The sequence below is a fragment of the Gilliamella sp. ESL0250 genome (assembly GCF_013345045.1).
GTDB classification, from domain to species: Bacteria; Pseudomonadota; Gammaproteobacteria; order Enterobacterales; family Orbaceae; genus Gilliamella; species Gilliamella apicola_H.
In genome coordinates this window covers 1-212869 of the sequence record NZ_JAAEDV010000004.1, presented here as the reverse complement: position 1 = coordinate 212869, position 212869 = coordinate 1, and the positions used below count along the sequence as shown (strand labels likewise).

Sequence of the window (212869 nt, the reverse complement as noted above, 5' to 3'; positions counted from 1 at the left end):
GTCTGGCGGTAATAGCGCGGTGGTCCCACCTGACCCCATGCCGAACTCAGAAGTGAAACGCCGTAGTGCCGATGGTAGTGTGGGTATTACCCATGTGAGAGTAGGGGGCCGCCAGACTTTTAAATTTTATATATACACACCAAATTCGGTGGAGCGGTAGTTCAGTTGGTTAGAATACCTGCCTGTCACGCAGGGGGTCGCGGGTTCGAGCCCCGTCCGTTCCGCCACCTTTATTTTTAGGGGCGTAGTTCAATTGGTAGAGCACCGGTCTCCAAAACCGGGTGTTGGGAGTTCGAGACTCTCCGCCCCTGCCAAAAAATGATAACTTGTTCTAATTTTAGTCACTTGATTATTTTCATCTATATAAATAAAAAAATTTTGTTTACAGATTAACTTAGTTAATTATAATTCTCGCCCAAACACTTTTACAATCTAGAGGATAGAACATGGCTGAGAGTTTTGTAAGTCAACAACGCTTTTTTGATAATAAAAATTATCCAAGAGGGTTTTCTCGACACGGGGATTTTACTATTAAAGAAGCTTTGATTTTAGAAAAGCATGGTTGTGCTTTTAAAGATCTTGATGCAGAAACCAGAAATCCGTCTACTGCAGAAGAAAGATCATTTGTAGCCGTTTGCAAAGGTAAAAAAGAACCATCTACAGATTTTGAAAAAACGTGGCTGAAATATCTTTCTCGTATAAATAAACCAAAAAGGTTTCATACATTATCCGGTGGAAAACCACAAGTCGATGTGAGTGATGATTTTGTAGATAGCGATGACTAATTCTTTTAACCAATGTTTTTGTGTAATTGAATTAGTAATCGATCCATAGAACGATAACTCAATGCTTCTGAAATGTGTTTTCGTTCTATGTTTTCTGACAAATCTAAATCAGCAATTGTGCGTGATACTTTCAATATTCGATGCCATGCCCGAGCAGAGAGTCCCAATTTTATCAATGCCTGCTCTAAATATTCATTATTTTCATTTGATAGCTGACAATAGCATTGAATTTCATTTGTACTTAACTGACTATTTAATTTATTGTTTCTTTTAAACTGAATATTTCTTGCCTGTAAAACTCGCTGTTTTACTTTTTCAGTTGATTCTGAGGAAGTAGCTATTTTACTCAGTGTACCTTTCGGTAGTAAAGGCACCTCAATAGAAATATCAAACCTATCAAGAAAAGGTCCTGAAAGTCGATTTAAATAACGTATAGTTTGTTGTGGTGTCGTTCTATTATGTGTTCCTTGATAATGTCCTGTTGGACTTGGGTTCATTGCAGCTATTAATTGAAATTTAGCGGGAAACTTTATTTTTGCATTGGCTCTGGAAATGATAATTTCACCCGATTCAATTGGTTCTCTTAAAGCGTCTAATACCTTTCGATTGAATTCAGGCAATTCATCTAAAAATAATATTCCATTATGTGCTAGTGAAATTTCTCCTGGTTTGGGAATCGTTCCTCCACCAACTAGTGCTGCGGTTGATGCGCTATGGTGAGGTGATCTAAAAGGTCTTTTCCGCCAGTTTTTAATTGAGCCATTTGGGCTAACTAAACTGGTTATTGCTGCACTTTCAAGTGCCTCGTCATCTGACAGTTGAGGTAATAAGGATGTTAAACGAGTTGCTAACATCGTTTTCCCTGTGCCTGGAGGTCCAATTAATAATAAATTGTGACCTCCTGCAGCCGCAATTTCTAATGCTCTTTTGGCATGTTCCTGTCCGATTACATCTTGTAGACTAGTTGAGCTATTGTCAACATCATGATATTCACGATATTGTACTGTTGGTAAATCAATTTCTTTGTATAAATACTGACATAACTCTAATAAATTATTAGTAATTAATGTATTATTTTGATGAATCAAAGATATCTCAGATTGGTTTTCAGCAGAAATTATTAAGGTACGCTTTTTCTTTTTGGAAGAAATAGCAGCAGGAATCGCTCCTTTTACCGCTCTAATATTTCCTGATAACGCTAACTCGCCTAGAAATTCATAATGTAATAAATCTTCTGTTGGAATTTGTTCTGTTGCGGCAAGAATAGCAATAGCTATTGGTAAATCAAAGCGGCTTCCTTCCTTGGGTAGATCTGCTGGAGATAAGTTTACCGTTATTTTTTTAGCTGGAAAGGTAAAACCGCTATTAATAATGGCACTTCTAACTCGATCTTTGGCCTCTTTAACTGTTGCTTCAGGTAGACCAACTAAGACAAAGCCTGGCAAGCCATTACTAATATGAACTTCTACGTTTATTAAAGGCGCTTGTATTCCAATAGATGCTCGCGTATAAATAATTGCTAGTGACATAGTTTCTAATTATTAATATGTTGAATTGTATTGTTATAATATTAGAAAATATCAAGCAACCCATTAAAGCCATTTTATTAATGGGATATGATACGCAATAAATAATACGATTTTGCAATGATTTCAATTCTTTTTATTTAAAATGAGTTTTGAAATGAATAATGATATAAAAAATAGACAAGTATTACTTAATACTATTGATGGACCTGTTGGCGTGTCGTAAATAAATGAAAACATCAATCCAGTAATAACTGATAACATACCAATTATTATTGCAGTTAATGCCATTGTTTCAGGGGTTTTCGAATAATATTTGGCTGTTGCTGCAGGAATAATAAGCAAAGAAGTAATAATCAGTGCTCCGACAAACTTCATCGATAGGCCTATTGTTAACGCTAATAGTAGCGTCAAAAGTAATTTTGTGATTTGTACATTAATGCCATGGCTAAAAGCTAATTCTTCACTCACAGTAATGAATAAAATGTTATTCCATCGCCAAAACAATAAGGCGCCAATAAGTGCTACACAAATAATAATTTGATAGAGATCTGAATAAGTTACTGATAACAGATCACCAAATAAGTATCCCATTAAATCAATACGAATATTGCTCATTAAACTAATTACTACTAAGCCAAGCGATAAGGCACTATGAGCCAAAATACCAAGTAAAGTATCAATTGGAAGTTGTTTTTGTGCTTCTAACCAAATTAATCCTAAGGCGAGTAGAAGAGTTATAAAAATGACAGCATAAAATAAATTGATATTCAGTAAAAATCCAAATGCGATACCAAGTAAAGCAGCATGTGATAACGTATCGCCAAAATAGGACATCCTACGCCAAACAACGAAAGTACCTAACGGTCCTGTTATACTTGTTAAGCATAATCCAGCTAATAAAGATGGTAATAGTAACTCAATCATTATTTTTCCTTTCATAGCTAGGCAAAACAATTACCTTATTATGTTTAATAGGGGATTTGCAACAATCATGTTGGTGATTGTGATGGTGTTTATAAACAGCAATTTGTGATGCCTCATGTTGACCAAAAAGAGAAATAAATTCTGGGTCATTTGATACAATGGCTGGCGTACCAGAGCAACAGATATGGTGATTTAAACAGATTACTTCATCTGTTTTTGCCATCACTAAATGAAGATCATGAGAAACCATTAAGACACCGCAATTAAACTGATTTTTAGCATCTGCGATTAAATCATATAACAGTACCTGACCATTGACATCTACGCCTTGAGTTGGCTCATCAAGAATCAATAATTGCGGTTTCTTTGCTAAGGCTTGAGCTAGTAAAACACGCTGTAATTCACCACCCGATAATTGATGCATCGATGTATTGATTAAATATTCAGCTTTCACCATAGATAATATGTTAAGAATATCTTCGTTATTTAACTGCTTATTTAAGCGTATAAAACGTTTAACAGTAATAGGTAGAGTTGAATTTAAGTTGATTGACTGCGGAACATAGCCAATTGTTAAATTAGGTGAACGCCTGATTGTCCCTGATGTGTACGGAACTAACCCTAAAATGACTTTTACTAAGGTCGATTTACCTGCACCATTAGGGCCTAATAATGTAATAATTTGATTAAGATGTATTTTTAATGAAATGTCATATAATATTTTTCGATGGTCAATTTCCACCGAAACATTATCAAGCGAAATTAGTGGTGTCATATTGTTAAAAGCCCTTGCCCATAAATATGTTATGTTATATTATAACAACGGTTGGTTTTATTCTATCATACTTTATAAATATGGGATAATGATGTGGAAAAATATATTTTATTAAATTGTAAACGATTAGTCTCTTTTTTAAAAATACTTGTTTCATTCGTATTTATCCAAAGCATTACTAATTATGCTAACGCGAAAATTGTTTCGTCTGTAAAACCGATAGGTTTTATCGCCGAAGCCATTGCTTCAGGAGTGACTGATACTGATATTTTACTTCCTGATGGCGCCTCTCCCCATACCTATAATTTAAAGCCATCCGATTTGGCTAAACTAAAGTCAGCTGAACTTGTGATTTGGGTTGGTGAAGATATGGAAGCTTTTATGCCAACAATCCTAAAAAGTATTGATAATCAAAATCAAATTGAATTAATGACAATACCAGAGATTAAGGCGTTACTTCGAACTAGTCATGATGTTCATGAGCATGAAGAACATCATTCTGCTGATATGACTGCTCAAGATCACCATGGTGAATATGATGAGCATATTTGGCTTTCACCTAACATTGCTAAGATTATTGCGCAGTCAATCCATGATAGGCTTATTACACTATATCCAGATAAAAGTGTATTGGTTGATGAAAATTTGCGCGAATTCAACATTAAGCTCGCAGAAATAGAACAAAACATTGCAAAAAAACTCATTACCGTACAAAATAGAGGGTATTTTGTGTTTCATGATGCGTATGGGTATTTTGAGGCACGGTTTGGATTAAAAAAACTAGGTAGTTTTACTATAAATCCAGCAGTTCAACCTGGTGTTCAAAAGGTTTATGCTATTCAACAAGAGCTCAAAGAACACAAAGCAGTATGCGTATTTCGTGAGCCACAGTTTAGCCCTGCAGTTATTGAAAAATTAGTGGATGGAACAGATGTTCGAATTGGAGAATTAAATCCATTAGGAACAGATATCGCTCTTTCCAAAGATGCATATTCACAATTTTTATTAAAATTAACACAGCAACTGTTGGATTGTTTAGATAGAAACTAATTTTGATAATAAATAGTTAAGGTTAATTTTGGCAAGACAAATAAAATCCCCTGATATTGAAAAAAATAATTTTAAAATCCCCTATTTTTCAATATTAGGTGTTCTTTTTATTGTTATTTTATTTACTGCTTTGTGGCGTCCACTCAATTTGGATCGAACGGTTTATGTTCCTTTAACTCCTCAAGTTGAAATTACTGTAAATAATAATTCTCACTCTCTTGCTGATGATGGCAGAGTTGAGATGGTAAATGGAAAAACGGCTACAGTTGTTGAATCATCAGATGTTCCTGAAGATGAGATCGTTAAAGATGAATTAGATGACATCGTTGATGATAAAGATAACTCAGTGCAATATACTATTGTGCGTGGTGATACTCTACATGATATTTTAATTCGCTATAATGTTAATCGAAATGATATTTATCAGTTAACGACTAAATTTAAACAACTCGCAAATTTAAGAATAGGCCAACAGATTAGCTGGACGACTGATAATAATCATAATTTGCAAACTTTTAGTTGGACAATATCAAGTAATAATATTCGAATCTATGAAAAATCGGGCGATAAATTTGTAGAAAGTTCTGAAACAGCTGAAGTAGTACCGCAAAATATTGTTATAAAAGGTGATATTAAAACTAATTTTGTTGCTGATGCTCGTAAAAGTGGTCTAACCAGTAATGAAATTGGTATTATTACCCGCGCTTTACAATGGCGTTTAGATTTTCGAAGATTACAAGTTGGTGACAAATTTTCAGTTGTTTTAACACGGGAAATGCATGGTAAAAGTTTATCCAATAGCCAGTTACTAGGTGTCCGTGTTAAAAATGGAACCAAAGATTATTATGCTATTTTAGCAGATGATGGTAAATATTATGACATCAACGGTAGCAGTTTATCCCAAAGCTTTTTCCGTTATCCTTTAGCAAAAAAAGCGCGTGTTTCTTCTGGATTTAATCCGCGTCGTTTGCACCCAGTTACGGGACAAATAGCCCCTCATAATGGTGTTGATTTTGCGGTATCGCGCGGCACACCGGTATTATCCGTTGGTAATGGTGAAGTAGTCATTGCAAAGTATAGCGGTTCAGCAGGTAACTATATTGCTATCCGGCATGGCCGTCAGTATATGACCACTTATATGCACTTGGATAAAATTTTAGTCAAACCAGGGCAACAAGTTAAGCAAGGTGATAAAATTGGACTATCAGGAAACACAGGGCGTTCCACGGGGCCTCATTTGCACTTTGAGTTACATATTAATAATAAGCCTGTTAATCCGTTAACTGCAAGCTTGCCTATTTCGGAAGGATTAACAGGTAAGTCGAAAAAGGCGTTCCTGTCAAAAGTTAAAAGTGTTGGATCCCAGCTAAACTTTTAAATTTATGCATTTGTTTTATACTTAAATACCTACTTACCTGAAACTTTTTTACAAAAAGAAGAGCAAGGTATCCTTAAAAAATTATGTTATCATAAGTCAATTTTATTGAATAATAAATGTTAGGTGCAGTTTGAACACATCAACTAAAACAGCAAAAAAACTATCTTCTAAAAAGACTAAAAAAAATAAAAAGCCTACACTTTTGCGACGATTATTAACATTATTATTTAAGTTATTTCTCGTATTGGCTGCTGTGGCTATTATTTATGGTGTCTATCTCGATCAACAAATCAAAGAGCGGATTGATGGAAATGTGTGGGAGTTGCCCGCTGCAGTTTATGGGCAAATAATTGATCTTGAGCCTGATAGTGAATATAGCTTAAATGATGTGATTACAATGTTGGTTGGTGCACAATATCGTCAGCAAGAGACTAAAGCTACCCGCCCAGGTGAATTTATTGTAAGACATGATGTGGTCGAAGTTTATCGTCGGCCTTTTACTTTTCCTGATGGTGAAGAGCAAGCTTTTAGAGTCAGAATTACTTTTTATGAAAATCGTATCGATCGTATTACTAATCTAGATACAGGACGTGATTTTGGATTACTTAAGATTGATCCTAAATTAATTACCATGATGCATTCGCCAAATGGCGAACAGCGGTTATTTGTGCCATTAAAAGAATTCCCTGATTCATTGTTACAAACATTGGTAGCAACAGAAGATAAACGTTTTTACCATCATCATGGTGTAAGTTTATATTCTATTGGTCGCGCTATTTTTGTTAATTTAACAACAGGCCGTACCGAAGGAGGGAGTACACTAACTCAGCAAACGGTAAAAAATCTTTTTCTAACTAATGAACGTAGCTTAAGTCGAAAAATACGTGAGGCATATATGGCGTTGATTTTGGATGGCCGTTATAGCAAAGAGCGTATTTTAGAACTTTATTTAAATGAAGTATATTTTGGACAAGCGGGTAGTGAAGAGATCCATGGGTTTCCATTAGCTAGTCTTTACTATTTTGGTCGTCCAGTTAATGAACTTACATTGGATCAGCAAGCAGTGCTGGTTGGTATGGTAAAAGGAGCTTCGCTATATAATCCTTGGACACAACCTCAACAAGTTATAGAACGTCGTAATGTGGTTTTAAAACTTGCTGAGCAGCAAGGTATTATTGATGATGATCTGTATACTTTATTAAGTCAGCGCCCACTAACAGTTCTACCTAAAGGTGGTGTGATTTCACCACAACCAGCATTTATGCAAGTTGTGCGCAGTGAACTTCGAAAACAATTAGGTGATAAAGCAGATCATTTGTCTGGTATGAAGATTTTTACTACCTTTGATCCTGTGGCTCAATCTGCTGCAGAGCAAGCGGTTACTAATGAAATTGAGAAACTACGTACATCAACCAATAAAGAATTACAAACAGCAATGGTGATTGTGAGTCGCGAGACTGGGGAAATTCGCGCTATTATTGGTAGCGCAGATCCGCGTTATCCGGGTTATAATCGTGCTTGGTTAACTCAGCGAGCAATTGGTTCATTAGCTAAACCGTCAACTTATCTAACCGCACTCGGACAACCCGATCATTACCAACTTAATACTTGGCTTAACGATAATCCTTTATCGATTAAGCTTGATGGTGGGGGGTATTGGGAACCGAAAAACTATGATCGTAAATTTCGCGATCGTGTTATGTTGGTCGACGCCCTAGCGCTTTCACTCAATGTACCTACTGTTAATTTAGGTATGGCATTGGGGCTTGATGCAACAAAGAATACTTTACAAGCGTTGGGCGTACCAGCAGAGCGTATACCTAATTTACCATCAAGGTTACTTGGTGCTTTAGAATTAACACCGTTAGAAACTGCACAGATGTTTCAAACGATAGCTAATAATGGTCAACGTTCTCCACTGTCTATTTTAAGATATGTATTGACGGATAAAGGTAAGCTTGTTTATCAACGCTATCCACAACAGCTTCAGGCAGTATCCCAACAATCGGCTTATTTAACTACTTATGCTATGCAACAAGTGGTTAATTCGGGGACATCTCGTTCATTAAAAGCTAAATACGGTTCGTTTAATTTAGCTGCTAAGACAGGAACAAGTAATGATTCTCGTGATAGCTGGTTTACAGGGATTGACGGTAAAAATGTTGCTGTTATTTGGATTGGTTTAGATGATCATTCTCCAATGAAATTGACAGGGGCAACTGGTGCTCTAAAAATTTATAGTGAATATTTACAAAATAACCCACCAAAGAAATTAGTATTGCCACAGCCTCAAAATATTTTTATGGTGCCTATTGATAGTGATGGACAGTGGCAATGTAATGGAAGTGGCATTCGATCTTTACCTGTATGGACGATTAATCCTCAGAGCTTATGTACTGGCAATAAGCAGTCAGTGCCTGCTCAGCAAGCTCCAACTTGGGTTACAGACCTATTAAATAACTAGGGGGAATAATATGCCTGAATTACCAGAAGTTGAAACAAGTCGCCGAGGCATCTTACCGTATTTAAAGGGACAAACTATAGATAAAATTATTGTTCGACAATCTAAATTACGCTGGCCGGTTGATAGGGCTATAAGTAATGCTCATGGACAAGTGATTTTAGATATAAAACGCCGTGCAAAATATTTATTATTACAGCTATCTAACAATTGGATTGTGATTCATTTGGGAATGTCAGGTAGCTTACGTATTTTACAAAACCGCCAAAAAGCAGAGAAGCACGATCATATCGATCTAGTTTTAGGAAATGGCGTCATATTACGTTATACCGATCCTAGGCGTTTTGGATCTTGGCTTTGGGCAAATTCATTAGGTGAAATATCTCAATTACAACATTTGGGACCAGAGCCTTTAAGTAATGAATTTTCAGTGGAATATCTATTCGAAAAAGCCCGAAATCGTCAAGTACCCATTAAAAGCTGGATTATGGATAACCATATTGTGGTTGGAGTCGGTAATATTTACGCTTCTGAATCGTTATTTATGGCTAAAATTAATCCTAATCGCAAAGTTAACACTTTACAATTTAATGAATTTGAAAGATTGGTTGCTTCCATTAAACAAGTTCTTACCAAATCAATTGAACAAGGCGGAACAACACTAAAGGATTTTCTTCAGTCTGATGGCAAACCTGGATATTTTGCACAGGAGTTACTCGTTTATGGGCGGGATGGCAAGCCATGCCTAATTTGTGGTACAGAAATAAAATCACAAAAAATAGGACAGCGTAATACTTTTTATTGTGAAAATTGCCAAAAATAATGGCATCTTTTTAACCAAAATTCTCACCTCCTTATGGCCACCATCAAAATTATAAACTTTTTGATATATCCGCTCTTTTTCATGTATAAAAATATCTTTTCAAACTCTTTAAACCTTATTTAAATAGGATTAGTATAGGCATCCACAATAGAATAATTTTTTATTATTACTTTGAGTATTTTATATAGTAAAGCCATTATTATTAAACAAATCTTTTTATTTTAAAGACTATGGACTTGTTACCAGATATCGGCTATCTTTCTCGCTACAAAATTGTTTATGTTTTATAAAGTTTAGTATGTGGAGTTAGTTAACGGCAATATATTAATTTTTAAAGGTTTTATTTTCTGTTTTTTATCGGTTTATGTTTAATTTAACTCAATGTTTCTTGCTTTTATTAAGGAATTTAAGATGATCAAATTCGCTTCTCGCTTTTTGACAACTTGCTTTATTTTATTTTTTACCACAATGGCTAATTCTGAGGTCAGAATTATTATTACTGATGGTGTGAGTTCAGCTAAACCAATCGCTGTTGCCCCATTTAAATGGACTGGAGGTGGAGAACCTCCACAAATTATTGAAGATATTATTGCTTCTGATTTGCGTAACAGCGGTAAGTTCAATCCTATTGACGTTAATCAAATGCCTCAAAAACCAACCACTGCTTCAGAGGTTACTCCTGCAGTATGGAATAATATTGGTGTCTCAGCGGTTGTTGTAGGGGCAATTCAGCCTGATGTATCTGGAAAATACCTTATAAATTATCAATTAATTGATACAGTCAACCGTCCTGGTACAGTTCTGGCACAAAACCAATTTTCTATTGAAAAACGCTGGGTTCGTTATGCGGCGCATACTGCTAGTGATGAAATCTTTGAATCACTAACGGGTATTAAAGGTGCATTTAGAACACGAATTGCTTATGTTGTTAAAACAACCAAAGGACCTTTTTCGCATGAATTAAGAGTGTCTGATTATGATGGTTATGATCAAACCACTGTTCATCGTTCTAAAGAACCGTTAATGTCTCCTACTTGGTCACCAGATGGTAAAAAATTGGCCTATGTGACTTTTGAAGGTGGTCATTCTGCATTGGTTTTAAAAACATTAGAGAGCGGTGCCGTTCAAACAATTGCATCTTTTCCTCAACATAATGGCGCTCCGGCATTTTCTCCTGATGGTAGTAAATTAGCGTTTGCTTTATCTAAAGGGGGAAGCTTAAATTTATATATGATGGATTTAAGTAGCAAAAAAATCACGCAAATTACCTCTAGTCGTAGTAATGATACGGAACCATCTTGGATGCCGGATAATCAAACTATTATTTACACTTCTGACCAAGCGGGTCGTCCTCAATTATATAGTATCAACATCAATACGGGTGAATCACAGAGAGTCACTTGGGATAATACCCAAAATCAGAATGCCCGAGTGTCACCAGATGGTTCTTTTATTGCTATGATCTCAACTAATAATCGTGAACAACATATTACTCGATATGATATGGATACAAAAACTTATCAACGTCTAACAGATACTTTTTTAGATGAAACGCCAAGTATTGCGCCAAACGGTACTATGATCATTTATAGTTCATCTCAAGGATTAGGCACCATTTTGAATCTTGTTTCTACCGATGGTAATTTTAAAGCAAGGTTACCAGCAACCGATGGGCAAGTAAAATTCCCAGCATGGTCGCCATATTTATAAGAAGAGCCTAGCATTTATACAATATTGCAATGATTAAAATTGTGTTAAGTATAAGGGCGTTATAATATATATGTCTAATCTTTCAGGTCGGTAACAGATGTTACTTTGAAGTTGGTTAGATGTATAATATATAAGTAATAATTTATTTAAACAAAAGGAGTTAATACAATGCAATTTTCTAAATTTTTTAAAGTAGCCGCGGTTGCTTTACCATTAATCGCTGTAACTGCATGTTCGTCTAATAGCAGCCACAACGAGAGTGGTAATTTAAACGGTACTTTATCAAAAGAAGCTTTAGAGCAACTTCAAAAATTACAACAAATCAATACGGTATATTTTGATTTTGATAAATACAATGTTAAATCCGAATATGAAACATTATTAAATGCGCACGCTGTATTTATTCGTTCAACTAACCTAAAAGTTGTTATCGAAGGTCATGCTGATGAACGTGGTACCCCAGAATATAACATCGCCTTAGGTGAACGTCGCGCTGCAGCAGTTAAGTCATACTTACAAGGTAATGGTGCTTCTGCAAGCCAAATGGAAATCGTTTCTTATGGTAAAGAAAAACCAGCTGTATTAGGTCATGACGAAGCGACTTATGCTAAAAACCGTCGCGCTGTAGTAACCTATGCTGGATATTAATAGCATTTTATAACGGCTGATTGTTCAGCCGTTTTTTATTTTCTAAGTTCACGACGAGTCAAATAATATGCATAAAAAAATACTGACATTGTTCTTATTTCTTTTATTCACTGGTTACGGTTGTGCTGCGGGTAGCTCTGATATCGATCGAACCATTCAAGCCCAAGGGCAGTTGTTGATTCAAAACCAACAAAAAATTAGCGATTTACAAGCCGATGTAGATACCCTTCGTGGCCAGTTAGAAGAAACAAAATATCAACTTAATCAAATAATTGAACGTCAAAAAATGATTTTTCAGCAAATGGCTAATGGCTCTGGGTTTTCATCGAATTCTAATTTTGACTCACAAGAAAATAGTTCAACACCATCTTCTGACTCGACTTCATCAACATCTTCTTCGTCAGATTTATCAGGATGGAGAACTTCAGGTGATGATAAAGCTGATTATAATTTTATAATGCAGTTTGTTAATGATGGTAAACAAAATAATGAGGCTATTGCCGCGTTTCAAAAGTATTTAAAAACTTACCCAAAGTCTAAGTACCGAGCTAATGTTAATTATTGGCTTGGTCAACTTTCATATAGACAAAACAGAAAAGACGATGCCTCATTTTACTACGCAACCGTAGTAAAAGATTTTCCATCATCTCCGAAAGCTGCTGATAGCCTTTATAAAGTAGGATTGATTTTACTTGATAAAGGGGATGCTAAAAAAGCTAAAACGGTTTTCCAACAAGTGGTAAATAAATACCCAAAAGATAAGAATGTAGTTGATCGTGCGAATAAAAAATTAGCATCGCTAAAGTAAAGTGTATAAATAACCAGCTATTGCATGAAAATGACAATAAAAGGGTTGCGTAGCCTTATAATTATAAGTATTATACCAACCCGAAATCGCTTGTAGCTTTAAGTATTAAAGGTAAAGTGGTTTTGTCAAATGGGTCGTTAGCTCAGTCGGTAGAGCAGCGGACTTTTAATCCGTTGGTCGAGCGTTCGAATCGCTCACGACCCACCATTTATCTCATAAATCTTCATTACTTCGTTTTTGGCTAACCCTTTTCAATGTTTGCATTGTGGACAGAATAAATTCTGATATTTATCAGTATGCTCAAAAAAGGGAGATATCCCCCCTCTTTTTATATTATTTAGCTTTGGCGGCTAATTCGATAATTTTCATCGTTACTTCAAAAGATTTAAGAAATGATGATAATGGTAAAAACTCAAAGCACGAATGAAAGTTATGTGCACCAGTAAAGTAATTTGGTGTTGTAAGACCTCTAGCAGAAAGTGCTGAACCATCCGTTCCCCCCCGCATAGCGATCGTATTAGGTTGAATCTTGAGTTGCTCAAATGATTGATAAATCAAATCAATACAGCGACGATCATTACCCAAATAGTTAGCTATATTGCTATAAATATCAGTAATTTTACACTCAATTTTAGCCCTTGGATATTTTCGGCTAATAAAACTCACCACTTCTTGGATATAAGCTTTACGTGCTTCATATTTAGCTAAATCAAAGTCACGAATACTCATTTTTAATGTTGTGGTACTTTGATTGCCAACAATATCATTAAACCAAAAATAACCTTCTTTACCTTCGGTATGTTCAGGTGTTTCGAAACTATCAAAACAGTTAATAATATCATTAGCTACACGAATAGGATTGATTAAAACATTTTTTGCCGACATTGGATGAGCAGATACACCAGTAATCTCAATGATTGCTGAGCCAGCATTGAAAGTTTCATAAACGACTTCACCAAGTTCACAACAATCGATTGTATAAGCAAAATCAGGTTTGAAGCGATTTAAATCAAGTTTCTTAGCACCATTTAAGCCTACTTCTTCATCAGGTACAAATGCCACATAAATATCACCATGTGTAAGATTTTGTTGTTGTAATTGATCTAACATTGTCATCACAACGGCAATGGCGGCTTTATTATCAGCACCAAGTACACTTGTGCCATCAGTGACAATCAATTCATCATTAAGATACTTATTCAATTCAGGATGTTCATCAACTTTAAACCAGATATTTTTATCTTTATTTAACAGGAAATCTTGACCGGTAAAGGTCACTCTCTGTGGATTGATTTTATCTGATAAGGCAACATCGACTGTATCAAGATGGGCAACATAACCAATTTTTGGTGCATTTGGATTATTGCCTGGTAGTTTAGCCGTTACAATACTATGCTCATCAAGGTGAACATCTTGTAAATTAAGTTCGATCAACTCTTGTTTGAGTAATTTGGCTAATTCTGTTTGCCCTGGGGTTGAGGGGACATGCGCACATCCAAGAGCACTTTGACTTGGAACGTTAACATAACGTAAAAAACGCTCAACTAATTGTTCGGTAATATTATTCATCATAGGTTGACTCCTTATGGCAACTAATTATTTACGGGTGGATATACATAGCCACTATCAAAACCAATTGGTAGATCTAAGAACCAAAAGAGCAATAAGTTTACCGTTAATGCAATAAGTAGTGCGGCGGTATAAGGAATCATCATCGAACTCAATGTGCCTACACCTGTGTTTTTGCAGTATTGCTGGCAATAAGCAATAATCAAAGGGTAAAAAGCAAACATAGGTGTGCTAACATTAACTGCCGAGCTGATACGATAAGCCGCTTGCGTTAGTTCTGGTGAGATGCCAACTGACATAAGCATTGGTACAAAAATCGGTGCTAATATGGCCCATTTAGATGATGCAGAGGTAATTAACACATTTAACATGCTCGTTAGAATTATTACTCCAAAGATTGTGACAACTGAAGGCAGATGTAGCGCTTTTAAAAACTCAGCACCACCAATCGCAATTAATGTTCCAATTTGTGAATGAGAAAAGACATATAAAAATTGTGCACAAAAGAACGCAAAAACAATAAATGGAATAAGAGATTTTGTGATGTTCTCCATCGCTTTTACAATATCGCGCGACGATTTAAATGCTCTGGTTATAAAACCGTGTATTAATCCCGGAATGGCAAAAAATACAAACAATAGTGGCACAATAATTTGCATAATTGGAGCTTTATTGCTTGTCATACTTCCATCAGGAGCACGTAATAAAGAGTTTTCTGGTAATAATAATAAAACCAAACCAATAGCAATCGTTAAAAAGACAATTGAAGCGACTTTAAATGCTCGGTTTTCAATAGGCGTGATCGCTGGCGAATTGGCAATATTATCTAACTTTAAATCATTATTTAAAGGCATGGTTTCATTTAAACGAGGTTCGACGATTTTATCGGTAACAAACCAGCAAGCTAATAATACAAAAAAAGTACCGCCAAAGCTCAAAAAGTAGTTACAAAGCACATTGACTTGATAAGAGGGATCGATAATTTGTGCGGCACTTTGGGTAAAGCCTTGCATAATTGGATCGATAATTGATGGCGTATAACTTGAGCTAAACCCACCTGCTAAGCCTGCAAATGAAGCAGCAATACCCGCCAATGGATGGCGCCCAATTGCATAAAACATCATCGCTGACACAGGCATTAAAATCACATAAGCCGAATCAGCAGCAATATGGCAAACCATACTGACAAAAATAACTGAAGGTGTCACTAATTTTTTAGGGGTGATAGCCAATAATTTTTTAAGTAGTACATGGATATAACCACTACTTTCAGCAATACCAATACCTAATGTTGCCACAATAGTAATGCCAAGTGGTGGGAACGAGACAAAATTAGGCACCATCTTGGTAAAAAAAGTGACTAAATGATCGGGAGCCAGCATATTGACAACAACAAGTTTATTTTGCGTAACAGGATTAATGTAATTAAAGTTTACAAAAGAGAGTAATAAAGAAGCTACAAAACAGATAATTAAGGCATAAAAAAACAGTGTTGTTACATCGGGAATTTTGTTGCCAATTCGTTCAATAGCATTTAGGAAGCCACCCGTTCTTATCGGCGACGGATTAGTTGTTTGATTCATGATAAAATTAGTATAAATATTATTCGGGATGATAATTTAACACAGATTTATTATGCTGGTAAATAACGCAAATCGCTATATTTTTATACTTAAACACGCTTTTATCTGAAGCTTTTTTACACTACAATTCTTGTAGATAAGTTTATCTTTAAACTAACGTTAATACGCATGTAGCTAAGTATTGTACTCATTGATCTTGAATATCGTTTAAACGGTATTAGGATTAATTTGCGAGCTATTATTCACTTTAGTTACATTTTTTTGTTAATTGTAAGTACGATCATAAAATTACATATTGACTACTTGGTTTTAAAAATAGAATGTAGTTTGTGAGTAAAATACTAAACTAACCTAATCAACATAAAAGTTTAATAGCTATTTTTGTTATTAATTAACATATTCCTATCTATTAAGGCTACCTACAATATGTCCTCATTTTGCAGAAAATTCGTGATCGGCTCTGAATGGTAGTTGGATACCTAAGCTTATCAAGGTGATACACAACACATTACTTTTGCAAAAATATCAACTATCAGTTTGATTTGTAAAAAGCTAAGTTTATTGAAAAAAGCATGGTGATTTAAAGTAATAGTTTGTAGACTATGCTCAATTATCGGTTTTAGGCTGTATACTTTGTATATAAATTGAATATGAATCTTTTAAAATCTTTAGCCACAGTTAGTTCAATGACGATGGTCTCTCGCGTATTAGGTTTTGTGCGTGATGCCATTATTGCGCGTTTTTTTGGTGCTGGTATGGCGACCGATGCTTTTTTTGTTGCCTTTAAACTTCCTAATTTACTACGTCGTATTTTTGCAGAGGGGGCTTTTTCACAAGCCTTTGTGCCTATTTTAGCTGAATATAAAAATCAGCAAGGTATTGAAGCAACGCGTACTTTTGTTGCTTATATTGCAGGATTATTAACGCTAGTATTAGCTATTGTTACCTTAATTGGTGTTGTCACAGCACCTTTTATTATTATGCTAACAGCACCAGGATTTATGCAAGAGACAACCGAAAAATTTGAACTTGCAACGACCATGTTGCGTATAACCTTTCCTTATATCTTTTTTATATCTCTGGCTTCACTTGTTGGCGCTATACTCAACACGTGGAATCGTTTCTCGGTTCCCGCTTTTGTACCAACACTACTCAATGTGAGTATGATTATATTCACACTATTTTTAGCACCTTACTTTAACCCTCCCGTATTAGCACTTGCCGTGTCGGTTGGAGTTGGCGGGATTTTGCAATTACTCTATCAGCTACCTTATTTAAAAAAGATTGGCATGCTAGTATTGCCCCGTATTAGTCTTAAAGATAGCGGTGTTTGGCGCGTTTTAAAACAGATGGGGCCGGCAATTTTAGGGGTATCTGTTGGGCAAATATCATTAATTATTAATACGATTTTTGCATCATTTCTCGTTTCTGGCTCGGTTTCGTGGATGTATTATGCAGATCGATTAATGGAATTCCCTGCCGGTGTACTTGGTGTGGCATTAGGTACCATATTATTGCCATCGTTAGCCAAAAGCTTTTCTAAAGGCGATCATAAACAATATTCAGAGTTGTTAGATTGGGGATTACGCCTCTGCTTTTTATTGGCTTTACCAAGCACGATTGCATTAGGTGTTATTTCTCGACCGCTTATATCAACGTTATTTGAATATGGCCAATTTACCTTAAATGATACATTGATGACACAGCGAGCCTTAGTGGCTTATTCTATCGGTCTACTTGGATTGATTTTAATTAAAGTGTTAGCACCCGCATTTTATTCGCGTCAGGACATTAAAACCCCCGTCAAAATTGCAATTGTCACGTTAATTTTAACACAGCTAATGAATCTCGTTTTTATTGGGCCATTACAGCATGCAGGCCTTTCACTATCCATTGGTTTAGCTGCTTGCTTTAATGCTGGATTATTGTATTGGCAACTGCGTAAAAAACAACTTTATCAACCCCAACCTGGTTGGTATCGGTTTTTGATTAAAGTCATTATTGCTGTAATAGTAATGTCTGCTGTGTTATGGTTTGGTTCACACTTATTACCTGACTGGTCAACCGGCTCAATGTTGGTTCGTATTGGGCGATTGTTTGCATTGGTAATTGTTGGAATCGTTGTTTATTTTGCGTCATTGATTTCTATGGGATTTAAGATCAAACACTTTATTAAACGAATTGATTAACAACAAACAATCATTAAAATTTTATTAAAAATTTAGGTAATAGGAACGTTTAAGTAAAAATTAATAAGGAAATAAGATGAAAAAAGTGTCTTTTTTTACTCTCCCCATTATTGGGGGTGTAGTTTATTTTTTATTGAGTTGTTTTTTTCAATGTATTTCGCATTTGTGCAATACCATTACGAAACTTTTTTAGACGTATTTCGGTTACTAGATTTTGGTATTTCATTTTATTTCTATCAAAATAAATTTGTAGATACATTATGGGTTTTTGGCGTGTTGTCGCTTGTTCTTCATTACAAAAATGTTCATATTATTAATAAAATCAATGTAATATTATTGATTTTTATGATGATAATATTTTCAATAATTGCTGCATTTATTCAACAAAGTATAATTATTTATTTCTACGAGCTATCTATTTAATAAAACTTTACAAATTTTCAACAAAAAAATAGCGCATTATTAATCAACAGGATATGATACAGGCACTTTAAAATAAAGTAGTGCTCATTAATTGAGCTGTTTTTATTTAAATTTAAATAAAAACATAAATTTAATTGACTGGATAATCGAAATGCGTTACCATGACTATCATATCTGGCATCTGGCTTGCCAAACCTGCGCCCTAAATCTTTTTTATTTTCACTATAGTCAAAATCAGACCCTTTTCTTATTTTTATCACCGAAGTTATCGAAATCATCACGTTTAGTAAAGTCGTCGGATATATCGGTGTTTTTTTTGTGGAGGTTGAGTTTTTTACCTTTTTCATTTTTCTTCTCTAACCTATCTAATTTATTTGGGTTATCTAAATCACATAAATTATTTAAATTAACTAAATTCTCGCTGTTCTTTGCACCACTGCTTTTATTATCATACACGCAGGGTTCTCAGGCATTAACATCGCATACATCAAGGAAAATTGAGGGTAACGCGCCGTATTTAACGTTTGATGGTGGACTAACTAAAGTGACTTCGACGGATAATCTATTAGCTATTGAGTTGCCGGATGGTAGAACCCTCAAGCCATCAACTAACACATCAAGTTCGAGAAATCCGATAAAGCTAGTCAATGGAACTACTTTTAATGATATACACATGGTGGTGCCATTATCGGTAAATACAGTCAGTTTAAATGACTTAATTACTCAAGGTAATTGGGGAGATGACGATGGGGATGGCCAGGGTACTAATGGTGTTACTGCGACGGGAAGTGTATCGGTGAGTTTTACTGATGCGGATAATAATACTGTAAGTCGTAGTGAAGCATTAGATATTTGTAAGGTTCCTTATAAGATGACATTAAGTAGTACAGGAGGAGGTTTACAAACAAAGTACGGGTTACCTAATACAAGAAATTTTAGTAGTCAAACAGTGACGTATTATATTAATCCGTATGGTGGTACTCGTATTTGTTTTGTCAGGCCGAATACTAATGGTTCTGTCTTCAAACCCTCTAGCATGGTTCCTAATAAGGGATTTTTAGTTCAGTCAACAAGTTCGTCATCTTACGGCCTTAATTTTCCAACAATGGGGGGGGATGGTTTGTATTTTGATTTACTCATAGCTGGGGTTGATGCCAGTCAGTTGACATGGCCTTCAGTCTCGCGTGGAGGGATAACAGCTAGGGTGAGTTGGAGACTGCCAAAACAAGGTGAGGAAGAGGATGCGTGGATTTATGAGGATGATGATAGATCTAGTTATGTAACGCGAGTAACCTTAACGGGCCCTAAGGCAAGTGATGCTCAAATGCAGTCAGATAATCCTAGCCCTTTAACCGTGCCATCTTTGCCGCAGACATTTGAGTTGGTGGGTAGAGATAGTAGTGGGAATGAGGTGAGGTATGGATTTGTGTTGAGACAGTGGTTTGTCCATCGAGGTACTAAACAGGATTATTGGTCTAACCAAATATCTTGGTGTGGTCGTTTGGGTTATCGTGCGCCAAAGCTCAAGGAGTTAACTAACGCGAAGTGTGGTTCAGATAATCGGTTCCCATGTTATGATGGCATAGATGGTGCCACGCCGTCGTCAAATACATGGTATAACACGCGTTATATAGGCGCAGGATTTTTCACGGAGTGGGGCGACTTAGGCCATTATTACATTGACGGGGGCTCCAACTTTATAGGCTTCTGGGACTCCAGCTGGACAAGCGACGCTACAGATAGCGGTGTCCACTTTATTGTCTATGGCGGTGATGTCCGCATTAGAGATGGGTCGTACCGCGAGCACATTTATTGCACCACACCTTAGCTTTTATTTCTTAGCCCTTAATCCTTAGGTCGTGGAGGGAGGGAGATGGTGCAAACGAGGATAATTTATTAAAGAACAGCGCCCTAGCGTAGTTGGGGGGCTTTATTGGGAGTGCGGTTGTTGTGGTTTAAATTCGAAGTTTATTTTGTTCAACAACGCTAATACGTCCGAAACCATTGCACCCAATCAATTGTAATCACAAAAAAGTATTGATTTATTAAAGTTTTTTGATGGAATAGCTTGTAAAAAACTTTAATAAAATCAATGTCTTTTCTGACTGATTTTTATGAAACCTTATCCCCCTACATCGTTATAATAAATGAACACCAATTGCTATTTTGTTATTACCTAAGGAAGTTATTTTGGCTGTTCTTCGTTAAGAAATCACTGATCTCTTGCTGTGATTTGAGTGTTCGAATATTTTGTAGGACGTCTGCTGCTTGAGCATAGTGCTGTTTTAAGTAAGCAAGCCACTGTTTGATGCGTGCAGAATGATAAAGCGGTTTAACGTCATCAATGGAGGATGTCGCATAGTGGATTAAAATTTCCATCACTTGTTGCCAACTGAATGCTGATTGTTCAGTTCGAATCATATTAGCTAAGTTAGGAATTGTTAAAATACCACGGCCTAGCATAATATCGTTAGTTTGGCTTTGGTTTATGCAATTTTTTGCATCCTCAATAGAAAAAATTTCACCATTAGCAATAACGGGTATGTTTAGATGTTGCTTGATTTGACCTATTGTTTGCCAATCTATTTTTTCGGTTTTGTAGCCGTCTTCTTTGGTTCTGCCATGAATAGCAATTTCATTGGCACCGGCAAGTTCAATGGCACTGGCGATGTCGTGACAATGTGATTTATTATCCCACCCTAAGCGAATTTTGACTGATAATCTATGCGTTGCCCCAATTGCTTGCCTTACTTGGCTAACAATATTAAATATCTGCTCGGGATATTGTAATAAATAAGCGCCTCCGTGACTGCCAACGACCGTTTTGGCTGGGCAACCAAAATTGATATCGATACCATAAGAGCCTAATTCAATAGCTTTAGTGGCATTTTCCGCCATCCATTCTGGCGACTGGCCAAGAATTTGCACCCGAACTGGCGTGCCAGATTTAGTTTTTCCGTTATGGTAAAGCTCAGGACATAGGCGATAAAAGGTTCGATTAGATAATTTATGATGGGTTACTCTAATAAATTCAGTCACACAATAATCAAATTGGTTAATTGAAGTTAAAAGTTGTCTGACTTGATAATCAAGCACACCCTCCATGGGCGCTAAAATAATGCGATTAATTTTCATTGAGAAACCTGATTAGTTTGACTATTTCCGCAAATGCGACAGTTAAGTTGTTTGGTAAATTTAACTTGGTTAAATTCCATTGTCATTGTATCAATCATTAATACACGACCAATTAATGGTTTTCCATATTGGGTTAGCACTTTGATGGCTTCTAAGGCTTGCATGGTGCCAAACATGCCAACAAGTGGTGCCATGACACCCGCTTCAACACAAGTGAGTTGATCTTGACCAAATAAGCGGCTCAAACAGTGATAACAAGGTTCATCAGGCTGATAAGTAAATACGCTTAATAATCCCTCCATACGGATTGCTGCTCCAGAAACTAGTGGTTTTTTTACATGAAAACAACAACGGTTAATTTGCTCTCGTGTCATTAAGTTATCAGTACAGTCGATGACAATATTATGCTGTTTGATAAGCGCAATGAGCTTGTCATCGTCAAGTTGCTGATGCACTGTTTCAATTAACGTATTGGCATTGATATTGGTTAAGGCTTCTTTTGCAACCTCGACTTTGTATTGATTGATAGCTCTTTCGGTATATAAGATTTGTCGATTTAAGTTGGATTTTGATATGGTATCAAAATCAACTAACGTTAATTTACCTAAACCTGATGCAGCCAAATAGAGCGATGCCGCACAGCCGAGTCCACCTAAACCGATGATCAGTGCTGAACTGTTTTTTAATATTTGTTGTTTATCAATATCAAAACTACGCAATGTGATTTGTCTATCATAACGAAACAGTTCTTGATCAGTCAGTTCTTGCATAGTGGGTGTTTATTGTGGTTAATTATGAAGAAGCATTATAACAGAAACTTGGCACAACAATGTGCCAAGCCATTAAGATTATTTGTCAAAGCCAGACAGGAATGTTAAATATTCTTCTTTGGTCATGAGTGGTTTATATTCTGACATCAGTGTTTGTGCTGGTTTTGCGTCGTCATAAAGTAAATCGATAATTGTACAGGCCATCATTTGCGCAGGACAGATGTAAGCCATATCTTCATCAAATACGGTATAATCTTTACCATGTAAAACACCTCGAACTGAACCAATCCATGGGTGGCTAACAGGCATAATATGGGATAGATCGCCAGTATCCGTGCTTCCTGTCATATGAGGGGCAACTGAAACGTTTTTTTCACCAATTAACTCTTCGGCATTACGCTTTAAAAGCTCGTTAAGCGTTGAGTTGTTATTTAATGGTAGATAGCCAGGCAAGTCCTTAATTTCGCAGGTGGCACCAACCGCCATAGCGCCTGCTTTTAGTGCTTGATTAATTCGTTCATTGGCATCAATCATGGCGGGCACATTGCCTGCTCGTACATAGCTTTCCATTCTTACATCGCTTGGAATCACATTAACTAAATCACCGCCTTGGGTAATAATCGGGTGGAATCTAATATAGTCTTTTTCTTGAAATGTTTCGCGAATAGCATGCACACCCATCATTCCCATCATTGCTGCATTTAAAGCATTGACACCCGCATGTGGCGCAGCCGCCGCGTGTGACGCTTCGCCTTTATATTTAATCAGTTTACCGATAAAACCATTACTGGTGGTTGATATTTCGATAAAACCATCTTGGCGGTCATTGGGTACGCTAGTTAAGTGTATTTGCAGTGCCATATCAACATCGTCAAATTCACCCCGCGAAATTAGCTCTGGTTTGCCACCAATATATTTGATTTTACCTTCTTCAATTAAGCGATTGCGATAAGTGATTTCAACATATTCTTCAGCAGGTACCGCAAAAGGTACGACATCGCCCGCTAAAAATTGCATAGCCTCTGCATCAATTAATCCCATCGTGACTGCCATCATATTGGCAATTTGCGCATTATGCCCACAACAGTGCGCAGCGCCAGATATTTCGTCAGCAGCAGGGTGATCTGCACAAATAATGGCATCAAGTTCACCAATAACAGCAATGCTGTACTGACTACCTTTTCCGCCTTTTAAGCGACCTTTTACGCCAGTTATAGCCAATTTATTTTTAAATGGCACACCTAATTTTTCAAAGGCTTCTTCGACTTTTTTAGCGGTTTTGTGTTCTTTATAACCAAGTTCTGGTTCAACCCAAATTGACTGAGCAATCGCTTTGATGTCAGCTTTTCGGTTTGCTATTGCGTTACAAACCTTTTTTTTAAGTTCTTCTTTCGTCATACGTTAAATCCTAATTCAAATTAGATGACACCTTCCCAATGCAAGGTGATTTGTGCAATGATTGCCGCAAAAATAAAGGTACCTGAAAACACGGCTAACGAAACAGGGATGATTCGCCAAGAGATACTTTTAAATAATGCTAAATCTTTGCCAATAGCCAGTCCTGCATAAGCAAGTACTGGGGTACAAACAGCCAATAAAGAAACCTGATCAGTCATTGAAACAACTTGTTCGTGATAAGGAAATATTGGTGATGAAGCTACTGCGGCTACGACTGATACCCATAAAATAACTGGAAATTTGTTTAATAGTGGAATTTTACCAACAAAATAGCCGGCTATTGATATAGCAACTAAGATTGATAATGCTTGTAATGACATCATAAAATCAATTTTGTAACCTACAGTATTGCCGGCAGCCATAATAATGGCAACTAAGATCAGTAAAAATATTGTTTCTAGGCATTTCATGATAGCGATCCTTCTTTGTTACGTCGTAAGCGGGCAAAAAGGTTATATAAGAAAGAGGCAAAAGGTAACGAAAATAGCGTATAAATATAAATGCCAACAATACTCGACATTAAGTTTGCGGTTGTTGCATAGGCCTTGATTTCACTAGCCATTTCAGGATAAAGGTCACTTATTGGTGCAAGTGAAGCCGCCATCATACTACCGCTTCCAACCCCAGCTCCCATCGCTAACGCATAAGGATGAAGGATATCTAATTTTGCCATTACACTAGCAAGTATGCTCATCCAAATAGCACCATAAAGTGTGCCACAAACATACATCGCCATAACGCCTCGACCTTCAGCAGAATCTAATCCATATTTATCGGCAACGATCGCGATATTGGGTTCGCGAGCAACTGAATACGTTGCGCCCACCGCTTCACGTTTCATGCCTAATATCATTGCCAGTGGTAAACCTAATAAAATCGTGCCGGCAAAATGCCCCAACTCTTGAAAAATTAAGGCTAACTTCGCATCTTTTAGAATCATATCAATTTTAGGACCAACCGAGACGCCAAGCTTGGCAACAAGCAGCATTAAAGTGACTATCATGATAGCACTAGCATGATTCATATTTTTTAGTTTTAATATTTTTAATTTGGGCAGGCTAATTATTCCGCCAATAATCATGGCGTATAACATCGGATACACTGAGATAGTCCAGATCGATTGTTTACCGATGAACTCACATACTAAAACAACGACTAGTGCAAGAGCATGTACTCTATAGTCTTTTAAAATTTCCATCCTTATGGCCTCATAGAATATTTTATTGTTAATAAAATTAGTTATGGTCACTAAAATCGTAATCAACAATTATCATTGTGTAGTTAATATACATAACCTAATTTACTTACGTCAACAAACAAGTTTCATCAATTACGCGTTAGTAAACAATATGGTAATAACAACACAAAATATTTAAACAATTAAAGAAGAAATCTCAATAAATGCCTTTATAAGGGTTTTATTTGTTTTATAATAAACGCTATTTTTAAAGATTGATACTTAAACAGGATATTTTATGCGTTCAATTTATTGCGGTCAGTTAACGGCATCTCATATTAATCAAGAAGTAACATTGTGTGGATGGGTCAATAAACGTCGAGATTTAGGCGGTATGATTTTTATTGATATGCGCGATCGTGAAGGCATTGTTCAGGTGTTTTTCGACCCTGATTATCAACAAGCGTATCAACTTGCTGGTGAGTTACGTAATGAATTTTGTATTCAGATCAAAGGGAAAGTGAGAGCTCGCCCTGAAGGTCAAATCAACAAAGAGATGGTAACTGGCGAGGTTGAAATTTTGGCCACTGAGCTGACTATATTTAACCGTAGCGATGTTTTACCTCTTGATTTCAATCAAAACAATAGTGAAGAACAGCGTTTAAAATATCGTTATATTGATTTACGTCGCCCTGAAATGGCAACGATTTTTAAAACTCGTGCCAAAATTACTGCGTTTGTTCGTTCATTTATGAACGAGCATGGTTTTTTAGATATTGAAACCCCAATGTTAACCAAGGCAACACCTGAAGGGGCTCGAGACTATTTAGTACCAAGCCGAATTCATAAAGGTGAATTTTATGCGCTTCCACAATCGCCACAACTATTTAAGCAATTGCTGATGATGTCAGGATTTGATCGCTATTATCAAATTGTAAAATGTTTTCGAGATGAAGATTTGAGAGCCGATCGTCAACCTGAATTTACTCAAATCGATGTTGAAACTTCATTTATGACAGCCGAACAAGTGCGTGAGGTTATGGAACAAATGATTCGTGAACTTTGGTTGCATGTTAAGAATGTCGATTTAGGCAAGTTCCCTATCATGACTTTTGCTGAGGCGATGCGTCGTTTTGGTAGCGATAAACCCGATTTACGAAATCCGCTCGAAATTATTGATGTGGCTGATATTGTTAAAGATGTTGATTTTAAAGTGTTTTCAACTCCAGCCAATGATCCTAAAGGTCGCGTAGCTTTACTTTGTGTACCAAATGGCACTCAATTAACTCGCAAGCAGTTAGATGAATATACACAATTCATTTCGGTTTATGGTGCTAAAGGTATGGCATGGATTAAGGTTAATGAACGTTATAAAGGGCTAGAAGGCGTACAAAGTCCTGTAGCAAAATTCTTTAATGAATCACAAATGGAAGCCCTACTTAATCGAGCCAATGCTAAAGATGGCGATATTCTATTATTTGGTGCTGATAGTTATAAAGTTGTGAGTGATGCACTCGGCGCATTACGTTTAAAAGTTGGTAAGGATTTAGGCTTAACTGATGAAAGTAAATGGGCAGTGCTTTGGGTTGTTGATTTCCCTATGTTTGAAGAAACCGACGAAGGACTAAGTGCAATGCATCATCCATTTACGTCACCAAAAGACTATACACCAGAAGAACTTATCAAGAATCCAGAAAATGCAGTTGCGAATGCTTATGATATGGTTATAAATGGTTATGAAGTTGGTGGTGGATCGGTTCGTATTCATCGTAGTGAAATGCAGCAAGCGGTTTTTTCAATTTTAGGTATTAATGAACATGATCAACGTGAAAAATTTGGCTTTTTACTTGATGCATTAAAATATGGCACACCACCACATGCAGGATTAGCATTTGGATTAGATAGATTAAGCATGTTATTAAGTGGAACCGATAATATTCGCGATGTAATAGCATTTCCTAAAACAACCGCTGCCGCATGTTTATTAACAGATGCTCCAAGCCCAGCTAACGCGGCGGCATTAACTGAACTGGGTATTGAAGTAAGTAAAAAATAGCGATATTTGATGCAAAAATTCAAAAATCCTGAATCTGTTCTAGTGGTGATTTTCTGCCAGACAACAAATCGCTGCCTTATGTTGCAGCGTAAGGATGATCCTTGTTTTTGGCAATCAGTTACAGGTAGCATGGAAGCTAATGAATCGCCATTAGATACTGCGATGCGTGAAGTTTTTGAAGAAACAGGCATTGATATTATAGGGCAACATCTTGAGTTAATTGATACAAAGCATACCGTTGAGTTTGAGATTTTTCCTCAATTTAGACATAGATATGCGCCAGAAGTTAAGATAAATAAAGAACATTGGTTTTATCTGCCTCTTCTTAATGAGGTAACACCTGTGCTTACTGAACATTTAGCTTATCAATGGCTAACGATTGATGAGGCTGCCAGTCTTACTTTATCGCCAAATAACAGTGAGGCTATTAGTAAAATTCATAGTTTGATTAAATCTTAATTAAGAGGTCGAAAATGAAATTGAGTCTATCTGCTCTTGTGTTTTCCTGCTTATGTTTTTTTGTACCAATCAGTCATGCTGAAATAAGTATAAAAAAGTGCCAACCCAATCAAAGTGATTATGTTATTTTTGATGAATATGACGCTAAAATCGCTGAAAAGATCATTGATTATAAATTGCATGACCAACCCGAAAAGCGTGAAAATAGTATTATTCAGATATTTGCTAATGAAAATAGTGATGATCGCAATGACTGGCTAGCCTCGTTCCGATTCGATGATGAATCTGAACAATATTTATTTTATCAAGTTGATCAGGATGAATTTATTGAAATTGACAAAAAACAGTTTGAAATCCTATTACCTAAAATTGTTGCGTGTAATCAAAATAAGCAAGTACCTATTTACAGTGAAAACTTTGATGCTGACTAATTCAATTGCATGATAGTTTTTCATCAAGGATTAAAAGACTTTTAGATTTGGTTAACTCAAGATGAGTCAGTAACAGGGAGTAATAATACATGCATTTTTCAAATTTTAGAGATTTTTTAGATTATCTTGAGCAGCAAGGCGAATTAAAACGAATTACTTTTCCTGTTAATCCTTATCTTGAAATGACCGAAATTGCTGATCGTGTATTACGCAGCGAAGGTCCTGCCTTATTATTTGAAAACCCGATTGGTTATGATATGCCTGTTTTATGTAATCTGTTTGGTACCGCCAAACGTGTTGCGATGGGTATGGGGCGTGAAGATACTTCAGCTTTGCGTGGAATCGGTGAGTTATTGGCATTTTTGCGTGAACCCGAACCACCCAAAGGCATACGGCAATTTTTTAATATATTACCTAAATATAAACAAGTGCTTAATATGCCTGTCAAACATCGTTCATCAGCTCCCTGCCAAGAGGTGATTTTTAAGGATGATGAAGTGGATTTGACGCGATTACCTATTATGCATTGCTGGCCCGATGATGTAGCACCGCTGTTATCTTGGGGACTGACTATTACTAAAGGTCCTTATAAAGATCGGCAAAATTTGGGTATTTATCGCTTGCAGCTTTTAGGTAAAAATAAATTAATTATGCGCTGGCTTTCACATCGTGGTGGGGCGCTTGATTTTGCCGAGTGGCAACAAGAAAATCCTAACCAAAAATTCCCTGTTAGCGTTGTGATTGGCGCCGATTCTGCAACCATTTTAGGTGCAGTGACACCCGTGCCAGACACTTTATCCGAATATGCTTTTTCTGGGTTATTACGTGGTAGTCGAACCGAAGTGGTGAAATCGCTATCAAACGATTTAGACGTTCCAGCTAGTGCAGAAATTGTGCTTGAAGGTTATATCGATCCTAATGAATTAGCATCAGAAGGCCCGTATGGCGATCACACCGGTTATTATAATGAAGTTGAGCAATTTGCCGTATTTACCGTGACACATTTAACTCGTCGTAAAGATGCGATTTATCATTCAACCTATACTGGTAGGCCGCCAGATGAACCCGCGGTAATGGGACTTGCGTTGAATGAGGTCTTTATACCGATTTTACAAAAACAATTTCCTGAAATTGTCGATTTTTATTTACCTCCCGAAGGATGTTCATATCGTATTGCGATTGTGACAATTAAAAAACAATATCCAGGTCATGCTAAACGCGTCATGATGGGGGTTTGGTCTTATCTAAGGCAATTTATGTATACAAAATTTGTGATTGTCTGTGATGATGATATTAATGCCCGTGACTGGAAAGATGTTATGTGGGCTATTTCAACACGCATGGATCCGCAGCGTGATACCACTTTTATTGATAATACACCTATCGACTATTTAGATTTTGCCTCACCGGTTTCTGGATTGGGCTCTAAAATGGGGTTGGATGCGACCAATAAATGGCCGGGTGAAACCAATCGTGAATGGGGAAAAGTTATCAAGAAAGATCCTAAAGTTGTTGCTCGGATTGATGAAATTTGGGATGAACTTGGTTTATAGTTTAATATATTGTTTATTAAAGTGAAAATAAAGTGATACAGCTTGATAAAAAAATATAATTTCACACTGAATAGGTATTAAACAAACGCTATTCCCTTTGGCTACATTTATGTATAATTATTATTAATGTCACTATAATTAAAAAATATGAAAAAAAATCGAATTTTATTAGTACTATTATTATCTATTTCTTATGGTGCAATGGCTACAAATTATAGGACCCAATCTGACGATACGCAATTAAAGCTTAAGGAGTCAGAGTCACTGCTCCCGTCTTTACGCTTGTCTGCAGAAAAAGGAAATGCAGAAGCTCAGTACTCATTAGGTGGTATTTATAAACAAGGATTGGGTGTTGAAGCTAGTGATGTTCGTGCTTTTTTTTGGTATAAAAAAGCAGCAGAGCAAGGACTTGCCAAAGCACAAAATAATTTAGCATTTATGTATCAAAGCGGATTGGGAACCAATCGTGATTTAAACGAAGCAGTTAAATATTTTAAATTAGCATCTGATCAAAATTATGCATTGGCTAAATATAATTTAGCTTTAATGTATCAAGAAGGTGAGGGTGTAGAAAAAAACACATTAACGGCAATTGACTATTTTACACAAGCAGGTAATGAAGGTATTTATGATGCTTATTTAAATCTGGGTATGATCTATTTTTTTGGTGATGGCGTACCCGAAGATCGCATGACTGCAGCGGACTGGTTTAGCAAAGCTGCGAAAGATAATATTCCAGAAGCACAATATTATTTAGGACTAATGTCAGAAAATGGCGATGGTTTGACTCAAGATTATATGGCGGCCAGCTATTTTTATACACAAGCGGCAGAACGAGGGCATGTGCTAGCTATGTATAATTTAGCCATTATGTATGCAACAGGAACGGGAACGAAACCCGATAATACGCAAGCAGCCTATTGGTTTACTAAAGCTGCACAAGCCGGCAATGCTGATGCTCAATATAATATTGGCGTGATGTATGATGTAGGCGGTGGAGTTGCTAAAGACGAGAAAAAAGCCGTTGAATGGTACCTAAAAGCTGCAGAGCAAGGCAGCGTTGATGCTCAATATAATTTGGGCGTTAAATATCTAGAAGGTGAAAGTGTTGATAAAGATCAAGAGCGTGCTATCTATTGGTTTACTAAAGCTAGCGAGCAAGGGGATCAAGACGCTAAAGCTTATTTAGAACAGTTATTACCTAAAAAATAAAAAAGCATTGTGCTTTTTCAGATTGATGACAAACCTCGATATAATTCGAGGTTTATTGTTTATTGAGATGCTATCAAAAAGGTTTATAAATATGCTATCGTCTAACATACATTTTTGTTTATTATTGATAATAATGCACTGTGTTTGATTAGTCATAATGGCGATATTTTTGGATAGTTGTTTTATCAATTTATACCTGTCTAGTGGCAAAAATATCGGTGTTTTTTGGGCTATTATAAATACACTTCTTTTTGGTCTCCCTCTTGATATATCATCTATTATCAGAAATTGTTTTTTTGCCTCATATTACATAAGTAAATGATTTTTATTAAAAAACAAAAATAAAAACTTCAATAAAATCAATGTTTTTTTAACCGTTTTGTATCGTAAATAAGACCGTTGCTTGTTTGGCCGAAGGCATTTATATTTGATATGGTTAGATTTAGATCATTTGAGTTTTTTCGGCATTGGGCAATAGCTTTGGCTATTTTATACATCAAGCAGATCAAAGAACTCGTTGAAAAGCGAGTTCTTTGTTAACAACAGAAAAAGCATTGATCTTTTTTATCCTGAGTTTCGCATACCAGCTGCAATTCCAGAAATAGTAATCATTAATCCTTGTTCTACTATGATATTCTCGTTATCGTTGTATTTTCGTGAACGACTTAATAACTCAGCCTGTAATAAATTTAATGGTTCAATATAAGTATTACGCAAAGCCACCGACTGTGCTATCCACGGTAAATCAGCCATTAAGCTAATATCGTCAGTAATGGTTAGCACGGTATTGATATCTTGGGTTAACAAACTTCTTAACTCTTCGCCTAATGGCCATAAAGCAGGATCAACTAAACGTTGTTCATAATATTCGTGGATGTTTGGTGCCGCTTTGGCATAGACCATTTCAAGCATACCTAATCGGGAATTAAAAAAAGGCCAATTGTGATACATTTCTTTAAGAAGATTTTGTTTACCATCTGCAATTGCTGCTCTAAGTGCACTACCAGCACCAAGCCAAGACGGTACCATTAAACGGTTTTGTGTCCAAGCAAAAATCCATGGGATAGCACGTAAACTTTCAATACCACCGCCCGTACGGCGTTTTTGTGGTCTGGAACCAAGTGGTAATCTACCTAATTCAGCTTCTGGCGTTACTGCTCTAAAATAATCAACAAATTCAGCACGTTCTCGTACATAACTACGATAGCAATTGCATGAAAGTTCTGACATTTTATCCATTATATCGCGCCATGCTTGTTTGGGTGCTGGCGGTGGCAATAAGTTGGCTTGTAAAATTGCTGATGTATACAGCATTAAACTGCTGAGTGCCACTTCTGGCAAACCAAGTTTGAAACGAATCATTTCGCCTTGTTCTGTCACCCTAAGCCCGCCTTTTAATGATCCTGGAGGTTGCGAAAGTAGTGCGGCATGCGCTGGCGCTCCACCTCGACCTATTGAACCTCCTCGCCCGTGGAATAGCACTAAATTAGTATTATATTTTTTAAATAAGTTAACTAATTCTTCTTGAGATCGATATTGTGCCCAAGATGCTGCGAGTGTCCCTGCATCCTTAGCCGAGTCAGAGTAGCCTATCATCACCATCTGCTTACCTTGAATTTTATTGCGATACCAAGGAATATCCAACAGTTTTTGCATCACCGATTTTGCGTTATTTAAGTCTTCTAATGTTTCAAATAACGGTGCAACTGGAATATATTTTTGGCAATCAACAATTTTCAATAATAAGTAAACGGCTAATATATCAGAAGGGGCTTTAGCCATTGATATTACGTAAGAGGCAATCGATTCTTCGCCAGCTTTTTTTATTACACGACAAGTATCTAATACTTCTTGGACCATTTGATCTGGTTGCCAGTTATAAGGTAATAATGGTCGATTAGATTGTAACTCTGTTAATAAAAATGCTTGTCTTTCTTTCTCTGACCATTTTGCATAGCTACCTAAATTAAGTTCTGTAGTTAATGCGTCAAGCGCCTCGGTGTGTACAGAGCTGTCTTGGCGAATATCTAATCTGACTAATTGTAAACCAAAACTTTTTATGCGTCGTAAAGTATCAAGTAATGGACCATGGGCTATGGTTGACATGCCATTATCAATTAATGACTCATAACAGGTATAAAGCGGTATCCATAATTGTTCATTTTTAATTAAAATATCACTAGGTGGTAATACTCGTTCATTATTCAGCAAAGCTTCAATATAATTATGAGTGTTAATTAAACGTGTTCGTAACTGTTTCATTACAGCTCGATAGGGCTCGGAAACGGTTTTGTTTTTTTCATCTAACAGATCAATAACTGAATCACTACATTCCGTCATTGAAAGTTCACGAACAAGTATTTGAATATCGGCTAAAAATAACTCAATGGCTTTTAATCTAGCTTGTAGCATGACCTTTTCGGTCACTTTTGCTGTCACATTTGGATTACCATCACGATCTCCGCCCATCCATGAGGTGAATTTAATAGGCACATGATCAACTGGTAATTGCTCATCAAAAGCATCTACTAACTGGTCATTAAGCTCACGCAAAAATAGAGGCACTCCTTCCCATAAGCTATCTTCAATGACCGAAAAACCCCATTTTGCTTCATCAATGGGGGTAGGGCGTTTTTTGCGGATTTCATCGGTATACCATGCCTGACAAACTAACTGTTTTAAGCGGCGCATAATTCGTTCTATTTCATAGTCGGCTAAATCATCATGATCCAGTTGAGATAAACAGTTATTAATAGCCGTATAAGTATTTATCATGGTTCGGCGATTAATTTCGGTCGGGTGTGCAGTTAGCACCAATTCAATCGATAACTTATTAATCGCTTCTATAATAGTTTGAGTTGAAAAATTAAGATTTTTAAGTGTACTAAATAATTCAGTCATTTTTTTCGGGCTACTAGATGCTTCTCCATGGGGAGAAATACCATAATATTCAGCAGCCGTATTGACTAAATTTAAAAACTGATTAAATGCGCGTGCAACATGTAATAAATCATCATCATTAAGGTTTTCAATTAGTTTGAGTAGCTCATTATGTGCTTGGGTGTTTCCTTGTTGAGCTGATTTTGATAGTTTTCTTATTTTTTCAACTAAATCAAAGGTTTCATTGCCAGTGGCGCGTTTTATCGCATTGCCCAGTAAAGTGCCTAACATATTGACATTACTTCGCATTGAGGAATATTTATGATTCATGATTTTCTCGTCTTCGATTTTATTATGCCTAAGCATCTTTAAGCTGCATGACCCAAATGATAAATTAATGGGATAGGTATAATTATTGGTTAATGTGCGTAAGTTATATACTTTATAACAATGTTGCTTTGAATTTAAATAATAAAATTTTATGGTTTTTATTTTTTTTAGTTGTTTTAATTATATTTACTATCAAAAAATCAAGAAATAATAATATTCTCTTAATCGTGAAATGTTCAAGACAATACAGCTTAACGAGTTTAATTTTCGATGAACACTGTGTTTGTAAACTGTATCTTAATATCATTTGGGTATATACTAAAGCATTATCAATACATATTGGATTATTTAATGATCGCTGTTTTTTATATTGCGTCGATTATTGCTGTTTTTGCCAGTGTAAAAGTGATTAGTAGTTTACGGATTGATAAAGCAATCTTATACCTTGGTATTTCACTTTTTGCATCGGCCTTGATATTTATTCTGCTTGCAACGTATATTTCTACTTTTTTGTACATCCTATTATTTATTGGTGGCTCGGTGACACTTTTTTTACTTGTCGCATCCGTTCTGAAAATTAGCGTTGATAATGTAGAAAACAATAAACGGGGTATCAGCCCTAAAATTTGGTTAGGGCCACTAATTTTAGCTTTTATTTTACTTGTGGCTCTTATTTATGGCGTAGTAAATGCTAACTATTCAGAACTGAAAGAGTCTCATGAATTAATGCATGAAATGTCTGTATATGCTTACATTTTAATGGCTGAACTAGCGATATTTTTATTATTGGGTGCAGCAGTGATTGCTTACCATTTTATGCATCGGCTTATGTCGGAGAAATAATATGATTCCACTTATGCACAGCCTTATTTTGGCTTCTATTTTATTTGTGATTGGACTACTAGGAATAATGATTCGGCGTCATCTCTATTTTTTATTACTCAGTCTGATTATTATGAACAATGGGGCGATAGTTGCATTATTTGCGGCAAGTAGCTATTGGCAACAATCCGATGGACAAGTACTGGCAATATTAGCGGTAATAACAACCTTAGCAGAGGTTTGCGTTGGTCTTGCATTAATGATGAAACTGTTCTACCGTCGAAAAATCTTTAATATTGACTCATTGAGTGAAATGAAAGGATGAATTTACTTTATTTAACTATTATTGTTCCCTTGCTCTCTTTTTTAATATTGGTTTTGCTAGGGAGACATATTCGAACAATTAATGTGATGATTATAGGCATTACTACGATGCTGATCATTGTATTAATTACTCTATTTTCTTATATTGATTTTAGTTCAAACACGGTACCTGACATGGCCTTAGTTTATTCTAGACCATTATGGAAATGGTTTTCTGTGGGTGAATTTTCGGTGCCGATTGCTTTAATATTGGATGGTTTATCACTAACATTTTTAGTTTTAATATCATTCTTTGGTTTTTTGATTTACTTTTTTGCGGCTTGCTATTTAACGTCAAGAAAGGATATTTATACTTTTTATGCTTATAGTAATTTATTAATTGCCAGTATATTAACCATCATATTAGTTGATAATCTATTTGTTATGTTAATTGGCTGGGAAGGCGTGAGTCTAAGTACTTACTTACTTATCGGTATCTACTATAAACAAGCTCGAAATGGTTATGCTGCTGCAAAAGCCTTTATCATTATGCATTTAACTGATATCTTTCTAATTATTGGCATATTTTTATTGTATCAAACATTAGAAACATTAAATATTCATGATGTATTGGCGCAAGCACATGATAACTTGGCCGTTGACTCAGACATCATATTTTGGATAACTTTAATGTTGTTCCTTGGTGCAATGAGTAAGTCTGCACTATTTCCTATGCATTCATGGTTTGCCGAAACAACATTAGCACCAATGCCTGCGGTAGCTTTGTTACAATCTTCAACAGTGATTTTAGCTGGAGTATATTTAGTTTTAAGACTTAGTAATTTGTTTATGATGTCGAGCGATGTCCTTGCTATTATATCGATAATATCATCATTAACCATATTGTTTGCTAGCACGATCGCCTTAGTGCAGTATGATATTAAACGAATTATCACCTATATCAATTTAGCGCAAATTAGCTATCTATTTTATGCCTTTTCAACCAAGAGTTGGAGCTTGTCTCTTAATTGCTTAATTAATTATTCCATAACAAGCACATTGCTGATTTTAGCTTCATCAATTTTAATCAAAAAATGTCAGGGCGAACGTGATATAAGCAAAATTGGTGGTTTAATTAAATCGTTTCCAATGTTATACGCGGTCTTTTTGTTAATTATGCTGTCATTGAGTGCTATGCCTTGGATTTCGTCATCATTTTATATCAAAGGGGATATTATATTGGGCTTAATGGCTCAAGATAAATTGATATCTGGAACCATTGGTTTACTCGGTATTTTACTTTCCAGCTTAGGTATTTGGCGTTTAATTTCCATGGTATTTTACCATAAATCCAAAAAGCATGATTTTACAGAAACTAAATGGATAAGTTTTTGCCCAATTTTTATATTATCGATATTTAGCACAGCATTGTTTATCTATTTTCCATTACCAATTCGCGGCATCATTCCAATCGCTGAGTTAGATACCAATGGGCAGTTACCCTTTCAGCTACTGTTGGCGGCGGTGACAGGATTAAGTTTTCTTATTGCCTATATTTTATATGTACGCCCAAATAGTGAAGTACACGAGATTATAAATACGCCAATGGTAAAATACTTTTTACGCTTATGTAATAGTGATTGGCATTATGATTATTTGTTGAACACACTATTTGTTAAACCTTATGTCTATTTGGCCCATTTGTTAAAAAAAGACCCTTTAGCATTATGGGATGATTGGATAATGAGAGGAATCAAAAAAGTAAACTCGTTCATCGTTGATCTCGAAAATGGGCAAATTCGGTGGTATATGGTCTCGATGGTTATAGGTAGCATTATCATATTAATGTTACTGATTTTTATTTAATAAAGGTGTAATCATTCATGTTATTATGGCTTGTTTTTTTACCTGTAATAGGCGGATTTATTGGTTGGTTATGCCATGTATGTTTACAAAGGGGCGTTGTTTCCGTCGATGTACAAATGCGCTGGTCAAAACTACCAATAATTGTAGCGTTTATCACAATTTGCATGACATTATTGATGGCGATAGTATTTTGGATAGATGCCATAAATGTGTTGAATCAAGGGACAAATTGGGTACAGGAAGTGAACCTAGACTGGATCCCTTTGTTAGGTATTCATTTTCATCTTGTTTTAGATGGTCTATCAATGGTTGTTATCACCTCAACACTATTTATTGTGTTATTGACAATTGTTTATTCTAGTAAAGAAAGCCTAAACAATCTTGGTCTATTTTACTTATGTCTATTATTTATGACATCAGCCATTATGATGTTATTTGTCATCACTGACTTATTTTTAATGTTCTTCTTTTGGGAAGCGGTCGCAATACCTATCTATTTTTTAATTTCACTATGGGGACGACGAGATTCAAGCTCACAATTACGTTTTAACGGTGCCAGCAAATTTTTGATTTATACCCAATTGAGTAGTTTACTTATGTTAATCTCAATTGTGTCATTAGCCTTAACTAACTGGAACTTAACAGGGCATTGGACGTTTGATTATCAGGTATTAACAAAAACGCCAATTTCAAGTGATACCGAATTTTTACTCATGCTAGGATTTTTAGCGGCTTTTATTGTGCGTATTCCTTTTGTTCCTTTTCATAGCTGGTTTATTGAAGCCAATATCGAATCTTCAACAACAGGCTCAATGATGATCAGTGGTTTATTACTCAATACAGCTGCATTTGGTTTACTGCGTTTTGTTATACCACTATTTCCTAATGCTTCCATCATGATTATGCCAATTATGTTGGTTCTTGCTTTGCTTACAATTATTTATGCTGCGTTAGTTGCATTTAATCAAACAGATATAAAAAAACTCATTGCTTATATTCATATCGCATTAATGGGATTTGTGACGGCAATTATTTATAGTGGTTCAGTTATTGCTTATCAAGGCGTGGTTATTCAAATGATAGCCATCAATTTAGCAATAGTTGGCATGTTTATCATTAGTGGATTGCTAGTTGAATGCTATTCAACACGAAATATAAGTCAATTTGTTGGGCTTAAAGAGCGGGTGCCTTATCTATCTTCGTTTACCCTGTATTTTATATTAGCGGTATTAGGTATTCCAGGTACTGCTAATTTTGTTGGTAATTATATGATGTTACTTGGTAGTTATAACACTTTTTCATTTTATACAATTTTGTTAGTCATTGGTTTATTATTACTGTCGATATCATTTATTGTACGTATGCAGCCAATTTTTTATGGCGTTATTGATAAAGGTGTTGCCACAAAACATCTACTCAGCAAGAAAGATCTTCTATTATTATCGAGCATCTTAATTGTCCTTATTTTTATTGGTTTGTATCCTCAAGTGGTTTTAGATATGTCTTATTCTGTCGTGAATCAAACACAACAATACATAGCCACAGAGCGAGTGGGAGAGTAATAATCTATGATAGCTTTATCGCCAATTTTTGTATTAAGCTTTTCGATCATTGTTTTGTTATTTTCACTATTTGTTTTTAAAATAAGCACCAGAGGTTGCACTATTTTAACGGTATGTGGATTAGTTTGTGCGTTGATCTGTTCTGCAGTGATTGGCTATAAAATTTCACTTAGTACTCAGACTATTACTGATATCAGCAGTGACAATATGCAAATATCGGTATCAGTTTCTGAGCCAACTAAAGAACTAAATACAGCAAGTGAAGAAACAATCGCAATTGATACTGTACCTAATGACGCTATAGGCTCATCAAGTGGAAGTGAAGATACAAGTATTGATAGTAATCTCGACAACAGTAAGATTGATAATACAGCGACAGATATCGATACTCACTCTAATATTGATGATAATTCAAAGATTGATGGTAGTCCAAAGGATGAATGGAAAGCGCGCCATATTACCGCACTTTTTACCTGTGATGGCTATGGCTTACTTTATACCAGTTTGATTTTAATGATATCCATTGCAGTTGCATGTTTTGCTTATCGCTGGTTTAAACAAGAGCAGATTCAGCACGGATTATTTTATTTGATTTTGCTCTTTATGGCATTAGGTGGTGTAACACTAGTATACGCTAGCCATTTAATCGCCCTTTTTATTGGGATTGAACTATTATCTATTCCATTTGTAGGACTAATTGGTTATCAATATACACAAACTCATTCATTAGAAGCCGCAGTTAAATACATGATTTTATCTGCTGTTGCCAGTGTATTTCTATTGATGGGCATTGCCTTTTATTATGCAACTACTGGAGAGCTCACTTTTAGTGGTTTAAGTTATCAACTCTCAACGATGCCTTACCTAAGCACATTATTACTGATGGGTGTTTGCTTAATGTTGGTTGGTATTGGTTTTAAATTATCACTAGTACCATTTCAACTTTGGTTGCCGGATGTTTATCAAGGCGCGCCAACGATTGTCGCCTTATTATTATCAACAGTTGGAAAAGTTGCGATTTTCTGTGCCATCGCAAGGCTATTTCTATTGGCACCGATCGTTAATAATGAAACTATCCGTATTATTTTAGTGATTATGGCTTTTTGTTCTATTTTGTGGGGTAATTTATTGGCGTTAAAGCAAAGTAGCTTAAAGCGATTACTTGCCTATTCATCAATAGCGCATTTCGGCTATTTATTTACGGCTTTAATTGCTGTCCAATATCAAGTACTTGCATTAGAAACCATTGGCGTTTACCTAATTGGGTATATTTTAGCTAATATCTGTATATTAGGTGCGATCAGTTTAGATTCGCATTCTAACGAACTGCAAGATCATGAAAACGAAATTGATCTTTCAGGACTATTTTGGCGCAGACCAATTCTTGCATTAGCGATGGGTATTGGGTTTTTATCTTTAGCAGGGACACCACTAACTGCGGGTTTCGTTGGGCGATTTTTACTGGTGTTATTAGGCGTAACTGCGGAATTATGGTGGTTAGTTGCCGCTGTAGTTATTGGTAGTGCATTGGGGCTTTACTTTTATGCTCGTTTAATTATCAATCTTTATATTAGGCCACCTTGTCGTGATGGACAAATGTTAAGTGGAGCTTCGATTAAATTAAAATGGCAGGATATTAGAATAAGCGAGTTAATCATCGTATTATGTGCCTTATTGACACTGCTTTGTGGCATTTACCCTAAATGGTTATTTAACTTAGTTAGCATGGCGCAATATTTAACTACGTAATTAACGTTTATCCGCGATCATCGCTTGATTGGCGGAGTTATATTAACCAAAGTAGCTTAAAACACTTTTTATACTAAAACGCATACTTTTCTGAAACTTTTTGACAAGAAATAGTTAATAACAGATTTATTTATTGTGTTATAATTCCGACCTTTAAAAATTTAGTTTGAAACAAGAGGACCAGTATGGATTTTTTAATCTCTAATGCCTATGCAGCCGATGGTAGCCAACCAGGTGGCGACTATTTTATGCCAATTATGTTAGTTGTGTTTGGTTTATTTTTCTATTTTATGATTATGCGCCCACAGCAAAAACGTGCTAAAGCACATCGTGATTTAATGGCATCAATTTCAAAAGGTGATGAAGTGTTAACCAATGGCGGGCTTATAGGTCGTGTAGCAAAAGTTAACGAAAATGGTTACATCGCGCTAGAATTAAACGATACGACTGAAGTTGTGATCAAGCGTGACTTTATTACATCAGTTTTACCAAAAGGAACAATGAAATCACTATAATAGGCTGTTATCTATTATCGTTCATTGTATTAATTACCTAATCCCACAAGAGAATATGTCGTGTTAAACCGCTATCCTTTGTGGAAGTACATTATGTTGGTCGTTGTTATTTGCCTCGGCCTTCTTTATGCACTTCCAAATATTTATGGTGAAGATCCCGCTATACAAATTTCAGGTTCAAAGACTGCTGAAATTGATGTTGCTATGCAAGATAAGGTCAAAAAACTTTTGGCCGATAATCATATCGAACCGAAATCATTGGTTTATGAAAATAAATCAATTTTAATTCGTGTTGGCGATAACGATACCCAGCTTAAAGCGAAAGAACTTATATCTGAAGCATTGGGTGAAGAGTATACTGTTGCATTAAATTTAGCGCCAGCAACGCCTGCATGGCTTACTGTGTTAGGTGCAGAACCGATGAAACTGGGTCTTGATTTGCGTGGTGGCGTTCACTTCTTAATGGAAGTCGATATGACCACAGCACTAAGTAAACTCACTGAACAATCTATCGAAAACATCAAAGCTGAATTTACTAATAGCAAGTTAAATTATAAAACGATAAGTAAAGATAGTAATCAGCAAATTGTAATGCAATTTGATAATACTGAAGATCGCAATAAAGCCATTACTAAGATCAATGGAATACAAGATTACAAAGTGATCTCTCAACGCGACAACAGTGTTGTCATCAATGTCAGTGAACAACGTTTACAACAAGCGAAAAATGATGCTGTACAACAAAACACTACCATTCTACGTAATCGTGTTAACCAACTCGGTGTTGCTGAACCAATTGTTCAACGTCAAGGGGCAGATCGCATTGTTGTTGAATTACCCGGCATACAAGACACCGCATTAGCCAAGCGTATTTTGGGAGCAACGGCAACATTAGAATTTAGACAAGTTAACGAAGAGAGTACACCTAATTTGCCTGCTATTCTAAATGGTGATATGCGCATTCCTTATGGTTCCGAAATTAAGTATATGGAAAGTGGTCGTCCTGTACTACTGTATAAACGTATTGTATTAACAGGGGATCATATTACCGATTCTTCATATCGGGTTAATCAATATGGCCAACCCGAAGTAGCTATTACACTTGATGGTTCAGGCGGTAAAAGGATGTTTGATTTTACCCAAAAAAATCTTCATAAAGCGATGGCAACTTTATTTGTTGAATACAAAGACACCGGTAAGCGTGATGAAAACGACAAACCAATACTTGAAAAGCAAGAACGTGTTATTAACGTAGCGACTATTCAGGGTATTTTTAGTGATCGTTTTCAAGTAACCGGTATTGGTAATATTGATGAAGCTAAAAATTTATCACTATTATTACGAGCAGGGGCATTAATTGCACCTATTCAAATTATTGAGGAGCGAACAGTAGGGCCATCAATGGGGCAAGAAAATATCACCCAAGGTCTAGAATCTTGCGCATGGGGGTTAGCGATTTCTGTTATCTTTATGCTAGTGATGTATCGTCTGTTTGGCGTGTTTGCTAGCCTTGCATTAGTTGCAAACTTAATTTTAATTGTTGGTGCAATGTCTTTACTTCCTGGGGCAACGCTAAGCATGCCTGGTATCGCAGGTATAGTATTAACTGTGGGTATGGCTGTTGATGCCAATGTACTGATTAATGAACGAATAAAAGAAGAGCTTAGTAATGGACGTGGCGTTCAGCATGCGATTAACGAAGGGTACGCAGGCGCTTGGAGCAGTATTTTTGATGCCAACCTGACCACTTTAATTACTGCTGTTATTCTTTATGCAGTTGGTACAGGATCAATTAAAGGTTTTGCCATTACATTAGGCATCGGTATTGTAACATCGATGTTTACATCGATTGTCGGTACTCGTGCATTAGCCAATCTTATTTATGGCGGTCGTCGCGTTAATAAGTTATCAATTTAGAGGTTTATTGTGAGTATTACTAAACAACAAAATCATGATGTTAGAGAATTAAATCATGGTCGCAGAGTCCTCGACTTTTTAAAATTTGGCTTTATTGCTTTTGTTATTTCAATGTTATTAGTTGTCGCATCGTTTGTGGTTGTTTTTGTTAAAGGATTTAATCTAGGACAAGATTTCACTGGCGGTACAACTGTCGAGCTCACCGTAACAAAAGCCGTTAACCTTGATGACCTTCGTAACAGCTTACGCAATGCTGGCTATCACGAACCGATAGTACAATATTACGGAAGTAGTAAAGATATCATCATTAGATTACCTTCGGCCAAGCAAGAAGATGATAGTGCCTCATCCGCTATTGATAATGCACTAGGCACAAAAATTTCTAATTTAATCCATAAAGATATTGATGCAGAAGCTCAAATTAAACGGATTGAATTTGTTGGTCCAACTGTTGGTTCTGAACTTGCGCAAGATGGTGTTTTGGCAATCTGTGCCGCATTAGTGTGTATTTTAATCTATATTGCCTTTCGTTTTGAGTGGCGATTCGGTACAGGTGCAGTTGTGGCTTTAGCGCATGATGTTATCATCACCGCAGGTTATTTATCGCTATTTGAACGAGAACTTGATTTAACAATCATTGCTGCGATGTTATCGATTATTGGTTATTCTCTTAACGATACCATAGTTGTTTTCGACCGAATTCGCGAGAATTTTAGAAAGATTCGCCGAGCAGAACCTTACGATGTTATTAATATCTCGTTAACACAGACATTGCATCGTACTTTAATGACATCAGGTACAACTCTTGCAGTGGTCGTTATTCTGTATATCTTTGGTGGTTCAATGTTAAAAGGCTTCTCTGAAACATTAGGCGTTGGTATTGTGCTTGGTACAATCTCATCAATTTATGTGGCTGCGTATATGTCACTTAAATTGGGCGTAAAACGTGAACACTTTATGCCACCTAAAATTGAAGCAGAAGGTGCAGATCAACCTTCAATATTGCGTTAATTATGTAAACTCTGCCATCAATGGGCAGAGTTTTATTTGGCTGTTTTTCAAACAAATAATATCAAATCGATTGACACTTATTATTTAGTTGCATATTATTAGCCGCAGTTTTATCCCTTTTTATTTGGGGTCATAGCTCAGCTGGGAGAGCGCAACGCTGGCAGCGTTGAGGTCAGGGGTTCGATCCCCCTTGGCTCCACCAATTCAATAATCAGTAACATTCTTTTAAACCCCACTAAAGTATATGTAAGGAGAATAATATGGCCTTTACAGAAACAGAACGACAGCAATTGATGGAGCTTAAATTCGTGGGTGCCAAAATTATTGAAAGACTTGAAGAGATGAACTTCGATTCTTTCGGTAAATTGCGTAATGCTAGTTTAGATGAAATCCTTAACAAAGGTGCGTTATTAACAGGTTCAACTTGTTGGAAAAACAGTCATCAAGCAAAAACGGCAATAAGTAATATTTTGAGTTTAGTTAACAATACTTAATATTCCTTGTATAGGCGGTAAGTGCATCCAACTTTCTTTTCAATTGAATAATGATAATCAATTTTTTTGTTTCTTATCTATTTTTAAGATATTTATACTGAAACGTATAGTTACCTGAAACTTTTTTACAAAAATTAATTATCTTTAGTGTTCACGGAACAGCGGCATTTCGACGGAAATACCGTTTTCTAACTCAGTTTATTCCCACACATATAGGGAGCAGACTAATTATCGCTAATGGTTATATAATTAAAATAAAAAAGTAAAATTCCACCAAATTTTTAGTTTGATTTTTAATCATATTATTAGTAAATATATACGTAATTAACTTGCATAAAATCCTATCTCTTTTGAGTAAAAAATTGAGTCTTTACCTTGTTCAATTAAGATAATAATGGCTTGAGGTCTATGTATTTGCAGTCTAATCTTTTCTAAGCTTTGTTGATCAAGTTGTGGGATAGCCTTTTTTATTTTTTCCCATTTTGAAATGCTTAGCGGAACACGACTTTGCTCCCACGCATATTCACTATTGGTGCAATAAGGTATTATTTTATCTTCTAGCTTATAAGCTAAATACAGATCGACGTTATCTTCTGATAGTCGGGTAGATAGTTCGACACTCTTTTCCCATCCGTTGCAAGAGATTCGATTATACCCATCATTAAGCTTTAATAAACTTTGATTTGCGATCGAAGCTTGGCCAAGTGATTTCCCTTGTGCAGAATAAAAGGCTTCCTGTAATCCTGTTGGTGGTTCAATATCTTGTGCATAAACTGACTCAATTAACAATCGGGCATCTTCAGGCATTTTGATAACGCGTTGAGTCAGTAATATTTTTTGGGTAAACCATAAATAAGCATGGTTAGGGTAGACATAACTGGTATTGCGAAAGATTGGATTATCAAGCCAATCTTTTTGGGGATCGTCCTGCCAATGTGGCGCAAGTACAGTTAAAATGGGTTGTCCACGATCATCATAAGGCTGAGTTTTTTCATCAAAAGGTTTAACATTACCTTGTTGATCTCGTACATGGCGTCTTAAACGGCCGGCACGTTGTATCAATAAATCAATTGGGGCAATATCACTAATCATCTCGTCAAAATCAAGATCTAACGATTGTTCAATAACTTGAGTTGCAATAATCACCTTTGCGTGGCGAGTATTATGGTTAGATGTTTTACCTGCCCATTTTAGTGTTTTTTGTTCAATTTCAAGGCGATCACAAAAAGCAAAACGACTATGAAAAAGTAATATATTATTGCTATCTATCTCTAACTTTAATTGCAATTGTTGATACAAACTAATTGCATCGTCAATACTGTTTTTGATCCAGCAGATAATTTTACCTTGTGCTATCGTGTGGCGGATTTTGTTTATACCTGCATCAATATCATCTATCCATTCAATGTTTACTTGACGTTTGACTTCATCCCGAGTATCTATTGCTTGTTCTATTAAACCATTATGATTTAGTTGTGTTATGAGAGGGAAAGGTAAGTTATGGTTTAAATGTAGATCTCGAGGGTGATTTGTTAAGCCTGTATAAAATGCATTGAGTAACTTTTCACGTAAAAAATAGGGTAAGGTAGCGGTAAGAATAATGGCACTACCACCTTGTAACGCGTGATAATGCAATAACGATTCTAATAATTTAACCATATAACTATCATAAGCATGAACTTCATCTAATATGAGTAACTTATGCCTTAGACCTAATAATCGTAATGATTGATGTTTAAATGGCATAACCGCCATTAATGCTTGATCCAAGGTACCGACACCAACTTCAGCCAATAATGCTTTTTTCCGAGTATCAACAAACCATTCCTGACACTCTGTGCTAATGGTCTGTTCACCTTTAGGATATAGTTGTTCGCTGTTATCCTCGCTGCTGATAATTGATTGATTAAAATGAGGGTTCATATAGCTAGTACCATGCGCTAATACTAGCGAAGGGCGACTATCGTCTTGATATAACTGACCATAAATTCCCGTTGTACGCTGATAAATGGCATTTGCGGTTGCTTGGGTTGGCAAGCCAATATAAATACCTTGAGCTTTTTTAGCTGTCATTAGTCTATGTGCTAAAACCATTGATGCTTCGGTTTTCCCTGCTCCTGTAACATCTTCCATAATAAATAATTCCGGACCAGAATCAGACAATTGGCATGATAATGCTTGCTGTTGCAGTGGTGTGGGCTTTTCAATAAATGGAAATAGATTTTTGATATCAATAAAAGGGGCGATGGGCGATATTTTGGGTAAAGTGGATATCGCTTTTTCTGCTTGAATAATAGCATGCTTATGCCAATATTCAGCAAGCGGTATTACTTGGGAACAAAAGGGAAAAAATGATTCGTTAGATCCTAACCAATCACTAATAACGGTTAAACCAGCAATTAACCAACTTATTTGATTAAGTTTTTTTTGCAATTCTTTATCAAAAAAGAAAGAGCAATAGTCTGCTAATTTATGTTCGCTAATAAAAAACTCATTAATTGCTTTTATATAATCTAATGCTGCTTGTTTATCTTGTTGATTAAATGACAAATTGCCATTTACTCCCAATTCTGGTGGCTTGCCATGATGCCCTGTCATGATGAGTAACCATATATCCAAAAAACGGTTTATCTTCCTATTATAGTTAGATAACTGAATTTCGGTTTTATCCATAAGAAAAGTATCCCATAACCAAAATCCAAGAGAATCATGTCTGGACATATATCTTTTTGCGGGATCAGCAGCAACGAGTTGAGGATTGTTGTGCTTAAACAACTGTTGGAACCCATTGGCGAATTTTCCTATATCATGCCAAGTCAAAAAATAGGCAAACCAGAGGGCTGCCTTTTCATTGTCTTGTGGAGTAAAGCCGATTTGCACAAATAGTTCAGCTGAATTGAAATAGTTGTGTTTAACTATTTGATATCCACAAGCGGCTACGTCTAAATTATGATATGGAAGTAAATGGTAGTTATTATTATCAGAGCCTTGACGACATTTTCCCCAGTATTGATAAAACGATTCGATCATTAAATTTTATCCTTTTATGACTTTTGGGAAAATATGCTTTATACAACGCATATTTATTTAAAAGAATATGAATTATTTATATTGAAAAACGTAAAGAGACCTATTGTTTACAATTAGTTTAATATAGGCATTTCTAATGTAAAAATAAAGCTATGTTTTTAGCTAATATTATCATTTTATATAAACTTTATTAATTAGGTTTTGCTCATTTAGTTGAAGTTTGGCAAAATAGACGCCCTGACAGGGCGATTATGATTGTCTTAAATGATTTGGATTTGTTAATAATAAATAAAAAGAAATATAAACATGCTATTGTTAAATAAAAGCAGGAACGGAATTAGGATGATTAGTCGAATGAAACAACCCATAAAAACATTATTCATCTTGAGTTGCCTAAGTGGCATAGTCATTTGTTGTGCACCTGCTTTTGCCGATGAAGAACAACAAATTTTACCCCAAAGAGAGATTGATGCTGATGCCAATAGTCCAGCTCAATTGACTGATGATAAACAAATTGATATCGTTGCTCCTAGTGAAAAACGTGAGAAAATTTATCACAAAACTATCTTTTCACTTTCAGGTCAACCCAAGTATCCGGATCATTTTCAGCATCTTGATTACGTTAATCCCAATGCTCCGAAAGGTGGCATAATCAAACTGGCTGAAGTTGGTTCTTTTGATAATTTGAATCGTTTTGCTAGCCGTGGCGCTCCTGAGCGAAACTCGGCATCGCTATATGACACCCTTTTTACTAATACTGCTGACGATATTACCAGTTTTTACCCACTTATAGCGACATCAATAACTTATTCCGATAGTTACCGCTGGGCAGAAGTTTCAATTAACCCTAATGCGCGTTTTCAAGATGATAAGCCAATTACAGCTAAAGATGTTGAATTTACCTTTGATAAATTTATGACCGAAGGGGTACCTCAGTATCGTGTTTATAATAAAGGGATTACGGTTAAGGCAATAGATGATTACCGTGTGCGTGTTGATATACCTGATTCTGATCGTGAAAAACTCCTTTCATTTGTTGGTAGTATGCGGGTTATTCCTAAACATTTTTGGCAAAATCATGACCTTTCTGAACCATTAAGCTCGCCACCGGTTGGTAGTGGTCCTTACTATATTAGTGAATATAAATTAGGACAGTATGTAGTTTATCGACGTAATACGAATTATTGGGCGCGCGATTTGCCCATTAATAAAGGCTTAGATAATTTTGACGAAAAACGTATTGATTACTATATGGATGATAACGTATCGCTAGAAGCCTTTAAAGCAGGTGAATATGATCTGCGCGCAGAAGATCAGCCTAAAAACTGGTTTACTCAATATCAAGGCAAATATTTTGATTCTAACCATATTATTAAACAAGAAAGACCCGTTCAAACGGCAACTGATACTAAGTGGTTAGCCTTTAATTTACAAAACGATCTGTTTAAAGATGTCAAAGTGCGTGAAGCCATTACCTTGGCATTTGATTTTGAATGGTTAAATCATGCCTTTTATTATGACAGTTACAAAAGACCTTATAGCTTTTTTGAAAATACGATATATGCAGCAACAGGTATGCCTAGTGAGCAAGAGCTAAAGTGGCTTAATGCTTACAAAGAGATTATTCCTGAGCGTGCTTTTGGCAATGCCTATTATGTACCAAAAAGTGATGGTCAGGGTTTTAATCGTGATAATTTATTAAAGGCGACAGAATTATTAAAACAAGCCGGATGGGCGCTCAAAGACGGCAAACTCATTAACACTAAAACACAGCAACCATTTGAATTTGAACTAATCAGTTATCTTGGTAGTGATATTAAATATGCCATTCCCTTTCAACAAAATTTGGCACGTTTGGGGATCACCATGAAAATTACCTTGCTAGATTCGGCACAACAATTACGCCGCGTTCGTGAACGTGATTATGATATGGTGGCACGTGATTATTATGCCGTAAATTACCCAAGTTCAAATTTGCTGGTACTGTGGGGAAGTGAGTATCTTAACTCATCATGGAATGCTTCAGGATTACATAACAAGGCTATTGATGGCATAATTGCTGAAATTACCAAAAATGTGGATAATCAAGAAGAGCTAGTGCCACTTGGGCGAGCACTTGATCGTATTTTAACGCAAGAATATCCAATGATTCCAATGTGGTATAACAGTAAAATGTATTATGCATACTGGAACAAATTTGGGCAACCAGCTATACAACCGACTTACGCAATCGGGGTTGATAGCTGGTGGTATGATGCAGACAAAGCAGCTAGCCTGCCTAAAAATCGGGAACATTAATATGCTAAATTACTTTATTCGTCGATTGTTACTGATTATTCCAACATTATTTGTAATTTTAACAATCAACTTTTTTATTGTGCAAGTTGCACCAGGTGGACCGGTCGATCAGGCGCTTGCTATGATTGAAAATGGACCGCAAGCAGGGCAAGGGCTATTGCCGGGAAGCAGTGGTTCATCTACATCAGTACAGCAGTATAAAAATGAGTCAAACTATCGTGGAGCGCGAGGGCTTGATCCACAAGTTATTGCGATGATTGAAAAACAATACGGTTTTGATAAACCAATATTTGAACGTTATATCGAAACGCTAAACAAATACATATTATTTGATTTTGGTAACAGTTTTTTTAAAAGTGAATCGGTATTAGGCTTGATTGCCAAAAGTTTACCTGTTTCAATTTCATTGGGATTATGGAGTACGTTAATTGTTTATCTGATTTCAATTCCGTTAGGTATTCGTAAAGCAGTAAAAGATGGTTCGGCATTTGATTTTTGGTCAAGTACCTTAATTATTATTGGTTATGCCATACCGCCTTTTTTATTAGCAGTGTTGTTAATTGTATTGTTTGCCGGCGGTAGTTATTGGGATATTTTTCCACTTCGTGGACTTATTTCGAATCATTTTGAACAACTCGATTTTTGGGGAAAAGTGAAAGACTATGCATGGCACATCTGTTTGCCTACTATTGCAATAGTTATTGGTGGTTTTGCTTCACTTACTATGTTGACCAAGAACTCATTTTTAGATGAAATTCGCAAACAGTATGTCATAACCGCACGAGCAAAAGGACTAAGTGAAAGAAAGATCGTGTATAAACACGTTTTTCGTAATGCCACGTTACTGATTGTATCGGGTTTTCCCGCTGCTTTTGTTGGTATTTTATTTACCGGTTCGTTACTAATTGAAATCATCTTTTCGCTTAATGGGCTTGGTTTATTAGGCTATGAAGCAATTATTCAACGTGATTACCCTGTAATTTTTGGGTCGCTTTATATTTTTACATTAGTTGGACTCATCACAAAACTACTGTCTGATTTATCTTACATGATGATAGACCCACGCATTGACTTTGAGGCTCGAAACTGATGACCACTCATTATTCTTTTAATCAACAACGCTGGCAACGATTTAAACATAATCGCCGTGGCTATTATTCACTTTGGTTATTTTCGATCTTTTTTGTGATGAGTCTATTTGCTGATTTTATTGTTAACGATAGACCCATTTTTATTAAATATCAGGATAATTACTATTCACCAATTTTTCATTTTTATCCAGAAACGGAGTTTGGTGGGCAATTAGAAACACAAACTAATTATCTTGATCCTGCTGTGCAAAATCAAATAGAAGCGAATGGCTGGATTTTATGGCCTCCGTTTCGCTATAGTTATAGTACACTAATCTATGATACGCAAAATACTTTCCCAACGCCTCCTTCAGCATCGCATTGGTTAGGTACAACTGATGCGGGTTTCGATGTACTGGCCAATATCTTATATGGTTTTCGTATTTCAATGTTTTTTGCTATTTTTTTGACATTGTTTACTTCATTTATTGGTATCATCATCGGGGCAATCCAAGGTTATTATGGCGGAACAGTAGACCTGTTAGGACAGCGATTTATTGAAATCTGGTGTGGTTTGCCGGGTTTATTTGTAATTATTTTATTAGCCAGCATTTTACCACTTGATTTTTGGTGGTTGCTGGGCATTACTGTTTTATTTGGTTGGATGGGGTTAGCTGGAATTGTACGTACCGAATTTTTGCGTACTCGCAATTTTGATTATATCCGTGCGGCCAGAGCAATGGGGGTGAGCGACAGTAAAATTATGTTTCGCCACATCTTACCTAATGCAATGGTGGCAACATTAACCTTTTTACCTTTTATTCTATGTGGATCAATTACCACCTTAACGTCGCTAGATTTTTTGGGCTTTGGTTTGCCGATTGATTCACCATCTTTAGGTCGCCTGTTGCTACAAGGGAAAAACAATTTGCAAGCCCCTTGGCTTGGTCTTAGTTCGTTTTTAATTATTGCAACTTTGCTTTCATTACTTATTTTTATTGGTGAGGCAGTAAGAGATGCATTCGATCCAAACAAAGGAGCGTATCGATGAGTTCTCCTTTATTATCCGTTCAGGATTTAAGTATCGCTTTTAAATGTGGTGCACAAACGATATCACAAGTCGTGAGTAATATCAGCTTTGATATTGATGAGCAAGAAACATTGGCACTCGTTGGTGAGTCAGGTTCAGGTAAAAGTGTTACCGCTTTGTCTATCCTGCGTTTGCTACATAAAGAGCAAGTAGTTTATCCAACTGGCGATATTTTATTTGAAGAAAACTCTTTATTATCAGCACCAGATAAAGAACTTCGTCAGGTACGTGGCAATCAAATTAGTATGATTTTCCAAGAACCAATGGTGTCATTGAACCCTCTACATACGGTTGAAAAACAGCTTTATGAAGTACTAGCATTACATCGAGGCATGCATCGACATGATGCGCGTTGCGAGATTTTGCAATATCTTGATCGTGTGGGGATTAAAGATCCAAAAAGTAAATTATCGGCTTATCCTCATCAGTTATCAGGCGGAGAAAGGCAGCGAGTTATGATTGCTATGGCAATTTTAACCCATCCAAAATTATTGATAGCAGACGAACCCACCACTGCTTTAGATGTGTCAGTACAGGCACAAATTATTCAGTTATTAAAAGAGTTAAAAAAAGAACTGAATATGAGCATGCTATTTATTTCGCATAATCTTAGCATTGTTAAAAAAATCGCTGATAAAGTAGCGGTGATGCAACAAGGCAAAATTGTTGAATACAATAATAAGCAGCGTATCTTTTTACGTCCAGAACATGAATATACGCAAACACTATTAAATTCTCAGCCACATGGTGAGCCGGTGCCATTGCCTGATACACCTGGAATACTGCTTAATGTTAACCACCTTAATGTTGAAGTTATTGCCAAAAAACGTTTATTTTGCAGTCAAAAGAAGAAGATCGTCAACAATACTGGCTTTGCCGTGCATCAAGGCGAAACAGTTGGGATTGTTGGTGAGTCAGGGTCGGGCAAAAGCACTACTGCTTTAGCTATTTTACGGTTGATAAAATCGCAAGGTAACATTGTATTTGACAGCCATCCGATACAAAATCTAACCAGCAAAAAGCTGTTACCATTTCGAAGCCGTATCCAAGTGGTGTTTCAAGATCCATTTTCATCTCTTAACCCGCGTTTTAATGTTGAACAGATTATTAGTGAAGGCTTAATCACTCACAAAAAACTGAGCCAATCAGAGCGTGAGCAAGCGGTAGTTGACATTATGCAAGAAGTTGGTCTTGATCCTGATATGCGTTATCGCTATCCAACCGAGTTTTCAGGGGGGCAACGCCAGCGAATAGCCATTGCCCGTGCCTTAATTTTGAAGCCAGAATTATTGATTTTAGATGAACCAACTTCGTCATTAGATCATACTATTCAAAAACAAATTATTGATTTACTTAAGTCATTACAAGAAAAGTATCAGCTTAGTTATTTGTTTATTAGCCATGATTTAGCTTTGGTTTATTCTCTGTGTCATCAAGTGGTTGTTATGAAAGAGGGGAACATTATTGAGCAAGGCTCACGGGAAAAGATCTTTTATTCCCCCGAAACTGAGTATACCAAAACATTACTCTCATTTTTAGATAAACCACCTCGTAAAATAAATAAAACATTGATACACGCAGATAAAGTTGAAAAAACAGAAAAATTTGCTCATAAAGATGATACTCAGCCAGCGCAACAGCAAGACAAAAAGGTCAATTGGGAAGAAGCACTGTTAATGCGCAAAAAATAAATGTATAAAGCAATAGATAACAATGGTCTATATTATAGACCATTGTTAATAAATCATATATCAATCTAGTTAACAGGTTTCATTATGCAAAAACGAATACTTCCTTTTTTATTAACACCCTGTTTATCCCTCATTTCAATAAATGCGATGGCGATAACCTGTAGTGATAATCCAAACCAAAATATCGTTGAGGCAAATAACTATATTTTTCAAATCCTCGATTATATTGATTCACCTGTAAAAGGTATAAAGCAAGAGATTCGGACTTCAACCACCAAATTGGGTACTGATGCGAATAGTTCGCTAGCTAAGCACACGTTAGAATATGATCCTAATGGGCTTATCACACAAAGCCATTATGATCTTTATTCGGATAAAAACTTTCGAATTTATTCCGAACACTTACAAAAAAATAAATCTGGTTGGGAAAATATTATTGAGGATGTAGAAGATAAAACCAATAGCATCATCCAATTTAATACTGATGAACAAGGTAAAATTGTCGTATCACAGCAGACTAAAAAAGCTATCGATTTTGTTTTTTTCGAAACCGATAATTACGTATACGATAGTAATCACTGTCTTATCAATAAAAATGTACAATGGCAGCTTAAAGAAATTGATGAAAATGGTAAATATACCGGAGCAGAGCAAAAAGGGGCTTCAGTCTATACGTTTGGATATCAAGAGCAACAGCTTGCTAAAGTGTCGTACCAATTTAGCAACAATATGACAAACGAAAGTGATTTTTCGTATCAATATGATAACGATCATCATCGATTAACTACCATTGAATCTTCTTACTTATCATCAGGAAAAGAAGTTTCACATTATTTAACTAAATTTTTAACGTTTAATGAAAAAAATGATTGGCTTACGGCAAGTAAAGTTAAAAATAATCAAGAGAATAAACAAACGAATACTATCCGCGAACTCACATATTATTAGTTTTTGAAAATATAAAAAGCGTTATTTTGTTTTATGACGCTTTTTATATTCCTATAACCAAAAATGCCAGCTATACCCGAATAAACAATATATAAATAGCATGTATTGTCCATGCTAACGCTAAGCCAACAGTCAGTAATTTTTCGCGTTTTGGATGGATTTTACGCTCGTGCAAAAGCGTTAAAATTTGTTGTAATCCACACCAGATAGGTAATGAAATCATCAAAAATAAAAACAATTTGCCCATTTCAGTATTGGCTATTTTTAGAATATGAGAACGTGTTGCTGCGTTACCAAAAGGAATGATAAATGTGATAATCGCCAGTACAATAGGTGAAAAAACAGCCGCCCATGTGCCACCTAAAGCAAATAACCCCTTTGTGATTTTTCCATGAGACCTTTTAGCTTGCATTTGTTGGTTTTTCATTGATTAAAGACCACTTATTTTAATATAAATAATAATAAACATGCCGAAACAAAAACTGTTACCAGCCATAACCCTACAATGAATAAATAAGATTTTGTTTTTTTATCAGTATGGTATGAAAATATCGTTTTAGGCACTGAGTTGAACCAACTTATTGAATGGAAAACGCTAACCAATAACGCAATACAATTAAGCACCACAACAAAAGGACTACGCAAAAAGAAGATAAAACGGTAAAACTCATCTTGCCCAACGGCATTTGTGTACATACAAACGACACCATACATTAACACTAAGCTTATCCAAATCATTGAAAAAGGGACTAATTTACGCATTATAGCAATTATAAAAGGGGGCTTTACATCAGTTTGAACTGCATCAAGGTAATTATTGTTATTTTGTTGATTCATAAATCTCTCTAGATTGCATTATATTTGTAATGATCTGTTATGGTTAATATTTATTTCGTTATTATAATGGCTAATCAACGGTATGTCGCCTATTTATGGGCGGCTATGATATAGGCATTGGTTAATATAATGCTTCGCATAATGTGCCTCGAAGAGCTTTAACTATCAAGTTTTAAATATAGTCTATTTCGTGAAATTATTTTTATATTTTGAAAAAGAGTAAATGCAGATCTCATTTTTGACAATAAATAGTAGCCAAAAATAAAAAGTTTTGTTTAACTAGTATACTTAGATGGAAAACCCCACTAGATGTGGGGAACTTGATATAATTATTACTTACGGATGGTTTATCCCTATTAATATAAGGAACTAGCATAAATAATTTTTTATTCTATCATAAAGGGAATGTTTATTTCAGTGAAATATTAAATTTAATTATTATTACTAACGGACTTTTATTTTTTGTTATATTACCTGTTTTGCTATGCTAAATTAATAATGGCTAGAACAACCTAGCTAGCTTTTAGCATTGTATGTAATAGCCACGGAATTGAAGAACCTCGATTATACATGCATTGCTAAAATTATCAATTATCAATTTAGAGGTAATTAATTATGAATTTTATAAAGTATTTTATTCATTTACAAAGAGCAATGCAAAAAAGTAGCCAGTTTTGTAAAAAAGTTTGGGCTGTTGAAATCAAACAGAAAATAGATGATCAAGAAACGCGATCTTATTGTTTAAGTATTGAGATCAATAAACAAGCCCCTCGAATACTTAAATAATTTAAGTTAAAGCCGATAAGCGGAATAACTAACTTTCCGCTTACATTAAAATTCTAAATAAGGAGTATAGTTTGTCTTCTTTCTCGCTGTTAGATGAAAAATGGATTCCGGTTATCCATTTTGATGGTCATGTTAGTAAGATTAAACCTAGTCAAATCGCTGATGAAACTATTTCTGATTTAGCCTATTTTAGATCTGATTTTCAAGGTGCTGCCTATCAGTTTCTTATCGGTTTATTGCAAACCACCTTTTCTCCAGAAGATAATGAGGAGTGGTTTGACTACTGGGATGATGGCATTTCGCAATCTGATTTAGATAAAGCATTTGATCAAGTTAAATCGGCTATGCAATTTGGTGCAAATAAACCCGCCTTTATGCAAGATTTCACGAAATTAGACGGCAATGCTTTACCAATATCAGGTTTATTAGTTGAAGCACCAGGTGAAAACGCATTAAAGAAGAACACCGACCACTTTATCAAACGTGATTTTGTCAAGGAAATTTGCCCACACTGTGCAGCAATAGCACTATTTACTTTACAAACTAATGCACCATCTGGTGGACAAGGACATCGAGTTAGTTTGCGTGGTGGTGGGCCGATAACGACGTTGATTATGCCAGAACTAAATAAACCAACACCATTATGGAAGAAATTATGGTTAAACGTAATACCATTAGATGATGATAAACCATGCCAATTTGATGAATCTGTCTTTCCATGGCTCAATACGACTAAAACCAGTGAACCACCGAAGAATTTGAGTCTATTTCCTGAACAAGCCAGTTATTGCCAAGCTTTTTGGGGAATGCCACGACGAATAGAACTTGATTTTGAACAGACTAAGCAAGGGAAATGTGATCTGTGTGGCGCAACTTCGTCACAATTAATTACGCAATATCACACTAAAAATTATGGTATTCAATATCAACATTGGCGACATCCTTTAACGCCATATCGAATTGATAGTAAATCAGGCGCACCATTAGCGATTAAAGGCCAACCCGGTGGTTTAATTTATCGAGATTGGCTAGGTATGCTAACAAAACATGATAATGTTGAAGCGGCAAAAGTGGTCTTTATCCATGAAGCGCGTAGGCTAAAAGATAACGAACACTATCGCTTATGGTGCTTTGGTTATGATTTTGACAATATGAAAGCACGTTGCTGGTATGAACACACTTTTCCTGTATATCCCGCTTTAGCTGATCCTGACAGCGACCTAGAAGAGCTTATTGCACTCGCATTAGAATTAAGTAAAGAGACCTTGCCAATACTGCGTAAAGCTATGACAGCGATAAATAAACAATCTAGTTTGTTAGATATCGCTTATTGGAAAGAGACCGAACCAGCATTTTACCAATTTGTAAAACAACTAATAGACCAAAAAGATAATCCCGAAGGTCGATTCCATTTGTTAGCAAATTGGGCAAATACTTTACTACATTATATTACTCAAACCTATGATAAAGCGGCGTTTGCTAATCCTGATGAACAGTTGGTTACATCCGAAAAAATCAGTGCTAGAGAAAAATTACTCATTGATTTTAATAAACTAAAGTATATAAAAAAGATAAAAAACACCAAATAGCCTTGTTTTTGGATAGGGAGAACAGTATGTCAAACAATCTTATTAAAAAGACAATTATATTAAATGAAAGCCACAAAAAATGTATTAATGAATGGTTTTCAATGCTGCAACAAAGATCATATCCTTTTTATGGCGGGACTTATAATGGGCGAAAATTACGAGCTGAACTACGTCGAGCGACATTACCTTTTGGGGTTATGTTACATGAAGGGTATTTTTGTTTAGCCAACGTACTATTTAACGATACTCACAGATTAATCCCAACCCCTGTTCATCAGCAGGCATTAGCAATATTTGTTGCGGTTGCTGCTTTTGCGAGTGCTAATAATGAGAAAGCCCCATTTGCTGCACAATTAAGCGAAAAGGCAAAAGGCGGACAGCGTAATATTATGTCTCCTTTACGTTTTGAGCAATTGCAAACCAGTGAAACACCTGAAGAGTTTTGTCGACGATTAATTCGTGCTGCCAAATTACGTGGTGAACAGGGAGTCAACCTTTTTTCACTTGCTGATGGAATTTTTTTGTGGGTGCGAGAGTGGCATAATCGACTACAAAATTTATCTCCAACTATCAATCCGTTTGAACGCCTTTCTGTTCGTTGGGCGATGGATTACTATTCGACTAATAAATTACCTAAGGAATAACGACAATGACAACATTTATTCAATTACACTTATTGACTGCTTATGCGCCATCTAATTTGAACCGTGATGAACTTGGTCGACCAAAAACTGCAAAAATGGGCAATAGTGACCGATTACGTATCTCATCGCAAAGTTTAAAAAGAGCATGGCGAACTTCGGATTACTTTTATCAATCATTAAGTGACAATCTAGGCGTGCGTTCGCGTCGATTTGCGCGAGATTGGGTTTATAAAAATATGCTTGATCAAGGCATTTCGGAAAAAATTGCGAAAGCGAGCGCCATTAAAATTGCTGCACAATTTGGCAAAGTAAAAAATGAAAAATCCCCCAAAGATCCATTGGATAATTTGGAGATTGAACAATTGGTGCATATTAATAGCAATGAAAAACAAGCCATTGATCAATTAGTAGACGTGTTAATTAATGAAAATCGTGAGCCGACCGATGCCGAGGTGAAATTACTCCGTAAAGAAAATAGCTGCATTGATATTGCTTTGTTTGGACGAATGTTAGCTGATAGTCCTGCATTTAATGTTGAAGCTGCTTGCCAAGTATCTCATGCTTTAGGGGTTAGTACCGTTACTATTGAATATGACTTTTTTACCGCAGTGGATGATTTAAATAATAATGAGGAAGATGCCGGCTCAGCACATTTAAATGAGCGTGGTTTTGCTTCAGCCCTGTTTTATACTTACATCTGTATTAGTCGTGAGTTATTGTTAGAAAACCTAAATGGCGATGAGGCATTGGTTGAAAAAACATTAAAAGCCTTAACCGAAGCTGCGGCTAAAGTAGCACCAACCGGTATGCAAAATAGTTTTGCATCACGGGCTTATACCTCTTACTTATTGATTGAAAAAGGGGTTCAACAACCACGCTCGTTAGCTGTTGCTTATTTTAATCCAATTCGTAGCGACGATATGGTTAATGATGCGATTGCGCGTTTAGAACAACAGCTTGATAAATTTGATAAGGTATATGGTCAATGTGCCGATAGTCGCTACGTACTCAATACTGAAACAGGAAAAGGAACCTTAACCGCTGCATTAGATTTTGTTGCCCAAAAATAAGGAGCCGTCGAGATGATAAAACATCTTATCTTCCAGATTTATGCACCATTGACATCGTGGGGAGAGCATGCTATTGGCGAGGTTCGCCATAGTAATGATATTCCTTCTCGCTCGGCTTTATTAGGGCTAGTGGCGGCGGCATTAGGTATTCGGCGTGAAGATAATAAAGTCGATACGTTTAATCAACACTATAATTTTGCGATACGCCCATTTAAAGCAAACAGCAGTTGGTTTAGAGATTTTCAAACCGTCCAAGCCCCCAGAGCAAATAAAAAGCAGTTATTATATACCCGTTTTGATGAAATTCGTCGCAATCCTAATGAGTTAGAAACCCTACTTTCACAGCGTGAATATTATAACGACATTTATTATCAAATTGTGATGACAGAAACCAAAGGTGCTCCCTATAATGTGCAGCAAATACAACAAGCATTATTAACGCCAGTTTTTCCATTATATGTAGGTAGAAAAAACTCGCCATTGGCACTGCCTTTATCCCCTGTTCTCTATGAAGGAACGCTTTGTGATGCATTTATTTTTGCTGATAAACATTATCAACAATATCATCAACGCGATCCTGTCATTAGCGATTTGTTAAACAGTGTTGCTGATGAATATTATTGGGAACATAAAGATCAAGATGCCGATTTTGAAATAATAAAAATTCAGCGCCGGCAAGATCAACCAATAAACCGTAATCATTGGTATTTTGAACCACGCCTGCAATATTCAGGATATTTAAAAAGGAGCGAATAGATGTATTTTTCTCGAGTTACCCTAAAACTAGATCGCCTCCCTTATGTCATGCAGCAAAAGATGCAGTATGCTGGTCAATATGCGATTCATCAATGGTTATGGCAACTTTTTCCTCATCAAGAAAAACGGACATTTTTGTTTCGAGAAGAAGCAACAAGACAAAGTAGATACTACTATCTGCTATCTGAAGTTGCACCGATAAAAGATCATCAATTATTTATTGTTGAAACAAAACCCTATGCACCACAATTAACCATCGGTATGAATTTAATGTTTTCACTGCGCGCTAATCCTATTATTTTTAAAAATGGTAAACGCAGTGATGTGATGATGAATGCCAAATTTTTGGCAAAACAGCAAGGACTATCCTCGGCAATAGAGATAAACGGTTTACAGAATCAAGCCGCATTAAATTGGTTAGTTAATCAAGGTGAAAAAAGAGGATTTTCACTTATGCAAAATACAGGGAAGCAACCTAAATGTAATATTATTGGTTATTATCAACATCGATTTAAAAAGAAAGTAGATGCTAAACCTATTACTTTTAGTAGTGTTGATTTTCAAGGCGTTTTAACGGTTACTCATCCTGAACTGTTTTTAGATACGCTCTATCAAGGAATTGGTAAAAGTAAAGGGTTTGGTTGTGGATTATTCTTGATTAAACGGCATCAATAGGGAACATAACATGGTATATGTTCCGCTTAATCCCATCCCTCTCAAAAATAGAACATCAATGATATTTTTACAATATGGACAAATTGATGTGTTAGATGGTGCATTTGTATTAATTGATAAAACAGGCGTTAGAACCCATATTCCCGTTGGTTCTATTGCTTGTATTATGCTCGAACCTGGCACAAGGATCTCTCATGCTGCTGTCAAATTAGCGGCAACGGTAGGAACATTGCTTGTTTGGGTTGGTGAAGCCGGTGTTCGAATGTATTCATCTGGACAGCCCGGCGGAGCGAGATCGGATAAACTACTTTATCAAGCAAAATTAGCGTTAGATGATGATTTACGTTTAAAAGTCGTCAAAAGGATGTTTGAACTACGTTTTGGCGAGCCAGCACCAACTAGACGTTCGGTTGATCAGCTCCGAGGTATAGAAGGAGCACGTGTACGCGAAACCTATTCATTATTAGCTAAACGCTATCATGTGAAATGGCATGGTCGAAAGTATGATCCTAAAGATTGGGAAAAAGGCGATAAAGTCAATCAGTGCATTAGTGCCGCAACATCTTGCTTATATGGTATCACTGAAGCTGCGGTTTTGGCTGCCGGCTATGCGCCAGCGATTGGTTTTGTGCATAGCGGAAAGCCACTCTCTTTTGTTTATGACATAGCAGATATTATTAAATTTGATACGGTTGTACCCAAAGCATTTGAAATAGCCGCTAAAAAAATCCCTGATCCTGATCGCGAAGTACGTATTGCATGCCGTGAAATTTTTAGAAGTCAAAAAACATTAGCTAAATTAATCCCATTGATTGAAGATGTCTTATCAGCCGGAGGAATTGAACCGCCATTACCACCTGATGATGTTCAGCCTCCAGCTATCCCTGAACCTAAATCGCTTGCCGATAGTGGCTTTAGGAGTCACTAATTATGAGTATGTGTGTGGTTGTGACCGAAAATGTACCGCCCAGACTAAGGGGGCGTTTAGCTATTTGGTTGCTAGAAGTTAGAGCAGGAGTTTACATTGGTGATATCTCCAGACCAATTAGAGAAATGGTATGGCAACAGATAATGGAATTAGCAGAAGAAGGCAATGTAGTACTTGCTTGGGCAACGAATACCGAATCCGGATTTGACTTCCAAACTTATGGTACAAATAGAAGAGTTCCGGTAGATCTAGATGGACTACGGTTGGTCTCTTTTTTACCTGTTAAAAATCAATAGGTTAAAGTTCTTTAAAAATTTAAAAAATTTGGTGGAATTTATCAGTCGATATAATTATAAATAAAACAAATAGCTATGTTTAGAGTGTTCCCTGTATACACAGGGATAAACCGCGGGCGTTTTCAGGCATTGTTGGCGTGTAATTGTGTTCCCTGTATACACAGGGATAAACCGCCCGGTAGGTGCGTATGCAGACACTGGATTTTGTGTTCCCTGTATACACAGGGATAAACCGGGTCGATTGATTTAGGTAAACCAAAAGAGCATGTGTTCCCTGTATACACAGGGATAAACTGGAATTTTTTAAATCATTATCAAGTAATGATCGTAATACTGTTGAACAATATTTTGAAACTATCATATTCGGTAGAAACTAATTTTCTATATAACATGTATACGAGAAATTAACTATTTATTTATCAATAGTTACTTTTTTTAATATAGGGAGCTTTTTATGAAAACTACTATCGTTAAATTTGCTGTTACTTTTAAAACAAAGTCGAAGTGGAGCAAAGAAGCAAAAAAGAACAACTTAACACTAGCGAATTGGATTATTAACAAATTAAACTCAGATATTGAATTCGATTGCAATCAGGATGTATTGTTACATAACGATATTCCCGCATCTCAACGATATTTTATATCAGTCACTGTTCCAGCGGAATACAAAGGATATTGGGTTTTTTCATCTAGATCAAAGGGGAAAAAACTGAGGGTCTGGATAGTTAATAAATTGAACCATGGTATAGATTAAAGTTTGTTTGTTTTACTTTCTTCTTTTTTTGTCTTCAATGCGCTATCTATTAGCGGATAGCGTCCACTTCTGATTAATTTATAAAAATTAAACAACGATGTTTCAAATTTTTCATTACGTTTTAGATGATGAAAAATATCTTGCAGAAAATAACCTCGCATAATCAAGTTTACAATCATTTTTCTTTTTTCTTTATGATGTGTTCTTTGTATACACAAGGATAAACTAACTTCTATATAATTAATTAGGCTATTAAATATATATTTTATTTATCTACCCATCTATCTATCTATCATATTTTTTACTGGCATATATAAGTCTGTTACACATAAAAAATAAATCAATCAATCAATGGTTTTATTAGGTGATTTTATTAGTTACTTCATTAAACATCTAAAATTTGGTAATAACTGTATTATTTATTTAATAAAATCTTTATTATGAAAATAATAAAATAATAGTCTAACGGCATGTTTTTTGTTGTGACTTGTGCTTTGGCATTTATTGGTAATTTTTATTTATTTTGTAAAACTGAAAGTATGTATTAATAATAGCAGGCTAAAATAATGGACAAAAATAGCGTACAATAGCGCGGTATTTAACACTGGCGTATCATAAATAGATTAGGAATTTAGTATGACAGGCAAATTTATTGTCATCGAAGGGCTTGAAGGGGCGGGTAAAACAACGGCTATTAATACTGTTGCTCGCATTTTGAATCAACACGATATTGGTGATTTGCAATTTACACGTGAGCCAGGTGGAACGCCGATAGCTGAAGCATTACGTAATATTATTAAAAATGGTTTAGATAACGAGCCTTTGACAGATAAAGCCGAATTGTTAATGTTATATGCTGCACGCATTCAGTTGATTAATAATGTGATTAAACCTGCACTTAAAGCAGGTAAATGGGTGATTGGCGATCGCCATGACTTATCCACGCAAGCTTATCAAGGTGGTGGGCGACAGTTAGATAAAGTCTTTATTACGACATTAAAGGAGCAAGTATTAGGTCATTTTAAACCTGATCTTACCTTATATTTGGATATCGAACCTGAAATTGGTTTAATGCGAGCAAGATCTCGAGGTGAGCTTGATCGCATTGAGCAACAATCATTGCCATTTTTTAAACGAATTCGTCAACGCTATTTAGAACTTGCCAAGCAAGATAAAACAATTATTACTGTTGATGCCGGAAAACCAATCGACAATGTGACTAAGCAAATTGAACAAATTTTAACAATATGGTTAACAAAACAGGGTAATATTGCATGATCTTAAATGACTATCCTTGGCTTTCCTTACCTTATCAGCAATTAGCTACTGGCATTATGCATAAACGGGCTCATCATGCCTTATTAATACATTATGTTCAAGGCAGTGGTGAAGATGAGTTTGTTTCAACGCTTGTAAACCGTTTATTATGTCAATCTTCACTGCAATTGGAACCGTGCTTAAAATGCCATAGTTGTCAACTGTTTTTGTCTCACCACCATCCCGATTATTATGTGATAACCAATGAACAAGGTAAACAGTCAATAGGTATTGATCAAATACGTAATATATCAAGCAAGGTTTACGAAAAATCCCAGCAAGGTGGCAATAAAGTCATTTGGATAAAACGGGCAGCTTTAATGACCGAAGCTGCCGCCAATGCATTATTAAAAACGTTAGAAGAACCGCCCGAAAACACCTATTTTATTTTAAGTGATGAGCATAACAGCCAATTGTTACCAACGATCCATAGCCGTTGTTTTTCTTATTTTTTACCAGTTCCTAAATTAGATCAGTCTATTGAATGGCTAAAAAGCGAACAAAATCAGCAATACAGCGATAATGAACTTGCTTCGGCGTTATTATTGAGCGAAAATGCGCCACTAAAAGCGGCTGCATTATTAGCACCAGAAAAGTGGCAACAACGAAAAGCATTTTGTGATCAGCTATTAGAACTGGTACCACAAAATAATTATTGGCAGCTAGCTAAAACTTTTGATAATGAAGACTTTATTGAACGAATTGTTTGGTTTTGTGCCTTGTTAAGCGATGCGCTGAAAGCGAAGCAAAAAGTTGGGCGTTTTATTGTGAATCGTGATCAAGTCCCATTAATTCGGCTACTTGCGACTAAAAGTAATGAAAAGATTTCTGCGCTTTATCATCTATGGTTGCAAGCAAGAAATCAGTTGTTAACGATTACTGGATTGAATAAGGAACTTATTATTTATAATGTACTTGCTCAATCCGAATTAATTAGCGAAGTAAAAAGCTAAGTCTTTTTATAAAGGGTTTTGTAAAGAAGTTTCAGGAAACCATACGTTTAAGTAAAAAAGGATCGTAGTGAGTTATTTATCTATTGAATTTGGTTTACTCTTTATCGCTTTCTTTGCCTTGTATTGGGGATGTTACCGATCGCCCAAAATACAAAATCTCTTGCTTTTAGTATCAAGTTATCTCATTGTTGGTAGTTATAGCTGGCAATTTGCACTTATCCTATTTATCTATACTTGTGCGATCTATTTATTTTCAGTGATGATTGCAGCATCGGATCGGCATGCAAAGCGATGGCTATTTTTGGGGTTATGTGTATCAATCGTTAATCTTGCATTATTTAAATATTTTGATTTCTTTCGTTATGAGTTGCAAGATCTGCTTAACTTCTTCAATTTGCCTATTTTATTACCAGTTATAACTGTATTAATACCTATCGGCATCTCCTTTTATACTTTCCATTCAGTAAGTTACTTAGTTTCGGTAAAAAAGAAAGAGCTACCCGTTGCTAAATTTTGGGATTTTGCCTTATTTTTGTCTTTTTTCCCAAGTGTAATTGCCGGCCCAATTAACCGTGCTAAAGACTTTTTGCCGCAAATTAACATAACCCAGCCCCGTGAAATTTTAGAACCAATTCGTGCCTTTACGTTGCTTATCTTGGCTGTGATTAAGGTTTATTGTCTAGGCGGACTTATTAGTGAACACTGGGTTAATCCAATATTTGCCAATCCGTTAGAATTTAGTGTGATCGATTTGTTAGTGGGGCTTTATGCTTATGCAATGCAAATTTATTTAAATTTTTCGGGATATACTGATTTAGTTACAGGTATTGCGTTATTGTTAGGATTTCGCTTGCCAATTAACTTTAATTTTCCTTACTTGGCATTGAATTTAAGAGATTTTTGGGCTCGCTGGCATATTAGCTTATCACGTTGGATTCGCGACTATATTTATATTCCTCTCGGTGGAAATCGTCGTGGGTTTATACGAACTCAGATTAATGTCATGTTAGCTATGTTGCTATCAGGATTATGGCATGGTGCTGGTATTAATTTTATTATCTGGGGGGGCTGTCATGGTATTGGTATAGTGGCACTTAATATCGGCGATCGTTATTTTGGACAAGGCTGGGTAACAGCACGCTCGCCACTGGTTGCACGATTATTAACATGGCATTATATTTGTTTTACATGGCTATTTTTTAATTGTGAAAGTTTGTCTGATGCAGTTGATTATTTGACTGCATTAATGCATAACTTTCTGATAGAACCGCACTATGCGGGGGCATTTTTGGTTATTTGTTTCATCTACTTTGCCTATCCAATGTGTAAAAATTTTCCTGAGTGGTTTATTATACAGCTAACAAAAATACCGCATTGTTATTTACCAATGGTCTTTATTTTAATTTTGTGGTTAGTTATTTATATTGCACCATCAGGTATGCCAAACTTTATTTATGCTAATTTTTAATAACGCTTAATTATGATGATATATAAAAAATCGTGTTCAAAAAATAATAGAAAATCCAAATCGAATTTGAAGCGACAACGTCATAAATCGCTAAATAAAAATACGCTTAAAAAAGATCATAAAAAAACTAACAAAGTAAGTACTTCTCCTATTCTTGCAAGTAAACCTTTATCTGCTCGTTATATATTGGTGATATTGTTTGTTACCGCCATTGCATTAATAGCGATTTATTACAAATCAATATTGATTTATGGCGAGCAAGTGTATCATACCGATTTGTTTAATAGTGACACGTTAGCGATTCAAGAAACTTCAATACAAGAGCTTGAAGACAGCAAAAGTGACGAGCAAAAATATGCATCAACACACACATCAATCCCGTTTACTAGGCCGTTTGATGCTGTGTTGCCTGTCACCGAAAATAAAACATCTAAATTAGCCGTCACTGAGCTTGAAGATATAAAACAAAATAAAAATACTGCCGAAGTAAAAAGCGATCAAAAAGTCGATACTGAAAATAGCTTGATGGGCCCTGATTTAAAAAATTATTCTGATTTCGTCGATCACAATAAGCCCAAAGCCGAGCTAGCATTACAAGATGAACCTAAAAAAATACAAGGGGATATTGAACTACCCCATGAGCCGTTACCGATTGTATTAACAAGTAATGATAAAGTGTTCTTTGCTGGTGATTCTTTAATGCAAGGCGTTGCACCATATGTTAAAAAAATGCTTTTTAAGCAATATAAAATAGAAAGCCTTGACTTAAGCAAACAGAGCACAGGACTTGCTTATCCAAGCGCTTTTGATTGGCCAAAAACAATTAATGATAATCTAATTGCTGATCCTTCAATCAAATTGCTTGTTGTTTTTCTTGGCGCTAATGATCCTTGGGATTTTCCAGTTAAAGGCTATGTCAAATATGCTAAATTTAAATCCGAATTATGGGAAGAACATTATCGTTTACGTATTGAGTCTATTTTAAATAGCGCCATTGAACATGATGTTCAAGTACTTTGGCTTGCAGCACCTTGTATGCGAAAACCAAAATTAAACAATGGGATGGTTTACCTAAATAATTTGTATGAGTCGGAGCTAGAAAAAGTTCAACAACATTTTTTAACAACAAATGAATTACTGGGTTGTACATACGAAAAATTTAGTAATTTTATAGAAACCGATAAAGCAAAAATTAAAGTAAGGGTTGATGATGGGGTCCATTTTACGTCAATAGGCCAAAAAATTTTGGCAAAGGCTATTATGGAAAAAATAATTTATAAAGAATTAGAGGATACCCATAATGATTAGATTTTTAAAATATATTACAGCCGTAATTGCGATAGCGATTACGGTTGGGTGCAGTGTGGCGGAAAGTAAAACGACCACAGTATCTACTATTATTGATTTTGGTGATCCTAACGCTAAAAAATTCGCTACGCGTTTAAAATCGCTAGCCGATAACAAAAAAACAAATCAAGTCGTCAATATTACACAATTTGGTGATTCGCATTCGGCAGCCGATTTCTTTACTGGTGAATTTAGAACATTAATGCAACAAAAATATGGTAACGCCGGTATTGGTTGGATAACGCCTGTCGCTATAAAAGGACAAAGTCATGCGGTTGTTACATGGAAATCTAGAAATTGGGATGTGCTAAGTAGCCGAACGTTAAGTAACCTAGACTTTCCTATGGGCGGCTTTATTGCAAAACCCAGTAAAGATTCGGCTACTATTCAAATTGTTCCAAGAGGATCGAATAATAAAGATTGGCAAATTAAATTAACTTTCAAGACACTTAAAAACAACTCAAGATCGCTAGCGCTTTATGATATAAATGATAAAAAAATTAATTTAAGCTATACGCCAACCCCAAATGTTTGGCAAACTGCATCGGTTGTGACTAAAATGCCTTTAGTTATAAAAGGTCAAAAAGATGTGGAGCTGGGTGGAATTTGGTTAACGCGCAATCAACAATCCGGCGTTATTGTTTCATCTATTGCTACTAATGGTGCTAAACAAACGATTTGGCAAAAGTGGGGGAAGGATTGGTTTAAAGAACTTGCTGTATCACAAAGTGATTTAGTAATTTTAGAATATGGGACAAATGAAAGTTTTGATGAAACATTAGACGCCAATCAATACCGAAAAAATTTAGTGAGTAATATCAGGTTGATTCGTAAAAATTTACCTAATGCGGCCATTTTAATAATGACGCCACCTGACACTATGGCAAATGAAAAAAATATGCCAAAGTCTTTTGCAAAAATAATGAATATTCAAAAACAAGTTGCCAAATCCGAAAAAACATTATTTTGGGATTGGCAAGTTGCGATGGGGGGTAAGTTTTCCATTAAACAGTGGCGACAACGAGGATTGGCTCGTCCTGATTTAGTGCACCAAACTTTAAAAGGCTACAAAGAAAGTGCTCGCATTTTTTATGCTGATTTAAATGAATTTATTAGAAAAAATAGCTAACAAATTTTGATTAAAAGGAATAAATGAGTTATGTCATCATCATCACCAATTATTGTTGCAGTTGATTTTGCGGATGTTAAATCAGCATGGAATTTTATTGATAAAGTTGATCCAAAAGATTGCCGTCTTAAAATCGGTAAAGAGCTTTTTACGCATGCAGGGCCTGATTTTATTAAACAGATTATGCAAAAAGGTTTTGATGTTTTTTTAGATCTTAAATTTCATGATATTCCAAATACTGTCGCAAAAGCAGTTGCCGCAGCAGCTGACCTTGGTGTTTGGATGACAAATGTTCATGCTAGCGGTGGTTCGCGAATGATGACAGCAGCTAAAGATGCGCTTTATTCGTACGGTAAAGATGCGCCAATTTTGATCGCTGTGACAGTATTAACCAGTATGGAATCAACCGATCTTCAAGACATTGGTATCAATGTATCGCCTTTAGAACAAGCGACAAGATTGGCAATACTTGCTAAAAACTGTGGGCTTGACGGTGTGGTATGTTCAGCTAAAGAAGTACAAAGTTTTAGAACACGTTTAGGCGGTGATTTTAAATTGGTCACACCAGGTATAAGACCAGCAGGTACCAATCCAGATGACCAACGTCGTATTATGACGCCTCAGCGAGCTCAGGCAGCCGGTTCTGATTATTTAGTGATTGGACGCCCGATTACGCAAGCACAAGATCCGGCTAACGCGTTACAAACAATTTTAGCAACACTTGAACCAAGTAAGAGTTAATTAAATTATGTCTGGTAATCCACTTGTTTATTCAACCGATAAAGGACGAATTAAACCTACTGAACCGGTCATCTCGCGTCCTAAAGGGGATGGTATTATTCGAATTCAACGGCAAACATCAGGTCGTAAGGGCAAAGGCGTATGTGTTATTACGGGATTCGATATTGATGATGCCCAATTATCACAATTAGCCGCAGAATTAAAAAAACGCTGTGGTTGTGGTGGTTCGCTTAAAGATGGCAATATTGAAATTCAAGGTGATAAACGCGATTTATTAAAGTCATTGCTAGAAGGTAAAGGGTTTAAAGTAAAACTAGCTGGTGGATGATTTAGTTATAAAAATAGCGGCCATAATAAAATGGACGCTATTTATAAAATAATCAATGTTAATTAGATCGATAGCTACGCATTTTTTTGCTAATTTCGCGGCGCTCTTTAGATATTTCCGCGTTTTTGATAATATAATCATCAACACGATCATCATAATCACTTTTCATATTCGCAATAATCGCTTGAAGCTCTTCGTAAGTCATATCTGGTTTAATATATTCACTTAAGTTTTCAAGTAAGAGTACGCGTTTTTGGTTATCACGAATTTTTTTCTCATTATCCGATATTTCACGCTTTAATTTATTTAAACGACGTGATAGACGAATATATTCTAATACATCTTGAAATGATGATGCGCTTGCTTTTTCCTTGTCCATCTATAACCCCTTATCTCAAAAATGGAAAATAAACTTTCACCAATTATATACTAATAATTTTTGTAGGTCATATTAATTATATTTTAAACATAGATGATATGTAGAAATTGCTCGCATTGTTGTAATTTGAGAAACTACGATAATGGATACACATAAAAAACAAAACAACGCTTTCTCACAGATAAGCGATATGTCGCTTACGTCATAAAGAAAAATCACCGTGCATAATTTGGCAAAACGCTTTATGGTTATTCATCTGACTATTTATAATATGCCAAAGAAAGGTCAATTGAAGCTGTTCATTTCCTTATCTAGTAAGAAAGAACGTTATAAAACTGTCAATTATGGTATTACATGTCTGCAAATAAATTAAGACAGTAAGTTAAATATTCTCTTTTTAGATTTTTGTAAAAAATATTCAGGATTCTATACCGTTTCGCGACTAATTGAGGCTGCACGGTATTTATTAAATCGAGTAATAACCTGCGTATCAATCAAATATTCATGAAACCGTTTGCCCTTAAATGAATGGAAAAGCTGAAAGAGATAGGTAATTGAGTGAAGATGTGATGTTCAATTTTTAGGTTATATTTTTGTAAAAAATATTCAGGATTCTATACCGTTTCGCGATTAATTGAGGTTGCACGGTATTTATTAAATCGAGTAATAACCTGCGTATCAATTAAATATTTATGAAACCGTTTGCCCTTAATTCAATGGAAAATCTGAAAGAGATAGGTAATTGAGTGAAGATGTGATGTTCAATTTTCAGGTTATATTTTTGTAAAAAATATTCAGGATTCTATACCGTTTCGCGATTAATTGAGGCTACACGGTATTTATTAAATTGAGTGATAACCAGTATATCAATCAAACATTCACGCAATCAGTTTGCCTTTAAATGAATGGAAAAGCAGAAAAACACCTCCTTTCATGGCGATGTGGCATAATCAGTAAATATTTGAAGATTCTAAAGATAGAAAACAAAAATTTAATCGATTTATTCACTTTTATAATACGATTAAACTGCATAAAGCGATTTGCTACAGATGATATTTACGTATCAGCTATGTTGTGCATGAGTTGTTTTAAATTTGGTCTTAAAAGCAGAGATTATCTTCAAATTTTTTATTTAAATATTACTTCCTCTGCAAAATTGATTTACAAAATAAGATAAAAATAAAAACAACTATTAAGAATTAGTGCAAAGTATTGTACAATAGCCGCAAATTTGTAAAGAGTGCCAGAATGAGAGATTCATAATGAGCTGGATTGAAAAAATTCTTAGTAAAAATAATATATCGTCGGATCATAAAAAGGCGAATATTCCAGGCGGTGTTTGGACTAAATGTAGTAACTGTGAACAAGTCATTTATCAAGCTGAACTTGATCTTAATTTGGAAGTTTGTCCAAAATGCGATCACCATATGCATATTCCTGCCCGTGTGCGTTTATATCGTTTTTTAGACGAGGGTTCGGATGTCGAAATCGGTACCGATCTTATGCCTAAAGATATCTTAAAATTTAAAGATACTAAAAAATATAAAGATCGTTTAACTGCCGCACAAAAAGAGACTCATGAAAAAGAAGCGATGGTTGTAATGAAGGGAACACTGTTTGGCGTTCCTGTCGTGGTAGCTTGTTTTGAGTTTGCGTTTATTGGTGGATCAATGTCTTCTGTTGTTGGTGCATTATTCACTCGTGCTGCAGAGCAAGCCATTGCAGATAAATGCCCTTTAATTTGTTTTTCAACAAGTGGTGGGGCGCGCATGCAAGAAGCGCTATTTTCATTAATGCAAATGGCAAAAACCAGTGCTATTCTTGCTAAAATGCAAGATGAAGGTTTACCTTATATTTCAGTAATGACCGATCCTACAATGGGAGGGGTATCAGCAAGTTTGGCAATGCTGGGGGATATTAATATAGCTGAACCTAAAGCGCTAATCGGTTTTGCTGGGCCGCGAGTGATTCAACAAACTGTTCGTGAAATATTACCAGAAGGGTTTCAACGTAGTGAGTTTTTACTTGAAAAAGGTGCAATAGATATGATTATTCATCGTAAAGATATGCGGCCTAAAATTGCAAGTTTAATCACAAAATTAATGAAACTACCGGATCCTTTTAATGATGTTGCTCTTAACGAGACAGTTTGATTGAGTATGCAAAACAAACAGCCGAATGCCATGTCAGATCTAAAGACATGGCTTTGTTATTTAGAGCAATTACATCCCACAACCATCGACTTAGGCTTAGAACGCGTAAGGACGGTAGCTCAGCATCTTAATTTATTACAACCAGCACCATATGTTTTTACTGTTGCTGGCACCAATGGTAAAGGAACAACTTGCCGAACACTTGAAATGATATTGCTTGAGGCAAACTTACAAGTTGGTGTTTATAGTTCTCCTCATTTATTACGTTTTACTGAACGAGTACGCATTAACAATCAAGAATCAAGTGAACAAGAGACAGTCAAAGCCTTTGTCGAAATAGAAAAGGCCAGAGGTGATATATCACTGACTTATTTCGAATATGCAACCCTTGCTGCGCTTTATCAATTTAAACAAACAAAATTAGATGTTGTGATATTAGAAGTTGGTCTTGGCGGGCGGCTTGATGCAACCAATATTGTTGATGCCGACATTGCTATCGTGACAACTATTGGTATCGATCATGTTGATTATTTAGGTGATACTCGTGAGAGCATCGGGCGTGAAAAAGCAGGTATTTTTAAAACTAAAAGTATTGCTATTGTTGGTGAACCAGAAATGCCCAAATCCATTTTAAATGTGGCTAACTCAGTCAAAATCCCGCTTTATGTGGTAAATTGTGACTGGTATTATCAACAAGTTAACAAAGATTCATGGTCGTTTAAATCGCCAATAAAACAATATAACCGCTTACCTATTACCAATGTTCCTTTAGCGAATGCTGCAACTGCAATTGCCGCCTTAAGTTATTCATCACTTAAAATAACACAAGACGAAATAACTAAAGGGTTGGCAAAATCTAATTTAACAGGCCGTTTTCAAATTATTCAAAGATCACCACTTGTGATCCTCGATGTAGCACATAATCCACACGCAGCAGTTTATTTAACTCAACAATTAGAAAAACTAAAAGCCGAATATTTAAATGTTGGTAAAGTTAGATTTGTTGTTGGTATGCTTAAGGATAAAGATATTAAAAGTACTTTATCCATTTTAAAAGGTGACAAGTGGTATTGTGCTTCTCTTTATGGTGAGCGAGGTTGTCGTGCCGAGTTGTTAAAACAACACTTGTTAAATAAAGGTGAGCTTGATGTATCAACATTTGATACAGTATCTAAAGCTTATCAAAAGGCAATACAAGAGGCTAAAGAAGAAGATATTATTGTGGTATGTGGCTCATTTCATACTGTATCTGATGTTTTAGCTGAAATTGAGCGTTAAGCGAAATTAATCATGGCGAACAATCAACAAATTAATTCAAAAAAACAAAATAGAGTAAGAAATCGGCTGGTAGGTTTTGCTACATTATTGCTTATTATCGCAGCAATTGCTCCATGGATAATAACGGACAAATCCAACTTGCGCACTTCAACAACGCCTATTTTTCAGGCTGACAGTGTGACTCAACAAAATCAGAACGAAGCACCATTCAATGTTGTTGATGACGAGACCAATAATGTATCTGAAGTTCCTTACATACCTGATTCAGAGCAAAATGCAAATACATTAGTTTTAGCTGACATTGATGATGATGTTGATACCTCAACAACAATAAAACCTGCAACATCACAACAAGAAACTAAACCTTATATGATTCAGCTTACCGCATTAAAAAATAAGCAAAAAATAGAAGAGTTAGTTGCGTTGTTAAGGTTAAATAATTATAGCGTTAGAACTCTACCTCAAAATCCAGAACCTAATCAGTTAATTAAGTTACAGGTTGGTCCTTATGCTAAAAAAGAGCAAGCAGAACAAGTCATTATTAACTTAAATAACCTAACAAAATTGCAAGGTATTATTGTTGCTAATTAATCGCTGTTCTATTTGTGTTGCAAACAATAATTAAAATAAAACATTTTTAATATAAAATTATGAGTTATTATGATGAATTGGGTTGATTTTACTATTATTGGTGTGATTGCTTTTTCTGCATTAATTAGCATCGTACGAGGTTTTGTGCGAGAAGCATTATCACTCATTAGCTGGATTTTAGCTTTTTCTATTTCCAGCCGATTTTATATCTATATTACTGATTATTTAACTTATTTTGATAGCGATGTGATACGCATTGCTGTTGCGATTGTTATTCTTTTTGTTGCTACATTATTAGTTTGTGCAATTGTGTCTTATATTATTGGTCAATTAATCCAAAAAACAGGATTATCAGGTACTGATCGTGTATTAGGTGTCTGTTTTGGCGTGCTACGTGGAATTTTAGTTGTGGCGGCAGTCCTTTTTTTGGTTGATACCTTTACGCCGTTATCTCAATCATCGTATTGGAATCAATCACAGCTAATTCCACATTTTCATTTTATCATTCGTTGGTTTTTCGATTTTATACAACAGTCTTCTTCGTTTTTAGTCCGGTAAATTTGAGGTAACCATAGTATGTGTGGTGTTGTGGGTATTGTAGGATGTAGTGCTGTTAATCAATCTATTTATGATGCGTTGACTGTTTTGCAACATCGAGGGCAAGATGCAGCAGGAATCGTAACTATTGATAATCAAAATCGCTTTCGTTTACGCAAGGCGAATGGTTTGGTCAAAGATGTGTTTCAAGAACATCATATGCAACGGTTGCAAGGTCATTTGGGGATAGGACATATTCGTTATCCAACAGCCGGTAGCTCTAGCCCATCCGAAGCACAACCCTTTTATGTCAATTCACCTTATGGTATTGCGCTTGCTCATAATGGAAATCTAACCAATACAGATGAGCTACGTAATAAAGTATTTGAACTTGCAAGGCGCCATATTAATACAAATTCCGACTCAGAGGTATTACTCAATATATTTGCCCATGAACTTGATAAGTTCCCCGACTATCCATTAACTGCTGATAATATTTTTACTGCCATACATAATGTTCATAACATCATTAAAGGCGCATATGCTTGTGTAGCAATGATTATTGGGCATGGTCTTGTCGCCTTTCGTGACCCTTATGGAATTCGTCCGTTAGTCATAGGTAAAAGGGTGCTTGATAATCAGAAAATTGAGTATATGGTTGCATCTGAAAGCGTAGCTTTAGATATTCTTGATTTTGAGTTTATGCGTGATGTCCAGCCGGGCGAAGCAATTTATATTACTCAAGAAGGACAATTATATTCTCAGCAGTGTTCAGATAATCCGCAATATTACCCATGTATTTTTGAGTATGTTTATTTTGCAAGACCAGATTCATTGATGAATGGCGTATCGGTTTATCAATCACGAATTTTAATGGGGCAAAAACTGGGGCAAAAAATAGCAAAAGAGTGGAAAGATATTGATATTGATGTTGTCATTCCTATTCCTGAAACATCATGTGATGCTGCGCTTGAAATTGCCCGTATTTTAAATAAACCTTATCGGCAAGGATTTGTTAAAAATCGCTATGTTGGCCGCACGTTTATCATGCCGGGGCAAAGAGCACGGAAATTGTCAGTAAGAAGAAAACTCAATGCTAACCGTATTGAATTTGAAGGTAAAAATGTCTTATTAGTTGATGATTCCATTGTACGAGGTACAACCTCAAAAGAGATTCTTGACATGGTACGTTCAGTTGGTGCCAAAAAAGTCTATTTAGCGTCTGCAGCTCCAGAAATTAGACATCCAAATGTTTATGGGATCGATATGCCTGTTGCCAGTGAACTTATTGCTTATAACCGAACGGTTGATGAAATCGCTAAAGATATTGGCGCTGATAAGCTTATTTTTCAAGACTTATCTGATTTGGTTTATTCAATCACAGCGCAAAATCCAAACATACATCATTTAGAATGTTCTGTTTTTGATGGCAAATATGTTACTGAAGGGATTGATAATAGCTATTTATCATTATTAGAGCAAAAGAGAAGTGACAACAAAAGATCTCCAACTTGTAAAGAGTCAGAAAACCTAGAGCTTTACAATGAAGAGCAATAAACGACAATAATTATTGTAAATGACAAAAATATTATATAAAGACACGCAATGTCATGTATATGTCATTTTTATTCATTTAAATCATGTTGCCAGTTTATTATCTGTAATATTTACCTAATTGACTAAAAATTAACATTAATCACTACGAATTAAAAATTTGATTTTTAATAATAAATAATAAAACAATAAAAAAATGTCAAAAAATTATAATAAAATATTTTGATTTATGACTTTTTTGTAATAAAATCACAAAAGTTGAAAAAAACTTTGTAAAGAAATTTAAAGAAAAAGTTGTCCGAAAAGATTAATTGTATAAAAATAAATAATCACGTTGATATTTAATAAAGACAAATAGGTATTAACAAGACATTATATGTGATGCGCTTTGTCGGTGAAATATAAGGAATGTTAAGATGAGAAAGAATCTTAATTTAACAATTATCTCTGCATTAGTAATTGCTACACTAGGATGGCAATCTGCTTTTGCTGCTGATGCTCAGGTATCGCAAGGTCCTGTAGATAGTAATAAGATAATTGAATTAAAAGATGGCTCAAAAGCTCGCGAGATGATTAACAATCAACAGCGTAGCCTTTATCAAATTGCACTTTTAAGTAGTATCTCTATTTCAGAATTGCGCACAATGAACGCGGGGCGTTTTGATAAAAAAGATGTTGTTGATGTTGGTGAGCGTTTAGTCTTGCCGGAAAATTCCCCTTTATTGCCTGCAATAAAAATAAAAGATGACAAGTATGCGAATTTACCTAAGTTAGGTTCAGACGATAATTATGATGTGAAAAAAGACAAAGATGCACTTGCAAGTCAAGTTGCTTCAACATTGCAGACCTTAGCTAGTCAGGACTGGAAGCAATTAACATCGTCAGATAATGGTGGTTTATCTGGACAACTGAAAAACAGAGGTAAAGATTACGCAGAAAGTTATGTACGTAACAGCGTTAAAAGCCAAATTGTTGATCCTGCTCGTAACGCTGTTCAAGATTTTTTAGGTCGTTTTGGTACTGCTCAATTACAATTTGATTTAAGTGATAAAGGCGAATTTAATAACGTTAACTTGAAGTTATTTAGCCCATGGTATGACACTGAAGATACGTTAATATTTAGTCAAATATCATTTCAAGAGTATGAACATAATCGTCGAATAGGTAACTTTGGTATTGGTCAGCGTTGGGATGTGGCTGATAACAAATGGTTACTGGGTTATAACGTGTTTTTTGACCATGATTTCCAACGTTCGCATAACCGTTTAGGTATTGGTGCCGAAGCGTGGAGTGATTATATGAAGTTTGCGGCTAACTATTATCATCCTTTATCAGACTGGAAAGATTCCAAAGATTTTGATGATTACTTAGAACGTGCGGCAAGAGGTTTTGATATTCGATTCCAAGGTTATTTACCACAATATCCACATTTAGGTGGTTCACTTATGTATGAACAATACTTTGGTGATAAAGTCGCTTTATTTGGTAAAGACAATCTACAAAAAGATCCAAGAGCAGTGACGGTAGGTCTCGATTATACGCCAGTTCCACTTTTCACTATTAAAGCCGAACATAAACGAGGTCAAGATAATCAAAAAGCAACTAAAGCTGAGTTAACAATGAACTATCGTATAGGTACACCGTTGAAAGACCAGTTGGATCCAGATATGGTTCAATCTGCGCGTTCTTTGAAGGGTAGCCGTTATGATTTAGTTGATCGTAATAACTATATCGTTCTTGAATATAAAGAAAAGAAAATGTCGGTCGATTTGGGTCTTGAACAAACTCAGTTAATTGAAGGGCAAACTTATCCATTAAGTATCAGTGTTCATAACGCTAAGAACTTATCAAGTATAGCATGGTCTGGCGATATGCTAGAAATTGATGCTGGTGGTGGTTTCTTATGTGCGACAACTGGGATTTGTTCTGCTTCTTCTTGGTTGAATCCACCAGTTGACACAAATAACTGGAAAATTGTTGCGCCTAGTTATATTGATGAAAATGGTCAGCGTCGTCCTGCGAGTACAAATGGTAAATATTCTTTATCGGTATCCGTTACAGATAGTCGCAATAAATCTGCAACATCCAACTCTATTAGTTTTGAAGTAGTGCCAGATCCAGCAATGCGTAAAATTGGGGTATGGGCAGTTGATAGTTTGGGTAACAAAACAACTTTGGCGACGCAAACTGCAGATGGTTCAAGTAGTTTGACAGTATTAGCAACCCTCGTTAAACCCAAGGTGAACAATGGCACAATCAATTCATTTCAAGATGTAGATGGTTTTAGTGATGATGAACTAATGAGCCGTATACCTGAAACATTTGACGAATTTGTTGGGCTGTGGACTGCAACTAGTAATGGTGAAAAAATTGCTTTAATTGATGGTACTTCAGGTAGTATAAATGAATGTCCAAGACAAGAACCTTGTGTCATTGTGAAATCATTTGAAAAAATTGTAAAAGGTCAAAAAGTATCATCTCATGCTTCAACTGCCGCTGGTTTAGATGTGATTGGTGATAGTTATGCATTAGATGTTGCTTCAAATGTTGAAGGAATGGTTGATTTCTCAATTTCGCTAGATCAGTATGGTTTTGGTTCGTCATTTAATAAAGCTTCCGTCGATTTTTCAGGTGGTAGAGCCGGTAGTATTGAAGTGTGGAATGCTGATGGAATAAAAATCGCCAGCAGCTCAGGGTCTATACTTCAATTTTCTCCATCGGGTCCAAACGAGTGGCGAGTGGGTAATGAATATCATGTTAAAGCGTTTACCGCAGGCGGAGATCCAATTGTTAATCCTTTTGTGATTTGGTCATTGGTCGGTTCAAATGAAATAGCCTGCCCTAGTTCAGTGACATCATTACCAAATGATGTTTCTAACAAACCTACAGGGCCGTGGTTTAATGTTGCTATGGGAATGGATGTTCCTTATAGAATACAAACAAATAGTACAAGTTACGCTACATTAGGAACTAGCATTCCAGCTGTTGCAGGTGCGCCAGGCTATTTAGATTTAACACCACAGTCAGCCTCTATTTCTGCGTGCGCTGGGGATCAAGGATTTAAATTACAAGTTACAGTTTTATAATAATAAAGATTTAGATTATCGGCTTACGTCAGTAATCAAAAAGGGAACACCAAGTAATGGTGTATTTATATAAATACAACATGTTAATTTACACAGAAAAATAGGAAGTTAAACATGAAAAATCTTACAATTAAAAAGGTTGCATTAGGCTTATTTTTAGCTGGTTATGCAGCAAGTAGTGCTTTTGCATTAACAGCAGTGACAAACGCTACTATTCAAGGTAATGCGCCTGTAATGAAAGCTCCTGGGGGAACAGATGCTCATAGAACGGCTGTTACTATCAAGCATGCAGATGGTTCAGATATTGCAGCAGGCGAACCAGTTATGGTTGGTGATGTTATTCATATTTCATATGTATTAGAAGATGCAGATGGCGATACGGATGACGGTGATGCACTGAAAGATACATTAAAAGTTTATGCAAGACAAGATGCGAGTTCTCCTTGGGATGAAATGACAATAAATGCCACTATAGCTCATGGTTCTGATGGCAATGCTACAATCTCATTCCCTATTACGAATGATTTTGCTGGAAAAAGCAAAATTGGTTTTAAAGTCTTAGAAAGAACTGATTTTGGTGCCCCTTCAATAGGTAAATGGGTACATGTTGGTGATATTTTTAGCTCGAATGGTTCTGGTTCATCTGATGATGATCCTGGGACACCTGGCGATAATACGGGTCCTGGTGTTCCACCACCAGGTATTACTCCTGGTCCAATTGTGCCTGCACAATATCAAACAGGTATTTTCTTAATTGATACTAATGGTGTGATTCAAAGCAGCAACTATGCTTCTAATGGTTTAAACCCTAAATATGGCGAAAGATATGCAGCTGTAGTATGGAACGATGCAAATAGCGATAATAACGTCGATGCCGGTGAGGCTGAGTATACCGGTAGTTATAAGTTTGAATGGCATGTAGTAGGCGCTGGAATTCCTGAAAATGACAACGTACCAGCCGAAAGTACTGCGCTTACGGCGGATACTAATAATAGAAAAGGTATAAATGATACTATCTGGTTAGGTTCTCCTCAAGGTGCCGCTAAACATAATAGCATTTACTCAAGTTTTTCAACTCATAAAGCAGGTATTCAAGGTTACCAACTTTCGTTTAAAACTGTCACCACCCCATAAGTTAAGCTATAAAACTATTAAAACCACTCTTCGGAGTGGTTTTTGTATTCATTTATCTTGTTAATTTAATATTAAACATATTTTATAAAATACTATTTAGAACCTACTTATATCTCTGTCAAAAATATGGCGTGACTATTTTAAATAAACTCTCAATAGGCCTATGTTGTTCCTTAATGTAAAATGTACAGCAAGCAGAGCAAAGATAATTAAATTCACACTTCTTATTCTTAAATTAATAATTTAAAATAGCACTAATTTTAAATTAATGTAATTTACATGAATATTCCTTGGCAAGATTTAGATCCTGAAACGTTAAATAACCTTATAGAATACTTCGTATTGCGCGAGGGTACAGACTACGGTTTACAAGAAAAATCACTACAAGAAAAAGTTAATGATGTTAAACTTCAATTAGCAAATGGTTCGGTTGCAATCTATTGGTCGCAATTACATGAAACAATTGATATTAAGCGAATTAAATAATGGTCAAAATGATTGTTTGTTAGTATATGATTTATTGTCTAACTTTGTTATAGTGTCATAGTTGTAAATTAAATGGAGAGGTAGGCGTAATGATTGGTAAACAGCAATCGGATACAACTTTAGAATGGTTTTTATCTCATTGCCATATTCATAAATATCCAGCTAAAAGTACCCTTATACACCAAGGCGAAAAAGCAGAAACTCTCTATTATATTTTAAAAGGTTCTGTAGCAGTATTGATTAAAGATGACGAAGGTAATGAAATGATTTTGTCTTATTTAAATCAAAATCAATTTTTAGGTGAATTAGGTCTTTTTGAAGAAGGTACCGAACGAAGTGCTTGGGTTAAAGCCAAAACAAGTTGTGAGGTGGCCGAAATTTCATACAAAAAATTTAAGCAGCTTGTCCAAGTCAATCCTGATATTTTAATGCGCTTAGCTAGCCAACTGGCAAGTCGGTTACAAGTTACATCTGAAAAAGTGAGTAATTTAGCTTTTTTAGATGTTGCTGGGCGTATTGCGCAAACACTTTTAAACCTTGCAAAACAACCTGATGCAATGACACATCCTGATGGCATGCAAATCAAAATCACACGTCAAGAAATCGGTCAAATTGTTGGCTGTTCACGTGAAACAGTTGGACGAATTTTAAAAATGCTTGAAGATCAACATTTGATTTCTGCACATGGTAAAACGATTGTCGTTTATGGAACACGTTAATTGACCAAAATAATATAATTACTACAATGATTGATATAATACGAGATATTGCATGACACAAGAAAGATATATTCCAAGTCATGTGGCTATAATTATGGATGGCAATGGTCGCTGGGCGCAAGAGCGTAATCAAATGCGTGTAAGTGGTCATCGAGCAGGCTTAAAGACTGTGCGAAAAATTGTGACTTATGCAGCAACCTTAAAGATAAAAGTTCTTACTTTGTACGCATTTAGCAGCGAAAACTGGAAGCGACCAGCTAATGAAGTTTCAGCGTTAATTTCTCTTTTTATTTATGCTTTAAATAGAGAAATTAAAAGTTTGAATAAAAATAATGTCCGCTTAAATATTATTGGTGATATTTCTCGCTTTAGTGAGCATTTGCAAAATATGATTATTAATGCGCAAAATTTGACCAAAAATAATTCTGGTTTAGTGCTGAACATTGCTGCCAACTACGGCGGTCGTTGGGATATTTTGCAATCAGCTAAAAAAATGGCCATGCAAGTTGCAACAGGCGAAATCACTCTAGATGAAATGACAGAAGGCCGTTTTGCTTCAGCAATGTGTATGAGTGAATTTCCTGAAGTTGATTTAGTTATTCGCACTGGCGGTGAATACCGAATCAGTAACTTTTTGTTATGGCAAATTGCTTATTCTGAACTCTATTTTACTGATACTTTATGGCCTGATTTTAACCAAAATTTATTCGATGAAGCAATCAATGTATTTAATACCCGAGAGCGACGTTTTGGTGGCCTTCATAATAAGGAACATTTATGTTAATCCATCGTATACTTGCTGCAATTGTACTTATTCCACTTGTAATAGTGGTTCTTTTTTTTGTTCCATTACCCTTATTTTCTTTAACTATTATTCTAGTTTGTGGATTAGCCGCGTGGGAGTGGGCTCAGTTTCTTCATATTACTAAAAAGTCCTCAAGGTTAATCTTTGCCCTTTCAATCGTCATTTTATTAAGTGTACTTTATTTGATTCCAAATTCAGTTGAGTTAAAAATAAGGCTATATACCACTATCTTATCTTTATCAATTGTATGGTGGCTAATTGCGTTGTGTTTAGTGGGCAGCTATCCCGCTACCACTAAATATTGGGACAATTCAATTGTTATAAAATTACTATTTGCTTTTTTTACGCTAGTGCCGTTTTTTATTAGTATGATTGAATTAAGATCAATAAACTATAATTCTAATTCTTATACAGGTGCAATTTGGTTGCTTTATGTCTTTGTGCTAGTATGGGCGACAGATACTGGCGCTTATTTTGCAGGACGAACTTTTGGTAAACGGAAATTAGCAGTAAAAGTCTCACCCGGTAAGACTGTAGAAGGTTTTATTGGTGGTGTTAGTTTAGCGATTGCACTTAGTGTAATTGCTTACATGTTCAATTTTTTTAATATTGGATTCAGCGCATTTTTTATTAGCTCTTTGTTAGCAATTTTAGTTTCAGTTTTAGGTGACTTAACTGAAAGTATGTTTAAGCGTGAAGCTGGTGTTAAAGATAGTGGTCACTTAATTCCTGGACATGGTGGAATATTAGATCGCATTGATAGTTTAACTGCTGCAGTTCCTGTTTTTGCTGCATTATCTTTTTACATATTATAAAAAGGTGATAGATTTTGTTGTGGTCACTGTTATTATTTGTTATTACCATGAGTATATTAGTTACTATTCATGAGTTTGGGCACTTTTGCGTTGCTCGCTTATGTAAGGTTCGTGTTGAATGTTTTTCAATTGGTTTTGGCAAAAAATTGTGGTCTTATAAATTTTTAAGTGGAACCGAATTGGTAATTGCTATGATTCCACTGGGTGGTTATGTTAAAATGCTTGATGGTAGAGCAACAGCATTATCAAGCAATAACGAAAAATTTGCGTTTGATCAAAAGAAAATTTGGCAAAGAGCGGCAATTATTTTGGCAGGTCCATTTGCTAATTTCGTATTAGCTTTGCTTATTTACTGGGTTATTTTTTTGACAGGTGCAGTAACTTACCCTGTTAAAATAAAAAACGTGATACCAAATACACCCGCTGCTACTGTAGCAATTCCAGCTGATGCCGAATTGAAAACCATTGATAATGTCAAAGTAGAAACTTGGAATGATGTCAATTTAGCTTTAATTAGTGCGATGGGAAAAGCTAATGTCACTTTTTCTTATATTGATAGTACAGATGGTAGTGATCAAAAAGAAGTTAAAAATAGTGTAGATATTAGTAATTGGCATTTTGATATAGAAAAAGACTCGGCGATTACCGCATTTGGGATTGTGCCTAAAAAGTTGGAAATTTATCCAATAGTGAGTAAAATTGTATCGGGTTCGGCTGCAGAACAAGCAGGTTTACGTGTTGGTGATAAAATTATCGGTTATAATAATCAATCATATGTAGATTGGAATGATTTTTCCAGTACAATTAAAAAAGCTCAAGCAATGGTTTTAGAGATTAATCGAGAAGATAAAAATATTTATCTTAAACTCGTACCAACAGTCAAAAAAAACGGAGAAGGCGTTGCTGGTTTATATCCCACATCTGATGCTAGAGTTGTACAGTATGGTTTTTTAGAAGGATTTAATAAAGGTATAGCGCAAACAGTATTAACTACAAAGTTAACTATTCGTTCGCTTTATCAATTAGTAACAGGTGTTATTGGTCTACAACATTTATCAGGACCAATAACAATCGCAAAAAGCGCAGGGCAAACAGCAAGTTATGGTTTAACCTCTTACTTATATTTTCTAGCCTTTATTAGTATAAGTTTGGGAGTTATCAATCTTGTTCCATTACCTATATTAGACGGCGGACACCTTGTTTTTTTATTATTTGAAAAGATAAAAGGAAGTGCCTTATCAAATAAATCACAAGAGCGTTTTTTTCGTATTGGATTTGTTTTATTAATGGTAATAATGGGAATTGCACTATTTAATGATATTTTACGATTGTGATGGGATGAGGTTATAAACATTTACGATGAAAATAAATAAATTACTTATAGCATCTTTGCTGTTCGGTACTACAGCTGTATATAGTTCCAATGCATTTTGTGTTGATGATTTTGTAGTAAAAGATATCAAATTCGAAGGTTTACAGCGTGTCACTCTTGGTGCTGCACTGCTTGAAATGCCAATCCAAGTTGGTGACTATGTTAATGAAGCTGATTTAGGTCGTATAATCAAATCACTGTATTCTAGTGGTAACTTTGATAATATCACTGTTTCTCGTGATGGCGACAGACTAATTGTTCATGTTCAAGAACGCCCGACGATAGCTAGCATAACTTTTTCTGGTAATAAATCAGTCAAAAACGACATGCTTAAAAAGAATCTAGATAGTTCTGGTATTCGTGAAGGCGAAGCATTAGATCGTACAATGCTTTCTGGTATAGAAAAGGGCCTAGAAGATTTTTACTACAGTGTTGGTAAATATAATGCTCAAATTAAAGCTGTTGTCACCCCGCTATCTCGTAATCGTGTCGATTTAAAATTAGTTGTTGCTGAAGGTAAATCAGCATTAATCGATCAGATCAACATTGTCGGAGCTAAAGCATTTTCATCAGAAGAACTTATTTCGCGTTTTACTTTGCGCGATGAAGTACCATGGTGGAACATGCTTGGCGATCGTAAATATCAAAAACAAAAATTAGCCTCTGATTTAGATGAATTGCAAAGTTTTTACTTAAACCGCGGTTATGCTCGTTTTAATATCGAATCAACTCAAGTCAGTTTAACGCCAGACAAAAAAGGCATTTACGTGACAATCAATATTCATGAGGGTGAACAGTATAAACTATCTAAACTTGAATTGATGGGTAATTTTGCAGGTCATAAAGAAGCGATTGCCAAAATTGCTAATGAAAAAGTATCAATTGGTGAGCTCTATAATGGTAAAAAGATTACCGAAATTGAAGATAAGGTTAAGCGTTTACTTGCTAATTTTGGTTATGCATATCCTAGGGTTTCAATCCAACCAGAAATGGATGATAGTGCACATACAGTTAAATTAAATGTACTGGTTGATGTTGGTCAACGTTATTATATTCGTAATATCAAAATCGTTGGTAATACGGTAACAAGCGAAAGCGTAATCCGTCGTGAGCTTCGTCAAATGGAAGGAGCTTGGCTAAGTAATGGTTTAGTTGAATTAGGAAAAGAGCGTTTAAGTCGTCTTGGTTTTTTTGATACTGTTGAAGCAAATACCGAGCGTGTATCTGGTGTGGATGATCAAGTTGATATTATTTATAAAGTTGCTGAACGTAATACAGGTAGTATCAAATTTGGTGTAGGTATCGGTTCTGATAGTGGTCTTAGTTTCAATGCGGGTATTTCTCAAGATAACTGGTTAGGTACAGGCAATAGTGTCTCATTTGATATTAACACTACTGATACTGATAAAACTGCGTCTATTTCTATCGTTGACCCTTATTTTACGGTCGATGGTGTAAGCCTAGGTGGTAGTATTTATTATAATACCTATAAAAATGACGATAAAGATGATGAGTCTGAATACTCAAGTAAGACTTGGGGAGCTTCTGCTAATTTAGGTTTTCCAATTAGTGAAAATAACTTTGTTCGTTTTGGTACTGAATATGCTAATCATAAGTTGTCCGATATGCAAGCGCAATATGGTATGTGGCGTTATTTTGAATCCGTGGGCGAAAATGTAAAAGACAGAAAGTCTATTTCTTTTGATACCAATGATTTATTGTTAAATGCTTATTGGACATATAACTCTTTAGATCGAGGGTTCTTTCCAACAGATGGTCTAAAGATGACTGCTAGTGCTAAAGTCACAGCGCCATTGTTTGATAATCGCTTTTATAAACTAGTTTCAGATGCCTCTTACTATTACCCAATTGATAATGACCATAATTGGATCTTCCTAACTCGTGCTCGATTTGGCTATGGCGGTGGTTTTGGTGGTAAAGAGCTACCATTTTACGAAAACTTCTATGCTGGTGGGGCATCAGTGCTACGTGGTTTCAAATCAAATACTGTTGGGCCTAAAGCGATATATCTTAATAAAAGTGGTGTTTGTGATAGCTTAGAAAATACATCTGGATGCACAAAATCAAAAGACGCAGTAGGTGGTAACGCCATCGCTTTTGCCAGTACTGAGCTGATTGTTCCAACTCCATTTGCTAGCGAAAAATACGCTGATAATATTAGAACATCGCTATTTTTTGATGCAGGTACTGTATGGGATACAGAGTGGGGCTTAAAAGGGCATAATATCCCTGATTATAGTTCGCCATCGGATATTAGAATGTCAGCAGGTCTTGCGGTTCAGTGGATGTCACCATTAGGTCCGCTAGTTTTTTCTTATGCTCAACCATTTAAGAAATATGACGGTGACTCATCGCAACAGTTCCAATTTAATATAGGTTCTACATGGTAATTCCATGTTATAAATAAAAACATAGGTGATTAAAGTGAAAAAAATTATATCTGTTCTTGGTGTTAGTGCAGCATTGCTATTTGCAGGTTTTGCAAATGCTGAAGTTAAAATTGGTGTCGTTGATGTTATGGGTGTATTACAACGTATGCCTCAACGCGAATCGGTTGGTAAAGCATTGGATAGTGAATTTGAAGCGAGAGCCAAATCATTACAAGCAGAAGAAAAAAAGGCAGGTGAAGCTGCTGCTCGTCTAAAAAAAGATGGTTTAACATTGTCTTCTTCTGAAAAGACGAAATTAAATAAGACAATTTCTGATTTTGAAAATAAAGCAAAGGCGTTTTCAGCGGATTATCGTAAACGTGAAACTGAAGAAGCAGGTAAATTATTAACTAAAATCCAAGAGGCTGTAAAAGATATTGTTGCAACCGAAAAATACGATATTATCTTAAAAGCCGAAGCAACATTATCAGCGTCAGATGCAGTTGATATTTCAGATAAAGTGCTGGAAAAGGTTAAATAATAATGTTTGCTTTTCGTTTAGCGCAACTGGCTGAGCAACTTGATGCTAAGTTACACGGTGATAGTGATTTAACTATCACTGGTATAGCATCAATGAGAAGTGCAGTATTTGGGCAAATTACTTTTTTGTCTGATAAAAAGTTACAAAGTAATTTATTAGAGTGTAAAGCTTCAGCAGTTGTCATGACTGAAGAAAGCCTTGAACATTGGAACGGGGCTGCTCTTATTGTAAAAAATCCTTATCTTGCATACGCAAAATTAGCCCAAATCCTTGATACAACGCCAACACCAGCAAAAGATATTGCACCAACGGCAGTCATTGATTCAACTGCTCAGCTCGGTCACAATATTTCGATAGGCGCTAATGCAGTTATCGAAAGCGGTGTGGTATTAGGTGATAATTGTATTATTGGTGCTGGTTGCTTTATTGGTAAAAATACAACAATAGGTGCAGGTACAAAGTTGTGGGCTAATGTCACAGTTTATCATAATTGTGTTATTGGCGAAAATTGCTTAGTTCAATCAAGCACTGTAATTGGTGCAGATGGTTTTGGTTATGCAAATGATAAAGGGAAATGGATTAAAATACCCCAATTAGGCCGTGTTGTTATTGGTGATAATGTTGAAATTGGTGCCTCAACAACAATCGATCGTGGTGCGTTAGATGATACTGTTATAGGTAACGGTGTGATTATTGATAATCAATGCCAAATAGCGCATAACGATATTATTGGCGATCATACAGCGGTAGCAGGTGGTGTTATTATGGCTGGAAGTCTAACCATTGGACGCCACTGCTTAATTGGCGGTGCTAGTGTTATTAATGGGCACATGGAAATATGTGATCAAGTTACAGTAACTGGTATGGGTATGGTGATGCGTCCAATAACTGAGCCAGGTGTTTATTCATCAGGTATTCCATTACAAAAGAATAAAGTATGGCGAAAAACAGCTTCATTAGTTTTACATATTGATGAAATGAATAAACGTTTGAAATCGCTTGAGAAGAAACTATTAAATGTCTCGACGTAGACGATTACGGTCGGTATAATGCATGCCTATTTTTTAAATTTTTTAGCTCAGTTATCGTTTTTTATATAATCATGGGCAGGTAATATTCAATAATCTCGAGGTATAAAGATGCAAGTTTCGGTAGAAACAACACAAGGTTTAGGTCGACGTTTATCAATTACAATTAAATCAGAAGACATCAAAAAAGCGGTTGATAAAGAACTTATTAATACTGCAAAAAAAGTACGTATTGATGGTTTTCGTAAAGGAAAAGTACCTTTAAAAATTGTTGAGCAACGTTATGGCGCTTCTATTTTGCAAGATGCGTTAAGTGATTTAATGCAACGAAATTTTATTGAAGCAATTATTCAAGAAAAATTAAATCCAGCAGGTGCCCCAACTTATACACCACAAGAATATAAAGATGGCGAAGACTATACGTTTACTGTTGAATTTGAAGTTTACCCAGAAATCAAAGTTGAGAATTTAGACAAAATTGAAGTTGAAAAGCCTGTAGCAGAAGTTGTAGACGCTGATATCGAAACAATGATTGAAACTTTACGTAAACAACAAGGTGCTTGGAAAGAAGTTAAAAAAGCCGCTAAAGAGCAATATCGAGTTACTTTGGATTTTGTTGGTCAAGTCGATGGTGCTGAATTTGAAGGTGGTAAGGCTAATGATTTTGCATTGGTATTGGGGCAAGGTCGTATGATTCCTGGTTTTGAAGATGCAATTATTGGTCGTCAAGTAGGTGATCAATTTGATATTAATGTGACTTTCCCTGAAGATTATCACGCTGAAAATTTAAAAGGTAAGCCGGCTATATTTGCGGCAACACTTAAAAAAGTTGAAGAACTTGAATTACCAGAACTTACTGAAGATGTTATTAAACGATTTGGTATTGTTGATGGTACTGTTGAAAGCCTGCGAGCTGAAGTTCGTAAGAACATGACACGTGAGCTCAATGCAACAATCCGTAATAAAGTCAAAGTGCAAGCTATTGATGGTTTAGTTAAAAATAATGAAATTGATGTACCAGTGGCATTAATTGATCGTGAAGTTGATGTATTACGTCAACAAGCGTTATCTCGTTTTGGTGGTAATGTAAAACAAGGTATGGAGTTACCTAAAGAACTATTTGAAGCTGAGGCAAGAAAACGGGTTGCTACTGGTTTATTATTTAGTGAAATTATTGAAAGTAATAAATTGACTGCGGATGAAGCGCGTGTTCAGGCATTAATTGATGAGATTGCAACTGCATATGAAGATCCAAAAGAAGTTTTAGAATATTATCGCAAAGATAAAAAAGCGATGGAAAATATTCGAGCTGTAGCATTAGAGGATCAAGTTGTTGATCTATTATTAGCTAGTGCAAAAGTAACGGAAAAGAATTATTCGTTTTCTGAATTAATGAACCAGCAAATTGCTTAATCTATTAGCTTTTTCATTTAATTTAAAAAATCACTTAAAAGCCCAAATAAGGATCGTCTGTTTGGGCTATTTTGTTTAATTAGGAGATAAAAATGCCTTTAGAACCATATATGGGTGTTATTCCAATGGTTGTTGAGCAAAGTTCTCGTGGCGAACGAGCTTACGATATTTACTCACGATTATTAAAAGAGCGAGTTATATTTTTGACTGGACAAGTTGAAGATAATATGGCAAATCTAATTATCGCTCAAATGTTATTTCTAGAAGCTGAAAATCCTGATAAAGATATCTATTTATATATTAATTCACCAGGTGGTGTTGTGACTGCTGGCATGGCTATCTATGACACAATGCAATTTATAAAACCAGATGTCAGTACAATTTGTTTAGGACAGGCGTGTTCAATGGGATCATTACTTTTAACAGCGGGTACTAAAGGTAAACGTTATTGTTTACCTAATGCTCGTGTAATGATTCACCAACCTTTAGGTGGTTTCCAAGGTCAGGCTTCTGATATTCAAATACATGCACAAGAAATTTTACAGGTAAAAAATCGCTTAAATACGATTTTAGCAATGCACACAGGTCAAGACATTAGTGTGATTGAAAAAGATACCGATCGTGATAATTTTATGTCTGCCGATAAAGCGGTTGAATATGGCTTAGTCGATGCCATATATAGTAAACGATCTTAATATTAAATAGGTGGTAAAAGTGAATAAAGAAAGTTCAGAAAAATTACTCTATTGTACTTTTTGTGGTAAAAGCGAGCATGAAGTCCGTAAACTTATTGCTGGTCCATCATCTATTTATATTTGCAACGAATGCATAGGATTATGCAATGATATTCTAAAAGAAGAGACAAAAAGTTTCCTTTCTCACGAAGAGTTTATCAATCAACCATTACCAACACCACATGAAATTAGAAAACATCTTGATGAGTATGTGATTGGTCAAGAACGTGCAAAAAAAGTTTTAGCAGTCGCTGTGTATAATCATTACAAGCGATTACGTAATTATGCACGTCGCAGTGATGTTGAATTAGGTAAAAGTAATATTTTGCTCATAGGACCAACAGGTAGTGGTAAAACATTATTAGCGGAAACATTAGCTCGCTTTTTAGATGTACCTTTTGCAATGGCGGATGCAACAACGTTAACTGAAGCTGGTTATGTTGGTGAAGATGTAGAAAATATTATCCAAAAATTATTACAGAACTGTGACTATGATGTCGAAAAAGCTCAGCGCGGGATTATTTATGTTGATGAAATAGATAAAATTTCGCGAAAATCGGATAATCCCTCTATTACTCGAGATGTATCAGGCGAAGGGGTTCAACAAGCCTTATTGAAAATTATTGAGGGTACTATTGCTTCTGTTCCGCCAAAAGGTGGACGTAAGCATCCTCAGCAAGAGTTTTTACAAGTGGATACTTCAAAGATCTTGTTTATTTGTGGCGGAGCATTTAGTGGGCTTGATAAAGTTATCGAAAATCGTGTGTCAACTAATACAGGAATAGGTTTCGGCGCTGATGTAAAAAGCACTAAAAATAAAGTTTCTGAATCAGAATTATTAGCACAAATTGAGGTTGAAGATTTAGTTAAGTTTGGATTAATTCCAGAATTTATAGGAAGATTACCCGTTATAGGTACATTATCTGAACTGGATAAAAATGCCTTAATTAATATTTTAACTGAGCCTAAAAATGCTTTGACTAAACAATTTCAAACTTTAATTGAGTTAGATGGTGTCGAACTTGAGTTTACTAAAGAAGCGTTGGATGCTATTGCTATAAAAGCAATGCAACGAAAAACTGGTGCGCGAGGTTTGCGTTCGATTGTGGAAAATATATTATTAGATACTATGTACGACTTACCATCAATGACTGCTATAAAAAAAGTGATTGTAGAAAAAGAAACTGTTGAGCGATCCCAATCGCCAAAGTTAGTGCATTGTGAAGGTGCTGAACTTTCTGCTTGAAATAAAAACTTGCCATCATATATATGATGGCAAGAACGATAACCTCAAACTCATATTTAAGTCAAATTTCCATAAATGCTGTCAAAATGTTCCAGAAATAGTGTATGTTTAAATCCAGAAAGATCGACTTGAATATCTTAAAACGATCCCAATATTGATCTAATGGATTTGTACTACTAGAGAGAATGAAATGAAAATAAAACGAACCAAACACATGACTATGCCTATTTTACCATTGCGTGATGTTGTTGTATTTCCACATATGGTAATCCCTCTCTTTGTTGGTCGAAGTAAATCAATACGTTGCCTAGAAGGGGCAATGGAAATGGATAAGCAAGTCTTTCTTGTAACTCAAAAAAATCCTTCTCAAGATGATCCAAAGATTGATGATCTATATGAAGTCGGAACTGTGGCTAATATTTTACAGTTACTTCAATTGCCTGATGGAACAGTAAAAGTCCTAGTTGAAGGTGTTGAACGGGCTCAAATGGTTAATGTTATTGAGCAGGAGAGCAATGAATTTTTGATTGCAGAAGTTAAGCCATTAAGCGAAGTAAAAAAAGCTGATGATATAAATGAAGCTATGATTCGCTTAACTTTATCCAATTTTGATGAATACTCAAAGCTTAACAAAAAAATAACTCAGGAAGTTGTTGATTCTATTCGCTTACTTAAAGAACCGTCTCGTTTAGCAGACTCTATTGCCGCTACGCTATTTTTAAAGGTCGAACAAAAGCAAGAGATTTTGGTAACCGCTAATCTTGTAAAGCGTTTTGAATTGCTTATTTCATTGATGGAATCAGAAATTGATTTATTACAAGTTGAAAAAAACATTCGACAACGTGTTAAACAGCAAATGGAAAAGGCTCAAAAAGAGTATTATCTTAATGAGCAAATTAAAGCTATTCATAAAGAGTTAGGAGATATAGATAATAAACCTGATGAATATGAAGAGTTAAAAGAAAAAATTACTAAAGCTAAAATGCCAAAAGAGGCTACAGACAAAGCATTAGCAGAACTTAATAAATTAAAAATGATGCCGGCAATGTCTGCTGAAGCGACAGTTGTTCGAAGTTATATTGATTGGATGATTCAAGTTCCTTGGTATAAGCGTAGTAAAGTTAAAAAAGATATTGAAGGTGCACAAAAAGTTTTAGATAAGGATCATTATGGACTTGAACGTGTAAAAGATAGAATTTTAGAATATTTGGCAGTTCAGGGGCGTGTTAATAAAGTTAAAGGTCCTATTTTATGTTTGGTTGGACCTCCTGGGGTGGGTAAAACCTCGCTAGGTCAATCGATAGCTAAAGCAACAGGACGCCAGTATATTCGCATGGCTTTAGGTGGTGTGCGCGATGAGGCAGAGATTCGTGGGCATAGACGCACTTACATTGGCTCAATGCCAGGAAAACTAATTCAGCGTATGGCAAAAGTAGGCGTTAAGAACCCATTATTTTTATTAGATGAAATTGATAAGATGGCTTCGGATATGCGAGGTGATCCTGCGTCAGCATTATTAGAAGTACTTGATCCAGAGCAAAATAATGCCTTTAGCGACCATTATTTAGAAGTTGATTATGATTTATCTGATGTGATGTTTGTTGCTACCGCTAACTCTATGAATATTCCTGCGCCATTGTTGGATCGAATGGAAGTTATTCGTCTCTCTGGTTATACGGAAGACGAAAAGATGAATATTGCCAAGCAGCACTTGATTACTAAACAGATAGAAAATAATGGTTTAAAAACAAAAGAAATTAGTATTGATGACTCAGCTATTATCGGTATTATTCGTTATTATACTCGGGAAGCAGGTGTTCGAAGTTTAGAAAGAGAGATTGCAAAAATTTGCCGTAAAGTTGTTAAACAATTAGCGTTAGATAGCAAATTGAAGAAAGTTATTGTGACACAAGATAACTTAAAAGATTTCTTGGGAATACAGCGTTTTGATTATGGTAAAACGGATAATGAAAACCGTATCGGTCAAGTTATTGGTCTTGCATGGACTGAAGTCGGTGGAGACTTGCTTACCATTGAATCAGTAAGTGTATTAGGTAAAGGAAAATTAACTTACACGGGTTCATTAGGTGATGTTATGCAAGAGTCAATTCAAACCGCATTAACGGTTGTTCGATCTCGTGCAGAAAAATTGGGTATTAGTAGTGATTTTTATGAAAAACGCGATATCCATGTGCATGTACCCGATGGAGCAACGCCAAAAGATGGACCAAGTGCAGGTATTGCAATGTGTACTTCGCTAATTTCAACATTAACGGGTAATCCTGTTCGTTCTGATGTGGCAATGACGGGCGAAATAACATTACGTGGCGAAGTTTTACCTATCGGTGGACTAAAAGAGAAGTTATTAGCTGCACACCGAGGGGGAATTAAAACTGTATTGATTCCAATAGATAATGTAAAAGATTTGGAAGAAATCCCCGATAATGTGAAATCTGAAGTTGATATACATCCAGTCAAATGGATTGACGAGGTGCTCACAATTGCACTGCAAAATAACCCATTTGGTATGGAACCAGTGGATAAAAAAGTAACATTAAAAAAAACGTCTAAAAAGGCTATTAATAAATTAAAAAGTAGTGTTGATAGTTCTGTCAGATTAAACTAATTATTTTTTATTAATAAAGATCAACTTAATGTTGATCTTTTTTTTGGAGACTTAACATTCAGACAATAGCCAATTTAGTTAAATATGCTATACTTTCAAAATTCACATTAGGTATTTGGAGAATCGCAAGAAATGATGGAAACAATCCGGACAGCAGCAAATAATATTGTTGTTAAGATTATTTTTGCAATAATTATTTTATGTTTTATTTTCACTGGCGTCGGATTTTTAGGCTTTGGAGGTGGTAATAGTGCACGCGATCAGCAGCAATATATCGCAAAAGTTGATGGTGATGGTATAAGTCGAGCTGAATTTGAAGCTCAAGCTAGAGCAGTAACAGCAAATGCTGGAGGAGATAGTTCCTTTATTAAACAGCTGCGTCGTAATGTGTTATCTTATCAGATTGATAATTATTTAGCTTATAAATTTTCACAAAATATTAATCTGGCTATCAGTAATGATCAGATTAAAAAATTTATCGTAAAACAGAAAGATTTTTTTAAAAATGGTAAATTTGATAATCAGACGTATTTAAATCTTTTAGCTGAAAATAATTTTACTCCAAATAGTTATGCTGAAATTATAAGAACTGTATTACAGCAACAACAAGCAATTAATGCGCTAACAAGTAGTAGTTTTGTTTTGCCAATTGATTCTGAAATATCTTCACTCAAAAATCAAATTAGAAGCGTATATGCAACCTCAGTTGATACTTCTGTAAGTGATATTGATGAGGCGAATATTACCTTAGAAGACGAACAAAAATATTACAACGAACATTTAAAAGAGTTTTTTAAAAATGAGCGCGTAAAAGTAAAATATATTGTGATTTCTGAAGATATAGTGAGAAAAACAATTGGTGTTACTGAAGACGAGCTTAAAAATGAGTATAATAAAAATATCAAAATTTATTCATATCCTGCTAAGAAAGCTTATAGTATAATTTTTACTACGGATAAAGAACAAGCTAGGAATATTGCTAAAAACCTTTCATCTGGGGCTAATTTTGAACGTATAGCTAAAACAATTAATCAAAATAGTGATCTTTCACCATATGGCAAAAATGGTTCATTGGGTTGGTTTGCTGATGATGACTCTTTACCTCAAGTGTTTAAAGATGCCCAGTTAAAAAAAATTGGGAAAGTTTCAACACCAATCCCCGTTGATGGTGGTTATGCAATAGTGAAATTAGACGGTGTACAACCGGCAAAATCTATGGATTTTGATTTTGTGAAGTATCAAATTGACTCAAAACTCACTAAACAAAAAATACAACAAGCTTTAGAAAGTGAAGAAAATAAAATTAAAAATGCATTGAAAGATTCTCCAAAGACTATTGAAGAACTTGCTAACAAAGTTGGGCTTGAAGTAAGAAGTACTGATTGGATGTCTTTCAATGATAAGTTATCAATTACTACTCATCCTGAAGTTAGCGATGTCGTTTTTAGTGAAGAAATGATCGTAGATGGTAAAGCAACAGAAAAAATTTCTGATTTAATCACAGCTAACAGAAATTATGGGCAGTATGATTTTGTTGTGCAAACAATGGACTATCGCCCTGAAGGTATAGCACCATTTGATGAAGTTAAAGATAAAATTCATAAAAAACTCTTTAACGAAATGGCTCAAAACCAATTTAAATCGAGTGTTAATAATATATTGACCCAATTAAATGAAACTGGCAGTGCTAAAAATGTGAAGTTTGCAAAAAAATACACTTTGAGTCGAAATTCAACTGAACTCGATCAAAAAGTTGTTAATATGGTCTTTAATTTAAATCTTTCTGCATCAGGAAAACCTGTTTATGGTGCGGAAGTTTTAGATGATAAAAATGCTTATATTGTTGCACTAACTAAGGTAGATACACCAAATGAATATAAAGATATTTCTTCTGAGTTGTTACCTCTATTCATTAATAATACACATTCTTATCTTGCTGCAGATATACGTTCTAAAGCCAAAATAGAAATTATGCCTGATTCGAATTTGTGATTTAACTCCCAAAATAGTAGCAATAAAAGAAAAAAAGAAAAGCCACCTAGGTGGCTTTTCGCATTTTTATAATTCATGAAATTTTTTTATTTGATTAATTGAGATAGTGATAAAGCAAATTTACTTGCGTAACTATTTTTAGAGGTTAATCAAATGAAAGCATTTTTACTATTAGGTATTTTGTTATCAAGTTTTGTTGTTCCAAATACAAGTTTTGCCGACTCGGTTCCTGCAACGCCTGCACCAGTTAAACAGGAACAAAAACAAGTTGTCCAAGTCAATATTAATACTGCAACGGCAGAAGAACTATCAAAAGTATTGACGGGGATTGGAGTGAGTAAAGCAAAAAGAATTATTGAGTATCGAGAAAAATTTGGACCTTTTGTTTCAGTTGAGCAATTAAAAGATGTTTCGGGTATTGGACAGGCAATACTGGACAAAAATGCTGGCAAAATCACATTATAATTTATTATTTCCACCAATTAATATTGGTGGAAATAATAGCATCCTAATTATCAATAGGATCTACATCAATACTCCATCTTACTTTTGATGTTTCACTCCATTTAGCGATTATGATTAATAATTGATCCAATATTCGTTGTAATTGTTGCCTATTTGTATGTTGAAGAAGTAATTGCCAACGATGATAACCCGCTTTCTTTGGTTGATTAGCCGGCATTGGTCCAAGTTGCCATAAAGTATGATCACAATGAACTTTTAGCCAATCATGAATATGCTGTAAAAATGCTGGAGCATTATGATTATTGCGATCTGCGGCACGGATTAATGCTTGGTAACTAAATGGTGGTAATTGTGTCTGTTGCCGTTCTTGTAGTGTCAGTTTAGCGAATTTTGGGTAGCCTTCAGTAAGTAAAACGTTGAGTAAAGGGTGATCCGGATGATACGTTTGTAAAATAACTTGGCCTGCTTTTGCTTCACGGCCGGCTCTTCCTGATACTTGAGTATAAATCTGAGCAAACCGTTCTGTTGCTCGAAAATCACTTGAAAATAAAGCACCATCAACATCAACAATTCCAACCAAAGTAACATCGGGAAAGTGGTGTCCCTTAGCTAAAATTTGTGTGCCAACTAAAATGTGAGCCCCACCTTGTTCGATACTTTGTAGATAGTTATCTAATGCACTTTTTTTACTCACTGTATCTCGATCGATACGACTAATTTTAATTTTTGGAAAAAGAATCTCAAGCTGTTGTTCCAGTTGTTCAGTCCCAAATCCAATCGGTATTAGATGAGTGGAGCCACATTTTGGACATTGTTTTGGGATTGTTCTAGGTGTATCACAATAGTGGCAAATCAATTTTTGTTGTTTGTGGTGAAGTGTATAAGGCCTATCACAACGAGGACATTCAGCAATCCAACCACAATCATGACATATTAATAATGGTGAAAATCCTCGACGATTTAAAAATAACATTACTTGATTATTATTAGCTAAATGTTTTTTTATTTGCTCTATTAGTGGTTGAGATAGACCGGCCGCAAGTACTAACCCTCGCAAATCCAAAATCGACTGTCTGGCCAGTGTTGCATTACCGGCTCTTTCGGTTAACTGTAATAAATGGTACTTATGGTTTTGTGCATTATTGAGTGTTTCAAGCGATGGTGTTGCAGATCCTAAAATAACCGGAATATTGTTAAATTTAGCTCGAATAATTGCTAAATCTCGTGCATGATACCGCCACCCCTCTTGTTGTTTATAAGAACTATCATGCTCTTCATCAATAATAATTACACCCAACTCTTTAAATGGGGTAAAGAGCGACGATCGTGTACCTACAACAATTGCGTTTTCTCCTTTTTTACTTCTTAACCAAACTGTGAATCTTTGTTTATCGGTTAATCCTGAGTGTAAAATATCAATTGGTGCATTAAAACGCTGTTCAAAACGTTTAATTGTTTGTGGTGTTAATCCAATTTCAGGAACGAGTACTAATGCTTGCTTACCAGCAGCTAAAATATTAGAGAGTACATTTAAATAAACTTCTGTTTTGCCTGAGCCAGTGACACCTTCCAGCAAAAATACCTCAAATTGGTGATTTTGTGTATTGATTGTTTCTATAGCATATGACTGTTCCTTATTTAACTGAATTGAACTCGCATTAGTCGAAAAGTTTGTTTGCCATTGAACATCTTCTGGCTGGTAGCTGACTTGTTCTATAAGTTGTTTTTTCTGTAATTTGTGATAGACGGTGTTACTTACGTTAGTGTCAGAAATAGTATTATTTCTAAATGATGATAGTAATAATTTTTGTTTTGGGGTTCGTGATAGCGATTGCAAATCAATCTGCTTCCCCAATTTTGTTAATTGCCATTGTTTGGTTTCACCTTTGACTGCCAGATGTCCTTGCCTGAGTAAAGTAGGCATAGCATGGAATAGAACCTCACCAATTGGATAATGGTAATAACCAGCAGCCCAGTTTAATAACTGCCAAATAGATGGCGTAAAAACAGGCTCCGTATCAATAATTGTAGTAACAGTTTTTAAATTTTTAATATCAAATTCAGTTTTTTCATCAATACTAACAATAATCCCTATTGCGTCTGCGTCACGTTTGCCAAAAGGAACTCTAACCCGCATTCCGATTTGGGCAGGCTTTGTTAGGTGATAGTCAAATAGTTGGTAAAGTGGAACAGGTAAGGCTATATGAGCGATAAGCATTAAAAAATCACAAATATTATAATTAATATAAAACTATATTGTACGCAGTTTTTACTTAACCCGCAAAAACTATGAGAAGCAATTTATTATTATTAGAATATTTTGTTTACTTATCGGTATTTATTTCTTCATAGGATAAAATCGAAAAGTGGTAACTATTGGTAAAATTTGCTATCTTGGATATAGTTGATGATTTATAAATTATTGAGGATTTAAGGGTGCACAAATCATTTTCTCATATTAATCAGCGTGGTGATGCTCATATGGTTGATGTTTCAGATAAACAGATAACAACGCGAGAAGCCAGCGCTGAGTCATTGGTCTTAATGAATTCTGATACACTGAATATGATTATTGAAGGTAAACATCATAAAGGCGATGTTTTTGCAACGGCAAGAATTGCAGGCATTCAAGCAGCCAAGAAAACTTGGGAGCTTATTCCACTTTGTCATCCTCTTTGTTTAAGTAAAATTGAAATTAACATAGAAGCGGATAGAATCAAAAATTGTATTCGAATCCAATCTTTTTGTCGATTAAATGGACAAACAGGTGTTGAAATGGAGGCGATGGTTGCCGCATCAGTTGCAGCCTTAACTATCTATGATATGTGCAAGGCAGTACAAAAGGATATGGTAATTAGTCAAGTAAGGTTATTAACCAAGAGTGGTGGCAAGTCAGGCGATTTTATCGCCCAAAAAGTTTAATAGAGATAAGATGAATAAAGTTATTTTTTTTGCTCAAATTAGAGAATTAGTCGGAACTGATTGTATTATGTTAGATGCTAATCAACTTTCAGTGTCTCACCTTATCGATCAGTTAAGTGAACGTGGGGAGAAATGGTTATTAGCATTTAAGGAAAATACTGTTTTATGTGCGGTGAATCAAACATTGGTTGATCTTAATTATATTGTTCAAGACGGTGATGAAATTGCATTCTTTCCGCCTGTAACAGGCGGGTAACGTTATGGATCTTATCAAAGTTAGTAAAGAGCCTATCAATGTTAATAAGCTAAACGATTGGCTCTCACAATTACCGCAAGATGGTGCTGTTGTCTCTTTTATGGGCAAAGTCCGTCGTAATGAATCACAAACGATAAGTCTCTTTTTAGAACATTATGCCGGAATGACTGAAAAAGTATTGGCGAATATTATCGCTCAAGCTAGAGAGCGGTGGCAATTAAGCCGAATTGCAATAATCCACCGAGTGGGCGAAATTGATGCAAATGAACAGATTGTTTTTGTGGGAGTAAGTAGTGCACATCGCTTAGATGCGTTTGCTGCCACAGAGTTTATTATGGATATTTTAAAAAACGAAGCTCCTTTTTGGAAGAAAGAGCGAACGCCTTATGGAGAAAGTTGGATTGAGGCAAAAAAAACAGATATAAAGGCATTGAAAAAATGGTATTAGCGGTTATTTAGGTTATAATAGTACAAAGTTATATCATTCTTTTTATTGAGAGGTAATTAATGAACAATTATTCACCTAACGGTTCAATTATTGAACAAACAGGTAGTCGCATTCAAACATATATGAGCCATGTTTATGGTTGGATGACAGTCGGATTATTATTAACAGCTTTGGTAGCTTGGTTTGCATCTAATAATCTTGAGCTTTTGAACATACTATATAAAGGTATGTGGGTATTGCTTATAGCTGAACTTGGTTTAGTTTTTGTCATCTCGGGCTTGATTAATCGCCTGTCTGGATCGGTTGCGACCACATTATTTATGCTTTATTCAGTTTTAAATGGTTGTACGTTCTCGATTTACTTTATTGTTTATACTTCATCTTCAATAGCAAGCGTATTTTTTATTACAGCTGGTATGTTTGCTGCTTTGGCTTTTTACGGCTATACAACTAAACGAGATTTATCTGGTTTTGGACGTTTCTTATTTATGGGATTAATTGGTATCGTTATTGCTTCAATAGTTAATATCTTCATGCATAGCGAGCCATTAATGTGGGCTGTTACTTATATTGGTGTATTTGTTTTTGCAGGATTAACTGCTTATGATACGCAAAAACTTAAAGCATTAGGTGATCAATTATCACAAGATGACCCTAATATGTTTAGACGGTTTGTTATTTTAGGTGCACTAACCCTTTACCTTGATTTCATTAACTTATTCATTATGTTATTAAGAATCTTTGCAGATCGTCGATAATTTTATGTAATTCAAATAAAAGGGCTCTAAATTGAGCCCTTTTTGTTAAGATTCTATTAGTAATTTATTTCTTAGTGCTAGTTTGTTAAAAAATTCAGGAAAGCACTACGTTTAAGTATAAAATGCTGTAATATGCGTATAATGTATATTGAATTACTTAATAGCAAATATTATGAAAAAATTGTACCTCTTTGTTCTAATTAATATCCTTATCTCATCAATAATAGCTATTCGATTCTTCTTTGTTCCAGGTGCATCGTTTAATTTGGTTGGGATAGCATTTTCAGTATTTGCTGTCTTGGGACATTTTTTTTCCGCCTACTTATTGCTTTTAATTGTTTGCACTCCTTTGCTTTGGTTTAAACCACTTATTCGTAATATTATTCTTGCTATATTATTCAGCTTTTTTCAAATAGGATTATATGTTGATACTATTGTTTTTCAGCAATACCGATTTCATATAAATCAGTCTGTTTTATCAATGGTTTTTTCTGGGCAAGTTGTTGATTTCTCTGTATTGACTTACTTTTTAATGTTTGTGCTTATTGCTGTTTCGTTTTGCGCTGAATGTTTTATTCTTTACATAGTCAACAATAAATTGATTTTACCGCATAAAAAATCGAGAATTGTTTTGCTATCAACAGTCTTTCTTTTTAGCTCATTTTTAATTAGTCATGTTGTGCACATGATTGCTTTTTATTATGCCTATTCGCCTATTATGGTAGTGAAGGAATATATTCCACTTTATCGGCCATTTACGTCGAAAAAAATCATGAGTTTTTTTGATGAAAAAGGGCAACGAAAAGTTGTGTATAGCAAGGATAATAGCAATGCTAGCGTTGATTATCCGAAAAATCCATTAGTGATTAACCCTCAAAATAATAAACTTAAAAATATTATGTTTATTGTATTAGATTCTTGGCGATATGATACCTTTAGTGAAGATATTTCTCCTAATACATTTCATTTTGTTAAGCAAAATAATGGCGTGATTTTTAATAACCATCACTCAACAGGTAATGCGACGCGTACTGGTATTTTTGGGTTGTTTTATGGTATTCCTGGTACATATTGGGATTCATTTTTACGTAATAGTATTCCTTCACTATTTATCACAACTTTACAGAAAGAAAACTATAATATTGGTATTTTTACTTCAGCTAAAGTTACCGCTCCGGAATTTGATCGAACAGCATTTGTCACTATCAAAAATTTGAGAATCAGTAGTAACGATGGTTCGGCTGCTAGTCGAGATAAGCAAATCACTGATGATTGGCTCGCATGGTATAAACGACGAGATACTTCTAAACCGACATTTTCTTTTTTATTTTATGATGCTCCCCATGCTTATGACTTTCCCGACAGTTTTCCAGTGAAATTTAAACCTATTGGTGATCTTAATTATATGACGTTGAATAATGACACAGATCCTTTGCCAATTTTTAATCGTTATAAACAAAGTGTTTACTATGATGATTCTCTATTACAAAATGTCTATGATGAACTTGCTAAATCAAATTCGTTGGATGATACAATTTTGATTATCACTGGTGATCATGCCCAAGAGATGAATGATAATAAACTAGGCTTTTGGGGGCATAATGGTAATTATACTGATGCGCAAACAAAGGTGCCTTTTATTATTATTGATGCAAGTGAATTAGAACATCTTAAAAATAATAGATCAAAAATGACCAGCCATGAAGATGTTATTCCTACCTTAATGAAACATTATTTATATGTGAAAAATGATATCAGCGATTACTCAACGGGATATGATTTATTTAATCCGATAACTAATCGTAATTGGCTTTTGATGTCAAATTATAGCTCGTATGCGGTTAGAACATCTGAAAATATTTATTTTGTAAATCGATTAGGGATTAGTCATTATATGGATTTGCATAATCGTGAAACTGATGAAACACCGAATTATCAATCTATTCAAGAAGCCATGAACCATATGCGTTATTTTTTTCAACCAGGGAAAAATAGTTTAAAAGATAAAAACAATTAAGTTATAAAATTGGTGAGAAAAACGGGGGAATCATTATCTACCACACGAGGTGGTGGATAATGATCTGGTTATTAACGTACATCGGCACAATTTAGGCAATAAATATAGCGATTTTGAGGGTCGTTAAATTTATTCCATAAGGAAACATGCTGTTGAAGCTCTTTTGCTTCTGGAAGTTGTTCAAAAAATATCTCTGCAGTTGATTTAGGTAACATAGCTATCATATCTGAATAAAATGCATTAAACCAATTTCCTTGTGGTTTTTGCCAGTCAATTTCATAATCAGTTAAATTAGCTAATGTTGCAGCAGTTTCAACGGCATCATCAAAATCACCTAATTTATCAACAAGTCCAATTTTGCTGGCTTCTGAGCCTAACCAAACTTGGCCTTGACCAATTTTGTCAACTTGCTCGGTTGTCATATTTCGTGCTTTTGCTACTAAAGAAATAAATGTTTGATAGCCATTATCAATATTCATTTGAATTAATTGATTCATTTCGAGTGGTAGATCTTTAGTCGCTGTATTATTTGCTAATGGTGATGTGGTTACGCCATCGCTATAAACACCAATATGAGATAAAGATTTTTCAAATGTTGGAATAATACCAAAGATACCGATAGAGCCAGTAATTGTATTTGGGCTTGCAACTATGTAATCAGATGCGGTTGATATCCAATATCCACCCGATGCAGCCATTCCTCCCATAGAGATAACAATGGGAATTTGATAACCACGTAAGGCCTCTAGTTCACTACGAATTGCTTCTGATGCATCTACACTTCCCCCAGGGCTATTTACTCGTAAAACTATTGCTTGTATGTTATGTTTATCTAAGTTTTTACGGATGTTTCTTAGCTGTTCAACAATGTCTTGACTACCAGCGATATTACTACTATTTTCACCATCGGTGATAGTGCCATTGACAAATACAACTGCAATCAGTGGTTTGTTGCCTTCGTTATCACTATCTAAATTTTTATTTTTTGATTTAAGTTGATAATCATAAATGCTGATTTGATGTTGATGAGTCAGCTCAGATTCAAATTGGTAATTAGATGCAATGACATCGACTAATCCATTAGATATAGCATATTGAGCCATATTGCCATTAGTCGCTTTTAAATTTGCCAACATAGTCTCTGGTGTCGGAACTAATTGTGTATCGGCTTTTTTTCGTTGTGACGAAATATCATTAAGGTAGTTGTTCCACATAAGTGTTAACCAACGTGTTGTATTGCTTTTTGCTTCTTCAGACATATCATCCCGAATAAATGGTTCTATGGCTGATTTGTAGGTTCCCACTCTAAAAACGTGCGTATTAATTTTTAAATTATCAAGTAAGGTTTTATAGTATAGGTTGTTTGCTGCTAATCCATATACATTAACAGCCCCAAGTGGTGTTAAATAGATTTTATTAGCATAGCTGGCTAAATAATATTGGCTTTGGTTGAAATTTGAACCATATGCATAAATTGGTTTATTTGCCTCACTAAATTTGGTTAAATATTTGCCAATATATTGTAGCGAGCTCATATCTGCACCAACGAAATGATCTAATTTAAGGATGATGCTTGTAATCTTTGGGTCTGTCGTTGCTTGAGCTATTTTCTGAGTTAATTCAAACAAACTATTTTCACGTGAGGTATTTACTTTTTTGCCATAAATTTTATTCTGTAAAGCATAGATTTCATCACTATAAAGTGTGTTATCGACAATAACACCTTCAATGTCCAAAACCAATGAACCATATTGTGGCACAATTTCTTGTTTTTTTGCTTCTTTGATTAGTGCGATAGTACTAAAGATTAAAATAATAATAATTAAAAATATTAGGTTAAGAAATATTTCTCTAATAAAGTTAATTATTTTCCATATTGATTTAATGACAGATAAAGCAGACATAATAAATGACCCTTTCATAGTAGTTTATCTAATTTTTTTGCTTCGATATTTTTCTTTTTAAAGTATTTTTTGTCTTCAAAACGTAAGCATGTTAGCTTTCCTCCCCAACAACATCCTGTATCAAGTGCATAAATGTTTTCTGGCGTACCCTTTCCGTTTAATGCTGCCCAATGTCCAAACGCGATGCTATATTCGCTTGGAATTTTACTGGGTAACAAAAACCAAGGTTTGAGTTTTGAGGGTGCTTGCTCAAGTGATTGCTTATAATAAAAATCAAGTCGGCCATCCTCGTAGCAAAAACGCATACGAGTTAACGCATTAGCGATATAACGCAGTCGATCTAAACCTTGTAATTCAGATGACCATTCATCAGGAAAATTACCATACATTTTATCAAGGAATAGGAGATAAGAATCGCTCGATAAGATAGCATTCAGATCGTGAGCACATTTTTTTAGCGTTTCCAGATCCCATTGTGGGGAAATGCCAGCATGAGTCATAATCAACTTTAAAGATTCGTCGATTTGCACCAAAGGTTGTTTACGGAGCCAATTCATCAATTCATCAAAATCTGTTGCATGAATGACATCTTCAAGATTATCCTTTTTTTTTGCCGGCGTAATATTGGCATGGATAGATAATAAATGTAGATCATGATTACCTAATACCAGTCGAATTTGCTTGGCATTATGTTTAACAAATCTTAGGACTTCTAATGATTTTGGGCCTCTAGCAACGAGATCACCTGTTAGCCATAAGGTGTCTGATGATGAAAATTTTGCTTTTTCAAGCACTCGCATAAACTCATCATAACAACCATGAATATCACCAATAAGTAAGTTTGCCATACTGTTAATTCCATGAGTTTGCAAGTTGACAGTATTGTTGCACTGTTAAGTTTTCAGCACGTAAACTTGGATCAATATTTAATTTAGTTAATTGTTCAGCAGTAAACATATTACTTAAACTGTTACGAATAGTTTTACGTCGTTGATTAAATGCCTCTGTAGTCACTCGAGAAAGTATTTTGATATCATTAACAAAATAAGGTTTTTCCTTATAAGGTATTAATTTAACGACTGCTGAGTCAACTTTTGGGGCTGGTTTAAATGATGTAGGAGGGACTTCAAGAACAGGAATTATCTGACAATAATATTGCGCCATGACACTCAATCTACCGTAATCTTTACTGTTAGGAGCTGCAACTAAACGAGTTACTACTTCTTTTTGTAGCATAAAATGCATATCAGTGATGATATTTGCATATTGAAATAAATGGAACATCAACGGTGTTGAGATATTATAAGGTAAGTTACCAAACACTCTTAATGGTTTACCGAATTGATCTGCTAGCTGATTAAAGTCAAAGGTTAGTGCATCTTGTTCAATAACCGTTATTTTATTGTTTAAAAATGGATTCTCAATTAATCTACTGGCTAGATCTCTGTCAATTTCTATAACGGTTAAATGATCAACATGTTTGCTGACAGGTATTGTTAATGCTGCAAGTCCTGGACCAATTTCGACTAGTGCTTGATCTGCTTTCGGTTGTATAGCGGCAACAATACTTTCGATAATGCCATTATCATGTAAAAAGTTTTGCCCGAATCTCTTACGAGCGAAATGACCTTGGTGAACGCGACTATTCATGGTTATCTTCACCTGTGATTTTAATATAAGCGTCACCTTTTACTTCTTGAATCCAAACCTGAGCTTCTTCAGAGAATTTACGATTAAAAATAAGTCGATAAGCTTGATCCTTTTTCATCGCATTTGTTCCATCAGCTTGTCTTGTATCAATTAATTGAATTAAATGCCAACCATAAGATGACTTTATTGGTTGACTAATTTCTCCTTTTTTTAGCTGAGTTAGAGCAGCTTTAAATCCATTATCATAAACTTCTGGGCGATTCCAACCTAAGTTGCCTCCTTTATTCGCTGAACCTGTATCCTCTGAACTCGCTTTAGCGGCAGCCTCAAAGGTTGTTGCACCACTGGTAATTGATTTTCGAATATCGGTTAGTTTTTGTTTTGCAATTTGGTCAGTAACTAATACATTGGTTTTAATCAATATATGGCGAGCATTAACTTCTTGAATTGTAATTTTTTTTGGTGCTTCAGAACGTGTATCATCAACTTTGAGAATATGTAAACCAACCCCTGAACGGATAGGACCAATAATACTACCTTTTGGTGCGCGCACTAAACGTTCTTCAAAGATAGTGGGTAATTCATTAAGTTTACGCCAACCCATACTGCCACCTTTTAAAGCAAGATCATCATTTGAATATGAAGTGGCTAATTTGGCAAAATTTTCACCTTTTTGAGCTCGATTAATAATATCTTGTGCTTTATTTGTAGCGTTATCGATTTGTTGTTTAGATGCTTTTTCGGGAACGGAAATCAAAATATGACTGATTTTTACATCAATATTGTTGGTTGACTGGCGAGCAATATTTTTTGCTAAGTTTTCCACTTCTTTTTCTGAAACTTTGACTCTAGGTCTTACTTCATGCATTCGCGTTTCTTCTATCAACATGTCATTGTGGATCCTTTCACGATAGGCGCCATAGCTGATTCCCATTGTCGAAAGTCTGCTTCGTAGTTGATCGATGGTCATACCGTTTTCAGCTGCGATTCTATCGATAGCACCGGTTACCTCGTCATCACTAACTGTAATTTTAGCTTTAGCCGCTTTTTGTAAAATTAGATTTTCAATAATTAAACGCTCAATAATTTGTTGTCTAAGTACTTTATCGTTAGGCAGATTTTTGGGATCGGTACTCGCTTTAATCGTTTTTAACATATCGTTAACATCACTTTCTAAAATGACATTATTATTAACAATTGCTGCAACTTTTTCTATAACTTTAGGTGCAGCATTAGCTGATAATGGAGTTAAAATACCTAAACTTACGCTTAGGTTTAAAACGATAAATAGTTTTAATAATTTCATATTCACTCAACTCATTTTGTTGTTGCAGCATGATTGACATGTTTGCAATAAATTTATTGGTAATTTATTTTAAAGAAATATCTTATTCAAATGTTGTTGTATAGGGTAGTTTACCGAAATTTAGCATTTTAGCTTTGGTATCTCGGTTATGACTTAATCCTTGTAATTCGAAGTTAATAGACAGCTTATTTTCATATTTACTTTTGCGAGAAGTATTTTCCCAGTCTGTGAGTTTTCTGCCATATTGCACCGTTGTGCCCCAACAACAGTCACTATAATGCAATCCAACAAAACTGTCTGCTGATTGTCCTAATTTAACATCATAATAATATGAACCAACAGCGCTGATTGTTTGTGATAGTGGCCAAGCTGTCATCATTCCTGCTTGGGAAATATCTTGTCTATAACCTCTATAAAAAGGATTTTTATCTACAGTATCAATATAGTTACGGTTTGCATAGCGATAAGATAATTGCACCAACTTATCACCCGATGGTCGATACTCAAATGTTGTATTGGCTAATGAAATGGTATCAATTCGAGTATCATACTGAACGCCACTTCTAAAGATTATATCATCACTTATGCGCCAAAAATTATCTGCTGCCCAAGTAATACTACCGGTATCAGAATTTTCATCTAAATCATTATTGTGTTCACTCGTTTTTGATTTTGTAAAATAAGTGATTTGTCCAATTGATAGGTTAAACTTTTCAACTTTGTTATTATCATAAAACCGAGTGGTTACTCCCGTTGATATTTTATTAGTTGAAGCAATTCTATCTAGGCCACTATAAGGCTGATCTCTAAACAAGCCAATATAATCCGATTGTAATATAGTCGAATCATAGGCGCCAATATTGGATTGTTTTCGATATGGAATATAGATGTATTTTACTCGTGGCTCTAAGGTTTGTGTATAGCCATCAATAATAGGTATATCTCGCTCAAAGATGACTTTACCATCAATACTAAATTTTGGTAAAAAACGATTTACGTTTTTATCTAAATCTTTATATTGATCAATATTTTTTCTAATATTATCTTGATTATAATGAGTTGCCATAAAACCCATTTCAGTGGCTAATGATGACCAAGAATTGGTTAAGGTATAATTAAGTGTAGGTTCAAAATGTGCTCGCCATGCTTTAGGTTTATTTTGCCCAGATGTCAAAAAACGAGACACTTGAGAAAATGCTCTAAATTTGAAAGGACCTAAATCATTATTATAATAACTCATATCCAACTGTGGTTCGGTTTGGTAAAGTGAATTTTTTAATTCTGAGTGAAATGGCTGAAAGTGTTTATAGCCTAACGTGATATCCCAATACTCGTCATTATAAGCAATTTTATAAAACTGCGTTAAATACCCAGCAGTCTGGGAAGCATATTTAGAACTTAGATTTGTCAGATATTGATTGTCACTAACTCGAGTTGTATCAGCATAAAAACGCCAATTATAGTTTATTAATTCTTCATTTTTCCAATGAAATAACCACCGGTGGCGATTGTCATCATAATTATTGCCATTTAAATGAGTGGTTCTATCTTTATCATATTTACTATCATGTTGTAGCCAGTCAAACGCAAGTGTGCCCAAGCCCAGTTTATTTAAATAGCGAAATTCTGTTTGTAGTTGTACACCACGTTCTTGCAAGAATCTTGGCGTAAAGGTAGCATCATAATTTGGGGCAATATTCCAATATATTGGTTGTGAAAAATCAATTCCATCAATATTGTCATAGCCTAAATTAGGCATTAATAATCCTGAACGACGTTTATCTCCGGTTGGTAATTGTAAATAAGGCGAGTATAGAACGGGTACCTTGCCAATACTAAATACGGCATTCCAAACTTCTAGTAACTGCTCTTCATTGTCATGAATAACCGTTGTTCCCTTTATATCCCATGTGCTGTCATTAACAGGACAAGATGTAAAACTACCATTTTTTAAAATAACATAGCGGTTTTTTGCCAGTTTCATTTGATCAGCATTACCACGACCAAGTCTATTGACAAGATGATAGTCACTTGGAGTCATATTTGCATCATTATTATTTAGATTCATTGATGCATTATTGCCTTTCATTTTTATTAAATTATCTTGATAAGTAATATCGCCTTCTAATGTCACGGTTCGATTATCCTTATCATGGGTGTCAATTGTGACTTTATCTGCTTGAACAGTGCGGTTCCCTTGTTCTATTAATACTTCACCTTTATAGATAGCAATGCTTGGATAGATTGCTTCAAATTGGTTAGCCTCAGCATTCACAGGTAAGGTATCGATATCTCCATTGACTAAAGGGCGATCAAACCTAGGAACGTCTATAAGACATTGAGGATTATTGCTAACAGCTGCTTTAGGTAAATCTATAGCATAACTAGAGCTGTTATACAAAGAAAGGGTGATGGCTATTGCAATAAGAGAAGGCGCTAATTTTTTCATCAATGATTAAAAAGTTATTATGATTATTTTAATTACAACATTATAGCGGTTATTTATAAAAGTGCGAATTAAAAATTAACGTTTCATTTTGCGTTTATTGATTTTACTAAGTTGTTTTACCATCACTATTCTTTTTTCGACAGAAGTATATTGAAACTCATCCCACCATTTAGCTAACTCCAATAGTTCTCCTTTTTCGATGGAGGCTCGCATTTCTAAAAGGTCATAAGCAGCTCGAAACTTAGGGTGCTCTAAAATAACAAATGCACGTTTGCCATCTCGTTTTTTCATACGTAGTTGTAAACGCCAAATATCCCCCATGATGGTGGTTAAGCGTCTAGGTATGGCAATATTTTTACATTGTTCACTTAGCACTTCGTTAATTGCCATCGAAAACGAATCATGGAATGGTAAGCCACTTTCGACACACGTTGCTTGTGTTTGTTCCATAATTGGATACCAGAAAAACGCAGCAAATAAAAATGCAGGATTGATTCGTTTGTTGTTTGCAATACGATAATCAGTATTTTTTAGAACTTGCTCAATAATTTTTTCTAAATAACCGTTTTGATTGTTGGCAAACAAACGTTCAATAATAGGAAATAGTTGTTCGAAAAGATTATATTCTCTTAGTAATTTATAAGTTTTATAGCCATTTCCAGTTTGTAATAGTTTAAGTGACTCATCAAAAAGTCGAGCAGAGGGGATATTTTTCAATAATGGCGCAAGATCTCGAATTGGCTCAGCTGTAGTTGGCTCAATTTTCATATTCAATTTTGCAGCAAAACGAACAGTCCTTAGCATTCTAACAGGATCTTCTCGATAACGTGTCTGTGGATCGCCGATTAATCGGATAATGCCTTTTTGTAAATCCTTTAGTCCCCCACAGTAATCGCGTAAGGTGAAATCATTTGCACTGTAATAAAGTGCATTCATGGTGAAATCGCGACGAATTGCATCTTGCTCAATGGTTCCATAGACATTATCGCGTAATAGCATACCTGATTGCGAACGTTTAGAAATATTGGTTTTTCCTTCCTGAGAACCGTGATCGCCACGGAAAGTGGCTACTTCAATAATTTCTTTACCAAACATAATATGAGCAAGACGAAATCGTCTTCCGACTAGGCGACAGTTACGGAAGATTTTCTGAACTTGTTCTGGAGTTGCATTGGTTGTGATATCAAAGTCCTTTGGTGTTTTACCTAAGATGAGATCTCTGATACATCCACCAACTAAATAAGCTTCGTACCCTTGTTTATTTAATCGATGAAGGACTTTTAATGCATTTTCACTAATTTCTTTACGGGATATATTGTGTTCATTGCGTGGAATGGACACATAGCCAACTTTTTGTTGTTCTTCATGACGAAAAAACTTTTGATAAAAACGTGTAACTTGTTTAAAAATAGTGCACCTCAAAAAGTATTTTTGGCTTAATAACAATCATAGCGCGCGATTATATCGTAATTGCTAATAAGTTTCCATGTTTCTTAGAATCGGTTTTTTCACTCAGTAAAATTATATTTTCTAAGATGACTTAAATATTATATTTGATTTTTTAAACATAATTATCAACAATAGTAATTAGTATAGTAATATTAGTAGTATTTAATTAAAAACGACAAATTTTGTTTTGCTCTGGTTAGAATGTTTTAACTAACTGATTAAGATAAATAAAACTATACTCAAAACTTCTTCTTACTTATTTGTTTCACAGAATATTATTTATAAAGCATTATAGTTTAAAAAAATTATGAAGAGCTTTTTAATGTTATTTGTTATAACCTTACATATGGAAGTTGTTTGAGTATATACCATTAACTAATAACTTATTGGGGACATTATGAATATTCGTGATTTGGAATATTTTGTTTCGTTAGCTGAATTTCGCCATTTTCGTAAAGCAGCAGATGCTTGCAATGTGAGTCAACCAACTCTTAGTGGTCAAATTAGAAAATTAGAAGATGAATTAGGCGTAATGTTATTAGAACGTACTAGCCGCAAGGTGTTATTTACACAAACGGGTATGATGCTAGTTGAACAGGCCAAAGAGATTTTGCGTAATATCCAAATTTTAAAAGAAATGGCTAGCCGTCAAGGTGAAGAAATGTCTGGACCAATGCATATTGGATTGATTCCTACTATAGCGCCTTATCTTTTACCACATGTCATTACTGTTTTACATGAATCTTTTCCTCAATTAGAGCTTTATTTACACGAAGCACAAACTGCAAGCATAGTTGCTCAGCTCGAAAGCGGTAAACTTGATTGTGCCATTGTTGCGCAAGTTAAGGAAACTGCACAATTTATTGAACTGCCATTATTTGATGAACCTATGTTTTTAGCGGTTCATGCAAATAACGAGTTAGCTAGCAAAAAGACCGTTAAATTATCTGCTTTAAAAGGACAAAAATTCTTAATGTTAGAAGATGGGCATTGTTTGCGTGAACATGCAATGGGGTATTGTTTCCAAGTTGGCATTGATGAAGATAAACAGTTCAAAGCAACCAGCCTTGAAACACTGCGAAGTATGATTTCAGCAGGTCGTGGTATCACTTTATTTCCAGAGCTTGCTGCACCTAACGAGCGAATTCGTGATAATATTTGCTATATTCCGTGTACAGATCCAGTACCATCACGTAGGATTACCTTGATTTATCGCCCTGGTTCGCCATTACGTGCTCGCTATGAGACCATAGCTAAAATTATTCGCGAACATATGCCAAAAGTCCTTGCTGAAAAAGAGCAATTATTAAAAGCCGCTAATTAATGGTAGGTTAGGTATAAAATATTAAAATTGAGCTATCAAATGAAAAATATCAAGATCGGCGGGGTTCGAGCTCAACAAAAAGAAAGAACTCGCCGTACTTTAATTGAAACAGCATTTAATCAACTCAATGCTGAGCAAGGTTTTGCTAGTTTAAGCCTACGAGAAGTAGCACGTGAAGCAGGGATTGCGGCTACTTCATTTTATCGCCATTTTCGTGATATGGATGAGTTGGGTTTAGCCATGGTTGATGAAAGTGGTTTAACTCTTCGCCAATTATTACGCCAAGCACGTAAACGTATTGAAAAAGGCGGTAGTGTATTACGGACATCAGTCACCACATTTATTGAATTTATTGATAAAAACCCAAAAGTCTTTTTATTACTTCTTCGTGAAAAAGCGGGAACATCAGCAGCTTTTCGTTCTGCTATTGCTCGAGAAATTCAACACTTTATTGTAGAGCTTGTCGATTATCTTGATGATGCCAACCAAATGCCTCATCATTATAACGAAGCTCAAGCAGAAGCAATGGTTACTATTGCATTTAATGCGGGTGCAGAAGCGATTGATTTTGATTTGGTACAGCGTGAAAAATTAATTGAGGATCTTATTTTCCAACTTAGAATGGTATCTCGAGGTGCTTATTATCTTTATCATAAAGAACAAATCAAAAAAGATAATCATTAATATAAATGCTATTTTATACTGAAACACATACTTTCCTGAAACTATTTAACAAAATAAAATATGTACTTAGTGAGTAATAAATAGATTAATTGTAGGAAAACATTGGGTTGTTTATTCGTTATGATTAAAATAATCCTCTAAAAATGCATAAAGTATTTTACTGGGAATCGCTTTATACAGTTGAACCACATTATAAAAGTGAATAAATCACTTAATCTTTTGTTTTCTATCTTTTTAATCGCTAACGATTTGTTGATGATGCCACCTTGCCATGAAAGTCCGTATCACGCTTTTCGGCTTGCTCATTCATTTATTAACTGGCAGGTTTTGCGAATTTCTGATTGATACCATGGCTATTTCTTGTTTAACCAATCGATGCTGTGAATTCTCAATTAACCGCGAAACGGTATAGAATCCTGAATATTTTTTACAAAAATTTAACCTAAAAGTAAATATCACATCTCCATTAAAGTACCTATCGCTTTCGGCTTGCTCATTCATTTATTAACTGTCAGGTTTTGCGAAGTTTTGATTGATACCATGGTTATTTCTTGTTTAACCAATCGATGCTGTGAATTCTCAATTAACCGCGAAACGGTATAGAATCCTGAATATTTTTTACAAAAATTTAACCTAAAAGTAAATATCACATTTCCATTAAAGTACCTATCGCTTTCGGCTTGCTCATTCATTTATTAACTGTCAGGTTTTGCGAAGTTTTGATTGATCCCATGGTTATTTTTTGTTTAACCAATCGATGCTGTGAATTTTCAATTAATCGCGAAACAGTATAGAATCCTGAATATTTTTTACAAAAAATATAACTGAAAAAGTGAGCAGTTGTGTAAATATCCCATAGTGAGTGCAAAACTCACGTAAAAAATTACGTTACCTGTATTCATGTTTTATATTCATTGGCTTTTTCTATTTTAACCAGATGGTTAATACCATAATTCATGTTTTTATAACTTTTGTTCTTACCGGTTAAAGAGGATAAACAGTTTCTATTGGGCTTTTTTTTACACATTATAGATGGTCGGTCGACTAACCATAAAGCATTTAGCTAAAGTGGTAATGGTTATCTTTTCTTTATGATATAAATGTTATATCTCTCGTCTGTGATACGGCATTAGTTTTGTTTTTTTCTGTGTATTTATTACCGTATTTTCTTAAATTACTGTCAATCGGGCGATTAATTTCTACAGATGAATATTATTTGGCTAGCTGAGTTATTATCAATAGTATAAATTTTTATTACTCAAGTTTGCAGATAAGTGGTAAGGACATATATCCAATACTATTGTGGAAAATGCCACAATAGTATTGGTTGCGGTTAATTAAAGGTTTTGTAATACTTTTTCAACACTATCTTTCGCATCGCCAAATAGCATATAGCTATTTTCTTTAAAGAATAGTGGATTTTGTACACCTGCATACCCTGTATTCATTGATCGTTTAGAAATAACGACCGTTTTTGCTTTCCAAACTTCAAGAACTGGCATGCCAGCAATTGGACTATTTGGATCTTCTTCAGCAGCTGGGTTTACTGTATCATTTGCACCAATAACCCAAACAACATCCGTATCAGGGAAGTCATCATTGATTTCATCCATTTCAAGAACAATATCATAAGGCACTTTGGCTTCTGCGAGCAATACATTCATATGGCCAGGTAAACGTCCAGCAACAGGATGAATACCAAATCTTACTTCGATATCCATTGCGCGTAGTTTTTCGGTAATATTACTTACAGCACCTTGTGCTTGTGCAACAGCCATACCATAGCCAGGAACGATGATAACAGAACGCGCTTCTTTTAATGTTTGCGCAACTTCGGCTGGTTGCATTTCACGGTGCTCACCTTGTTCTTCATCAGATGAACTAGCTGCGCTACCATCGCTACCGAAACCGCCAGCAATAACACTGATAAATGAACGGTTCATTGCTTTACACATAATATATGAAAGAATAGCACCTGATGAACCAACTAATGCACCAGTTACAATTAGAAGATCATTACCTAGCATAAAGCCTGCCGCTGCCGCTGCCCAACCCGAATAAGAGTTTAGCATTGAAATAACAACAGGCATGTCAGCACCACCGATTGAGGCCACTAAATGGAAACCAAAAACGAATGCAATAATTGTCATGATTAATAAGCTAATTGTAGCACCTACTCCACTTTCGCATTTAACAAAGACAAACATTAAAATGGTAGAAACAACAATTGCAGCTAGATTCCAATAATGCTTATTTGGTATGGATAATGGTTTTGAGCTAATGCGTCCATTTAATTTACCAAATGCGACAATAGAGCCTGAGAAGGTTACTGCACCGATAAAGACGCCAACAAAAATCTCTACTAAATGTACAGTCAGTTCACCACCGTGAAAATCTTGAATGTGAGAATCTAAAAAGCTATTTAAGCCAACAAGAACCGCAGCCATTCCCACGAAGCTATGAAGTAGTGCAACAAGTTCTGGCATTTGTGTCATTTCCACTTTTTTGGCCAGATATAAACCAATTGCAGCGCCGATAACCATAGCAATGATGATCCAGTGTAATCCACCTTTGATACTAGCAACTGCCGCGATAAGTGCAATTGCCATTCCAATCATACCGTAGATATTTCCTGATTTGGCCGATTCTTGGTTAGAAAGACCCCGTAAGCTAAAGATAAAAAGTAATGCAGCAATAACATAGGCTGCTTGAATGATTCCATTACTCATAATGTATGCTCTCCTTTACTTGCCACGTTGGAACATTTTCAGCATTCTTTGAGTAACAAAGAATCCACCAAAAATATTGATACTAGCAATCAAAATAGCAACAAAGGCAATCGCCGTAGTTAAACTATTATCATCGCCGACTTGTAATATTGCACCGACTAATATAATCCCAGAAATTGCATTTGTTACCGACATCAGAGGAGTATGTAAAGAGTGTGTGACATTCCATACTACGTAATAGCCAACAACACAAGATAATGCAAATACAGTAAAATGTCCTAAAAAGCTTTCAGGAACAGAGTGAGCAAGCCAGAAGAAAGCAATGAGAGCCAAAGCTAAAATGCCATATTTTTTACGAGGATCCATTGGTTTAGGTTCAGGTTTAGCAATTGGTTCAGCTGCTTTTTTCTGAGGTTGAGCTGATACCTGAATTGGCGGCGCTGGCCAAGTAATTTCTTTGTCTTTAACCACCGTTACACCACGGATTACGACATCTTCAAAATTAATATCAATATTTCCGTCTTTTTCTTTAGCAAGCAGTTTTAATAGGTTAACAATGTTCGTACCATAAAGTTGTGATGCTTGCGCTGGCATACGATTAGCTAAATCAGTATAACCAACAATCTTTACATTGTTATCTGTTTCGAAAACTTCACCTGGTTTAGTCAATTCACAGTTTCCGCCAGTTAATGCTGCTAAATCAACAATAACACTGCCAGGTTTCATTGATTCAACCATTTCTTTCGAAATAAGTTTTGGTGCAGGCTTGCCTGGAATTAATGCTGTTGTGATAATAATATCAACATCTTTCGCTTGCTCAGCAAATAGGGCCATTTCAGCTTCAATAAAGGCGGCTGACATCTGTTTAGCATAGCCATCGCCAGAACCTGCTTCTTCTTCAAAATCTAGCTCTAAAAAGTCGGCCCCCATACTATTAATTTGCTCAGCAACTTCAGGACGGGTGTCAAAAGCACGAACAATCGCACCTAAACTCACCGCTGCGCCAATAGCTGCCAGTCCAGCAACACCAGCTCCAATAACTAATACTTTAGCTGGAGGAACTTTACCTGCAGCAGTAACTTGACCGGTAAAGAATCGACCAAATTGATTTGCTGCTTCGATAACTGAACGGTAACCAGCAATATTAGACATTGAACTCAATGCGTCTAAAGATTGTGCGCGTGAAATACGTGGCACACAGTCCATTGCCATAACAGTAATATTTTTAGTGGCAAGTTTTTCTAATAGTTCTTTATGTTGAGCTGGATAAATATAACTGATAAGGGTTAATCCCTCTTTCATTAAAGCAATTTCATCATCTGTTGGCGCATGAAATTTTAAAATCAGATCATTTTGCCAAATTTCTTGCGTGTTTTGAATGGTTGCTCCAGCATCAATAAAAGCTTGATCTTCAAAATGAGCAGCATGTCCAGCGCCCTGTTCTACAGAGACTGTAAAGCCAAGTTTTAACAGTTGTCCAACAGTTTGAGGAGTTGCTGCAACTCTAGCTTCATTGGCTAACCGTTCTTTAGGTATACCGATATGCATTTCGTTACGTCCTTATGTTAGTTTATAGATAGAATGTATGGTGATTTTAGCATAAATAGGTTTCTGTGCGAGTAGGGAATCTATTTTTTATTCAAGAAATAAGATTTTAAATTATTTTAGTGATATTTATTAATTAATATTATTATGAAGCTATCTCTAAATAGCCATAATTTAAATAATACAGTTTTAACCCTTTCATCGAATTCCATTACAAATTTACTCTATATTGTTATATAATTGATAGCATTTTTATTGATACCGCACAGAGATAAAACCTCTGAGGTATGTTTCGATTTTGTTCTCCTTGAATTAAGGATTTTTTATGATTGATTTTTCCCAATCAGTGCCAGAATTGGTTGCTTGGGCAAAAAAAAATGATTTTTCGATCTTATTACCAGTTGAACGGCTTGCTTTTTTATTAGCAATAGCGGTATTAAATAGTGAACGGTTTGATGGTGAAATGACGGAATCTGAATTAGTTGATGCCTTCCGCCATGTGTCGCAAATTTTCGAACAGAGTGAAGAAACGATAACTGTTAGAGCTAACAATGCGATAAACGATCTCGTTCGCCAACGTTTTATTACTCGATTTACGAGTGAAATGACTGATGGGTTTTCTATCTACCGTTTGACGCCATTGGGAATAGGTATTACTGATTATTATATTCGTCAGCGAGAGTTTTCTACCTTACGTTTATCTCTTCAACTTTCTATAGTTGCACAAGAGTTAAAACGTGCTGCCGACGCTGCGCTTGAAGGGGGAGATGATCTGCATTGGCATCGAAATGTTTTTGCGCCGTTAAAATATTCTGTTGCTGAGATTTTTGACAGTATTGATATCACGCAACGTGTTATGGATGAGCAGCAGGCAGATGTGAAGCAAAACATTTCAGCCTTATTAAGCCAAGATTGGCAAGCAGCAATTAGCAGTTGTGAAGGTTTACTCACCGAAACATCGCAGACCTTGCGTGAGTTACAAGATACTTTAGCTGCTGCAGGGGATAAGCTACAAGCTAGTCTTCTTTTGATCCAAGATGCAATATTGGACAATCCTGATCTTGATAAAATTAACAATGTGATTATAGATTTACAGGGCAAACTTGACCGGATTATTGGTTGGGGGCAAAAAGCGATAGATCTTTGGATAGGTTATGATCGCCATGTACATAAGTTTATTCGTACCGCAATTGATTTAGATAAGAATCGCGTTTTTTCGCAGCGTTTACGTAAATCAATTCAAAATTACTTTGATTTGCCTTGGTCACTGACTTTTGCTAATGCTGATCGTTTGCTTGATATGCGTGATGAAGAATTAGTCTTACACGAAGCAGAGGTAACTGGCGAATTACCATCAGAGCTCGAATTTGAAATGATTGAAGAAATCCAAGAGCATATTATTGCGCATATTGAACAAAATCTACTGATCTTTAAGCAAGAAAATAAACCTCTTGATATGAGTATTGCCATTCGCAGTTATTTAGCGCAGTTCCCACGCGAACAACATTTTGATATTGCAAGGTTATTTATCGATCAAGCTATTCGTTTAGGTATTGCCGAAGACGATTTGCTAGGTATCCCTGCCGAATGGAAACTGATTAACGATTATGGAGCTAAGGTACAAGCACATGTCATCAACAAATACTAAAAATTTAGAAATAGAATCAACAGCCCAGCACCTTGATAAAGTTATGGGGCGTATTGCAGCCAGTTCTCAAGCATCAATCGATAAATATATGCCTGTAAAATTAGCGCAGGCGATTGCTAATCCAATTTTTCCAGAACTTGATAGCTTACTACGATCAGGGCGGCATATTGGTATTGATGAGCTTGATCATCATGCCTTTCTAATGGATTTCCAACTTGAGCTTGAGCAATTTTATCAACGTTATAATGTTGAATTGATTCGAGCGCCAGAAGGCTTTTTCTACTTGCGTCCACGCTCTACAACATTAATTCCTCGTTCAGTATTATCGGAACTTGATATGCTTGTTGGTAAAGTACTTTGTTATCTATATTTAAGTCCAGAACGATTGGCTCATGAAGGCATTTTTACCTTACAAGAGCTATTTGATGAGCTGGTTTCGTTAGCTGATGAAAATAAATTACTAAAATTAGTCAACCAGCGTTCAACCGGTTCAGATTTAGATCGCCAAAAACTCTTTGATAAAGTAAAAACAGCCTTAAATCGCTTACGTCGGTTAGGCATGATTTTTTTTATTGTTGGCAATGACAGCAATCGTTTTCGTATTAACGAAGCTATCTTCCGTTTTGGGGCAGATGTACGTAGTAGCGATGATGCGCAAGAAGCGCAATTGCGCTTAATCCGAGATGGTGAAGCAATTAAAATTGAATCATCACTGACTTTAGATAATGATAACAGCGAAGAACAAGATGAAGACGTTAATGAGGAGACAGAATAAACATGATTGGACACGGTAAATTTCACTCATTAACGTTAATTAACTGGAATGGTTTTTTTGCGCGAACTTTTGAGCTAGACCAATTAGTCACAACACTATCGGGTGGTAATGGGGCTGGTAAATCAACCACAATGGCGGCATTTGTAACTGCATTAATTCCTGACTTAACCTTATTACACTTTAGAAATACAACGGAGGCAGGGGCGACTTCAGGTTCACGAGACAAAGGCTTGCATGGTAAATTAAAACCAGGTGTTTGTTATTCTATGCTTGATGTGATTAATTCTCGTAACCAACGTATTATTTGTGGTGTCCGCTTACAACAAGTTGCAGGTCGCGATAAAAAAGTCGATATCAAACCATTTTTACTGCAAGGTTTACCTATTGGTATAAGCCCAACAGAATTGGTAACAGAACGACTCAATGACAAACAAGCTCGCATTTTATCGTTACCCGAACTAAAAGATAAAGTTGAATTGATGGATGGTATTATCTTCAAACAATTTAACTCGATTACTGATTATCATTCAGTTATGTTTGATTTTGGCATTTTACCAAAACGCTTACGTTCACCATCAGATAGAAGTAAATATTACCGATTGATCGAAGCTTCACTTTATGGTGGTATCTCAAGTGCTATTACACGTTCACTACGTGACTATTTATTACCTGAAAATGGTGGGGTGCGTAAAGCTTTCCAAGATATGGAAGCGGCACTGCGTGAAAACCGAATGACATTAGAAGCGATTCGAGTTACACAATCCGATCGGGATTTATTCAAACATCTTATTACTGAATCGACCAATTATGTCGCGGCCGATTATATGCGTCATGCTAACGAACGCCGAGTGCATATTGAATCGGTACTTGGCTTGCGTCGTGATATGTTTAAAACGCAAGATCAGCTTATTAGTAATCAATACCGCCAAGTAGAAATGGCGAAAGAACTTAAAGAGTATCAAGAAGCGCAAAGCGATTTGGAAACTGATTTACAAGCTGCTAATGATCACCTCAACTTAGCACAAACAGCGCTACGCCAACAAGAAAAAATCGACCGCTATCAAGCAGATTTAGATGACTTAAATTTAAAGCTTGAAGAACAAAACGAAGTGGTACTTGAAGCGAATGAACAGTACCAAGTTTATCGTGATCAGGTTAACGAAACAGAGCAAGAAGTCGATGAAATCAAAACACAGTTAGCGGATTATCAGCAAGCACTTGATGTTCAACAAACACGAGCAATTCAATACCAACAGGCTTTACAGGCACTAAAAAATGCGCAGTCATTATGTCAGCTACCAAAACTAGGTATTAGCAATATCGAAGATCACTTTGCCGTGTTTGATGAAAAGCAAAAAGAGATCACCGAACAAGTTCTTGAACTTGAACAAAAATTAAGTGTATCTGATGCAGCCATTAATCAATTTGATCGGGCTTATCAATTGGTGATTAAATTAGTTGGTGATGTGACACGTAGTGATGCCTTTGTTGCAGCGAAAGAAGCATTAAGAAAATGGCCATCACAATGTTATCAAGCTGAACAAGCGCAACATTTACAGCTACAACTTGATGAACTAGAACAACGCTTTTTTGAGCAAAAAGAAGCAGAATCATTACTAACACAGTTTTGTAAACGTATTGGACGACAAATTAATTATGATGAGCTTGACGAATTAAAACAAGAGATCGAATCCCAACTAGATGAGAATGCGGAGCGGGCTAACGAATCAAGCGAAAAGCGTATTGAATTTAGGCAAGAACTTGAACAGATTCAATCGAAAATTACTGATTATCACCAAAAAGCACCATTATGGTTAAAAGCTCAAGATGCGTTAATTGCTTTGCAAGAACAAACCGGTGAAACGTTTAATAACAGTCAAGCCGTGACTCAACATATGCAAAAGTTACTTGAAAGAGAGCGAATATTAGTTACTGAACGAGATCAAATTAGCTTTAGACGTAATCAATTAGATGTCCAAATTGAGCAACTTAACCAACCTAGTGGTGTTGATGATGGTCGTTTATCTGCATTGTCTGAACGCTTCAACGGTGTATTACTTTCTGAAATTTATGAAGACGTAACCATTGATGATGCGCCTTACTTTTCAGCGCTCTATGGTCCAGCAAGGCAAGCTATCGTTGTACCAGACTTATCATTAGTTAAACAGCAATTAGAAAGCCTTACTGCAAGTGATGAAGATTATCCTGAAGATATCTACTTTATTGAAGGTGATCCTTCATCATTTGATGATAGCGTTTTTGATTGTGAAGAGATGAATAAATCCGTACTAGTCAAAACAGGCGATCGCCAATGGCGATTTTCAAGTTTTCCAAGTGTACCACTATTTGGTCGAGCAGCGCGTGAAGTGCATCTTGAAAAACTATCGATTGAACGTGATGAATTACATGAACGTTATGCAACAATTTCATTTGATTTACAAAAATTACAACGCATTGAGCAAAATATTGGACAATTTATAGGTCAATATCTTGCGGTTGCTTTTGATATCGACCCTGAAGCGGAAGCGCAAAAATTAGCGACAAGACGCACCGAAATTGAACGTCAATTATCATCTCAAGAAAGCATTGATCAACAAAACCAACAACAAGTTATTAATTGCAAAGAGCAATTAGCTACCGTTAATAAGCTTGCTGCTCAGATGCACTTGCTTGCAGATGAAGATTTAGCGGATCGGGTTGATGAATTACGTGAACAATTAGCTGAAGCGCAAGATTCTCTGCAATATGTTAACCGTAATTGTAATACCGTTTCAGAACTTGAACCGATTGTGGCAGTATTACAAAGTGATCCTGAACAAAATGAATCGCTTCGTGAACATTACAACATGGTCAAAGCACAGCAACAAACGATTCGCCAACAAGTTTTTGCGTTAACTGAAGTTATGCAACGCCGAGCTCACTTTAGTTATGAAGATTCGGCTGGCATGTTGAGTGAAAATAGTGATTTAAATGAAAAATTGCGGTCTCGATTAGAAGTGGTTGAAGCGCAAAGAGCTGAAGCGCGTAGTCAAATGCAACAATATCAAGATAAATATAATCAATATAACCAAACCCTTGCCTCGCTCAAAAGTGCATTTGAAACTAAGCGTGATATGTTGCATGAACTACAAAAAGAGATCGAACAAATTGGCGTAAAAGCGGACGCGATCACAGAAGAACGAGCGCGATTGCGCCGTGATGAAATCCATCAAAAATTAAATAATAACCGTCAACATTGTACATCGCTTGAAAAACAACTGATTATGTGTGAAAGCGAAATGACACAGATGCAAAAACGCTTAACTCAAACACTGCGTGATTATAAACAACTTCGCGAACAGGTAGTACAAGCGAAAGCAGGATGGTGTTTAGTATTAAGGTTGGTTAAAGAAAATAGTGTTGAACGTCGACTACATCGCCGAGAACTTGCTTACTTAAGTGCTGATGAGCTACGTTCTATGTCGGATAAGGCATTGGGTTCGTTACGCTTGGCAGTTAATGACAATGAACATCTACGGGATGTTTTAAGATTATCAGAAGATCCAAAACGTCCAGAACGTAAAATTCAATTCTATATCGCAGTTTATGCACATTTACGCGAACGAATTCGCCAAGATATTGTGAAAACAGATGACCCTATTGAAGCGATCGAACAGATGGAAATTGAATTGTCACGCTTAACGGAAGAACTCACATCGCGTGAACAGCAGCTGGCAATTAGTTCAAAGAGCGTGTCCAATATTATCCGTAAAACTATACAGCGAGAGCAAAATCGTATACGTATGCTTAACCAAGGTTTACAAGCGGTAGCATTCGGTCAAGTCAATGGCGTACGCTTAAATGTTAGTGTTCGAGAAGCACACTCTACTTTGTTATCAGCATTAGCTGATGAGCAAAACGAACATCAAGATCTATTTAGTAATAATCGTATTACATTTTCAGAAGCTTTAGCTAAACTTTATCAACGTTTAAACCCACATATTGATATGGGACAACGAACTGCACAAAATATAGGTGAAGAACTGCTGGATTATCGGAATTATCTTGAAATGGATGTTGAAGTGAACCGTGGTGCGGATGGTTGGCTACGTGCTGAAAGTGGTGCGCTATCAACCGGTGAGGCAATTGGTACGGGTATGTCAATTTTACTCATGGTTATTCAAAGTTGGGAAGAAGAATCCAAACGACTACGTAATAAAGACATTTTACCATGTCGTTTATTATTCTTGGACGAAGCTGCTCGACTAGATGCCAAATCCATTGCCACTCTATTTGAGCTTTGCGAACGGCTAGAAATGCAATTAATCATTGCCGCTCCAGAAAACATCAGCCCAGAAAAAGGCACAACGTATAAACTTGTACGTAAAGTGATGAACAACCAAGAACATGTGCATGTGGTAGGTTTAAGAGGGTTTGCTTAATTTGTTTTGCCGACATTGTCGGCAAAACATTGGCGTATTTTGTAAAAAAGTTTCAGGTAACTATACGTTTTAGTATAAAATATAATTACAGATTCAGCTTATAATTACTAATTGAGTTTGGACAACTAAAGGTGTGATCGTTTTTTTGTTCAGTATTTTCAGTAAGCTCTTGATGTATGATAAACCATATCCAAATCTATATAAAAAACCGCCAATTCAGGCGGTTTATCAATTATGCACATATTTTGTTATACCAATTAATATTTCTATAGTATATTACTCTTTTGCTATTTTATTTAAGGCTAATGGCAAAAACTCATCTAATTGGCTTTCCACTTTAGTATAGGCTTCCAGTGGTTTTTTATATGGGTCAGAAAGGTCTTCCTTTTTGCCTGTTGAAAATTCTGCTAATGTAAATACTTTATCTTTAGCTTCAGGATATTCACTTAAAATCGTGTCTTTATGTTTTTGCGTCATGGTCAACAAATATTCTGATTTATCGATATCTTCTTTCGTTAATTGTGTCGCTTTGTGTGATGAAATATCAATGCCCCCTTAACTTTAAAACAGTAATAGTTCCATCTTCGGGTACAACTTCTTTGGGATCAACATTGACACCTCGGGATTGAACGACAATATTAAAATTGTGTTTTTTTATGTAATCACTAGCGATAGCTTCTGCCATAGGGCTTCTTCCAGTATTACCAGTACAAACAAAAGTGACAAGATGCTCTAATGAAAAACAAGATGCACTAAAAAACACCAATAAACCAGCTAAATATTTTTTTAAAGTGTACATTCTATTTCCTGACTATTTACATATTGAAGTTATCTTTACGAAAATTCTATACTAACTAATACTAACCGCAAGTCCATTATCACCTTTTAACTAAATTTGATTTAAATTACAGAGCATTCTTGTATCTAACCAATACAATCTACTCTTACTCTTGTGAATAGCGCTTTAAACTAAAAATGTGTTAATAGTAGAGTATTTTGGGTCGTAATAATTTTAGGTATATATTGTATTTGTATACCTAACCATATAACTAAAAACATTTAGTTGTAAATATATCTTACTGATACTTACAGAATAATGAAATAGTTTTCAAGGCTTGTTATTGTTAGATTTGATGAGCTTTGGTGGGTTTAAAAGAATGTTACTGTTTATTGATTTGGTGCGTGGGCGGGACTTGAAATAATCTTATTAAAGCCTTTCCAATAAAGGGTTTTGCTTTTCTTTATTGAAGAAATAGTCCCAAGCATAGTCCCAAAATAAAAAGTGACCTCCAAAATTAGGTATTTTAATCTAGCCACATTGAAAGGTTAAAAAAATTGGTTTTAGAATTTTGACGGTGTAAAAATTTATCTAGGTGAGCGGTATCCGTTAATTATGTTTTAGATTTTTTATACTTCCTCCCCATAAAAATAAAATTTAATAAAAAAGTATGCACGGTGTTCACTACTTGCTTGAAGCCTTATTCTAAAAGGGTTTGAGTGGTGTATACTTAAATGTTTACTATTCACAAGTGTACACTTTAGGTATTCACTCAATAAAAAACCGCCAATTAGGGCGGTCTTATTTTAGTGGCTCAATTTGAGCTACTAGTTAGGATCTTCGGCTTTAGGTAGCCAATCTTTACACCTATCTGGGTTTATTTCTAAATTAGTTTTTACCCCTATATTAGTTCGTTTTTTAATGTACGCCTTTCTATTTTCTTTTATGGCGTAATTTAATGATAAACCGAACCCACTCAAGGACAATGGATTATTAAGCCCTGTATTGCGCACATACTCAATATAAGCATGATATAAATATTTTTTAGGGTTAAACGGTATTATGCCTAAATTACCCATAAGCATACCATTGGGATGATCCAGCACATCAAGATAACTACAAAAATCCACCAAGTGGTCGGATTCGCGTTTAATCGCCGTCGCTTCGTCTGATTGTTGTTGCTGGTGTAGTCTTTCTTTAGCTTCTGCTGGACTGGTGAACTCATTTAATAGCAACCTCACAATTGAGGGAAGTTCTTGCTCTATTTTGCTAACCAAGTTTAAATCTCGCTCTTTTTCAGGGATGACCTCGCCGAAGTGAAAGATAACTCTACGCCGTGATATACCGCCGTTACGCTCGTTAAATCTCATTGCCTCGTTATTGATAACCAAAACTACCGCAGGGATTTTACAAGAATAGGGTTGCTTGTGTTTTGGGTCTATTGCGACTTCATCACCGCCAGTAATCGCTTTTAATCCTGCACCACTACCCATATAACGCGGTTGGTCGGGTAATATGACTAATGAGTAACCCACGATTAAGGCTCTGTCCCTTGCCTTTTCTAATGCGTCCATAGTGCCTATTACAGTATTGTTTTTACCTGATAACATCGTCGCAATTTCAGCAAAAACACTTTTACCGCTACCGCCTGCGCCTGTAACCTCTAAGAATAATTGCCAGTCATGACGATTAGCCAATATCATATATAGCGCAGCTAAGATATTTTTAGCCATTTAGCGAAGTTTGGCGCGTGAGTATCAAAAGATTCATTTTCTTTGGCAGGGTAGTAATCAATATCATTACTGACTAATAGCCAATCTTGCTTATTGTGAGGTCTAAAGGTTTGGCTTTTTAGCTCATATACGCCATTTTTAAAGCAGATTAAATCTTTCTGAGGTGTTCCCATTATAGGCAGTGATAACCTGAGCGATTCAACCGCTGAGCTAATTCGCATAGGGTTAAATGGCTCGCCTGATTGAGTGAATAAATCGGCTAGCGTTCGCATTAACAGTTTATCGCTTATAGGTTGCCATGCGTTATCTTGATAGTGATAGATTTCATCGGTAGTAAGATTAATCGCAAGGTTATTATCATAATATTGATTGAGCAGTTCGGCGCGTTGGCTTGATGCCATTTGCGATAGGTTCATGCTTGATAACTCGTTTTGCATGTTAAGTTTTGTCACGGTTGGTAACTCTGGTTTTATGAGGTTTTTATTAAAATGAGCCGAAGCGTTATCACTTCCAAATTGTTGTCTATAATCATCCCAATCACATTTATAATCTGTATCAGGTACTGAGTAATAACCATCTACCGCTTGAGACGCTTCTATTGCTTTAGCTAAGCCCGTATTCGGGCTTTGACCAATATCTTTATCACCTGCGATAATGATTTTAGTAGTAGGATTTAGTTCACGAATAGACTTAGCTACATGAATAAGATTGCCTGCGTCAATGGCAGATATAACAATAGACTGTTGGCGGAATTCCGCTATCGATATCCCTGTGGCTAAACCCTCACAGATAATAATTTCATTATGTGCGAGCAAATTTGCGCACACCTCGGCAGGTCTGCTCAAAACTGAGCGCACTAATATAAAAGCACTTTTCTTATTTGAGTTTTTCATTAAGTGCTTACTGCCGTCAGGCTCGATAAATTGACCACCTGCGTATTCATTATGAAGATTCAGCATAGGCACAAAAATGCGCCCGTTATCTAACAAGGGTAAATCAAAGGTTAACCCTTTCTTGGTCAGGTATTGAGATTGCCCTAATGTTGCTTTAGATAGCAAATACTCGACCTTTTTACATACGGGATTATCTGGTATGTTATCATTATGCAATTGTTCGGAATCTATTTTTCTAAATACGAGATTTTCCCGTATTTTGTTATTCTGATTAGACAGATTTAAACATTCCGCTACTTTATTTGATGCTTCTTTAGCGTCACATTGACAATAGTTTTTGATAAGCTCTAAGCCGTCACCACTACCGCACTGGTTACAGATATAAGTACCTCTACCATTTTGGTTATCAAATCTAAATCTATCCTTACCTCCACAGACAGGGCAAGGGCAATGTTTGCCATTACCCACCTCAATACCTAATGATTGAAAGATATAATCCCATTTACCTACGGCTTGGGCTGTAATTTCATTGATTTTCATTACATCCCCCTTAATGAATTATCGCGTTAGATTCAGCTTTGATATCTTCGGCTAAATCAATAAATAACGTTGCAAGCATTTCTTGCCCGAATTGCGTTAGTGCCATAGGTTTATCGTCACTTTCGGCGTACATCTTTTTTAATAGTCCATAGGTACGATTTAACCCCTCACTTTCGCCAAAGTCTTCAATCAAGCATTCTTCAAGACTAACTTTTAACCCTAAAACAATTAAATCTTTATCAATATCAATCTTGATACCCTCATGAATAAACACCTTGGCACCGTTTTTATTAATCTGCTCAATTAAAAATAAACCTGCGATAATCGCCATGGTAGAATCAACGATACTATGATGAATTGCTGTTACTTCTTGCTGATTATCCATGATTTACCCCCTTAATTTGTGTCATGTATCGCCTAACTTCGGGCGGTAGTCGCTTGGTGACATCGGCGAGTAAATCAGAGATTTCATCCTTGCCAAAAGAAAGTAGCGCTACATATTTGCCATTTTTAAGCCTTAATGCGGTAATAGTGCCGTCATCGTTATGGACAAAATCAAACTCTTTCATTCTTTGCCTCCTTGCGCTCGGTTTCGCTTCTAAATAGCTTTTTAGAATCGTTAATTAAATCTGATACAGCATCAAGAGCATAGGAGCGTAATTCTTCGTTAATTGGCGTGTTTGAATCACAATCAGCCATTAAAAGCGTGGTGATAGCGTTAGCTTGTCCTAGTTTTGTATTGATAGTATTAATTGCGTCCAATGAGATATTAGCCATTATTCTTATCCTCCATTAACCCGTACCCTTGTAACTCATCAAAAGCTTGCTCTACTAAATCAACAATAACCCACAGTAAATTACTCATATCGGTTTGTTCGATAAAAGGCTCGTCATATCCTGCGCACTTATAATTAGTGTTATCCAAAGCGATTTTAGCCATGCTCCGAACTTGAATAAGTTTTGTTTCGATGTTATTTATTATCTGAAAGTTATTATTGCCCATAGTGATAACCTCCAAAGCTTCTAGTGTCTTCAATGACTGGATATAAGCGAATTCTGGCAATAAAGATAAGGGATGATTTGCCTAGACTTTTTCTAGCTTGTTGTTCTGTAGGAGCTAATGCCTCAAATACTTTGGCAGTAGTAAGGTCATAGAATTTAAATAGTTTAGTTTCACGATTACTTTTTTCTTGATAATTCGTTTTCAACATACTATTTACCTCCCTTACGGTTTTGTGTAGCATCAAGTAGGTTAATTTGATTTGAAGCGAAACAGGCAACATCTCTTAATTGTGCTAGTAAATAGCCAATATCACGCATATCACTTTTAAGGTTCTGCTCGGAATAACTCTCATTTTCACTAGCCCAAAACATCAGGTTACCAATCGCACCTATTCCATATAGAATAGATTGCTGTAGTTCTTCAAAATGATTCTCAGCTTGTAGTAAATGGTGTGTTGGAATATCTGCTTGATAGAGATTTAAAACAGAAATTAAATTAGATAGGTCAGGTTGCCCATTTTTAGGGCGTAGGGTATCATTACTATTAGCCATAGCATTACTCCGTTTAATGTTTGTGGTTAGATAGCTCATTGAGGCGCAAACTCTCTGGGCTATTGTTTTTATTAATACGTTAATTTCAAATATGTACGTACAATATATTTTATTTTGTCCGCACATGTCAACACTATTTTTACTCTTTGTTTTCGTGTATATTGTCCGTATTAATAATTTATGAATAATTAATATGGCAAACGAAACAAGTAAATCAAAACGTAAAGATATCCGCTTCCCCCATGAATTAATAGAGCGAATAGACGAGCAATCCAAGAAAGAGAATACTAACTTTTCCGCTTGGGTTATTGCTACTTGTCGCGAAAAACTAGCTAAATTAGATAAGAAATAATCTTTTAAATTAATACCACTGATTGGTGGTATTTGTTTTCCCAGTCTCCTTTTTATGGACTCAAGAAACATACTTTTGAAATTCAACCCCATGCAATGATTAGTACGTATTAAAAAAAAGGTTTTCACTGCGTACTTAGTGCGTACTTTTACACTGGTTTCCACTGAAATAGGCTTTTTTGACTGAAAACTAGAATTATTGCCAACCAAGAAGAATGATTTCACCTTTTGGATGGCGTTAATCCTGTCAAAATAGCAATTTAAGCGATTATTTAGGGCTTGGATATATTGCCCTATTGCTAAGGCGTTAAATGGGTGTGTAGTCATCATAATTAAGCCACCTTACCCAATAACCGAATCATGTAGCTTTGTGATAACTTGATGAGTTCTGCTTTTCGTTTTTCATAATTCCAACCCATATCTATTAACGTGATATTGGATTTCTCAAGGTAAGCTAAGTGATTAAGTTGTTCTTCGGTGATATGATCGCGAATATCACCCGTAAGATTATGGGCTTTTCGGTAAGCCTTTGCTGTCATACCAAGTACAATACGGTTAATCATATCAAATTCATTAGTATAGTGATGTGGCTTGGTCTCCTTGCCTAGGGATAATCGTTGTATAGTTAATGCGTCACACATAGGACGGCTATAATCTGCGACTTTTAAACGTGCTTTTAATCGATTAAGTGCTTTCTTTTGGATTGCTGGTGCGATTTCTTTAAGGTGCTCTTCACAACGTATAAAGTACTTTCTTATTGCTCGTCCTTTCTCGTTATTTTCAATCATAGCTAATTCTTTAGCGGTTCCGATTGTGAGAATGTAATCTGTACTTTTGCGATCTCCACCTCGCTTAGTTGCCCATTTTATTTGTTGTTCATTATTTGTACTTTGATTCCTGAATTCTGATGAATCAAAGATTAAAAAATCATCATTTTTAATAAGTCCATATTCTTTTATTCTTCCCTTTATCCATGTTGAAAAATCATTTCCTACTTTTAAGTAATTATGTAAAGCCTTTGCGCTAACTGTTTGCTGTAATTTACCGTTGAATTGCGTTTCTGTTACTGGTACTAAATGATTAAAATCTGTCATAAGTATTACTCCTAACGTGTCGAAAAATCCCTCTTTTAGCTAAATTTAGGCAAAGGGATACCGTCGGCTCAAAAATGAGCTTTGCTATAAAATCAATTAATTAAGCTGCTTTGCTTGGGTAAAGCGCTAAAATTTGGCTGATATCCGATTCAGTTAATAAGCTATTTTCATAACTAAGAATCAGATTAACCACCTTTTGAGCATCTTCCTTATTGGCTAGGTAATAGCGATAGTGTGAGCCTATTCCGTCAGTATTGGGTTCATCCATGCGCTTTAATGTGATGCCTAACTTTCTTTCTAGTTCTGAACAGTAATTTCTACCGCTAGAAAGCCTACAGGTGCGCAATATCTCATTTTCGGTAATACCATTGTCACCAGTACACGCAATTAATAGGTAAGCTCTCGGCTTTTTGGGTAGCTTTTTATAATCAGATTGGCTATGATTGGAGGCGTCTAAGTTCCAATCTAAGCCCTCGATTATTTCGCGATATAGAGGGTTTTGTTTTATCACCATTATGCTACCTCGCGACGTTCTACTCTGCGAGATTCAAGCCAAGAGTAAATCTCATCAGCTCGATAGCCAACACGGCGCAAGCCTATTCTGATTTTTTTGGGAAAGGTTTCATCTTTCTGTTCTAGCGTATAAAGGCTAGTGTCGGATTTGAAATGTAGTAAGGTTTTTACTTCTTTTTTGGATAGGATTTGATTGGTCATTCGTTATATTCTCCTGTATCTAAAAGATAGATATAGGATATAACTGTAAATATAACTATTCGAGAGATGATAATTAGATATTTTTCCTACTGGGTGGTTATGAATAATTAACATATTAGTATTAATTATCCATAATAATGCATAGGGATGGAATATTTAAATTTTTGTCCCTTTTTAACTAAATATTCTTCTGCTAGAATTAAGTACCATTGTTGCTCTAGGAATGGTACAAGCTTTTAAACGCTCTTTAATATCTATATCAAACTCATTAGGATATAATAAATTTGCTATTTGATATTGTGTTAATTTTATATCTGTTATTTTCATCCATAAAAATAGATCTATATAAGCCAGAGTTTTAAATTGTGACAGTTTAGTTAATTCTTTATCACTAATTCGGTTAGATCTTATAATATCTGTTTTTTGTCGAGTATTTTGCAACCATTCTTTAAATGAGTTTATTATGTCCTCATCATTATTCCTTAAGTTAACTCTTATATGTGCGTCATCTTCTTCATATTGTGGAATATTATCAAAAACACTCCAGTCATTAGGATAAAAATCTTCATCAAAATAATTAATCCAATAGGCATGAGCATCAGATATGCCTAGCTTTTTATCTTCTTCCTTAAACATTTCATGACATTTATCTCTATATTTTATTATATCTTTCATATAATCGAGTGATTTATTTTCCTGATATTGTAGATTTTCATATATAGTCAATAAATCACAATAAGATAGATCTGAAATTGATTTTTCTTTTTCCAAAAAAGAAGGAATAGACTCTTCACTTTTCATAGTACTAGCTTCTAATAATATTTCAGGTGATGATATTTCAATAAGTCGGTTTATTAGAAGTTGATTTGCGAGCTGTTTTTTCCCATTTTTTTTTGTTCTATCTTTAAGACTTATTACATTAATTAACAATTGTCTTAAAAATATAGAATATTCCCATGAATATCTGCTAAAAGAATCACAAATACTATAATTTTCTATATTAAACCAACTTGGACAATACTCAGGTTTTCTTTCCATACGCCCCTCACGCCCCTAGTAGATATTTGCGCCAGTTCGCTAGGGTTGCGAATGTTCGGGGATCAGCCTAGACGCAAATAATACATTAATATACAGTTAGGTACATTATAGCACTGTGTTTATATGCATGAAATGAGAAATATTACTGTTAACTTTGTTTACTTTTAAAAATTTAAATAGTAAAGTTAATCAAAAAACCTTATCATTTAATTTAAAAAAGAAAAGAATTCTATTGTTTAATATTTCTATCATAGGTCTGTAACTATATGAAACTTGAAAAATTTAAATCAGGTAGGCATCAACAACGCTACCAATATAAAAGTTTTGAACCCAACTCAATAAATCAAGAGTGGTCATGGGATGATCCCACAATAAACACATTATTAGAGCAAGCCAATAAGTCATTAGGTGAATTAAATGCTTTTTCACTTATTGTTCCCGATATAGATCTTTTCGTTCGGATGCATATAGTAAAAGAAGCTCAAAAATCCAGTAAAATTGAGGGTACTCAAACCGAGATGGATGAGGCTCTAATGCAAAAAGAACAAATACAACCAGAAAAAAGGAATGATTGGCAAGAAGTACAAAATTATATAAAGGCAATAAATATAGCTATTAATAAATTAAACAACCTCCCTTTGTCAGTTAGATTACTGAAAGAAATACATTCTTTACTATTGCAAGGGGTCAGGGGTGAACACAAACAACCTGGCGATTTTAGGACTACTCAAAATTGGATAGGTGGTTCTAATTTATCCGATGCCGTTTTCATTCCTCCACATGCGGAAAATGTAAATGACTTAATGGGTGATCTAGAGTTATTTTGGTATAATGAAAATATCAATGTGCCTCATTTAATCAGAATAGCTATTAGTCATTACCAGTTTGAAACGATCCATCCTTTTCTTGATGGGAACGGGAGAATTGGACGACTACTTATACCGCTTTACCTTATTGATAATAAAATGCTAACAAAACCAGCATTATATTTATCTGATTTTTTTGAAAGAAATAGAAGTAGTTACTACGATGCTTTAATGAGAGTGAGAACAAGTAATGATATGATTCATTGGATAAAGTTTTTCCTAAATGGCATCATTGAAACAACTAAAAATGGTAAAAAAGTTTTTACCTCTATATTCGAACTAGACCGACAAGTAAAAAATAAATTAACAACCTTGGGAAGAAGAACGCAACAAGGTAATGACGCTTTAAATGTTCTATATAAAAATCCTATTATATCTGCTGTTGAGTTAGGTAGTGCTTTGAATATAAGCAACCCCACCTCAAATAAATTAATAAGAGATTTAATGAAATTAGATATCTTACGTGAAGCAAATGACAAACAAAAAGGACAACTATATGTTTTTTCAGATTATTTTAAACTATTTTTATAATATACTTTAAAAATAATCAAATACACAAAGTTATTTACAAGGTTAAATCTTTATTTCTTGGGCAAGAAAAAGAACAAAGGAGGTTTTTTGCCTCCTCGTCGTATTCATTCAATATTTAGCTTAGATTAACAGTGAGCATTCTTCTTTTTTAATACTCCAACAAGGGCTTTCACAGCTTTTTGGGATTCTGCTTTATCGTCTCTATCGCGAGTTTTAATTTTATTTGGCGCTTTATCTAGCTCAATAAGAGTGTCAATGCCACTAGAATCAGCCAAAACAAACGTTTTGCTAAATGATGATGTAGCCATATTACGCCTCCTAAAAAGTACAATTACACAAGTTGTGTAAGTGCGACAAGAGGCGCACTTGTACGCCTAACTCTTTGATTTTTAATCAAAAGTTAGGCGGGCTATTAAGGTGAGTAACTTTAATTAGCCACCCCTCGCAATATCCGAATAGGACGGTATACAATGTCCGAAAGGATATTGCACAACCTATATTCGGTAAAGAATGTACCTTAGTCTGTGGGAGACAAATCTCATAACTAAAGAACAAAATTCTTTGGACAATTCAATTAATCCTATCTGATATTCTGGAAGATTCCAAGGAGTTCAATAAGAAATTATTGAATCGACCAAGGAAACGAAAGAATCCATCAGCATATAGTTTAAGCTAGAATTGACCTATTGTGAAGTTATAAGTGCATAAGCTGTTATTATCATTGTTGAAGTACAATTACTGATAAATGAGGTAAAAGTGCGAGTCAACCTGTTATATGACTAACAGTAGTCTAGGGATAGTGCGAAACTGGTAACGGTTTGGTGCGGAGCTTCCTGACAATGTACCCCCTTGAGGAATAGCAAGGTTAATGTTTATCGTGAGGTAACATTAAGTAATGGCAAGTAGCATGCCATGAGGGGCTAGGCTAAATAGAAAGATGAACGTAAGTGAATTGTTGATAAACGTCGTGACTTGTAAAGAGCTTAAGCTACTGACAAGCTCTAACCAAAATGGTATATAGTGGGATATCTCTTTTTACATTGGGGATACGTCATCATAACACTATCGGCGAACAGACAGCATCTTAACTATTTGTGTGATAATAATGGAACTTGGTAAGCCTGTATTTCCGCCTTAGGGCAGGTAAAGCGCAAGCGATACTGATGGGGTTGCAGGTAAAGGAGGTTAGAGAAAGCGAATGATTGGCTGTAATGGCGGATATAGGGTATGAAACATGACCTAACTCGAAAGGGTGCAGACTTCTAACTGGTCTTTCATCGTAAGATGTTGGCTAATCCTTTATGGTCATTTCTTCGGGAATGATTGGACGAGGAAAGGAAACAGGCAAGTGAAAACAAGCCCATTTCCCTACTCTAACAATTCACCATGTGACAGAGAAGTAGAATTTATTTGGTAAACTGAATAATTCTTCTTCTTTTCACTGGACGAAGAAATTATTCACCAAAAACCAAGTAGATTTCTGCTTATTTCTGTTACGACAGGAGTAAGTATGAAAGAGTACACTAAGTTTAACGAAAAAGTTAAAAGTAGTCCAGCTCCAGCGACTCCTGACATGAATGAGCTATGGCACAATATTGATTGGGTTAAAGCAACAAAACATGTTAAGGGATTGCAGGTACGGATTGCGAAGGCAACAATTGAAGGTGACTACCGTAAGATCAAACGCTTACAAAGGTTACTAACACGCTCAACGTATGCTAAGCAATTAGCGGTTCGAAGAGTGACAGAAAACAGAGGTAAAAGGACGGCAGGCGTTGACAAGGTAACATGGTCAACGCCAATGAGTAAATGGAAAGCCATTGCAACGCTGACAAGTAAAGGATATAAACCCATGCCGTTAAGGCGAGTTTATATTCCCAAGTCTGACGGAAAGAAGCGCCCTTTAGGCATTCCGACCATGAAAGACAGAGCAATGCAAGCGCTGTATTTATTTGCTTTACAGCCTGTAGCCGAAACGACAGCAGATAAAAACTCGTATGGATTTCGTATCAATCGTTCAACGGCGGATGCGATAAGCCACGTGCATAAGATATTTTCACGCAAAGGGCGTCAAATGAGACAAACGGCGCAGTGGGTATTGGATGCCGATATACAGGGTTGCTTTGACCATATTAACCACGATTGGTTAATCGAAAATATTCCGATGAATAAACGGATATTATCAAAATGGTTAAAATCGGGCGTAGTAGACATGGGACAGGTCAAGCGGACGGAAGAGGGTACACCACAAGGGGGTATCATCTCACCAACTTTAGCAAACATGGCACTAGACGGCATAGACGAGCTATTAACCAAACACTTTGGTGTAATTGGGAATAGACAACGGCGAGCCAATAAGGTGTATATGGTTCGATATGCGGACGATTTTATTATATCGGGGAGTTCGAAAGAATTACTTGAAAATGAAGTTCTGCCAATAATGCGGGAATTTTTGAAAGAGAGGGGATTAACCTTATCGGAAAAGAAAACTCACGTTGTTAATATCGAGCAAGGGTTTGATTTTCTCGGTTGGACGGTGAAATCATTTAAGGGCAAATTGTTGATTAAGCCAAGTAAAAAGAATGTGAAAGCATTCTATCGCAAGGTGAAAGAAACAATCAGTGCCATGAAGATGGTTAAACAAGACATATTAATAGGAAAGTTAAATCCAATGTTAAGGGGATGGGCTAACTATCACCGTAGCATTGTCGCTAAAGAAACGTACAGTAAAGTAGACCATTTAGTCTGGCAAGCGATTTGGCGATGGTGTTGTCGAAGACACAGTAACAGGCGGAAACGATTTGTTAAAGCGAAATACTTTACAAAGATACAAAGCAGGGACTGGATATTTGGCACACATACAACGAATCGGCACGGTGAAAAGGTATGGACTGAATTACTGTTTTGCAGTAGGACAGAAATTAAACGTCATGTAAAGGTAAAATCGGAGTACAACCCATTTTTACCCGAATGGGAATTATACGGTGAAACATTATACCAAAAACGGATGTATGAGAACTATTCTCATAGAAGTCAATGGCAAATGTTGTATAAGGAACAAAAAGGGCGTTGTGGATTATGTCATCTTCCTATCACAAAAGAGACGGGTTGGCATGACCACCATATCATATACCGTGTAAATGGCGGGGATAATAAGCTGAAAAACAGGGTTTTATTACATCCTGTATGTCATACTAAAGTTCATGCACTGAAGTTAGACGTATTGAAACCGACTTAGCAATAAGTTAATAGAAAGGCTTGAGCTGTATGCGGAGAAATTCGCTCGTACAGTTCTTAGGGGGCGGCGATACAGTAATGTGTCGTTGCTACCCGACTATTGTATAGCTCTATTTTGTTATATCAATATGTATTTAACTGTTTAAAACAGAATATAAATCAATATGAGAAAAACAATAATAAATATTTAATTTTCTTTAAATTGAAATTTATGAAAGAATTTTATAAGCAGTCTTCATTATGAAGATAACTGCCTTTTATGATTAAATTGGTATCCATTTATTAAATACCTTTTTACTGGATACTTGTTTGGATACCTATATAAGTACTTGGGATTATATATTAAATGGATTTTCAGATATTTAAATTCTATAGGAAGCGGCTCAATTTGAGCGTCTAAAACTTGAGCGGATAACAAGCCTCTAATTACTCGTAAAACATTTTTATGCTCTTTGCTTGTCGGCGGTTAAATCCTTTGATGGTGGCGATACTAGTTCTATGCGCATTGGTTTGGATTTGGCTATAATGCTACTACTACCCATAGATTGATGATCTAATGTCTGCTTTTCAGAATAACCATGATTAGCAAGCATCAATTTGGCAATACTTGCGTTAAACTCACCTTTTAAGCCTTTATTAATTAACTCGACTTCTTGGCGTGCTTTGATAAGTTCTAACATGTCCTTAAATTCTTCGCTTGAACTCGCATAATTATATAAACTCGACCTTGAACAGTTAGCATATAAAGCCAGTCCAGCCATAGAGGGAATGATTTCGCCATTTTTGATATAGCCCTGTTTATGCAAATACTCTTGCCCTAGTTTTAACATGTCCTTTATCTTTGATTTTCGCCCTGCCATATTACCACCTAACTTACTAATAATAAGGCTATTATAATCCAATAAGGCGAATTATTAGATTGTTTTCTAACGTGTCCAAAAATTCACTAAGCCAACCAAGAGGAGGGGGGAGTAAATTCCTTCGACCTTATACGCTCTAAACCGCCCACCCTCATTCATTTTAACGATAACCCGATTTTTTTAGTTTTTTAATGTTACCTTTTCCGTAATCTCCCTGCATGGTAGAAATCACCATAGAGCTTTTATTCTTTTCTTCTAATAATAGCCCTGGATCAACCTTAAAATCATCCTAACTTAACATTATGATTAATAATTATTTTATTTTAATAAAAAAATAGCGCCATATAAATATATTTATATTTCAATTGGTTAATTACAGGATCAAGATTATTTTTAAATGTGTATAGTAGTGAACAGTAGTGAATACTAGTGAACACCAAAAAAATATATATAATAAGTATATAATATATTGATATATATAAATTAATATTAGGTTAGTGAATAGTAGTGAACACTTTATATTAAAAGTTTAAGATTATGGGGAGGTAGGCATAAAAACAGCCTAATGACTGGGTAAGTAAAGGGTGACATTTGAAAAAGCACCCCTCAGATATGAGGAGTGATTATTATGGAGAATTGAAGTTTGTAACCCAAATATGGGGCACGGTATGAATAGCGTGATATGGTTAATGATTAACTAACTTTAAATTGCGGTTACCTGATAGTGAGACATTTCCTTGGCTTGCTTGCTCAACAAAGTCACCCCACCAGTCAAGCATAATACGCTTTTGATGTTCATATTCTGCTTTGTTGTAGGCTCGCCTTACTGCGTTTTTATCTACATGCGATAACGCGCTTTCAATGACATCATAATTAAAGCCTTGTTCGTTTAAAGCGGTGCTAGCTAAAGCTCTTAATCCATGCGCAACTAACTTATCTTTGTATCCCATGCGCTTTATTGCCATGTTAGCGGTTTGGCTACTCATTGGCTTGTTATAAGGCGGTCTTGCTGTTGGGAAAACAAACTCGCTTTTATGATTAATAGATTTCATTATCTCAAGTATTTTTATTGCCTGCGGTGATAAAGGTATATTGTGTGGTCTATCCATTTTCATGCGTTCGGCAGGAATACTCCATAATTTTTTATCAAGATTAATTTCTTCCCACTTAGCCCCTACGGCTTCACTTGGTCGTGTTAATGTTAATAGCTGCCATTCAATCACGCATCTGGTTTGTAATTCAATCTTTGCCATAGCTAAAGCTTGCATGAACTGCGGTAACTCAGTTGGGGGAATAGTTGGCTGATTTTTTACTTTCGGGCTATTAAATACGTCGGTGATTTTGGCTAGAGGGTTATTATCGATAATTCCCATATTGACAGCATAATACATTATTTCATTAATTCGCCTACAAACTCTTTTTACTGTTTCGTATTTATTATTGTTATTTAATGGCTGTAATGCGTTAATCGCTTTGATAGCTGTTACTTGGTTTATTGGAATATCTTTTATATAAGGGAAAACATGATTTTCTAATGAACGCCAAGCCTTTTTGAGTGTTTGTTCTTCTAAACCTTGTTCTGTTTTGAATTTTAACCATTTCTCAGCCATAGCGTAAAAGGTATTATTACAAGCTTCTTGCTTACGTTGTTCTTGTTCCGCTTTGTGATGTTGTGGATCTATACCTTGCTTTATTAATTCGCGTGCTTCATCTCGTTGTTTTCGTGCCTGCTGTAGCGATGTTTCTGGGTATTTACCGAAAGATAATAATGTCTCTTTATGTGATATTGGCTTTTTATATTTAAATCGCCATAATTTAACCCCTGTCGATTTAACTAACAAAAAAAGACCTCCACCATCAAAATACTTTTTATCCTTACTAGTGGCTTTTAATGCTTTTATTTGTGTGTCAGTTAAGGGAGTAGTTTTTACAGCCATTTTTCACCTTTGGGGGTACGCAATAATAGGGTATTTAATTATACCCCCAAATATACCCCCATTATTTTTGGTTGTAAATGTACCTTACTGATACTTAATGGGCAATAAAATAGACTTTAAGGCTTGTTATTACTGGGTTTTGTGTGCTTTGCAGGATTTAAAAGAATGTTACTGTTTATTGATTTGGTGCCGTGGGCGGGACTTGAACCCGCATGCCCTTAGAGCACTACCCCCTCAAGATAGCGTGTCTACCAATTTCACCACCACGGCGCCGTTTTTATTCAGGAATATCCGATGTTGGATTTTGTTGTGTCGGTTGAGCAATAGGTGCTGTGGTTTGTTCTGCTCCACTTTCATTCTGCTGCGTCGTTACTGGTACGCTATCTTCAATGTTGTCAAATTCGTGATTTGAAGCTGCATGAGGCTTACTGCCTAAATTCGACAATAGAATGCTAATGACAAAAAACAAAATACCTAATAACGTTGTTGTACGAGTTAAAAAGTTACCACTTCCTGAAGAACCAAACAAAGTTGCTGACGCACCCGAGCCGAAAGAAGACCCCATATCTGCGCCTTTACCTCGCTGAATCAAAACTAAAACGATAATTACCAAAGCGATGATCAAATAACTTATAATTAGAAGTTCGTACATTTCAACCTGTCAATTTTACATGTTATACAACAGAATCTATTGGTGCGGAATATTAGCGAAAGACAGACCAACAAGCAAGTAAAATTTCATGGATTATCGGTTTATTTTGAAAAATATCTCTTTTAATCAATCAAAAATTGCCAATTTTTAAACTAAAATAAGCCCATCCTTATCTATCACCTTAAATTGCGTTCAATTTAAATTAAAGCCATTATTCCTTACATACTGCATGTAATTGCTGTTCTTTTCACCATGCTTGAATTTGCCTTATCCAAGCGTCAATCACATATCTGTTAGAAAGCTCTGGTGTAAATATCCCAAACTTAGTACAAGATTCAAGTAGAAAATCATGCTGCTTGTTTTAGTGTTTTATACTCAATCGGTGTCATGTTATTTAATGCCTCATGCGGTCTTTCGGTGTTATAAATCGTTAACCATTCTTCGGTTATTCTCCTTGCTTGCGCTAAGTTGTTAAAAAGATATCACGATTAAAGTCATCGATGACATTGAATGTCCTAAAGCGACGCTGATTACGACTACTGTCACTCATAAAATCCATTGACCAACATTCACCTTGTTTATTGGGTACTAATAACCTTTCCGGGCATCGTGGAGGAATGCGCTATTTACGCTTTACCCTGAGATTAAGCTTTAATTGGCAATACACCCGATACACACGTTTATGATTCCATTTATAGCCGAGCTTTCTGATGCGATTAAAACATTTGGGAAAGCCCCAGCGTAAATGCCGGTCAGTGATAGCATTCAACACCTAAACAATCACCGAATCATCCAGTAACTTAGGTTGATAATAGTAAGCACAACGACTTAAGCCAACAATGGCACAACTCATAGCAATAGTAACTGGATAATTTTGTTGTAGTTGCTGTGCCCACGTTTTACGTGCCTTTGTGGGCACTAAAGCTTTTTTATAATTTCTTCCTGAAGCTGGGATTTTAAGCTCAGTTCGGCAAACATCTGCTTAAGCTTGCGGTTTTCGGCCTCCAGCTCCTTTAAGCGTTTGATATCCGAAGTTTCCATTCCGCCGTATTTTTCCCGCCATTTATAGAAAGTTGAATTCCCCATGCCATATTTACGACAGAGCTCCTTGACAGGAATACCCGCTTCAGCTTCTTTTAAAATAGCGACGATTTGATGTTCAGTCATTTTTTTCATAATTAAATCCCCTTTACTTTTATCATAGAGAATTTTCTACTTTTTTGCTGTACTATTTTAGGGGATAGTTACACTGGATGTAGATGTGTTAGTAGAAACGTAGCAGATGAAAAAACACTGTTCTTCTTTAAAAGTGGGGGATAGGTGATAATCAATGGTACGTTTCTATCTAAAAAAACAGTATAATGTCGCCATTTTTATTATGGCACATTGTATTTATGAAATTTATTGTTAAGCTCTTTCCCGAAATTACCATTAAAAGTGATTCTGTTCGTTTGCGTTTTATTAAAATATTAACCAGTAATATTCGTAATATTTTAAAGCATCATATTGAAGATGTAGCGGTTATTCGTCATTGGGACTTTATTGAAGTCCGTCCAAAAATTGAAAATAGCGAAAATCAGATACTTGAGCTATTAACTCGGATCCCCGGCATTCATCATATTTTAGCTGTCGATGAACTGGCTTTTGTTGATATGCATGATATTTTTGAAAAAGTGTTGGATTATTATGCACCATTGATTGAAAACAAAACATTTTGTGTACGGGTTAAACGTCGTGGTAAACATGAATTTACTTCAATTGATGTAGAGCGTTATGTTGGTGGTGGGCTTAATCAATACGTATCTTCAGCTAAGGTTAAATTAACCCACCCAGAAATCACGGTTAATCTTGAAATAGATAAAGACAAGTTACTACTGGTAAAAGGCCGACATGCAGGAATTGGTGGTTTTCCAACAGGTACCCAAGAAGATGTTCTTTCGCTTATATCGGGTGGATTTGACTCGGGAGTATCAAGCTATATGCTAATTCGGCGCGGTAGCCGAGTACATTATTGTTTCTTTAATCTTGGTGGCAAAACTCACGAGATCGGTGTTAAACAGATGGCACATTATTTATGGGAGCGTTTTGGCAGCTCACATAAAGTACGTTTTATTGCTATTGATTTTTCTGATGTTGTTGGTGAAATTCTGGAAAAAATTGACGATGGGCAAATGGGGGTGATTCTAAAACGAATGATGATTCGTGCGGCATCAAAAATTGCGCAACGTTACAAAGTAGAAGCTCTTGTGACTGGCGAAGCATTAGGTCAAGTATCGAGTCAAACATTGACTAACTTACGGTTAATTGATAATGCTAGCGATACATTAATTCTACGTCCTCTTATCACGCATGATAAAGAAACGATTATTAATCTTGCACGCCAAATTGGAACGGAAGATATTGCTAAAACAATGCCTGAGTTTTGTGGTGTGATATCTAAAAAACCAACGGTTAAAGCCGTAAAAGAAAAAATTGAAGCAGAAGAATTAAATTTCGATTTCACAATTTTAGATAAAGCTGTTGCCGAAGCTGAAAACATTGATATACGTGAGATTGCAAAACAATCTGACACAAAGATTACTCAAGTCGAAACTGTTACAACACTGAGTGCAGATCATGTGGTTATTGATATTCGTTCTCCAGAAGAGCAAGAAGATAATCCACTAGTATTGAATGATATTAAAATCAAGCATATTCCATTTTACAAATTGGCAACGCAATTTGGAAATTTGGATCAATCAAATCAATATTTACTCTATTGTGAACGTGGCGTAATGAGCAAGTTGCAAGCACTTTATTTAATTGACCAAGGGTTTAATAATGTAAAAATATTTTCTATATAAATCTTAACAATAATTTACTATATTATTCTTATTTTTTACATATATAATGAATTCTTAAACAAAAACTATATTTGTTATTAATATAAAAATAAATATCAAGAATGAATTTGATATAGATAGAAAGAGGAATGTAATGAACAGCAAATTACTTGTCGTTGATGATGATCAGGAGATTACTTTATTATTACGAGAACTACTCGAATTAGAAGGCTATCAAGTTGAAATAGCGAATAATGGTATTCAGGCTCTAGAAAAGTTTGACAGAACCATAGATCTTATTTTACTTGATATTATGATGCCTGAAATGAATGGATTTAGTTTATTATCTCAACTTAGAGGTAAGTTTACTGTACCTGTTATTTTTTTAACGGCTAAAGATAGTGAAGATGATAAAGTTATTGGCCTTGAACTTGGTGCTGATGATTACATTCAAAAACCATTTAATGATAGAGAACTTATTGCTCGAATTAATGCGCTTTTACGTAGAACTCGTTGGGATAATACAGAAAATGATGCTGCTGATAAACCGATTCAATATACAATTGATAAACTTAGTGTAAATCGAAAACAGCAATCTGTTTTTTTTGATAACAAGTATATTGATTTAACGGGTACTGAGTTTCAAGTATTGCTTACATTTCTTGAAAACGCAGGCAAAATAATTACACGTGAAAAGTTAAGTGAATCTGTTTTAGGTAAAGAGCTTGTCCCGCTTGCTCGCTCGATTGATGTTCATGTTTCTAATTTACGGAAAAAACTCCCTCATCGAAGTGATGGTTTACCTTGGATTAAAACACTACGCACTAAAGGTTATTTATTTGTCGTGGATCAACAAGATGATTTGTTGTAAGGCTAGAATAACATTTAAGAAGGTCAGATAATATGTGGATTTTTGATCGATTAACAATCAGAATTTTCACTATATTTTTACTGACCATCGTTTTTTTTCTCATGTTAATAATGGTATTACCGAGCCTTGATTCTCGAAATTTAACGTATTTAGCAAATAAAGATAAAGAAGCAGGTAATATACTAGCTCGTCAGGTTGAGAATGATCTTGTTAATGTGCCTAAAGATAGTTTTCGATGGTGGATGCGTTTTATTGTTGTGATGGATAATCACCAGAAATCAGGTCAATCTTTATTTATTGTTACACCCAATGAGCAAATCATTACCGCTGAGACTAAAAATATCGATTTAGTGAAGAATTTTAGAGAAAAATCCAGTAATGTCGATGATCCAGCCAAAAAGATTTATGATTCACAAGAAATTATAGGGCCTTTTTTAGTCCATTATGCCAATACAGAATATCAATTGTATATCTTACAACAAGCAACTGGCATTCAATCACAATTCGTTAACTTTATATTTGATCATCCTTTTTTATTATTAGCTTTGACCATGCTTGCCAGTTCGCCTTTTTTACTGTGGTTATCTTGGAGTATAGCTAAACCAGCACGAGGACTGAAAAAAGCAGCAGATCAGGTTGCAAAAGGCAATTTACAAGAGTGGCCAGAACTTGAACAAATAGGATCCTCAGAATATAAAGCAACTGGTGCTAGTTTTAACCATATGCTTAGGGAGCTTAAGCGAATGCAGGAGGTGCAGCACCGCCTGTTTTCAGATATTTCTCATGAACTACGCACGCCTTTGACTCGGTTGCAGCTTGCTACAGCTTTATTACGTCGAAAACAAGGTGAAAGCAATGAAGTTGTGCGTATTGATATTGAGGCATTAAAGTTAGATTCTATGATTGGTGATTTATTATCATTGGCAAGGCAGCAATATGACAATAATGAAATCCGTGAATTTAATCAAATTAATCTGTTGTTTAAACAAGTGCTTGATAATGCCGCTTTTGAAGCAGAACAAATAGGCAAGAAGTTTACCGTTGCCAATCTTCCAACCAACCATACCATTCTATGTTATCCAGTTGCTTTATGTAGTGCACTTGAAAACGTTATACGTAATGCATTTCGTTATTCCAATAAACAGATTGTTGTCAATTTTGTGGCACAACAAAAAAAGATAACCATTACTATTGATGATGATGGCCCAGGGGTTGCTGAAAATGAATTAGAACAAATTTTTAGACCTTTTTATCGTACAAGTGAAGCTCGAGATCGCCAATCAGGTGGAACTGGATTAGGGCTCGCTATTGTTGCCAATGCCATTATACGCGATCACGGAACCGTAAAAGCTGAAAAAAGTCATCTTGGCGGACTTAGAATTGTGATAGTATTGCCAATTCATAAACATCAATAAATAGTGAAAGAGAAAAGTTGTGTCAAATTCAGTCTTAAATATTGTTTTATTTGAACCCGAAATTCCCGCTAATACTGGTAATATTATTCGCCTTTGTGCTAACACTGGTTTTAATTTACATATTATTGAACCCATGGGTTTTTTCTGGGATGACAAAAAATTAAGACGAGCTGGGCTTGATTATCAAGAATTTGTTGATGTAAAACGTTATAAAAATCTCAACCATTTCTTAGATGCCAATCAAATCGACTTGTTGACACAAGTTTATGCCTTAACCACAAAAGGGCAAAGGTCTTATAATGAAGTTAATTACCGGCAACATGACTTTTTAATGTTTGGGCCAGAAACTAGAGGTTTACCGAAAGTCATACTGGATGCATTACCTCAAGATAAAAAAATACGTATTCCCATGTTAGCGACGAGCCGTAGTATGAATTTATCTAATTCTGTAGCTGTTGTGGTTTATGAATCATGGCGCCAGTTAAACTACATGGGTGCAAAATAAATTTACCCCTACTTTATCGGTACATTCCGAAGCAGGAAAAGGCAGCTATATTCACACCTTTCGGTGTTATGATAGTTGTATGTTTGTTCTGTAGATTTTTTAGGTATAGTTTTGATTTTATTTTTATTTTTTACAAAAAACAAAAATTTGAAACCCTTAAAGCTTTTCACAGAGCTTCATAAAAATAACTCTTAATAAATCTTTATAAAAATCACCCAAAAAACTAGCCAAACTTTTTTTAAACGATTATACTTTAATCAGTTGAAAATTTGGCTTATTTAATAAGCATATAAGCATAAAAAACCAAATAAAACATAAATTTACTTGACAGGTAAACCATAATGCATTATCATTTTAGACACCAGACACCAGACACCAGCACTGGCAAACTTATGTCTTAAATTTATCGAATAGACACCTTAGACGGGTTTTAGCTCTTACCTCGTGTATATCCTCGAAATTATCTTTCAAATCATCACCAAAATTATCTCGAAAAATCTCGTTGGTATTGGCTGTGTTATTATTGTCTTTTTCATGGAATTCGCAGGCATTAATAGGTAAAAGTGGTCGAGGGGAAAATCGTAGTGATGCCATAATACTGCCATCGTCACAATGGGGGATCCTCAAATCCGTAAGACCTAATCTTGATTACGGCAGGCTTCACTTCGCGGGCCCCGCTGACATATGGAACCCCGATTATGGATTCCTAGTTCAATCAACGGATCCAGCATCATACGCGCTTAACTTCCCAACTACGGGGGCTGATGGATTATATTTTGATTTCATCATAATGGGAGAAGCAAGTGAATTGACATGGGGAGCGCCAGTTACGCATGAGGGAATTACTGCCACAGTGACGCGAAAAACAGAATGTAATGACGAAGGCTATGTCGAGTTTCGTGTGACGCTAACAGGTCCAGAGGCAAGAACTCAATGGGGTGATCCCTATCCTAATCAAATTACCGTGCCAAAGTTACCACAGGCCTTTGAGTTAGTGGGTAGAGATAGAGAGGGTAAAGAGATAGTAAGATATGGATTTGTCATACAGAAATGGTTTGTGAACCGAGGAGCTGAATTATATTACTATCCTGATATGGTAACTTGGTGTAGTCGTTTGGGTTATCGTGTGCCACAGGTCAAGGAGCTGACTAACGCGATTTGTTCTGGTCTTGACTCAGGTTTGCATTGCCAAGGATCCATTGGCGCAACGCCACCATCAAGTGGTAATCATTATCAGCGTCAAATAGGTGCTGGATTATTCACGGAGTGGGGGCTCATGTACAATTATAGTGGTGCAGATTTCGTCCCCTACAACTATTGGACAAGTGATACGGCGATGAGTGGTCAGTTCAGCGGTCAGTTCGATGTGGGATCGGGCAACGGTGACATTTATTGGTTCAGTGCCTCCATTATCAATTATGGCCTTTGCACCACTCACTAGTTTAATGGCTGTTCTTAATCCTTGGGTTGCGCACGGGCTTATAGCGCTAATTAAGGACAAGCAATCAAAGAACAAAGCCTTGCCTAAAGCGGGCTCACAAGTCGACGAGGTTTAAAAGCTTGTGCTCTTATAGCTTGTCAGCAATAAAAATTAGCATTTTCAATTTATCAACGTTGATTGTGTTGATAATTAAATTTCGACAGATTTTAAAGGATTTTAATAACTGGAAAACAGTAAGCTTGAATTTTAAATTTGTGCTATTTAGATAAGTAAGAGAGGTTAGACCAACCTCTCTTTTCGGGGGGTAAAAGCGAACTTAAAAGTACGCGATTTTATTTAACGCGTGATACATATTCTCCTGAGCGAGTATCCACTTTAAGGACTTCGCCAATTTGTACAAATAAAGGTACACGGACTACCGCACCAGTTGATAAAGTCGCTGGTTTACCACCGGTTCCTGCTGTGTCGCCTTTTAAACCTGGATCCGTTTCGATCACTTCAAGTTCAACAAAATTTGGTGGTGTTACAGCAATTGGTTGACCATTCCATAATGTTAAAATACATTCAGCTTGATCAACCAACCATTTTGCATTGTCGCCAACTGCTTTAGCATCAGCCGAAAGTTGTTCAAATGTGTCGTTATTCATAAAATGCCAAAACTCACCATCGGTGTAGAGGTAAGTTAAGTTCATATCAACAACGTCAGCCGCTTCGACTGATTCGCCTGATTTGAATGTTTTATCGACAGTTTTACCTGAAAGTAATTTTTTAATTTTTACGCGATTGATGGATTGACCTTTACCCGGTTTATAAAATTCATTTTCAACAATGACACACGGTTCACCATCTTGCATTATTTTAAGACCAGCTTTAAACTCATTAGTACTATAAGATGCCATAAAAGCTCCAACTAAAATTCTGAATTACAAAAAATGAGCCATATTATACAGCAAAAAATTGAACTACCAAATAATAAAGATGAATGGATTGTTGATCTTGCCAATGTTGTGACAGATATCAACGTTTTATATTCCTATTTAGGTCTAGATCCTGACACCATCTCAATCCCTATGCAACAGGCAAAAAAACAGTTTCCGCTTCGTGTCCCTAGGGCTTTTATTAACCGAATGAAAAAGGGGGATAGTAATGACCCACTTTTACTACAGGTGCTTTGTCATGATAAGGAATTATTAAAAGTTGATGGCTACAGTCATGACCCATTACAAGAGCAAGATAATACCATTGCAGGGTTATTGCATAAGTATCATAATCGCGCATTGTTGATCACAAAAACGGCGTGTGCAATTAACTGTCGTTACTGTTTTAGGCGGCATTTTCCTTATCATAATAATCAAGGCAATAAAAAGAACCTTGGTATTGCGCTTGAATATATTGCAAATCACCCTGAACTTGATGAAATTATTTTATCTGGTGGTGATCCACTAATGGCAAAAGATCATGAAATGGCTTTTTTGATTAATGCACTAGAAAAAATCCCACATATTAAGCGATTACGAATCCATACACGTTTGGCCGTTGTTATTCCTTCGCGAGTGACGCCTGAACTTTGTCGGTTATTTGCTGAAAGTAGGTTGCAAATAATAGTCATTACTCACATTAATCATTCAAATGAGATTGATAGTGCTGTTGCTTATGCAATTAAGCTTTTAAAACAAAGCGGTGTAACTGTGCTAAATCAAAGCGTATTGTTGAAAAATATTAATGATAATGCCGATATTTTGGCTCAGTTGAGCAATAAGCTTTTTGATATTGGGATTTTGCCTTATTACATCCATTTGTTAGATAAAGTGCAAGGCGCTGCTCATTTTTTGGTTGATGATGAGTCCGCAAAAATAATAATGAAACAACTTGCTGATCAAGTATCGGGTTATTTAGTGCCTAAATTAGCGCGCGAAGTGGGCGGTGAAAAAAGTAAGCGTGTACTATCAGTGAATGATTAATTCACTTAATATGGGGTTAAATTGCGAAAAAACATTCTATGAAAATCTCATTGACGGAAAATAAAATAGGCTCTATAATTCCGACCTCTTTAATTAATGCTGTGGAGTTTAAACTCTGCAACCTGTTGATAAATTAGATTTGGATATAAATCGTCATGAAACGCACATTTCAACCATCAGTATTAAAACGCAATAGAACTCACGGCTTCCGTGCTCGTATGGCAACTAAAAACGGTCGTCAAGTTCTTGCTCGCCGTCGTGCTAAAGGCCGTGTTCGTTTAACTGTTGCTAGCTGATTTAAAGTTGGGTGATTAAGTTCACTTTTCCGCGGGAGTTACGATTGTTAACTCCCTTTGATTTCAATCATGTCTTTCAAGAGTCCATTCGAGCTGGCTCTCCTTTTTTAACGTTAGTTGCACGTAAAAATAACCATAATCATATGCGATTAGGGTTTGCTATAGCTAAAAAACAGGTAAAACGAGCTCATGAGCGTAATCGCATCAAGCGGCTGGCTAAAGAGTATTTTCGACATCATCAACATCAACTTCCTAATATCGATTTTATTTTGATGGCTAAACAACCTGTTATAGACTTAGATAATCAGCAAATCGTTGAAACACTAAATAAATTATGCCAGCGAATCATAACCAAGTACGAGGTTTGAATAAATTTAAATTAATTATCAAACAGCATGTTTATGCATGTAAATGTATGATAGTAAATGCTTTTGTGCTTTTTATTCGTGTGTATCAGCGTGTTATTAGTCCTTTACTTGGCCCTAAATGTCGTTTTACACCGACATGTTCACAATACGCAATAATTGCATTACGACGTTTTGGATTAATAAAAGGTGGTTGGCTAACAGTTAAACGTGTATTAAAATGTCATCCTTTACATGAAGGAGGAGAAGACTTTGTTCCTCCAAAAATTAAAACCAATAGAGAAAAACACTAATGGGATCTCAACGTAATATTTTAGTCATTGCTTTACTTTTTGTATCTTTTTTCATTTGGAAAGCGTGGGAGGAAGATCACGCACCTAAACCGCCAATCGCAAATCAATTAACTCAACAAATGAGTGATGATGATTCAGCTGATGGCTCAATGCTGGGTAAAACAGTTACTGTAAAATCAGATGTATTGTCACTCACCATTAATACTTATGGCGGTGATGTACAAGCTGCACAACTGTTAAAATATGAGCAAACGCTTCATTCTGGCACGCCTTTCCAATTATTAACATCACGCCCCGATTTTGTTTATATTGCAGAAAGTGGTTTAACAGGTAAAGATGGTCCAGATAATGCGACTCAAGGCTCAAAACGCCCTGTATATCAAACTGAAAAGTCTGAATATGTGTTAGCTGATGGGCAAGATGAATTGCGTGTTCCACTTACTTATCAAGTTAATGGTGTAAGTTATACTAAATATTACATATTACATCGTGGTAATTATGCTGTTGATGTTCAGTATGACATTAATAACCAAAGCAATGCGCCTGTTGATGTAGCAATGTATGGTCAATTAAAACAAACCATTAAATTACCTGATGATATACCAACCGAAGGGGGAAGTGGAGTTGGACAAAGCGCATTCCGTGGCACCGCTTATTCAAGTTCGAATACTAACTACAGCAAATATAGTTTTGATGATATCAAAGATAAAGCGTTAGCGGTTGAGACGCAAACAGGCTGGGTTGCGATGTTACAGCACTATTTTGCTTCAGCATGGGTACCAACACAGGATAAAAATAACTTATTTTATACACGAGCAGCGGCTAATAAATCACAAGCAACGATTGGTTTCAAAGGTGAGTCAGCTATTATTCCAGTGGGTAGTACACAAACCATTGGAGCCAAATTATGGTTAGGACCAGAAATTCAAAGTCAATTGAAAGAAACAGCTAATCATCTTGATTTAGTTGTTGACTATGGTTGGTTATGGTTCTTATCACAACCATTATTTTACTTATTGAAGTTTATTCAAAGTTTTATTGGTAATTGGGGCTTCTCAATTATTGTTATCACATTTATTGTTCGAGGTATTTTATTTCCATTAACTCGTGCGCAGTATCGTTCAATGGCAAAAATGAAGTTATTGCAACCTCGTATAGAAGCTTTAAAAGAGCGCTATGGTGATGATAGACAAAAAATGAGTATGGAAACAATGGCAATTTACAAACAAGAAAAAGTGAACCCATTAGGAGGGTGTTTGATGTTAATAATTCAGATGCCAATTTTCTTGTCTTTGTTCTATATGTTAGGCAACGCAGTTGAACTACGGCATGCGCCATTTGCACTTTGGATTTATGACTTATCAGCGCAAGATCCTTATTATATTTTGCCTTTATTAATGGGTGCTAGCATGTTCTTAATCCAAAAGATGTCACCAACACCTGTTACCGATCCACTACAACAAAAATTAATGACTTATATGCCATTAATTTTTACGTTGTTCTTTTTATGGTTCCCATCAGGCTTAGTTTTATATTATATCGTTAGTAACTTATTCACAATTGCTCAGCAGCGTGTTATCTACTGGGAACTTGAGAAAAAAGGGCTTTACGAGAAGAAAAAGAAATAGTATTGAAAAAAGGAGGAGTAAATCCTCCTTTTTCGTTTTTATTTTTGGTGTCAATGATATGAATATACAACAATTTAATTTAACCGGTAATGAAATCGGTTATTGGTTTGTCAGTGCTAATGGTCGATTATGGTTGCCTAATGGTGATGTTCCTGTTGGGCGTGCCGATCAGCTCGGTTTTACCCATAAGCGTGCGCAACCAATAGGCGAATGGAATGGGCAAATTGCTTGGCTGATTTGTGATGAAATGAAAAATGCAATGAGTTCAATTCGTCAATTACTGGATATAACTGATCAATCACTATTTAATATGGCAGGTCGAGCTGTACAACTTTCTGAGTTTTATCGTTCTCATAAGTATTGTGGCTATTGTGGACATGAGATGTATATTAGTAATACAGAATGGTGCTGTATGTGTGACCATTGTAAAGAGCGTTACTATCCACAAATTTCACCATCTATTATCGTGGCTATTCGCCACAAAAATAAAATTTTATTAGCAAAGCATGTTAGGCATAATCAAGATAACTTATATACTGTTTTAGCTGGTTTCACTGAAATTGGTGAAACAATGGAAACCGCAGTTGAGCGGGAAGTATTTGAGGAGTCAAGAATCAAAATTAAGAATATTCGTTATGTAGGCTCGCAACCTTGGCCATTTCCTAATTCATTAATGATGGCTTATTTAGCTGATTATGATAGTGGTGAAATAGTGGTAGACAAAAATGAACTGATTGAAGCAAACTGGTACCATTACACACAATTACCTAAAATTCCAGAGTATGGCACCATTGCAAGACGCTTAATTGAAGATACAATTACACTTTGCCGTGACTATGATGAATATGGCAATGATTAATTATATTCAATAGTTCTAATTAGATTAACAGTTTTTGATTCATCGCCTGTTGTAATACAAACAGCTTTAGTCCAATCGTTGTTTTGATTATAATCCGAATAAGTACACGTTTCGGTGAGTTCAACCTCTTGTTCATTTTTATCATTAATGATGATGTCACCATTTGATGCTAATTTAAAGGTTCTAGTGATGGTTTTTTCTAATTGTTTATTGGCATTGTAAACGACATCTTTTTCTTGTGCTAATACAGGAAACTTTGTTTTTTCATCAACAGGAACATAAGCGTTATATAACACAAGCTCGACACGGTTGTTATCATAAATAATTTTACTGTTAAAAATGACGTTATTTTCTGCAAATCGTGATAGGGTAGTTTCAACTAAACGACCTTGTTCATCAAATTCTGAACTTGCAACTATATCATTATTATTGTTTTTCATGCCAAGAATATTTTTCGATGAATCAAAAGTAATCTCATAAACATTTCTGGTGTCACCCATGCCGTAGCTATATTTAGCTGTTTCATAGTTAATGTCGCCATGTAACCCTTCTAAATCATAATTAGCTACAAAGCCTTGTTCATTGTAGTTAATGATTTTACTTGATGATCCTTGAATATGTTGCTGTTTAATCATTTTACTAAACGGTAAAAGTTCTGGTTCAGTATGAAAAAGATAACTATTAATCATTGCTGTCGGTAATTGTGGCAAGTTTTTTTCCTCAACTGTTTTTTTATCATTGCAACCGCTGATGGATAGTGTACTGCTCAATATACATATATATAAAAATAAACTATTTTTTTTCATAGAGCTGATTTCCTTTTATTCTGTTGTCTTATTTATTTTTGCACCAAATAGCAAGTGCTTCGCAGTGCCAATCTTTCATCATGTGGTACCAAGCCGAACGCCATTTACGTACAGTATCATTGTGTAAATTAAGTGCTTTTCTTATTTGTAAATTATTAGCTCCAGAAACAAGTAGATCGATGAATTGTAGCCATAATTCAGGTTTTGGTATCCGGTTTAAACTAGTGTTGCTTAAAATATTAAAACTATGTCGACAGCGCCTACAGCGATAGCAAGTGCGAGAACCGACTTTGGTTGTTTCGTTCGATCCGCAGTGTATACACGTTGGACTTTGTTCATTCAATAAGGCGGTTACTTTAGCTTTAATGGTTTGATGTTGTTCTGCTAAAGTTGGCATTAATGTGGTTTGTTTTTGATGTGTATACCACTTATGCAATGATGGGTAATGGATTTGAAGATAATGAATAATAGCACGATCTCGACGTATTACCTTTTCTAATGAGCTTTCAAGTTTTTCTGCAATATTGAGATAACTAATATTTTTTATACGACTAGTAAAGATAAGTTCTAGCCAATTAAATGGCATTAAACGATTGAAAGGAGTATTGGTTGAAACGGTAAAATATTTATGACAATCTTTACAGCGGTATGTTTTAGTTGGTTTTGAACGAATTAAATAAAATGCAGTTTTTTTACAAAATGGACAAGCTTCTACATGTTGCGATGCTATTTTTTCTAGGTCATGATGAAAAGCTTTGAATTCATCATGCAATTCGGTTGGTACGAGTTCATAAATCATTTTTTATTCCCTTATCGCTTATCCCTGTAAATATTATCAGATTTTTACTTAAACATATAGCTTCCCTGAAACTTTTTTACGATTTTCAGCAAAGAGTAATTATTAACCAAGGCTAAGTAATCACTTATTTTTATTTCTTATTATCGATGCCCAAGGAAGAATGGAAGTTGTATTGTTATTAAGCAGTATGGTTGATAATATGATTCGATATGTTAGATATTTTGTAGGGAAAGTCAGGTTGTTTACACTTCATGATTAAAATAATCTTCTAAAAACTCATAAGGGGTTTTCCCTGAAATCGCTTTATGCGGTTTAACCGTATCATTCTTTCCGCTTTCCCATTCGTTTGCAGGTAGGTTTTGTAAATTATTGATTGATATAATCGTTATTACACGTTTTAACAAATAGGTGTTCGCCTGTGCTTTGATATTCATGTCCGGTATAGGAATAAATACGCCTTCCAAATATTGGAGTGCGTAATTATTATCTATTTGAATAAATATATTTATTTTTGGTGTAACCATTCGGCGACTTGTTTGGCAAAATAGGTTAATACACCATCGGCTCCTGCGCGTTTAAAACAAAGTAAAGACTCCGTAATGGCTAATTTTTCATCTAACCAACCTTTTTCAATTGCCGCTGTTAACATGGCATACTCGCCAGAAACCTGATAAGCAAAAGTCGGCACAGCAAAAGTTTCTTTGACTCTTTGCACGATATCAAGATAAGGCATACCCGGTTTAACCATGACCATATCTGCACCTTCGCTTAAATCTTGATAAATTTCTTGTAATGCTTCATCACTGTTAGCAGGATCGAGCTGATAAGTTTTTTTATTGCCACCTTTAATATTTTGGGCAGAACCGACAGCATCACGGAAAGGACCGTAAAAACAAGATGCATATTTGGCTGAATAAGCCATAATTTGGGTGTTAACAAAACCGTGTTTTTCTAGCTCATTACGTATTGCGCCAATGCGTCCATCCATCATATCGCTTGGTGCGATAATGTCTACTCCCGCTTCTGCTTGCATTAGCGCTTGTTTTACAAGCGTCTCAACAGAGCGATCGTTTTGCACGTACCCTTGTTCATCAATAATGCCGTCTTGTCCATGGGTGGTATAAGGATCAAGTGCGACATCAGTGAGTATGCCTAGCTCGGGGAACTCTTTTTTTAATGTTCGAATCGCTTTCGGTACTAATCCCGTTTCATTATATGCTTCTTGAGCAAGTAGTGATTTTTTTGCTGGTTCAATAGCAGGAAATAATGAAAGAACAGGAATCCCTAATTTAGCTACTTGTTCTGCTTCTTTTAGTAATACATCAATACTCATTCGATTTACATTTGGCATTGAGGTAATCGGTTCAGTAACATTATTGCCTTCAATAATGAAAACTGGATAAATGAGGTCATTGACGGTCAAGCTGTGTTCTGCAACCATACGACGACTAAAATCATGGGCACGATTACGACGTAAGCGGCGAGTTGGATATTGACCTGTAAATGATGGCATGAAAAACTCCTGTTTATTCTTAATCAGATTTCATTTATTATCTGACGCTATATGTTGATTGGCAAATTAATTTGCTCTCTTAGAATAATTCGATTTTTTACTTTACAACATATATTGATTAGGGGTAAAATTGCGCACTAAATTTTAGTCCCTTGTGATATTAAACAAATTTGAGGTGAGAGGCACATGCCAGTAATTAAAGTACGTGAAAATGAACCTTTCGATGTAGCATTACGTCGTTTCAAACGTTCTTGTGAAAAAGCAGGAGTTTTAGCTGAAGTTCGTAATCGTGAATTTTACGAAAAACCAACGACTATTCGTAAACGAGCTAAAGCGGCAGCTGTTAAACGCCATGCTAAAAAATTAGAAAGAGAAAACGCTCGTCGCACTCGTCTATATTAATTGTTTTTAAGATTATTTATACTGAAAACTTGAATTGATATTAAAATCAATTTGTTATCTTTTTAATATAAAGAATTCTAACAAGCCGTATTTTTGATACGGCTTGTTGTCTTTCTATAACACCTAAATTGGTTGAAAATTTATCATGAAAGGTCATATCCCTCGCGATTTCATTTTAGATCTCATTGCTCGAACTAGCATTCTTGATGTGATTAGTAAACGCGTTAAAATGAAAAAAAAGGGGAATAACTATTTTGGTTGCTGCCCTTTCCATGATGAAAAAACAGCCTCTTTTTCGCTTAATGAGAAAAAGCAGATCTATTACTGTTTTGGATGTGGTGCATCGGGATCGGTTGTTAATTTTTTAATGCAATATGAACGGTTGTCTTTCCCTGAAGCTATTGAAGAATTGGCTAGTATGCAAGGGATTCGAGTACCTTATATTGATAGTGATAACAATCAAATAGATCAATCCAAGCATATTGAATCTCGAAATGTACGTCGTGATTTGTATACCTTGATGGCTAAAATCACGGATTTCTACCAGCAGCAATTAGTATTACCAACATCTATTGATGCTCAAAAATATCTTGAAAATCGAGGGCTTAACGCTGAAATTATTGCTAGATATAAAATTGGTTTTGCCCCTAATGATTGGCGGTTAACTTCACAAAACATTGTTAAAACAAAAGCTGAAGCAGTGCTTTATGAACAAGCAGGAATGCTTGTAACCAATGATAGTGGTAATCAATATGACCGCTTTCGGGCACGAATCATGTTCCCTATCCGTGATAGGCAAGGAAACGTGATAGCATTTGGTGGCCGAACTATCATTAATGACCCAGCAAAATATATTAATTCACCGGAAACCCCAATTTTCCATAAAGGTTTTCAACTTTATGGACTTTATGAAACACAAGAAGTGAATCGTAATCCTCAACAACTCATTGTGGTTGAAGGTTATATGGATGTGGTTTCGCTTGCTCAATATGGCATTGATTATGCAGTTGCTTCTTTAGGTACGGCAACGTCAGAAGAACATATTAAGTTATTATTTAGAGCAACAGATTCGGTAATATTTTGTTATGACGGCGATAATGCTGGGCGAAGTGCCGCATGGCGAGCTCTTAATGTATTATTGTCTTGCTTAATCGATGGTAAGAAAATTACCTTTGCTTTTTTACCTCAAGATGAAGATCCGGATAGTTTTGTTCGTAAAGTTGGTAAAGCGGGTTTTGAAAAATATTTAAATGAGGCCTCAAATTTATCAAAGTTTTTATTTGATGAACTTTTGAAACAGGTTGATTTAAAAACTGCTGAAGGAAAAGCTAAATTGAGCTCGTTAGCTTTACCGCTACTTGATCAAATTAAGGCAAAAGCTTTCAGATTAAATTTATTACAAAAACTTGGCAATTATTTAGGTTTGCTTGATGTTTCTCAGCTAGAGCAATTAATGAATGAAAATCGCTCTAAAGGTGATGAAAAGGCGAAAGAAAAAGCCCCTGTATCACAAATGAAATTAACCACTATGCGTGTTTTAATTGGTTTATTACTTCAATATCCTAATCTTGCTGAGCAAGTTTCTGATATTAATGTGATTCGCCAAGTTAAAATGGCAGGTATTGAGATCTTCATTGAATTACTTGAATTATGTCAACGTTATCCCAATATAACGACAGCACAAATATTAACAGAGTGTATAGATAGACCGTTTTATAAACAATTAAATCGTTTATCAACATGGGAGTGTCATTATCAAGATGATGAAATAGATTCAACTTTTTCACATACTTTAAAAGAGTTGTATGATAACATACTCGCCCAAAGGCAAGATGAACTAATCGCAAAAGAGAGAGTCTCCGGTTTAAGTACCGCAGAGAAAAAAGAATTGGCGACTTTAATACTTGTTTTATCAAAAAAAGACTAAATATATAGGGTACATGTAGATTTCAGATACTGTTCTACATATATAATATAGATGACCAAATAACTAAAGTGGATACCTTTTATGGAGCAAAATTCTCAATCACAGCTTAAACTCCTAATCATTCGAGGTAAGGAGCTAGGATACCTAACCTATGCTGATGTCAACGATCACTTGCCTGAAGAGATTATTGATTCAGATCAGATTGAAGATATTATCCAAATGATTAATGATATGGGGATTCAAGTTCTTGAAGAAGCCCCAGATTCTGATGAGTTATTACTTTCCGATAATGTCCCTGATGAAGAGGCCGTTGAAGCAGCGACAGCATTAGTATTATCTAATGTTGAGTCAGAAATTGGTAGAACAACCGATCCCGTTCGTATGTATATGCGTGAAATGGGGGCGGTTGAACTGTTAACGCGTGAAGGCGAAATTGATATTGCTAAGCGTATTGAAGATGGTATTAATCAGGTTCAAACTTCAGTATCCGAATATCCAGAAGCCATTACCTATCTTTTAGAGCAATATAATTTAATCGAAAGCGGACAAGTTCGCTTATCTGATTTGATTACAGGTTTTGTTGATCCGAATGCTGAAGAAGTTGCGGAAGAACTACCTGAAGAGTTAGTTAGTGAAACCGAAATTGACATTGATGATAGCGACGATGAGAACGAGGATGAAGAAAGCGATGCTTCAACTGATGATGATGTTTCTATCGATCCTGAAGTTGCAAAAGCTAAATTTGCTGAATTAAAAGAGCAACATGATAAAACCTCTGAGGCTATAAAAAAATATGGTCGTGCTCATAAAAAAGCACAAAATGAGATCGAAAATCTATCAGAAATATTCAAACAATTCCGTTTAGTTGCTAAGCAGTTTGATATTCTTGTTAATAATATGAGAAGCATGATGGAGCGCGTTAGAACGCATGAACGTGCCATTATGAAGATCTGTGTGGAACAATGTAAAATGCCGAAAAAGCAGTTTATGACGCATTTTACCGGTAATGAAAATAACATGAACTGGTATCATAAGGCATTAACTGCTAAAAGTGCATTTGCTGTAAGTTTGAAAGAATTTGAAGAACCTATCCAAGTTCAGATCAATCTATTACAGCAAATTGAAACAGAAACTAATCTTTCTATTGAGCAAATTAAAGATATTAATCGACGTATGTCTATTGGTGAAGCTAAAGCACGTCGTGCTAAGAAAGAAATGGTTGAAGCTAACTTGCGACTCGTTATCTCTATTGCGAAGAAATATACTAACCGCGGATTACAATTCTTAGATCTTATTCAAGAAGGTAATATTGGTTTGATGAAAGCGGTTGATAAGTTTGAATATCGCCGTGGTTATAAATTCTCAACCTATGCAACTTGGTGGATAAGGCAAGCTATTACTCGTTCTATTGCAGATCAAGCAAGAACAATCCGTATTCCAGTGCATATGATTGAAACAATCAATAAACTAAACCGTATTTCACGTCAGATGTTACAAGAGATTGGTCGTGAACCAACGCCTGAAGAGTTGTCAGAGCGCATGCAAATGCCAGAAGACAAAATTCGTAAGGTGCTTAAGATTGCTAAAGAACCTATTTCAATGGAAACACCTGTTGGGGATGATGAAGATTCCCATTTAGGTGACTTTATTGAAGATACCGCTCTTGAGCAACCGTTAGATGCAGCCACGTCTGAAAGCTTACGCAGTGCGACACGCGATATCTTATCTGGATTAACGCCAAGAGAAGCCAAAGTGTTACGTATGCGATTTGGTATTGATATGAATACAGATCATACGCTAGAAGAAGTCGGTAAACAATTTGATGTCACACGTGAACGTATTCGTCAAATTGAAGCTAAGGCCTTGCGTAAGTTACGCCATCCAAGTCGATCCGATGTGCTTCGTAGTTTCTTAGAATAAACTTTATTTTCTATTTAGATCGCCACAATTGTGGCGATTTTTTTTAACTAATTAAGCTAAAAGCTATGAATATACTCCAACGTTTTAAACTTGATCCATTCTTATTAACGCTAATTTGTGTCGTTATTACAGCAAGCTTTTTCCCATGTGAGGGGCAAACCAAAGTTTTTTTTGAAAACCTCACAACCTTTGCTATTGGCTTACTCTTTTTTATGCATGGTGCCAAGCTTTCTTTTCAAGCAATTGTTATTGGCATAAAAAATTGGCGATTGCATTTGGTTATTTTTATGACTACTTTTGTTATCTTCCCGATCCTTGGGGTGATAATGCAAGTTTTGGTTCCCACTTTTTTATCACAAAATCTTTATTTAGGTTTTGTTTATCTTTGCGTATTACCAGCAACCGTTCAATCTGCTATTGCGTTTACCTCAATTGCAAAAGGCAATGTGGCTGCGGCTATTTGTAGTGCTTCAGCATCAACATTATTAGGGGTGGTTATTTCGCCTGTTTTAGTGAATTTATTGATGCATACCCAAGCTTCAAATTCTATGAATATGCTAGATGCCATCACTTCTATCATGTTAAAACTTATGTTGCCATTTTTACTTGGTCACTTATCAAGACGCTTTATTGGCAAATGGGTGGATAAATATAAAAGTGTCATTTCCAAAACCGATCGATTCTCGATTCTATTAGTTGTATATGTAGCTTTTAGTGATGCCGTTGCTAATGGCATTTGGTCTCAAATTAGTTTGTTATCACTTTTATCAATTATTTTTTATTCTATTATATTGTTAATTATTGTTTTATTAATAACAACTTATGGTTCAAGATTACTGGGTTTTAACAAAGAAGATGAAATCACTATTGTGTTTTGTGGTTCCAAAAAAAGCTTAGCGAGCGGTATTCCTATGGCTAGCATTATCTTTCCCATGTCGATAATTGGCATAATGATTTTACCCTTAATGATTTTTCATCAAGTTCAATTAATGATTTGTGCGCTTTTAGCTGCACATTATGCAAAACGAAAAATTTAAAAATTGTTTTGCTCATTGCCCTATTCTCAAGGATAATAGGGCCGCTATTAACAACAGAAAGATATATTATGTTACATCTATTTGCTGAATTAGAATTTTCGACCATTATACTATTAGTTTTGGCACTGTTTTTTGTACTCTTTTATGAAGCAATTAATGGATTCCACGACACAGCTAATGCTGTTGCAACAGTAATTTATACTAGGGCATTAAAGGAACAACTCGCTGTTTTTATGGCTGGTATGTTTAACTTTTTTGGGGTTTTGCTTGGTGGCCTCAGTGTGGCTTATGCCATAGTTCATCTATTACCTACTGATTTATTACTTAATGTAAGTTCATCACATGGGCTTGCTATGGTCTTTTCTATTTTATTTGCGGCTATCATTTGGAATCTTGGAACATGGTATCTTGGTATTCCAGCATCAAGCTCACATACCCTAATTGGTTCAATTATTGGTGTGGCACTGACTAACGCATTTATTATGGATACATCAATAATAGATGCCCTTAATATTCCTAAGATGATTCATATCTTTTTATCATTAATTGTTTCCCCTGTTGTAGGTCTTGTGATTGCAGGCTTGATGATCTTTTTGTTGAGGAAATATTGGACACGTAAAAGCCAAAGTAAAAAAAGCAGCAAAAAACGAGAACGTATTTTCATGACGCCAGAACAACGTGAAAAACTCTATGGCAAAAAGAAACCCCCTTTTTGGATTCGCATTATGCTTATAATTTCAGCTGCTGGTGTGAGTTTTTCACATGGTGCTAATGATGGGCAAAAAGGTATCGGCTTATTAATGTTAGTATTAATGGGCATTGCTCCTGCAGGCTTTATTGTTAACATGAATGCATCGACCTATGATATTACAAATACTCGTAATGCGATTCACAATATTCAAGAGTATTTTGTTACCCATAATGATGATTTAAATACAATAATTGGTACGCAGCCTGCGTTAGACACCAGTATTCCAGAAGGCGATTTGAATAAATATCATTGTGATTATTCACGCTCATTTATCACATTAGGGATTGCTAATCACTTATTTAACAAAATCAATGATTACGACTCATTGACTGTTGATCAACGATCACAAACTAGACGTATATTGTTATGTTTATCTGATACGGTATCTCATGTTGCCAAACAACCGAATGTATCATCAGAAGACAAACAATATCTTAAATCTTTAAATAATGATTTACTTAAGACAGTAGAGTATGCCCCAATTTGGATTATTGTTGCGGTTGCCTCCGCATTAGCGGTAGGGACGATGATTGGTTGGCGTCGTGTGGCGATTACTATCGGTGAAAAAATTGGTAAGAAAGGCATGACTTACGCACAAGGCGTATCGGCACAAATCACAACAGCTTTATCAATTGGGATTGCAAGTTACACCGGCATGCCCGTATCGACAACTCAAGTTCTTTCTTCATCGGTTGCGGGGACGATGATTGTTGATGGTGGTGGCGTGCAAAGTAAAACCATTAAAAGTATTGCATTAACATGGATTTTAACACTTCCAATTTCGATTTTGTTATCTGGATCACTTTTTTGGCTTGCTCAAAAATTAATTTAGTAGTAAAAGTAGAGTACTGATTTTCAATTTACTTGAGCGTTAAAAATAGGAAGGAGTAAAGTATCATGGCTTATAAACATATATTAGTCGCAGTTGATTTATCACCTGAAAGTGAAGTTCTTGTCGAAAAAGCCGTTTCGATGGCTAGGCCATATAATGCTCAAATATCATTGATTCATGTTGGTATTAATTATTCAGATCTTTACACGGGTTTAGTTGATATCAATATGAATGATATGAAAGATCGTATTACCGAAGATGCACATCTTGCATTAAATAAATTAGCGGATGATGCAGGTTATCCTATCGCTCATACTCTTTCGGGCAATGGGGAATTTGACCAAGTATTAATTGAAGCGATTCACGAATATAACATTGATCTGGTTGTGTGTGGGCATCATCAGGATTTCTGGAGTAAATTAATGTCTTCTGCTCGTCAACTTATCAATAATACCCATATTGATACTTTGATTGTTCCATTAAAAGATGAAGAGCCAGTGGAAGAACCAGCTAAATGAAGTGTTAAATATCAACCCGCTTAATTAGCGGGTTTTTTATTAGTATTTCATAATTTGTAAAAAACTTTCAGAAAAGTATGTGTTTTAGTATATTTTTATTTACTACTTTCTTGTTTGTACCTATTGCATTTATGGAAATACACTCAAATTGTTATATAGTCAATAAGGGGATTTAATATGAATATCGCTTTAGTTACTGGTGCATCTTCTGGATTTGGGCAAGCTATTTGTCGTAAGCTAATTGCAGATGGCTATAAAGTGGTAGGTGTCGCTAGGCGTGCAGAAAAATTACAAAAGCTAGCGGATGAATTGGGAAGAAACTTTACTTTTTTAGCTTTGGATATCACAAAAAAAGATGCAGTAGAGTCAATATTGTTGCAGCTACCTAAAGAATTTCAACCTGTCGATATTTTAATTAATAATGCTGGATTGGCCTTGGGGTTAGAGCCTGCTTATCAAGCCGATTATAATGATTGGGAAACAATGATCCAAACTAACATAATTGGATTAATCCACTTGACCCATCAGCTTTTGCCTAGTATGGTTGAGCGTAATTTTGGTTACATCATTAACCTTGGTTCTGTAGCTGGTACCTATGCTTACAAAGGTGGAAATGTGTACGGTGCATCTAAAGCATTTGTTAAACAATTTAGTGCTAATTTGCGTACCGATCTTTTAGGAACAAACATTAGGGTGACTAATATCGAACCTGGATTATGTGGTGGTACTGAATTTTCTAATGTTAGATTTCATGGAAATAATGAGCAAGCAGCTGCCGTATACAAGGGTATTGATTATATAACTCCAGATGATATCGCCAATACTGTCTCATGGCTAGTTAATACACCAACACATTTTAATGTTAATTCACTTGAGATAATGCCTGTTGCACAAGCTCAAGCTGGATTAGCGGTTTACAAAGAAGGTGAATAATCAAATAACATCGGGATTAAATTATAAATATCGATATTCTTTAATTTTAAAAAATAGATATAAAAAACAAAATAGACTTGCACTTCTTTCTTTGGATTGCTATTCTTTTCCCTTGTAATTTTGATTGAGGTTAATGGTAATGACATTTACTGAAGTGACTAAAACATTTGCAACAAGCTTACCGGGTACAGATAGCTATGTGAAACTGCGCAACGCTATGCGGACATTGATTCAAGAAGACCCAAAAAATGCAGCGGTTTATTTTTTGATCTTTGGATTTGCGCGCACTTATGTCATGCTATATGAAGATCAGGAAATATCGCCTACGTTTGCAGAAGACAATCAAAAGTTAATGTTATCGTACCTTAATATTCTTGATGAAGCATTAAAAAAACAAGATACTGAAAGCATCTACCAAGCTTTGAATAAAGTCGTTCATGAGTACGAAAACAGTAAAAAAGTTTTTTAAAATTACAGCCTGACATGAAAATGTCGGGCTGTTTTGTTTTTAGCGTTTAAAGTATAAATTTAGTTAGGGAAGTGATGAAAATGATAATGACTATTTCAAACATTATTGGCACCTTAAGCACTATTATTCAATATAGGGCGGGTTGATTTTCCCTTAAAAAATATAAAAACCCGCCAAAAAAGGCGGGTTTTTAGTTTATATAAAAAATATGTTCAAAAAGCATAAAAACAAATAAAAGATAAAATTTTGATATTTACAGTAATATTTTTAAAATTGCTGGTTTTTTGGCAAAAGGTATTTTGGATTTTAATGGGCATAAATTAGAACAATAAGTAAAGGTGTGATATGAAAGTTTTAAAATTTGGAGGAACTTCTGTCGCTAACGCAGAACGTTTTTTACGCGTTGCAGAGATTATTGAAAATAATGCTAAGCAAGAGCAAAACGCAGCTGTTTTATCAGCACCGGCTAAAATTACTAATCATTTAGTCGCAATGGTAGAAAAAACAGTTGCAGGGCAAGATATACAGAATAATATCTATGATGCTGAAAAAATCTTTGCTGATTTATTAGAAGGCATTGCAAAAGCACAACCTAATTTTGCTTATGAACAGATGAAACGCTTTGCACTTGATGAATTAAATAATATTAAGCAATTGCTTAAGGGTATTGGTTTATTAGGTCAATGTCCTGATAGCATTAATGCATCAATTATCTGCCGTGGTGAAAAACTTTCTATCGCCATTATGGAAGAACTACTAAAGGCTAAGGGGCATTTAGTTACTGTAATCAATCCAGTCGCGATGTTAATTGCAGAAGGTAGCTATTTAGAATCAACGGTCGATATTGCAGAGTCTTCACACCGCATTAGTGAAATGCGTATCCCACAAGATCATATTATTTTAATGCCTGGCTTTACAGCAGGTAATGAGAAAGGCGAGTTAGTTGTTCTTGGGCGTAATGGTTCAGACTATTCAGCTTCGGTACTAGCAGCATGCTTACGTGCTAATAGCTGTGAAATATGGACAGATGTTGATGGTGTCTATACCTGTGATCCCCGTATTGTACCCGATGCTAAACTACTTACAACGATGTCTTATCAAGAAGCCATGGAACTTTCATATTTTGGTGCAAAAGTGCTTCACCCAAGAACAATTTTACCTATTGCCCAGTTCCAAATCCCTTGTTTAATTAAAAATACGAATAACCCTGATGCACCGGGAACACTGATTGGAGCAAATGTGGTTGATTCAACAAACCCAGTAAAAGGTATTACCAATTTAAATAACATGGCAATGATCAATGTTTCTGGTCCTGGATTAAAGGGCATGGTTGGTATGTCTGCCCGTGTTTTTTCAGCAATGTCTTATGCAGGTATTTCAGTGGTACTTATTACTCAATCTTCATCAGAATATAGTATCAGTTTTTGTGTACCCCAAACTGAACTGTATCGCGCAGAAGAAGCATTAAGTGATGAGTTTTTCTTAGAATTAAAAGATGGATTACTTGAACCAATTGAAGTGATCGAAAAACAAGCGATCATCTCTGTTGTCGGTGATGGTATGCGGACATTGCGAGGCTTATCGGCTAACTTTTTTACAGCGCTTGCTAGAGCCAATATTAATATTGTTGCAATTGCACAAGGTTCATCTGAACGGTCTATTTCAGTTGTGGTTGATAATGATGTTGCCGTGATGGGCGTACGTGTTGCACATCAGATGTTATTTGGTACTGATAAAATGCTTGATGTGTTTGTGATTGGTGTTGGTGGTGTCGGTGGTGCATTAATTGATCAAATCGAACGTCAACAAGCATGGCTTAAAAATAAACAGATCGATTTGCGTGTTTGTGGGTTATTTAATTCTAAACATAACGTTGTTAATCGCGATGGTATCGATCTTTCAAATTGGCGAGAGCAAATTAAGCACAGTGAAAATAGTTACTCATTAGATGGAATTATTGAGTTTGCTAAAAATAATCGATTACTTAATCCCATCTTAGTTGATTGTACTTCTAGTCGTGAAATATCTGATAAATATGCAGACTTTTTAGCTAATGGTTTTCATGTTGTCACGCCAAATAAAAAAGCAAATACAAGTTCAATGGCTTATTATTTACGTTTACGTCAAGAAGCTGAAAAAAGTAAACGTAAATTTCAGTACGACACCAATGTTGGAGCTGGCTTACCCGTTATTGAAAATTTACAAAATTTACTTAATGCTGGGGATGAACTAATTAAATTCTCTGGCATATTATCAGGTTCGCTCTCTTTTATTTTTGGAAAACTTGATGAGGGCATGTCATTGTCCGAAGCCACTAAATTGGCAAAAGAAAAAGGCTTTACTGAACCTGATCCTCGTGATGATTTATCGGGTACAGATGTCGCTAGAAAGCTATTAATTTTAGCCCGAGAAGCAGGATTACAATTAGAACTTGATCAAATCGAAGTTGAATCGGTTTTACCTGATCAATATGCACAAGGTAGTATTGATGAGTTTATGGCTAAATTACCGCAATTAGATTTAGAGTTTAAAGCAAAATCAGAACAAGCGGCAAAACAAGGCAAAGTATTACGTTATGTTGGTAGCATAGAAAACAATCAATGCAGTGTTAGAATTGAAGCTGTCGATAGTGAAGATCCTCTTTATAAAGTCAAAAATGGCGAAAATGCCTTAGCATTTTATACGCGTTATTACCAACCAATTCCTTTGGTCTTACGTGGTTATGGTGCAGGGAATGATGTCACAGCAGCAGGCGTTTTTGCTGATATTTTACGAACTACATCTGGCAAAATTGGGGGTTAAATGAGTCATAAATCTTTAACTGTTTATGCACCAGCATCAATGGCCAATATTAGTGTTGGCTTTGATATATTAGGTGCAGCAATTAGCCCGATTAGTGGTGCGATGCTGGGGGACTGTATTACCGTTGAATCTGCTAATGAGTTTTCCCTTACTAGCAAAGGTCAATTTGTAAAAAAACTACCCGATAATCCTAAATATAATATTGTTTATCAATGTTGGCAGCGCTTTTGCCAAGCAATGGGTAAAAAATTGCCTGTCAGTATGATGCTTGAAAAAAATATGCCAATTGGCTCGGGACTAGGATCAAGCGCTTGCTCTGTGGTTGGGGCGTTTGTTGCTTTAAATGAGTTTTTTGATAAACCATTTAATGAGTTTGAAATGCTTTCAATGATGGGTGAACTTGAAGGACGTATTTCTGGTAGTGTGCATTATGATAATGTGGCACCCTGCTATTTGGGTGGAATGCAACTTATCCTTGATGAAATGGGTATCATTAGTGAATCGATACCTCATTTTGAAGATTGGTACTGGGTAATGGCATATCCAGGCATTAAGGTTTCAACCGCTGATGCGCGCGCAATATTACCTGCCCAGTATCAAAAAGCTGATTGTGTAGCGCATGGGCGCTATGTTGGTGGGTTCTTGCATGCTTGTTATACCAAGCAATCTAAGCTAGCTGCGGCAATGCTTTTTGATAATATTGCAGAACCGTATCGCAAACAGCTATTGCCTCACTTTGATGAAACACAAAAACGGGTTAAACAACTTGGTGCGTTGGCATCGGGTATTTCTGGTTCTGGTCCAACAATATTTGTGATTGCCGATAAACTGGAAACTGCTCAACAAATTGAATCACTGCTTAAACATTGTTATTTACAAAATGATGAAGGTTTTACCCATATTTGCAAAATAGATGCCCAAGGAGCAAGAGTGATCTAAGTTTATTGATTATAAAAAAATCGGGTTAAACCTAAGAAGACGCCAACTTTTTGCTGATTAAGTTAATATCAGAAAAAGCACAAAATTAAAGCATAAAGATAACTGGAATATATTATGAAATTGTATAACTTAAAAGATCATTACCAGCAAGTTAGTTTTGCTGACGCGGTGCAACAAGGATTAGGAAGAGGGCAAGGTTTATTCTTCCCTCAAGAGCTACCTAAATTTTCTATAAATGAAATTGAATCATTATTAGAACTCGATTTTGTGACTCGTAGTGCTAAAATCTTATCCGCTTTTATTGGTGATGAGATCAGCTTTGATGATATGCATAGGCTCGTTAACAATGCGTTCCAATTTCCTGCACCTGTAAAATCGGTAGAAGCAGATATTGGCTCACTAGAACTCTATCACGGGCCAACGCTCGCATTTAAAGATTTTGGTGGACGTTTTATGGCGCAAGCATTAGTCCAAGTTGCAGCAGATAAAAAAATTACTATTTTAACCGCTACATCTGGTGATACTGGAGCCGCTGTCGCCCATGCATTTTATCATTTACCTAATATTCGGGTCGTAATTTTATATCCCGAGGGAAAAATTAGCCCATTACAAGAAAAACTTTTTTGTACACTTGGTGATAACATCCATACTATTGCGATTCAAAGCGACTTTGATGCTTGCCAAACATTAGTTAAAAAAGCATTTGATGATGAGGAATTAAAAACTAACATTGGTTTGAATTCTGCTAATTCTATCAATATTAGCCGATTACTAGCGCAAATTTGTTATTACTTTGAAGCTTATGCACAACTAACGCCTAAGCAACGTGAACAACTTGTGATTTCAGTACCCAGTGGTAATTTTGGTGATTTAACTGCTGGTTTGCTAGCAAAAACGATGGGCTTACCAATTAAACGGTTTATTGCTGCAACAAATGCGAATGATACCGTACCACGATATTTAGAAACCGGAAAATGGGAACCTCACGCAACAGTTGCAACGCTATCTAATGCAATGGATGTTAGCCAACCTAATAATTGGCCTCGAATTGAGGAAATTTATAAAAGAGAAGGTTGGGCACTTAAATCACTTGGTCATGCTGCTGTGTCTGATGAAGTTGCTAAGCAGACCGTTCGTGAACTGAATCAAAAAAACTATTTGTCAGAGCCCCATGGTGCAATTGCTTACCGTGCATTACGTGATCAACTGCAAGACGGTGAATATGGTCTGTTTTTAGGTACGGCACATCCAGCTAAATTTAAAGAGGTGGTTGAAGATATTCTTGGTAAGTCAATTCCACTACCAAAAGCGCTAGCGGAACGCGCAGATATGACATTACTTTCCCATAATATGCCTGATGATTTTGCCAAATTACGTGATTTTTTAATTAACTTAGATTGGTAAATATTGTGCCGTTGCCCAATAGGCGACGGCATTTTTTACTTAATGATAGTGCCCCAATTTGTTTACTTGATTGACTAGCCAATTTTATCCTCACAGTCATCATCTTCATTTTCAATGCTTAAATTTACTTGTACTACCCCATCTAAAAATAGAAGATACTAATCAACCTTGTTTAAATTAAAATTTTCAGCTATTGTAAGCTTAATTATGTCATTATAAGGATATTGTTATGTACTGTCCGTTTTGTAATGCAGATGATACAAAGGTGATTGATTCACGTCTTGTCGGTGAAGGATATCAAGTGCGTCGCCGTCGCCAGTGTGTCGAGTGCAATGAACGTTTTACCACATTTGAAATTGCTGAATTAATTATGCCTAATGTCATTAAAAGCAATAAAGTTCGTGAACCATTTAATGAGGATAAATTACGTAATGGTATCAAAAGGGCACTTGAAAAACGCCCAGTGAGTTTTGATGCCATTGAAGATGCGATTACACGTATAAAATCTAAACTTAGAGCAACCGGTGAACGCGAAGTTCCAGCAAAATTAATTGGTGACTATGTGATTGAAGAACTCAAAAACTTAGATAAAATTGCTTATATTCGTTTTGCTTCGGTCTATTTTAGTTTTGATGATATCGAACAATTTAGTAATGAAATTGCTAAGCTACAACAGAAATAATACCCTAGATGACGATGATAAACGACAATGATTATTTTTATATGCAACAAGCGATTGAGCTAGCTAAGCTTGGTCGTTTTACCACATCACCAAATCCTAATGTTGGTTGTGTGATTGTAAAAGATAATCACATCATTGGTAAAGGTTATCATCAAAAAGCAGGGCTCCCACATGCCGAAGTTTATGCACTACAAATGGCAGGGAATAATGCTAAAGATGCAACAGCATACGTAACACTAGAACCCTGTAGCCATTTTGGACGAACGCCACCTTGTGCCGATGCCCTAATCAAATCGCAAATTAAACGTGTTGTTATTGCCATGCAAGATCCCAATCCAAATGTTTCGGGCAATGGTATAAAACGATTGCGTGATGCGGGAATTGAAGTGGTTGTTGGGGTATTAGATAGGCAGGCTGAAACTCTCAATCAAGGCTTTTTAAAACGAATGCGAACTGGATTGCCATATGTACAACTTAAACTTGCCACTTCTCTTGATGGTAAAGTAGCAATGGCATCGGGCGAAAGCAAATGGATCACATCAAGCACGGCAAGACAAGATGTACAGCAGTTTAGGGCACAGGCAAGTTGTATTTTAAGTACCCGCATGACGGTACAAACCGATAACGCGAGTTTAACGGTTAGACATGCTGAATTACCTGATGATATAAAGCAAGTTTATTCGGCCGAAAAAATTCGGCAGCCCATTCGTGTCATTATTGATGGTCAAAATCAATTAACCGGTGATGAGAATGTTTTTAAGCAATTAGGCAAAATATGGGTAGTGCGGAAGCAAGCTATTCCCATCAATAAGCCTAACAGCCACTTAATAGTTGAATCCTCACCCAAAAATAATATTGATTTAGTGCATTTAATGACAATTTTAGGTCAAAAAGGTATTAATTCTGTCTGGGTTGAAGCGGGTGCTAAGCTAGCTGGTGCTCTAATAGAACAAAACTTAGTTGATGAACTGATTATCTATTACGCGCCTAAATTACTTGGTCATAATGCAAAAGATATGTGTATATTGCCTAACTTACACAATTTGTCAATGGCGCCAAATTTTCGATTTGAATCGGTTGTTATGGTGGGCGAAGATCTGCGAGTTATTTTAAAACGGATATAATTCTATTAACAAAAAAATCATCTATTAAACGATATAGTCAAAAGCTAAAATGGGCTTCATTATAAAACTACAAATCTAGGTTTTGATTTTAAATTGGGACGTCTGTTTGTTTTTAACTGATACCTTCAATCGTAACTAGATATTTAAACATCATATCAATGAAGATGATAACCGTTATTATTCTGATATTGGTGAACCATTTATTGTCTTTAGTCTTAGCGTTGAAAACAATTTAGTATTATTGGAAATAGTTAATAATAAGAGCATTATCGATAATAGGTTTAAATATTTCAAATCTAAAAAATAACTTTGTATTTAAATCAAAGATTAAGCTTAACAGCTAATGCCAACTAGTATTAAGTAACATAAAAACATCAATCCCATGAATGAGAATACAATCTCATCATGGGATGATTAATATCAACTACCTTGTAATATTTTTAATAAATCTTCAGTGGTATTAATTGCTTTAATGCGTTCAAGGGTATCTTCAGCAATTACAGCACGAGTTAATTGTCGTAAAATATCTAGATGTTCATTAGTTTTTGCTGCTATACCTATGACAACATAAGCAATATTGTTATCTTCATCCCAATAGATTCCTTCAGGATAATAATTTATTTTTAGCCCTGTTTCGATGACACTATCACGTTTGTCAGTGGTTCCATGCGGAATTGCGATGCCATTACCTAAAAAGGTTGATATTTGCGCATCGCGATCAAACATAGCTTGAGTATAATCATCTTTAACTAAACCGGCTTTGATCATCGCTTCTGATATTGACTGAATGGCTTCTTGCTTAGAGTGAGATCCGCTTATGATTGAAATATCATTAGTTGTCAGTTTTAAATGACTCATTTTTCGTCCTTATTAATTTTGATATACCGAAAAGTTATCGATGTATCAACTGGTTAATTATACTGTGTCTTTAATTGCTAATTGTCGATTTTGATGAATACGCATTAAACCTAATAATATGGCACCAATAAGTGCACCAGCGAAAATACAACCCACCCAGAGAAAGGGTTTATTTACCAATGGCAGTACTAAAAAGCCACCATGGGGCGCAGGGACTTGAATTTGGCTTAAGAAAGTTAATACAGAAGCAATGGCCGAGGATAGCATCATGATTGGGAGCACGTGTAATGGATCTTTAGCTGCAAAAGGAATCGCGCCTTCGGTAATGTGCGTTGAACCTAAAATATAGTTTACCATTCCAGCTGCACGTTCTTCTTCAGTAAAAGCTTTGTCGCGGAAAATCGTCGTTGAAAAAGCAATCACAAAAGGTGGCACAATACACGCAGCAGAAACTCCAGCCATAAAGTAAAAGTTACCTTCACCTAGTAGCATGGTGCCAGTCACATAGGCTGCTTTATTGACAGGACCGCCAAAGTCAAAAGAGCACATTGCTCCAATTACTATACCAAGTAAAATAGGATTAGCGGATTGTAATGATTCAAGGAATGATTTCATGGCATTGTTAATGGTTGCAATCGGTCCGCCTAGTAAATACATGCCGGCACCGATCACAAAGACGCCGACTAATGGCATGATAAAAATAGATTTTAGCCCTTCAAATGAACGAGGCAAACAGTCTAACCACTTTTTGACATAAAGCATCAAGTAACCCGCAGCAAAACCAGCAATAATGCCGCCTAAAAAACCAGCTCCGGTCATATTGGCAATCAATCCGCCAACAAAACCGGCAACCATTCCAGGTCTTCCTCCTATAGAGTAAGCGACAAAACCGGTAAAGATTGGTACCATAATACCAAATGCTTGCCCGCCTATTTTCATCAATAATGCAGCAAATTCATTGTATTGTGCATTGGTTTCATCTGCTGAATAGATCCCCCATAAAAATGAGAGTGCAATTAATACTCCACCAGCAACAACAAAAGGCAACATGTTAGAGACACCACTCATAAGGTGTTTATAAATCTGTCGACCCATCGATTCTTTTACATCTATTGGGTTAGATGGTGAAACCGAGTTTTTGGTGTCATTTTTATCGCTTTTGCGGATAGGAACCTTACCTGAAGTGATTTGTTCAATTAGTGCGGCTGCTTTATGAATACCATCTTTGACAGGGACTTCAATAACAGGCAATCCATCAAAACGGTTTGGATTGACATCTTTGTCTGCTGCTATAATAACACCCATTGCACTGGCAAGATCTATATCGGTAATGGCATTATCAACCCCACCTGCACCATTGGTTTCCACTTTAATTTCAATGCCTGCTTTTTCAGCAGCCGCTTTCAAGGCTTCTTCTGCCATATAGGTATGGGCAATGCCCGTTGGGCAGCCTGTTACAGCTAATATTTTTTTCATAATAATCCCCCTTACTTTATTTGGGTAACTTCAAGCTGATCCATATAAATATTGACTTTATCTAATAACCCTAATCCATCTGATTCGGCCACGTTAGCACCAGTCGCAGATGCTTTTTTCATTGATTTTTCAATATGTTGTTGCTCAGGTAACCATTCACTAAGAAAAGCCGCCAGTGAAGCATCACCAGCACAAGCAGAGCTGATTAATTTGATTGCTACAGCATTGCAATACCAAATATGCACCCCATTAGAAAAGTAGAGTCCCTTAGCACCCATGGTTAATAAAATGTTTTGTGCACCTTGCGCGTGCAGCGTTTCTAGCGTGGTAATGATTTGTGATGTGGTTTTTGTTTCAAGACCAAAAATCTCTTTTACTTCATCATCATTAGGTTTAATTAATAGTGGCTTATAGGTAAGTAACTGGCTTAATTTTTTGTGGCTAATATCAAGAATAACTTTAATATTTTTTTGATTACATAAATCTAAAATAGTTTCATAATATTCAGGCTCAACATTATTAGGTAAACTACCACTAATAACTAAATAGCTATTGTTGACTAATGATTCAATGATAGTGAGCAGTTCGATTTTTTTATCGTTCGGTACAAATGGACCTTTACTCACCAATTTATATTCATTTTGCCCATCATTAATAAAAACATTGATACGAGTAATATCGTCAATAAAACAGGGTTTTGTCTCAATCTGCATTTTTGTCAGTTCATCGGTAATATATTTACCTGAAAACCCGCCAAAAAAGCCTATTGCACAAGTTGGTTTAGCAAATTTATGTAAGACAATGGAAACATTGATTGCTTTACCATTGGGACTATATTTCGTGTGTAATGTGCGATTGACGCTATTAGGGTTAAGCCCCTGACAATGAATATTCATATCGATTGCCGTGTTAAGCGTTAATGTATAGATCATCATCTCGTCCCCCTATAATTTGCCTGCACATCCACATGTCGCAATAATTTTTTTGACAATATCTTTCATTGCTGCTTTTGCAGGTTTCATATAATGACGAGGATCATTAGCATCAGGATGTTCAATAAGATACTGTTTTAGGGCATCTGAAAATGCAATTTTTAATTCGGTTGCGACATTGACTTTACAAATACCACGTCGAATACACTCACGGACATCTTTTTCTGGTACGCCAGATGCACCATGTAATACAAGGGGGATATCAACCATTGAACGGATTTCTGATAAGCGTTCAAAATCTAGTTTTGGTTCTGATTTATAAAGACCATGTGCGGTACCAATGGCGATAGCAAGAGAGTCAATTCCTGTTTTTTCAATAAATTCTACTGCTTGATTAGGATTGGTATATAAAGCATCTTTTGCATCAACAACGAGATCATCTTCAACGCCTCCAAGTCGGCCTAGTTCAGCTTCAACGCTGACATCGTAACGGTGGGCGTAATCCACCACATGTTTAACAATCGCAATATTTTCTTCAAATGGGAAATGTGAACCATCAATCATCACCGAGCGAACACCGGCGCTAATTTTATAAGCTATATCGTCGAATTGTTCATGATGATCTAAATGAACTGCTAATGGAATGTTATGTTTTTTCGATAACTCATCAGCAATGGCAATAATATTTTCTGTTCCGGCATAACTATATGTCCCGGGTGTGCCAGCTAAAATGACAGGGGACTGCAATTCGGCGACAGTTTCGACAACAACCTGCATGGTTTCTAAATTATGGATATTAAAGGCAGGTACAGCGTAGTGTTCTGTTTGCGCTTTTTTTAACATATTGTGGCTTGAAATGATAGACATATGACTTTCCCTTAATAATTTGGTTTTGATTGATATTGTGCTAATAACTTTCTTTTTGAAATTTATTATCAATGAATATACTTTCAAAACGTAAGTTATTCTAGTGGTAATCACGTGAGATAGATCACAAAATTCAACTTTACTTTCGAAACGAAATAAAAATAATTTATAAATTTTCGTTTTGATGGTTAATATGTATATAGGGAATGCTGCAGAATAAAGAATGTGTTAAGCATTATTAATATGATTTATAAGGTAAAACATTGATCTAGTTTGATGTTGACCAAGTATAGGATTAATTCTATTATCACTGCTTCTTCATTTTTATCTACAGCATGGGAAATAAAATTGGCTAGAGCATCTTCAGCCCTATTAAAGCGACGATTGCAAATTGCAGAAATAGTTCGTCAGCAAGGCGAAGTTAAAGTTGATGAGTTATCAGAATTGCTTCAAGTCTCGAATGTGACTATTCGTCAAGATTTAACTTATTTAGAGCAGCAAGGATATTTAAAGCGATCCTTTGGTGGAGCGATTTATATTGCTCCAGAGAGTGTGTTTAATCAGGCAAGTACCATTACCCAAAGTTATACACAAAGTGTTAGTGATTGTCGTGATATTGAATTAGTCAAAGTCTGCTTAAGTTATATTAATGATGGTGATACGTTGTTTTTAAGCCATGGCAATTTAATAAGGAAATTGATTCCATTTTTACATAGCAAAAAATCATTAATACTTATTATGAATGATATTAGTAACGCACAATTAGCAAAAGAATTTACCGATGCTGAAGTGATTGTTGTTGGTGGCGTGTTACTTGATGGCAATATTTTGCAAGATAACAAGATGATTAATTTTGTCTTGAATCAATTTTCAGTCACGCATTTTATCACTGAATTAAGTGCAATTAATTCTGATAATCAATTGATTATTGAAAATTTAGAACAAGTTAAAACTTATCAACAAATAATGAAAAAAGCGGCACATACTATTGGCATTTTGCCACAACGCATCGCCCATAATGATAACAATAGCATTGGGATATTAGCTGATATTGATATGGTGGTTTTGTCACGACCGGCTGTGACTGAATATCATCAACAATTATTAGATACTCATTTTGATCAGCTTATTTCCAATAAATATTGTGTGACTTATCAAAACATCTTGGAGACATAATATGCATTTTAAAATCTGCACGATAGGTGAGCTGTTGGTTGAGTTTTTGGCGAAAACACAAAATCAACGTTTCGATCAAACAGGAGAGTTTATCGGTCCTTTTGTTAGTGGTGCTCCCGCAATATTTGCAGATCAAGTTGCAAAATTAGGTTTTCCCGTTGTCTTTTTTAGTTGTGTCGGAAAAGATGCCTTTGGCAAAATGTGTATTAGTCGCCTCAAAAAGGACGGTGTGATTATTGATGGCATTACTTCACATCATAAAGCCAATACCGGCAGTGCATTTGTTACTTATAAAGGTGCTAACGAAAGAGATTTTATTTTTAATATTCCAAATAGTGCATGTGGTTTACTTTCATTTAATCATATTAATGAAAACTTATTAAAAGATTGTACTCATTTACATGTAATGGGGTCATCGCTTTATTCGTTTCGCGTGATTGATGCTATGCGTAAAGCGTTAGATATTATCAAAAATAAAGGCGGTACAATTTCATTCGATCCTAACTTACGCAAAGAGATGTTTGATATACCCGAAATGGAGCAATCTTTTGATTATATTATGGAATATACCGATATCTTTTTACCGAGTGAAAATGAAGTCAGTTATTTTGCTGAGCATAATGGTGAAACAGAGCAACAAACCATGTCTACTTTGCTAAAAAAAGGTATTAAGCATATAGTGGTAAAAGGGGGCACTAAAGGTGCTAATTATTATGGACTTAATGAACAAGGTCATTTAAAAACACTGCATATTAATGGGTACAAGGTCAATTTGCTGGATCCAACAGGAGCCGGCGACTGTTTTGGCGCAACATTTGTCAGTTTAATGTTGGCAGGTTATTCGGTCGAAAAAGCCTTGCAATATGCAAATGCGAGTGGTGCACTTGCCGTATCTAAGAAAGGCCCAATGGAAGGCACATCTACATTAGCTCAACAAGAACAATTTCTTTCGCACGCTTCTTTCAACTAATCATTAAAAGCAATAATACTATTAATAGTATAGGCAAAAAAAATCCCAATAACAAAGTTATTGGGAAAACATAAGGAATAGGAAAACAATGAAATAAATGCATTGTCGAGAGACATTATGCACTTTTTTTTAAAAAAAGTATGTAAAGATACCAGAATGATTGATTAAATAGTTCGTATCTATCATGTTAAATAAATGTAAACAATTATCTTATTTTAAATAAATTAATATATATCAGTTAATTAACTATAAAAATAGCTCTAATAACGAATTCAAAAATAACTTTCCATGATCGGTTATTTGCCAGTTTTGTTTATCCTCAATTAAATAGTTTTTTTCAATGGCAGTTGCTATTTGATTCTCGATTGTTTGTAATGGTAAATAAGTTCGTTGTTCAAATTCGTGTTTAGGTGTTGGTTCAAATAGTCTAAAACGATTCATAAAAAATTCAAAGGGCAGATCTTCTTCCGGTACTGTATAATATTTATCTAAATAACGTCCTTCTAAATACCCTTTTGGGTGACGCGTTTTTATGGTGCGAATAATTTTGCCATCAGGTTGTGTTAATTTACCATGAGCACCACATCCAATACCTAAATAGTCCCCAAATCGCCAATAATTTAAATTATGTTGGCATTGGAAATCTTCTTTAGCATAAGCCGAAGTTTCATATTGCTGATAACCATGGCTTGTCAATAATTGATGTCCTCGTTGATAAATTTCCCAAAGTTTATCATCATCTGGTAAAACGGGTGGTTTTGATCCAAATAGTGTATTGGGCTCAATAGTTAATTGATACCAAGACAAATGAGGCGGCGCGATAGCAATGGCTTGTTCTAAGTCATATATGGCATCATCAATACTTTGATTTGGCAATCCATGCATTAAGTCTAAATTAAAACTTCTTAAATTTAATTTTTGGGCTAGTTTTCCTGCTGTGATTGCTTCTTTGGGATCATGTATCCGCCCTAATTTAACCAGCTTATCGGCTTGAAAACTTTGCACACCAATTGATATTCGATTTATACCTGCTTGCTGATAACCATTGAATCTTTCCATATCTACAGAATTTGGATTGGCTTCAATGGTGATTTCGGCATTCTTATTTATGGGGATAATCTTATTTATATTCAATAATAATTTATCAATCAATTCAGCAGAAAACAGGCTCGGTGTACCTCCGCCAATAAAGATTGAATGAATTGAACGGTTTGAACAAAAAACAGCATCATGCTGTAAATCTTTAATCAAATGCTCTACATAAGCTTCATAATCTGGCGTTCTTTTAACGGTATGTGAATTAAAATCACAATAAGGACATTTTTGTACACACCATGGCATATGAATATACAAACTCATTGGGATTTTATACATAAACGTAGCCTTTCCTGAAACTTTTTAACAAAAATAACCCGTGTGTTATCTTATTTTTATAGCCTGCCATTTTACTCCAATTTATTAAAAAAAGCTTTTGGCATCTATAGTGTTTTTATTATTAAGTTAAAAAGCGTACAATTATCGATATGTTTCGATATTAATTGTTGATTAAATTTATTATTTAGGAGTAAGTATGAGTATATATAAAGCGATTTTAGATAGTGGCTTATCAGGCGTATCACTAAGCTCATCGGTTAAGCAATCGACTTATGGTGAACTCCCTATTGTGGTTATTAACCATAAAACTTGCAAGGCAGCGGTTACATTACAAGGTGCACATTTGCTATTTTGGCAACCCGCTACTGAGCAAACCCCCGTTGTTTGGCTAAGCGACAAAACAAATTTTAAACAAGGAGTGGCTATTCGAGGAGGGGTACCCGTTTGCTGGCCTTGGTTTGGTCAATTAGGGAATCCTTCTCATGGTTTTGCGCGTATTGTTGAATGGAAATTAGACTCTTGTAAAGAGGACGATAATGGTGTTGATCTCATATTGTCTCTTACTAATAATCAGCAGACAGCACCTTATTGTCACCAACCTTTTACTGTGTCATTAAATCTTCATTTAGGTAAAACTTGTGAAGTTACTTTAAGCTGTTTTGCTGACTTTGATATAACTAGTGCGCTACATACTTATTTTGGTATTGATAATATTGACCATGTTGTAGTCAAAGGTTTAGGTGAAACTTATCAAGAACGACTTGATGTTGAAAACAAACCGGCGACAGTAGGTCAATTAACTTTTAATCAAGAAGTCGATCGTATTTATACTGATGCGAGTAAACAACTAACGATAACTGATGGCATCCGAACAATTCGATTAACCAATACTAATGTCAGTGATGTAGTTACTTGGAATCCATGGATAAATAAAGCTAAAGCCATGGCGGATTTTGGTGATGATGAATATAAATCAATGGTTTGTGTCGAATCCGGTTGTATTACAAAACCATTAAAATCATCTCCTAATAAAAAATCAACTTATGGTTTTCTGATAGAATTGATCTAATCGTTCATATTTTATGCCACATACGCAATCAATGTTTTACTCATTTGTAATATGATTAATTGATTGCGTTTACAGGGATAACACTTTATAATCCACACCACTTTTTAAAGTGCTAGTTTGATAGTCAACTACTGGGTCGCCTGTAATTGGCTTTTATTTTAAATCATTAAGAGAAATAAATATGTTTACATTCAAAGCTGAAGTTAGAAAAGAGCATGGTAAGGGTGCGAGCCGCCGCCTGCGTCACGCTGGTCAATTCCCAGCCATCATTTATGGTGGAACTGAGCCTGCAATCTCTGTTGTGCTTGATCACAACCAAATCTTTAATATGCAAGAAAAACCAGAGTTTTACTCTGAAGTGTTAACTATCGAGGTTGACGGCAAAGCAGTTAAAGTAAAAGTACAAGCAGTACAACGTCATGCATTTAAACCAAAATTAGTTCATATGGATTTTGTACGCGTATAATTTATATATTGGAATATTATCCAATTCCTTGTTTCAAGCAAAAGGTCACCACTGTGGTGACCTTTTTGTTTTAGCGCTAATGTAGGCTAATGCCTATTGTTATGATTTAGCCTGTACACTAACCATCCAACATAATAGAATAATTACATTATACCATCCTAGGAGAAAACCATGTCTGATATCCCAGCTTGCGATTTAGTTATTTTTGGTGCTAAAGGGGATTTGACAAGACGTAAATTACTACCGTCTTTATATCAACTAGAAAAATATGGAAAACTACCTGAACAAACCAAGATTTTAGGCGTAGGACGCGCTGATTGGGATCATGCCGCTTATTGTGAAGTTGCAAAAGATGCACTCATCTCATTTATGCCGGAGCCGTTAGACGATAGTATTTGGCGACGATTTAGTCAACGATTGGATTTTCATAAATTAGATGTTAATGATAGCGCGGGTTTTGCAGGGTTGAAAAATAAACTTGATTCAGGTCATCCCGCTATTTTCTATTTTGCAATGCATCCAGGTGCTTTTGGGACTATTTGCCAAGGTTTAGCTGCCGCAGGATTAAATCAATCACAAAACCGCATTGTGATGGAAAAACCACTTGGAACTGATTTGCAATCATCTCGTGAAATCAATGATTCGGTGGCTAAATTCTTTAGTGAATCACAAGTTTATCGTATTGATCATTATTTAGGTAAAGAGTCAGTACTAAATCTCTTAGCCTTACGTTTTGCTAATACAGTGTTTGCGTCATTTTGGGATCGTAATTCTATTGATCATGTCGAAATTACAGTAGCTGAACAAGTAGGCATTGAAGGACGTTGGGGGTATTTTGATAAAGCCGGTCAAATGCGTGATATGGTGCAAAATCATTTATTACAAATATTAACCATGATTGCCATGTCACCACCCGCTAACCTTGAAGATGACAGTTTACGTAGTGAAAAGATAGCCGTACTAAATGCCCTTAGGCCAATTGATAAAACCAATATACGCGAAAAAGTAGTTCGTGGACAATATACAGCAGGATTCGTTAATGGTGTTAATGTACCGGGCTATCTAGAAGAAGACGGCGCAAATCAAAAAAGCAATACCGAAACATTTGTTGCGATTCGAGTTGATATTGATAACTGGCGTTGGGCGGGCGTTCCATTTTATTTACGTACAGGTAAGCGTTTACCGAGCAAATGTTCTGAAGTTGTTGTTTATTTCAAACCATTACCACTTAATCTATTTAGTGAATTTTATCCACAATTACCTCAAAATAAATTGACAATTCGTTTACAACCTGATGAAGGAATGGATATTGAAATTCTAAACAAAGTACCGGGATTAGATAGTACTCACAATTTACAAACTACTAAACTTGATTTAAGTTTTAGCGAAACTTTTCACCAACAAAGCGCTGATGCCTATGAGCGTTTATTACTTGAAGTTATGCGGGGGCGCCAAGCGTTATTTGTTCATCGTGATGAAGTTGAAGCAGCATGGAAATGGGTTGATTCAATTATTAGTGCATGGGAAACAGAAAAAGAACCACCAAAAACTTATCAAGCTGGAACTTGGGGACCAGTCGCATCCGTTGCCTTAATCACTAAAGATGGGCATTCATGGCACGAATTTGAATAAAGGAAAAATAACTATGTTTACGTTAAATAAATATCAAAATAGTCAATTATTGATCGAAGATTTAACCTCACATATCGTCAATGAATTAAAACAGGCCATTGTACAAAAAGGACATGCTTCTATTGCGGTTTCGGGGGGGAAAACACCTATTCCATTATTTGTATCACTAAGTCAACAAAATATAGAATGGAGCCGAGTTTTTATTACATTAGTTGATGATAGATGGGTTGATGATAATGATGATGCCAGTAACGAAAAGTTAGTGATGACGCATTTATTACAAAACAATGCAAAATTGGCTAATTTTGTCGGTTTAAAAAACAGTTGTGATAATCCATTTGATGGCGCCGAAATGACTGACAAGATGTTAGATAAAATTCCGATGCCATTTGATGTAATTGTTTTAGGTATGGGCGAAGATGGACATACAGCTTCATTATTCCCAGGGGCAGCTAATTTAGCGGCCGGTTTAGATATGAAATCAGGTCGAAAAGTTGTCGGGATGACACCATTAACAGCGCCACTTGATCGTATTACTTTAACGTTACCTACTATTTTAAATAGTAAAAATATCTATCTACATTTAGTTGGTGAAAGTAAAATGCAGGTATTAGAACAAGCCGAAAAAGATCATAATGTTAATCAAATGCCTATTCGAGCTGTTTTGCAGCAGAATAAAGTGAATGTCACAGGGTTTTGGACTGCATCTTAAATTTTCTTCAGTTTTGTTTGCCAACTTACGTCGGTAATGAATTTTTACAATAAATTTTGCTTCCAAAGCACTGGATCAGCAGTGCTTTGATCTTACCAATTAATCCTCTGAATCCTCTTTTATGGGCTTTTCTGCTTGTTTTGCTGTTTTTGTTTTTCTTTTTCGGCTGGCTTTTTTCTTGGGTCTTTTAAATTGACCATAGTCGATAAGCTCACCCGTTTCGTCATCAATCACGCCCCACTCTTGGCTATTATCTAAAATTGCCTTTTGTACCTCGGGTGGGTAATCTGATAGGGTGGTTTTGTAAATACCCCAAACCTAGTACACAACTCACGTAGAAAATTAAGCTGCCTGTTTTAGTGTTTTATACTTAATCGGCGTCATATTATTTAGTGCTTCATGAGGTCATTTGGTGTTATAACTGGTTAGCCATTCTTCGGTTATTCTCCTTGCTTGCGCTAAGTTGTTAAAAAGATATAAATCGAGTACTTCAGTACGATAGGTACGATTAAATCGTTCAATATAACCATTTTGATATGGGCTACCGGGCTGGATATAATCAATGTTTATACCATGTAACTTTGTCCAGTTTATAAAGGTTTTTCCTGTAAATTCTGGCCCATTATCGACCCGTATTTTTAATGGATACCCATGATATTCGGCGAGTTTATCTAAATAACGGGTAATTCTCCCTGCCGGTAAGCTGACTGCAATATCAATGCCTAGCGCCTCACGATTAAAATCATCGATGACATTGAATGTCCTAAAGCGACGCTGATTACGACTACTGTCACTCATAAAATCCATTGACCAACATTCACCTTGTTTATTGGGTACTAATAACCTTTCCGGGCATCGTGAAGGAATGCGTTTTTTACGCTTTACCCTGAGATTAAGCTTTAATTCACAATACACCCGATACACCCGTTTATGATTCCATTTATAGCTGAGCTTTCTGATGCGATTAAAGCATTTAGGAAAGCCCCAGCGTAAATGCCGGTCTGTGATAGCATTCAACATCGAAATAATCACCGAATCATCCGGTAACTTAGGTTGATAATAATAAGCACAACGGCTTAAGCCAACAATGGCACAACTCATAGCAATAGTAACTGAATGATTTTGTTGTAGTTGCTGTGCCCACGTTTTACGTGCCTTTGTGGGCACTAAAGCTTTTTTATGATTTCTTCCTGAAGCTGGGATTTTAAGCTCAGTTCGGCAAACATCTGCTTAAGCTTGCGGTTTTCGGCCTCCAGCCCCTTTAAGCGTTTGATATCCGAAGTTTCCATTCCGCCGTATTTTTCCCGCCATTTATAGAAAGTTGAATTACCCATGCCATATTTACGACAGAGCTCCTTGACAGGAATACCGGCTTCAGCTTCTTTTAAAATAGCTACAATCTGATGTTCAGTCATTTTTTTCATAATTAAATCCCCTTTACTTTTATCATAGAGAATTTTCTACTTTTTTGCTGTACTATTTTAGGGGATAGTTACAGACTATTTATCGCCATTTCCCTATTCTAGGCGCAACTTTCCTGCTGTACAGATAACTCTAGTTTGATATCAAAGTTCAGTAAGCTGCCTGAAAGATGAGCTTGGATTAGTTCAGTCAATGGAGTTTCAAATTAAACCGTATTTACGAAACCAAAGAATAAGTAGAAAGCTTTATGAAGATAGCAGAAAATGAAATACACATCTGGTTTACCTATGATGAGGAAATAAATCCCGATTTTGCTTTGACCAACTATGTCCAATTTTTGAATCATCAGGAATTGGATCAGTGGCAAAATTATACTTTGACAAGTATAAACACCAATATTTGGTAACCCGAATGTTAGTACATGATGTTCTGAGCAGATATCTACAAGGTATTCCTGCCAAAAATATAGAATTCAGACCTAATCCTGCACATTCTCTTTTAAATTCACTACTTAGTTGTCTTGTCACGGGATAATCTTCTTAGTTGATGCTTTTTCATACCGCTAAGAATATCTGCAAGAAAAGTATACAGTTACACTGTGTAAGTGGTTTAGAAAATTAGTTTAAACAGAAAAAATACCTTATTCAAGTTGAAACCTGCGTCAGCGGTTGAGACTCTTTATAGTTCATTCAATTGTTCAATACTGAATAAGTGGCTTAGCAGTATCGTTGAATAAGCGAAAAAAACGGAACTCACATGTTCCGTTTTTTTGTATGCTAAATCCTTGTATTCACTCGGCCAAAGAAAATATAGACAATAACCGCTAGAAAACCAAAAGCCAGAGACACAAAAAACATTGCCTGATAAGCGCAGTTTATTGAAATTATTTGATGTTGAGTGAGGTTGATTAATATTCCTGATAGTACGCCTCCAAATGCACCACCAATTTGCTGTGTAACACGCGTGATAGCGCTCGTGTCCTTAATTTGATTTTTATCACAGAACTCAAATGGAGAAGAGAGAACAGCAATCGTGGCGACGCCTAATCCGGAACCTCGAACAGTAAAACCGATAATTTCAAAGGCATTGCCACCTACTTGAATTATTAATATACTTATTGCTGATATTATTAATCCTACACCAATAATTAGAAATGAATTTATCTCACTTAGAGATTTATAAATAAATTTTCTAGCCAACCAGGCACCTACACCTTGTAGAGCTAGCAACATACCAATATATGTAATAGATATATTATCATTTATTGCTTGTATTAAAGGAAAAAAAATCATGAAACCAAAAAAGATAAGTGACGTCAGAAATCCCATAATTATTGCGAACGAATATTGAATACAACTAAATGAACTTAAATCGATCAGTTTACTGTCTGACTTGTTATTAATAATAAGCGAAACCAGCATCAAACTAATACCTAAAACTAGCATAATAATATTAAAAATATCAAAAAAATGCCCAGAAGTGATATTTTTAATAGAGATGAAAAATATTATTAAAGCAATTAAAAATGTCATTAATACATAAATATTCATATTGTATTTAGACGTTTTATTATCAGGCATTGTCGTTCTACCAAATAAAAAAGCCATAAGTACTAAAGGTATGTTGATAAAAAAAGCTATTCTCCAATTTAACTGTTCTGATATGATTGCTCCAAAAATTGGCCCTAGTGCAGGGGCAAAGACTGACGGAATAGCAATCAATGCCATAACCGGCTTTAGTCTTTCCTTACCAAAATAAGTTGCTATTGTAGATTGAGTAATAGGAATTAAAATTCCTGCACCAAAACCTTGTAGACATCTATACAAGATTAAAGAAACCAGATTATACGAAAATCCAACTAATATAGAACCAACAAGAAAGACAAAAATTGAGCATACCCATGCTTTCTTGAGTCCAAAATTTTCATGTACATAAGGTGATAGTAATATGCCAGCTGCGCAAGCAAGCATATATATGGTAACAGCCCATTGCATATAAGCATAAGAGGTATTAATGTCATTCGAAATTGAGGGTAAAATAACATTAACAATACTGCTATCTAATAATGGCAATATACTAGATAGTGTCATAGCAAACACTAACTTTCTTTCTGAGGTTGTCAGGTCAATCGATTGCTTCATATTAAACTCTTTCCAGATTATATTGAGTTGCGCCTTGTGTATATATTCCACCGAACGTTGGTGGTGTAATTTCTTTATAATTTTTAAGTATTAAAACTAATTTTTGAAGGGCGATATTTAATTGCATATTTGCAAATTGAGCACCAATACAAGCATGAATTTCCACTCCATATGAAAGATGTCCCTTAAATTCTCTTCGTGGATTGAATGTGTTTGGATGTTCAAAATATTTTTCATCTCTATTTGCTGATGGTATTAAGGAAAATATTAAATCTCTTTTTTTTAAGTTAACACCTTCAACACAACTATCATCCTCGACTTGGCGTGGAATTAAATGAACAGGTGGTGTAATTCGTAAGCTTTCCTGCAAGATACTATTAGTGCTGCAATCATTGGAGATAACTAGATCAATATAAGATTCAAATTTGTTCTTAGTTATAATTTCTGTTAACAATGAATCATATAGATTTGTCAGTTTGGGGTGATAATAATCTTTCAACACACGACCGGTAAGCTGATGTAAGAGCATGATCTTTTTTATTTTATGTCCATTACCTTCCATCTGAGCCAGAACTTTTCCCCTCATTACTGGCTCAGCTCTTTTAGATAAAGGTTTTGTTGAAAATAATACTGAATTTTCAAGTATGCTAAGAACAGCATCATAACTAATAGCTAAATGCGCATTTAAAGTTTTGTCATAAATAACGTTCTCCGTTTTATCCAATAAATCAATATATTTGTATGGATCTTGTCCATATTCATCAGACAACACTCCTGGAAAATGATTGTTCATAGTCAACATATTACCTCCATATTACTTAATAATTAAATTGAATGATCTTTAACAATAATTTTTGTATCTGAACTAGGGCTGATACTTAACTTTCCAGCATAAACATAATCAGCTATTGGCCATGAACAGTAATAAGATATATGCAGACTAGTTAGTGAAGATGACAATAAAGAAGGGGAAATAATAAAAGGAATTTCTCTTATTATATATTCTGTAGCAATAATAATATCCTGTTCTTTTATTTCAGATGTTTTACTAATGGCGTTTTTTTTATTCAAAATAGCTTTATATGACTGAGTTATACATAATGAGTGAAAATTCTCATTATTTTTAAAATCTTCTTTTATTATCTCTACATTTTTTTTATACAATTCGTCAGTATAAAAATCAGAAAATTTTAATATTCTTTTTGCAAAAAAATCATGACCAGACATTGATAAATAATTATTAATAGCCCTTTCAATTCGATAAAATTCTTTTCGTGATTTTTTACGTGCTTTTACCTCATTATCTCCAGTCCCTATTAAAAGATACTTAGCCTCTTCATGTGGATGTAAAACATCTACATGATCATAATTATCAAACCCCCACTCCAACATATTTTTAATGTAATTTTCATTAAATTTGGAATTAAAAGGGCTTATGCCAAATAAAACATGTTTTCCTTTCATTTTATACCTCTTTCTAGACAGCTAGCTACTAAAAATATATATAACATTAATTATTTCAATCAATTATATTAAATAATATTTTTTTTAAATCATTCATGATTTATTGCTAATTTATTTTTAATATATATAGTTATATTTATTTTATTTGAATTAAGTTGGGCTAATTTAGGATAGTTAGTAAAACAAAAAATTACTAACTAATTCCAGCCACAAAATATTACTTATAGGCCATATAAATGAATATTTCACTCATTTCTCCAGAGGTCGCTTCTTCTGATAACGAACCTATGATTATATCGGCATCACTCAAATCCCCATCAGTGAAAGTAACAGAACTTCATCATCACTCGAGAGGACAACTAGCTGGTACATTACAAGGTTTAATTTCAATTGAAGTGGAAAGTAGTCAATGGGTAATACCCGCAACTCATGGTATATGGATACCTCCAGATACACAGCATTCTCTTCTCGGATCACATGGGCCATTCCACGGATGGAGTATCTATATACAAAAAAGCGAATGTAATAATCTGCCGAATAAACCCTGCATGCTAGAATTATCTAGTCTATTGCGTGAAGCAATTACCCGAACCATGACATGGAATAATTCAGAATTGCAACCCGAGCATAAGCGATTGATGGCAGTGATTGTCGACGAGATTAGTATAATCCCTCAAGTTGAGATAGCACTCCCAATGCCAAAAGATATTCGTTTGTTAAAAATTGCTTTAGCTTTGTCTAATAATCCTAGTGATGATAGAAACATTAATGAATGGAGCGTTTGGGCTGGGATTTCTCGACGCTCATTAACTCGTCGATTTACAAATGAAACTGGATTTAATTTCACAGAATGGCGACAGAAACTACGTATGTTAAAAGCTTTAGAGTTGCTTGTTGCGGACAGACCTATCACAGAAATTTCTTTAAATTTAGGTTATGATAATATTAGTGGTTTTATTGCTATTTTCCGTCGAAATTTCGGGGTAACTCCAGGTAACTATCAAAAAGCGATGAGAAATAACCACCCATGGAGAAACTTTAATGACACTATCATTTAAAATGATAATTATATTAATGATAAATTAGGGCGTGTTGATCTTTCGTGATTATTTTTTAGACGGCATGATGTGAGTTATAATAATTCTGCAAAAAACAACCCTAACTCGATTCATCATGCCAAGAACAATGCTAACAGATAAACGGTGGGAAAAGCTACTACAAATAATGAGAAATACTGGCCGAGTTTATAATAAATCCGAGCATCGGATGACGTTTGAAGGGCTCCTTTTCCGAATGAGAACCGGTATTCCTTGGCGAGATTTGCCAGAAGGGTTTGGTGAATGGAGCACCGTCTATAGACGATTTAATTTGTGGTCTAAAAAAGGAATATTAGTTGATATTTTCAAACATTTATCACAACTAGCGGATTTTGAATGGGTGTTCCTAGATGGCTCGATTATCAGGGCTCATCAACATAGTACAGGCGCTGCAACAGAGCATTCCGAGCAAATAGGTCAGAGCTGTGGTGGTCATTCAACTAAAATTCATCTTGCGGTTGATAGTGGTGGTTTGCCTATTTGTTTTGAGCTTTCTGAAGGACAACGACATGATATCACTTATGCAGAAAACCTAGTTGAAAAGCTCGATGAAGTGAATACAGTGATAGCCGATAAAGGTTATGACAGCGAGCCTTTTTCGGTGCTTTGTTCGTCAAAAAGGCGGACGAACGGTGATTGCTAAACGTAATTATGGTAAGGATATAGATAAAAGCAGTATGGATAGGTGCCTTTATCGCTATCGTCATTTAGTCGAGAATGCCTTTGCTAGAATCAAGAAATATCGTTCAATATCAACTAGATAAGATAAGTTAGAAAGGAATTATGCCAGTATGGTATCACTGGCATTTATGTTAATGTGGCTGCCAATGTATTGTTGAGAAATTTATGTACAGTAAAGATCAACAGCCCCTAATATTTTTTTGATATAGATAATTTTTTGTGTCATAAAAACTAGCTAATTCACTCATCTAATGTTGCTTCGCCTACTCCAAAATGTTTAGCTAACTCGCCAATAAAAAGGTAGGCATTGGTTAAGGCACAATTTACCAATTGTTGTTTTAAACTGTCCTTTAAATTTTTTAACTATAATATGTTTCCCTCTATGATTTTTTGTGATATTTGTTCATTTTGAGGAAGAAAACCAATCTTTTATAAATAATTAACCAACGACCTATTATTTTGTGAGAATTTGTGGTAAAAAGTGGGGGTTAGTGGTAAAAATAGATTATTTAATTAACTTGATGATTTATATTAAATAAAAATTAACAAGAAATTTATAAATAATGGTACTTTCATGTTTAGTGGTGCAATTTCGGTCAATTTAGATAATAAAGGACGGTTAGCAATTCCTACTCGTTACCGTGAATCTTTGTCTGAAGGTATGGTTTGCACAATTGGTTTATACCATTCTTGTTTGACGCTTTATTCTCTGTCTGAATGGAAATGTATCGAACAACAGCTTGCAACATTATCAACGATTGTAGAAGCTGAACGTAGAATTAAGCGATTGTTATTGGGTTATGCAACTGAGTGTTTGATGGACAACTCAGGTCGAATTTTATTGCCACCTACGTTACGTACTTATGCAAAATTAGAAAAAAATACAATGTTTGTTGGTCAATCTAATAAATTTGAAATTTGGGATGAGGCGATTTGGTATCAACAAATTAACGATGATATTGCTGCATTACCAACCGATATTGAAAACTTATCAGATAATTTGAAAAGTTTAACTATTTAATAAGAGTAAAAAATTGATGGATTATCAACATACAACGGTTTTATTAAACGAAGCTGTAAACGCATTAAATATAAAAAAGGATGGCATTTATGTTGATGGTACTTTTGGGCGAGGCGGTCATTCTCGTTTAATACTTGAACAACTTGGTACACAAGGTCGGTTGATTGCTATTGATCGTGATGAGCGTGCTGAGCAAGTTGCTTTACAGATAACAGATCCTCGATTTACTTTTATTCGTGGTGAGTTTTCAAATATGTACCAATATATTGATAAACTTGAACTAATGGGTAAGATTGATGGCATCTTGTTAGACTTTGGTGTTTCATCGCCACAGCTTGATGACCCCGAAAGGGGATTTTCTTTTATGCGTGATGGACCACTTGATATGCGTATGAATAACCATAAAGGTTTAACAGCAAGTGAATGGTTACTCAGCAGTGATGAAGACGATATCGCGTGGGTGTTAAAGACATTTGGTGAAGAGAAGTTTGCCAAGCGTATTGCTCGAGCGATCGTGGAGCAGAATAAAGTTTTGCCGATCACCCGTACTTTGGAGTTGGCTAATTTAATTGAAAAAGCAACACCAAGAAAAGATAAAAATAAGCATCCAGCTACACGTAGTTTTCAGGCTATTCGTATTTATATTAATAGCGAATTGGAAGAAGTTGAGCAAGTATTAAACAGTAGTTTATCTATTCTTGCCAACCATGGAAGGCTTGCTGTTATTAGCTTTCATTCTCTAGAAGATAGAATTGTAAAGCAATTTATTAATAAACAGAGTAAAGGTCCGGATTTACCCGCTCGATTACCACTAACAGAACAACAAATAAAACAATATGGTGGTGCTAAATTAAGATCTCTTGGCAAAATTAAGCCAAATACTATTGAAATTAATAATAACCCGCGTTCTCGAAGCGCACTATTAAGGGTAGCAGAAAGGAAAGATGAATAGCAACCAATACAATGAGACTTTTCCAGATAAAATCGACATTGATAAAGATATTCAAAGAAGACCAAGTAGGAGTTTATTTGGTTTAATTATTGGTGATTTGTTTGGCCATCAAAAAATTTCATTGATGTTACTTGTAATGATTATTATTTCTGCTGGTGCTGTATTAATAACAACGCAACAGGTTCGTAAACAGCTATTTGAACGCGAGCAACTTTTATTGGAACAAGATGTATTAGAAAGCGAATGGCGAAATTTAGTTATTGAGGAAAATGTCCTTGCAGATCCCAAGAGAGTAGAAGAAAGAGCGAAGAATCAATTAGGTATGTCTTATGTGACGCCGCAAAATGAAACAGTTATTGTGATAAAGAGTAAATAATGAAATCCGTCACTAAAAATAAAAAAAACACAGCAAAAAAGACGACGAAAACAAATAAAACCAATAAGTTGAATAGTAAAAAGCAATATTTTACTCCTAATCGTTTTTATATTGTATACGGTTTTATTATTTTTGCGATTATTTGCCTTATTGTCCGAATGACATTGTTGCAAATTATTGAACCCGATAAACTTATTGCAGAAGGTAATAAACGTTCGCTTCGTCACCAAGAAATGGATGCGCCAAGAGCAATGATCACCGATCGTAACGGTCGTGCATTAGCAGTAAGTGTGCCAATGTTTGATGTTTGGGCAGATCCTAAAATTGTTGTAAAAAAGGGAGGCGTTAAAGCAGATGATATCAGGTGGCAAGGGTTAGCTAAAACGTTAAATATCCCAATGTCGACATTAGCGCAAAAATTGGGTAATCCATCAATGCGATTTGTTTATTTGTCTAAGCAAGTAACGCCAACAATATCTGACTATTTAAAAAAACTAAAACTACCGGGAATATCATTTGCGAAAACATCTAAACGTTATTACCCAGCGGCAGAAAATATAGCTCAATTAATTGGTTTAACAGATATTGATGAAAATGGTACCGAAAAAGGTTCTGAGGGTATCGAAAAAAGCTTTAATAAATGGTTAATTGGTGAATCTGGGCAGAGAGTAGTGCGACGTGACCGAGTAGGTCGTGTCATTGAAGAATTAGAGCGTACAGAAAGCGAAACAGCATCAGACTTAACACTAAGTATCGATGAACGTTTACAATCATTGGTGTATAGCGAACTTAGTCAAGCAGTTGAATTTAATAAAGCAGACAGTGGAACAGCGGTATTGATTGATGTACATACCGGTGAGATTTTAGCAATGGCAACTAGTCCATCTTATAATCCTAATAATCGTTCATCAATTGATTATAATTTATTGAGAAATAGAGCTGTCACTGATGCATTTGAGCCTGGTTCTACGGTTAAACCTTTAGTGGTAATGGCAGCTTTAGAAAAGAAAATAGCTAATTTAAATACTATTATTGACACTAGACCATTTTATGTTAATCGCTATGAAATTAAGGACGTGTCATATCAAAAAGCACTCAATTTGGCTGGTATCTTGGAAAAATCAAGTAATGTTGGAGTAAGTAAATTAGCTTTACAAATGCAGCAGGGCGATCTTGTAGAGTTCTATAGCCGCTTTGGACTTGGTCAACCAACGGGGTTAGGTTTAGGTGGTGAGGTTAGTGGCTCAATTGCAGCTGATAGAACCAGAAAATGGGCTGATATTGAACGAGCGACATTTGCATTTGGGTATGGGTTAAGTGTTACACCGTTACAACTAGCAAGAGCTTATGCGACCATCGGTAGTTATGGAATTTATCGACCGGTATCAATTTTAAAAGTCACAGAACCGGTAAAAGGTCAACGTGTAGTTGCTGAAAAAGAGGCTAAAACAGTAGTTCAATTAATGGAAGCGGTGGCTGTTACTGGTGGAGGAACCAAAGCATCGGTTCCTGGTTACAGTGTTGGTGTTAAAACAGGAACAGCAAAAAAATTATCGGGTGGGCGATATGTTAATCAATATTTAGCGTATACCGCAGGTATTGCGCCTGCAACAGAGCCAAAATATTCCCTTGTCGTTGTGATTGATAATCCAAAAGCAGGTCAATATTATGGCGGGTCGGTTTCTGCTCCTGTTTTTAGCCGAATTATGGGCGGCGTGCTTAGAACGATGAATGTAAAACCAGATCGCCAAGTTGATGGCCAAATGATTATTTATTAATAGGTGGAAATGATGGCTACAAGCTCATTTAAAACATTATTTGAATTATTAGGTGGAAGTTGTAATCTAAAATTAAACGATTTCCCACTTAATCATTTGCGTATTGATAGTCGTAAAGTGAAAAAAAATGATGTTTTTGTTGCAATCAAGGGGCATACCGTTGATGGGCGAACATTTATTCCTCAAGCCATTTCAGCAGGTGCAGCTGTTATCTTGATTGAAACAAAAAGAAAATCGAATGATCTAAAAATTGACTATCTAAAAAAAGATAATAAACCGGTCATCCCACAAATCAGTGTTTTTCAACTTTCGCAACGTTTATCATTAATCGCCAATGAGTTTTATCATTCACCATCGAAAAAATTGTCGGTTATTGGTGTAACTGGGACTAATGGAAAAACAACAGTTACCCAACTCATTGCGCAATGTACAACATTACTTAATGACAAAACAGCTATTTTAGGCACTATTGGTAACGGAATTTATAATCAAATTGAGCCATCAGCTAATACGACAGCTTCGGCAATAGATGTGCAAACATTATTAGCTGATTTTGTAAAAAAACAGGTCAAAGTTGTGGCCATGGAGATTTCTTCTCATGGTCTTGCAATGGATCGCGTTAAAGGGCTAAATTGCGTAGCTACCGTATTTACCAATTTAAGTCGTGATCATCTTGATTACCATAAAACCATGAGTAAATATGCTAAAGCAAAATGGTCATTATTTACTTCTGATGAAAAAGAAAAAAAAGTTTTAACTGCTGGTAAATCGATTATTAATTATGATGACAAATATGGTAAACGTTGGATTGAAAAACTTTCTCAAGTGACAGCAGTATCATGTCAACCTAAGTCATTGCGCCGATTAAAAGCATTAAATATACCTTATGTTGGGGTTTCTATGATTGATTATCATGATAAAGGTGCCCAAATTCATATGGAGTCAAGTTGGGGAAATGCCATTATTCATAGTCGATTATTAGGTGAATTTAATGTTTCAAATCTATTATTAGCTATAGCCACGCTTTTAACATTGGACTTTCCATTTTTTGCGGTAATTAATATGGCTTCTTTTTTGAAACCTATTTGTGGACGAATGGAAGTATTGCATATTAAAAATAGTCCAACGGTCATTGTCGATTATGCGCATACTCCTGATGCATTACAAAAAGCATTACAAGCAAGTCGAATTCATTGTAAAGGAACTTTATGGGTGATTTTTGGTTGTGGTGGTGATAGGGATAGCGGTAAAAGACCTTTAATGGCTGCAATAGCAGAACAGTTTGCCGATAAAATTGTTTTGACTAATGACAATCCACGTACTGAAGATGAAATGAAAATTATTGAGGATATTCAGCAAGGTTTACATCATACCGACAACCTATACATAATTACCGATAGGGTGCAAGCCATTACACAAACGTTAAAACAAGCTAAACCTAATGATGTAATTTTAATTGCAGGTAAAGGGCATGAGGATTATCAAATAGTGGGTAAAACTAAATATCACTATTCAGATCAAGAAACAGTTAAAAAGCTTTTAGGAGTAGAGAATCAACCATGATTCCATTAGAAATTGAGCAAATAAAAAAAATAGTGAATGGTAAATCTTATCATATTCCAGATGAAAGTGTTGTGATTGATTCTATTTGTACTGATTCACGAAAAATCGTTAAACAATCGTTGTTTATTGCACTTGTTGGTGATAATTTTGATGGGCATGCTTTTGCTGAGCTTTCTATCAAATACGGTGCTATAGCTGTGATTGTCGATCATAAAATTGATAAAGCAATACCGCAGATTGTTGTCAAAGATACTCGCTTAGCTTTAGGGGAAATTGCGAATTTTGTCCGCCAAAAAAGTACAGCCAAGATTGTGGCACTGACAGGCTCATCAGGTAAAACATCAGTTAAAGAAATGACAGCAGCCATTTTGCAAAATTGCGGTCAGACTCTTTATACTCAAGGTAATTTCAATAATGACATCGGTGTGCCATTAACACTTCTGCGCTTAACCAAGCAAGACCAATTTGCAGTAATAGAACTAGGTGCTAATCATATTGGTGAAATTGCCTATACTACTAATCTTGTTCAACCGCAAAGTACTTTAATTAATAATATTGCTGAAGCACACATCGAAGGGTTTGGTTCGCTTGAAGGTGTGGCAAAAGCTAAAGGTGAAATCTTTCAAGGATTACCTAATGATGGTATTGCTATTATTAATTTAGATAGTTGCTCAGATAAATGGTTTGCTCAGCTAACAAATAAAACAGTTTGGACATTTTCGTTGGCCAACTCATCAGCCAATTTTTATGCGAGTAATATTCAATATGCTCAACAAACGACATTTACATTACATACCCCAAAAGGTGAATGCGCAATTGTATTACCGCTAGTTGGACAACATAATGTTGCAAATGCTATTGCGGCATCAGCTTTAGCGATCTCTGTTGGTGCAACCTTTAGTCAGATTCAGCAAGGTTTAGCTACTTTAAAACCAGTAAAAGGTCGGTTATTTCCAATAAAATTAAATCAAACCCAATTAATTTGGGATGATACTTATAATGCTAATGTTGGTTCAATGTCGGCGGCAGTGAAAACCTTGGCAAAACAAGCAGGATATCGAGTATTGGTTGTTGGTGATATGGGAGAATTAGGGGTTGAAGCTGAAAAATATCATCGACAAATTGGTGAGTTTGCTCATGATGAAAAACTTGACTGTGTTGTGAGTGTCGGTAAATTAAGTCAATTTATTAGTCAGTATAGTGGTGTGGGTCACCATTTTAACAATAAACCAGATGCTGTGAATTTTCTGTTAACGTTATTACGTCAATATCCAACTTTAACTATGCTAGTTAAAGGTTCACGTAGTGCCAAAATGGAAGAAATCATCGAAAAAATTCAAATTGAACAATAGTGAGTTAGGATTAAAATTATGTTGGTGTGGATATCAGAATATTTAGTGAAACATTTTACCTTTTTTAATGTTATCTCTTATTTAACAGTAAGAGCCATTTTAGGATTATTAACTTCTTTAGCGATTTCTTTATTTTTTGGTCAGAAAGTGATTGATGGGTTACAAAAATTGCAAATTGGGCAAGTTATTCGTCATGATGGACCCGAATCACATTTAAGTAAAAAAGGTACGCCGACTATGGGGGGCGTGCTTATTTTAGCATCGATTATCTTATCGGTATTTTTATGGGCAGATCTTCGTAATCCTTATGTTTGGGTTACCTTATTTGTTTTAATTGGTTATGGCATTATTGGATTTGCCGATGATTATTTAAAAGTGATTCGTAAAAATAGTGCCGGTCTTATTGCAAGATGGAAGTATTTTTGGCAGTCGGTTATTGCATTAATTGTTGCTTTTGGTCTGTATGTTTATGGGAAAGATAGCGCAGTAACAGTACTCGTTTTACCCTTTTTTAAAGATGTTATGCCACAATTGGGGTTATTCTTTATTCTGCTTACTTACGTTGTGATTGTTGGTGCTGGTAATGCTGTGAATTTAACCGATGGACTTGATGGACTTGCCATTATGCCAACTGTCTTTGTTGCAGCTGGTTTTGCTCTCGTATCTTGGGCAACAGGTAATGTTAATTTTGCTGCCTATTTACATATTCCTTATATTAAATTTAGTGGTGAATTGATGATTGTCTGCACCGCAATTATTGGTGCGGGACTTGGCTTTTTATGGTTTAACACATATCCAGCTATGGTTTTTATGGGCGATGTTGGGTCGTTAGCTTTGGGCGGTGTGTTTGGTATTATTGCAGTCTTATTAAGACAAGAATTTTTATTACTGATAATGGGCGGAATATTTGTTATTGAAACACTATCAGTAATTTTACAAGTGGGTTCATATAAATTACGCGGTAAACGGATATTTAAAATGGCGCCGATTCATCATCATTATGAATTAAAAGGTTGGCCTGAGCCTCGCGTTATTGTTCGGTTTTGGATTATATCATTAATGTTGGTATTGATTGGTTTATTAACCTTGAAGTTGCGTTAATTAAGAATAAATCGGGATGGAATCATGGTTAGCTATCAGGGCAAAAATGTTGTTATTATTGGGTTAGGCATCACAGGGCTTTCTTGTGTTGAGTATTTTCTTGCTCAAAATGTTATACCTAAAGTTATTGATACGCGTTCATCTCCATCAGGGATTGAGCAATTAGACGAACGTGTTGCTTACCATTTAGGTGAATTAAATATTGATTGGTTGCTTGACGCTGACTTAATCATTGCCAGCCCTGGTATTGCTTTATCTACGCCCGAACTGCAACAAGCAGCTAAAAAAGGGGTTGAAATTATTGGTGATATTGAGCTATTTTGCCGTGAAGTAAATGCACAATCCAATAAACAAATTGTCGCTATCACAGGTGCTAATGGTAAAACAACGGTAACAACCCTTGTTGGTGATATCATTAAATCATCGGGTATTAAAGTCGGTGTTGGCGGGAATATAGGCGAACCTGCACTATCCCTTTTAAAGCAGGATTACGATATCTATGTGCTCGAATTATCAAGCTTTCAACTAGAAACAACTTACAGTTTACAAGCGACAGTTGCAACAATTTTAAATATCTCAGAAGATCATATGGATCGCTATCCGCTTGGTTTAATGCAATATACCGAGGCTAAACAACGCATTTATCATAATGCAAAATATTGTGTCACTAACTATGATGATAAATTTACATCACCAATATCTAAGCAACATGCTTGTGTCTCATTTGGATTAAAAATGGGTGATTACCATTTAGATAGTCAATGTGAACATTTAATTGCTCAAAATAGTCCTGTTTTATCGACCAAAGTGATGAAGCTAGTTGGTTGTCATAATTATCTTAATGCCTTAGCTGCTTTGGCTATAGCAGATAAATTAAATATTGCTCGAGAGTCAAGTTTAGCAACAATCGCTTCATTTCAAGGTTTGCCGCATCGTTTTGAATTAGTTTTTGAGCAAAATGGTGTGAAATGGATTAATGATTCTAAAGCGACTAATGTGGGGAGCACGGAAGCGGCCTTGAAAAGCGTTGTTTGTCAGGGCAAATTATATTTATTATTAGGAGGAGATGGAAAATCAGCGGATTTTTCGCCTTTAATTCCTTATTTACTGAATAATAATCTTGAAGTTTTCTGTTTTGGTCGTGATCGTAATTTGTTAGCTAAATTAGCACCAGCTGTCACAACAATGACTGAAACAATGGCGGATGCCATACAAATTATTGCACAAAAAGTAGTAGCAAATGATGTGGTTTTACTTTCTCCAGCTTGTGCAAGTCTCGATCAATTTAAAAATTATATTGATCGAGGAAACCAATTTGCCAAACTTGCCAAAGAATATGTTCATAGGAGTAAACAATGACATTTTTTTGGATAAAAAAACAAGTTAATCCAAATATACCATTTGATAATTCATTACTTTGGACTGTGTTTGGTTTAATGATATTTGGCCTGATAATGGTCACATCAGCATCGATGTCATTTAGCGAAAGTAATCCTTTCTTTTATACACAACGAGAGCTTATTCAGTTAGGACTATCACTATTTTTAATGTTTATTACGTTGTATATTCCGATGCAACGTTGGCAGCAGTTTGGTTCAGTGTTACTAATTATTGCTATTATTATGTTGATCGTTGTGCTAGGCATTGGATCTTCAATTAATGGCGCATCTCGTTGGATACCCTTAGGTGTATTCAATTTTCAACCAGCAGAGCTTTCAAAATTAGCACTCTTTTTATTTTTAGCGGGTTACTTATCTCGTAAATCCGAAGAAGTGCAAAGTGGTTTTTGGGGATTTTTTAAACCAATGGTTGTCATGGCAGTACTTTCAATTTTATTACTTAAGCAACCTGATTTGGGTACAGTTATTGTTTTGTTTATGGTGACTATTGGTATCTTATTTATTGCTGGTGCTCAATTGTGGCAATTTATTGCTATTTTGCTAACAGGGGTCGGTGCGGTGATTTGCTTGATCTTATATGAAGCCTATCGATTAACTCGGCTATTGACCTTCCTTGATCCTTGGCAAGATGCAACAGGTTCTGGTTATCAATTAGTTGCATCTTTAATGGCAATCGGTAGTGGAGGAATTACCGGTCAAGGTATGGGAAATTCTATCTTGAAATTGGGATATTTACCTGAATGCCATACTGATTTTATTTTTTCAATTATTTCTGAAGAGTATGGGTATATAGGTGTGGTTGCTTTATTGTCATTACTTTTCTTTTTAACATTTAAGGCGCTTGCAATTGGTTATCGGGCTTTGAATGAAGGTTCATTGTTTTCAGGTTATTTGGCCTGTGAAATTGGTATATGGTTTGGTTTTCAAACGTTTGTTAACGTTGGTGTTACATCAGGTATGTTACCGACTAAAGGATTAACCCTACCATTTATTAGTTATGGTGGTTCAAGTCTTATCGTGATGAGTATTGCGGTTGCCATATTACTCAGAATAGATTTTGAATTTAGACAACAACAAGCGCAAGCAAGAATAAGGTTATTAAAGTAATGAAAAAATTATTAGTTATGGCAGGGGGAACAGGAGGGCATGTTTTTCCGGGTATTGCTGTTGCGCATTATTTAATGAAGCAAGGTTGGCAAGTAAGATGGTTAGGCACCGCCGATCGAATGGAAGCACATCTTGTCCCCGAAAATGGTATTGATATTGATTTTATCGAAATATCAGGGTTACGAGGCAAAGGTATGATGGCACTATTAAAAGCGCCTTATAAAATTCTAAAAGCAGTTTTACAAGCTCGAAAGATTTTAAAAACCTATCGTCCTGATGTTGTTTTAGGTATGGGAGGATATGTTTCTGGTCCTGGAGGGATCGCCGCCAAAATCCTTGGCATACCAGTTGTATTACATGAGCAAAACGGCATTGCAGGATTAACTAATAAGTGGCTAGCTAAAATTGCCACTAAAGTTTTGCAAGCATTTCCTACCGCTTTTCCTAAGGCTGAAGTAGTTGGTAATCCTGTGCGTAATGATCTTTTAACTGTTGCACAACCTGAAGAACGATTCAAAGATCGTCATGGACCAATTAGAGTATTAGTCATGGGAGGAAGCCAAGGTGCTAAAGTTCTTAATGACATTGTGCCTCAAGTGATAACAAAGTTGTCGGATAAATATGTGGTATGGCATCAAACGGGTAAAGGAATGTTAAATTCAGTAATGCAATCTTATCAAGATTGTGATATGACAAATAATAAAGTGACTGAATTTATATCTGATGTTGCCGGTGCATACAGTTGGGCAGATATTGTAATTTGTCGCAGTGGGGCTTTAACTGTTAGTGAAATTCAAATTGTCGGTATTGGTGCTATTTTTATTCCGTTTATGCATAAAGATCGTCAGCAATTTTGGAATGCAAAATCATTAGCTGATATAGGGGCGGCTGATATTATAGAGCAACCAGATTTTAATGTTGAATCGTTATCAAATTTATTATTAAATTTACATCGCGACAAATTACTTGAAATGGCAATTAAAGCTAAAAGTCTCTCAATTGTAAATTCCACTGAAAAAGTGGCACAAACCCTTGAGTCAGTGATAAAATGATTAGTTTATGATATAAGTTTATGTAATAATTTTGCCAAAAAGTTTCAGGTTAGGTGCATGTTTGGGTCAATGATTTGTTTGGACTAAGAAAAATAATTGCGATACAAATATTCAATGATGATATGACGCGATACACTGCACAACAAAAGAATAATTAGGAGTTCGATAGTGAATACAAGGGAATTAGCGGAGTTAAGGGCAATTATTCCTGAAATGAAACGAGTCAAACATATTCACTTTGTGGGTATTGGCGGCGCGGGTATGGGGGGAATTGCTGAAGTTCTAGCTAATGAAGGATACGAAATTAGCGGTTCAGATATTGCTGAAAATGCGGTGACCCAACATCTAGAAACGTTAGGTGCAAAAATTGTCATTGGTCACGCTGCTGAAAATGTGATTGATTCTAGTGTTGTTGTTATATCTTCGGCTATTTCACAAGATAATATTGAAGTGGTTGCTGCTCGTCAAGCGCGTATACCAGTCATTCAACGAGCTGAAATGCTCGCTGAATTAATGCGTTTTCGCTATGGAATCGCTATTGCTGGCACACATGGTAAAACCACAACAACCGCGATGGTAACTGCAATTTATGCTGAAGCAAAACTGGATCCAACTTTTGTTAATGGGGGATTAGTAAAAGCGGCAGGAACTCATGCTCAATTAGGTAGCAGTCGTTATTTTATTGCCGAAGCCGATGAAAGTGATGCATCGTTTCTTCATTTGCAACCAATGGTGTCAATTGTAACCAATGTTGAACCTGATCATATGGATACTTATCAAGGCAGCGTTGAAAACCTTAAACAAACATTTATTTCATTTTTACATAATCTACCTTTTTATGGTTTAGCTGTTATGTGTTATGACGATCCGATTAACCGTGAGCTGTTACCTATTGTAGGACGTAAAATTATTACTTATGGATTTAATGAAAAAGCGGACGTTGTTATCAAAAATTACCGTCAAGAGCGAGGTGTAAGTTATTACACTGTTTGTCGTCCAAATCATAAAGATCTACATATAGAATTAAACGCACCGGGTAAACATAATGCTTTGAACTCGGCAGCGGCAATTATTGCTGCAACCGAAGATGGTATTGATGATGAATCAATTATAAATGCATTAGCTAAATTTGCAGGTACTAGTCGACGTTTTGATTTGTTAGGTGTTTTTCCTCATGCTGATGGTGGAGATATTATGATGGTTGATGATTATGGTCATCATCCAAGTGAAGTTAATGCAACAATTCAAGCTGCTAGAAATGGTTGGCCTGATCGTCGCTTAGTTATGTTATTTCAACCACATCGATATACACGAACTCGTGATTTATTTGATGACTTTGCCCAAGTACTTTCTCAAGTTGATGCGCTTGTGATGTTAGATGTTTATTCAGCGGGTGAACCGCCTATTGCTGGGGCTGATAGCCGATCTTTATGCCGTTCAATTCGTAATCGAGGTAAAGTTGATCCTATTTATGTTTCAGATTTAGATATCTTACCTGAAATTATGAAAGAGATATTACAAGGTGGAGATTTATTATTAACACAAGGTGCTGGTAGTGTTGGTCGTATTGCTCGTCAACTAGCCAAAACTCAATTATTTTCAAAAGAGGTTTTATAAAAATGGTTGATAAAGTTGCTGTATTGTATGGTGGTACCTCTGCTGAGCGAGATGTGTCTCTTAAGTCAGGTAAAGCTGTACATGCAGGATTATTGGCAAATGGTATTGATGCCCATCTTATTGACACGAAAAATTACGCTATCACACAATTAAAAGAAGATGGATTTACAAAAGTATTTAATATTTTACACGGACGTGGTGGAGAAGATGGTATCATTCAAGCAATATTGACTTATCAAGATATCCCTTATACCGGTAGCGATGTTCTTTCATCCGCGCTGACTATGGATAAGTTAAAGACTAAGTTAGTTTGGAAAGCGCTTGGCCTACCTGTTGCTGACTATGTTATGGTTAATAAATCGCAGATGGTTGATATTGATGCTATTGTAAAACAACTTGGATTACCGTTATTTGTAAAACCAATTCATGAAGGCTCTAGTGTAGGTATGGCTCGGGTTAATGAAGCCTCTGAATTGAAAAGTGCGATTGACATGGCGTTTCAATATGATGATGCGGTTATGATTGAATCATTTTTAGCTGGTCCAGAATTTACAGTGGCAATTGTCGGTGAAGAAGTTTTACCTGCAATTGGCATTAAACCCACTACCAAATTTTATGATTATGATGCAAAGTATCTATCGGACTCAACACAATATTTTTGTCCAAGTGGATTACCAGATGACAAAGAACAACAGATTCGCAAATTAGCATTAGATGCTTATAAAGCGGTTGGATGCAGAGGCTGGGGACGGGTCGATGTTATGTTCGATGCGGATCAAAATCCGTACTTGCTTGAAGTGAATACAGCACCTGGTATGACTGATCATAGCTTAGTGCCAATGGCAGCCAAACAACATGGTTGGTCATTTAATGAACTTGTAGCCAGAATCTTAAATTTGGCAACGCTATAATTGGCCTTATTTTATGAAACAAGTTCGGCAAGCAGCGCATAGACGAGATGATAAAAATAAAAGGCGGCTGCTTATTTTTCGTAATACAGAACAATTGATAGGCTTTTTGTTCTTTATTATGATTATTTTCATTAGTATTTGGGTAGTTCAAAGCTTTAAAAATTGGATGGATGATCCCGAACAAATGGTATTGTCGCAATTAACGTTAAGTGGAGAACATACCTATACAACCGAGGATGATCTTCGGAAAGCCATTCTAGGATTAGGGTTACCTAATACCTATATTGGACAAGATGTTAATGATATACAGCAAGAAGTGATGCGATTTCCATGGGTTAAACAAACCAGTATACGTAAGCAGTGGCCAGACAGGTTAATTGTCTATGTGGAAGAATATAAACCCGTGCTTTATTGGAATGACCTATTTTTACTGGATAAAAATGGCAATGTTTTTAGCGTGCCACTTGATCGTATTGCCACATTACAATTGCCAAGGCTATACGGTCCTGAGGGCAAAGCAAAACCAGCATTAGAAATTTATTATAAGTTAGAGAATCTTTCTAAAAAATTAGCTAATAATCAGTTGGCATTACATATTAAAGCGGCTATAACTGATGAGCGTAATGCATGGCAATTGATGGTAGAACAGTGCATATCTGGTACTTGCTTTGAAAATCAGGAAATGAAGTTGCTGTTAGGTAGTGAAAACATTGAACAGCGATATCAACAATTTATTAAATTATTTCCAGAAATTCAATCAAGAGTGCCAGAAAATGAAAGAATAACGGTAGCTGATTTACGTTACGAAAATGGTATTTCAGTGCAAAAAGAAAAAATGGTGCAGTAAGGAATAAATTAAGGCTGAAGTATGAAAGCAACAGAAAAAAAATTGGTTGTTGGACTAGAAGTTGGTACATCCAAAGTACTTGCTCTTGTTGGTGAAGTTCTTCCTGATGGTATTGTTAATATTATTGGCGTAGGGCATTGCCCATCAAAAGGGGTTGATAAAGGCGGTGTAAACGATCTTGAGTCTGTCGTTAAATCAATCCAACGAGCGGTTGATCAAGCAGAATTAATGGCTGATTGCCAAATATCTTCAGTATATCTAAGCCTTTCAGGTAAACATATTCGTTGCCAAAATGAAATAGGGATGGTGCCAATATCGGATGAAGAAGTAACGGCTGAAGATGTAGAAAATGTTATCCATACAGCAAAATCAGTTAGAATTTTAGATGAGCACCGTATTTTGCATGTCATTGCACAAGAATATTCTATTGATTTACAAGAAGGCATTAAAAACCCCATTGGCTTATCAGGGGTAAGAATGAAAGCCAAAGTTCATTTAGTCACCTGTCATAATGATATGGCTAGAAATATTGTTAAAGCCGTTGAACGTTGTGGATTGAATGTAGATCAACTTATTTTTTCTGGATTGGCTTCTAGCTATGCAGTTTTAACGGATGACGAAAAAGAACTAGGCGTTTGCGTAATTGATATAGGCGGTGGCACAATGGATGTGACTGTCTATACTGGTGGTGCTTTACGCCATTCAGTTGTCATTCCTTATGCGGGTAATGTTGTGACGAGTGATATTGCCTATGCATTTGGTGCACCACCAATGGATGCTGAAAATATTAAGATTCGTTATGGGTGCGCTGTCGGTTCGCTAATTGGTAAAGATGAAGTTATTGATGTACCAAGTGTAGGTGGTAGACCTTCTCGCTCACTACAACGACAAACTCTAGCTGATGTAATTGAACCACGTTATTCAGAACTTCTCTCGTTGGTACAAAAAGAGTTACTTACATTGCAAGAAGAACTTAAAAAACAAAATATCAAATACCAATTAGCGGCAGGTATTGTATTAACTGGTGGTGCTGCACAAATAAAAGGAATGGTCGAGTGTGCTGAAAAAGTTTTTCAAAATCAAGTTCGTATTGGGCAGCCATTGAATATATCTGGATTAACAGACTATGTACAAAAACCTTATTGTTCAACAACGATAGGGCTATTACATTATGGAAAACAAAGTTTATTAAATGATGATGCAAAAGATAGTAATAAATCATCATTAAAAGGGATAGCTAAACGATTGACCGGTTGGTTTAAAAAAGAGTTTTAGCTAATATATTTCAAGAACTTCGTGGACATTGTAGATGATTATCTGTACAATGTGCCTAGATCGTAAATTTGGAGATAAGTTATGTTTGAGCCTATGGTTGCAGATGATGAACCAGCAGCAGTCATTAAAGTTATTGGTGTCGGTGGTGGCGGAGGTAATGCTGTCGAGCATATGATTGCTGAGCATATTGAAGGTGTTGAGTTTTTTGCGGCAAATACCGATGCACAGGCATTAAAAAGAATTAAGGTAGGTCAAACTATCCAGATCGGTACTAATGTTACTAAAGGACTTGGTGCAGGTGCTAATCCAGAAGTGGGTAGGAATTCTGCTGAAGAAGATCGTGAGGTCATCCGTAGTGCCATCGAAGGTGCTGATATGGTTTTTATAGCAGCTGGAATGGGTGGAGGCACTGGAACAGGTGCTGCCCCAGTCGTTGCAGAAATAGCAAAAGAATTAGGTATTCTAACGGTTGCTGTTGTTACTAAGCCTTTTGGTTTTGAAGGTAAAAAACGAATGGCTTTTGCAGAGCAAGGTATCTCTGAATTAGCAAAACATGTTGATTCACTGATTACTATTCCGAATGATAAGTTGTTAAAAGTGTTAGGTCGTGGCGTTAAATTACTGGATGCTTTTGCTGCCGCTAATGGTGTTTTAAAAGGTGCTGTGCAAGGTATTGCTGAGCTTATTACTAAACCTGGTCATATCAATGTCGACTTCGCTGACGTAAGAACGGTGATGTCTGAAATGGGCTATGCGATGATGGGGTCTGGTCGAGCTAGCGGAGATAATCGTGCGGAAGAAGCTGCCGAAATGGCGATTTCGAGTCCATTGCTTGAAGATATCGATTTATCGGGCGCTCGAGGTGTGTTAGTCAATGTCACTGCAGGGCTAGATCTTGGTTTAGAAGAGTTTGAAACAGTAGGTAGTACAGTTAGAGCATTTGCTTCTGACAATGCCACCGTTGTTGTTGGTACGACTTTTGATCCTGATATGTCTGATGAAATTCGAGTAACAGTGGTTGCAACTGGTATTGGTATGGATAAACGTCCAGAAGTTAAAATGCCTAAGCCTGTGCCACGCAATGATTTATTTGGTCAAAGTAATACTCTAGGTCAACAAGAAGATAAATTAGCGAAAGTTGTTAATGAACCAACAGCTTCTCCTCTTGATAATCGTGAGATTTTAGATATTCCTGCTTTTATCCGTAAGCAAGCGAATTAAAATGAACTTATTTGATTTTTTATTGTCGAAATCGATAAGAACACATAACAAAGTAGGTGCAAAGTGAAACAAAGAACATTAAAAAAGACTATTCAAGCAACTGGTGTTGGTTTACATACCGGTAAGAAAGTTACTTTGACATTACGTCCTGCGCCTGAAAATACAGGTATCATTTATCGTCGTACTGATTTAAATCCATATGTGGATTTTCCGGTAGATGCAAAATCTGTGCGTGATACCATGCTTTGTACTTGTTTAATAAACGAAGACAATGTTCGTATTTCTACTGTTGAGCATATCAATTCTGCTTTAGCAGGGCTTGGTATTGACAATATTATTATTGAAGTTAATGCTCCTGAAATACCAATCATGGACGGTAGTGCAAGCCCATTTGTTTATTTATTACTTGATGCGGGTATTGCAGAACAAAATGCACTCAAAAAGTTTTTGCGTATAAAAGAAACAGTTCGAGTTGAGAATGGAGATAAATGGGCTGAAGTAAGGCCTTACAGTGGTTTTAGATTAGATTTCACTATTGATTTCCATCATCCGGCTATTGATAGTAGTTCGCAACGTTATCAATTAGATTTTTCGTCTGAATCGTTTATTCGCCAGATCAGTCGCGCAAGAACTTTTGGTTTTATGCGTGATATCGAAGCGTTACAGTCTAAAGGCCTATGCCTAGGTGGTAGCTTAGATTGTGCAATCGTGGTTGATGATTACAAAGTGCTTAATGAAGACGGTTTACGTTTTGAAGATGAGTTTGTACGTCACAAAATGCTCGATACTATCGGCGATTTATATATGAGCGGTCATAATATGATTGGTGAAGTAGTTTGTTATAAATCTGGTCATGCATTGAATAATCAATTATTGCAAGCATTGTTAGCGAAACAAGATGCATGGGAATATGTGACATTTACAGAAGAGCAAACAGTGCCACTTGCATTGGGTACTCAACAGCTGATTCTAGCGTAAAATCATAAGTAATATTGTTAGATATTATAAACGCTCCTATTTTTGATGGGAGCGTTTTTATTTTATATTAAAGAGATAATTAAATGAATAATAGCCATTTTTTTGCTCATTTGTCACGATTGAAACTAATTAATCGTTGGCCTTTAATGCGTAATGTAAGAACCGAAAATGTATCAGAGCATAGCTTACAAGTTGCTTTTGTCGCACATGCTTTAGCAATAATTAAAAACAAAAAATTTAACGGTCATGTGAATCCTGAGCGAATCGCATTATTAGCCATGTATCATGATGTTTCAGAAGTCATAACCGGTGATTTACCAACACCTACAAAGTATTATAATCCGCAAATCACGGTTGAATATAAAAAGATTGAAAAAATAGCACAACAAAAACTTATTAATATGCTCCCTAAAGAGTTACAAGATGATTTTAGAACATTAATCGATGATGATTTTTATGATGAAGCAGAAAAAAGCATCGTAAAACAAGCGGATACATTATGTGCTTATCTTAAAACGATTGAAGAACTCAGCGCGGGTAATAATGAATTTAAATTGGCTGAACAACGTTTAAAAAAGACTTTATCTGAACGCAGTAGCCCTGAAATGAATTACTTTTTAGATGTTTTTATTCCAAGTTTTAGCTTGTCATTAGATGAAATAACTATGTAACAATGATTTATCTAGTTAATTGTTGCCTATTTTGTCTTTATCATATTTTATATCATGAATTTTAAATGTCTTGGTGTTTCCCTATATTTTAGATATGATTGCTTGGTGTCGACATGCAGTATTTGGCCTAGACTGGTTTTGTTATACCATTTAGCTTGCCGTCTTAATTTATCTTCAGAGAATTTTCAATTTAGGCATTTAAATTTAAATAGCGCAAAATCTCAGGTATCAATAACAATATTTAGACAGAGAAACCAGCTTATTTTACAATCTTTCCAGATATTATGATGCTTTAGCCAGCTGAACTGGGTGGGGTGACCCTGTATCCGTATGTGACTAATGGGATGGCTTGGAGCGATCCGACTGCGGCAGTTTTGTCGATACAGTTAAACATGCAATTACAACAACAGGCAAAAAATTCCAAAGCACAGAAATATTCAAATTTACAAGTAAAACAAAAATTAATAGAGTTCCTTTCAGGAATATCGATTATTTATATCTACACAATCTTCACAAAGATCGTTATAAGACATTTTCATCTTGAAATAAATCTAAAGGCGTATTAATTCAGATGGTACATTTAATGAAAAGAAATCTGTGTTAACAAAAAGAGAGACTGGGTTATTGAAATGAACTTACACATAAAAAATGACTTAAAAAATAAAATTTTGCAAAATAGCGATGATTTAATAAAAGATACTTTTTGCTATTCATTATTTGAAGAAGGTTTTTTTCATGCCAATCTAATTGAGATTATAATAAAAAATGTAGAAGAATATCTATCTCTAGTTAAAAATGATATTGATATAAAAAAACTTTTAATTTGGATTTGTCAATGTGTCGATCAATGTTTTATTTCTCATCATGATAAAGATGATTATTACACTATAAAAAATTATTCCTTTGAAATTGAAAGTAAATGGATTAATGGCTGGAAACCAAGAATACAATTATTAGTTGAAAAGTTATAAAATAAAAAATGAAATATTATCGAGTTACCTCTTAATTTTGCCATTCACATTGCTACTACCGTACCGACTTGAACGGCTATTCGGGAGAGCTTACTAATGCAAACGGCGAAATACTCTGGGAATGAAACTATCAGGTTTGAGGTAAGCGTATTTAGGAAATTGAACACGAATCAATAGAGTAAAACTTTAGATATCAGGGACAATATTTAGACAGGAAAACTTTTATTAATTATGAATAAGAGCAAATACAATAATCCTTACCATCCATTTCCCTACGAAATGAGAGGGCAATTCTTTGAAAGATTCGAAGAAAATAAAACTCGTTTTATTGAGATTTATTCTATTGAATATAAGAAACCAGAGGAAGAAGATGAAGAATGGGAATTTTCCTTTGTAAATACCCCAAACCTAGTACACAACTCACGTAGAAAATCATGCTGCTTGTTTTAGTGTTTTATACTCAATCGGTGTCATGTTATTTAACGCCTCATGCGGTCTTTCGGTATTATAAATCGTTA

General features: G+C 35.6%; 187 protein-coding genes, 5 tRNA genes, 1 rRNA gene and 3 pseudogenes. 133 read left to right on the top strand and 63 right to left on the bottom strand.

The genetic code is table 11. The annotated features are described in order from the left end of the window. Nucleotide 1: 1 nt before the first annotated feature. From rrf to GYY69_RS05370, 4 genes are all read left to right on the top strand, one after another. Nucleotides 2-117: ribosomal RNA gene (gene rrf, locus GYY69_RS05385) — 5S ribosomal RNA — on the top strand. Nucleotides 118-150: 33 nt separating this feature from the next. Further along, nucleotides 151-227: transfer RNA gene (locus tag GYY69_RS05380), tRNA-Asp, on the top strand. Between the two features lie 11 nt (nucleotides 228-238). After that, nucleotides 239-314 (top strand) — tRNA-Trp (locus GYY69_RS05375). Between the two features lie 132 nt (nucleotides 315-446). Further along, nucleotides 447-785 (top strand): DUF413 domain-containing protein, encoded by a 339-nt coding sequence (locus GYY69_RS05370; RefSeq protein WP_065638849.1) that lies wholly within the window; start codon nucleotides 447-449, stop codon nucleotides 783-785. Between the two features lie 5 nt (nucleotides 786-790). Here GYY69_RS05370 and GYY69_RS05365 read toward each other — a convergent pair whose 3' ends face one another. The 3 genes from GYY69_RS05365 to znuC form a co-directional block, all read right to left on the bottom strand. Next, nucleotides 791-2314 (bottom strand): YifB family Mg chelatase-like AAA ATPase, encoded by a 1524-nt coding sequence (locus GYY69_RS05365; RefSeq protein WP_174796743.1) that lies wholly within the window; start codon nucleotides 2312-2314, stop codon nucleotides 791-793. Between the two features lie 123 nt (nucleotides 2315-2437). Further along, complete coding sequence (znuB, locus tag GYY69_RS05360; RefSeq protein ID WP_174796742.1) at nucleotides 2438-3238, bottom strand: zinc ABC transporter permease subunit ZnuB; 801 nt, start codon at nucleotides 3236-3238, stop codon at nucleotides 2438-2440. Further along, on the bottom strand, nucleotides 3231-4013 hold the full coding sequence (znuC, locus tag GYY69_RS05355) for a zinc ABC transporter ATP-binding protein ZnuC (protein WP_174796741.1): 783 nt from the start codon (nucleotides 4011-4013) through the stop codon (nucleotides 3231-3233). The genes znuB and znuC overlap by 8 nt, the downstream gene beginning before the upstream one ends. Before the next feature lie 93 nt (nucleotides 4014-4106). On the opposite strand from znuC, the gene znuA reads away from it, so the two are divergent. The 8 genes from znuA (at nucleotide 4107) to GYY69_RS05315 (ending at nucleotide 13098) form a co-directional block, all read left to right on the top strand. Next, entirely contained in the window at nucleotides 4107-5063 is a 957-nt protein-coding gene (znuA, locus tag GYY69_RS05350; protein ID WP_202984952.1) for a zinc ABC transporter substrate-binding protein ZnuA, read from the top strand. Between the two features lie 28 nt (nucleotides 5064-5091). Next, complete coding sequence (mepM, locus tag GYY69_RS05345; protein WP_174796740.1) at nucleotides 5092-6441, top strand: murein DD-endopeptidase MepM; 1350 nt, start codon at nucleotides 5092-5094, stop codon at nucleotides 6439-6441. A gap of 130 nt (nucleotides 6442-6571) precedes the next feature. Continuing rightward, nucleotides 6572-8905 (top strand): bifunctional glycosyl transferase/transpeptidase, encoded by a 2334-nt coding sequence (gene mrcB / locus GYY69_RS05340; protein WP_194240604.1) that lies wholly within the window; start codon nucleotides 6572-6574, stop codon nucleotides 8903-8905. Nucleotides 8906-8915: 10 nt separating this feature from the next. After that, on the top strand, nucleotides 8916-9725 hold the full coding sequence (gene mutM, locus GYY69_RS05335) for a bifunctional DNA-formamidopyrimidine glycosylase/DNA-(apurinic or apyrimidinic site) lyase (RefSeq protein ID WP_174796739.1): 810 nt from the start codon (nucleotides 8916-8918) through the stop codon (nucleotides 9723-9725). A gap of 414 nt (nucleotides 9726-10139) precedes the next feature. After that, nucleotides 10140-11435 (top strand): Tol-Pal system beta propeller repeat protein TolB, encoded by a 1296-nt coding sequence (gene tolB / locus GYY69_RS05330; RefSeq protein ID WP_446718884.1) that lies wholly within the window; start codon nucleotides 10140-10142, stop codon nucleotides 11433-11435. 168 nt (nucleotides 11436-11603) lie between these two features. Beyond that, complete coding sequence (gene pal, locus GYY69_RS05325; RefSeq protein WP_065638856.1) at nucleotides 11604-12083, top strand: peptidoglycan-associated lipoprotein Pal; 480 nt, start codon at nucleotides 11604-11606, stop codon at nucleotides 12081-12083. A gap of 67 nt (nucleotides 12084-12150) precedes the next feature. Continuing rightward, on the top strand, nucleotides 12151-12891 hold the full coding sequence (gene ybgF / locus GYY69_RS05320; protein WP_174796737.1) for a tol-pal system protein YbgF: 741 nt from the start codon (nucleotides 12151-12153) through the stop codon (nucleotides 12889-12891). Nucleotides 12892-13022: 131 nt separating this feature from the next. Continuing rightward, nucleotides 13023-13098: transfer RNA gene (locus tag GYY69_RS05315), tRNA-Lys, on the top strand. Nucleotides 13099-13224: 126 nt separating this feature from the next. Here GYY69_RS05315 and pepT read toward each other — a convergent pair. Together pepT and GYY69_RS05305 are read right to left on the bottom strand one after the other, a co-directional pair. Further along, complete coding sequence (pepT, locus tag GYY69_RS05310; RefSeq protein WP_174796736.1) at nucleotides 13225-14463, bottom strand: peptidase T; 1239 nt, start codon at nucleotides 14461-14463, stop codon at nucleotides 13225-13227. Nucleotides 14464-14483: 20 nt separating this feature from the next. Continuing rightward, on the bottom strand, nucleotides 14484-16043 hold the full coding sequence (locus GYY69_RS05305) for an AbgT family transporter (protein ID WP_174796735.1): 1560 nt from the start codon (nucleotides 16041-16043) through the stop codon (nucleotides 14484-14486). 650 nt (nucleotides 16044-16693) lie between these two features. Here GYY69_RS05305 and murJ point away from each other — a divergent pair. Beyond that, a complete protein-coding gene (murJ, locus tag GYY69_RS05300; protein ID WP_174796734.1) occupies nucleotides 16694-18232 on the top strand; it encodes a murein biosynthesis integral membrane protein MurJ in 1539 nt (512 codons plus the stop codon). Between the two features lie 739 nt (nucleotides 18233-18971). After that, the gene (locus GYY69_RS05295) at nucleotides 18972-20483 is read left to right on the top strand and encodes a hypothetical protein (protein WP_174796733.1); all 1512 of its coding nucleotides are present in this window, start codon (nucleotides 18972-18974) and stop codon (nucleotides 20481-20483) included. Between the two features lie 344 nt (nucleotides 20484-20827). Here GYY69_RS05295 and dusC read toward each other — a convergent pair whose 3' ends face one another. The 5 genes from dusC to GYY69_RS05270 all read right to left on the bottom strand — a co-directional run bounded on the left by dusC (nucleotide 20828) and on the right by GYY69_RS05270 (nucleotide 25216). Further along, complete coding sequence (gene dusC, locus GYY69_RS05290) at nucleotides 20828-21790, bottom strand: tRNA dihydrouridine(16) synthase DusC (protein WP_174796732.1); 963 nt, start codon at nucleotides 21788-21790, stop codon at nucleotides 20828-20830. Further along, nucleotides 21787-22560 (bottom strand): molybdopterin-synthase adenylyltransferase MoeB, encoded by a 774-nt coding sequence (locus GYY69_RS05285; protein ID WP_174796731.1) that lies wholly within the window; start codon nucleotides 22558-22560, stop codon nucleotides 21787-21789. The genes dusC and GYY69_RS05285 overlap by 4 nt, the downstream gene beginning before the upstream one ends. Nucleotides 22561-22638: 78 nt before the next feature. Continuing rightward, a complete protein-coding gene (locus GYY69_RS05280) occupies nucleotides 22639-23958 on the bottom strand; it encodes an amidohydrolase (protein WP_174796730.1) in 1320 nt (439 codons plus the stop codon). A 20-nt stretch (nucleotides 23959-23978) separates the two neighbouring features. Next, nucleotides 23979-24428 carry a hypothetical protein gene (locus GYY69_RS05275; RefSeq protein WP_174796729.1) on the bottom strand — a complete coding sequence of 150 codons (450 nt, stop codon included), beginning with the start codon at nucleotides 24426-24428 and terminating at the stop codon, nucleotides 23979-23981. Next, on the bottom strand, nucleotides 24425-25216 hold the full coding sequence (locus GYY69_RS05270) for a DUF3100 domain-containing protein (RefSeq protein WP_065638865.1): 792 nt from the start codon (nucleotides 25214-25216) through the stop codon (nucleotides 24425-24427). Before GYY69_RS05270 ends, GYY69_RS05275 begins: the two co-directional genes overlap by 4 nt. A gap of 277 nt (nucleotides 25217-25493) precedes the next feature. On the opposite strand from GYY69_RS05270, the gene aspS reads away from it, so the two are divergent. From aspS to GYY69_RS05245, 5 genes are all read left to right on the top strand, one after another. After that, nucleotides 25494-27251, top strand: coding sequence for an aspartate--tRNA ligase (aspS, locus tag GYY69_RS05265; RefSeq protein WP_174796728.1), 1758 nt, complete (start codon nucleotides 25494-25496; stop codon nucleotides 27249-27251). Between the two features lie 9 nt (nucleotides 27252-27260). Then, nucleotides 27261-27710 (top strand): dihydroneopterin triphosphate diphosphatase, encoded by a 450-nt coding sequence (nudB, locus tag GYY69_RS05260; protein ID WP_174796727.1) that lies wholly within the window; start codon nucleotides 27261-27263, stop codon nucleotides 27708-27710. A gap of 14 nt (nucleotides 27711-27724) precedes the next feature. Next, nucleotides 27725-28141, top strand: coding sequence for a hypothetical protein (locus GYY69_RS05255; RefSeq protein WP_174796726.1), 417 nt, complete (start codon nucleotides 27725-27727; stop codon nucleotides 28139-28141). Nucleotides 28142-28230: 89 nt separating this feature from the next. After that, the gene (gene ubiD, locus GYY69_RS05250) at nucleotides 28231-29694 is read left to right on the top strand and encodes a 4-hydroxy-3-polyprenylbenzoate decarboxylase (RefSeq protein ID WP_174796725.1); all 1464 of its coding nucleotides are present in this window, start codon (nucleotides 28231-28233) and stop codon (nucleotides 29692-29694) included. Nucleotides 29695-29895: 201 nt separating this feature from the next. Next, on the top strand, nucleotides 29896-30906 hold the full coding sequence (locus GYY69_RS05245) for an SEL1-like repeat protein (RefSeq protein WP_174796724.1): 1011 nt from the start codon (nucleotides 29896-29898) through the stop codon (nucleotides 30904-30906). A gap of 564 nt (nucleotides 30907-31470) precedes the next feature. On the opposite strand, the gene ppc is transcribed toward GYY69_RS05245, so the two are convergent. Beyond that, a complete protein-coding gene (gene ppc / locus GYY69_RS05240) occupies nucleotides 31471-34116 on the bottom strand; it encodes a phosphoenolpyruvate carboxylase (protein WP_174796723.1) in 2646 nt (881 codons plus the stop codon). A 351-nt stretch (nucleotides 34117-34467) separates the two neighbouring features. On the opposite strand from ppc, the gene GYY69_RS05235 reads away from it, so the two are divergent. The 10 genes from GYY69_RS05235 to GYY69_RS05190 all read left to right on the top strand — a co-directional run bounded on the left by GYY69_RS05235 (nucleotide 34468) and on the right by GYY69_RS05190 (nucleotide 44355). Next, nucleotides 34468-34959, top strand: a complete 492-nt coding sequence (locus tag GYY69_RS05235) for an NADH-quinone oxidoreductase subunit J (RefSeq protein ID WP_174796722.1) — start codon at nucleotides 34468-34470, stop codon at nucleotides 34957-34959. Nucleotide 34960: 1 nt separating this feature from the next. Further along, nucleotides 34961-35263 carry an NADH-quinone oxidoreductase subunit NuoK gene (nuoK, locus tag GYY69_RS05230; protein WP_174796721.1) on the top strand — a complete coding sequence of 101 codons (303 nt, stop codon included), beginning with the start codon at nucleotides 34961-34963 and terminating at the stop codon, nucleotides 35261-35263. Beyond that, complete coding sequence (locus GYY69_RS05225) at nucleotides 35260-37107, top strand: NADH-quinone oxidoreductase subunit 5 family protein (RefSeq protein ID WP_174796720.1); 1848 nt, start codon at nucleotides 35260-35262, stop codon at nucleotides 37105-37107. The genes nuoK and GYY69_RS05225 overlap by 4 nt, the downstream gene beginning before the upstream one ends. Nucleotides 37108-37124: 17 nt before the next feature. Beyond that, on the top strand, nucleotides 37125-38669 hold the full coding sequence (locus tag GYY69_RS05220; protein ID WP_174796719.1) for a complex I subunit 4 family protein: 1545 nt from the start codon (nucleotides 37125-37127) through the stop codon (nucleotides 38667-38669). Nucleotides 38670-38675: 6 nt separating this feature from the next. Then, complete coding sequence (locus tag GYY69_RS05215) at nucleotides 38676-40418, top strand: NADH-quinone oxidoreductase subunit N (RefSeq protein WP_174796718.1); 1743 nt, start codon at nucleotides 38676-38678, stop codon at nucleotides 40416-40418. Between the two features lie 185 nt (nucleotides 40419-40603). Then, complete coding sequence (gene yajC / locus GYY69_RS05210; RefSeq protein ID WP_160430672.1) at nucleotides 40604-40933, top strand: preprotein translocase subunit YajC; 330 nt, start codon at nucleotides 40604-40606, stop codon at nucleotides 40931-40933. A 60-nt stretch (nucleotides 40934-40993) separates the two neighbouring features. Beyond that, a complete protein-coding gene (secD, locus tag GYY69_RS05205) occupies nucleotides 40994-42850 on the top strand; it encodes a protein translocase subunit SecD (RefSeq protein ID WP_174796717.1) in 1857 nt (618 codons plus the stop codon). A 15-nt stretch (nucleotides 42851-42865) separates the two neighbouring features. Beyond that, nucleotides 42866-43861 carry a protein translocase subunit SecF gene (secF, locus tag GYY69_RS05200; protein ID WP_174796752.1) on the top strand — a complete coding sequence of 332 codons (996 nt, stop codon included), beginning with the start codon at nucleotides 42866-42868 and terminating at the stop codon, nucleotides 43859-43861. A gap of 126 nt (nucleotides 43862-43987) precedes the next feature. Then, nucleotides 43988-44063: transfer RNA gene (locus tag GYY69_RS05195), tRNA-Ala, on the top strand. A 58-nt stretch (nucleotides 44064-44121) separates the two neighbouring features. Then, complete coding sequence (locus GYY69_RS05190; protein ID WP_174796716.1) at nucleotides 44122-44355, top strand: helix-hairpin-helix domain-containing protein; 234 nt, start codon at nucleotides 44122-44124, stop codon at nucleotides 44353-44355. A 324-nt stretch (nucleotides 44356-44679) separates the two neighbouring features. On the opposite strand, the gene cas3 is transcribed toward GYY69_RS05190, so the two are convergent. Further along, entirely contained in the window at nucleotides 44680-47385 is a 2706-nt protein-coding gene (cas3, locus tag GYY69_RS05185) for a CRISPR-associated helicase Cas3' (RefSeq protein ID WP_174796715.1), read from the bottom strand. A gap of 354 nt (nucleotides 47386-47739) precedes the next feature. On the opposite strand from cas3, the gene GYY69_RS05180 reads away from it, so the two are divergent. The 5 genes and pseudogenes from GYY69_RS05180 to GYY69_RS05160 all read left to right on the top strand — a co-directional run bounded on the left by GYY69_RS05180 (nucleotide 47740) and on the right by GYY69_RS05160 (nucleotide 54482). Beyond that, a complete protein-coding gene (locus GYY69_RS05180; RefSeq protein WP_174796714.1) occupies nucleotides 47740-49683 on the top strand; it encodes an extracellular solute-binding protein in 1944 nt (647 codons plus the stop codon). 1 nt (nucleotide 49684) lies between these two features. Next, nucleotides 49685-50773 (top strand): microcin C ABC transporter permease YejB, encoded by a 1089-nt coding sequence (locus tag GYY69_RS05175; protein ID WP_174796713.1) that lies wholly within the window; start codon nucleotides 49685-49687, stop codon nucleotides 50771-50773. Continuing rightward, the gene (locus tag GYY69_RS05170) at nucleotides 50773-51804 is read left to right on the top strand and encodes an ABC transporter permease (protein WP_174796712.1); all 1032 of its coding nucleotides are present in this window, start codon (nucleotides 50773-50775) and stop codon (nucleotides 51802-51804) included. Before GYY69_RS05175 ends, GYY69_RS05170 begins: the two co-directional genes overlap by 1 nt. After that, nucleotides 51801-53384: pseudogene (gene yejF / locus GYY69_RS05165) on the top strand (microcin C ABC transporter ATP-binding protein YejF); the annotation flags it as partial. The gene GYY69_RS05170 and the pseudogene yejF, both read left to right, overlap by 4 nt. Before the next feature lie 234 nt (nucleotides 53385-53618). Beyond that, nucleotides 53619-54482 (top strand): hypothetical protein, encoded by an 864-nt coding sequence (locus GYY69_RS05160; RefSeq protein WP_174796710.1) that lies wholly within the window; start codon nucleotides 53619-53621, stop codon nucleotides 54480-54482. Nucleotides 54483-54552: 70 nt separating this feature from the next. Here the strand turns inward: GYY69_RS05160 and frdD are convergent, their stop codons facing one another. After that, nucleotides 54553-54909, bottom strand: a complete 357-nt coding sequence (gene frdD / locus GYY69_RS05155; protein ID WP_174796709.1) for a fumarate reductase subunit FrdD — start codon at nucleotides 54907-54909, stop codon at nucleotides 54553-54555. 14 nt (nucleotides 54910-54923) lie between these two features. Further along, nucleotides 54924-55319: a hypothetical protein gene (locus tag GYY69_RS05150; protein WP_174796708.1), complete on the bottom strand. Its 396-nt coding sequence runs from the start codon at nucleotides 55317-55319 to the stop codon at nucleotides 54924-54926. A gap of 615 nt (nucleotides 55320-55934) precedes the next feature. Here GYY69_RS05150 and GYY69_RS05145 point away from each other — a divergent pair. From GYY69_RS05145 to yciH, 16 genes are all read left to right on the top strand, one after another. After that, nucleotides 55935-56105, top strand: a complete 171-nt coding sequence (locus GYY69_RS05145; RefSeq protein WP_174796707.1) for a hypothetical protein — start codon at nucleotides 55935-55937, stop codon at nucleotides 56103-56105. Between the two features lie 71 nt (nucleotides 56106-56176). Beyond that, a complete protein-coding gene (casA, locus tag GYY69_RS05140) occupies nucleotides 56177-57694 on the top strand; it encodes a type I-E CRISPR-associated protein Cse1/CasA (RefSeq protein WP_174796706.1) in 1518 nt (505 codons plus the stop codon). 26 nt (nucleotides 57695-57720) lie between these two features. Continuing rightward, nucleotides 57721-58338, top strand: a complete 618-nt coding sequence (gene casB, locus GYY69_RS05135) for a type I-E CRISPR-associated protein Cse2/CasB (protein ID WP_174796705.1) — start codon at nucleotides 57721-57723, stop codon at nucleotides 58336-58338. A gap of 5 nt (nucleotides 58339-58343) precedes the next feature. Next, nucleotides 58344-59408, top strand: a complete 1065-nt coding sequence (gene cas7e / locus GYY69_RS05130) for a type I-E CRISPR-associated protein Cas7/Cse4/CasC (protein ID WP_174796704.1) — start codon at nucleotides 58344-58346, stop codon at nucleotides 59406-59408. A 12-nt stretch (nucleotides 59409-59420) separates the two neighbouring features. Further along, complete coding sequence (gene cas5e / locus GYY69_RS05125; protein WP_174796703.1) at nucleotides 59421-60164, top strand: type I-E CRISPR-associated protein Cas5/CasD; 744 nt, start codon at nucleotides 59421-59423, stop codon at nucleotides 60162-60164. After that, the gene (gene cas6e, locus GYY69_RS05120; protein WP_174796702.1) at nucleotides 60165-60839 is read left to right on the top strand and encodes a type I-E CRISPR-associated protein Cas6/Cse3/CasE; all 675 of its coding nucleotides are present in this window, start codon (nucleotides 60165-60167) and stop codon (nucleotides 60837-60839) included. A gap of 10 nt (nucleotides 60840-60849) precedes the next feature. After that, nucleotides 60850-61767 carry a type I-E CRISPR-associated endonuclease Cas1e gene (cas1e, locus tag GYY69_RS05115; RefSeq protein WP_085246887.1) on the top strand — a complete coding sequence of 306 codons (918 nt, stop codon included), beginning with the start codon at nucleotides 60850-60852 and terminating at the stop codon, nucleotides 61765-61767. Between the two features lie 2 nt (nucleotides 61768-61769). Then, nucleotides 61770-62063, top strand: coding sequence for a type I-E CRISPR-associated endoribonuclease Cas2e (gene cas2e, locus GYY69_RS05110; protein WP_160430689.1), 294 nt, complete (start codon nucleotides 61770-61772; stop codon nucleotides 62061-62063). A gap of 454 nt (nucleotides 62064-62517) precedes the next feature. Further along, nucleotides 62518-62817, top strand: coding sequence for a hypothetical protein (locus GYY69_RS05105; RefSeq protein WP_174796701.1), 300 nt, complete (start codon nucleotides 62518-62520; stop codon nucleotides 62815-62817). A 636-nt stretch (nucleotides 62818-63453) separates the two neighbouring features. Next, on the top strand, nucleotides 63454-64095 hold the full coding sequence (tmk, locus tag GYY69_RS05100) for a dTMP kinase (RefSeq protein WP_174796700.1): 642 nt from the start codon (nucleotides 63454-63456) through the stop codon (nucleotides 64093-64095). Next, the gene (gene holB, locus GYY69_RS05095) at nucleotides 64092-65087 is read left to right on the top strand and encodes a DNA polymerase III subunit delta' (RefSeq protein ID WP_174796699.1); all 996 of its coding nucleotides are present in this window, start codon (nucleotides 64092-64094) and stop codon (nucleotides 65085-65087) included. The genes tmk and holB overlap by 4 nt, the downstream gene beginning before the upstream one ends. A gap of 67 nt (nucleotides 65088-65154) precedes the next feature. Continuing rightward, complete coding sequence (locus tag GYY69_RS05090; protein ID WP_174796698.1) at nucleotides 65155-66555, top strand: MBOAT family O-acyltransferase; 1401 nt, start codon at nucleotides 65155-65157, stop codon at nucleotides 66553-66555. Between the two features lie 12 nt (nucleotides 66556-66567). Next, nucleotides 66568-67863 (top strand): SGNH/GDSL hydrolase family protein, encoded by a 1296-nt coding sequence (locus tag GYY69_RS05085; RefSeq protein WP_174796697.1) that lies wholly within the window; start codon nucleotides 66568-66570, stop codon nucleotides 67861-67863. Further along, complete coding sequence (locus GYY69_RS05080) at nucleotides 67856-69031, top strand: GDSL-type esterase/lipase family protein (RefSeq protein WP_174796696.1); 1176 nt, start codon at nucleotides 67856-67858, stop codon at nucleotides 69029-69031. Before GYY69_RS05085 ends, GYY69_RS05080 begins: the two co-directional genes overlap by 8 nt. A 30-nt stretch (nucleotides 69032-69061) precedes the next feature. Further along, nucleotides 69062-69772, top strand: coding sequence for an orotidine-5'-phosphate decarboxylase (gene pyrF / locus GYY69_RS05075; protein WP_174796695.1), 711 nt, complete (start codon nucleotides 69062-69064; stop codon nucleotides 69770-69772). Nucleotides 69773-69776: 4 nt separating this feature from the next. Further along, a complete protein-coding gene (gene yciH / locus GYY69_RS05070; RefSeq protein ID WP_174796751.1) occupies nucleotides 69777-70100 on the top strand; it encodes a stress response translation initiation inhibitor YciH in 324 nt (107 codons plus the stop codon). A 58-nt stretch (nucleotides 70101-70158) separates the two neighbouring features. On the opposite strand, the gene tmaR is transcribed toward yciH, so the two are convergent. Then, on the bottom strand, nucleotides 70159-70479 hold the full coding sequence (gene tmaR / locus GYY69_RS05065; protein WP_065639049.1) for a PTS system regulator TmaR: 321 nt from the start codon (nucleotides 70477-70479) through the stop codon (nucleotides 70159-70161). Between the two features lie 1262 nt (nucleotides 70480-71741). Between tmaR and accD the strand changes: the two genes are divergently transcribed. The 21 genes from accD to GYY69_RS04960 all read left to right on the top strand — a co-directional run bounded on the left by accD (nucleotide 71742) and on the right by GYY69_RS04960 (nucleotide 97444). After that, nucleotides 71742-72632: an acetyl-CoA carboxylase, carboxyltransferase subunit beta gene (gene accD, locus GYY69_RS05060; RefSeq protein ID WP_065639050.1), complete on the top strand. Its 891-nt coding sequence runs from the start codon at nucleotides 71742-71744 to the stop codon at nucleotides 72630-72632. Nucleotides 72633-72638: 6 nt separating this feature from the next. Beyond that, entirely contained in the window at nucleotides 72639-73910 is a 1272-nt protein-coding gene (folC, locus tag GYY69_RS05055; RefSeq protein WP_174796694.1) for a bifunctional tetrahydrofolate synthase/dihydrofolate synthase, read from the top strand. Between the two features lie 12 nt (nucleotides 73911-73922). Further along, a complete protein-coding gene (locus GYY69_RS05050) occupies nucleotides 73923-74501 on the top strand; it encodes an SPOR domain-containing protein (protein WP_174796693.1) in 579 nt (192 codons plus the stop codon). A 72-nt stretch (nucleotides 74502-74573) separates the two neighbouring features. Continuing rightward, on the top strand, nucleotides 74574-75059 hold the full coding sequence (locus GYY69_RS05045; protein ID WP_174796750.1) for a CvpA family protein: 486 nt from the start codon (nucleotides 74574-74576) through the stop codon (nucleotides 75057-75059). Between the two features lie 18 nt (nucleotides 75060-75077). Further along, nucleotides 75078-76595, top strand: a complete 1518-nt coding sequence (gene purF, locus GYY69_RS05040) for an amidophosphoribosyltransferase (RefSeq protein ID WP_174796692.1) — start codon at nucleotides 75078-75080, stop codon at nucleotides 76593-76595. A gap of 413 nt (nucleotides 76596-77008) precedes the next feature. Further along, on the top strand, nucleotides 77009-79678 hold the full coding sequence (locus tag GYY69_RS05035; protein ID WP_174796691.1) for an inverse autotransporter beta domain-containing protein: 2670 nt from the start codon (nucleotides 77009-77011) through the stop codon (nucleotides 79676-79678). Between the two features lie 114 nt (nucleotides 79679-79792). Next, entirely contained in the window at nucleotides 79793-80812 is a 1020-nt protein-coding gene (locus tag GYY69_RS05030) for a hypothetical protein (RefSeq protein WP_174796690.1), read from the top strand. Nucleotides 80813-81091: 279 nt separating this feature from the next. Beyond that, nucleotides 81092-81298 (top strand): YheU family protein, encoded by a 207-nt coding sequence (locus GYY69_RS05025; RefSeq protein WP_174796689.1) that lies wholly within the window; start codon nucleotides 81092-81094, stop codon nucleotides 81296-81298. A gap of 89 nt (nucleotides 81299-81387) precedes the next feature. After that, nucleotides 81388-82017 (top strand): cAMP-activated global transcriptional regulator CRP, encoded by a 630-nt coding sequence (crp, locus tag GYY69_RS05020; RefSeq protein ID WP_174796688.1) that lies wholly within the window; start codon nucleotides 81388-81390, stop codon nucleotides 82015-82017. Between the two features lie 52 nt (nucleotides 82018-82069). Next, nucleotides 82070-82801, top strand: a complete 732-nt coding sequence (locus GYY69_RS05015) for an isoprenyl transferase (RefSeq protein WP_174796687.1) — start codon at nucleotides 82070-82072, stop codon at nucleotides 82799-82801. Next, a complete protein-coding gene (locus tag GYY69_RS05010) occupies nucleotides 82795-83637 on the top strand; it encodes a phosphatidate cytidylyltransferase (RefSeq protein WP_174796686.1) in 843 nt (280 codons plus the stop codon). Before GYY69_RS05015 ends, GYY69_RS05010 begins: the two co-directional genes overlap by 7 nt. 14 nt (nucleotides 83638-83651) lie before the next feature. Next, the gene (gene rseP / locus GYY69_RS05005) at nucleotides 83652-84971 is read left to right on the top strand and encodes an RIP metalloprotease RseP (protein WP_342354063.1); all 1320 of its coding nucleotides are present in this window, start codon (nucleotides 83652-83654) and stop codon (nucleotides 84969-84971) included. A gap of 25 nt (nucleotides 84972-84996) precedes the next feature. Beyond that, nucleotides 84997-87420 carry an outer membrane protein assembly factor BamA gene (bamA, locus tag GYY69_RS05000; protein ID WP_174796684.1) on the top strand — a complete coding sequence of 808 codons (2424 nt, stop codon included), beginning with the start codon at nucleotides 84997-84999 and terminating at the stop codon, nucleotides 87418-87420. Nucleotides 87421-87454: 34 nt separating this feature from the next. Continuing rightward, the gene (locus tag GYY69_RS04995; protein ID WP_174796683.1) at nucleotides 87455-87940 is read left to right on the top strand and encodes an OmpH family outer membrane protein; all 486 of its coding nucleotides are present in this window, start codon (nucleotides 87455-87457) and stop codon (nucleotides 87938-87940) included. Nucleotides 87941-87942: 2 nt separating this feature from the next. Next, nucleotides 87943-88971, top strand: a complete 1029-nt coding sequence (lpxD, locus tag GYY69_RS04990; protein WP_174796682.1) for a UDP-3-O-(3-hydroxymyristoyl)glucosamine N-acyltransferase — start codon at nucleotides 87943-87945, stop codon at nucleotides 88969-88971. Between the two features lie 108 nt (nucleotides 88972-89079). Beyond that, complete coding sequence (tig, locus tag GYY69_RS04985) at nucleotides 89080-90381, top strand: trigger factor (protein WP_174796681.1); 1302 nt, start codon at nucleotides 89080-89082, stop codon at nucleotides 90379-90381. A 92-nt stretch (nucleotides 90382-90473) separates the two neighbouring features. Beyond that, nucleotides 90474-91076 carry an ATP-dependent Clp endopeptidase proteolytic subunit ClpP gene (gene clpP / locus GYY69_RS04980; RefSeq protein ID WP_174796680.1) on the top strand — a complete coding sequence of 201 codons (603 nt, stop codon included), beginning with the start codon at nucleotides 90474-90476 and terminating at the stop codon, nucleotides 91074-91076. A gap of 19 nt (nucleotides 91077-91095) precedes the next feature. Next, nucleotides 91096-92361: an ATP-dependent protease ATP-binding subunit ClpX gene (gene clpX, locus GYY69_RS04975; protein WP_446718882.1), complete on the top strand. Its 1266-nt coding sequence runs from the start codon at nucleotides 91096-91098 to the stop codon at nucleotides 92359-92361. Between the two features lie 190 nt (nucleotides 92362-92551). After that, a complete protein-coding gene (gene lon / locus GYY69_RS04970) occupies nucleotides 92552-94987 on the top strand; it encodes an endopeptidase La (RefSeq protein WP_174796678.1) in 2436 nt (811 codons plus the stop codon). A gap of 132 nt (nucleotides 94988-95119) precedes the next feature. Beyond that, complete coding sequence (locus tag GYY69_RS04965; protein WP_174796677.1) at nucleotides 95120-96979, top strand: SurA N-terminal domain-containing protein; 1860 nt, start codon at nucleotides 95120-95122, stop codon at nucleotides 96977-96979. A 153-nt stretch (nucleotides 96980-97132) separates the two neighbouring features. Then, nucleotides 97133-97444, top strand: coding sequence for a ComEA family DNA-binding protein (locus tag GYY69_RS04960; protein ID WP_174796676.1), 312 nt, complete (start codon nucleotides 97133-97135; stop codon nucleotides 97442-97444). Between the two features lie 43 nt (nucleotides 97445-97487). Here the strand turns inward: GYY69_RS04960 and priA are convergent, their stop codons facing one another. Next, the gene (gene priA, locus GYY69_RS04955) at nucleotides 97488-99662 is read right to left on the bottom strand and encodes a primosomal protein N' (RefSeq protein WP_174796675.1); all 2175 of its coding nucleotides are present in this window, start codon (nucleotides 99660-99662) and stop codon (nucleotides 97488-97490) included. A 218-nt stretch (nucleotides 99663-99880) separates the two neighbouring features. Between priA and moaC the strand changes: the two genes are divergently transcribed. From moaC to GYY69_RS04930, 5 genes are all read left to right on the top strand, one after another. Continuing rightward, the gene (gene moaC / locus GYY69_RS04950) at nucleotides 99881-100366 is read left to right on the top strand and encodes a cyclic pyranopterin monophosphate synthase MoaC (protein ID WP_342354062.1); all 486 of its coding nucleotides are present in this window, start codon (nucleotides 99881-99883) and stop codon (nucleotides 100364-100366) included. Between the two features lie 10 nt (nucleotides 100367-100376). Continuing rightward, nucleotides 100377-100622, top strand: a complete 246-nt coding sequence (gene moaD / locus GYY69_RS04945; protein WP_065638332.1) for a molybdopterin synthase sulfur carrier subunit — start codon at nucleotides 100377-100379, stop codon at nucleotides 100620-100622. Between the two features lie 4 nt (nucleotides 100623-100626). Continuing rightward, entirely contained in the window at nucleotides 100627-101070 is a 444-nt protein-coding gene (moaE, locus tag GYY69_RS04940; protein WP_174796674.1) for a molybdopterin synthase catalytic subunit MoaE, read from the top strand. Nucleotides 101071-101129: 59 nt separating this feature from the next. Continuing rightward, nucleotides 101130-101828, top strand: a complete 699-nt coding sequence (locus GYY69_RS04935) for a Bax inhibitor-1/YccA family protein (RefSeq protein ID WP_174796673.1) — start codon at nucleotides 101130-101132, stop codon at nucleotides 101826-101828. 172 nt (nucleotides 101829-102000) lie between these two features. Beyond that, on the top strand, nucleotides 102001-103845 hold the full coding sequence (locus GYY69_RS04930) for a sulfatase-like hydrolase/transferase (protein ID WP_174796672.1): 1845 nt from the start codon (nucleotides 102001-102003) through the stop codon (nucleotides 103843-103845). A 71-nt stretch (nucleotides 103846-103916) separates the two neighbouring features. On the opposite strand, the gene sppA is transcribed toward GYY69_RS04930, so the two are convergent. From sppA to pcnB, 6 genes are all read right to left on the bottom strand, one after another. Continuing rightward, nucleotides 103917-105749: a signal peptide peptidase SppA gene (sppA, locus tag GYY69_RS04925; RefSeq protein WP_202984950.1), complete on the bottom strand. Its 1833-nt coding sequence runs from the start codon at nucleotides 105747-105749 to the stop codon at nucleotides 103917-103919. A gap of 14 nt (nucleotides 105750-105763) precedes the next feature. Further along, complete coding sequence (gene apaH / locus GYY69_RS04920) at nucleotides 105764-106597, bottom strand: bis(5'-nucleosyl)-tetraphosphatase (symmetrical) ApaH (protein WP_174796670.1); 834 nt, start codon at nucleotides 106595-106597, stop codon at nucleotides 105764-105766. 4 nt (nucleotides 106598-106601) lie between these two features. Next, entirely contained in the window at nucleotides 106602-107399 is a 798-nt protein-coding gene (rsmA, locus tag GYY69_RS04915; RefSeq protein ID WP_174796669.1) for a 16S rRNA (adenine(1518)-N(6)/adenine(1519)-N(6))-dimethyltransferase RsmA, read from the bottom strand. Then, the gene (gene surA / locus GYY69_RS04910; RefSeq protein WP_174796668.1) at nucleotides 107392-108705 is read right to left on the bottom strand and encodes a peptidylprolyl isomerase SurA; all 1314 of its coding nucleotides are present in this window, start codon (nucleotides 108703-108705) and stop codon (nucleotides 107392-107394) included. The genes rsmA and surA overlap by 8 nt, the downstream gene beginning before the upstream one ends. A gap of 82 nt (nucleotides 108706-108787) precedes the next feature. Beyond that, nucleotides 108788-111154, bottom strand: a complete 2367-nt coding sequence (gene lptD, locus GYY69_RS04905; protein WP_174796667.1) for an LPS assembly protein LptD — start codon at nucleotides 111152-111154, stop codon at nucleotides 108788-108790. Nucleotides 111155-111229: 75 nt separating this feature from the next. Continuing rightward, nucleotides 111230-112564, bottom strand: coding sequence for a polynucleotide adenylyltransferase PcnB (gene pcnB, locus GYY69_RS04900; protein WP_446718883.1), 1335 nt, complete (start codon nucleotides 112562-112564; stop codon nucleotides 111230-111232). 436 nt (nucleotides 112565-113000) lie between these two features. Between pcnB and oxyR the strand changes: the two genes are divergently transcribed. Next, on the top strand, nucleotides 113001-113927 hold the full coding sequence (gene oxyR / locus GYY69_RS04895; RefSeq protein ID WP_065638341.1) for a DNA-binding transcriptional regulator OxyR: 927 nt from the start codon (nucleotides 113001-113003) through the stop codon (nucleotides 113925-113927). 39 nt (nucleotides 113928-113966) lie between these two features. Next, on the top strand, nucleotides 113967-114611 hold the full coding sequence (gene fabR, locus GYY69_RS04890) for an HTH-type transcriptional repressor FabR (RefSeq protein ID WP_065638342.1): 645 nt from the start codon (nucleotides 113967-113969) through the stop codon (nucleotides 114609-114611). Between the two features lie 1337 nt (nucleotides 114612-115948). On the opposite strand, the gene pntB is transcribed toward fabR, so the two are convergent. Both pntB and pntA read right to left on the bottom strand, forming a co-directional pair. Then, nucleotides 115949-117340, bottom strand: a complete 1392-nt coding sequence (pntB, locus tag GYY69_RS04885) for a Re/Si-specific NAD(P)(+) transhydrogenase subunit beta (RefSeq protein ID WP_174796665.1) — start codon at nucleotides 117338-117340, stop codon at nucleotides 115949-115951. Between the two features lie 15 nt (nucleotides 117341-117355). Beyond that, on the bottom strand, nucleotides 117356-118888 hold the full coding sequence (gene pntA, locus GYY69_RS04880) for a Re/Si-specific NAD(P)(+) transhydrogenase subunit alpha (RefSeq protein ID WP_174796664.1): 1533 nt from the start codon (nucleotides 118886-118888) through the stop codon (nucleotides 117356-117358). 322 nt (nucleotides 118889-119210) lie between these two features. Here pntA and mukF point away from each other — a divergent pair, with 322 nt between their 5' ends. Genes mukF through mukB form a run of 3 tightly spaced genes read left to right on the top strand, consistent with a single transcriptional unit; the run spans nucleotide 119211 to nucleotide 125729 of the window. Beyond that, a complete protein-coding gene (gene mukF / locus GYY69_RS04875) occupies nucleotides 119211-120533 on the top strand; it encodes a chromosome partition protein MukF (RefSeq protein WP_174796663.1) in 1323 nt (440 codons plus the stop codon). A 43-nt stretch (nucleotides 120534-120576) separates the two neighbouring features. Beyond that, nucleotides 120577-121308 (top strand): chromosome partition protein MukE, encoded by a 732-nt coding sequence (mukE, locus tag GYY69_RS04870; protein WP_174796748.1) that lies wholly within the window; start codon nucleotides 120577-120579, stop codon nucleotides 121306-121308. A 2-nt stretch (nucleotides 121309-121310) separates the two neighbouring features. After that, nucleotides 121311-125729, top strand: coding sequence for a chromosome partition protein MukB (gene mukB, locus GYY69_RS04865; RefSeq protein WP_174796662.1), 4419 nt, complete (start codon nucleotides 121311-121313; stop codon nucleotides 125727-125729). Nucleotides 125730-126005: 276 nt separating this feature from the next. Here mukB and GYY69_RS12840 read toward each other — a convergent pair whose 3' ends face one another. The 14 genes from GYY69_RS12840 to GYY69_RS04795 form a co-directional block, all read right to left on the bottom strand. Continuing rightward, nucleotides 126006-126233, bottom strand: coding sequence for an arsenate reductase/protein-tyrosine-phosphatase family protein (locus tag GYY69_RS12840; protein ID WP_342354064.1), 228 nt, complete (start codon nucleotides 126231-126233; stop codon nucleotides 126006-126008). A 40-nt stretch (nucleotides 126234-126273) separates the two neighbouring features. After that, nucleotides 126274-126528, bottom strand: a complete 255-nt coding sequence (locus tag GYY69_RS12835) for an arsenate reductase/protein-tyrosine-phosphatase family protein (RefSeq protein WP_202984949.1) — start codon at nucleotides 126526-126528, stop codon at nucleotides 126274-126276. An 806-nt stretch (nucleotides 126529-127334) separates the two neighbouring features. Next, the gene (locus GYY69_RS04855) at nucleotides 127335-128240 is read right to left on the bottom strand and encodes a DNA primase family protein (protein WP_174796661.1); all 906 of its coding nucleotides are present in this window, start codon (nucleotides 128238-128240) and stop codon (nucleotides 127335-127337) included. After that, a complete protein-coding gene (locus tag GYY69_RS04850) occupies nucleotides 128222-129673 on the bottom strand; it encodes a primase-helicase zinc-binding domain-containing protein (RefSeq protein WP_174796660.1) in 1452 nt (483 codons plus the stop codon). Before GYY69_RS04850 ends, GYY69_RS04855 begins: the two co-directional genes overlap by 19 nt. A 10-nt stretch (nucleotides 129674-129683) precedes the next feature. After that, complete coding sequence (locus GYY69_RS04845) at nucleotides 129684-130058, bottom strand: hypothetical protein (RefSeq protein ID WP_174796659.1); 375 nt, start codon at nucleotides 130056-130058, stop codon at nucleotides 129684-129686. Then, a complete protein-coding gene (locus GYY69_RS04840; protein ID WP_174796658.1) occupies nucleotides 130051-130242 on the bottom strand; it encodes a hypothetical protein in 192 nt (63 codons plus the stop codon). The genes GYY69_RS04845 and GYY69_RS04840 overlap by 8 nt, the downstream gene beginning before the upstream one ends. Further along, nucleotides 130229-130450: a hypothetical protein gene (locus tag GYY69_RS04835; protein WP_110454163.1), complete on the bottom strand. Its 222-nt coding sequence runs from the start codon at nucleotides 130448-130450 to the stop codon at nucleotides 130229-130231. Before GYY69_RS04835 ends, GYY69_RS04840 begins: the two co-directional genes overlap by 14 nt. Further along, nucleotides 130443-130676, bottom strand: coding sequence for a hypothetical protein (locus GYY69_RS04830; RefSeq protein WP_174796657.1), 234 nt, complete (start codon nucleotides 130674-130676; stop codon nucleotides 130443-130445). Before GYY69_RS04830 ends, GYY69_RS04835 begins: the two co-directional genes overlap by 8 nt. After that, the gene (locus GYY69_RS04825; RefSeq protein ID WP_065585764.1) at nucleotides 130666-130884 is read right to left on the bottom strand and encodes a host cell division inhibitor Icd-like protein; all 219 of its coding nucleotides are present in this window, start codon (nucleotides 130882-130884) and stop codon (nucleotides 130666-130668) included. Before GYY69_RS04825 ends, GYY69_RS04830 begins: the two co-directional genes overlap by 11 nt. A gap of 1 nt (nucleotide 130885) precedes the next feature. Further along, nucleotides 130886-131908: a hypothetical protein gene (locus GYY69_RS12745; protein WP_238786519.1), complete on the bottom strand. Its 1023-nt coding sequence runs from the start codon at nucleotides 131906-131908 to the stop codon at nucleotides 130886-130888. A gap of 2 nt (nucleotides 131909-131910) precedes the next feature. Beyond that, entirely contained in the window at nucleotides 131911-132672 is a 762-nt protein-coding gene (locus GYY69_RS04810; RefSeq protein ID WP_174796656.1) for an antA/AntB antirepressor family protein, read from the bottom strand. A gap of 100 nt (nucleotides 132673-132772) precedes the next feature. Then, nucleotides 132773-133186: a hypothetical protein gene (locus tag GYY69_RS04805; RefSeq protein ID WP_091125913.1), complete on the bottom strand. Its 414-nt coding sequence runs from the start codon at nucleotides 133184-133186 to the stop codon at nucleotides 132773-132775. Beyond that, nucleotides 133186-133386, bottom strand: coding sequence for a helix-turn-helix transcriptional regulator (locus tag GYY69_RS04800; protein ID WP_174796655.1), 201 nt, complete (start codon nucleotides 133384-133386; stop codon nucleotides 133186-133188). The genes GYY69_RS04805 and GYY69_RS04800 overlap by 1 nt, the downstream gene beginning before the upstream one ends. 174 nt (nucleotides 133387-133560) lie before the next feature. Next, a complete protein-coding gene (locus tag GYY69_RS04795; RefSeq protein WP_174796654.1) occupies nucleotides 133561-134424 on the bottom strand; it encodes a DUF6387 family protein in 864 nt (287 codons plus the stop codon). A gap of 266 nt (nucleotides 134425-134690) precedes the next feature. Between GYY69_RS04795 and GYY69_RS04790 the strand changes: the two genes are divergently transcribed. Beyond that, complete coding sequence (locus GYY69_RS04790; RefSeq protein ID WP_174796653.1) at nucleotides 134691-135821, top strand: Fic family protein; 1131 nt, start codon at nucleotides 134691-134693, stop codon at nucleotides 135819-135821. A 125-nt stretch (nucleotides 135822-135946) separates the two neighbouring features. On the opposite strand, the gene GYY69_RS04785 is transcribed toward GYY69_RS04790, so the two are convergent. Next, a complete protein-coding gene (locus GYY69_RS04785; RefSeq protein ID WP_174796652.1) occupies nucleotides 135947-136129 on the bottom strand; it encodes a hypothetical protein in 183 nt (60 codons plus the stop codon). A gap of 1265 nt (nucleotides 136130-137394) precedes the next feature. On the opposite strand from GYY69_RS04785, the gene ltrA reads away from it, so the two are divergent. After that, entirely contained in the window at nucleotides 137395-139059 is a 1665-nt protein-coding gene (ltrA, locus tag GYY69_RS04780; RefSeq protein ID WP_202984955.1) for a group II intron reverse transcriptase/maturase, read from the top strand. A gap of 442 nt (nucleotides 139060-139501) precedes the next feature. On the opposite strand, the gene GYY69_RS04775 is transcribed toward ltrA, so the two are convergent. The 8 genes from GYY69_RS04775 to GYY69_RS13045 form a co-directional block, all read right to left on the bottom strand. Then, nucleotides 139502-139918, bottom strand: a complete 417-nt coding sequence (locus GYY69_RS04775; RefSeq protein ID WP_174796650.1) for a terminase small subunit — start codon at nucleotides 139916-139918, stop codon at nucleotides 139502-139504. Nucleotides 139919-140604: 686 nt separating this feature from the next. Beyond that, nucleotides 140605-141855, bottom strand: a complete 1251-nt coding sequence (locus GYY69_RS04770; RefSeq protein ID WP_174796649.1) for an integrase domain-containing protein — start codon at nucleotides 141853-141855, stop codon at nucleotides 140605-140607. 184 nt (nucleotides 141856-142039) lie between these two features. Continuing rightward, nucleotides 142040-142125 (bottom strand) — tRNA-Leu (locus GYY69_RS04765). A 7-nt stretch (nucleotides 142126-142132) separates the two neighbouring features. Further along, the gene (secG, locus tag GYY69_RS04760; protein WP_174796648.1) at nucleotides 142133-142507 is read right to left on the bottom strand and encodes a preprotein translocase subunit SecG; all 375 of its coding nucleotides are present in this window, start codon (nucleotides 142505-142507) and stop codon (nucleotides 142133-142135) included. A gap of 347 nt (nucleotides 142508-142854) precedes the next feature. Beyond that, the gene (locus GYY69_RS13060) at nucleotides 142855-142956 is read right to left on the bottom strand and encodes an integrase core domain-containing protein (protein WP_081297626.1); all 102 of its coding nucleotides are present in this window, start codon (nucleotides 142954-142956) and stop codon (nucleotides 142855-142857) included. 173 nt (nucleotides 142957-143129) lie between these two features. After that, complete coding sequence (locus GYY69_RS13055; protein WP_446718881.1) at nucleotides 143130-143279, bottom strand: IS3 family transposase; 150 nt, start codon at nucleotides 143277-143279, stop codon at nucleotides 143130-143132. After that, nucleotides 143280-143426, bottom strand: coding sequence for a hypothetical protein (locus tag GYY69_RS13050; RefSeq protein WP_446718880.1), 147 nt, complete (start codon nucleotides 143424-143426; stop codon nucleotides 143280-143282). It abuts the gene before it with no gap. After that, the gene (locus GYY69_RS13045; protein WP_034909955.1) at nucleotides 143426-143683 is read right to left on the bottom strand and encodes a transposase; all 258 of its coding nucleotides are present in this window, start codon (nucleotides 143681-143683) and stop codon (nucleotides 143426-143428) included. Before GYY69_RS13045 ends, GYY69_RS13050 begins: the two co-directional genes overlap by 1 nt. A gap of 218 nt (nucleotides 143684-143901) precedes the next feature. On the opposite strand from GYY69_RS13045, the gene thiI reads away from it, so the two are divergent. The 5 genes from thiI (at nucleotide 143902) to GYY69_RS04730 (ending at nucleotide 149561) form a co-directional block, all read left to right on the top strand. Beyond that, a complete protein-coding gene (gene thiI, locus GYY69_RS04750) occupies nucleotides 143902-145350 on the top strand; it encodes a tRNA uracil 4-sulfurtransferase ThiI (protein WP_174796647.1) in 1449 nt (482 codons plus the stop codon). Between the two features lie 133 nt (nucleotides 145351-145483). Continuing rightward, the gene (locus tag GYY69_RS04745) at nucleotides 145484-146200 is read left to right on the top strand and encodes a response regulator (protein WP_174796646.1); all 717 of its coding nucleotides are present in this window, start codon (nucleotides 145484-145486) and stop codon (nucleotides 146198-146200) included. Nucleotides 146201-146238: 38 nt separating this feature from the next. After that, on the top strand, nucleotides 146239-147615 hold the full coding sequence (cpxA, locus tag GYY69_RS04740; protein ID WP_174796747.1) for an envelope stress sensor histidine kinase CpxA: 1377 nt from the start codon (nucleotides 146239-146241) through the stop codon (nucleotides 147613-147615). Between the two features lie 19 nt (nucleotides 147616-147634). Next, a complete protein-coding gene (trmL, locus tag GYY69_RS04735; RefSeq protein ID WP_174796645.1) occupies nucleotides 147635-148120 on the top strand; it encodes a tRNA (uridine(34)/cytosine(34)/5-carboxymethylaminomethyluridine(34)-2'-O)-methyltransferase TrmL in 486 nt (161 codons plus the stop codon). 514 nt (nucleotides 148121-148634) lie between these two features. Further along, entirely contained in the window at nucleotides 148635-149561 is a 927-nt protein-coding gene (locus tag GYY69_RS04730) for a hypothetical protein (RefSeq protein ID WP_174796644.1), read from the top strand. 332 nt (nucleotides 149562-149893) lie between these two features. Here the strand turns inward: GYY69_RS04730 and efp are convergent, their stop codons facing one another. Then, a complete protein-coding gene (efp, locus tag GYY69_RS04725; RefSeq protein WP_085246840.1) occupies nucleotides 149894-150460 on the bottom strand; it encodes an elongation factor P in 567 nt (188 codons plus the stop codon). Nucleotides 150461-150493: 33 nt separating this feature from the next. Between efp and epmB the strand changes: the two genes are divergently transcribed. The 6 genes from epmB to nudC all read left to right on the top strand — a co-directional run bounded on the left by epmB (nucleotide 150494) and on the right by nudC (nucleotide 154963). Next, nucleotides 150494-151522: an EF-P beta-lysylation protein EpmB gene (gene epmB / locus GYY69_RS04720; protein ID WP_174796643.1), complete on the top strand. Its 1029-nt coding sequence runs from the start codon at nucleotides 150494-150496 to the stop codon at nucleotides 151520-151522. Between the two features lie 155 nt (nucleotides 151523-151677). Further along, nucleotides 151678-151818 carry a 50S ribosomal protein L34 gene (gene rpmH / locus GYY69_RS04715; RefSeq protein WP_025314679.1) on the top strand — a complete coding sequence of 47 codons (141 nt, stop codon included), beginning with the start codon at nucleotides 151678-151680 and terminating at the stop codon, nucleotides 151816-151818. 11 nt (nucleotides 151819-151829) lie between these two features. Next, nucleotides 151830-152186 carry a ribonuclease P protein component gene (rnpA, locus tag GYY69_RS04710; protein ID WP_174796642.1) on the top strand — a complete coding sequence of 119 codons (357 nt, stop codon included), beginning with the start codon at nucleotides 151830-151832 and terminating at the stop codon, nucleotides 152184-152186. Nucleotides 152187-152233: 47 nt separating this feature from the next. Next, entirely contained in the window at nucleotides 152234-152476 is a 243-nt protein-coding gene (gene yidD, locus GYY69_RS04705; protein WP_174796641.1) for a membrane protein insertion efficiency factor YidD, read from the top strand. Continuing rightward, the gene (yidC, locus tag GYY69_RS04700) at nucleotides 152476-154104 is read left to right on the top strand and encodes a membrane protein insertase YidC (protein WP_174796640.1); all 1629 of its coding nucleotides are present in this window, start codon (nucleotides 152476-152478) and stop codon (nucleotides 154102-154104) included. The genes yidD and yidC overlap by 1 nt, the downstream gene beginning before the upstream one ends. Nucleotides 154105-154162: 58 nt before the next feature. Continuing rightward, entirely contained in the window at nucleotides 154163-154963 is an 801-nt protein-coding gene (gene nudC / locus GYY69_RS04695) for an NAD(+) diphosphatase (RefSeq protein WP_174796639.1), read from the top strand. Here nudC and GYY69_RS04690 read toward each other — a convergent pair. From GYY69_RS04690 to hemB, 4 genes are all read right to left on the bottom strand, one after another. Continuing rightward, a complete protein-coding gene (locus GYY69_RS04690) occupies nucleotides 154960-155769 on the bottom strand; it encodes a hypothetical protein (protein ID WP_174796638.1) in 810 nt (269 codons plus the stop codon). The two genes, nudC and GYY69_RS04690, sit on opposite strands and share 4 nt — an antisense overlap. Nucleotides 155770-155797: 28 nt before the next feature. After that, on the bottom strand, nucleotides 155798-156568 hold the full coding sequence (locus GYY69_RS04685) for an IS1 family transposase (RefSeq protein ID WP_174796637.1): 771 nt from the start codon (nucleotides 156566-156568) through the stop codon (nucleotides 155798-155800). Between the two features lie 242 nt (nucleotides 156569-156810). Continuing rightward, the gene (locus GYY69_RS04680) at nucleotides 156811-157092 is read right to left on the bottom strand and encodes a hypothetical protein (RefSeq protein ID WP_174796636.1); all 282 of its coding nucleotides are present in this window, start codon (nucleotides 157090-157092) and stop codon (nucleotides 156811-156813) included. Beyond that, complete coding sequence (gene hemB / locus GYY69_RS04675) at nucleotides 157074-158081, bottom strand: porphobilinogen synthase (RefSeq protein WP_174796635.1); 1008 nt, start codon at nucleotides 158079-158081, stop codon at nucleotides 157074-157076. Before hemB ends, GYY69_RS04680 begins: the two co-directional genes overlap by 19 nt. A gap of 186 nt (nucleotides 158082-158267) precedes the next feature. On the opposite strand from hemB, the gene rpsU reads away from it, so the two are divergent. From rpsU to ribD, 13 genes are all read left to right on the top strand, one after another. Further along, nucleotides 158268-158483, top strand: a complete 216-nt coding sequence (gene rpsU / locus GYY69_RS04670) for a 30S ribosomal protein S21 (RefSeq protein WP_034882800.1) — start codon at nucleotides 158268-158270, stop codon at nucleotides 158481-158483. Between the two features lie 145 nt (nucleotides 158484-158628). Continuing rightward, nucleotides 158629-160410 carry a DNA primase gene (gene dnaG / locus GYY69_RS04665; protein WP_174796634.1) on the top strand — a complete coding sequence of 594 codons (1782 nt, stop codon included), beginning with the start codon at nucleotides 158629-158631 and terminating at the stop codon, nucleotides 160408-160410. Between the two features lie 81 nt (nucleotides 160411-160491). Next, nucleotides 160492-162330, top strand: coding sequence for an RNA polymerase sigma factor RpoD (gene rpoD / locus GYY69_RS04660; RefSeq protein ID WP_174796633.1), 1839 nt, complete (start codon nucleotides 160492-160494; stop codon nucleotides 162328-162330). A 65-nt stretch (nucleotides 162331-162395) separates the two neighbouring features. Next, complete coding sequence (locus tag GYY69_RS04655) at nucleotides 162396-163367, top strand: bile acid:sodium symporter family protein (RefSeq protein ID WP_174796632.1); 972 nt, start codon at nucleotides 162396-162398, stop codon at nucleotides 163365-163367. Nucleotides 163368-163435: 68 nt separating this feature from the next. Next, the gene (pitA, locus tag GYY69_RS04650; RefSeq protein ID WP_174796631.1) at nucleotides 163436-164950 is read left to right on the top strand and encodes an inorganic phosphate transporter PitA; all 1515 of its coding nucleotides are present in this window, start codon (nucleotides 163436-163438) and stop codon (nucleotides 164948-164950) included. 65 nt (nucleotides 164951-165015) lie between these two features. Further along, nucleotides 165016-165468 (top strand): universal stress protein UspA, encoded by a 453-nt coding sequence (gene uspA / locus GYY69_RS04645; protein ID WP_065637249.1) that lies wholly within the window; start codon nucleotides 165016-165018, stop codon nucleotides 165466-165468. Between the two features lie 177 nt (nucleotides 165469-165645). Beyond that, nucleotides 165646-166401: an SDR family NAD(P)-dependent oxidoreductase gene (locus GYY69_RS04640; RefSeq protein ID WP_174796630.1), complete on the top strand. Its 756-nt coding sequence runs from the start codon at nucleotides 165646-165648 to the stop codon at nucleotides 166399-166401. A gap of 139 nt (nucleotides 166402-166540) precedes the next feature. After that, nucleotides 166541-166870: a hypothetical protein gene (locus GYY69_RS04635; RefSeq protein ID WP_174796629.1), complete on the top strand. Its 330-nt coding sequence runs from the start codon at nucleotides 166541-166543 to the stop codon at nucleotides 166868-166870. A 345-nt stretch (nucleotides 166871-167215) separates the two neighbouring features. Further along, complete coding sequence (thrA, locus tag GYY69_RS04630; protein WP_174796628.1) at nucleotides 167216-169672, top strand: bifunctional aspartate kinase/homoserine dehydrogenase I; 2457 nt, start codon at nucleotides 167216-167218, stop codon at nucleotides 169670-169672. Further along, the gene (gene thrB / locus GYY69_RS04625) at nucleotides 169673-170611 is read left to right on the top strand and encodes a homoserine kinase (RefSeq protein WP_174796627.1); all 939 of its coding nucleotides are present in this window, start codon (nucleotides 169673-169675) and stop codon (nucleotides 170609-170611) included. It abuts the gene before it with no gap. Nucleotides 170612-170725: 114 nt separating this feature from the next. Further along, nucleotides 170726-172015: a threonine synthase gene (gene thrC / locus GYY69_RS04620; RefSeq protein WP_174796626.1), complete on the top strand. Its 1290-nt coding sequence runs from the start codon at nucleotides 170726-170728 to the stop codon at nucleotides 172013-172015. Nucleotides 172016-172244: 229 nt separating this feature from the next. Beyond that, complete coding sequence (gene nrdR, locus GYY69_RS04615; RefSeq protein WP_065587000.1) at nucleotides 172245-172697, top strand: transcriptional regulator NrdR; 453 nt, start codon at nucleotides 172245-172247, stop codon at nucleotides 172695-172697. Nucleotides 172698-172711: 14 nt separating this feature from the next. Next, nucleotides 172712-173821 carry a bifunctional diaminohydroxyphosphoribosylaminopyrimidine deaminase/5-amino-6-(5-phosphoribosylamino)uracil reductase RibD gene (gene ribD / locus GYY69_RS04610; RefSeq protein WP_174796625.1) on the top strand — a complete coding sequence of 370 codons (1110 nt, stop codon included), beginning with the start codon at nucleotides 172712-172714 and terminating at the stop codon, nucleotides 173819-173821. A 420-nt stretch (nucleotides 173822-174241) separates the two neighbouring features. Here the strand turns inward: ribD and GYY69_RS04605 are convergent, their stop codons facing one another. Genes GYY69_RS04605 through GYY69_RS04590 form a run of 4 tightly spaced genes read right to left on the bottom strand, consistent with a single transcriptional unit; the run spans nucleotide 174242 to nucleotide 177954 of the window. After that, nucleotides 174242-174679, bottom strand: a complete 438-nt coding sequence (locus tag GYY69_RS04605; RefSeq protein ID WP_065586999.1) for a PTS sugar transporter subunit IIA — start codon at nucleotides 174677-174679, stop codon at nucleotides 174242-174244. Nucleotides 174680-174736: 57 nt separating this feature from the next. Continuing rightward, complete coding sequence (locus GYY69_RS04600; protein ID WP_174796624.1) at nucleotides 174737-176155, bottom strand: PTS fructose transporter subunit IIC; 1419 nt, start codon at nucleotides 176153-176155, stop codon at nucleotides 174737-174739. A gap of 11 nt (nucleotides 176156-176166) precedes the next feature. Continuing rightward, a complete protein-coding gene (locus GYY69_RS04595; protein WP_174796746.1) occupies nucleotides 176167-177087 on the bottom strand; it encodes a hexose kinase in 921 nt (306 codons plus the stop codon). 12 nt (nucleotides 177088-177099) lie between these two features. After that, the gene (locus tag GYY69_RS04590) at nucleotides 177100-177954 is read right to left on the bottom strand and encodes a tagatose bisphosphate family class II aldolase (RefSeq protein WP_174796623.1); all 855 of its coding nucleotides are present in this window, start codon (nucleotides 177952-177954) and stop codon (nucleotides 177100-177102) included. Nucleotides 177955-178302: 348 nt separating this feature from the next. On the opposite strand from GYY69_RS04590, the gene GYY69_RS04585 reads away from it, so the two are divergent. Both GYY69_RS04585 and GYY69_RS04580 read left to right on the top strand, forming a co-directional pair. Continuing rightward, complete coding sequence (locus tag GYY69_RS04585) at nucleotides 178303-179130, top strand: DeoR/GlpR family DNA-binding transcription regulator (RefSeq protein WP_174796622.1); 828 nt, start codon at nucleotides 178303-178305, stop codon at nucleotides 179128-179130. A 1-nt stretch (nucleotide 179131) separates the two neighbouring features. Then, nucleotides 179132-180100, top strand: coding sequence for a sugar kinase (locus GYY69_RS04580; RefSeq protein WP_174796621.1), 969 nt, complete (start codon nucleotides 179132-179134; stop codon nucleotides 180098-180100). Nucleotides 180101-180346: 246 nt separating this feature from the next. Here the strand turns inward: GYY69_RS04580 and hemW are convergent, their stop codons facing one another. Continuing rightward, nucleotides 180347-181474: a radical SAM family heme chaperone HemW gene (hemW, locus tag GYY69_RS04575; RefSeq protein ID WP_174796620.1), complete on the bottom strand. Its 1128-nt coding sequence runs from the start codon at nucleotides 181472-181474 to the stop codon at nucleotides 180347-180349. Nucleotides 181475-181670: 196 nt separating this feature from the next. Here hemW and GYY69_RS04570 point away from each other — a divergent pair, with 196 nt between their 5' ends. The 4 genes from GYY69_RS04570 to pgl all read left to right on the top strand — a co-directional run bounded on the left by GYY69_RS04570 (nucleotide 181671) and on the right by pgl (nucleotide 185353). Continuing rightward, nucleotides 181671-182543, top strand: coding sequence for a D-hexose-6-phosphate mutarotase (locus GYY69_RS04570; protein WP_174796619.1), 873 nt, complete (start codon nucleotides 181671-181673; stop codon nucleotides 182541-182543). 181 nt (nucleotides 182544-182724) lie between these two features. Beyond that, complete coding sequence (gene rplY / locus GYY69_RS04565) at nucleotides 182725-183009, top strand: 50S ribosomal protein L25 (protein ID WP_065637261.1); 285 nt, start codon at nucleotides 182725-182727, stop codon at nucleotides 183007-183009. A gap of 171 nt (nucleotides 183010-183180) precedes the next feature. Continuing rightward, nucleotides 183181-184641: a glucose-6-phosphate dehydrogenase gene (zwf, locus tag GYY69_RS04560; protein WP_174796618.1), complete on the top strand. Its 1461-nt coding sequence runs from the start codon at nucleotides 183181-183183 to the stop codon at nucleotides 184639-184641. Nucleotides 184642-184654: 13 nt separating this feature from the next. Then, the gene (pgl, locus tag GYY69_RS04555) at nucleotides 184655-185353 is read left to right on the top strand and encodes a 6-phosphogluconolactonase (protein ID WP_174796617.1); all 699 of its coding nucleotides are present in this window, start codon (nucleotides 184655-184657) and stop codon (nucleotides 185351-185353) included. A gap of 99 nt (nucleotides 185354-185452) precedes the next feature. Here pgl and GYY69_RS12830 read toward each other — a convergent pair whose 3' ends face one another. From GYY69_RS12830 to GYY69_RS04530, 5 genes and pseudogenes are all read right to left on the bottom strand, one after another. After that, nucleotides 185453-185587, bottom strand: coding sequence for a hypothetical protein (locus GYY69_RS12830; RefSeq protein WP_255458426.1), 135 nt, complete (start codon nucleotides 185585-185587; stop codon nucleotides 185453-185455). A 174-nt stretch (nucleotides 185588-185761) separates the two neighbouring features. Further along, nucleotides 185762-186777: pseudogene (locus tag GYY69_RS04550) on the bottom strand (IS3 family transposase); the annotation flags it as partial. A gap of 774 nt (nucleotides 186778-187551) precedes the next feature. Continuing rightward, on the bottom strand, nucleotides 187552-188916 hold the full coding sequence (locus GYY69_RS04540) for an MFS transporter (protein WP_174796614.1): 1365 nt from the start codon (nucleotides 188914-188916) through the stop codon (nucleotides 187552-187554). A 1-nt stretch (nucleotide 188917) separates the two neighbouring features. Then, complete coding sequence (locus tag GYY69_RS04535) at nucleotides 188918-189718, bottom strand: cytochrome P450 (RefSeq protein WP_174796613.1); 801 nt, start codon at nucleotides 189716-189718, stop codon at nucleotides 188918-188920. A 23-nt stretch (nucleotides 189719-189741) separates the two neighbouring features. Beyond that, nucleotides 189742-190380, bottom strand: a complete 639-nt coding sequence (locus GYY69_RS04530; protein WP_174796612.1) for a tRNA-dependent cyclodipeptide synthase — start codon at nucleotides 190378-190380, stop codon at nucleotides 189742-189744. Between the two features lie 236 nt (nucleotides 190381-190616). Here GYY69_RS04530 and GYY69_RS04525 point away from each other — a divergent pair, with 236 nt between their 5' ends. The 20 genes and pseudogenes from GYY69_RS04525 (at nucleotide 190617) to GYY69_RS04430 (ending at nucleotide 212351) form a co-directional block, all read left to right on the top strand. Next, nucleotides 190617-191438: an AraC family transcriptional regulator gene (locus tag GYY69_RS04525; protein ID WP_174796611.1), complete on the top strand. Its 822-nt coding sequence runs from the start codon at nucleotides 190617-190619 to the stop codon at nucleotides 191436-191438. Between the two features lie 115 nt (nucleotides 191439-191553). Further along, nucleotides 191554-192316, top strand: a pseudogene (locus tag GYY69_RS04520) (IS5 family transposase). A gap of 416 nt (nucleotides 192317-192732) precedes the next feature. Beyond that, nucleotides 192733-193179: a division/cell wall cluster transcriptional repressor MraZ gene (gene mraZ / locus GYY69_RS04515; protein WP_174796610.1), complete on the top strand. Its 447-nt coding sequence runs from the start codon at nucleotides 192733-192735 to the stop codon at nucleotides 193177-193179. Between the two features lie 16 nt (nucleotides 193180-193195). Next, nucleotides 193196-194131, top strand: a complete 936-nt coding sequence (gene rsmH, locus GYY69_RS04510) for a 16S rRNA (cytosine(1402)-N(4))-methyltransferase RsmH (protein ID WP_174796609.1) — start codon at nucleotides 193196-193198, stop codon at nucleotides 194129-194131. After that, on the top strand, nucleotides 194124-194507 hold the full coding sequence (ftsL, locus tag GYY69_RS04505) for a cell division protein FtsL (RefSeq protein WP_174796608.1): 384 nt from the start codon (nucleotides 194124-194126) through the stop codon (nucleotides 194505-194507). Before rsmH ends, ftsL begins: the two co-directional genes overlap by 8 nt. Next, nucleotides 194507-196285 (top strand): peptidoglycan glycosyltransferase FtsI, encoded by a 1779-nt coding sequence (ftsI, locus tag GYY69_RS04500; protein ID WP_174796607.1) that lies wholly within the window; start codon nucleotides 194507-194509, stop codon nucleotides 196283-196285. Before ftsL ends, ftsI begins: the two co-directional genes overlap by 1 nt. Before the next feature lie 12 nt (nucleotides 196286-196297). Next, entirely contained in the window at nucleotides 196298-197848 is a 1551-nt protein-coding gene (gene murE, locus GYY69_RS04495) for a UDP-N-acetylmuramoyl-L-alanyl-D-glutamate--2,6-diaminopimelate ligase (protein WP_174796606.1), read from the top strand. Next, entirely contained in the window at nucleotides 197845-199200 is a 1356-nt protein-coding gene (murF, locus tag GYY69_RS04490) for a UDP-N-acetylmuramoyl-tripeptide--D-alanyl-D-alanine ligase (RefSeq protein WP_174796605.1), read from the top strand. Before murE ends, murF begins: the two co-directional genes overlap by 4 nt. 18 nt (nucleotides 199201-199218) lie before the next feature. Further along, nucleotides 199219-200301: a phospho-N-acetylmuramoyl-pentapeptide-transferase gene (mraY, locus tag GYY69_RS04485; RefSeq protein WP_174796604.1), complete on the top strand. Its 1083-nt coding sequence runs from the start codon at nucleotides 199219-199221 to the stop codon at nucleotides 200299-200301. 24 nt (nucleotides 200302-200325) lie between these two features. Then, a complete protein-coding gene (gene murD / locus GYY69_RS04480; protein ID WP_174796603.1) occupies nucleotides 200326-201660 on the top strand; it encodes a UDP-N-acetylmuramoyl-L-alanine--D-glutamate ligase in 1335 nt (444 codons plus the stop codon). Beyond that, nucleotides 201657-202808 (top strand): cell division protein FtsW, encoded by a 1152-nt coding sequence (gene ftsW, locus GYY69_RS04475; protein ID WP_081303128.1) that lies wholly within the window; start codon nucleotides 201657-201659, stop codon nucleotides 202806-202808. Before murD ends, ftsW begins: the two co-directional genes overlap by 4 nt. After that, nucleotides 202808-203860 carry an undecaprenyldiphospho-muramoylpentapeptide beta-N-acetylglucosaminyltransferase gene (gene murG, locus GYY69_RS04470; protein WP_174796602.1) on the top strand — a complete coding sequence of 351 codons (1053 nt, stop codon included), beginning with the start codon at nucleotides 202808-202810 and terminating at the stop codon, nucleotides 203858-203860. The genes ftsW and murG overlap by 1 nt, the downstream gene beginning before the upstream one ends. Nucleotides 203861-204028: 168 nt before the next feature. Beyond that, nucleotides 204029-205477, top strand: coding sequence for a UDP-N-acetylmuramate--L-alanine ligase (gene murC / locus GYY69_RS04465; RefSeq protein ID WP_174796601.1), 1449 nt, complete (start codon nucleotides 204029-204031; stop codon nucleotides 205475-205477). A gap of 2 nt (nucleotides 205478-205479) precedes the next feature. After that, nucleotides 205480-206388, top strand: a complete 909-nt coding sequence (locus GYY69_RS04460; RefSeq protein WP_174796600.1) for a D-alanine--D-alanine ligase — start codon at nucleotides 205480-205482, stop codon at nucleotides 206386-206388. A 13-nt stretch (nucleotides 206389-206401) separates the two neighbouring features. After that, on the top strand, nucleotides 206402-207235 hold the full coding sequence (locus tag GYY69_RS04455; RefSeq protein WP_174796599.1) for an FtsQ-type POTRA domain-containing protein: 834 nt from the start codon (nucleotides 206402-206404) through the stop codon (nucleotides 207233-207235). Nucleotides 207236-207256: 21 nt separating this feature from the next. After that, complete coding sequence (gene ftsA / locus GYY69_RS04450) at nucleotides 207257-208510, top strand: cell division protein FtsA (RefSeq protein ID WP_174796598.1); 1254 nt, start codon at nucleotides 207257-207259, stop codon at nucleotides 208508-208510. 81 nt (nucleotides 208511-208591) lie between these two features. Continuing rightward, on the top strand, nucleotides 208592-209731 hold the full coding sequence (ftsZ, locus tag GYY69_RS04445) for a cell division protein FtsZ (protein ID WP_174796597.1): 1140 nt from the start codon (nucleotides 208592-208594) through the stop codon (nucleotides 209729-209731). A 63-nt stretch (nucleotides 209732-209794) separates the two neighbouring features. Further along, nucleotides 209795-210709 carry a UDP-3-O-acyl-N-acetylglucosamine deacetylase gene (lpxC, locus tag GYY69_RS04440; RefSeq protein ID WP_160431561.1) on the top strand — a complete coding sequence of 305 codons (915 nt, stop codon included), beginning with the start codon at nucleotides 209795-209797 and terminating at the stop codon, nucleotides 210707-210709. Between the two features lie 83 nt (nucleotides 210710-210792). Beyond that, nucleotides 210793-211380 carry a 5'-deoxynucleotidase gene (gene yfbR / locus GYY69_RS04435; RefSeq protein ID WP_174796596.1) on the top strand — a complete coding sequence of 196 codons (588 nt, stop codon included), beginning with the start codon at nucleotides 210793-210795 and terminating at the stop codon, nucleotides 211378-211380. A gap of 629 nt (nucleotides 211381-212009) precedes the next feature. Continuing rightward, nucleotides 212010-212351 (top strand): hypothetical protein, encoded by a 342-nt coding sequence (locus GYY69_RS04430; protein WP_194240599.1) that lies wholly within the window; start codon nucleotides 212010-212012, stop codon nucleotides 212349-212351. 432 nt (nucleotides 212352-212783) lie between these two features. Here the strand turns inward: GYY69_RS04430 and GYY69_RS13040 are convergent, their stop codons facing one another. Next, complete coding sequence (locus GYY69_RS13040) at nucleotides 212784-212864, bottom strand: integrase core domain-containing protein (protein WP_141670356.1); 81 nt, start codon at nucleotides 212862-212864, stop codon at nucleotides 212784-212786. Nucleotides 212865-212869: the final 5 nt, after the last annotated feature.

What these genes read in the sequence shown, in the direction of transcription:
- GYY69_RS05370 (WP_065638849.1), top strand. Translation starts at nt 447, where the DNA reads ATGGCTGAGAGTTTTGTAAGTCAACAACGCTTTTTTGATAATAAAAAT.
- GYY69_RS05365 (WP_174796743.1), bottom strand. Translation starts at nt 2,314, where the DNA reads ATGTCACTAGCAATTATTTATACGCGAGCATCTATTGGAATACAAGCG.
- znuB (WP_174796742.1), bottom strand. Translation starts at nt 3,238, where the DNA reads ATGATTGAGTTACTATTACCATCTTTATTAGCTGGATTATGCTTAACA.
- znuC (WP_174796741.1), bottom strand. Translation starts at nt 4,013, where the DNA reads ATGACACCACTAATTTCGCTTGATAATGTTTCGGTGGAAATTGACCAT.
- mutM (WP_174796739.1), top strand. Translation starts at nt 8,916, where the DNA reads ATGCCTGAATTACCAGAAGTTGAAACAAGTCGCCGAGGCATCTTACCG.
- pal (WP_065638856.1), top strand. Translation starts at nt 11,604, where the DNA reads ATGCAATTTTCTAAATTTTTTAAAGTAGCCGCGGTTGCTTTACCATTA.
- ybgF (WP_174796737.1), top strand. Translation starts at nt 12,151, where the DNA reads ATGCATAAAAAAATACTGACATTGTTCTTATTTCTTTTATTCACTGGT.
- pepT (WP_174796736.1), bottom strand. Translation starts at nt 14,463, where the DNA reads ATGATGAATAATATTACCGAACAATTAGTTGAGCGTTTTTTACGTTAT.
- GYY69_RS05305 (WP_174796735.1), bottom strand. Translation starts at nt 16,043, where the DNA reads ATGAATCAAACAACTAATCCGTCGCCGATAAGAACGGGTGGCTTCCTA.
- murJ (WP_174796734.1), top strand. Translation starts at nt 16,694, where the DNA reads ATGAATCTTTTAAAATCTTTAGCCACAGTTAGTTCAATGACGATGGTC.
- dusC (WP_174796732.1), bottom strand. Translation starts at nt 21,790, where the DNA reads ATGAAAATTAATCGCATTATTTTAGCGCCCATGGAGGGTGTGCTTGAT.
- GYY69_RS05285 (WP_174796731.1), bottom strand. Translation starts at nt 22,560, where the DNA reads ATGCAAGAACTGACTGATCAAGAACTGTTTCGTTATGATAGACAAATC.
- GYY69_RS05280 (WP_174796730.1), bottom strand. Translation starts at nt 23,958, where the DNA reads ATGACGAAAGAAGAACTTAAAAAAAAGGTTTGTAACGCAATAGCAAAC.
- GYY69_RS05275 (WP_174796729.1), bottom strand. Translation starts at nt 24,428, where the DNA reads ATGAAATGCCTAGAAACAATATTTTTACTGATCTTAGTTGCCATTATT.
- GYY69_RS05270 (WP_065638865.1), bottom strand. Translation starts at nt 25,216, where the DNA reads ATGGAAATTTTAAAAGACTATAGAGTACATGCTCTTGCACTAGTCGTT.
- aspS (WP_174796728.1), top strand. Translation starts at nt 25,494, where the DNA reads ATGCGTTCAATTTATTGCGGTCAGTTAACGGCATCTCATATTAATCAA.
- nudB (WP_174796727.1), top strand. Translation starts at nt 27,261, where the DNA reads ATGCAAAAATTCAAAAATCCTGAATCTGTTCTAGTGGTGATTTTCTGC.
- GYY69_RS05255 (WP_174796726.1), top strand. Translation starts at nt 27,725, where the DNA reads ATGAAATTGAGTCTATCTGCTCTTGTGTTTTCCTGCTTATGTTTTTTT.
- ubiD (WP_174796725.1), top strand. Translation starts at nt 28,231, where the DNA reads ATGCATTTTTCAAATTTTAGAGATTTTTTAGATTATCTTGAGCAGCAA.
- GYY69_RS05245 (WP_174796724.1), top strand. Translation starts at nt 29,896, where the DNA reads ATGGCTACAAATTATAGGACCCAATCTGACGATACGCAATTAAAGCTT.
- ppc (WP_174796723.1), bottom strand. Translation starts at nt 34,116, where the DNA reads ATGAATCATAAATATTCCTCAATGCGAAGTAATGTCAATATGTTAGGC.
- GYY69_RS05235 (WP_174796722.1), top strand. Translation starts at nt 34,468, where the DNA reads ATGATCGCTGTTTTTTATATTGCGTCGATTATTGCTGTTTTTGCCAGT.
- nuoK (WP_174796721.1), top strand. Translation starts at nt 34,961, where the DNA reads ATGATTCCACTTATGCACAGCCTTATTTTGGCTTCTATTTTATTTGTG.
- GYY69_RS05225 (WP_174796720.1), top strand. Translation starts at nt 35,260, where the DNA reads ATGAATTTACTTTATTTAACTATTATTGTTCCCTTGCTCTCTTTTTTA.
- GYY69_RS05220 (WP_174796719.1), top strand. Translation starts at nt 37,125, where the DNA reads ATGTTATTATGGCTTGTTTTTTTACCTGTAATAGGCGGATTTATTGGT.
- GYY69_RS05215 (WP_174796718.1), top strand. Translation starts at nt 38,676, where the DNA reads ATGATAGCTTTATCGCCAATTTTTGTATTAAGCTTTTCGATCATTGTT.
- yajC (WP_160430672.1), top strand. Translation starts at nt 40,604, where the DNA reads ATGGATTTTTTAATCTCTAATGCCTATGCAGCCGATGGTAGCCAACCA.
- GYY69_RS05190 (WP_174796716.1), top strand. Translation starts at nt 44,122, where the DNA reads ATGGCCTTTACAGAAACAGAACGACAGCAATTGATGGAGCTTAAATTC.
- cas3 (WP_174796715.1), bottom strand. Translation starts at nt 47,385, where the DNA reads ATGATCGAATCGTTTTATCAATACTGGGGAAAATGTCGTCAAGGCTCT.
- GYY69_RS05180 (WP_174796714.1), top strand. Translation starts at nt 47,740, where the DNA reads ATGAAACAACCCATAAAAACATTATTCATCTTGAGTTGCCTAAGTGGC.
- GYY69_RS05175 (WP_174796713.1), top strand. Translation starts at nt 49,685, where the DNA reads ATGCTAAATTACTTTATTCGTCGATTGTTACTGATTATTCCAACATTA.
- GYY69_RS05170 (WP_174796712.1), top strand. Translation starts at nt 50,773, where the DNA reads ATGACCACTCATTATTCTTTTAATCAACAACGCTGGCAACGATTTAAA.
- GYY69_RS05160 (WP_174796710.1), top strand. Translation starts at nt 53,619, where the DNA reads ATGCAAAAACGAATACTTCCTTTTTTATTAACACCCTGTTTATCCCTC.
- frdD (WP_174796709.1), bottom strand. Translation starts at nt 54,909, where the DNA reads ATGAAAAACCAACAAATGCAAGCTAAAAGGTCTCATGGAAAAATCACA.
- GYY69_RS05150 (WP_174796708.1), bottom strand. Translation starts at nt 55,319, where the DNA reads ATGAATCAACAAAATAACAATAATTACCTTGATGCAGTTCAAACTGAT.
- GYY69_RS05145 (WP_174796707.1), top strand. Translation starts at nt 55,935, where the DNA reads ATGAATTTTATAAAGTATTTTATTCATTTACAAAGAGCAATGCAAAAA.
- casB (WP_174796705.1), top strand. Translation starts at nt 57,721, where the DNA reads ATGTCAAACAATCTTATTAAAAAGACAATTATATTAAATGAAAGCCAC.
- cas7e (WP_174796704.1), top strand. Translation starts at nt 58,344, where the DNA reads ATGACAACATTTATTCAATTACACTTATTGACTGCTTATGCGCCATCT.
- cas5e (WP_174796703.1), top strand. Translation starts at nt 59,421, where the DNA reads ATGATAAAACATCTTATCTTCCAGATTTATGCACCATTGACATCGTGG.
- cas6e (WP_174796702.1), top strand. Translation starts at nt 60,165, where the DNA reads ATGTATTTTTCTCGAGTTACCCTAAAACTAGATCGCCTCCCTTATGTC.
- cas1e (WP_085246887.1), top strand. Translation starts at nt 60,850, where the DNA reads ATGGTATATGTTCCGCTTAATCCCATCCCTCTCAAAAATAGAACATCA.
- cas2e (WP_160430689.1), top strand. Translation starts at nt 61,770, where the DNA reads ATGAGTATGTGTGTGGTTGTGACCGAAAATGTACCGCCCAGACTAAGG.
- GYY69_RS05105 (WP_174796701.1), top strand. Translation starts at nt 62,518, where the DNA reads ATGAAAACTACTATCGTTAAATTTGCTGTTACTTTTAAAACAAAGTCG.
- tmk (WP_174796700.1), top strand. Translation starts at nt 63,454, where the DNA reads ATGACAGGCAAATTTATTGTCATCGAAGGGCTTGAAGGGGCGGGTAAA.
- holB (WP_174796699.1), top strand. Translation starts at nt 64,092, where the DNA reads ATGATCTTAAATGACTATCCTTGGCTTTCCTTACCTTATCAGCAATTA.
- GYY69_RS05085 (WP_174796697.1), top strand. Translation starts at nt 66,568, where the DNA reads ATGATGATATATAAAAAATCGTGTTCAAAAAATAATAGAAAATCCAAA.
- GYY69_RS05080 (WP_174796696.1), top strand. Translation starts at nt 67,856, where the DNA reads ATGATTAGATTTTTAAAATATATTACAGCCGTAATTGCGATAGCGATT.
- pyrF (WP_174796695.1), top strand. Translation starts at nt 69,062, where the DNA reads ATGTCATCATCATCACCAATTATTGTTGCAGTTGATTTTGCGGATGTT.
- tmaR (WP_065639049.1), bottom strand. Translation starts at nt 70,479, where the DNA reads ATGGACAAGGAAAAAGCAAGCGCATCATCATTTCAAGATGTATTAGAA.
- accD (WP_065639050.1), top strand. Translation starts at nt 71,742, where the DNA reads ATGAGCTGGATTGAAAAAATTCTTAGTAAAAATAATATATCGTCGGAT.
- folC (WP_174796694.1), top strand. Translation starts at nt 72,639, where the DNA reads ATGCAAAACAAACAGCCGAATGCCATGTCAGATCTAAAGACATGGCTT.
- GYY69_RS05050 (WP_174796693.1), top strand. Translation starts at nt 73,923, where the DNA reads ATGGCGAACAATCAACAAATTAATTCAAAAAAACAAAATAGAGTAAGA.
- GYY69_RS05045 (WP_174796750.1), top strand. Translation starts at nt 74,574, where the DNA reads ATGAATTGGGTTGATTTTACTATTATTGGTGTGATTGCTTTTTCTGCA.
- purF (WP_174796692.1), top strand. Translation starts at nt 75,078, where the DNA reads ATGTGTGGTGTTGTGGGTATTGTAGGATGTAGTGCTGTTAATCAATCT.
- GYY69_RS05035 (WP_174796691.1), top strand. Translation starts at nt 77,009, where the DNA reads ATGAGAAAGAATCTTAATTTAACAATTATCTCTGCATTAGTAATTGCT.
- GYY69_RS05030 (WP_174796690.1), top strand. Translation starts at nt 79,793, where the DNA reads ATGAAAAATCTTACAATTAAAAAGGTTGCATTAGGCTTATTTTTAGCT.
- GYY69_RS05025 (WP_174796689.1), top strand. Translation starts at nt 81,092, where the DNA reads ATGAATATTCCTTGGCAAGATTTAGATCCTGAAACGTTAAATAACCTT.
- crp (WP_174796688.1), top strand. Translation starts at nt 81,388, where the DNA reads ATGATTGGTAAACAGCAATCGGATACAACTTTAGAATGGTTTTTATCT.
- GYY69_RS05015 (WP_174796687.1), top strand. Translation starts at nt 82,070, where the DNA reads ATGACACAAGAAAGATATATTCCAAGTCATGTGGCTATAATTATGGAT.
- GYY69_RS05010 (WP_174796686.1), top strand. Translation starts at nt 82,795, where the DNA reads ATGTTAATCCATCGTATACTTGCTGCAATTGTACTTATTCCACTTGTA.
- bamA (WP_174796684.1), top strand. Translation starts at nt 84,997, where the DNA reads ATGAAAATAAATAAATTACTTATAGCATCTTTGCTGTTCGGTACTACA.
- lpxD (WP_174796682.1), top strand. Translation starts at nt 87,943, where the DNA reads ATGTTTGCTTTTCGTTTAGCGCAACTGGCTGAGCAACTTGATGCTAAG.
- tig (WP_174796681.1), top strand. Translation starts at nt 89,080, where the DNA reads ATGCAAGTTTCGGTAGAAACAACACAAGGTTTAGGTCGACGTTTATCA.
- clpP (WP_174796680.1), top strand. Translation starts at nt 90,474, where the DNA reads ATGCCTTTAGAACCATATATGGGTGTTATTCCAATGGTTGTTGAGCAA.
- lon (WP_174796678.1), top strand. Translation starts at nt 92,552, where the DNA reads ATGAAAATAAAACGAACCAAACACATGACTATGCCTATTTTACCATTG.
- GYY69_RS04965 (WP_174796677.1), top strand. Translation starts at nt 95,120, where the DNA reads ATGATGGAAACAATCCGGACAGCAGCAAATAATATTGTTGTTAAGATT.
- GYY69_RS04960 (WP_174796676.1), top strand. Translation starts at nt 97,133, where the DNA reads ATGAAAGCATTTTTACTATTAGGTATTTTGTTATCAAGTTTTGTTGTT.
- priA (WP_174796675.1), bottom strand. Translation starts at nt 99,662, where the DNA reads ATGCTTATCGCTCATATAGCCTTACCTGTTCCACTTTACCAACTATTT.
- moaD (WP_065638332.1), top strand. Translation starts at nt 100,377, where the DNA reads ATGAATAAAGTTATTTTTTTTGCTCAAATTAGAGAATTAGTCGGAACT.
- moaE (WP_174796674.1), top strand. Translation starts at nt 100,627, where the DNA reads ATGGATCTTATCAAAGTTAGTAAAGAGCCTATCAATGTTAATAAGCTA.
- GYY69_RS04935 (WP_174796673.1), top strand. Translation starts at nt 101,130, where the DNA reads ATGAACAATTATTCACCTAACGGTTCAATTATTGAACAAACAGGTAGT.
- GYY69_RS04930 (WP_174796672.1), top strand. Translation starts at nt 102,001, where the DNA reads ATGAAAAAATTGTACCTCTTTGTTCTAATTAATATCCTTATCTCATCA.
- sppA (WP_202984950.1), bottom strand. Translation starts at nt 105,749, where the DNA reads ATGTCTGCTTTATCTGTCATTAAATCAATATGGAAAATAATTAACTTT.
- apaH (WP_174796670.1), bottom strand. Translation starts at nt 106,597, where the DNA reads ATGGCAAACTTACTTATTGGTGATATTCATGGTTGTTATGATGAGTTT.
- rsmA (WP_174796669.1), bottom strand. Translation starts at nt 107,399, where the DNA reads ATGAATAGTCGCGTTCACCAAGGTCATTTCGCTCGTAAGAGATTCGGG.
- surA (WP_174796668.1), bottom strand. Translation starts at nt 108,705, where the DNA reads ATGAAATTATTAAAACTATTTATCGTTTTAAACCTAAGCGTAAGTTTA.
- lptD (WP_174796667.1), bottom strand. Translation starts at nt 111,154, where the DNA reads ATGAAAAAATTAGCGCCTTCTCTTATTGCAATAGCCATCACCCTTTCT.
- oxyR (WP_065638341.1), top strand. Translation starts at nt 113,001, where the DNA reads ATGAATATTCGTGATTTGGAATATTTTGTTTCGTTAGCTGAATTTCGC.
- fabR (WP_065638342.1), top strand. Translation starts at nt 113,967, where the DNA reads ATGAAAAATATCAAGATCGGCGGGGTTCGAGCTCAACAAAAAGAAAGA.
- pntB (WP_174796665.1), bottom strand. Translation starts at nt 117,340, where the DNA reads ATGAGTAATGGAATCATTCAAGCAGCCTATGTTATTGCTGCATTACTT.
- pntA (WP_174796664.1), bottom strand. Translation starts at nt 118,888, where the DNA reads ATGCATATCGGTATACCTAAAGAACGGTTAGCCAATGAAGCTAGAGTT.
- mukF (WP_174796663.1), top strand. Translation starts at nt 119,211, where the DNA reads ATGATTGATTTTTCCCAATCAGTGCCAGAATTGGTTGCTTGGGCAAAA.
- mukE (WP_174796748.1), top strand. Translation starts at nt 120,577, where the DNA reads ATGGGGCGTATTGCAGCCAGTTCTCAAGCATCAATCGATAAATATATG.
- mukB (WP_174796662.1), top strand. Translation starts at nt 121,311, where the DNA reads ATGATTGGACACGGTAAATTTCACTCATTAACGTTAATTAACTGGAAT.
- GYY69_RS12835 (WP_202984949.1), bottom strand. Translation starts at nt 126,528, where the DNA reads ATGTACACTTTAAAAAAATATTTAGCTGGTTTATTGGTGTTTTTTAGT.
- GYY69_RS04855 (WP_174796661.1), bottom strand. Translation starts at nt 128,240, where the DNA reads ATGGCTAAAAATATCTTAGCTGCGCTATATATGATATTGGCTAATCGT.
- GYY69_RS04850 (WP_174796660.1), bottom strand. Translation starts at nt 129,673, where the DNA reads ATGAAAATCAATGAAATTACAGCCCAAGCCGTAGGTAAATGGGATTAT.
- GYY69_RS04845 (WP_174796659.1), bottom strand. Translation starts at nt 130,058, where the DNA reads ATGGATAATCAGCAAGAAGTAACAGCAATTCATCATAGTATCGTTGAT.
- GYY69_RS04840 (WP_174796658.1), bottom strand. Translation starts at nt 130,242, where the DNA reads ATGAAAGAGTTTGATTTTGTCCATAACGATGACGGCACTATTACCGCA.
- GYY69_RS04835 (WP_110454163.1), bottom strand. Translation starts at nt 130,450, where the DNA reads ATGGCTAATATCTCATTGGACGCAATTAATACTATCAATACAAAACTA.
- GYY69_RS04830 (WP_174796657.1), bottom strand. Translation starts at nt 130,676, where the DNA reads ATGGGCAATAATAACTTTCAGATAATAAATAACATCGAAACAAAACTT.
- GYY69_RS04825 (WP_065585764.1), bottom strand. Translation starts at nt 130,884, where the DNA reads ATGTTGAAAACGAATTATCAAGAAAAAAGTAATCGTGAAACTAAACTA.
- GYY69_RS12745 (WP_238786519.1), bottom strand. Translation starts at nt 131,908, where the DNA reads ATGATGACTACACACCCATTTAACGCCTTAGCAATAGGGCAATATATC.
- GYY69_RS04810 (WP_174796656.1), bottom strand. Translation starts at nt 132,672, where the DNA reads ATGACAGATTTTAATCATTTAGTACCAGTAACAGAAACGCAATTCAAC.
- GYY69_RS04805 (WP_091125913.1), bottom strand. Translation starts at nt 133,186, where the DNA reads ATGGTGATAAAACAAAACCCTCTATATCGCGAAATAATCGAGGGCTTA.
- GYY69_RS04800 (WP_174796655.1), bottom strand. Translation starts at nt 133,386, where the DNA reads ATGACCAATCAAATCCTATCCAAAAAAGAAGTAAAAACCTTACTACAT.
- GYY69_RS04795 (WP_174796654.1), bottom strand. Translation starts at nt 134,424, where the DNA reads ATGGAAAGAAAACCTGAGTATTGTCCAAGTTGGTTTAATATAGAAAAT.
- GYY69_RS04790 (WP_174796653.1), top strand. Translation starts at nt 134,691, where the DNA reads ATGAAACTTGAAAAATTTAAATCAGGTAGGCATCAACAACGCTACCAA.
- GYY69_RS04785 (WP_174796652.1), bottom strand. Translation starts at nt 136,129, where the DNA reads ATGGCTACATCATCATTTAGCAAAACGTTTGTTTTGGCTGATTCTAGT.
- ltrA (WP_202984955.1), top strand. Translation starts at nt 137,395, where the DNA reads ATGAATGAGCTATGGCACAATATTGATTGGGTTAAAGCAACAAAACAT.
- GYY69_RS04775 (WP_174796650.1), bottom strand. Translation starts at nt 139,918, where the DNA reads ATGGCAGGGCGAAAATCAAAGATAAAGGACATGTTAAAACTAGGGCAA.
- GYY69_RS04770 (WP_174796649.1), bottom strand. Translation starts at nt 141,855, where the DNA reads ATGGCTGTAAAAACTACTCCCTTAACTGACACACAAATAAAAGCATTA.
- secG (WP_174796648.1), bottom strand. Translation starts at nt 142,507, where the DNA reads ATGTACGAACTTCTAATTATAAGTTATTTGATCATCGCTTTGGTAATT.
- GYY69_RS13045 (WP_034909955.1), bottom strand. Translation starts at nt 143,683, where the DNA reads ATGAAAAAAATGACTGAACATCAAATCGTCGCTATTTTAAAAGAAGCT.
- thiI (WP_174796647.1), top strand. Translation starts at nt 143,902, where the DNA reads ATGAAATTTATTGTTAAGCTCTTTCCCGAAATTACCATTAAAAGTGAT.
- GYY69_RS04745 (WP_174796646.1), top strand. Translation starts at nt 145,484, where the DNA reads ATGAACAGCAAATTACTTGTCGTTGATGATGATCAGGAGATTACTTTA.
- efp (WP_085246840.1), bottom strand. Translation starts at nt 150,460, where the DNA reads ATGGCATCTTATAGTACTAATGAGTTTAAAGCTGGTCTTAAAATAATG.
- epmB (WP_174796643.1), top strand. Translation starts at nt 150,494, where the DNA reads ATGAGCCATATTATACAGCAAAAAATTGAACTACCAAATAATAAAGAT.
- rpmH (WP_025314679.1), top strand. Translation starts at nt 151,678, where the DNA reads ATGAAACGCACATTTCAACCATCAGTATTAAAACGCAATAGAACTCAC.
- yidD (WP_174796641.1), top strand. Translation starts at nt 152,234, where the DNA reads ATGATAGTAAATGCTTTTGTGCTTTTTATTCGTGTGTATCAGCGTGTT.
- yidC (WP_174796640.1), top strand. Translation starts at nt 152,476, where the DNA reads ATGGGATCTCAACGTAATATTTTAGTCATTGCTTTACTTTTTGTATCT.
- nudC (WP_174796639.1), top strand. Translation starts at nt 154,163, where the DNA reads ATGAATATACAACAATTTAATTTAACCGGTAATGAAATCGGTTATTGG.
- GYY69_RS04690 (WP_174796638.1), bottom strand. Translation starts at nt 155,769, where the DNA reads ATGAAAAAAAATAGTTTATTTTTATATATATGTATATTGAGCAGTACA.
- GYY69_RS04685 (WP_174796637.1), bottom strand. Translation starts at nt 156,568, where the DNA reads ATGATTTATGAACTCGTACCAACCGAATTGCATGATGAATTCAAAGCT.
- GYY69_RS04680 (WP_174796636.1), bottom strand. Translation starts at nt 157,092, where the DNA reads ATGGTTACACCAAAAATAAATATATTTATTCAAATAGATAATAATTAC.
- hemB (WP_174796635.1), bottom strand. Translation starts at nt 158,081, where the DNA reads ATGCCATCATTTACAGGTCAATATCCAACTCGCCGCTTACGTCGTAAT.
- rpsU (WP_034882800.1), top strand. Translation starts at nt 158,268, where the DNA reads ATGCCAGTAATTAAAGTACGTGAAAATGAACCTTTCGATGTAGCATTA.
- dnaG (WP_174796634.1), top strand. Translation starts at nt 158,629, where the DNA reads ATGAAAGGTCATATCCCTCGCGATTTCATTTTAGATCTCATTGCTCGA.
- rpoD (WP_174796633.1), top strand. Translation starts at nt 160,492, where the DNA reads ATGGAGCAAAATTCTCAATCACAGCTTAAACTCCTAATCATTCGAGGT.
- GYY69_RS04655 (WP_174796632.1), top strand. Translation starts at nt 162,396, where the DNA reads ATGAATATACTCCAACGTTTTAAACTTGATCCATTCTTATTAACGCTA.
- pitA (WP_174796631.1), top strand. Translation starts at nt 163,436, where the DNA reads ATGTTACATCTATTTGCTGAATTAGAATTTTCGACCATTATACTATTA.
- uspA (WP_065637249.1), top strand. Translation starts at nt 165,016, where the DNA reads ATGGCTTATAAACATATATTAGTCGCAGTTGATTTATCACCTGAAAGT.
- GYY69_RS04640 (WP_174796630.1), top strand. Translation starts at nt 165,646, where the DNA reads ATGAATATCGCTTTAGTTACTGGTGCATCTTCTGGATTTGGGCAAGCT.
- GYY69_RS04635 (WP_174796629.1), top strand. Translation starts at nt 166,541, where the DNA reads ATGACATTTACTGAAGTGACTAAAACATTTGCAACAAGCTTACCGGGT.
- thrA (WP_174796628.1), top strand. Translation starts at nt 167,216, where the DNA reads ATGAAAGTTTTAAAATTTGGAGGAACTTCTGTCGCTAACGCAGAACGT.
- thrB (WP_174796627.1), top strand. Translation starts at nt 169,673, where the DNA reads ATGAGTCATAAATCTTTAACTGTTTATGCACCAGCATCAATGGCCAAT.
- thrC (WP_174796626.1), top strand. Translation starts at nt 170,726, where the DNA reads ATGAAATTGTATAACTTAAAAGATCATTACCAGCAAGTTAGTTTTGCT.
- nrdR (WP_065587000.1), top strand. Translation starts at nt 172,245, where the DNA reads ATGTACTGTCCGTTTTGTAATGCAGATGATACAAAGGTGATTGATTCA.
- ribD (WP_174796625.1), top strand. Translation starts at nt 172,712, where the DNA reads ATGATAAACGACAATGATTATTTTTATATGCAACAAGCGATTGAGCTA.
- GYY69_RS04605 (WP_065586999.1), bottom strand. Translation starts at nt 174,679, where the DNA reads ATGAGTCATTTAAAACTGACAACTAATGATATTTCAATCATAAGCGGA.
- GYY69_RS04600 (WP_174796624.1), bottom strand. Translation starts at nt 176,155, where the DNA reads ATGAAAAAAATATTAGCTGTAACAGGCTGCCCAACGGGCATTGCCCAT.
- GYY69_RS04595 (WP_174796746.1), bottom strand. Translation starts at nt 177,087, where the DNA reads ATGATCTATACATTAACGCTTAACACGGCAATCGATATGAATATTCAT.
- GYY69_RS04590 (WP_174796623.1), bottom strand. Translation starts at nt 177,954, where the DNA reads ATGTCTATCATTTCAAGCCACAATATGTTAAAAAAAGCGCAAACAGAA.
- GYY69_RS04580 (WP_174796621.1), top strand. Translation starts at nt 179,132, where the DNA reads ATGCATTTTAAAATCTGCACGATAGGTGAGCTGTTGGTTGAGTTTTTG.
- hemW (WP_174796620.1), bottom strand. Translation starts at nt 181,474, where the DNA reads ATGTATAAAATCCCAATGAGTTTGTATATTCATATGCCATGGTGTGTA.
- GYY69_RS04570 (WP_174796619.1), top strand. Translation starts at nt 181,671, where the DNA reads ATGAGTATATATAAAGCGATTTTAGATAGTGGCTTATCAGGCGTATCA.
- rplY (WP_065637261.1), top strand. Translation starts at nt 182,725, where the DNA reads ATGTTTACATTCAAAGCTGAAGTTAGAAAAGAGCATGGTAAGGGTGCG.
- zwf (WP_174796618.1), top strand. Translation starts at nt 183,181, where the DNA reads ATGTCTGATATCCCAGCTTGCGATTTAGTTATTTTTGGTGCTAAAGGG.
- pgl (WP_174796617.1), top strand. Translation starts at nt 184,655, where the DNA reads ATGTTTACGTTAAATAAATATCAAAATAGTCAATTATTGATCGAAGAT.
- GYY69_RS04540 (WP_174796614.1), bottom strand. Translation starts at nt 188,916, where the DNA reads ATGAAGCAATCGATTGACCTGACAACCTCAGAAAGAAAGTTAGTGTTT.
- GYY69_RS04535 (WP_174796613.1), bottom strand. Translation starts at nt 189,718, where the DNA reads ATGTTGACTATGAACAATCATTTTCCAGGAGTGTTGTCTGATGAATAT.
- GYY69_RS04530 (WP_174796612.1), bottom strand. Translation starts at nt 190,380, where the DNA reads ATGAAAGGAAAACATGTTTTATTTGGCATAAGCCCTTTTAATTCCAAA.
- GYY69_RS04525 (WP_174796611.1), top strand. Translation starts at nt 190,617, where the DNA reads ATGAATATTTCACTCATTTCTCCAGAGGTCGCTTCTTCTGATAACGAA.
- mraZ (WP_174796610.1), top strand. Translation starts at nt 192,733, where the DNA reads ATGTTTAGTGGTGCAATTTCGGTCAATTTAGATAATAAAGGACGGTTA.
- rsmH (WP_174796609.1), top strand. Translation starts at nt 193,196, where the DNA reads ATGGATTATCAACATACAACGGTTTTATTAAACGAAGCTGTAAACGCA.
- ftsL (WP_174796608.1), top strand. Translation starts at nt 194,124, where the DNA reads ATGAATAGCAACCAATACAATGAGACTTTTCCAGATAAAATCGACATT.
- ftsI (WP_174796607.1), top strand. Translation starts at nt 194,507, where the DNA reads ATGAAATCCGTCACTAAAAATAAAAAAAACACAGCAAAAAAGACGACG.
- murE (WP_174796606.1), top strand. Translation starts at nt 196,298, where the DNA reads ATGGCTACAAGCTCATTTAAAACATTATTTGAATTATTAGGTGGAAGT.
- murF (WP_174796605.1), top strand. Translation starts at nt 197,845, where the DNA reads ATGATTCCATTAGAAATTGAGCAAATAAAAAAAATAGTGAATGGTAAA.
- mraY (WP_174796604.1), top strand. Translation starts at nt 199,219, where the DNA reads ATGTTGGTGTGGATATCAGAATATTTAGTGAAACATTTTACCTTTTTT.
- murD (WP_174796603.1), top strand. Translation starts at nt 200,326, where the DNA reads ATGGTTAGCTATCAGGGCAAAAATGTTGTTATTATTGGGTTAGGCATC.
- ftsW (WP_081303128.1), top strand. Translation starts at nt 201,657, where the DNA reads ATGACATTTTTTTGGATAAAAAAACAAGTTAATCCAAATATACCATTT.
- murG (WP_174796602.1), top strand. Translation starts at nt 202,808, where the DNA reads ATGAAAAAATTATTAGTTATGGCAGGGGGAACAGGAGGGCATGTTTTT.
- GYY69_RS04460 (WP_174796600.1), top strand. Translation starts at nt 205,480, where the DNA reads ATGGTTGATAAAGTTGCTGTATTGTATGGTGGTACCTCTGCTGAGCGA.
- GYY69_RS04455 (WP_174796599.1), top strand. Translation starts at nt 206,402, where the DNA reads ATGAAACAAGTTCGGCAAGCAGCGCATAGACGAGATGATAAAAATAAA.
- ftsA (WP_174796598.1), top strand. Translation starts at nt 207,257, where the DNA reads ATGAAAGCAACAGAAAAAAAATTGGTTGTTGGACTAGAAGTTGGTACA.
- ftsZ (WP_174796597.1), top strand. Translation starts at nt 208,592, where the DNA reads ATGTTTGAGCCTATGGTTGCAGATGATGAACCAGCAGCAGTCATTAAA.
- yfbR (WP_174796596.1), top strand. Translation starts at nt 210,793, where the DNA reads ATGAATAATAGCCATTTTTTTGCTCATTTGTCACGATTGAAACTAATT.
- GYY69_RS04430 (WP_194240599.1), top strand. Translation starts at nt 212,010, where the DNA reads ATGAACTTACACATAAAAAATGACTTAAAAAATAAAATTTTGCAAAAT.